Source organism: Kribbella sp. NPDC050820 (genome assembly GCF_040653975.1).
Classification (GTDB): domain Bacteria; phylum Actinomycetota; class Actinomycetes; order Propionibacteriales; family Kribbellaceae; genus Kribbella.
In genome coordinates, this window is the sequence record NZ_JBFAHB010000004.1 from 53908 (window position 1) to 242211 (window position 188304).

Annotated in this window: 188 protein-coding genes and 2 pseudogenes (1 of these 190 only partly in view); 85 read left to right on the forward strand and 105 right to left on the reverse strand. The window is 68.2% G+C overall.

Features of this window, described 5'->3' with window-relative positions; all coding sequences use genetic code 11:
• The 8 genes from AB0H36_RS05610 to AB0H36_RS05645 all read right to left on the reverse strand — a co-directional run.
• Positions 1 to 12, reverse strand: partial view of a hypothetical protein gene (locus tag AB0H36_RS05610; protein ID WP_360517020.1) — the 5' portion only. Its footprint begins 690 nt before the window's first position; the window shows 12 of its 702 coding nt (coding positions 1–12); the start codon lies at positions 10 to 12; its stop codon lies off the left edge, out of view.
• A 22-nt stretch (positions 13 to 34) separates the two neighbouring features.
• Positions 35 to 796, reverse strand: a complete 762-nt coding sequence (locus AB0H36_RS05615) for an ABC transporter permease (protein ID WP_360517023.1) — start codon at positions 794 to 796, stop codon at positions 35 to 37.
• Positions 793 to 1701, reverse strand: coding sequence for an ATP-binding cassette domain-containing protein (locus tag AB0H36_RS05620; protein ID WP_360517026.1), 909 nt, complete (start codon positions 1699 to 1701; stop codon positions 793 to 795). The genes AB0H36_RS05615 and AB0H36_RS05620 overlap by 4 nt, the downstream gene beginning before the upstream one ends.
• A 78-nt stretch (positions 1702 to 1779) precedes the next feature.
• Complete coding sequence (fdhF, locus tag AB0H36_RS05625) at positions 1780 to 4485, reverse strand: formate dehydrogenase subunit alpha (protein ID WP_360517029.1); 2706 nt, start codon at positions 4483 to 4485, stop codon at positions 1780 to 1782.
• Positions 4482 to 6164, reverse strand: coding sequence for an NAD(P)H-dependent oxidoreductase subunit E (locus AB0H36_RS05630; RefSeq protein ID WP_360517032.1), 1683 nt, complete (start codon positions 6162 to 6164; stop codon positions 4482 to 4484). The genes fdhF and AB0H36_RS05630 overlap by 4 nt, the downstream gene beginning before the upstream one ends.
• A complete protein-coding gene (locus AB0H36_RS05635; RefSeq protein ID WP_360517035.1) occupies positions 6109 to 8784 on the reverse strand; it encodes a cation-translocating P-type ATPase in 2676 nt (891 codons plus the stop codon). Before AB0H36_RS05635 ends, AB0H36_RS05630 begins: the two co-directional genes overlap by 56 nt.
• Positions 8781 to 9659: a universal stress protein gene (locus tag AB0H36_RS05640; RefSeq protein ID WP_360517038.1), complete on the reverse strand. Its 879-nt coding sequence runs from the start codon at positions 9657 to 9659 to the stop codon at positions 8781 to 8783. The genes AB0H36_RS05635 and AB0H36_RS05640 overlap by 4 nt, the downstream gene beginning before the upstream one ends.
• Before the next feature lie 11 nt (positions 9660 to 9670).
• On the reverse strand, positions 9671 to 10546 hold the full coding sequence (locus tag AB0H36_RS05645; RefSeq protein ID WP_360517041.1) for a universal stress protein: 876 nt from the start codon (positions 10544 to 10546) through the stop codon (positions 9671 to 9673).
• A gap of 180 nt (positions 10547 to 10726) precedes the next feature.
• Between AB0H36_RS05645 and AB0H36_RS05650 the strand changes: the two genes are divergently transcribed.
• Positions 10727 to 11812 (forward strand): DUF2157 domain-containing protein, encoded by a 1086-nt coding sequence (locus AB0H36_RS05650; protein WP_360517044.1) that lies wholly within the window; start codon positions 10727 to 10729, stop codon positions 11810 to 11812.
• A gap of 34 nt (positions 11813 to 11846) precedes the next feature.
• Here the strand turns inward: AB0H36_RS05650 and AB0H36_RS05655 are convergent, their stop codons facing one another.
• Positions 11847 to 14024 carry an MMPL family transporter gene (locus AB0H36_RS05655; RefSeq protein WP_360517047.1) on the reverse strand — a complete coding sequence of 726 codons (2178 nt, stop codon included), beginning with the start codon at positions 14022 to 14024 and terminating at the stop codon, positions 11847 to 11849.
• Positions 14025 to 14192: 168 nt separating this feature from the next.
• On the opposite strand from AB0H36_RS05655, the gene AB0H36_RS05660 reads away from it, so the two are divergent.
• From AB0H36_RS05660 to AB0H36_RS05690, 7 genes are all read left to right on the forward strand, one after another.
• Complete coding sequence (locus AB0H36_RS05660) at positions 14193 to 15332, forward strand: histidine kinase (protein WP_360517050.1); 1140 nt, start codon at positions 14193 to 14195, stop codon at positions 15330 to 15332.
• Entirely contained in the window at positions 15329 to 15985 is a 657-nt protein-coding gene (locus tag AB0H36_RS05665) for a response regulator transcription factor (protein WP_360517053.1), read from the forward strand. The genes AB0H36_RS05660 and AB0H36_RS05665 overlap by 4 nt, the downstream gene beginning before the upstream one ends.
• Before the next feature lie 106 nt (positions 15986 to 16091).
• On the forward strand, positions 16092 to 16790 hold the full coding sequence (locus tag AB0H36_RS05670) for an ArsR family transcriptional regulator (RefSeq protein ID WP_360517056.1): 699 nt from the start codon (positions 16092 to 16094) through the stop codon (positions 16788 to 16790).
• Positions 16787 to 17455, forward strand: coding sequence for an arsenate reductase ArsC (locus AB0H36_RS05675; protein WP_360517059.1), 669 nt, complete (start codon positions 16787 to 16789; stop codon positions 17453 to 17455). The genes AB0H36_RS05670 and AB0H36_RS05675 overlap by 4 nt, the downstream gene beginning before the upstream one ends.
• Positions 17452 to 18201: an MIP/aquaporin family protein gene (locus AB0H36_RS05680; protein ID WP_360517062.1), complete on the forward strand. Its 750-nt coding sequence runs from the start codon at positions 17452 to 17454 to the stop codon at positions 18199 to 18201. The genes AB0H36_RS05675 and AB0H36_RS05680 overlap by 4 nt, the downstream gene beginning before the upstream one ends.
• Positions 18198 to 18599 carry an arsenate reductase ArsC gene (locus AB0H36_RS05685; protein WP_360517065.1) on the forward strand — a complete coding sequence of 134 codons (402 nt, stop codon included), beginning with the start codon at positions 18198 to 18200 and terminating at the stop codon, positions 18597 to 18599. The genes AB0H36_RS05680 and AB0H36_RS05685 overlap by 4 nt, the downstream gene beginning before the upstream one ends.
• Positions 18600 to 18651: 52 nt before the next feature.
• On the forward strand, positions 18652 to 19635 hold the full coding sequence (locus tag AB0H36_RS05690; RefSeq protein ID WP_360517068.1) for a three-helix bundle dimerization domain-containing protein: 984 nt from the start codon (positions 18652 to 18654) through the stop codon (positions 19633 to 19635).
• A gap of 36 nt (positions 19636 to 19671) precedes the next feature.
• Here the strand turns inward: AB0H36_RS05690 and AB0H36_RS05695 are convergent, their stop codons facing one another.
• Positions 19672 to 20025, reverse strand: coding sequence for a metalloregulator ArsR/SmtB family transcription factor (locus AB0H36_RS05695; RefSeq protein WP_360517071.1), 354 nt, complete (start codon positions 20023 to 20025; stop codon positions 19672 to 19674).
• Positions 20026 to 20097: 72 nt separating this feature from the next.
• On the opposite strand from AB0H36_RS05695, the gene AB0H36_RS05700 reads away from it, so the two are divergent.
• Positions 20098 to 21495, forward strand: coding sequence for an FAD-dependent oxidoreductase (locus AB0H36_RS05700; protein ID WP_360517074.1), 1398 nt, complete (start codon positions 20098 to 20100; stop codon positions 21493 to 21495).
• Between the two features lie 15 nt (positions 21496 to 21510).
• On the opposite strand, the gene phoU is transcribed toward AB0H36_RS05700, so the two are convergent.
• From phoU to AB0H36_RS05730, 6 genes are read right to left on the reverse strand one after another with little or no spacing between them, the layout of a single operon-like run.
• Positions 21511 to 22443, reverse strand: a complete 933-nt coding sequence (phoU, locus tag AB0H36_RS05705) for a phosphate signaling complex protein PhoU (protein ID WP_360517077.1) — start codon at positions 22441 to 22443, stop codon at positions 21511 to 21513.
• Entirely contained in the window at positions 22440 to 23228 is a 789-nt protein-coding gene (locus AB0H36_RS05710; RefSeq protein WP_360517080.1) for a response regulator transcription factor, read from the reverse strand. The genes phoU and AB0H36_RS05710 overlap by 4 nt, the downstream gene beginning before the upstream one ends.
• 5 nt (positions 23229 to 23233) lie before the next feature.
• Complete coding sequence (pstB, locus tag AB0H36_RS05715) at positions 23234 to 24133, reverse strand: phosphate ABC transporter ATP-binding protein PstB (protein WP_360517083.1); 900 nt, start codon at positions 24131 to 24133, stop codon at positions 23234 to 23236.
• Between the two features lie 25 nt (positions 24134 to 24158).
• Entirely contained in the window at positions 24159 to 25055 is an 897-nt protein-coding gene (pstA, locus tag AB0H36_RS05720; protein WP_360517086.1) for a phosphate ABC transporter permease PstA, read from the reverse strand.
• Complete coding sequence (gene pstC / locus AB0H36_RS05725) at positions 25055 to 26047, reverse strand: phosphate ABC transporter permease subunit PstC (RefSeq protein WP_360517089.1); 993 nt, start codon at positions 26045 to 26047, stop codon at positions 25055 to 25057. The genes pstA and pstC overlap by 1 nt, the downstream gene beginning before the upstream one ends.
• Before the next feature lie 2 nt (positions 26048 to 26049).
• Positions 26050 to 27018 carry a PstS family phosphate ABC transporter substrate-binding protein gene (locus AB0H36_RS05730; protein ID WP_360517092.1) on the reverse strand — a complete coding sequence of 323 codons (969 nt, stop codon included), beginning with the start codon at positions 27016 to 27018 and terminating at the stop codon, positions 26050 to 26052.
• Between the two features lie 277 nt (positions 27019 to 27295).
• Between AB0H36_RS05730 and AB0H36_RS05735 the strand changes: the two genes are divergently transcribed.
• Together AB0H36_RS05735 and AB0H36_RS05740 are read left to right on the forward strand one after the other, a co-directional pair.
• A complete protein-coding gene (locus AB0H36_RS05735) occupies positions 27296 to 27673 on the forward strand; it encodes a metalloregulator ArsR/SmtB family transcription factor (RefSeq protein WP_360517095.1) in 378 nt (125 codons plus the stop codon).
• 72 nt (positions 27674 to 27745) lie between these two features.
• Positions 27746 to 28183 carry a ribonuclease H gene (locus AB0H36_RS05740; RefSeq protein ID WP_360517098.1) on the forward strand — a complete coding sequence of 146 codons (438 nt, stop codon included), beginning with the start codon at positions 27746 to 27748 and terminating at the stop codon, positions 28181 to 28183.
• Between the two features lie 7 nt (positions 28184 to 28190).
• Here the strand turns inward: AB0H36_RS05740 and AB0H36_RS05745 are convergent, their stop codons facing one another.
• From AB0H36_RS05745 to AB0H36_RS05760, 4 genes are all read right to left on the reverse strand, one after another.
• Complete coding sequence (locus AB0H36_RS05745; RefSeq protein ID WP_360517101.1) at positions 28191 to 29387, reverse strand: NAD(P)/FAD-dependent oxidoreductase; 1197 nt, start codon at positions 29385 to 29387, stop codon at positions 28191 to 28193.
• Positions 29388 to 29460: 73 nt separating this feature from the next.
• Positions 29461 to 31068 (reverse strand): LuxR C-terminal-related transcriptional regulator, encoded by a 1608-nt coding sequence (locus AB0H36_RS05750; RefSeq protein ID WP_360517104.1) that lies wholly within the window; start codon positions 31066 to 31068, stop codon positions 29461 to 29463.
• Between the two features lie 139 nt (positions 31069 to 31207).
• Complete coding sequence (locus tag AB0H36_RS05755; protein ID WP_360517107.1) at positions 31208 to 32017, reverse strand: rod shape-determining protein; 810 nt, start codon at positions 32015 to 32017, stop codon at positions 31208 to 31210.
• A gap of 27 nt (positions 32018 to 32044) precedes the next feature.
• Positions 32045 to 32359, reverse strand: a complete 315-nt coding sequence (locus tag AB0H36_RS05760) for a TraR/DksA family transcriptional regulator (protein ID WP_360517110.1) — start codon at positions 32357 to 32359, stop codon at positions 32045 to 32047.
• Positions 32360 to 32658: 299 nt separating this feature from the next.
• Between AB0H36_RS05760 and AB0H36_RS05765 the strand changes: the two genes are divergently transcribed.
• Both AB0H36_RS05765 and AB0H36_RS05770 read left to right on the forward strand, forming a co-directional pair.
• Positions 32659 to 33642 carry a HAMP domain-containing sensor histidine kinase gene (locus AB0H36_RS05765; RefSeq protein WP_360517113.1) on the forward strand — a complete coding sequence of 328 codons (984 nt, stop codon included), beginning with the start codon at positions 32659 to 32661 and terminating at the stop codon, positions 33640 to 33642.
• On the forward strand, positions 33635 to 34303 hold the full coding sequence (locus tag AB0H36_RS05770) for a response regulator transcription factor (protein ID WP_360517116.1): 669 nt from the start codon (positions 33635 to 33637) through the stop codon (positions 34301 to 34303). Before AB0H36_RS05765 ends, AB0H36_RS05770 begins: the two co-directional genes overlap by 8 nt.
• 28 nt (positions 34304 to 34331) lie before the next feature.
• Here the strand turns inward: AB0H36_RS05770 and AB0H36_RS05775 are convergent, their stop codons facing one another.
• Complete coding sequence (locus tag AB0H36_RS05775) at positions 34332 to 35018, reverse strand: helix-turn-helix domain-containing protein (protein ID WP_360517119.1); 687 nt, start codon at positions 35016 to 35018, stop codon at positions 34332 to 34334.
• 89 nt (positions 35019 to 35107) lie between these two features.
• Here AB0H36_RS05775 and AB0H36_RS05780 point away from each other — a divergent pair, with 89 nt between their 5' ends.
• Entirely contained in the window at positions 35108 to 35536 is a 429-nt protein-coding gene (locus AB0H36_RS05780) for a hypothetical protein (RefSeq protein WP_360517122.1), read from the forward strand.
• Positions 35537 to 35539: 3 nt separating this feature from the next.
• Here the strand turns inward: AB0H36_RS05780 and AB0H36_RS05785 are convergent, their stop codons facing one another.
• Positions 35540 to 35968, reverse strand: coding sequence for a hypothetical protein (locus tag AB0H36_RS05785; RefSeq protein ID WP_360517125.1), 429 nt, complete (start codon positions 35966 to 35968; stop codon positions 35540 to 35542).
• Complete coding sequence (locus tag AB0H36_RS05790) at positions 35965 to 36630, reverse strand: helix-turn-helix domain-containing protein (RefSeq protein ID WP_360517128.1); 666 nt, start codon at positions 36628 to 36630, stop codon at positions 35965 to 35967. Before AB0H36_RS05790 ends, AB0H36_RS05785 begins: the two co-directional genes overlap by 4 nt.
• A 55-nt stretch (positions 36631 to 36685) precedes the next feature.
• On the opposite strand from AB0H36_RS05790, the gene AB0H36_RS05795 reads away from it, so the two are divergent.
• Positions 36686 to 37054 carry a hypothetical protein gene (locus AB0H36_RS05795; protein ID WP_360517130.1) on the forward strand — a complete coding sequence of 123 codons (369 nt, stop codon included), beginning with the start codon at positions 36686 to 36688 and terminating at the stop codon, positions 37052 to 37054.
• 144 nt (positions 37055 to 37198) lie between these two features.
• Here the strand turns inward: AB0H36_RS05795 and AB0H36_RS05800 are convergent, their stop codons facing one another.
• Positions 37199 to 37423, reverse strand: coding sequence for an Atu4866 domain-containing protein (locus AB0H36_RS05800; protein ID WP_360517133.1), 225 nt, complete (start codon positions 37421 to 37423; stop codon positions 37199 to 37201).
• On the opposite strand from AB0H36_RS05800, the gene AB0H36_RS05805 reads away from it, so the two are divergent.
• The 6 genes from AB0H36_RS05805 (at position 37422) to glgX (ending at position 43979) form a co-directional block, all read left to right on the forward strand.
• Entirely contained in the window at positions 37422 to 37574 is a 153-nt protein-coding gene (locus AB0H36_RS05805; RefSeq protein ID WP_360517136.1) for a hypothetical protein, read from the forward strand. The two genes, AB0H36_RS05800 and AB0H36_RS05805, sit on opposite strands and share 2 nt — an antisense overlap.
• A gap of 98 nt (positions 37575 to 37672) precedes the next feature.
• The gene (locus AB0H36_RS05810; protein ID WP_360517139.1) at positions 37673 to 38536 is read left to right on the forward strand and encodes a helix-turn-helix transcriptional regulator; all 864 of its coding nucleotides are present in this window, start codon (positions 37673 to 37675) and stop codon (positions 38534 to 38536) included.
• Between the two features lie 19 nt (positions 38537 to 38555).
• Complete coding sequence (locus AB0H36_RS05815; protein ID WP_360517142.1) at positions 38556 to 38903, forward strand: GntR family transcriptional regulator; 348 nt, start codon at positions 38556 to 38558, stop codon at positions 38901 to 38903.
• Positions 38900 to 39067 (forward strand): hypothetical protein, encoded by a 168-nt coding sequence (locus AB0H36_RS05820; RefSeq protein ID WP_360517145.1) that lies wholly within the window; start codon positions 38900 to 38902, stop codon positions 39065 to 39067. Before AB0H36_RS05815 ends, AB0H36_RS05820 begins: the two co-directional genes overlap by 4 nt.
• Before the next feature lie 86 nt (positions 39068 to 39153).
• On the forward strand, positions 39154 to 41865 hold the full coding sequence (locus tag AB0H36_RS05825; RefSeq protein ID WP_360517148.1) for a hypothetical protein: 2712 nt from the start codon (positions 39154 to 39156) through the stop codon (positions 41863 to 41865).
• Positions 41862 to 43979 carry a glycogen debranching protein GlgX gene (gene glgX / locus AB0H36_RS05830; protein ID WP_360517151.1) on the forward strand — a complete coding sequence of 706 codons (2118 nt, stop codon included), beginning with the start codon at positions 41862 to 41864 and terminating at the stop codon, positions 43977 to 43979. The genes AB0H36_RS05825 and glgX overlap by 4 nt, the downstream gene beginning before the upstream one ends.
• A 228-nt stretch (positions 43980 to 44207) precedes the next feature.
• Here glgX and AB0H36_RS05835 read toward each other — a convergent pair whose 3' ends face one another.
• A complete protein-coding gene (locus AB0H36_RS05835; RefSeq protein ID WP_360517154.1) occupies positions 44208 to 44483 on the reverse strand; it encodes a DUF167 domain-containing protein in 276 nt (91 codons plus the stop codon).
• Between the two features lie 95 nt (positions 44484 to 44578).
• Here AB0H36_RS05835 and AB0H36_RS05840 point away from each other — a divergent pair, with 95 nt between their 5' ends.
• Together AB0H36_RS05840 and AB0H36_RS05845 are read left to right on the forward strand one after the other, a co-directional pair.
• Positions 44579 to 45553: a hypothetical protein gene (locus AB0H36_RS05840; protein WP_360517157.1), complete on the forward strand. Its 975-nt coding sequence runs from the start codon at positions 44579 to 44581 to the stop codon at positions 45551 to 45553.
• 144 nt (positions 45554 to 45697) lie between these two features.
• Entirely contained in the window at positions 45698 to 46474 is a 777-nt protein-coding gene (locus AB0H36_RS05845; RefSeq protein ID WP_360517160.1) for a phytanoyl-CoA dioxygenase family protein, read from the forward strand.
• A gap of 34 nt (positions 46475 to 46508) precedes the next feature.
• On the opposite strand, the gene recD is transcribed toward AB0H36_RS05845, so the two are convergent.
• From recD to AB0H36_RS05875, 6 genes are all read right to left on the reverse strand, one after another.
• Positions 46509 to 48275, reverse strand: a complete 1767-nt coding sequence (recD, locus tag AB0H36_RS05850; RefSeq protein ID WP_360517162.1) for an exodeoxyribonuclease V subunit alpha — start codon at positions 48273 to 48275, stop codon at positions 46509 to 46511.
• Positions 48272 to 51571 carry a UvrD-helicase domain-containing protein gene (locus AB0H36_RS05855; RefSeq protein WP_360517165.1) on the reverse strand — a complete coding sequence of 1100 codons (3300 nt, stop codon included), beginning with the start codon at positions 51569 to 51571 and terminating at the stop codon, positions 48272 to 48274. Before AB0H36_RS05855 ends, recD begins: the two co-directional genes overlap by 4 nt.
• Complete coding sequence (gene recC / locus AB0H36_RS05860) at positions 51568 to 54882, reverse strand: exodeoxyribonuclease V subunit gamma (protein WP_360517168.1); 3315 nt, start codon at positions 54880 to 54882, stop codon at positions 51568 to 51570. The genes AB0H36_RS05855 and recC overlap by 4 nt, the downstream gene beginning before the upstream one ends.
• 43 nt (positions 54883 to 54925) lie before the next feature.
• Positions 54926 to 56125 (reverse strand): heparan-alpha-glucosaminide N-acetyltransferase domain-containing protein, encoded by a 1200-nt coding sequence (locus tag AB0H36_RS05865; RefSeq protein ID WP_360517171.1) that lies wholly within the window; start codon positions 56123 to 56125, stop codon positions 54926 to 54928.
• Between the two features lie 393 nt (positions 56126 to 56518).
• On the reverse strand, positions 56519 to 57043 hold the full coding sequence (locus AB0H36_RS05870) for a cyclophilin-like fold protein (RefSeq protein ID WP_360517174.1): 525 nt from the start codon (positions 57041 to 57043) through the stop codon (positions 56519 to 56521).
• Positions 57044 to 57055: 12 nt separating this feature from the next.
• Positions 57056 to 57355 carry a hypothetical protein gene (locus AB0H36_RS05875; RefSeq protein ID WP_360517177.1) on the reverse strand — a complete coding sequence of 100 codons (300 nt, stop codon included), beginning with the start codon at positions 57353 to 57355 and terminating at the stop codon, positions 57056 to 57058.
• Positions 57356 to 57587: 232 nt separating this feature from the next.
• Between AB0H36_RS05875 and AB0H36_RS05880 the strand changes: the two genes are divergently transcribed.
• A complete protein-coding gene (locus AB0H36_RS05880) occupies positions 57588 to 58367 on the forward strand; it encodes a class I SAM-dependent methyltransferase (RefSeq protein ID WP_360517180.1) in 780 nt (259 codons plus the stop codon).
• Between the two features lie 549 nt (positions 58368 to 58916).
• Here the strand turns inward: AB0H36_RS05880 and AB0H36_RS05885 are convergent.
• The 3 genes from AB0H36_RS05885 to AB0H36_RS05895 form a co-directional block, all read right to left on the reverse strand.
• Complete coding sequence (locus AB0H36_RS05885) at positions 58917 to 59345, reverse strand: VOC family protein (protein WP_360517183.1); 429 nt, start codon at positions 59343 to 59345, stop codon at positions 58917 to 58919.
• A gap of 102 nt (positions 59346 to 59447) precedes the next feature.
• Positions 59448 to 59729: a putative quinol monooxygenase gene (locus AB0H36_RS05890; RefSeq protein WP_360517186.1), complete on the reverse strand. Its 282-nt coding sequence runs from the start codon at positions 59727 to 59729 to the stop codon at positions 59448 to 59450.
• A 49-nt stretch (positions 59730 to 59778) separates the two neighbouring features.
• Positions 59779 to 60072 (reverse strand): putative quinol monooxygenase, encoded by a 294-nt coding sequence (locus AB0H36_RS05895; protein ID WP_360517189.1) that lies wholly within the window; start codon positions 60070 to 60072, stop codon positions 59779 to 59781.
• Between the two features lie 169 nt (positions 60073 to 60241).
• On the opposite strand from AB0H36_RS05895, the gene AB0H36_RS05900 reads away from it, so the two are divergent.
• From AB0H36_RS05900 to AB0H36_RS05910, 3 genes are all read left to right on the forward strand, one after another.
• Entirely contained in the window at positions 60242 to 61117 is an 876-nt protein-coding gene (locus AB0H36_RS05900) for a helix-turn-helix transcriptional regulator (protein WP_360517192.1), read from the forward strand.
• Positions 61118 to 61444: 327 nt separating this feature from the next.
• The gene (locus AB0H36_RS05905) at positions 61445 to 61810 is read left to right on the forward strand and encodes a hypothetical protein (protein ID WP_360517195.1); all 366 of its coding nucleotides are present in this window, start codon (positions 61445 to 61447) and stop codon (positions 61808 to 61810) included.
• Positions 61811 to 61951: 141 nt separating this feature from the next.
• Complete coding sequence (locus AB0H36_RS05910) at positions 61952 to 62101, forward strand: hypothetical protein (protein WP_360517198.1); 150 nt, start codon at positions 61952 to 61954, stop codon at positions 62099 to 62101.
• A 25-nt stretch (positions 62102 to 62126) separates the two neighbouring features.
• Here AB0H36_RS05910 and AB0H36_RS05915 read toward each other — a convergent pair whose 3' ends face one another.
• The 3 genes from AB0H36_RS05915 to AB0H36_RS05925 all read right to left on the reverse strand — a co-directional run bounded on the left by AB0H36_RS05915 (position 62127) and on the right by AB0H36_RS05925 (position 63810).
• On the reverse strand, positions 62127 to 62342 hold the full coding sequence (locus tag AB0H36_RS05915; protein ID WP_360517201.1) for a hypothetical protein: 216 nt from the start codon (positions 62340 to 62342) through the stop codon (positions 62127 to 62129).
• 402 nt (positions 62343 to 62744) lie between these two features.
• A complete protein-coding gene (locus AB0H36_RS05920) occupies positions 62745 to 62999 on the reverse strand; it encodes a hypothetical protein (RefSeq protein ID WP_360517204.1) in 255 nt (84 codons plus the stop codon).
• 436 nt (positions 63000 to 63435) lie between these two features.
• Positions 63436 to 63810 (reverse strand): VOC family protein, encoded by a 375-nt coding sequence (locus AB0H36_RS05925; protein WP_360517207.1) that lies wholly within the window; start codon positions 63808 to 63810, stop codon positions 63436 to 63438.
• A gap of 142 nt (positions 63811 to 63952) precedes the next feature.
• Between AB0H36_RS05925 and AB0H36_RS05930 the strand changes: the two genes are divergently transcribed.
• A complete protein-coding gene (locus AB0H36_RS05930; RefSeq protein WP_360517210.1) occupies positions 63953 to 64972 on the forward strand; it encodes an AsnC family transcriptional regulator in 1020 nt (339 codons plus the stop codon).
• A gap of 56 nt (positions 64973 to 65028) precedes the next feature.
• Positions 65029 to 65892: an SDR family NAD(P)-dependent oxidoreductase gene (locus AB0H36_RS05935; RefSeq protein WP_360517213.1), complete on the forward strand. Its 864-nt coding sequence runs from the start codon at positions 65029 to 65031 to the stop codon at positions 65890 to 65892.
• Here the strand turns inward: AB0H36_RS05935 and AB0H36_RS05940 are convergent.
• Entirely contained in the window at positions 65889 to 66098 is a 210-nt protein-coding gene (locus tag AB0H36_RS05940) for a three-helix bundle dimerization domain-containing protein (protein WP_360517216.1), read from the reverse strand. The genes AB0H36_RS05935 and AB0H36_RS05940 overlap by 4 nt on opposite strands.
• Positions 66099 to 66286: 188 nt before the next feature.
• On the opposite strand from AB0H36_RS05940, the gene AB0H36_RS05945 reads away from it, so the two are divergent.
• Positions 66287 to 66652: a hypothetical protein gene (locus AB0H36_RS05945; protein WP_360517219.1), complete on the forward strand. Its 366-nt coding sequence runs from the start codon at positions 66287 to 66289 to the stop codon at positions 66650 to 66652.
• A gap of 46 nt (positions 66653 to 66698) precedes the next feature.
• Here the strand turns inward: AB0H36_RS05945 and AB0H36_RS05950 are convergent, their stop codons facing one another.
• The 6 genes from AB0H36_RS05950 to AB0H36_RS05975 form a co-directional block, all read right to left on the reverse strand.
• A complete protein-coding gene (locus AB0H36_RS05950) occupies positions 66699 to 67574 on the reverse strand; it encodes a universal stress protein (protein WP_360517222.1) in 876 nt (291 codons plus the stop codon).
• Positions 67575 to 67622: 48 nt separating this feature from the next.
• Entirely contained in the window at positions 67623 to 67778 is a 156-nt protein-coding gene (locus tag AB0H36_RS05955) for a hypothetical protein (RefSeq protein ID WP_360517225.1), read from the reverse strand.
• Positions 67779 to 67862: 84 nt separating this feature from the next.
• Positions 67863 to 68504, reverse strand: coding sequence for a sigma-70 family RNA polymerase sigma factor (locus AB0H36_RS05960; protein ID WP_360517228.1), 642 nt, complete (start codon positions 68502 to 68504; stop codon positions 67863 to 67865).
• A gap of 205 nt (positions 68505 to 68709) precedes the next feature.
• Positions 68710 to 71460 (reverse strand): AAA family ATPase, encoded by a 2751-nt coding sequence (locus tag AB0H36_RS05965; protein ID WP_360517231.1) that lies wholly within the window; start codon positions 71458 to 71460, stop codon positions 68710 to 68712.
• 74 nt (positions 71461 to 71534) lie between these two features.
• Entirely contained in the window at positions 71535 to 72230 is a 696-nt protein-coding gene (locus AB0H36_RS05970; RefSeq protein ID WP_360517234.1) for an alpha/beta hydrolase, read from the reverse strand.
• Positions 72231 to 72815: 585 nt separating this feature from the next.
• Entirely contained in the window at positions 72816 to 73607 is a 792-nt protein-coding gene (locus AB0H36_RS05975; protein ID WP_360517237.1) for a class I SAM-dependent methyltransferase, read from the reverse strand.
• A gap of 414 nt (positions 73608 to 74021) precedes the next feature.
• Here AB0H36_RS05975 and ppgK point away from each other — a divergent pair, with 414 nt between their 5' ends.
• Positions 74022 to 74774, forward strand: coding sequence for a polyphosphate--glucose phosphotransferase (gene ppgK, locus AB0H36_RS05980; RefSeq protein WP_360517240.1), 753 nt, complete (start codon positions 74022 to 74024; stop codon positions 74772 to 74774).
• Between the two features lie 221 nt (positions 74775 to 74995).
• On the forward strand, positions 74996 to 75559 hold the full coding sequence (locus AB0H36_RS05985; RefSeq protein ID WP_360517243.1) for a hypothetical protein: 564 nt from the start codon (positions 74996 to 74998) through the stop codon (positions 75557 to 75559).
• A 281-nt stretch (positions 75560 to 75840) separates the two neighbouring features.
• Here the strand turns inward: AB0H36_RS05985 and AB0H36_RS05990 are convergent, their stop codons facing one another.
• Positions 75841 to 76416, reverse strand: coding sequence for an acyl-CoA dehydrogenase family protein (locus AB0H36_RS05990; protein WP_360517246.1), 576 nt, complete (start codon positions 76414 to 76416; stop codon positions 75841 to 75843).
• A gap of 162 nt (positions 76417 to 76578) precedes the next feature.
• Between AB0H36_RS05990 and AB0H36_RS05995 the strand changes: the two genes are divergently transcribed.
• The 3 genes from AB0H36_RS05995 to AB0H36_RS06005 all read left to right on the forward strand — a co-directional run bounded on the left by AB0H36_RS05995 (position 76579) and on the right by AB0H36_RS06005 (position 79052).
• Positions 76579 to 77754: a hypothetical protein gene (locus AB0H36_RS05995; RefSeq protein ID WP_360517249.1), complete on the forward strand. Its 1176-nt coding sequence runs from the start codon at positions 76579 to 76581 to the stop codon at positions 77752 to 77754.
• 307 nt (positions 77755 to 78061) lie between these two features.
• Complete coding sequence (locus AB0H36_RS06000; RefSeq protein WP_360517252.1) at positions 78062 to 78199, forward strand: hypothetical protein; 138 nt, start codon at positions 78062 to 78064, stop codon at positions 78197 to 78199.
• Positions 78200 to 78497: 298 nt separating this feature from the next.
• The gene (locus AB0H36_RS06005) at positions 78498 to 79052 is read left to right on the forward strand and encodes a DUF6855 family protein (protein ID WP_360517255.1); all 555 of its coding nucleotides are present in this window, start codon (positions 78498 to 78500) and stop codon (positions 79050 to 79052) included.
• Here the strand turns inward: AB0H36_RS06005 and AB0H36_RS06010 are convergent.
• The 6 genes from AB0H36_RS06010 to AB0H36_RS06035 are packed head-to-tail and all read right to left on the reverse strand — an operon-like array spanning position 78971 to position 83921.
• Positions 78971 to 79981, reverse strand: a complete 1011-nt coding sequence (locus AB0H36_RS06010) for a cyclase family protein (protein ID WP_360517258.1) — start codon at positions 79979 to 79981, stop codon at positions 78971 to 78973. The genes AB0H36_RS06005 and AB0H36_RS06010 overlap by 82 nt on opposite strands.
• Entirely contained in the window at positions 79975 to 80304 is a 330-nt protein-coding gene (locus AB0H36_RS06015) for a hypothetical protein (protein WP_360517261.1), read from the reverse strand. Before AB0H36_RS06015 ends, AB0H36_RS06010 begins: the two co-directional genes overlap by 7 nt.
• Positions 80301 to 81119 carry an ABC transporter permease gene (locus AB0H36_RS06020; protein ID WP_360517264.1) on the reverse strand — a complete coding sequence of 273 codons (819 nt, stop codon included), beginning with the start codon at positions 81117 to 81119 and terminating at the stop codon, positions 80301 to 80303. Before AB0H36_RS06020 ends, AB0H36_RS06015 begins: the two co-directional genes overlap by 4 nt.
• Before the next feature lie 14 nt (positions 81120 to 81133).
• Positions 81134 to 81964: an ABC transporter permease gene (locus AB0H36_RS06025; protein WP_360517267.1), complete on the reverse strand. Its 831-nt coding sequence runs from the start codon at positions 81962 to 81964 to the stop codon at positions 81134 to 81136.
• Complete coding sequence (locus AB0H36_RS06030) at positions 81961 to 82830, reverse strand: ABC transporter ATP-binding protein (RefSeq protein WP_360517576.1); 870 nt, start codon at positions 82828 to 82830, stop codon at positions 81961 to 81963. Before AB0H36_RS06030 ends, AB0H36_RS06025 begins: the two co-directional genes overlap by 4 nt.
• Positions 82827 to 83921: an ABC transporter substrate-binding protein gene (locus AB0H36_RS06035; RefSeq protein ID WP_360517270.1), complete on the reverse strand. Its 1095-nt coding sequence runs from the start codon at positions 83919 to 83921 to the stop codon at positions 82827 to 82829. The genes AB0H36_RS06030 and AB0H36_RS06035 overlap by 4 nt, the downstream gene beginning before the upstream one ends.
• Positions 83922 to 84088: 167 nt before the next feature.
• Here AB0H36_RS06035 and AB0H36_RS06040 point away from each other — a divergent pair, with 167 nt between their 5' ends.
• From AB0H36_RS06040 to AB0H36_RS06055, 4 genes are all read left to right on the forward strand, one after another.
• Complete coding sequence (locus AB0H36_RS06040; protein WP_360517273.1) at positions 84089 to 84970, forward strand: fumarylacetoacetate hydrolase family protein; 882 nt, start codon at positions 84089 to 84091, stop codon at positions 84968 to 84970.
• A gap of 80 nt (positions 84971 to 85050) precedes the next feature.
• Complete coding sequence (locus AB0H36_RS06045; RefSeq protein ID WP_360517276.1) at positions 85051 to 85944, forward strand: 3-keto-5-aminohexanoate cleavage protein; 894 nt, start codon at positions 85051 to 85053, stop codon at positions 85942 to 85944.
• An 85-nt stretch (positions 85945 to 86029) separates the two neighbouring features.
• Complete coding sequence (locus AB0H36_RS06050) at positions 86030 to 86818, forward strand: IclR family transcriptional regulator (protein ID WP_360517279.1); 789 nt, start codon at positions 86030 to 86032, stop codon at positions 86816 to 86818.
• A gap of 35 nt (positions 86819 to 86853) precedes the next feature.
• On the forward strand, positions 86854 to 89691 hold the full coding sequence (locus tag AB0H36_RS06055; protein ID WP_360517282.1) for an FAD-linked oxidase C-terminal domain-containing protein: 2838 nt from the start codon (positions 86854 to 86856) through the stop codon (positions 89689 to 89691).
• On the opposite strand, the gene AB0H36_RS06060 is transcribed toward AB0H36_RS06055, so the two are convergent.
• Complete coding sequence (locus AB0H36_RS06060; RefSeq protein WP_360517285.1) at positions 89678 to 90751, reverse strand: SDR family oxidoreductase; 1074 nt, start codon at positions 90749 to 90751, stop codon at positions 89678 to 89680. The genes AB0H36_RS06055 and AB0H36_RS06060 overlap by 14 nt on opposite strands.
• A 40-nt stretch (positions 90752 to 90791) precedes the next feature.
• The gene (locus tag AB0H36_RS06065) at positions 90792 to 91685 is read right to left on the reverse strand and encodes a carboxymuconolactone decarboxylase family protein (protein WP_360517288.1); all 894 of its coding nucleotides are present in this window, start codon (positions 91683 to 91685) and stop codon (positions 90792 to 90794) included.
• A gap of 123 nt (positions 91686 to 91808) precedes the next feature.
• Between AB0H36_RS06065 and AB0H36_RS06070 the strand changes: the two genes are divergently transcribed.
• Complete coding sequence (locus AB0H36_RS06070) at positions 91809 to 93233, forward strand: amidohydrolase family protein (protein ID WP_360517291.1); 1425 nt, start codon at positions 91809 to 91811, stop codon at positions 93231 to 93233.
• A 43-nt stretch (positions 93234 to 93276) separates the two neighbouring features.
• Here AB0H36_RS06070 and AB0H36_RS06075 read toward each other — a convergent pair whose 3' ends face one another.
• The 5 genes from AB0H36_RS06075 to AB0H36_RS06095 all read right to left on the reverse strand — a co-directional run bounded on the left by AB0H36_RS06075 (position 93277) and on the right by AB0H36_RS06095 (position 98519).
• The gene (locus AB0H36_RS06075) at positions 93277 to 94152 is read right to left on the reverse strand and encodes an NAD(P)-dependent oxidoreductase (protein ID WP_360517294.1); all 876 of its coding nucleotides are present in this window, start codon (positions 94150 to 94152) and stop codon (positions 93277 to 93279) included.
• Between the two features lie 61 nt (positions 94153 to 94213).
• Entirely contained in the window at positions 94214 to 95635 is a 1422-nt protein-coding gene (locus tag AB0H36_RS06080; protein ID WP_360517297.1) for a four-carbon acid sugar kinase family protein, read from the reverse strand.
• Positions 95632 to 97089 carry an MFS transporter gene (locus AB0H36_RS06085; protein ID WP_360517300.1) on the reverse strand — a complete coding sequence of 486 codons (1458 nt, stop codon included), beginning with the start codon at positions 97087 to 97089 and terminating at the stop codon, positions 95632 to 95634. Before AB0H36_RS06085 ends, AB0H36_RS06080 begins: the two co-directional genes overlap by 4 nt.
• A 126-nt stretch (positions 97090 to 97215) precedes the next feature.
• Positions 97216 to 97932: a GntR family transcriptional regulator gene (locus AB0H36_RS06090; protein WP_360517303.1), complete on the reverse strand. Its 717-nt coding sequence runs from the start codon at positions 97930 to 97932 to the stop codon at positions 97216 to 97218.
• Between the two features lie 71 nt (positions 97933 to 98003).
• Positions 98004 to 98519, reverse strand: a complete 516-nt coding sequence (locus AB0H36_RS06095) for a MarR family transcriptional regulator (RefSeq protein WP_360517306.1) — start codon at positions 98517 to 98519, stop codon at positions 98004 to 98006.
• Between the two features lie 91 nt (positions 98520 to 98610).
• On the opposite strand from AB0H36_RS06095, the gene AB0H36_RS06100 reads away from it, so the two are divergent.
• The 10 genes from AB0H36_RS06100 to AB0H36_RS06145 all read left to right on the forward strand — a co-directional run bounded on the left by AB0H36_RS06100 (position 98611) and on the right by AB0H36_RS06145 (position 110895).
• Complete coding sequence (locus AB0H36_RS06100) at positions 98611 to 100080, forward strand: MFS transporter (RefSeq protein WP_360517309.1); 1470 nt, start codon at positions 98611 to 98613, stop codon at positions 100078 to 100080.
• Positions 100081 to 100093: 13 nt separating this feature from the next.
• A complete protein-coding gene (locus tag AB0H36_RS06105; protein WP_360517312.1) occupies positions 100094 to 101470 on the forward strand; it encodes a cytochrome ubiquinol oxidase subunit I in 1377 nt (458 codons plus the stop codon).
• Positions 101470 to 102480: a cytochrome d ubiquinol oxidase subunit II gene (locus AB0H36_RS06110; protein ID WP_360517315.1), complete on the forward strand. Its 1011-nt coding sequence runs from the start codon at positions 101470 to 101472 to the stop codon at positions 102478 to 102480. The genes AB0H36_RS06105 and AB0H36_RS06110 overlap by 1 nt, the downstream gene beginning before the upstream one ends.
• The gene (locus tag AB0H36_RS06115) at positions 102477 to 102710 is read left to right on the forward strand and encodes a hypothetical protein (RefSeq protein WP_360517318.1); all 234 of its coding nucleotides are present in this window, start codon (positions 102477 to 102479) and stop codon (positions 102708 to 102710) included. Before AB0H36_RS06110 ends, AB0H36_RS06115 begins: the two co-directional genes overlap by 4 nt.
• Entirely contained in the window at positions 102700 to 104388 is a 1689-nt protein-coding gene (locus AB0H36_RS06120; RefSeq protein ID WP_360517321.1) for an ATP-binding cassette domain-containing protein, read from the forward strand. Before AB0H36_RS06115 ends, AB0H36_RS06120 begins: the two co-directional genes overlap by 11 nt.
• Positions 104385 to 105908, forward strand: coding sequence for an ATP-binding cassette domain-containing protein (locus tag AB0H36_RS06125; protein ID WP_360517324.1), 1524 nt, complete (start codon positions 104385 to 104387; stop codon positions 105906 to 105908). The genes AB0H36_RS06120 and AB0H36_RS06125 overlap by 4 nt, the downstream gene beginning before the upstream one ends.
• 322 nt (positions 105909 to 106230) lie before the next feature.
• Positions 106231 to 106854 (forward strand): hypothetical protein, encoded by a 624-nt coding sequence (locus AB0H36_RS06130; RefSeq protein ID WP_360517327.1) that lies wholly within the window; start codon positions 106231 to 106233, stop codon positions 106852 to 106854.
• Positions 106855 to 106900: 46 nt separating this feature from the next.
• The gene (locus AB0H36_RS06135; RefSeq protein ID WP_360517330.1) at positions 106901 to 107392 is read left to right on the forward strand and encodes an SRPBCC family protein; all 492 of its coding nucleotides are present in this window, start codon (positions 106901 to 106903) and stop codon (positions 107390 to 107392) included.
• 542 nt (positions 107393 to 107934) lie between these two features.
• Positions 107935 to 109890: a heparinase II/III family protein gene (locus tag AB0H36_RS06140; RefSeq protein ID WP_360517333.1), complete on the forward strand. Its 1956-nt coding sequence runs from the start codon at positions 107935 to 107937 to the stop codon at positions 109888 to 109890.
• A gap of 135 nt (positions 109891 to 110025) precedes the next feature.
• Positions 110026 to 110895 carry an alpha/beta hydrolase gene (locus AB0H36_RS06145; protein ID WP_360517336.1) on the forward strand — a complete coding sequence of 290 codons (870 nt, stop codon included), beginning with the start codon at positions 110026 to 110028 and terminating at the stop codon, positions 110893 to 110895.
• 78 nt (positions 110896 to 110973) lie between these two features.
• Here AB0H36_RS06145 and AB0H36_RS06150 read toward each other — a convergent pair whose 3' ends face one another.
• Both AB0H36_RS06150 and AB0H36_RS06155 read right to left on the reverse strand, forming a co-directional pair.
• Positions 110974 to 111471: a DUF2505 domain-containing protein gene (locus AB0H36_RS06150; protein WP_360517339.1), complete on the reverse strand. Its 498-nt coding sequence runs from the start codon at positions 111469 to 111471 to the stop codon at positions 110974 to 110976.
• A gap of 656 nt (positions 111472 to 112127) precedes the next feature.
• A complete protein-coding gene (locus AB0H36_RS06155; protein WP_360517342.1) occupies positions 112128 to 112313 on the reverse strand; it encodes a hypothetical protein in 186 nt (61 codons plus the stop codon).
• 122 nt (positions 112314 to 112435) lie between these two features.
• Here AB0H36_RS06155 and AB0H36_RS06160 point away from each other — a divergent pair, with 122 nt between their 5' ends.
• The 8 genes from AB0H36_RS06160 (at position 112436) to AB0H36_RS06195 (ending at position 120352) form a co-directional block, all read left to right on the forward strand.
• Positions 112436 to 112810, forward strand: a complete 375-nt coding sequence (locus AB0H36_RS06160) for a metalloregulator ArsR/SmtB family transcription factor (protein ID WP_360517345.1) — start codon at positions 112436 to 112438, stop codon at positions 112808 to 112810.
• Between the two features lie 35 nt (positions 112811 to 112845).
• Positions 112846 to 113280 (forward strand): oxidoreductase, encoded by a 435-nt coding sequence (locus AB0H36_RS06165; RefSeq protein ID WP_360517348.1) that lies wholly within the window; start codon positions 112846 to 112848, stop codon positions 113278 to 113280.
• Positions 113277 to 115298, forward strand: a complete 2022-nt coding sequence (locus tag AB0H36_RS06170; RefSeq protein WP_360517351.1) for a proton-conducting transporter membrane subunit — start codon at positions 113277 to 113279, stop codon at positions 115296 to 115298. Before AB0H36_RS06165 ends, AB0H36_RS06170 begins: the two co-directional genes overlap by 4 nt.
• The gene (locus AB0H36_RS06175) at positions 115295 to 116233 is read left to right on the forward strand and encodes an NADH-quinone oxidoreductase subunit H (RefSeq protein ID WP_360517354.1); all 939 of its coding nucleotides are present in this window, start codon (positions 115295 to 115297) and stop codon (positions 116231 to 116233) included. Before AB0H36_RS06170 ends, AB0H36_RS06175 begins: the two co-directional genes overlap by 4 nt.
• 5 nt (positions 116234 to 116238) lie before the next feature.
• The gene (locus tag AB0H36_RS06180) at positions 116239 to 116883 is read left to right on the forward strand and encodes a hypothetical protein (RefSeq protein ID WP_360517579.1); all 645 of its coding nucleotides are present in this window, start codon (positions 116239 to 116241) and stop codon (positions 116881 to 116883) included.
• Entirely contained in the window at positions 116883 to 118385 is a 1503-nt protein-coding gene (locus AB0H36_RS06185) for a proton-conducting transporter membrane subunit (RefSeq protein WP_360517357.1), read from the forward strand. Before AB0H36_RS06180 ends, AB0H36_RS06185 begins: the two co-directional genes overlap by 1 nt.
• Complete coding sequence (locus AB0H36_RS06190) at positions 118382 to 119890, forward strand: NADH-quinone oxidoreductase subunit C (RefSeq protein ID WP_360517360.1); 1509 nt, start codon at positions 118382 to 118384, stop codon at positions 119888 to 119890. Before AB0H36_RS06185 ends, AB0H36_RS06190 begins: the two co-directional genes overlap by 4 nt.
• A 150-nt stretch (positions 119891 to 120040) precedes the next feature.
• A complete protein-coding gene (locus tag AB0H36_RS06195) occupies positions 120041 to 120352 on the forward strand; it encodes a hypothetical protein (protein ID WP_360517363.1) in 312 nt (103 codons plus the stop codon).
• A gap of 117 nt (positions 120353 to 120469) precedes the next feature.
• On the opposite strand, the gene AB0H36_RS06200 is transcribed toward AB0H36_RS06195, so the two are convergent.
• The gene (locus AB0H36_RS06200) at positions 120470 to 120826 is read right to left on the reverse strand and encodes a metalloregulator ArsR/SmtB family transcription factor (RefSeq protein WP_360517366.1); all 357 of its coding nucleotides are present in this window, start codon (positions 120824 to 120826) and stop codon (positions 120470 to 120472) included.
• 82 nt (positions 120827 to 120908) lie between these two features.
• Here AB0H36_RS06200 and AB0H36_RS06205 point away from each other — a divergent pair, with 82 nt between their 5' ends.
• From AB0H36_RS06205 to AB0H36_RS06235, 7 genes are all read left to right on the forward strand, one after another.
• The gene (locus AB0H36_RS06205; RefSeq protein ID WP_360517369.1) at positions 120909 to 121586 is read left to right on the forward strand and encodes a CBS domain-containing protein; all 678 of its coding nucleotides are present in this window, start codon (positions 120909 to 120911) and stop codon (positions 121584 to 121586) included.
• Positions 121587 to 121980: 394 nt separating this feature from the next.
• On the forward strand, positions 121981 to 122376 hold the full coding sequence (locus AB0H36_RS06210; RefSeq protein ID WP_360517372.1) for a hypothetical protein: 396 nt from the start codon (positions 121981 to 121983) through the stop codon (positions 122374 to 122376).
• Positions 122377 to 122698: 322 nt separating this feature from the next.
• Positions 122699 to 123883, forward strand: a complete 1185-nt coding sequence (locus AB0H36_RS06215) for an extracellular solute-binding protein (protein WP_360517375.1) — start codon at positions 122699 to 122701, stop codon at positions 123881 to 123883.
• Positions 123884 to 123914: 31 nt separating this feature from the next.
• Positions 123915 to 124805, forward strand: a complete 891-nt coding sequence (locus tag AB0H36_RS06220; protein ID WP_360517378.1) for a sugar ABC transporter permease — start codon at positions 123915 to 123917, stop codon at positions 124803 to 124805.
• Positions 124802 to 125641 carry a carbohydrate ABC transporter permease gene (locus AB0H36_RS06225; protein ID WP_360517381.1) on the forward strand — a complete coding sequence of 280 codons (840 nt, stop codon included), beginning with the start codon at positions 124802 to 124804 and terminating at the stop codon, positions 125639 to 125641. Before AB0H36_RS06220 ends, AB0H36_RS06225 begins: the two co-directional genes overlap by 4 nt.
• 23 nt (positions 125642 to 125664) lie before the next feature.
• Positions 125665 to 126786 carry a glycoside hydrolase family 172 protein gene (locus AB0H36_RS06230; RefSeq protein ID WP_360517384.1) on the forward strand — a complete coding sequence of 374 codons (1122 nt, stop codon included), beginning with the start codon at positions 125665 to 125667 and terminating at the stop codon, positions 126784 to 126786.
• A gap of 10 nt (positions 126787 to 126796) precedes the next feature.
• Positions 126797 to 127903, forward strand: a complete 1107-nt coding sequence (locus AB0H36_RS06235) for a LacI family DNA-binding transcriptional regulator (protein WP_360517387.1) — start codon at positions 126797 to 126799, stop codon at positions 127901 to 127903.
• Here the strand turns inward: AB0H36_RS06235 and AB0H36_RS06240 are convergent.
• The 7 genes from AB0H36_RS06240 to AB0H36_RS06270 form a co-directional block, all read right to left on the reverse strand.
• Positions 127836 to 128783, reverse strand: coding sequence for a hypothetical protein (locus tag AB0H36_RS06240; protein ID WP_360517390.1), 948 nt, complete (start codon positions 128781 to 128783; stop codon positions 127836 to 127838). The two genes, AB0H36_RS06235 and AB0H36_RS06240, sit on opposite strands and share 68 nt — an antisense overlap.
• A 12-nt stretch (positions 128784 to 128795) precedes the next feature.
• Complete coding sequence (locus AB0H36_RS06245; RefSeq protein ID WP_360517393.1) at positions 128796 to 130643, reverse strand: GH32 C-terminal domain-containing protein; 1848 nt, start codon at positions 130641 to 130643, stop codon at positions 128796 to 128798.
• Positions 130640 to 132232 carry an ABC transporter substrate-binding protein gene (locus AB0H36_RS06250; RefSeq protein ID WP_360517396.1) on the reverse strand — a complete coding sequence of 531 codons (1593 nt, stop codon included), beginning with the start codon at positions 132230 to 132232 and terminating at the stop codon, positions 130640 to 130642. Before AB0H36_RS06250 ends, AB0H36_RS06245 begins: the two co-directional genes overlap by 4 nt.
• 35 nt (positions 132233 to 132267) lie before the next feature.
• Positions 132268 to 133203, reverse strand: a complete 936-nt coding sequence (locus tag AB0H36_RS06255) for a carbohydrate ABC transporter permease (RefSeq protein WP_360517399.1) — start codon at positions 133201 to 133203, stop codon at positions 132268 to 132270.
• 1 nt (position 133204) lies between these two features.
• A complete protein-coding gene (locus AB0H36_RS06260) occupies positions 133205 to 134134 on the reverse strand; it encodes an ABC transporter permease subunit (RefSeq protein WP_360517402.1) in 930 nt (309 codons plus the stop codon).
• Positions 134131 to 135129, reverse strand: a complete 999-nt coding sequence (locus AB0H36_RS06265) for a LacI family DNA-binding transcriptional regulator (protein ID WP_360517405.1) — start codon at positions 135127 to 135129, stop codon at positions 134131 to 134133. Before AB0H36_RS06265 ends, AB0H36_RS06260 begins: the two co-directional genes overlap by 4 nt.
• Before the next feature lie 190 nt (positions 135130 to 135319).
• Positions 135320 to 136348, reverse strand: coding sequence for a LacI family DNA-binding transcriptional regulator (locus AB0H36_RS06270; protein ID WP_360517408.1), 1029 nt, complete (start codon positions 136346 to 136348; stop codon positions 135320 to 135322).
• Positions 136349 to 136421: 73 nt separating this feature from the next.
• On the opposite strand from AB0H36_RS06270, the gene AB0H36_RS06275 reads away from it, so the two are divergent.
• Positions 136422 to 137471, forward strand: coding sequence for a tellurite resistance/C4-dicarboxylate transporter family protein (locus AB0H36_RS06275; RefSeq protein WP_360517411.1), 1050 nt, complete (start codon positions 136422 to 136424; stop codon positions 137469 to 137471).
• 131 nt (positions 137472 to 137602) lie between these two features.
• Here the strand turns inward: AB0H36_RS06275 and AB0H36_RS06280 are convergent, their stop codons facing one another.
• Complete coding sequence (locus AB0H36_RS06280) at positions 137603 to 137770, reverse strand: hypothetical protein (protein ID WP_360517414.1); 168 nt, start codon at positions 137768 to 137770, stop codon at positions 137603 to 137605.
• A gap of 97 nt (positions 137771 to 137867) precedes the next feature.
• Between AB0H36_RS06280 and AB0H36_RS06285 the strand changes: the two genes are divergently transcribed.
• Complete coding sequence (locus AB0H36_RS06285) at positions 137868 to 138470, forward strand: hypothetical protein (RefSeq protein ID WP_360517417.1); 603 nt, start codon at positions 137868 to 137870, stop codon at positions 138468 to 138470.
• A 195-nt stretch (positions 138471 to 138665) separates the two neighbouring features.
• On the opposite strand, the gene AB0H36_RS06290 is transcribed toward AB0H36_RS06285, so the two are convergent.
• The 4 genes from AB0H36_RS06290 to AB0H36_RS06305 form a co-directional block, all read right to left on the reverse strand.
• Entirely contained in the window at positions 138666 to 138803 is a 138-nt protein-coding gene (locus tag AB0H36_RS06290) for a hypothetical protein (protein ID WP_360517420.1), read from the reverse strand.
• Positions 138804 to 139121: 318 nt separating this feature from the next.
• Positions 139122 to 140216, reverse strand: coding sequence for a ScyD/ScyE family protein (locus AB0H36_RS06295; RefSeq protein WP_360517423.1), 1095 nt, complete (start codon positions 140214 to 140216; stop codon positions 139122 to 139124).
• Between the two features lie 51 nt (positions 140217 to 140267).
• A complete protein-coding gene (locus tag AB0H36_RS06300) occupies positions 140268 to 140480 on the reverse strand; it encodes a hypothetical protein (RefSeq protein ID WP_360517426.1) in 213 nt (70 codons plus the stop codon).
• Positions 140481 to 140515: 35 nt separating this feature from the next.
• A complete protein-coding gene (locus tag AB0H36_RS06305; RefSeq protein ID WP_360517429.1) occupies positions 140516 to 141397 on the reverse strand; it encodes an alpha/beta hydrolase in 882 nt (293 codons plus the stop codon).
• A gap of 98 nt (positions 141398 to 141495) precedes the next feature.
• On the opposite strand from AB0H36_RS06305, the gene AB0H36_RS06310 reads away from it, so the two are divergent.
• Positions 141496 to 141966: a helix-turn-helix domain-containing protein gene (locus tag AB0H36_RS06310; RefSeq protein ID WP_360517432.1), complete on the forward strand. Its 471-nt coding sequence runs from the start codon at positions 141496 to 141498 to the stop codon at positions 141964 to 141966.
• Between the two features lie 194 nt (positions 141967 to 142160).
• On the opposite strand, the gene AB0H36_RS06315 is transcribed toward AB0H36_RS06310, so the two are convergent.
• The gene (locus tag AB0H36_RS06315) at positions 142161 to 142658 is read right to left on the reverse strand and encodes a VOC family protein (protein WP_360517435.1); all 498 of its coding nucleotides are present in this window, start codon (positions 142656 to 142658) and stop codon (positions 142161 to 142163) included.
• 495 nt (positions 142659 to 143153) lie between these two features.
• Between AB0H36_RS06315 and AB0H36_RS06320 the strand changes: the two genes are divergently transcribed.
• The 3 genes from AB0H36_RS06320 to AB0H36_RS06330 all read left to right on the forward strand — a co-directional run bounded on the left by AB0H36_RS06320 (position 143154) and on the right by AB0H36_RS06330 (position 145218).
• The gene (locus tag AB0H36_RS06320; protein WP_360517439.1) at positions 143154 to 143630 is read left to right on the forward strand and encodes a carboxymuconolactone decarboxylase family protein; all 477 of its coding nucleotides are present in this window, start codon (positions 143154 to 143156) and stop codon (positions 143628 to 143630) included.
• 371 nt (positions 143631 to 144001) lie between these two features.
• Positions 144002 to 144556, forward strand: a complete 555-nt coding sequence (locus AB0H36_RS06325) for a hypothetical protein (protein ID WP_360517442.1) — start codon at positions 144002 to 144004, stop codon at positions 144554 to 144556.
• 104 nt (positions 144557 to 144660) lie between these two features.
• Positions 144661 to 145218, forward strand: a complete 558-nt coding sequence (locus AB0H36_RS06330) for a hemerythrin domain-containing protein (RefSeq protein WP_360517445.1) — start codon at positions 144661 to 144663, stop codon at positions 145216 to 145218.
• A 35-nt stretch (positions 145219 to 145253) separates the two neighbouring features.
• Here AB0H36_RS06330 and AB0H36_RS06335 read toward each other — a convergent pair whose 3' ends face one another.
• Together AB0H36_RS06335 and AB0H36_RS06340 are read right to left on the reverse strand one after the other, a co-directional pair.
• Complete coding sequence (locus AB0H36_RS06335) at positions 145254 to 145460, reverse strand: hypothetical protein (protein WP_360517448.1); 207 nt, start codon at positions 145458 to 145460, stop codon at positions 145254 to 145256.
• A gap of 51 nt (positions 145461 to 145511) precedes the next feature.
• Positions 145512 to 145859, reverse strand: a complete 348-nt coding sequence (locus tag AB0H36_RS06340; protein WP_360517451.1) for a hypothetical protein — start codon at positions 145857 to 145859, stop codon at positions 145512 to 145514.
• Between the two features lie 141 nt (positions 145860 to 146000).
• Here AB0H36_RS06340 and AB0H36_RS06345 point away from each other — a divergent pair, with 141 nt between their 5' ends.
• Entirely contained in the window at positions 146001 to 146168 is a 168-nt protein-coding gene (locus AB0H36_RS06345; RefSeq protein ID WP_360517454.1) for a hypothetical protein, read from the forward strand.
• 6 nt (positions 146169 to 146174) lie between these two features.
• On the opposite strand, the gene AB0H36_RS06350 is transcribed toward AB0H36_RS06345, so the two are convergent.
• The 11 genes and pseudogenes from AB0H36_RS06350 to AB0H36_RS06400 form a co-directional block, all read right to left on the reverse strand.
• Complete coding sequence (locus AB0H36_RS06350) at positions 146175 to 146879, reverse strand: helix-turn-helix domain-containing protein (protein ID WP_360517457.1); 705 nt, start codon at positions 146877 to 146879, stop codon at positions 146175 to 146177.
• Between the two features lie 123 nt (positions 146880 to 147002).
• The gene (locus tag AB0H36_RS06355; protein ID WP_360517460.1) at positions 147003 to 147914 is read right to left on the reverse strand and encodes a type II CAAX endopeptidase family protein; all 912 of its coding nucleotides are present in this window, start codon (positions 147912 to 147914) and stop codon (positions 147003 to 147005) included.
• 3 nt (positions 147915 to 147917) lie between these two features.
• Positions 147918 to 148388: a hypothetical protein gene (locus AB0H36_RS06360; protein ID WP_360517588.1), complete on the reverse strand. Its 471-nt coding sequence runs from the start codon at positions 148386 to 148388 to the stop codon at positions 147918 to 147920.
• Between the two features lie 202 nt (positions 148389 to 148590).
• Positions 148591 to 148665 (reverse strand): annotated as a pseudogene (locus AB0H36_RS06365) (hypothetical protein); the annotation flags it as partial.
• 181 nt (positions 148666 to 148846) lie between these two features.
• Complete coding sequence (locus AB0H36_RS06370; RefSeq protein ID WP_360517463.1) at positions 148847 to 149437, reverse strand: CBS domain-containing protein; 591 nt, start codon at positions 149435 to 149437, stop codon at positions 148847 to 148849.
• Positions 149438 to 149469: 32 nt separating this feature from the next.
• A complete protein-coding gene (locus AB0H36_RS06375) occupies positions 149470 to 149715 on the reverse strand; it encodes a universal stress protein (RefSeq protein ID WP_360517466.1) in 246 nt (81 codons plus the stop codon).
• A 629-nt stretch (positions 149716 to 150344) separates the two neighbouring features.
• Complete coding sequence (locus AB0H36_RS06380; protein ID WP_360517469.1) at positions 150345 to 150992, reverse strand: pyridoxamine 5'-phosphate oxidase family protein; 648 nt, start codon at positions 150990 to 150992, stop codon at positions 150345 to 150347.
• Positions 150993 to 151228: 236 nt separating this feature from the next.
• A complete protein-coding gene (locus tag AB0H36_RS06385; RefSeq protein WP_360517472.1) occupies positions 151229 to 151693 on the reverse strand; it encodes a hypothetical protein in 465 nt (154 codons plus the stop codon).
• 401 nt (positions 151694 to 152094) lie between these two features.
• Positions 152095 to 152541, reverse strand: a complete 447-nt coding sequence (locus AB0H36_RS06390; RefSeq protein ID WP_360517475.1) for a hypothetical protein — start codon at positions 152539 to 152541, stop codon at positions 152095 to 152097.
• On the reverse strand, positions 152538 to 153305 hold the full coding sequence (locus AB0H36_RS06395; RefSeq protein ID WP_360517478.1) for an ABC transporter permease subunit: 768 nt from the start codon (positions 153303 to 153305) through the stop codon (positions 152538 to 152540). Before AB0H36_RS06395 ends, AB0H36_RS06390 begins: the two co-directional genes overlap by 4 nt.
• Positions 153298 to 154023 carry an ABC transporter ATP-binding protein gene (locus AB0H36_RS06400; protein ID WP_360517481.1) on the reverse strand — a complete coding sequence of 242 codons (726 nt, stop codon included), beginning with the start codon at positions 154021 to 154023 and terminating at the stop codon, positions 153298 to 153300. Before AB0H36_RS06400 ends, AB0H36_RS06395 begins: the two co-directional genes overlap by 8 nt.
• Positions 154024 to 154119: 96 nt before the next feature.
• Between AB0H36_RS06400 and AB0H36_RS06405 the strand changes: the two genes are divergently transcribed.
• Positions 154120 to 154788 carry a response regulator transcription factor gene (locus AB0H36_RS06405; protein WP_360517484.1) on the forward strand — a complete coding sequence of 223 codons (669 nt, stop codon included), beginning with the start codon at positions 154120 to 154122 and terminating at the stop codon, positions 154786 to 154788.
• A complete protein-coding gene (locus AB0H36_RS06410) occupies positions 154773 to 156050 on the forward strand; it encodes a HAMP domain-containing sensor histidine kinase (protein WP_360517487.1) in 1278 nt (425 codons plus the stop codon). Before AB0H36_RS06405 ends, AB0H36_RS06410 begins: the two co-directional genes overlap by 16 nt.
• Positions 156051 to 156387: 337 nt before the next feature.
• Here AB0H36_RS06410 and AB0H36_RS06415 read toward each other — a convergent pair whose 3' ends face one another.
• A complete protein-coding gene (locus tag AB0H36_RS06415; protein ID WP_360517490.1) occupies positions 156388 to 156927 on the reverse strand; it encodes a hypothetical protein in 540 nt (179 codons plus the stop codon).
• Positions 156928 to 156993: 66 nt separating this feature from the next.
• On the opposite strand from AB0H36_RS06415, the gene AB0H36_RS06420 reads away from it, so the two are divergent.
• The 4 genes from AB0H36_RS06420 to AB0H36_RS06435 all read left to right on the forward strand — a co-directional run bounded on the left by AB0H36_RS06420 (position 156994) and on the right by AB0H36_RS06435 (position 163202).
• A complete protein-coding gene (locus AB0H36_RS06420; protein WP_360517493.1) occupies positions 156994 to 159588 on the forward strand; it encodes an AMP-binding protein in 2595 nt (864 codons plus the stop codon).
• Positions 159567 to 160604: an iron ABC transporter substrate-binding protein gene (locus AB0H36_RS06425; protein ID WP_360517496.1), complete on the forward strand. Its 1038-nt coding sequence runs from the start codon at positions 159567 to 159569 to the stop codon at positions 160602 to 160604. The genes AB0H36_RS06420 and AB0H36_RS06425 overlap by 22 nt, the downstream gene beginning before the upstream one ends.
• A gap of 79 nt (positions 160605 to 160683) precedes the next feature.
• Entirely contained in the window at positions 160684 to 162171 is a 1488-nt protein-coding gene (locus tag AB0H36_RS06430; RefSeq protein WP_360517499.1) for an iron ABC transporter permease, read from the forward strand.
• On the forward strand, positions 162168 to 163202 hold the full coding sequence (locus tag AB0H36_RS06435; RefSeq protein WP_360517502.1) for an ABC transporter ATP-binding protein: 1035 nt from the start codon (positions 162168 to 162170) through the stop codon (positions 163200 to 163202). The genes AB0H36_RS06430 and AB0H36_RS06435 overlap by 4 nt, the downstream gene beginning before the upstream one ends.
• An 88-nt stretch (positions 163203 to 163290) precedes the next feature.
• On the opposite strand, the gene AB0H36_RS06440 is transcribed toward AB0H36_RS06435, so the two are convergent.
• The 4 genes and pseudogenes from AB0H36_RS06440 to AB0H36_RS06455 form a co-directional block, all read right to left on the reverse strand.
• Positions 163291 to 164286 carry a sigma-70 family RNA polymerase sigma factor gene (locus AB0H36_RS06440; protein ID WP_360517505.1) on the reverse strand — a complete coding sequence of 332 codons (996 nt, stop codon included), beginning with the start codon at positions 164284 to 164286 and terminating at the stop codon, positions 163291 to 163293.
• Positions 164287 to 164295: 9 nt separating this feature from the next.
• Positions 164296 to 165336, reverse strand: a complete 1041-nt coding sequence (locus AB0H36_RS06445) for an NADPH:quinone oxidoreductase family protein (RefSeq protein ID WP_360517508.1) — start codon at positions 165334 to 165336, stop codon at positions 164296 to 164298.
• Between the two features lie 604 nt (positions 165337 to 165940).
• Positions 165941 to 166768, reverse strand: coding sequence for a substrate-binding domain-containing protein (locus AB0H36_RS06450; RefSeq protein WP_360517582.1), 828 nt, complete (start codon positions 166766 to 166768; stop codon positions 165941 to 165943).
• 51 nt (positions 166769 to 166819) lie between these two features.
• Positions 166820 to 167026 (reverse strand): annotated as a pseudogene (locus AB0H36_RS06455) (LacI family DNA-binding transcriptional regulator); the annotation flags it as partial.
• A gap of 419 nt (positions 167027 to 167445) precedes the next feature.
• Here AB0H36_RS06455 and AB0H36_RS06460 point away from each other — a divergent pair.
• The 5 genes from AB0H36_RS06460 to AB0H36_RS06480 all read left to right on the forward strand — a co-directional run bounded on the left by AB0H36_RS06460 (position 167446) and on the right by AB0H36_RS06480 (position 175289).
• Positions 167446 to 168789, forward strand: a complete 1344-nt coding sequence (locus AB0H36_RS06460; RefSeq protein ID WP_360517511.1) for an extracellular solute-binding protein — start codon at positions 167446 to 167448, stop codon at positions 168787 to 168789.
• Positions 168789 to 169742 carry a sugar ABC transporter permease gene (locus AB0H36_RS06465; RefSeq protein WP_360517514.1) on the forward strand — a complete coding sequence of 318 codons (954 nt, stop codon included), beginning with the start codon at positions 168789 to 168791 and terminating at the stop codon, positions 169740 to 169742. The genes AB0H36_RS06460 and AB0H36_RS06465 overlap by 1 nt, the downstream gene beginning before the upstream one ends.
• Positions 169739 to 170617 carry a carbohydrate ABC transporter permease gene (locus tag AB0H36_RS06470; RefSeq protein ID WP_360517517.1) on the forward strand — a complete coding sequence of 293 codons (879 nt, stop codon included), beginning with the start codon at positions 169739 to 169741 and terminating at the stop codon, positions 170615 to 170617. Before AB0H36_RS06465 ends, AB0H36_RS06470 begins: the two co-directional genes overlap by 4 nt.
• Positions 170618 to 170671: 54 nt before the next feature.
• On the forward strand, positions 170672 to 172930 hold the full coding sequence (locus AB0H36_RS06475) for a glycosyl hydrolase family 65 protein (RefSeq protein ID WP_360517520.1): 2259 nt from the start codon (positions 170672 to 170674) through the stop codon (positions 172928 to 172930).
• Positions 172931 to 173000: 70 nt separating this feature from the next.
• Positions 173001 to 175289, forward strand: a complete 2289-nt coding sequence (locus AB0H36_RS06480) for a glycoside hydrolase family 3 N-terminal domain-containing protein (protein WP_360517523.1) — start codon at positions 173001 to 173003, stop codon at positions 175287 to 175289.
• Here the strand turns inward: AB0H36_RS06480 and AB0H36_RS06485 are convergent.
• The 4 genes from AB0H36_RS06485 to AB0H36_RS06500 all read right to left on the reverse strand — a co-directional run bounded on the left by AB0H36_RS06485 (position 175273) and on the right by AB0H36_RS06500 (position 177652).
• Complete coding sequence (locus AB0H36_RS06485; protein WP_360517531.1) at positions 175273 to 175632, reverse strand: hypothetical protein; 360 nt, start codon at positions 175630 to 175632, stop codon at positions 175273 to 175275. The two genes, AB0H36_RS06480 and AB0H36_RS06485, sit on opposite strands and share 17 nt — an antisense overlap.
• 218 nt (positions 175633 to 175850) lie before the next feature.
• Positions 175851 to 176486, reverse strand: a complete 636-nt coding sequence (locus AB0H36_RS06490; protein ID WP_360517534.1) for an SMI1/KNR4 family protein — start codon at positions 176484 to 176486, stop codon at positions 175851 to 175853.
• Between the two features lie 8 nt (positions 176487 to 176494).
• Positions 176495 to 176794, reverse strand: a complete 300-nt coding sequence (locus AB0H36_RS06495) for an MFS transporter (protein WP_360517537.1) — start codon at positions 176792 to 176794, stop codon at positions 176495 to 176497.
• A gap of 66 nt (positions 176795 to 176860) precedes the next feature.
• Positions 176861 to 177652, reverse strand: a complete 792-nt coding sequence (locus AB0H36_RS06500) for an SDR family oxidoreductase (protein ID WP_360517540.1) — start codon at positions 177650 to 177652, stop codon at positions 176861 to 176863.
• A gap of 151 nt (positions 177653 to 177803) precedes the next feature.
• On the opposite strand from AB0H36_RS06500, the gene AB0H36_RS06505 reads away from it, so the two are divergent.
• The gene (locus tag AB0H36_RS06505; RefSeq protein ID WP_360517543.1) at positions 177804 to 178823 is read left to right on the forward strand and encodes a sigma-70 family RNA polymerase sigma factor; all 1020 of its coding nucleotides are present in this window, start codon (positions 177804 to 177806) and stop codon (positions 178821 to 178823) included.
• Between the two features lie 24 nt (positions 178824 to 178847).
• Positions 178848 to 180107, forward strand: a complete 1260-nt coding sequence (locus tag AB0H36_RS06510) for an AlkA N-terminal domain-containing protein (protein ID WP_360517585.1) — start codon at positions 178848 to 178850, stop codon at positions 180105 to 180107.
• On the opposite strand, the gene AB0H36_RS06515 is transcribed toward AB0H36_RS06510, so the two are convergent.
• The 9 genes from AB0H36_RS06515 to AB0H36_RS06555 form a co-directional block, all read right to left on the reverse strand.
• On the reverse strand, positions 180108 to 180887 hold the full coding sequence (locus AB0H36_RS06515) for an isocitrate lyase/phosphoenolpyruvate mutase family protein (RefSeq protein WP_360517546.1): 780 nt from the start codon (positions 180885 to 180887) through the stop codon (positions 180108 to 180110).
• Positions 180884 to 181180, reverse strand: coding sequence for an antibiotic biosynthesis monooxygenase (locus AB0H36_RS06520; protein WP_360517549.1), 297 nt, complete (start codon positions 181178 to 181180; stop codon positions 180884 to 180886). Before AB0H36_RS06520 ends, AB0H36_RS06515 begins: the two co-directional genes overlap by 4 nt.
• A gap of 277 nt (positions 181181 to 181457) precedes the next feature.
• Positions 181458 to 181748, reverse strand: coding sequence for a proline racemase family protein (locus AB0H36_RS06525; RefSeq protein ID WP_360517552.1), 291 nt, complete (start codon positions 181746 to 181748; stop codon positions 181458 to 181460).
• Between the two features lie 39 nt (positions 181749 to 181787).
• The gene (purU, locus tag AB0H36_RS06530) at positions 181788 to 182651 is read right to left on the reverse strand and encodes a formyltetrahydrofolate deformylase (protein WP_360517555.1); all 864 of its coding nucleotides are present in this window, start codon (positions 182649 to 182651) and stop codon (positions 181788 to 181790) included.
• 15 nt (positions 182652 to 182666) lie between these two features.
• Positions 182667 to 184037, reverse strand: coding sequence for an L-serine ammonia-lyase (locus AB0H36_RS06535; RefSeq protein ID WP_360517558.1), 1371 nt, complete (start codon positions 184035 to 184037; stop codon positions 182667 to 182669).
• Positions 184037 to 184609, reverse strand: a complete 573-nt coding sequence (locus AB0H36_RS06540; protein WP_360517561.1) for a sarcosine oxidase subunit gamma family protein — start codon at positions 184607 to 184609, stop codon at positions 184037 to 184039. Before AB0H36_RS06540 ends, AB0H36_RS06535 begins: the two co-directional genes overlap by 1 nt.
• Entirely contained in the window at positions 184602 to 187475 is a 2874-nt protein-coding gene (locus AB0H36_RS06545; protein WP_360517564.1) for a sarcosine oxidase subunit alpha family protein, read from the reverse strand. Before AB0H36_RS06545 ends, AB0H36_RS06540 begins: the two co-directional genes overlap by 8 nt.
• The gene (locus tag AB0H36_RS06550; protein ID WP_360517567.1) at positions 187472 to 187759 is read right to left on the reverse strand and encodes a sarcosine oxidase subunit delta; all 288 of its coding nucleotides are present in this window, start codon (positions 187757 to 187759) and stop codon (positions 187472 to 187474) included. The genes AB0H36_RS06545 and AB0H36_RS06550 overlap by 4 nt, the downstream gene beginning before the upstream one ends.
• Positions 187760 to 187788: 29 nt before the next feature.
• The coding region (locus AB0H36_RS06555; protein WP_360517570.1) for an FAD-dependent oxidoreductase at positions 187789 to 188304 on the reverse strand (516 nt) is incomplete at its 5' end.

Below are 188304 nucleotides of genomic sequence, written 5' to 3' on the forward strand. Positions count from 1 at the left end.
CGTCGTACTCATGATGGGCCCCCTCTTGTCGGTATCAGGTGATGTCGCGCCGTACGGCGAGGGCGATGCCACACGCCGCGAACAGCACGCCGTAGCCGGCCAGCAGCAGCCCGGACTGCCAGGCGGCCAGGAACTGGATGTCGGGCTGGTAGTTGTTGATCAGCCCGTTGAACGCGCCGCCGGGGAAGTACTTGTAGTAGTCCCGGATGTGCGGCAGCACGGAGACGAACGACTCGATGACGAGCGAGTAGACGAGCAGGCCGACCACTGCGGCGACCTGGTTGCGGACCAGCGCGCCGATGCCGACACCGACGACTGTGAAGATCGCGAGACCGACGCATACGCCGACCAACGTCTGCGGGAGGCCGTTGCCGGCCAGGTCGATGTCGATGCCCTTCGCGGCCAGCCAAGGCACCGCGATCGCGACCGAGACGCCGACGGTGGCGACGCCGTATCCGAGACCGGCCAGCGCATAGGCGATCACCTTCGCGATGACGACGCGGCCGCGGCGCGGTGTGGCGAGGAAGGTCGGAGTGACAGTCCGGTGCCGGTACTCACCCGTCATCGCGATGACGCCGAGGACGGCGGTGAAGACCGAGGCGCTGCCACCGGCGCTGAAGAGGGCCCGCTGCCCTTCGGCAGAGTCCAGCGGCGGACCGGGGTTGCCTGCCTGGCCTTCCAGCCCGATCGTCAGGCTCGTGAACAGAGCGGTCATCGCGAGCGCGCCGATCAGCAGCCACAACCACAGCCTGGTGGTGAACAGCTTGGTGAACTCGGCCCGGATCAGCTTGGTCATGGTCGTGCACCCACCTCGTCCCCGGTCAGGGCGAAGAAGATCTCCTCCAGGTCGCTGCGCTGCTGCGCCAGCTCGTGCAGTTCGAGCCGTTCGAGGAAGGCGAGATGGCCGATCTCGGCTGCTCGCAACCCGGAGACCGCCAGCGCACCGTCATGACGCTGCACGTGGGCCCGGCGGCACAGCACCGACTCGAGCCCGTCCAGGTCGGGCCCGCGAACCTGCACCGTGCCACCCTGCCGATCGGCGAGCTCGGTCAGACTGCCCTGCTTGATCAAGGTGCCGTTGTCGATGATCACCACGTTGTCGACGGTCTGCTCGACCTCACTCAGGACGTGGCTGGAGATCAGGACGGTGCGACCCTCGGCGGCCATCCGGCGAAGGACGCGGCGCAGCCAGGCGATGCCTTCGGGATCGAGGCCGTTCGCGGGCTCGTCGAGCACCAGTACGCCGGGATCGCCGAGGAGCGCAGCCGCCAGGCCGAGTCGTTGGCGCATGCCGGCCGAGTAGGCGCGCACAGGGTGCTTCGCGGCGGGCATGAGACCGACCAGGTCGAGCACCTCGTCGGCACGCCGTACCGGATAGCCGTTCGCCGCGCAGAGTACTGCGAGGTGGTTCCGGCCGGTGCGCGCGGGATGGAACGTGGAAGCGTCGAGGACGGCGCCCACAGTCGACGACGGATGCGGCAGATCTACGTAGCGCAGACCGCCGATGGTCCCCGTACCGGCGGTCGGTGTGACCAGTCCGAGCAGGCACCGTAGCGTGGTCGTCTTGCCGGCGCCGTTCGGGCCGAGAAACCCTGTGACGGTCGCAGGCTCGACGACGAAGCTGAGGTTGCCGACCGCCCGCACCGGCCCGAACACCTTGGTCAGGCCCGACACCTCGATCTGACCTGCGGCACCGATCATCGCCGCGACCGCCCTCCTGCGTGTGACAGGTCCTCCTCTTGTCAGCACACAGCGATTGCCACGGCTGGGGCAGGGCGGTTATGTCCCGTTCCGACGGGACCAAAGGCCTGTCCGGGCAAGGTCCTCGGCTCGACGGAGCCGGACCGCGGTCAGCTTGTACTCCGGACAGTCGGTGATCTCGTCGCCGACGGGGGAGGTGAGGTCGTTGATGCCGGCAGCCGGGAAGTGGAACGCGCAGAACACCTGGCCGGGCGCGACGTCGTCGGTCAGGTGGACGGGAAGCGCGGTGCTGCCGTACCGGCTGGTGATCTCGACGGACTCGCCCTCGTGCAGGCCGAGCGAGGCCGCGTCGAACGGTTCGATGTCGAGGTGTTCGCCGTCCCGGAGCGAAAGATTCGGAGTGCGCCGCGTCATCTCACCCGAGTTGTAGTGCTCCGCACGCCGTCCGGTGACCAGAAGGTACGGGAAACCGGCATCCGGCTCGGCGCCAGGCGGCAGGTAAGGCTTCGCGGCCAGGCGTGCCCGCTGATCCCGGGTCGCGAACTCCTCGAGGTAGAGCGTCGGGCTGCCGGAGTCGTCACCGGACGGACAAGGCCAGTGCAGTACGGCGCCCGCGTCGAGCCGCCGATGGGAGACGCCGCCGAACAGTGGCGCGAGCGAGTTGCACTCGTCGAGCGCTTCCGCCGGCGTGGTACAGCCGAGATCGACACCGAGCCTGGTCGCGATCTCCAGGAAGACGTCCAGGTCCGGGCGCACTCCGGAAGGTGGGTCGAGTACCGGCCGGACGCGCTGGAACCGGCGGTCGAAGTTCACGAACGTACCGTCCTTCTCCAGCCAGGACGCGACCGGGAACACCACGTCCGCGGCCTGTGCGGTGGCCGACAGGAACAAGTCGTTGCAGACGACCAACGGGCACGCCTCGAGAGCGGCCCGAACGGCAGCGGTGTCCGGGTCTGTGGACATCACGTCCTCGCCGACGACCCACAGCACCTCCAGCCGCCCGGCGCGCGCTGCCTCGAACATCTGCGGGATGCGCAGCCCGCGGGTCGTCGGCAGCGGTGCCCGCCACGCCGACTCGAACCGGGCCCGGGCCTGCTGATCGCCGACCTTCTGGTAGCCGGGCAGCAGATCGGGCAGCGCGCCCATGTCGCAGGCGCCCTGCACGTTGTTCTGTCCACGCAGCGGATTCACCCCACCGCCGCGGGCGGTTCCGACGGCGCCGCGGAGGATCGCCAGGTTCGCGAGCGTCCGTACGCCGTCCGTGCCGTGCAGGTGCTCGGTGACGCCGAGCCCGTAGAAGATCGCCGGTACGGCGGCCTCGCCGTACAGGTGGGCCGCCGCGACCAGGTCGTCGACGGCGACGCCGCTGATGTCGCAGACCCGGTCGGGTGTGTAGTCGCCGACCAGGTCCTGCAACTCGTCGTACCCGGTCGCGCGGTTGCACAGGAATCCCCTGTCGACGAGGCCGTCCCGGATCAGGACGTGGGCCAGACCGTTGAAGACGGCAACGTTCGTCCCCGGCCGGGCCTGGAGATGCACGTCGGCGTGCCTGGCGGGCTCGGTACGGCGGGGATCGATCACGACCAGCCGGGCCCCGTCGATGACCCGCTGCAGGATACGGGCGCCGACGACCGGGTGGGCGTCGGTCGGGTTGGCGCCGGCGAGCAGGATCGCGTCGCAGCGGTCGAGGTCGTCGAAGGCGTTGGTCCCGCCGCCGAGTCCGAACGTGGTCGCCAGGCCGGCCGCAGACGGGGCGTGGCACAGTCGCGCGCAGTTGTCGACGTTGTTCGTGCCGATGGCCACCCGGGCGAACTTCTGGATCAGGTAGTTCTCCTCGTTCGTGGCCCGCGCGGAGGAGATGACCGCGAACCGGTCGGGGGCGGCGAGCCCTCGCAGTCGTCCGGCGACGATGTCGAACGCTTCCTCCCAGGACGCGGGGACCAGTTCGCCGTTGCGTCGTACCAGTGGTGAGCGCAACCGATCCGGTGAACTGACGAAGCTGTGCGCGAACCGGCCTTTCACACAGGCGTGGCCACGGTTCACCGTCCCGTCGACGACCGGCCGGACGGTGACGATCTCGCGGTCGCGGGTGGCCACGTCCAGGGTGCATCCGACGCCGCAGTACCCACACGTGGTGCGGGTCCACTGCTCGATCGGCCGGGGGGCGAGCAGCCCCGGCTCGGACAGCGCTCCGGTGGGACAAGTGTCGACGCAGGCACCGCAGCTGACGCAGTCCGAGTCGGACCAGAGTCCGCCGGTGCCGGGGGCGACGACTGTGTCCGGGCCGCGTCCGGTGAGCGTGATGGCGAACGAGCCCTGGATCTCGGCACAAGCACGGACGCACCGGCCGCAGGCAATGCAGAGATCGCGATCGAGCTTGACGTACGGATGTGAATGGTCGACTCCGCGAGACTCGGCCGGCAACGCCAGGGGCTCGCCCGTGACGCCGAGCTCGTGGCAACGCCGGACGAGCTCGCTGCGGTCGGCGGGGACGTCGAGAGCCCGTGCCGGGAGCCCGGCGACGATGGTCGCGAGCGCGTCCCGGCGCCACTGCTCGCCGGTGGCGAGACCGATCCGGAGTCCGTCCCGGACCGGCGTCGTGCAGGCCGCGACCGGACCGTTGCCGTCTGCATCGACCAGGCACGTCCGGCAGGAGGCGGCCGGCGTCAGGCGATCGTCGTGGCAGAGCGCCGGAACGCTCCGGCCGGCGGCCCGGACCGCGTCGAGCACGGTGGCATCGGGACGAACCGCGACGGGCTGGCCGTCGATGAAGACCTGGATCATGGCCGGCCCTCGATTCCGTAGACGCGAGCGAGGCTGCGGACTGCGACCGGGACTCGCCGCCCGAAGGCACAAAGGCTGCCGGTCGCCATGGTGCGGAGGACCTGATCGCGCGCGTTCACCACCTCCGCCGACGGCGCCAGGTGAGACAGCCTGAGGCCGCGTCGGGTGCCGACGCGGCAGGGTGAGCAGGCGCCGCAACTCTCGGCCGCTGCGAACCGCCAGACATGCCGCAGGATCTCCTCACCGGTCAGGCGGTCGTCGAAGGCGACGATCCCCGCGTGGCCGAGGGCCGCACCGCGCGTCGACAGGGCAGCGTCGCTGAGCGGCAGGTCGAGGTCGTCAGCAGCGAGGAATCCACCCAGCGGGCCACCGATCTGGATCGACCGCAGTACGGCGTCGTCGCGGAGACCACCGCCGAGTTCCTCGACGAGCCGGCGGACCGAGGTGCCGATCTCCACCTCGTAGGCTCCCGGCCGGGCGAATCGCTCCGACAGGCTCACCACCACGGTTCCGTTTTCCCCGGCGGTGCCGAGGGCGGCATAGCTCGCGCCGCCGTGCCTGACGATCCAGGGGACGGCGGCAAGGGTCTCGACGTTGTTCACCACCGTCGGCCGGCCGCCGAGGCCGTGCTCCACGGGGTACGGCGGTCGCGGCCGGACGACCCCGCGCAGACCTTCGAGCGCGTTGAGCAGGGCCGTCTCCTCGCCGGACACATACGATCCGGCACCAGGCTCGACCCGTACGTCGAGGGACTGCTTGCTGCCGTGCACCCGGTGCCCGAAGTGACCGTCCGCGTACGCGCGCCGGATCGCGGTCCGAAGTCGTTCCCGGGCGCGCGGGTACTCGGCCCGGACGAAGATCACCGCCTCTTCGGCCTGCACCGCGAAGCAGGCCAGCGCGAGCCCTTCGAGGAGCCGGTCCGGATCGCGTTCCATCAGCAGCCGGTCGACGTACGAACCCGGGTCGCCTTCGTCGCCGTTGGCCACCACCACGCGCGGTCCAGGATGGGTCCGCGCCGCGGCCCACTTGCGCGCGGTCGGGAAGCCCGCGCCGCCGCGCCCACGCAGCCCGGCGGTGCCGACCGCGGCCAGGACCTCGGCGGGATCGTCGCGCCGGACGACCTCGGGCCACACCGACCAACTGGCGTCGCCGGCGACGAGACCAGCTGTCACGACGGCCTTCCGGCTGTGCGCGTGGACGGGGATCGGGGGATCCTGCGGCGGGTGCTTCCCGGTGAGCTGCGCAGGGAGATCCGAACCGGCGTAGGCAGTGTCCCCTGCGAGAGCGGCAGGTCCGGCGTAGCAGTATCCGAGGCAACGCACCTCTTGGAGTGACACTGCGCCGTCGGCGCTGCAGGTGTCCATCGGCACACCGAGCGCATCCGCGATCTGCTGGAGATGGCCACCGCCGCTGGCCGCCATGCAAGCGGCGGCACCGCAGGCACGGACGTGCCGTCGGCCGTGTGGTGCGGTGAAGTCGGCGAAGAACGTGGCAGGCCCGGTCCCGGCAGCGGCCGGAAGGCTGTGGTCCCGCGCGAGGCCCCCGGCAGCTCCCGGCGACGGAGGACCCGGTACAGCAGGAGCGGTGTCGCCGGTCAGCAGTTCCGCCCGGACCGATCCGAGGTCACGGCCGAATCTGTCTGCGTACCGGCGTAGTGCGTCCGCCGTCCAATCGCTCATCGCCGTACTCCTTCGTTGTGCACCGTCTCCCAGCAGACCGCGCCGGATGGCGATCGGGACAGGGCAGAAGGGCCTGGTCCAGGTGGACCGGATGGCCCTGATCGCCGCAGTTGGGTTCAGGCCGACGTCGGAGGCGGAGTAGAGCGACCACCAGGCCAGGCAGTACTGCGAAGGCGAGGGACACCGCGAACTGGGTCATTGACAGCGGCTGCAGACTCAGCAGGTCGCGCAGGGGCGGCAGCAACAGTGGGGCGACCTGGGCGACGAGCGCTCCGGCGACGGCGACGTCGAGGAAGCGCAGCCGGGGTTCGCCGCGGGGGCGAGGCCGCCGCAGTGCGATCGCGACGCCGAGTTGGGCCAGTCCGAGGACGAGGTAGGTCATGGATTGCCAGGGGGCTCCGGTCGATCGGGCCCAGAGGGCAGCGGCGAGGCTGACAGCTGCGATCAGCGTTCCGGTCCAGGCGATGCGCTGCCACAGACCGGCGCCCAGGACCTGTTCGCCCGGAGAGCGCGGTCCACGGCGCATCGCCCGCGGGTCGGCCGGCTCCGCTCCGATCGCGACACCGGGCAGGCCGTGGGTGAGCAGGTTGATCCACAGGATCTGGGCCGGTACCAGCGGCGTGGCCAACCCGAGCAGTGGACCGATCAGCATCACGAGTACTTCGGCGAGCCCGCCACTGAGCGCGTACCGCAGGAACGTGCGCACGTTCGCGTAGATCCGCCGGCCCTCCTCGATCGCGGCCGCGACCGTGCCGAGGTCGTCGTCGGTGAGAATCAGGTCCGCCGCCTGCCGGGCGACCTCGGTGCCTTCTTTGCCCATGGCAACGCCGATGTCGGCACGCCGCAGTGCGGGTGCGTCGTTGACGCCGTCGCCGGTCATCGCGACCACGTGGCCGGCGTCCTGCCAGGCGCGGACGATGTCGAGCTTCTGCTCCGGGCGGATCCGGGCGTACACCCGGCCGCCGGCCGGATCCGCGCCGGCATCGATGTCGGCGCCCGTGACCACCTGGTCGGTGTGCAGGCCGATGCGGCCGGCCACCGCCTGCGCGGTCCCGGGCGCGTCGCCGGTGATCAGCAGCAGCCCGACACCGGCCTGACCGAAGGAATCGGCCACCTCGGCGGCGTTGTGGCGGACGGGATCGGTGATCGCGACCAGACCGGCCAGCCGCAGTCCGTTCTCGGATCGCTCCGCGCCCGGCGGCAGCACCCGGTCCGCGACGGCGAGAACCCGGTAGCCGTCGGCCGCGAGTTCCGCTGCGACAGCGCCGGCCGCTGCGAGATCGCCGTACGACGTGACGGAGGGTTCGAGGATGACCTCGGGTGCTCCCTTGCCGACCGCGAGTACGCCGGAGCCGTCGGGCAGCGGGTGGAAGGTCGTCATCCGCTTGCGGGTGCTGTCGAACGGGATCTCGGCGATGCGCGGGTATGTCGCGCGCAGCCCGGCCGGATCGGCGCCACCTCGGTGGGCGAGGACGAGCAGTGCGGCTTCGGTCGGATCGCCGAGCGGCAGCCACTCGGGTTGGCCGGCTGCCGGCGGGCGCAGGTCGGCGTCGTTGCAGAGGGCGAGGTCGCGCAGCAGCCGGTCCGGCGGCTGGGCCTCGCCGAGCGGCGACAGCTCGCCGTCGGGGGCGTAACCATTGCCGCCGGCAATGAACTCGCCGTGCTCGGTCCACAGCCGCTCGGCGAGCATGACATTCTCGGTCAACGTTCCGGTCTTGTCCGCGGCGACCATGGTGACCGATCCGAGTGTCTCGACGGCGGGGAGCCGGCGGACGAGGGCCGAGCGCCGAGCCATTCGATGGGCGCCGATGGCCAGGGCGAGGGTGACCACCGCGGGCAGCGATTCCGGTACGGCGGCGACCGTGAGGCTGACCGCGGTCACCACCATCTCGGCCGGCGGCAGTCCTCTGAGCAGGCCGGCGACGGCGACGATGCCGGACAGGACCAGCGCGACCAGGCTGAGGATCCGGCTGAGCGCCGTGAGGCGGTTCTGCAGGGGAGTCGGGCGTGGCCGCTGCGATGCGAGCAGGCCGGCGATCCTGCCCAGCGCGCTGTCCGGCCCGGTCCGGGACACCGTGCCTGAGCCACGGCCTCGGGTGATGACCGTGCCGGCGAACGCCTCGTCCTCGTGGTCCTTCTCGACCGGGACTGATTCACCGGTCAGCGCGGATTCGTCGGCCTGTAGCCGAACTGCACTGGACAGCTTGAGGTCGGCAGGCACGATGTCGCCGGCGTCCAGGACGACCAGGTCGCCGGGAACGACGTCCGCGGCCGGGATCACCGTCGTCCGGCCGCTGCGAACCACGGTCGCGTGGGGTGCCGCAAGGCTGTGCAGAGCGGCTAGCGCATGCTCCGCGCGAAGTTCCTGGATCACACCGACCGTGGTGTTGAGCACGATCACCATGAGGATCACGGTGAGATCCGTCAGGTCGTGCAGACACGCGGTGAGTACTGCGGCGGCGATCAGCAACAGGATCATCGGATCGCGCAGCTGCGCCAGGATGCGGCTGCGTACCGGGACAGGCTTGGGCGCGGCGATGGCGTTTGGCCCGTGACCGGCCAGAGCGCGTGTGGCCTCGGCATCGGTCAACCCGCGGGGCGGCGAAACTTCAACGCTCATGCAGCCACGCGGGTTTCGTGGTGTACCACTGCCACCGGGCACTTGCTGTGGTGCAGCAGGCCGCGGGCCACTGATCCCAGCAGCAGTGGGCTGAACTGGGTGCGTCCCCGCCCACCGACCACGACGAGATCCGCCTCGGCGGACTCGGCGGCCAGGGCCCGGACAGGATGCTCGCCCGTGCAGCGGGTCCGGACGTCGACGCCAGGGTACTTCTCCCGCCAGCCGGCGAGGGACTCGGCGACAAGGATCTTGGCGTGTGGGATCCACGGCTGCTGCTCGGGGTCCATCCACAGATCCGGCGGCGGATAGCTTTCCGGCACGTTGGCGGCGTGGACGGCCTCGAGCTCGGCTTCCTCGAGGGCTGCTGTGTCGAAGGCGAAACCCAGAGCGGCCTGACAGTCGGCCGAGCCGTCGACGCCGACCACCACCCGGCCCTTCGGGCTCGCCTCGGGATCCCACTCGTCGGGTACGACGACCAGCGTTCCGGTCGACAGCGCCGCACAGACCTGCGACGTCGACCCGATGACCAGCTCCGCGAACCCACCCAGGCCGCGCCGGCCGATCACCAGCACGCTGCCGCTCTCGCTCGCGAGCTCCAGGAGTGTGGTCGCCGGATGACCATGCCGCACTTCGCCGGTGGCGTCGCGGAAGCCGAGCCGAGTCAGTTCGGCGGCGGCCTCCTCGATCTCGCCGGAGCCGTCGTCGTATGCGGCCGGTGGTGCCGGCGGCGACGGGCGATCGTCGTCGACGACATGGACGGCACGCAGAGTCAGCCCACGCCGCCCGGCGTACCGGACCGCCCAGGCGAGTGCGATCAGCCCGTCGCGGGAACCGTCGATCCCGACGACGAGGGCCGGTGGAGACTTGATGGACATCCCGAATCACCTCACCGCACGATGGCGACCGGACAGTGGGCGTGCTGCAGGACGCCCTGGCTGACGGAACCGAGCAGCAGGCCCGTGAAGCCGCCGCGGCCGCGGGAGCCGACCACCGCGAGTTGTGCAGACTCGGCCGCGAGCAGGATCGCCTGGGCTGGATGGCCGTTCGTCAGCCGGGTCTCACACTCCACGTCCGGGTGATCCTCGCGGGCGCCCGCGATCGACTCTGCGACAAGGAGACGGGCAGACTCCTGCACTGCCTCGTCGTCGAACTGCAGCATCGAATGCCCGTCCACGTGGGTCAGGAACGGGTTGGACCAGGCGTTGACGGCGACGACCGTGGCTCCGATCGCCTCCGCCTGGTCGAAGGCGAAATCGATGGCCTTCGCAGACGTCTTGGAGCCGTCGACACCGACGACGACGGTCACCTTCTCGTGCGCGCGGGGACGTAGATCGGCCGGTACGACGACCACGGGGCACCGTGCGTGCGCGCTGACCTGTACTGCGACCGAGCCGACCAGCAGCCCGCTCCACCCGCCGAGCCCGCGAGAACCGAGAACCAGCATCCGGGCGTGTGCGGTCTCCTCCGTGAGCGCCTCGGCGGGGGTGCCCTCGACCAGCACGGTATCCACCTCGAGCCCGGGATGCTGAGCACGCAGGGCGTCGGCCAGCGCAGTGAGACCGTGCTCCCGTGCGGTTCGAAGTGCAGCGAGCGGGACCACGGTGCTGGGCGTGGCGCGAAGCGCGACGATGAGTTCGAAAACCTCGACGACACGCAGGCGGGCGCGCAGTCGGTCAGCCTCGGCGGCGGCCCAGTGCAACGCGGTCCGGCTTGCTTGCGAACCGTCGTACCCGGCAACGATCGGGGCGGCCTGTGACGACATCGTTCCTCCTCGGAATGACCTGGTACGTCGACTGTCGCCTGGGAAGCCCCCGCACGGTCAGGGCCAAAGGTCCCGCAAGGGCGTGGCATCCGTGAGGTATGGCGGCTGCCGTCGTGCGACCCGGCACCGAGGTGACTTTGGACTCTGGGCAACAGCGCCGGGCGGAGCGATGGTGATGGTATGGGGAAGGACGTGGTCGTCGGTCCGGCCGACCTGCCGGCCTTGCTCGATCGATGGGTCGCAGCCGGCGTGATCACGCCCGCCCAAGCTGACCGGATGCGAGCCGACCTCGGGCCGTCGCGTCCGCTGTCTCCGGCCGCGCCCCGGGAACACCACGAGACCTCCCTCGCGGTCGAAGCGCTCGGATACCTCGGCAGTGTGCTGATCGTGGTGGCGTCGTTGCTGCTCGCCTCTCAGTACTGGAACGACCTCTCGACTGCCGGTCACCTGCTCGTCGTCGGCGCGGCAGCGGTCACGCTGTTGCTGGCCGGGTTCGCCGTACCCAAGCGTCTTGGGCCGGCCGGTCTGCGGATGCATGCTGTCCTGTGGCTCGGTGCCACGGTGTCCACGGCCGGCTTCCTCGGCCTGCTCGGCAACGAGGTGCTCGAGTGGCAGGACGAGGACCTTGCACTGCTGGTCTTCGCGGGCTCGACGGCCCTCGCCGCGCTGCTGTGGTGGCGGCTGCCCACGAGCCTGCAGCAGGCAGTCCTGGTCGCGGGGCTGGCCGGCACGGCAGGCGCCGCGGCCGCCCAGTTGAACGCTGCTGAGGACGAGCTTCCCGGGCTGGCAGTGTGGGGCGTCGGCGCGATCTGGTTCCTGCTCGGCTGGGGAGGCGTCGTACGGCCGCGCTGGAGCGCACTCCTGTTCGGCGGGATCAGCCTGATCATCGGCGCCGGCATGACGATGCCTGCCGACGGCGGGCTCGTGCTGGCTCTGGTCACAGCGGCTGCGCTGGTCTCGCTCGCAGTACTGGCACGGGATCTGCTCGTGCTGGCACTCGGAGGCTGGGGTGCCGTGCAGTTCCTGCCGATCGCGGTCAACGAGTGGTTCCCCGGTGAACTTGCTGCTGCGATCGCGCTGCTTGGCGCCGGCGGCCTGCTGGTCGCCGTCGCGATCTGGATCGCCCGTCGTCGCGACGGACATCCGGCGACTGGCGGCAGCGCGCACCGCCAGTACGGCGTGATCCCACGGCAGGTCGCGTGGACCGCAAGCGCCGGCGTAGCCCTCACGGTCACCGCCCTCCTGATCCTGCTCGGCACCACCTGACACGACTCCCACCTCCCTCCAGCTACGACAGGGGTCAGACGAGCGCGTGGTCGTCGGTCCGACTTGGTTCGGGCGGGCGGGAGGTGTGGGACTCGTGCGCTGCCGGTAGCAGGCGGGCGAGCCAGGTGGGGAGCCACCAGTTGGCTTTGCCGAGAAGCTTCATGGAGGCGGGGACCAGGATGAGGCGCACGATGGTCGCGTCGATGAAGACGGCGGTGGCCAGGCCGAGGCCGAACATCTTGATGCTCGGATCGTCGTTGATGACGAAGCTCAGGAAGACCGAGATCATGATCAGCGCGGCCGCCGTGATGACCCGTCCGGTGGCCGCGAGGCCGCGGACGACGGCGGTGTCGTTGTCGCCGGTGTTCACGTACTCCTCCCGCACCCTGGACAACAGGAACACCTCGTAGTCCATCGACAGCCCGAACAGGATCGCGAACATGAACAGCGGAATGAATGGGAGGATCGGCACCGTCGCCTCCAGTCCGATCAGCTCGGCGCCCCAGCCCCACTGGAACACCATCACCATCACGCCGAACGAGGCTCCGATGCTCAGCAGGTTCATCAGGGCCGCTTTGAGCGGTACGACGACCGACCGGAAGACGACTGTCAGGAGCAGGATGGAGAGCACGATCACCGCGCCGATGAACCATGGCAGGCGATCCTCGACCCGGTTGGCGACGTCCGCCAGGGTCGCAGTCTGACCACCGACGTGAGCCGTGGCGGGGCGCCCGCCGATCGCGGCCGGGAGCACGTCGGTGCGCAGACGCTCGATGGTGCGGACGGTTTCGTCGTCTTGCGGTCCGGTGGCCGGGAAGGAGACCACGGTGGCGACTCCGGCCTCGGCGTTCACCAGGGCAGGTGCGACGTCGGCTATGCCGTGGTCGGCGTTGACGGCGTCGACGAGGGGCTGGATCACGGTTGGGTCTTTCGAGATGTCGACGGCGATGACCAGCGGCCCGTTGATGCCGGGCCCGAAGCCCGCGGCGACCAGGTCGTAGGCCTGGCGTTGGGTGCGGTTTTCCGGGAGGGCGCCGTCGTCGGGGGTGCCGACGCGGAGAGCCAGCAGCGGTGCAGCGAGTGCGAGGAGCAGGACGGTGGCGCCGACGACGTACGCGACGGCGTTCCTCGCCACATGCTCGGCCCACCGCTGCCAACCCGGCCCGGCGGAGCGACGTTTGCGCCGCAGCCCCAGACGGTTGATCCACTGCCCGGCAAGGCCGAGGAACGCGGGGAGCAGGGTGATCGAGACGAGCACCATGGTCAGCACGATGAGCGAGACGGCCAGGCCGCCGGCAGTGATGAACGGAACGCCGGCGACGGCGAGCCCGAGGATCGCGAGGACGACCGTGCCGCCGGCGAGCACGACGGCCCGGCCGGCTGTGGCGACGGCCCGCCCGGCCGCCTCGTCGACGGGCATCCCCTGCGCGAGGTGTTCACGGTGCCGGGTGACGAGGATCAGCGCGTAGTCGATCCCGACTCCGATGCCGATCATGCTGCCGAGCACGGGTGCCCAGCTCGGGATGTCGATCAGGTGGGCGACCAGGGCCATCGAGCTGACGCCGAGCGCCAGGCCGAAGAGCGCCATACCGATGGGAAGTCCCATCGCGATGACCGATCCGAAGGCGAGCAGGAGTACGGCAACCGCGGCGAGCAGCCCGATGGCTTCGCCGAGTCCGCTAGCGGGTTCTTCGAAGGCGAAGAAGAGGTCGCCACCTGCCTCGACCCGGAGTGGGTGCTCCTGCGCAGCGAACGCTTTCAGTCTGTCGAGGTCCGACTTGTCCAGTTGTTCGAGCACCGGATACTGCAGCCGAAGGATGGCGACCCGACCGTCGGGTGACATGACTCCCGGGGCTGCCGTTGGCGTGGCGGTGGGATCGCTCGTCTCCAGCACGTTCGGCAGCTCGGAGGCCGCCGATCGGATCTGGGCGAGGGCTGCGCGCGCCTCGGCTGAGTCGAAGAAGGTCGTCTGGTCATCCAGCGGCGTGACGACGAGTTGGGCGGTGAGGCCGGCCTGATCGGCACCCGCGGCCGTCAGCAGGTCCGTTGCCTGCTGTGAGTCGGTCCCCGGTGCGCCGAAGGAGTCCTCGAGCTTCTGGCCGAAGGCGCCCGAGGCAATGACAACTAGCACGGACACGGCAAGCCACAGTCCGATGACTGTCCAGGCCCGTCGGGCGGCGAACCGTCCCAACCGGTACAGCGAGTTCGACATCATCTCTGATCCCCTCCAGCGCGGTGCGACCGATGTGGTCATAGCGTGGCGAAGACGCCGGCGGCGTCGCCTCAGGCGAACGGGCGGAGTTCGGTAGCCCGATCGGCCGACCGACGCGCCGTACTTTGGGCTGATCCGCCGTACGCCGGGAATCTCTACCCTGAGGACATGCTGACCAACGCCGTACGCGCGCTCTGGGCGGAGCCGCGGGCACCCGGGGCACCCGAGCGGGTGTGGCGGGACTGGGCGCTGCTGCTGGTGCTGATTCCGACGGCGATTCTCGAAGGTCTACTGCGCGATGCGTTGGTTTGGAGGCCTGTCGCGCTCGTGCTGGCGCTCGGTGTCATCACGTCTCTCCTGTGGCGCCGTACGCATCCGCTGGCCGTGGTGGCCGGGGCCTTCGGCGCTGTGATCGTCGCCGACGTCGCGAGCCTGGTCACCACCGGCAGCCCGGTCGGCTTGAACACGATGGCGTGTCTACTGCTGCTGCCGTACGCACTGCTTCGGTGGGGATCCGGACGCGAGATCGGGATCGGGCTGGCGATCATCCTCGTCACGTTGGTGCTGGGTCTGGCCGGAAACTTCACCGGGGTTGTCGATTCCATCGTCGGCAGCCTGGTCCTGATGTTTCCGGCCACGCTCGGTACGGCGGTCCGTTACTGGTCGACGTCGCGGCTGCGTGAACTGGACCAGGTGCGGCTGCGCGAACGCGAACAGTTGGCCCGCGAGCTCCACGACACGGTCGCTCACCACGTCTCGGCCATCGCCATCCGGGCGCAAGCCGGCCAAGTCGTCGGCGCTGCTCGTCCCGACGCCGCGCTGGACGCGCTCGCCGTGATCGAGGAGGAGGCGTCGCGTACTCTCGCGGAGATGCGCGTCATGGTCGGGAGTCTGCGCGGCGACGGGGCCGGTGCGCTGATGCCGCAACCGGGGGTCGCCGACCTGGAGCGACTGGCTCTCAGCGTCGGCTCGCCGCGGGTCGAGCTCGACCTGTCCGGTGACCTCGACAACCTCGGATCCCCGATCGGTACGGCGATCTATCGCATCGCCCAGGAGTCGGTCACGAACGCCGTACGCCACGCGCGGCACGCCACCCGGATCGACGTACGCGTGATCGGCGACGCGGACTGCGTGCGGCTGACGGTCTCCGACGACGGGGACGGCGGTGCGACGGCACGCAATCCGTTGGGCTACGGCCTGGTCGGGATGAGCGAACGGGCGATGCTTCTCGGTGGCTTCCTCGTGGCGGGGCCTGGTCAGGAAGGCGGCTGGACCGTCGAGGCGACCCTGCCCAAGGCGGCCCGATGACCATCCGCGTGCTGGTCGCCGACGACCAGGACCTGATCCGCACCGGGCTCACGATGATCCTCGACGCCCAGCCCGATATCGAGGTGGTCGGTCAGGCGGCGGACGGTCATGAGGCAGTGACCCTCGCCCGCCGGCTGCGACCCGATGTCTGCCTGTTCGACGTCCGGATGCCCGGTATGGACGGCATCGCGGCGACCCGCGAGCTCGCCGGCGCAGGTGTCGACGACCCGCTCGCGATCGTGGTGATCACCACCTTCGATCTCGACGAGTACGTGCACGGAGCGCTCAAGGCCGGGGCCAGAGGATTCCTGCTCAAGGACTCCGGGCCAGCGCTCTTGATCCAGGCGATTCATGCTGCCGCTGACGGCGATGCGCTCATTGCCCCGAACATCACCGCCCGGCTGCTTGCCGCCTTCTCCGACGTACGAGGCGGTCGGCGGCTGGTCCAGCCGGTCGAACCTCTCACGGATCGCGAGGAGCAAGTCCTGCTGACTGTGGCGCAGGGCCGGACGAACGCCGAGATCGCCGCCGAGCTCCATGTCAGCCTCAGCACCGTCAAGACGCACATCGCCGGCATCATGACCAAGCTCGACGCCAGGAACCGCGTCGAGATCGTCATGTGGGCCTACGAGACCGGCCGCGTCAGCCGCTGAACCAGGCAGCTGGTGCACGTCAGGTGAATTGACTTGCTCCGGGGGTGTGAGGAGGGTGCAGCTCATGTGTTGACAGGGGCGGAGTAGCTCAGCGATCATTGAGGCAATGAGCGTTGAGGGAAAGTCTCTGGTGGAGCGGGCCCGAGTGCATGCGGCGCTCGGGGATCCGGCTCGGTTGGCGATCGTCGATGCGTTGGCGGTGGGGGACGCGGCGCCGGGGGAGCTGGGGGCGTTGCTGGAGATGCCGACCAACCTGGTCGCGCATCATCTGAAGGTTCTGCAGGAGGCCGGCCTCGTGGTGCGGGGGAGGTCCGAAGGGGATCATCGCCGGACCTACGTGCGGCTGGTGCCTGAGGCGTTGTCGAAGGTGGGGATTCCTCCGCTGAGTGCGGTGCCGCGCGTGGTGTTCGTGTGTACGCAGAACTCGGCCCGGTCGCAGCTGGCGGCGGCGATCTGGGCTCGGCGTAGTCACGTCCCGGCGATATCGGCGGGGACTCGGCCGGCGGAGCGGGTGCATCCGCGGGCGGCGAAGGTGGCCAGGCGGCGCGGTCTGGATCCGGCCGGCTGGAGTACGGCGCACGTCGACGACGTGGTGAAGTCGGACGACCTGGTGATCGCGGTGTGCGACATCGCGTACGAGCACCTGCCGGCGGAGGTGCGGCCGCGGGTGCACTGGTCGGTGCCGGATCCGGCGCCGACGGACACGGACGCGGCCTTCGAGGCCGCGTACGACGAGATCGCCGATCGGGTCGACCGGTTGGCGCCACTGGTGTCCCATCGCAAGAAGAAGAGGACGGGATCATGACCGAAGTCGGTCGGTACCACCGTGAAGACTTGTCCATCGATCAGCATCTCGCGTTGCGTACGGCGGCCTCCCGGCTGGGGGAGCAGTTCGCCGGGATCTACGGGCCGGAGACGATCGAGCGGTTCCTGCACTCCAGCTACGACCAGTTCGCGACCGGCAGCACGGTGCCGAACTTCCTGCCGCTGCTGGCCGAGCGTTTCGCGCGTCAGCGGTTGACGGCGTTGGCCAGGGTCGAGGGGCATCACGACGACGGACGGCCGGTCGTGCTGTTCCTGTGCGTGCACAACGCCGGGCGCAGCCAGATGGCGCTTGGGTTCTTCGAGCATCTGGTCGGTGACCGTGCCATCGGGTGGTCGGGCGGCTCGGAGCCGGGTGCCGAGGTGAACCAGGCGGCGGTCGAGTCGATGGCTGAGCGTGGCATCGACATCTCGAGCGAGTATCCCAAGCCGTGGACCGATGAGGTGGTTCGGGCCGCGGACGTGGTCATCAGCATGGGCTGCGGCGACGCATGCCCGATCTTCCCGGGCAAGCGGTACGAGGACTGGGTCCTCGACGACCCGGCCGGCCTCGAGGTCGCCGACATCCGCCCGATCCGCGACGAGATCGAGCGCCGGGTCCGCCAGTTGCTCGACGAGATCGACGTATCTGTCGTGAGCGGCCGGTGAACACGACGCCGTTGTGGCGACGGGCAGTTGCCGAGGGCATCGGAACCGGTCTTCTGGTCACCGTCGTCATCGGATCCGGGATCGCCGCGGCCAGGCTGTCGCCGAACGACGTCGGGCTGCAGCTCCTGGAGAACGCGTTCGCGACCGCGCTCGGGCTCGCCGTACTGATCCTGATGATCGGTCCGGTGTCGGGTGCGCACTTCAACCCGGTGGTCTCGGCGGTCGACTGGTGGCTCGGCCGGAGCACCGGCAGCGGCCTGACCGCGCAGGACCTCGCCGCCTACGTCCCGGCGCAGATCGTCGGCGCTGTGCTGGGCGCCGTACTGGCGAATCTCATGTACGGCGAAGCGGCGGTGTCGTGGTCGACGACGGAACGCGCCACCGGGCAGCTGTGGCTCGGTGAGGTCGTCGCGACGGCGGCGTTGATCGTGCTGATCTTCGCGCTCGCGGCAACCGGGCGGGCGTCGGTCGCGCCGGCCGCAGTCGGCGCCTACATCGGTGCGGCGTACTGGTTCACCTCCTCGACATCGTTTGCGAACCCGGCGGTCACGATCGGGCGGGCGTTCAGCGACACGTTCGCCGGGATCGCCCCGGCGTCTCTGCCGGGCTTCGTGATCGCACAGCTCGTCGGCGCTGCCGTCGGAGTGGGCCTGCTGGCGCTGCTGTACCCGAGAGCCGGACGTGCTGCGGACGACGTAGTCACCCCTCACATCGACACCACTGCGAGTACTGGAGCTTCCAAGTGAGCAAGCCAACTGTTCTGTTCGTCTGTGTCCACAACGCCGGCCGGTCCCAGATGGCCGCGGGCTGGTTGCGGCACCTGGCCGGCGACACCGTCGAGGTTCGCTCGGCCGGCTCCGCGCCGCGCGACCAGATCAACCCGGTGGCCGTGGAGGCGATGCAGGAGGTCGGTATCGACATCACCGGCGCTGTGCCGCAACTGCTGGAGACCGAGGCCGTCCGGGAGAGCGACGTCATCGTCACCATGGGCTGCGGCGACGCATGCCCGATCTTCCCCGGCAAGCGGTACGAGGACTGGGAGCTCACCGACCCGGCCGGTCAGCCGATCGAGGTCGTCCGCCAGGTCCGCGACGAGATCCGCGGCCGGGTCGAGAAGCTCGTCGGCGAGTTGCAGGCGTCGTGAGGTCCGCGGCCGGCGCGTTGACCGGTATATAGATGGCTGTGAATATTGAGCTATGCCGAAGCCGGGGGGCCAGCAGGCGCTGGTGATTCCGCTGTCGCGCGAGGACGCCGAGCGGCGCGCGGCTCAGCTGAGCGTCGTCGCGGATCCGACCCGGCTGCGCCTGATGAGCCTGGTGCTGACACATCCGGCCGGGGAGGTCAGCGCGGGTCAGCTCGCCGGCGAGCTCGAGCAGTCGTCGACGACGATCGGCCACCATCTGCGGGTGCTCTGCGAGGCGGACCTGCTGACCCGGGAACGGCGGCAGGCGCACACCTACTACCGGCCGACGCACCACGCGGTCGCGCAGTTGGCGACCTTGCTCGGCGTCGAGTCGCCCAAGCAAGGGCCGGCCCGCGGTCGGGCATTCGACCTGGACACCGCCGTGGTCGATCGGCAGCTGCGGCGCATCTCTGAGCAGTTGGCGACCCGCTTCACGGGAGTCTTCTCGCCGGAGACAGTACGGCGCTATGTCGGCGAGAGCTACGACATGCTGGCGGCCCGATCCCGGGTTCAACGTTTCCTGCCGTCGCTGACGGCGAACTTCGCAGCCGAGCGACTGGCTGCCTTGGCGAAGGCGGAGGGCAGGACACAGGGCTCGGTGTCCGAGGTTCTCTTCGTCTGCGTCCGCAACGCGGGAAGGTCGCAGATGGCGGCGGGTCTCCTGAGTCAGCTGGCCGGCGATCGGGCGCTGGTCCGATCGGCCGGTTCGTTGCCGGTGGCCCTTGTCGATGCGAACGTGGTCACCGCAATGAACGAGGTCGGCGTCAACCTCGGTGGCGCGTATCCCAAGCCGCTGACCGACGAGATCGTCCGCGCCGCCGACGTCGTCGTCACGATGGGCTGCGGCGATGCATGCCCGCTCTATCCCGGCAAGCGCTACCTGGACTGGCAGATCGGCGACCCGGAGGGCCGGCCGCTCACAGAGGTACGGCGGATCCGCGACGAGATCCACCAACAGGTCAGGGAACTGGTCGACGAGCTGTTCCCGACTGCCTGACCAGGGGCCGGCGACCAGGTCGCGAGGGCGATTCGGTCAGACAGTTGCAGGTGTCGGGACGGACAGCAGGTTCGAGAGCCAGGTGAGGCGCTCGGGGATCGGCCAGTAGTAGACCCAGGTGCCGCGGCGCTCGCAGTCGACCAGGCCTGCTTCGCGGAGCACCTTCAGGTGGTGCGAGATCGTCGGCCCGCTCACATCGAAGTTCGGTGTGATGTCGCAGACGCAGACCTCGTCGCCGGCCGAGGCGATGATCGACATCAGCCGGAGCCGGATCGGATCGGCCAGTGCCTTGAACACGGCGGCGCCGTCCGCGGCCTGGCCGGGGTCGAGGGCGGCCTCGGAGATCGGCGTGCAGCAGGTGGTGAGAACGACGAGCTCCTGTTTCGACATGGATCTATCTTGACTCTTGTCGAATCAAGAGGCAAGCTTCGTGATTAGATGAACGTCTAGACAGCACGGAGGATGATCGTGACAGAGCCGGTGGTAGTCATCGGAGCGGGCCCGGTGGGACTGGCAGCAGCGGCGCACCTGGCCGAACGTGGCCTCGAGTTCGTGGTGCTGGAGTCGGGGCCGACGGTGGCGGCTGCGATCGACGAGTGGCGGCACGTGAAGCTGTTCAGCCCGTGGCGCTACGACATCGACGGTGCCGCGCGGCGACTGCTGGAGCAGACCGACTGGATCGAGCCCGACCTCGACGAGTTGCCGACGGGCGGCGACCTGGTCGACGCCTATCTCGCACCGCTGGCCAAGACGCCGCAGATCGGGGACCGGATCCGGTATGGCGCTCAGGTGACCGCGGTGACGCGGGTCGGCTTCGACCGCATCCGTACCGCGGGGCGCGAAGCGGTGCCTTTCCTGGTGCGGCTCGCCGACGGCGAGGAACTGCTTGCGAGCGCAGTCATCGACGCGACGGGCACGTGGCGCCGGCCGAACGTGCTCGGCGGGTCCGGGATCCCGGCGCGCGGCGAGGCCGACGTCGCCGACCGGATCGTGCCGGCGTTGCCGGACGTGCTGGTGCGCGACCGTGAGCGCTTCGCCGGTCGTCGTACGGCGGTGGTCGGTGCTGGTCACTCGGCTGCGACGACCCTGCTGGAGCTTGGTGATCTGGCCGCTCAGGAGCAGGGCACGCAGGTGCTGTGGGTGGTTCGCGGCGCGGACCAGGCCCGCACTTATGGCGGCGGTGAGGCCGACGAGTTGCCGGCGCGTGGCGCGCTCGGGTCCCGGCTGAGGCAGCTGGTGCAGTCCGGGCGGGTGGAGCTGGTGAGCAGCTTCCGGATCGAGGCGATCTCCCGTACGGCGGACGGCCGGGTGGAGCTGGTCTCGGGGGACCGGCGGGTTGCCGCGGACAACGTGGTGAACTCGACCGGGTTCCGGCCCGACCACGAGATCGTCGGCGAGCTGAGGCTGGACCTCGACCCGATCCTGGCGTCCACGCGGGCGCTGGCACCGCTGATCGACCCGAACCAGCACTCCTGTGGGACCGTTCCACCGCACGGCGTCGACGAGCTCACTCACCCGGAGCCGGGGTACTACGCGGTGGGTGCGAAGTCGTACGGCCGGGCGCCCACGTTCCTGCTGGCCACCGGCTACGAGCAGGCCCGCTCGGTCGTCGCGGCGATCGCGGGGGACTGGGACGCTGCGCGCGACGTCCAGCTGAACCTGCCGGAGACCGGGGTGTGCTCGTCGAACCTCGCGTACGGCGAGTCGTCCGACGAGGCTGCGGTCGGATGCTGCGGCCCGGCGCCGCAGGCCGTCACCATCGCGGCTCCGGCCGGCCGGGGACTGGCTACCGGGATCAGCGGTGGTCTGCTGACCGTGGTCGACGCCCAGCCGAGCACCCAGTCGGGCTGCTGCAGCTGACTGGGTGCGGGTTGCCTACTGGCCCGCCGGCATGTGCCCGGTGACGAGGAAGATGACGCGGCGGGCCATCGAGACCGCGTGGTCGGCGATGCGTTCGTAGTAGCGGCCGAGCAGGGCGAGGTCGACGGCGACCTCGACGCCGTGCGGCCAGGAGGGATCCATCATCTGCCGGAACTGGTTGCGCCGGAGCCGGTCCATCTCGTCGTCGGCGGCCTCGATCCGCAGTGCCGCGGAGACGTCCCGGGTGGAGATGACCTCGCCGGCCTGGTCGACCATTCGCCGGGTGGCGCGGCTCATCTCCTCGATCATGCCGTGCAACTCGGTGGGGATGGCCGGCGCCGGGTAGCGCAGGCGGGCGATCTTGGCGACGTGGGCGGCGAGGTCGCCCATCCGCTCGAGGTCGGCGACCATCCGCAACGCGGCGACCAGCATCCGGAGCTCGGCTGCGACCGGCGCCTGCCGGGCGATCACGTCGAAGATCTTCTCCTCGACGGTCTCGCCGGCGGCGTCGAGCTGGGTGTCGGCGCCGATGACCGCCTCGGCGGCACTGAGGTCCGCGGCGAGCAGTGCGCTGGTCGAGCGCTGCACGGCGGCGGAGACGACGAGCGTCATCCGTTCGAGGTCGATCAGGATGTCGTTGAGCTGCTCGTGGTACATCTCGCGCATAGGTGCCTCCGTGGCCGGATTACCGCGCTGCGAGCCAGTGCAGCGCGGCGAGTTGGATGGCGTCCCAAGGGCTCCGGCGATGCGGCCTTGTTTGTGTGCGGTGGTCCCCAGCGGCACGTACGTCGGCTCGGTGAGCAGGACGTGATGGGTGTGGACACAATCTCCGGCGGCCCAGACATCCGGGACGTTGGCGCGCATCTGCCGGTCGACGACGATCGTGCCGTGCTGATCCAACTGTACGCCGGTCGCCGCGACGAGCCCGGTCGCCGGCCGCGCGGTCATCGGGCGAACTTCTGGTCGACGGCAGGGGCTGTCGGTACCACGAACTGATACCCGAGGTTCCGGATCACCCTGATCCAGTCCGGTCCGTGGTCGCCGCGGAGCCGCTTGCGCAGCCGCATGATGTGGACGTTCAGCGTGTTGCTGCGTACGGCGGCCTCCCGGCCCCAGACCGCGTCGAGAAGTTCCTGCCGCGTGACCAGCTCGCCAGGTCGCTCCGCGAAGAACCGCAGCAGGAGGAACTCCATCGGCGGTAGCTCGATCTGGCGCCCGTCCAGCCACGCCTGCGGGACGGCGCCGTCGACCCGCAGCCGGCCGAGGTCGAGGGCCGGGGGCCGCAGACCGACTTGGTGCGGCGGTGGTGCGAGCGAGTTGATGAGTGCGAGGAGTTCGCGGACCCGGTACGGCCTGGGCACGACTGCGCTGGCGCCGGCGTCGCTGGCCCGGCTGGTGAACTCGTTGCTGCCCACCTCGGCGCCGACGACGATCGGCTGGTGCGGGTCGTCGGTCCGCACGATGCTCAGGAACTCGATCGGATCCAGGCGCCCGGCGCACGGGCCGAGGAGGACGACGTCCGGGCAGAGCTTGCCGACATGGAGGAGGGCCTCGGCTGCATCGGCGCAGACGTGCACGTCGAAGGGCTGATCGGCCGAGGCGGCCAGCAGTTCGTCGACGTCGTCGCCGTGGTCGACGACCAGGACCGAGATGCGGAACTGCGCCTTCCGGCCGGGCCGCCGGTGCGGCCGGACCTCGGCTGACTCCGGGGCGTTCATCGTCGGGGCGGTCATCGCGCTCACCCGAACCGGCCGGTGATGTAGGCCTCGGTGCGTTTGTCCGACGGGTTGCCGAAGATCTTGCTGGTGTTGTCGAACTCCACCAGCCGGCCGGTGCGCTGGCCGTGCTCGTCGGCCGCCGCGGTGAAGAACGCGGTCCGGTGCGAGACCCGGGCGGCCTGCTGCATGTTGTGGGTGACGATGATGATCGTGTAGGTCTTGGCCAGATCGACCATCAGGTCCTCGATCTTCGCCGTCGCGATCGGGTCCAGCGCCGAGCACGGCTCGTCCATCAGGATCACCTCGGGGTTGGTGGCGATGGTACGGGCGATGCACAGCCGTTGCTGCTGTCCGCCGGACAGGCCGTACGCGCTCTGCTTGAGCTTGTCCTTGACCTCGTCCCACAGTGCGGCGCCGTGCAGCGCTCGCTCGACGACGTCGTCCATGCTCTTCGGCTTCAGGCCGGTGACGCGCGGGCCGTAGGCGACGTTGTCGTAGATCGACTTGGGGAACGGGTTCGGCTTCTGGAACACCATTCCGATCCGGCGGCGGACCTCGATCACGTCGACGCTGTCGTCGTACATGTCGACGCCGTGGTACCGGATGCTGCCCAGCACGTGGGCGCCGGGGACGAGGTCGTTCATCCGGTTCAGGCACCGCAGGACGGTCGACTTGCCGCAGCCCGAGGGCCCGATCAGGGCGGTGATCTGCTTGCTGCCGAAGACCATGTCGACACCGGAGACGGCGAGGAACTTGTCGTAGTACACCTCGAGGTCGCGGAGCTCGATCACGCCGTCGGGCTCGGCCGGCGGCGCGTGCTGGTCGCCGCGTTCGCTGAGCTCGACGCGGATCTCGTGCGGGGCGCCGGCGGCGCCGACCGTCTCGGGAACGGTGGCGATGTCCGGTTCGACGTTCGTCATGGCGTGCTCTCCCGGGGTGGTCATGTCACCAGCGGCGCTGGTAGTGGTTGCGCAGCCAGATCGCGACGGCGTTCATGGCCAGCAGGACGACGATGAGCAGCAGGATGGCGGCGTACGCGAGGTCGCGGAACGCGTCGCGGTCCTGCGGAACGAGGTTGTAGATCTGCACCGGCAAGGTCGTGTACTTCGACAGCAGGCCGTCCGGGTTGAACGTGACGAAGGTGGTGGCGCCGACCAGGATCAGCGGTGCCGCCTCGCCGATCGCCCGCGACATCGCGAGGATCGAGCCGGTGGCGATTCCGGGCACGGCAGCGGGCAGCACCTGCTTCCAGGTCGTCTGCCACTCGGTGGCGCCGAGGGCGAGCGAGCCGTCGCGGATCTCCCGGGGCACAGCACGCATCGCCTCCCTGGTCGTGATGATGATGACCGGGAGGATCAGGAGAGCCAGCGCGACACCGCCCGCGATCACGACGCCGCCGACGGAGATCGGGCCTCGGACCACGAAGCCGAGGGTGAGGATGCCGTAGATGACCGCCGGCACCGCGGCCAGGTTCTGGATGTTGAGCTCGATCGCCCGGTTCCACCACCTCGCCGGGTTCGCGTACTCCTCCAGGTAGATGGCGGCCGCAATGCCGAGCGGCATCGCGATCAGGGCAGTCATCGCGCCGACCCACAGCGTGCCGAGCAGCGCGGACTGGACGCCTGCGGTCACGGGCCTGATCTTCGACGGCTGGTTGGCGATCAGGTTCCCGTCGAGCCGAGCCAGGCCCTTCTGCACGATCACGGCCAGGACGAAGAACAGGAAGACGCAGATCAGTGCCAGACAGGCCCACAGGACTGCGGCGAACACGGTCGAGGCGATCCTGTCCTTGCTCCGTCCGCGGGTCAGGGTCGGCGCTTGGGTCGCGCTGGCTGTGGTCATCAGTAGGCCTGCCTGTACTTGCGCACCAGACGAATGCTGGCCAGGTTGATGAGGAAGGTGATCGCGAAGAGCAAGGCGCCCACGGCGAACAACGAGTAGTAGACCGGCGAGCCCTGGGGTGCGTCGCCACTGGCGACCTGGGCGATGAAGCCGGTCATGGTCTGGGCGCCTTCGCGCGGGTCGAAGGTCAGCTCGGCGCGGCTGCCGGCCGCGATGGTGACGATCATCGTCTCGCCGACCGCGCGGGAGAACGCGAGCACTATCGCCGCGACGATCCCGGACAACGCGGCCGGGAACACCACCCGCAGGGTGGTCTTCATCCGGTTCGCGCCCAGCGCGTAGGAGCCCTGCCGCAGCGCCAGGGGGACGGCGGACATCGCATCCTCGCCCAGCGAGGCGACCGTCGGAACGATCATGAAGCCCATCACGATGCCCGGCGAGAGCAGGTTGTGGATCGTGTCGAACTGCACCAGGTTCCCGAGGATCGGCGTGAAGATGGTCAGCGCCAGGAATCCGTAGACCACGGTGGGGATGCCGGCCAGCACCTCGAGCACCGGCTTGAGCACCTTGCGGACCCGCTCGGAGGCGTACTCGCTCAGGTAGATCGCCGCGCCGAGCCCCAGCGGTACTGCGACGGCCAGGGCGATCAGTGTCACGATCAAGGTGGCGGCCACCAGGGGCATCACGCCCCACGCCTTGTCGGTCCAGCTGAACTTGTTGCCGAACCCTGCGGTCCACTCGGTGCCGAAGAGGAAGTCTCCGGGCCCGACGTGGGTGAAGAAGGTGACCGTTGGGGCCAGCAGTGACACCACGATCCCGATGGTGACTGCGACGGACAGCCAGGCCGCCGTGACCATCGTTGCTTTGATGAATCGCTCGCCACGCCGGGGGTCTTGCTGTGTCAGGTCGACCGCAGGCCCGCGCCAGACAGGCGGATGCCCCCGCCCCCCGGTGGCGGCACCCGTCGCCGTAGCTGCCGTTGGGTCCGGCATGGTCACTGGGCCTTCAGCTTGTCCAGTTCGGACTTCGCGGTCGCCTTCTGGGCGTCCGTCAGCGGCACGAACTTGGCCGCCTCGACGATCTCCTGGTTGTTCTCGAGGTAGAACTCGACGAACCCGAGGACCTGCTTCTTCTGCAGCCCCTTGTCCGACGGGTAGATGAACAGCGGGCGGGCCAGCGGCGTGTAGGTGCCGTCCTGGGCGGTGGCCACCGACGGCTCGACGCAGCCCTTGCCGCCGTCGATCTTCAGCGCCTTGAGCTTGTCCGCGTTCTCCTCGTAGTAGGAGAAGCCGAAGTACCCGAGAGCACCCTTGGCACCGGACACGCCCTGGACCGTCACGTTGTCGTCCTCGGTCGGGTTGTAGTCGGTCCGGCTGGCCCCTTCCTCGCCGTTGATCTCAGCGGTGAAGTAGTCGAACGTGCCGGAGTCCGAGCCGGCGCCGTACAGGGGGAGCGGCTCGTTCGGGAACTTGGGGTCGACCTGGTTCCAGGTCTTGACCTTGGAGCCGGGCTCCCACATCTTCTTCAGCTGGGCGACGGTGAGGCAGTCGACCCAGTCGTTGTCCTTGTTGACGACCACCGTGAGCGCGTCGTTGGCGACCTGGAGCTCGGAGAACTTGACGCCGCTCTTGTCGCACAGCGCCTTCTCCTCGTCCTTGATCGGCCGGGAGGCGTTGGAGATGTCGGTCTCACCGGCACAGAACTTCTTGAACCCGCCGCCGGTGCCGGAGGTGCCGACAGCGACGTCGACGCCGCTCTGCTCCTCCTTGAACAGCTCGCCCGCGGCCGCAGTGAGCGGCTCGACCGTGCTCGAGCCGTCGACGACCACCTGGCCAGACAACGCCTCGCCGCTGCCGCCTTCCCCGGAATTCTCGTTGTTGCTACCGCCGCAGGCTGACAGGGCTAGCAGCGCAGCCGTCGAAACGGCGAGGTAACGCAAGTGCTTGACCGGGCGGATGACCACCGGGCACCCCTCCTGAGTTGGGCCCCGCGAATCCGGGGCGCGGCGAGCTGTCGCACGTTCATGTGACAACTAGATCGAAGAAGTTCGATGTAAACGCCAGGTGAACAAACGGTGAGCACCAGGCTCCATATAGACGAATGTCGATGTAATGCAAGCCGGATGTGATGGGCCGGCCCCGCTCCGCAGTCCCGGTACGACGTTCACCTGGCGGTCACGCAGTGACTGGAGGCCTGGGCAGCTGTCAGCACCGGGCAATCGCACGATCTACACTGCTGAGGTGAGCCCCCGTCGAAGCGCCGCGGCAGCCGGCGCGGCCAGTGGCGACGGCGCTCAGCAAGTGGCCGGTGTCGCGATCGACCGCGATGAAGCCGAACGCCTGGCTGTTGTCCTGAAGGCACTCTCGGATCCGACCCGCCTGCAGCTCTTGGCGATGATCGAGTCGAGTGCGAACCGCGAGGCCTGTGTCAACGATCTGACCGAGCCGCTGGAGCTCAGCCAGCCGACGATCAGCCACCACCTGAAGATCCTCGTCACGGCAGGGATTCTGGCCCGTGAGAAGCGAGGACTGTGGTCCTGGTACTCGATCGTGCCGGACCAGCTCCAAACCCTTCGCGCCTTGCTCCCCGGCCCGAGCTTCCTCCAGAACGAGCGCTAGCGCCCCGGCCCAGCGCAGTACGATCTAGCTCTGATGCCTCCAGTTCGCGCTCGCCGTCCTCGTCCGGCGGATATGACAGTCCCTGTCGGCGCGCGCACGGTGTTCACCGACGGTGCCTGCTCGGGCAACCCTGGACCTGGCGGCTGGGCCTGGGCGCTGTCGACGAGCGAGTTCGCGGCCGGTCACGAGGCTGCCTCCACGAACCAGCGGATGGAGATCCGTGCCGCCCTCGAGGCGGTGCGGGCCAATGACGGTCCGCTGCTGGTCGTGTCGGATTCGACCTACGTCGTCAACTGCTTCCGCGACAGGTGGCATGCCGGCTGGCTCGAGCGAGGGTGGCTCACCTCGGCCAAGAAGCCGGTCGCCAACAGGGACCTCTGGGAGCCGCTGGTGGAGTTGGTGACCGAGCGCAGGAACGTCGCCTTCCACTGGGTCAAGGGCCATTCCGGCCACGAGATGAACGACTTCGTCGATCGCCTGGCCGTGGCCGCCTGCTTCCCACCGCACTGACCTGGATTCAGCGTGTGGGAGACGCCGAGGCTTCGGCGAGGATTCGTCGGACGTTGCCCTCGGCGAAGAAGTCTGTGGGAGAGAGTGCGCCCGAGATCACGCTGACGAACCCGTCCATTGCGTCCTGGTTGCCCTGGATGGCACCGAGGAGTTGCTGCATCGCCGCGGGTGCTGGTTCGAGGGTGGCCAGTTGGGCGGTGAACTCGTACAGCGGCGTCGCCTGGGCGTCGCGTTCCTGGTGCCAGGTGCCCATCACGTCCTCGAAGGGCTTGCCGCCGCCCAGCCAGTCGTCGACCGCGTTGCTGCAGCGTTCGGCGTCGTGGAAGGCGTCAGTGATTCCCTGGGCCGTGATCGGGTCCTTGTTGTAGCCGGCGTCGCCGACGAGTGCGTAGCCATCGCCATAGGGTGTGCGGAACCAGCCGGGCACGGAACCGCCGAGGAAGGGCGCTTCCTGCTTCGCGGCGCCGAGCCGGGCCGCGAACGACGGCACCAGGTCGAGGGTCCGGTAGAAGTTGCCGGCGACATCGGCTTTGAACGCCTGTGCTTCGGCGTGCGGCCAGCCCAGCACCACCATCGTCAGGCCGTCGTTCGTCGGCGCGGCGCCGAATCCGCGGTCCGGACGGATGTAGGTCTCGAAACCGCTGACCGGCAGGCCGCTGAAGTAGGTGAAGTAGGCGTACTGCAGCCGTGGCTTGGTGTTGTAGTCCTGCGCGCCGACGGCTTTGGCGACCTTGCTGTTGCGGCCGTCCGCGCCGATCACGATGTGCGCCCGCGCTTCTCTGTCGCCAGATCGGATGCCAGTCACCCTGCCGTCTTCGATCAGCACCTCGTCGACGTTGCAGGCCTCGCGTACTTCGACTCCAGCTTCGCGTGCGGCGTCGACGAGTAGCTTGTCGAGGACGGTACGACGCGGTGCGTAGGCGGTGTCGATGCCGTCGACCGGCAGGGTGGTCCCGCTGATGACGACCGGTCCGAAATCGAAGGAGTACTGCGTGATCGGTGGGCATCCCGTGGCCGTGAGCCGATCGAGCAGGCCCCAGCGGTGCAGTGCGGCCACGCCGGGTGCGTGGATGATGTGGGTCGACAGAGTGTCGCTGGGGAACGTCGCGCGGTCGACGGCGAGGACGCGGTAGCCCTTGCGAGCCAGCAGCATGGCGGTCGGTGCGCCCGCGGCCCGGGTGCCGATGACGATGGCGTCGTACATGATGGATCCTCCTGGTCGGGTGGTTCAGCACCACCGTCCCCGGCGGAGGCGGATCCGGTATCGGGGAGCTCCCCTATTTCGCGGCGGGTTCCCGGCGGACGGCGTAGGCGGCGGCCTCGGCGCGGTTGCGCAGGCCGAGTTTGACCAGGATGTTGCCGACGTGATGCTCGACGGTCTTCCGGCTGATGAAGAGCCGCTCGGCGATCTGCGGGTTCGACAGTCCGGCTCCGAGCAACCGGAGAACATCCTCCTCGCGACGGCTGAGCGGGTTGCCGGACGGGGCCGGTGGGCGGACCTTCTGGCCGAGCTGACGCAGTACGGCGGTCGCCGCGTCGACGTACCGTGCCGCTTCGAGCATTTCGAAGCTGCGGAGTGCGTTCCTGGCTTCCGCGATGGCGACTTCGGGGTTGTCGTGGCTGCAGGCGCGGGCGAGGTCCAAACGGCACAGGCTCGCCTCGAGCGGGAGCTGGGACCGGTTGAAGCCGTCGAGTGCGTCCCGAAGCCAGCGCTTCGGGTCGCCGTGTCCGGCTCGACCGTGGGCGAGGGCAACCAACGCGTTCGCGTACGGCGACGGGTGCAGGTCCGCGCAGGCGGCCATCGCCTCGATCGTTGGCTGCGGATCTTGGCCGGCTGCCAGTTGTGCATCGGCGAGCAGGGCCAGCAGCGGCAGGCATGAGCTGGTCCGAGGGTCGGCGCGGTGTGCCGCGTGTTCGAGCAAGTCGAGCGCGACGGCGTACTCGCCGCGTGCGAGGTGCAGCGCTGCGCGAGGCTGGACCGAGTCGTCGTCGGTCAGTCCGTCCAGGAGTGCTGCTGCCTCGTCGTACCTGCCTTGTCTCACGCGCAGGTCGGCGAGTCGGGCGAGTGCGCCGGCCTTCAAGGTTCGCCGCCCGAGGGCCCACAGCCGCACGGCCGCGGTCAGCGCCGCGTCGGCCTCCGGCCAGCGACCGGCGGCGGTGAGGATGCCGCCGTAGTGGGTATGGCAGTAAGCGCTCACCGCAGGGAGCCGACGGCGCTCGGCGACCTGCTCACCGATCCTGATCCATTGGTCGGCACGCGTTACGTCGTGGGCGTGTTCGCAGGCCGAGAAGAGTTGGCAGAAGATCTCTTCGACGACCAGGAAGCTGTCGACCTCAGCGCCGGCGACGGCGGCGCAGGCTTCGTCGAGCAGCAGCATGCCCTCCTCGGTGCGGTCGTCGTGCACCAGGCTCGCGCCGAGATAGGCCAGGGCCGCGAAGGTCAAGTCAGCATCCTCGGTACGGCGGCCGATCTCGACGGCCAGCCGGAAGTCGGCGTTCTTGCGTGCGCGGTCGCCGTCGAACATGCCTTCCGTCAGCGCAACCCAGCCGCGCTCGTTGCTGTCGGGGAGGTCGCTCAGCAACGTCTTCGCCCTCGCGATCCAGCCGCTGGCCACCGCCCAGTCGCCGGAGGTGGACCCGTGCATCCCGCCGAGCATCCGGGCGACCCGGGCTGCGCCGGCGCCGTCCCCGGCTGCCCGGTATCCGGCGTACGCCGTCTCCATCTCGTGGAGTGAGCGGTCGTACTCGAGCAGTACGAACGACGCCGAAGCCAGGACCTCCAGGACCTCCGGGCCACGCCCGGCCTGCTCGAGAGCAGCCCGCGCCGAGACTGCGTCGCCCCTGCGCAACGCCGCTCGTCCTTCTGCGATGAGCTCGGCGGCCATGTCCTGATCACCCCTCCAGCAAGTGCATGCGCCAAAAGCTCACCGGTCAACCCCCCGCCGGGTGCGAGGTCTTGGTCTGGACGCGGTTCAGCATGTCGTCGCCTGCGTTGCGAACGGCAACGTCCACTGAGCCGACGACCTACCTGTCACGGGGTTCTGTCAGCCGTCCGACGGTGCCTGGGTGGCGGCCGGCGGCGAGGAGAGCTGCGCAGGCGCCGCGTACGGCGATGGTCTGCGGCGCGAACGCGGTACGGATCGAGCACGACAGTCGCTCGGCGATGCGACAGGTGATGGCCGGTCGCAGAGCGCCGCCGCCGGTGAGGAGGGGACCTCGGTCGAGTGCGTCGACTACCTGGGGACCGCAGTTCTGATGCAGGAGGTCGGTCACCATTGCGCAGGTCGAGTCGACGAGATCGTCAGCTGTGATCGAGCCGAAGTCGCTGGTACCGAGCGGGACGCGGCGTGCTTCGAGAATCGAGTCGTTGCCCAGGACCCCTACCTCGGTCAGGTCGGCGCCGAGGTCGATCACGAGCAGAGGTTCGGTGAGATCGGCCTTGGCTCCGAGGGCAGCCGCTCGGACGGTGTCGATGGTGAGCACAGCGCGTGGCCGGAGTATCTCGACGGCGGCCAGGGCCGCGCTGCGGTCAGCGTCGCTCGACAGCACAGGAAGGGTCATGACGACCAGCTCCGGCCGCTGCGTCGGCGGAACGTGGCGGCTCAGCAGCCGGGCGAGCAGCCGGGCTGCCACCGCGGCGTCGGCGATGCTGCCCCGGCGAACGGGGTAGCCGAGGACGTCGGGTGGACACGCGATTGTCGGTGCGTCCGCGACCAGGCCGAGGCTGGGTATCCAGGCCCGGGTTCGGGCGCTACCGAGATCCAGCGCGAGCCCCGGGCTGCCCCGGGAACCACGACGGCGCAAGGCGGCCCCCAGGCCTGGCAGCTCGATCATCGTGATCCTCTCTGCACGGATGGCAGCTCAGAGGGAGCGCTGCTGGCAGCTGACGCAGAGGGCGACGTAGGGGAGGATCTCCAGCCGTTCGACGGGGATGATCCCGTGGCAGCTCTTGCACGTTCCGTACGATCCGTCCGCGAGGCGCTGCCCCGCGGCGTCGATCTCCTCGAGAACGCGTCGGATTGCCGCCGTCTGGGCCGCCTGGAGGTCCGCGTCCGCGTGCGGGGCGCTGTCCTCGATCGCGCGGAGCTGAGCGAGCCGCGAACTGCGTTCGTGTTCGAGGCGCTGCCGTGCCTCGTGCTGGGCGAGGTGCTGGGTCCGGCCCACATCCGTGGTCATCTGGATCCGGGTCCTTTCGAACTGCTCGGGAATGATGAGAGCCGGCGTGCGCGAGGAGGTGTTCGCGCACGCCGGCCGGCGTCGGACGCATCAGGCTGGTGACTGCGTCGTGCCACCCACCATGACCGACGGCCGGGAGGTTCACCATCGGGCCTGGCACCCATTTCGGCGGGTGATCGGGCTGTAGGCGACCGCGACCGGTGGCTGCCTGCCACCGCGTCGACTTGGCGGCTGGGGGCACGCTGTACGGTAGGCAATTCGGCCGCCTGCAGAGAGTTTGTGGAGTAGCGGTGACAGTGATGAACAGGCCCGGTCCGGTGCCGTTGTTCTGGCGGATCTTCGGTCTGAACGCGATGGTGCTCGCGGCTGCGACGGCGCTGCTGCTCTGGGCGCCGGTCACGGTGTCGGTGCCGGTCCTGTTCACCGAAGCGGTCGTTCTCGTGGGCGGCCTGGCGGTGATGCTGGTGGCCAACGCCGTACTGCTGCAGGTCGGGTTGGCTCCACTGGACCGGTTGACCCGGCGGATGGCGACTGTCGATCTTCTCCGGCCCGGTCAGCGTCTGCCGATCGCGGGGCAGGGTGGCGTGTCGCAGTTGATCCGAGCCTTCAACGACATGCTCGCGCGGCTGGAGGCCGAGCGCGCAACCAGCAGCGCGCGGGCACTGTCGGCGCAGGAATCGGAGCGACGCCGGATCGCGCAGGAGTTGCACGACGAAGTCGGTCAAAGCCTCACGGCAGTGCTGCTCGAGCTCAAGCGGGCAGCCGATCGCGTGACCGAGCCGGAGGTGCGCGCCGACCTGCAGCATGCTCAGGAGACGACTCGCGCGAGTTTGGACGAGGTACGTCGACTCGCTCACCGGCTGAGGCCAGGTGTGCTCGAGGACCTCGGCCTGGTCAGCGCTCTGGCGGCGCTGGCCGAGGAACTGTCCACCCACACCGGGCTGCTGATCCATCACCGTTTCCAGCCGGGCCTGCCGCCGCTGGATGCGCCCACCGAACTGGTGCTCTACCGGGTCGCGCAGGAAGGACTGACGAACGTTGCGCGGCACGCCGACGCCACCCGGATCGACGTACGGCTGAGCCATGACGAAACCTCCGTGCGCCTCTGCATTCGCGATGACGGCCGGGGACTCGGGCTCAGTCACGAAGGGGCGGGGATCAGAGGGATGCGCGAGCGCGCGCTCTTGGTCGGTGCGGCGCTCGACCTCCGTGCCGGGCCGGACGCAGGCACCGAGTTGAGTCTTGTGGTGCCTGTCGGAGCCGCGGGGGCCGACCGTGTCTGAACCAGGTGGCACCACCCGCACCCGCATCCTGCTGGCCGACGACCATGCGCTGGTACGTCGAGGCGTTCGGCTCATTCTGGACGGTGAACCCGACCTGACGGTGGTCGCCGAAGCGTCCGACGGCAAGGAAGCCGTCGACCTGGCGCGAGCGGGCGGGATCGACCTCGCGATCCTCGACGTGGCCATGCCGCGGATGACAGGTCTCCAGGCCGCGCGGGAACTTTCGGCCGATCGGCCGGAGCTGCGCATTCTGATGCTGACGATGTACGACAACGAGCAGTACTTCTTCCAGGCGCTGAAGGCCGGGGCCGCTGGTTACGTCCTGAAGTCGGTCGCCGACCGGGACCTGGTGGAGGCCTGCCGGGCGGCGATGCGCGGCGAGCCGTTCCTCTATCCGGGCGCGGTCAAGGCGTTGATCCGCAACTACCTGAACCGTGTCCGCGACGGGCAGGACCTCCCCGAACAGGTGCTGACCGCTCGCGAGGAGGAAGTGCTCAAACTGGTGGCGGAAGGGCACTCGTCGAAGGCGATCGCCGAGATGCTGTTCATCAGCGTCAAGACCGTCGAACGGCACCGAGCCAACATGCTGCAGAAGCTCGGTCTGCGTGACCGCCTCGAGTTGACCCGCTACGCGATCCGCGCCGGCCTGATCGAACCCTGACCGGCCGGATGCTGGTTGGCCGGGCGTGTCAACTGGATGCAGGGGAGCGCGTGAGGCGGACACAGCACTGGCCGGGCTCAGGCTCGAGGCGGGCCTGCAATTCGGTCGCGTGAAGGCCGGTCAAGAGACCTTCGATCAGGCAGAGGTTCATCGCGCAGACCAGCGTCGTGTGCTGCTGCGCGAGTGCGTGGAAGGGACAGTTGCCGAGGACGATTTCGTCTACTTGAACTCTCGGCTCGAAACCGTGCTCTTCGAGGATGCGCAGCACCTCGCCGGAGCCGGTCGCCACGGTACGGCCGGCGGCGAGTTGGCTGCCCAGTTGGCGGGCGCGCCGGTTGAGAGCTGCTCCTGACGGCTCACCGGTGGCCTCATTGTCTTCGATGGCGGCGGCCAGCAGGCGTCCGGCGAGTTCGTAGCGACGGTCCGGCAGTGACACCTCGATCTGTCGGTCAGACCGACAGTAGAGCTTCGACGGCCGACCCGCTCCCGGGCCGGAGCGGCCGGTACGGCGCTCGAAGACGACTGCCAAGAGGCCCTCGTCAGCCAGTCGGTCGAGATGGAACGCCGCAGTGGCCCGGGCGAGACCGAGCTCCGCGGCAGCTTCGTCCCGGGTGACTGGGGCGGCCTGACGTACGACGTACTCGTACAGCCGCCGCCGCGTCGGCTCCTCCAACGCGGCCACCGCGGCGATCCGCGCTGCCCGGGTCTCGTCCATCACCACATTCTAAAGCTAAGCACCGTTGACTAAAACCTGGAATGGCTTCTAAAGTCAATATAGATCTATTTTAGAAGGAGCTGATGGCGATGACTACCGAGCTGCCGAACACCGGCACACCCAGCCGCGCGCTGTCCGACCCGGCCTACCAGGCCTTTCTGGCGCTGCGAACGGTCTTCACGGTGGCGCCGATCCTGTTCGGGCTGGACAAGTTCGCGAACCTGCTGACCGACTGGCCCGGCTACCTGGCCTCTTGGATCGACGGCATCGTTCCGGGCACGGCACAGGACGCGATGTACGCCGTAGGTGTCATCGAGATCGTGGCCGGGATCGCCGTCGCCGTGGTGCCGCGGTACGGCGGCCTGCTCGTCGCGGCCTGGCTCGCCGGCATCATCGTCAACCTGCTGACCATTCCAGGCTTCTACGACGTCGCCCTTCGCGACTTCGGCCTGCTGGTCGCCGCCCTTGCACTGTCCCGCCTCGCGACGAAGTACACCTCAGCCGCGCGCGGCTCGTGATCGTCAGGTGAGGGAGAGCGTGACGCCCAGGGTCGCGAGTGCGGCGACCTTGGTCGTCTCGAGGGCGACGTAGTACAGGTGGAGGGTCGAGCGTGGCAGGTTCTCGCCGGCGAGGATTCGGTCCGAGCGGCGGTTGAGCTTCGGCCGGATGGCGATGAGTTGTACGGCGAGAACGGCGACCACGACACCGGTGAGTGCTGCCACGCCGGCGGTCGGGGCACCGGTGGCCACGGCTGCGAGCGCGACCAGCGCCCAAGCGATCTCGATGCGATTGAGTGCTCGAAAGACGATCCGGCCGATGCCGAGCCCGAGCGGAATCGTGACACCGGGGGCCCGGAACTTGAGCGGCGCTTCGAGGAACGAGATCGCGAGCACCATCCCGAGCCAAAGGAACACGACCGCGGTCGCGACGGCGACTGATTGGCTGTTCATGCTTCCTTCCGGCTTGCTCGGAGGTGGACCACGCAGGCATCGGGCTCGGCGAACGGCTCGAGGTCGGTCGCTGTGATCGGGGCGCGGATCTCGGTGAGCGCGCCTTGCATCAGGCCGAGGTGGAGCGGGCACAACGTGGACGAGTACTCCTCGGCGAGTTCGAGGAAGGGGCAGTGCCGCAGCCTGATCCGGTCCGGCGACTCGCCGGCGTACTCGGGAGCGAAGCCGAGATCGTCCATCATCGCGGCCAGTCGTCGGGTGGCCTCCGGACGGCCGGGCGTGCGGAACGGCGGGAGCTGCTCGATCAGGTGCCGGCCCCACGCGCGTCCGGCATCCTCGGCGCCGGATTCGCCTTCGGTTGCTGCGAGCCGGCCGAGCAGGATCTCGGACAGCAAGCGGTATTGCCGTCGCCCGGCCCGATCCATACCGGGGCGGGCCGAGTAGACGGTGCGCGGGCGGCCGCGGCCCGATGGCTCGTCGAGGGTTCGTTCGACGACGCCTTGGGAGGTGAGCGCGTCGAGGTGGAAGCGCACTGTGTTCGGGTGGAGATCGGTCCGCTCGGCAATCTCGACGACGCCGACCGGGCCATCCGCCGTACGCACCGCTTGGAGCACTGCAGTGCGCCGCGGGTTCTGCCCGCTGTCCTGTCCGGTCGCTTGCATTTAATACCAATAGCACATGTAATAATAGTTGGAGAAGAGAGGGGGAGGCGCTGCTGTGGAGGAACCCAGAGTTCGTGTGCTCGCAGACCTTCGGGCGCTGGCCGAGGACTCGCAGATTCCCTCCGGTGCTCGCTGGGCTTTGTCGGAGCCGGGTCGTCAGCTCGACGCGAACCTGGTGCATCTCCCGGCCGGCCGGCGAGTCGACACCCACGTCGAGCCGGACCTGGACGTCGTACTCGTCGTGGTCGCCGGCGACGGATCCATGGGTACGCCGGAAGGCTCGCAACCGGTCGCGACCGGCAGCCTCGTCTGGCTGCCTCATGGTTCGACCCGAGACCTCACCGCAGGCGCAGCCGGCATGTCCTATCTGACAGTGCACCGCCGTCGCCCCGGCATGCAGATCAGAACCCGCTCCGACAAATGACAGCCGGGTCGGCACCCGACAGTGGGGCGGACTACCCACTCCCAGTGCCGACCCGGCCCAGCACCCCAGCCCCACCGTTGTCGGGCTTGCGTTGGAGTGCGGTCGAAGGTTTGGCGTCGCCGGCATGACTGCGAAGACAAGGTGTCAGGAAGCGCGGCGGAGTTCGTAGGTGCTGATTTGCAGGTGGTCGGTGGCGATCGTTCCGTCGGTGGTGATTCCTGAGCTGGTGGTCAAGGTCAGCATCGACCCGGCAACCGTGTAGCGGCCGTCGTACGTGGTGCCGCCCAGGTTCTCCTCGAAGGTTCCGTCGGCCTTGAAGTCGATCCGCAGATTGCCGTCCGCGGTCGCCCAGGCGCCCGTCAGGGACATGGTGCGAGGGCTGGTTGCGGATGCCGAGGGCGTCGGCGTCATGGATGGTGTCGACGATGTGGAGGTCTCGGCCGGCGCAGCCGTTGAGCTGGTGTCGGTTGACGAGCAGGCAGTCAGCCCGAGTACGGCGATCAGTAGCAGGGCGACGTGATTCGAGTTCATGGCGACGAGGCTTCCACGGCTGCGACGCCCGAACGAGAGCCCTGCTTTTCCTGGATTCGCGCAACCTAGGTACTGGAGGAACCACCCTTGAGCACGTCGCACCGTCGTACCGTTGCCTTGAGCAAGCGCATGGAGCTCACCGAGTTCCTGCGTAGCCGGCGGGCGCGTCTCAAGCCCGAGGACGTCGGGCTGCGGAACCTGGGCGGTCGCCGGCGGGTGGCGGGTCTACGCCGCGAGGAACTGGCCCAGCTGGCCGGGATCAGCGTGGACTACTACGTACGGCTGGAGCAGGGCCGAACTCAGAATGTCTCCACCGAGGTGCTCGATGCGGTGTCCGGCGTACTCCGGCTCGATCATCACGAACGGAACTACCTGCGCAATCTCGCCAGGCCCGTGCTGCCGCGGCCGGGAGCCGGTGCCGGGCGGGATCAGGTGCGGCCTGGGGTGCAGCGGCTGGTCGACATGGCCGAGACATCCCCGGCGTACGTCGTCGACCGCCGACTGGACGTCCTGGCCTGGAACCGGCACGCGTGTGCGCTGTTCACCGACTTCGCGCGGCTTCCCTTGGTGGAGCGGAACTGGGCGCGGCTGATCTTTCTCGACGACGACATGCGCGCCCTGTTCGCCGACTGGGCCGGCAAGGCCCGCGACACCCTGGCGCACCTGCGAGTCAACGCCGGCAACCATCCTGAGGACCCGGAGATCGCCCGCCTGGTCGGTGAACTGTCGGCGAAGAGTGAGACCTTCCGCAGGTTGTGGGCGGACCACGAGGTGCGGGAGCGGAGCCACGGTCGCAAGGTCTTCAACCACCCGCTGGTCGGCGAACTGGTCCTCGACTTCGAGTCGTTGCGACTGCCCGACGACCCCGACCAGACACTGATCGTTTACACGGTGGAAGCCGGTTCGCCCTCCGAAGCCGCGCTCAGCCTGCTTGGCGGATCAGGCGGATAGTGCTAGCTTCATTAGCACTATGCATTGGCGGATAGATCACGACTCGCTCGAGCCGCTGCGCGATCAGATCGTGGCGGCGGTCCGGCGCGGGATCGGGGCCGGGGAGTTGGTCGTCGGCGACGCCTTGCCGCCGGCCGCCGAGCTGGCCGAGGCCTTGGGTGTCGACCGCAACACGGTGCTGGCGGCGTACCGAGCACTACGCGACGACGGCATCCTCGACTTCCGCCGTGGCCGCGGCGTGCGCGTCGCGCGAGCGAAACAGACGGAAGAAGCCGTCATCGATGCGGCCCGGCGGCTCATTGCCCTCGGGCGCCGGCACGGCATGGACCGTGATGACCTGCTGCACCTGGTGAAGGAGCTGACATGAGCGAGCACACCCTCGGTGCAGGCACCGTCCTCACTGGCCGGGTGACCAACTGGCCGATGATCTGGCTGACCACCGCACTGCTCGTCCCGTTGGGTCTGACGGTTCGCAACGGCCCGGCGGTGACAGTCGAGCTCGACAACGGTCGGCGGGTGGAACAGGTCTGAATCACCAGCTGCAGACGAGGTGGGGGGTGGCCCGGCGGCGAACAATGGGCGGTGCCTTGCCCGATCGCCATCGCTGGGAGGATCGCGTGACGACACAGCCACCCATGCCCGGAGCCGAGCGCGAGCGAATGGCGGGCGACAGTCCGGCGTCGCAGCGCAGCGATTGGTATCTCTGGGGTCCGTACCTCAGCGAGCGTCAGTGGGGCACCGTGCGGGAGGACTACAGCGCCGACGGCGAGGCGTGGGGTTACCTCTCGCACGACCGGGCCCGTGCGACGGCGTACCGGTGGGGCGAGGACGGACTGGCCGGGTTCAGCGACATCGAGCAACGGCTGTGCCTCGGGCTGGCGTTGTGGAACGGGCGCGACCCGATCCTCAAGGAGCGGCCGTTCGGGCTCACCGGTGCGGAGGCGAACCACGGCGAGGACGTGAAGGACTACTGGTGGTACTGCGACGCCGTGCCGAGCCACGCCTGGAACCGGTGGCGCTACCACTATCCGCAGCGGGAGTTCCCGTACGAAGACCTGCGAGCCGAGAACGGACGGCGCGGCAAACTCGATGCGGAGTACGAACTCCTCGACACCGGCGCGTTCGACGACGACCGGTACTGGATCGTCGAGGTGCGGTACGCGAAGGCGAGCCCGACCGATGTGCTGATGTCGGTCCAGGTCACGAACGCAGGACCCGCCGCGGAGACGCTGCACGTCCTGCCGACGGTCTGGTTCCGCAACACGTGGTCGTGGAGCACGGGTGCTCCACGGCCCGAGCTCGCCGCGACGGGTGACCTGACCGTGCGCGCGTCGCACCCGTCCCTGGGTGAGTTGGAGCTGCTGACGGCACCGGGTCCGGACGGGACCGCGCCGAGGCTCCTGTTCTGTGAGAACGAGACCAACACCCAGCGCTTGTACGGCGTCGCGGGGTCGACGACGTACCCCAAGGACGGGATCAACGACCACGTCGTGACGGGTGCGCCGACCGTCGATCCCGCGCAGCGCGGCACCAAGTGCGCGGCCTGGTACCGCGTGGACGTCGCACCGGGCGCGACCGCGGAGCTGCGACTGCGGCTGCGTCCCGCCGGATCAGGTGCGGACCTCGCAACCGCCCTCGGACCGGAGTACGAGGAGGTCCTCAGGACCCGGCATGCGGAGGCTGACGAGTTCTACGCCGAGCTGACTCCGGCGGCTGCCTCGCCCGACGAGGCGATGGTGATGCGGCAGGCCTTCGCCGGGATGCTGTGGAGCAAGCAGCTCTACTACTACGACGTTGCCCGTTGGCTGGACGGCGACCCGGGACAGCCGGTGCCGCCCGCCTCGCGGCACACCGGGCGGAACCACCGGTGGCGCACGTTCAACGCCTTCGACGTGATGTCGATGCCGGACAAGTGGGAGTACCCCTGGTTCGCCTCCTGGGACCTCGCCTTCCACTGCATCGCGCTCGCGCACGTCGATCCGGGGTTCGCCAAGGATCAACTGCTGCTGGTGTGCCGCGAGTGGTTCCAGCACCCGAACGGCGCGCTGCCGGCCTACGAGTGGGACTTCGGCGACGTGAACCCGCCGGTGCAGGCGTTCGCGGCCCTGGAGGTCTTCGCCATCGACGGCGGCCGCGACCTCGACTTCCTCAGCCGGATCTTCGACAAGCTGCTGATCAACTTCACCTGGTGGGTCAACCGGGAGGACGCCGACGGGTCGAACCTGTTCGAGGGCGGGTTCCTCGGGCTGGACAACATCGGCCCGCTGGACCGTTCGCACCTGCCGGTCGGCGGCGTGCTCGAACAGTCCGACGCCACCGGCTGGATGGCGGCGTACGCGCTGGCCATGACGACGATCGCGGCGATCCTGAACCGGACCGGCCACCGGCCGGCGCGCGACCTGGTCCACAAGTTCCTCGAGCACTTCGCCTCGATTCGCGCGGCGATGTCGCAGCAGGGGATGTGGGACGAGTACGACGGCCTGTTCTACGACCGGATCGTCACCCGCGGCGGCGGCGTCGTACCGGTGAAGGTGCACTCGATGGTCGGCATCATCCCGCTGCTGGCGGTCGCCGTGATCGACGACCAGCTCCTCGCGAGAGCCGTTGCCCCGGGCAAGCAGTTCGCCGGGTTCCTCGAGCGCCAGGGGCTGCGCGACCGCGAGAGCCTGGCGGCGGCCGGCGTACTTCGGGGCGAGGCCGGGCAGCAGCGCCTGCTGATGGGCACCGTCGGGGTCGACCAGGTACTCCGCCTGTTCGACAGGCTGTTCGATCCGGCCGAGTTCCTGTCGCCGTACGGTCTGCGCTCGATCTCCGCGTTCCACCGCGACCACCCGTACACGCTGGAGGTGGAGGGGATCCGCGCCACGGTGGACTACGAGCCGGCCGAGTCGACCACCGACATGTTCGGCGGCAACTCGAACTGGCGCGGGCCGGTCTGGTTCCCGCTGAACTTCCTGGCGGCCACCGCCGTACTGCGCTACCACCGCTTCTTCGGCGCCGACCTGAAGCTCGAGTACCCGACCGGATCTGGCCGGCGGCTCGCTCTCGACGCCATCGCCGACGATCTGTTCGCCCGGCTGGTGTCGATCTTCCTCGTCGGCCCGGACGGCCGGCGGCCCTGCTTCGGTGGGGTCGACCGGCTGCAGCACGACCCGAACTGGAAGGACAACCTGATGTTCCACGAGTACTTCCACGGCGACAACGGGGCTGGTCTGGGCGCCGCGCATCAGACCGGCTGGACCGGTCTGGTCGCCGATCTGATCCGGCGCCGGCACGGGTCGGTCCAGTCCATCGGCGACGTGCTCCGCGGGATGGGTGACCGATCATGACCACGCAGGTCTCCACCCCGCTCGCCTTGCCCGGCGCGGCCGCCCCGCTCGGCGCGACTCCCGGACCGGACGGCACGAACTTCGCCGTCGCATCGGCGGCCGATGGTGTGCTCTTGTGCCTGTTCGACTCCGACGGCAAGGAGACCCAGATTCCGCTGCTGGAACGTGATGGCGACATCTGGCACGGGTTCCTGCCCGGTGTGCGGCCCGGTCAGGCCTACGGTTACCGCGCCACCGGACCGTACGAACCGCGTCGAGGTCTGCGATGCAACCCGGCGAAGCTGCTGCTCGACCCCTACACGAGAGCCGTTGACGGCGGAGTGCGGTTCGGGCCGGAACTGCTCGGCTACGCGGTCGACGAGGTCGAGGCCCCGAGCATGCTGGACTCGGCCGGACGCGTCCCCCGGAGCCTGGTGGTCGACACTTCCTTCGACTGGAGCGACCGTCCCCGACCGGCCTACTCCTACGCCGACACGATCATCTACGAGCTCCACGTCAAAGGATTCACGGCCACGCACCCAGCCGTACCGGAGCCGCTGCGGGGCACGTACGCCGGACTCGCTCACGAGGCCGCGGTCGCACATCTCGTCGATCTCGGGGTGACTGCCGTGGAGCTGCTCCCGGTGCACCAGAGCGTGCCCGAGCGGTTCCTGGTCGAACGCGGCCTGACCAACTACTGGGGCTACAACACCATCGGGTACTTCGCACCGCACGCCGGCTACTCCGCCGCGGTCCGGGCCGGTCGGCCCGACCAGCAGGTCGCCGAGTTCCAGGCGATGGTCGACACGCTCCACGGCGCCGGCATCGAGGTCATCCTCGACGTGGTCTTCAACCACACCGCCGAGGGGAACCACCTCGGCCCGACGCTGTGCCATCGCGGACTGCACAACCCGGCGTACTACCGGCTGGCCCCGGACGACCTGCGGTTCTACGTGGACACGACGGGCACCGGCAACTCGCTGAACGCCGACAGCCCGGTCAGTCTTCAGCTGATCATGGACTCGCTGCGCTACTGGCTGACCGAGATGCGGGTCGACGGCTTCCGGTTCGACCTGGCGCCGACACTGGCGCGCGAGGACGGCAGCTTCGACAGGATGGCGGCGTTCTTCGACCTGATCTCGCAGGACCCGGTGGTCTCCCGCACGAAGCTCATCGCCGAGCCGTGGGACGTCGGGCAGGCCGACAGCTACGACCTCGGCCGCTTCCCGCCGCTGTGGAGTGAGTGGAACGGCCGGTACCGCGACGTGATGCGCGACTTCTGGCGCAGCCACCCCGGCCTGATCGGCGAGTTCGCCTCCCGGCTCAGCGGTTCGTCCGACCTGTACTCCGTGGCAGGCCGGCGCCCGACCGCCTCGGTCAACCTGATCACGGTTCACGACGGCTTCACGCTGGCCGATCTCGTCTCGTACGACGCCAAGCACAACGAGGCGAACGGCGAGGCGAACGCCGACGGCAGCAACGACAACCGCTCGTGGAACTGCGGAGTCGAAGGGCCGACCACCGATCAATTGATCCTGGACCTACGAGCCAGGCAGAGCCGTGCCATGCTCACGACGCTGATGCTGTCGTTCGGGATACCGATGCTGCTCGGCGGCGACGAGCTCGGCCGGACCCAGCAGGGGAACAACAACGCGTACTGCCAGGACAACGCGATCAGCTGGTTCGACTGGTCCACATCGGACGAGCGGTTGGCAGCGTTCACCAAGAAGCTCATCGCGCTGCGCCGGGACCATCCGGTGTTCCGGCGGCGCCGGTTCCTCACCGGTGTGGAGGCCGGGGAGCTTCGGTGGTTCACCCCGGCCGGCACCGAGATGACTGCGGCGAACTGGGCCGACCCGGGCGCGCGGAGCATCGCGCTCTACCTCGACGGCGACGACGCACCCGATCGGGCCCCGGACGGATCCCTGCTGGTCGACGACGACTTCCTGATCCTGGTCAACGCCTGGTGGGAGCCGCTCGACTTCGTCGTACCGGCGACCGAGACCGGCAAGACGTGGACCCGCGAGATCGACACCTACGAACTCGACAGCACCACACCCACGGACGACCTCGCCGCCGGCGACCACGTCCCGGTCAACCCCCGCTCGATCGTCCTCCTACACGCCCACCGCTGAGGAGGCCACCAAGTGTCAGAACGGGAGGGGTCGGCCTGACGGCGTGCGGAGGTCGAGGGCTTTGAGGCGTCTGCGCCTGAGGGTTCGTGTTGGCCTTGGTCGAATCAAGACTTGACGCATCGGTCTCGCCTCCTCGGGCTGCTGGTGGTGTGATGCGCTCATCAGTACGACGACGTACGCCGTCGGAATGTGACAACGGCGTCCGGATCGCGGAGCTATGACCGTGCTTCAGCCGAGGAGGGTCTCGAGTCTGGGCTGAAGGTCCGCGTCGTCGCCGTCGATCTCGACCAGCTTGTCCCGGCTGGCTGCGCCGCGTACCAGCGTGACGGCCGCGCGCCGTACGCCGAACGCCGTTGCGACCGCCTCCAAGACCGCCTTCGTCGCCTGGCCCTGCACCGCACGGGCCGACACCGCGACCACCAGGGCCGGACCGGATGCACCGTCGTACCGGCCGCCGACGGCGGTTCGGGACGCACCCGGTTTGACGCGCAGCAGGATCCTCACGGCCCCATTCTCGCCCGCCGTCTGTCCGCAACGATTCGGACACGGAAGCGGGCCGCTGCTTGGCGGTCCGTCGCATCGGCCGTGACGCTCAGGACGTGTGGGCAGTCCACGGGCAGCGGCTGGTCAGCGGCGCGCTGTTGGCCGGGATCCTCGGGTGCACGTCGTCGACGCCCGAACCCGAGGCGTCGCAGCAGGCGTCGTCGCCGCCTGGGCTGCCGCAGCCGCCGGCCTCGAACGCGGGTGGGCTGATTGCCTTCGTCTCCGATCGTGACGGCGTCGACGCGCTCTACCTGATGCAGGCGGACGGCTCGAACGTGCGGCGGCTGACCGGCGCGCTCCCGCCGGTCTCGCACCCGTCCTGGTCGCCGGACGGCCGACGGCTGGCATTCAACGCAGGGTCGCCGGCAGCGAGCGACATCTACCTCATCTCCCAGGACGGGACGGGACTGACGCAGATCACCCGCAACGCGGCCGCGAACTTCTACCCGAGCTGGTCACCCGACGCACGCCGATTGGCCTTCAGTTCCAACAGGGACGGGGACTGGGACATCTTCGTACTGAACGTCGACGGTTCGAACGTCCGGCAACTGGTGAACTCGCCCGGGCTGGACGACAAGCCGCAATGGTCGCCGGACGGTTCGCGGATCGGCTTCGCGACCACGCGCAGCGGCGCGCCTGAGCTCCACGCGGTCGACCCGGACACCGGCCTCGAACAGCCGCTCCTCCCGCAGCCGACCCGTGGCATCAACCCGGCCTGGTCGGTCGACGGCTCGCAGTTGGCGTACAACATCGTGACGTCGTCCGGCTTCGACATCGCGGTGGTAGCCGCGGACGGCACCGGTCAGCGCTCGGTCGTGGCCGAGTCGGCCTCGGAGGAACGACCGCGCTGGTCGCCGGACGGCCGGTCCCTCGCCTACTACTCCGACGCAGAGGGCTCATGGGACGTCTACGTCGTAGACCTCGAGACCGGCGCCCGCCGATCCCTGGCGAAGGCCCCCGGCTTCGACGGACAACCAGCCTGGCAACCGATAGCCAGCACACCCACTCCCAGCTCGTCCGGCGAATCCTGAGTTGGATGCCAATCCGGGGGTATTGGCACTTTCGCCGGTGGCACGACGCGCGAAACCCTGAGAGCCACCATCCGCGGGTTGCCTCGAGGGGTGGCTGTTGCGCGAGCCAGGTCCGAGAAGCCGTTCCAACGAAAGGACACAGTGATGCTCGATCCCGTCGTCGACAAAGGCCGACTGACCGAGACCGACCGCTTCATCTTCGAGTCGTGGGGCTACTTCCTGATTCCGAACGTCCTGACGAAGGACGAGGCCGCGGAGGCGTACGACGTTTCGCAGCGTCTGCACGAGAGCCGCGACCGTGAGTTCGGGCAGATCGGGCGGACCTACGAGAGCGAGCCGGTTCTGGAGCGGCTCATAGATCATCCTGACGTCCTTCCGAAGGTGCAGGGTCTGCTCGGCGACCGGTTCGTGCTGCAGGCCGGCTGGAACACCATGCAGCCGGCGCACGCGGGGAACGGCCGCTGGCACCAGGACGGATCGTCCGCCTTCGAGTTCAAGGACCTGGGATTCCCGGTTCCCTTGCTTCAGCTCCGGGTGTCGTACCTGCTCACCGATCAGACTGTGCCCGGCATGGGCAACATGGAGCTGATTCCCGGCAGCCACCGCTCGCGGGTCGGCCTACCTGATTCGATCCGGGAGAGCAACGACGACATCGCGATCGGCCATGTCGTGTGCGCCGAGGCCGGGGCTGCTCTGGTGTTCCACAACGGCGTCTGGCATCGAACCTTCCGCCACGACGGCGACTACGACCGCTACACGACGCACTACGTCTACAGCCCACCGTGGGTCCGGATGGCCGACCGTTTCGGCAACGACCCCGAGTTCCTCGAGCGCACCACGCCCTTGAGGCGCGCGCTGATGGGGGAGTTCACGAGGCCGGACGCCCCGTTCGGCGCCAACTACGATCCGCTGCCGATCTGACGCACGGACGCGACACCGGCCTGTCGCCATCCGCTCAGCGTTGTGCGAGGCGCTGGCGTAGGCCGGTGGCTCGTAGCGCTCGGTGGTCGAGGGCCCGGCGTACGGCGGCCTCGGGTCCGACGATGCGGACGTGGTCCTGGGAGCGGGTGACCGCGGTGTAGAAGAGTTCGCGGGTGAGGAGCCGGGAGTCTTCGCCGGGCAGCAGAACGGTCACTTCGGCGGCCTGGCTGCCTTGGGCTTTGTGGATCGTCATCGCGTGCAGAGTCTCGACGTTGCCGAGGCGGCCGGGGGCGAAGTCGAGCCGTCCGCGTGTGCTGTCGATGTAGACGCGCAGGGAGCCGTCCGGTCGGCGCACGGTGACGCCCAACTCGCCGTTGTAGATGCCGAGGCCGTAGTCGTTGGCGGTGACCAGGATCGGCCGGCCGACGTACCAGGTGTCCCAGAGTGGGTCTTCGGTCTCCTCGGTGATCCAGCGCTCGACCGTCCGGTTCCAGTACGTGACGCCCCACGGGCCGTCGCGGTGGGCGCAGAGCAGGCGGTGCCGTTGGAGTGCAGTCAGGGCGGCGTCGGCGTTGCCGGCTTCGGCGGCTGCCCGGATCGCGAGTGCATCGGGGAGCAGCACGGATCGCAGTTTCTCTCGCGGGTCTTCGTCCTCGATGAACGTGACCCGATCGCCACCACGGCGGAGCACGGCGAGTACGTCGTCCGGGCGGTTCTCGTGGACCGCGAGCGCCAGGTCGCCGATCTCGCTGCCGAACCGGTGCGACGTGCGCAGCTCGGCTGCCTTCGCGTGTCCGCCGGCGACCAGTCCTTCGACCAGATCTGCGAGGACCGCACCGGCTTCGATGGAGGCCAGCTGGTCGGGATCGCCGACCAGCACCAGCCGGGCGTCGGGCCGTACTGCCTCCAGCAGGCGCGCCATCATCGTCAGCGAGACCATCGAGGTTTCGTCGACGACGACGATGTCGTGCGGCAGCCGATTGTCGCGGTTGTGGCGGAATCGGGTCGACGAGTCCGGGCGCCGACCGAGCAGCATGTGCAGGGTACGGGCGTGGAAGTCGCCCAGTCGCGCAGTGTCCGCGTCGGAGAGCCGATGGCGCATCTCGTCGCGGACCGCTTCCTCCAACCGAGCCGCGGCCTTGCCGGTCGGTGCAGTCAGCGCGATCCACGGACGGCGTTGGCCGGCCTTCTCCGCCTGCTCGGCTAGCAACGCCAGCAGTGCTGCCACTGTGGTGGTCTTGCCGGTGCCTGGACCGCCGGTGAGCACGGTCGTCCATTGCCTGGCCGCTGTCTCCGCTGCGATCCGTTGCTCCTCGTACGACGTACCGGGGAAGAGCCGGCCGAGTCCTGCCTGCAGTGCATCCTCGTCGGCGATCACCGGCGCCGGCTGGCCGGATCGGCGGCGGAGATCCTCCTCGACCTGTTCTTCCTCTCGCCAGTACCGGTCGAAGTAGAGCCGGCTGCCTTCGAGCCGAAGCGGCTGCGGTGCCGCGAGCAGTGGGCTGGCCGCGACGGCTGCCAGCCACTCGTCGGGGTCGGGCCAGTCCAGGTCGGCGCCGTCCGGGCCGACCTCTTCGCGGACCTCGGTGAGGTCGAGGCAGACGGAGCCTGCGCGCACTGCCCGGACGACCAGCGCACACGCGAGCGCGACCGATTCGTCGCTCTCGCCCAGCATCGACGTCAGCCGAGTGGCCACATGGACGTCGGCCGCGACCAGCACTCCGGCCTGGTTGAAGTCACGCAGCCTCCCGGCAGCGGTGAGCGCCAGCGAGGCGTCGAACTCGTCGACGGTCGTAGTCACAAGGTCCTCCCGTCGAGCAGGTCCGACAGCTCGAGCACCAGAGCGGGCGGCACTGGCCAGCTGAAAACGCCGGCCGGGTGGTCGTCCTGGAGCGGCGTGTCCGGGCCGCACATTCCGCGCAGGTAGAGGTAGATGACACCACCGAGATGGCGGTCGGCGTCGTACGCCGGCAGCCGCCAGCGGAGGTACCGGTGGAGCACCACCGAGTACAGCATGGCCTGCAGGGGATAGTCGGAGTGCAGCATCGCGGCAGCGAGCTGGTCGCGCCCGTAGTCCGCCGAGGTGGCCGGCTGTTCGGGGTCGCCGAGCCGGTTGGTCTTGTAGTCGACCACGACGAAGCGGTGGCTGTCGCCGTACGGGATCCGCAGTACGACGTCGATCGAGCCGGAGAGGTAGCCGCGCAGGCTCTGCCGGCCGAGCAGGGGTTGTTCGAGGCGGTCGGCGTACGCGACGAGTGGGTCGGACGCCGGAAGGTGACGGCGCAGCAGCGGCGCCAGGTCGGCCAGCCGTACGTCGGCCGCGACGGCCAGATCGCCCCCGGCCAGCGGGATCTCGAACTCCAGCTCGCGGAGCCGGTCGCCGAGGCCGAGGGCACCGAGGGTCAGTCCGGGCGCCAGCGGTCCGAGTGGCGTGGTGTGCAAGGGCAGCAGGGCCTCCGCCAGGACGTCCGGGGTCACGTCGACCCGCCACATGCGCAGTTGCTCACGGACCCGTCCGGCCAGCTCGGCCCGGAGATCAGGTGCATGCGGGTCGGCGTCCTCGAGCACAGCATGCACCAGCGAACCGAAGGTTGCCCCGACCGGCAGCCCTTCCATCGGAGACGGCAGCGCCTCGCGTGGTACGACGCCCGGTGCCGGCACCGAATCGATCGACTCGTCCTCCAGCCCACTGTCCTCGTGCTCACTGGCCACGCCGCTCACCTGTTGCTCGGCCGCACGGATCAGCCCGGAGTACGACGTACGACGCCAGGCGAGATCGACCTCCCGGGAGAACGACGCGACTGTCAGCCCGCCCGGCAGCTCCGCAGCCACCGGCTCGAGCTGCTCGCCGATCACCGACTCCTCGATGACTGGCCCACCGGCCTGCTGCCAGCGCCGCAGCCAGACCAGCACGTCGTCGTCGGACGCCGCCCGCGGCAAGCTCTCGGGCACCACCGGGTCGCCCTGTCTGCGACCACGCAGCAGCCGCGAGATCCCACCGTTGATCTCGTCCCAGGAAGGCGCCCACCAGGCGACCACCTGGGACTGCGCACGGGTCAGCGCGACGTACGTGAGCCGGATGTCGTCACCCGCGACCTCGGTCCGCCAGCGCCGCTCGTTGGCCGGGTAACCGCTGTGGTTCCGCCCACCGATGTCGAGGCTTCGGACGCCGTTCTCGTGGAACAGCAGGAGTTCCTCATCGTCGAAGATGTGGCGGTTGAAGCCGAACGGGAGGTAGACGACGGGGTACTGCAGGCCCTTGCTCACCCAGACGGTCATGATCTGCACGGCCGCGGCGTCACTGTCGAGCCGCCGCGTCCGCTCGGTCGTCCGGCCCTTGCCGGCGCGCTCGGCACGCAACCAGTCGAGCAGTGCGGGCAGCCCGAACCGCTCGCGATGTGCGGTCTCGTGCAGCAGTTCGGCGAGGTGCGCGAGGTCGGTCATGTCCCGCTCGCCGGCCCGCCAGGCCAGCACCCGCTCCGACATCCCACTGAGTTGCGCTGCCTCAAAGACAGCAGCGACTCCGCGCGTCCGCAAGTGGTCGGCCCACGCGCGCAACGTGTGCCCGATCCGGTCCGTGAGCTCGTCACCGCCGGCGTGCAGGCTCTCCGCGGTCTCCCCGAAGAACATGGTGGTCGCCGCGGCGCGTACCAGACCGGAGCGGTGCGGTTGTTCGAACGCCTCGAGGAGACACAGCCAGTCCTTGGCGGCCTGCGAGGCGAAGATGTCGAGGTCGCCCGAGTAAACCGCGGGAATCCCGGCGGCGGCGAGCGCCTCGCGGCAGGCCCGGGCGTCCTTGTGTGCCTCGACGATCACTGCGATGTCACCCGCGCGCAGGGGGCAACCGTCGTACGTCGCTCCGGCCGCGAGCAGCCGACCGATGTCCGCGGCGAGGTCGCGGGCGATGTGGTCGCGGAGATCGTCCATCGGGATGCTCTTGCGGGTGGCCGAGCCGAACTGCTCCCGACGGGCGACCCGCAGCCGGAACGGCGCGTCGGACGGCGCCCTGGTGAGCCGGCTGCCCTGATGATGCGCGGCGACCTTGTGGACGACGATGTCGTCGTGGCCGAGGCGGGCGTCGCCCAGCACGACCTGGAGGCAGTCGACGAGCGGCTGGTCGCTGCGCCAGTTCGTGTCGAGGGTGCGGCGCTCACCAGCGGTTCCCGCGGCCGTGAGGTACGTCGCGATGTCACCGCCACGGAAGGCGTAGATGGCCTGCTTCGGATCACCGATCAGCACCAGCGTGCTGTGCCCGTTGAACGCGGCGTCGACCACCTTCCACTGCACCGGATCGGTGTCCTGGAACTCGTCGACCATGACCACCGACCAGCGGCGATGCATCCGCTGACGTGCCGGCGCTGCGGGGTCCTTCAGCGCATCGGCGAGTCGCGTCAGCAGGTCGTCGTACCCGAGGATGCCGAGGCGGCGCTTGCGGTGCTCCATCTCGGTCAGGACGGCTCGCGCGAAGCCGACGCGGACGCTCTCGGGCGAGCCGTCGGAGGGCGTCTCGGGCACCAGCCGGGTGTGCGGGTTGCCGACGACCTTGGTGGCGATCTCGAGTGCGGTGGCTCGGGTGATGGGCGGTGGCTGCGCCGAGCTGCCGAAGTGCGCGAGGTACAGGTCGTCGACGACCTCGGCGACGAGCGGTCCGAGGTCGTCGACGAGCGTGACGCCGGCGTCGGTGTCACCGGCGACGCCGAGTGAGCGCAGTACGAGCTGGCAGAACTGGTGAGTCGTCGCGATGGTGGCGGCATCGAAGTTGGCGAGCGCGTCCCGGAGGCGGCTTCGGCGCTCCGCGACGTCGTCCGCGTTGCCGCGCACGAGGTGGCCGAGCAGGCCGGCGTCGTCGGTCCACAGGTCCGGCGTCGCGGTGGCCTGTTCGGCCTCCACCAGTTGGGCGCGCACCCGGTCCCGGAGTTCCTGGCTCGCTGCGCGACCGAAGGTGATCAGCAGCATCTCGTCGAGTCGGGCGGCGCCCTCCGCGACGTACCGCGTGACCAATCCGGCGAGCGCATAGGTCTTCCCGGTGCCGGCGCTCGCTTCCAGCACGGTGGTGCCGGTCGGCAGCGGTCCGAGCAGGTCGAACGCCTCGATCACGGCGCCCCCTGCTCGAAGCGCAGCATCGGTCCCCAGAGCCGAGCAGCGTAGGCCCCGAGCCGGGTCGACTCGCCTGGTTGCTCTTCACCTGGGCGCGTCGGTTGCAGCAGCACGTTCAGCAACGTGTTGGGACCCCAGACGCGGACATGAGCAGGATCGGCGTTCTCGCCGTCGTAGTTCGACGGACGCCACCGACGGCCGGCGGCGATCGTCGGGTCGTCGTGGGTTCGGCGCGCCTGGTACCAGGCGTACGACGTCTTGAGTGGCAGCGGCAGTGGTTCCCGGCGACCGGCGTCGTAGATTGCGACCAGATCAGCGAGCAGCGCAGCGGCCTCCGCCCCGACCGGACCGAACAGCCGGAGCGCGGGAGCATGGCCTCGCGCGGCCCGGCCGATGACGAGACTGGTCCAGTTGTGGTCCTCGTCGTTGGCGGACAGCGCGAGGAGTTGCACCCACGCGCTCAGCAGCTGCTTGGCATCCAGGCGCGAGTAGCTGATCGACACCAGCCGGTATGCGTACAGGCCGGGCACGGTGCCGGTGAGGCGCCGACCGTTGCCGAGGTCAACATCCACGTCGAACGCGCGCGGACTGCCCTGCCGATGGGGGTGGGCGCCGACGGCGAGCCCACGGGCAGCATCACGGATCTCGGTCGCGGTGCGCCAGCCCAGTCTCCCGGGCGGCAGCGTTCCTCGTCGCCACTCGGCGTTGAGCGCGGCGTTCGGGTGGATGCCGGCCAGCATGTCGCGGAGCATCCGGTCGCCGGCCGACCACTTCTCCAGGTTGTCGATCTCGACCGGCATCGCGTCCGACACCCCGTCGACCTCCCAGGGCAAGGTCAGGTCGAGCGCCCGGAAGAACCCCTTCACCGGATCACGGAAGAAGGCCAGCAGGTCGGCCAACCCCACGTCGTCGCCCGCGGGCAGCGACAGCGGAGCGGCCAGGAACTCCGGCCGCGGTGGCCGGGACCCCGCCGCGGCCCGCCCTGCGACCAGCGCGGCCGGGTCGAACGTGAACGGACCCGGCCGGCCGAGCCGGCCCGGCTCGAGGTTCTTGCCGTCGAAGGGCTGCAGTGGATGCCTGACCAGGACCGCGTCCCGGACCTCCGACTCGGTGCAGCCGTCGAGCGCATCGAGGAACTCGCCCAGCGGTACGGCGGGCGGCCGCGGCTGCCCGGAGTACTCGTTCGCGCCGGTGTAGGTGATCACCAGTGACTCGGTGGCGGCGAGGATCGCATCGAGCATGAGCTGGCGGTCCTCGCTACGGACGTCGCGTTCGCCCGTGACCGGGCACCTGGCCAGTACGTCGTCGCCGTCCGCGAGACCGAAGCGCGGGAACACGCCGTCGTCGAGCCCCAGCAAGCAGACCACACGGTGCGGGACCGAGCGCATCGGCACCATTGTGCAGACGGTCAACGTGCCGGTCCGGAAGTTGGCGCGGGTCGGTCGCCCGGCCAGGTGGGCGGACAACAACGCCCGGACGTCGGGCAGCCTGAGCGCCGTACCGGCGAGGCTGCCGGCACCGGCGGCGACGCCGGCGAACTCGCGCTGGACCTGGCCGGTCTGCCACGTGTCGTCGGGGCCGACCCGGGTCAGCTGCTCGATGCCGGCGCGGAGTGTGTCGAGCCATTCGGCGAGCGGCCGGGCGCCGTCCAGACGACTGGCGATCAGCTGCAGGCGGTCGACGTACTCCGCGAATCGGCCGGCCAGATCGATCCGGGTGCTGCCGACGTCGTCCAGCGGAAGCGCAGTGTCGATCCAGGCGTGCGCGTCGGCGGACATCGTCACGCCACTGACCACCCGGTCGACGCCGAACCGCCAGGTGTTCTGTGGGTAGTCGGCCAGGCCGAACTGCCGGCGGTCGGTGCGGTCGAACGCCCACCGGACGCCCGACTCGCGGACCCAGGCGGTGATGGTGTCCAGGTCGTCATCGGTGAACCTGAACCGGCGGCGGACCGGCTCGGCCTGGGCGAGGTCGAGCACCTGGCTGGCCGTGGCCCTGCTGCCGGCGAGGTCGAGCAGCTGGGACGCGATCCCGAGCAATGCATTCGTCTGGGTCAACGACCGGTCTGCCAGCTGCACCCGGAGCCGGTGCGCGGGATGACTGTTCCCGCCGAGGTCACCGAGCCCGAACCGGGCGGTGATCAGCGGGGCATAGGTCTCGATCTCGGGGCACATGACGAGAATGTCGCGCGGCTCGAGCGTCGGATCGGCCTGGAGCATCCCCAGCAGTAAGTCGCGCAGTACGTCGACCTGCCGGGCGGCGCCGTGACAGGCGTGCACCTGGACGCTCCGATCGTCCGCCGCCAAGCGCCGGCCAGCGGGGGAGACGGTGTTGGCGCGCAGGTCCTCCTGCAGCCAACCCAGCAGAGTGTCCGGCGCCGGAGGCGGCGCGGAGTGGTCGTCGACGGCCGATGTCGTTGCCAGCGTCAACTGCAGCTCGCGACTGTCCCGTCCAAGCGTGGCCAGCAGGGGGTGATCAGCCTCTTGATGGCTCTTGTCGAGCGATCGATCACCTGCTCTGGTCCCGGCGGCCGCGAGACGGTCCCACAGCGCGCCGCTGGGATGCGGCAGCCACAGGTGTACGTCGCGATGCTCAGCCAGCGCGGACAGCAGCTCGACCTCCGTGATCGGGAGCCGGGTGTGCCCGAACAGGGACAGGCGTTCCGGCAGGTCGAACGACGTGGGCCGATCGCGGAGCTCGGTGAGCGTCTCGATGTGCCGCGCGTTCGGTGGTGGCGCATCGATTCGGTCGGACATTCGTCGCCAGAGCTCAGGCTGCCACGCCAGGTCGTCGTCGACCGCTGCCCCGCGGCCGTCAGTGTTGCGGCCCGCGGTCCAGTCCGCGAGCAGCGTCGGCCGCTGAACGGCGTACGCCGCGAAGAGCCGTGCCAGCCGTGCCGCGACCGCATACCGTCGGCCGTTGCGCAGCTCGGCCTCGGTCCCAGTGTCGAAGTGGCCGAGGTGCCGGGCCACCGGCTCGCACCAGGCCTCGTCAAGTGACTCATCCAGTACGGCGAGCAGCGGCCAAGCCATCGCCTCAGCCGCCCACGGGTCGTCGTCGCCGAGCCCCAGCACTGCGGACACCAGCGACCGCGGCGACATGAACCGGACCCCAGCGCACACCCCGTCGCCACCCGCCGGCGCCGCCCCCAGCCGGTGCGCGAGCCGCTGCGACAGCCAACGCTCCACGCCCCGGGCCGGCACCACGACGAGTTCCTCGGCGAACGGGTCGGCCAACGGCTCGGCGAGCAGGTCACCCAATCCGCGCGCGAGCACGTCCGTGCGCTCGGCACGGTGGAGGAACAGCGTCACCGAGGCAGCATCCCACGCCCCATCGACGTGTCGTGGGACCCGGTCAGCGCTCGAGCCTGCTGGGGCTTCTCGATCGTCGCGCCCAGAGAGTTCGGATGGAGCGCTCGGTCGCGGAGACCACGGTTTCTAGGGGGCCGCGTCGGTGGCGGGCTCGCCAGAGCAGCGCGAACGCGACCGCGACGGCGATGTGGATCGTCAGTAGCGCTGCCCGGTCAGCGCTGTCTCCGGCGGCGCCGAGCGCGACGACGTGCGAACTGTAGAGCGTGAGGGTCATGCTGCCGGCGGCGATCAGCGGGCGTAGTAGGGGTGCTGCGCGGCGGGCAATGAGCAGACAGGCGCCGAGCATGGCCACTGCTGTGCCGATCGTGTGGAGCAGGTCGAGCGGCGTTCCCGAGTGCGGACCGGATACGGCGAGCCACCACCAGGATGTCGTGGGTGTGGTGCCGCCGAGCGACGTCGACAGCCTGCGTTCGAGGGCCGGACTACCAACGATCCGGTCGAGGCCGCCGGCCGGGTAGAGCAGTGCCCAGGACGCAGCCTTGCTGAGGACGGCCAGGCCCGCGCCGCCGACGAGTAGGCCGGCAGCGACTCGTGGTGAGTCGAGAGCGAGCCGGCCGACGGCCAACCCGGCCAGCAGGTACGCCATCCATGGCAGTACGGGGTAGTACCCGGTCAGGAAGAGTTCGGTGAGCAGGCCCTGGGGGTCGGTGAGTGTGCCGAAGGTTGGGTTGCCGCCGCCGGATTCGTCCAGCGAGGAGCGCACAACGTGGCTCAGGACCGGGGCGAGTAGCGACCAGCCCAGCGCGAGTGGGACGAGAGCTCGCGCGCCGAGCGACAGGAACGGCAGCGCGCAGACGAACAGCAGCGCGTAGTACACGAGGATGATCGCGACAGGGGTGTCGACCGCTCCGAGCGTCAGCCCCACAAGCGCGAGCAGACTCGCGCGGGCAACGAGTCCGCTTCGACGGAGCATTAGGCGCCCGTCCTGGTACGGGTGGCGCCCGCCGGTTGCCAGTGCGAGACCGACACCCGCGAGTACGGCGAACAACGCCGAGGCCCGTCCGCTCGCCAAGAGGTAGGCGGTACTCGTTCGTCCCGACTCGTCGACGGCCGGGATGATGTGCACCCACATCATCCCGAGCAGGGCGATTCCGCGGGCCGCATCCACGCCCGACACCCTGGCCCGGCCGTCGACAGACGAGCTGTCCTGCGAGCTATCCGTGCGTGCCTGATGCAGCACCACCCTGCCTCCTCTGCCTGTCGATGGCTGGGATACAGACAGCAAACACACCAAGACCGAAAACCTGTGCAAAATCAGCCAACGAGATGGACCTCGCCCGCCACGAGCCCCGACCCACCGCCCAACGCGCCAGGCCCAGCCCATCGGCGGTCCTTGGACGTTCCCACCGGCGTACTACGCCGACGACGCGTTGTTCCCCTTCTCCCGCAGCCATCCCGCACGCGCTGCCAACCCCGTCGCCGTCGCCGTCGCAGTCGCCGCGATCAGCGGCGCCCGTGGGTAGCGCGCCGCCTTCTACCGGGTTCGGCGGCGTGAGCACGAGTTCGTCCCCCTGCTCTGTGACATTGGGTCCCGGCGTGAGCCCATCGCGCTGACGTGTCCGACCGGGAGTGTCAGTCAGTGGATGACCGTGACGGTGACTCGGCCTTCGAAGCGGTCGATGTGCTCCAGGCCGGACTCGACCGTTCCCAGGGTGACGAGATTGTCGTCATGCCCGCCGTCAGCGTCGTAAAAGAAGCCGATGTTGCCCCAGGGAACGTAGTAGATGAGGCTGCCGTTGCCCGGCGCGCTGCCCGGTGATCCGTCCCTGGTGAGACGCTCAGGAAGGTAACTGATCTTCTCCCTGCCGGCGAAGTCTTCGAACGTCAGGGTGAGCGGCAGCCTCGAGACCAGATCCCGGCTCGTAGGACTGTCGTTCAGCCGAACGACCATCCCAGCATCTCCCGCGGAGAACCGCAGCCGAGTCTCAGCCATAGGTGTCCTCGTCATCGTGGGGGTGACCGTCGCCGCCGGGACTGCAGTCCGGGCGGGCGTCGGCGGCGCCGTAGTCTGCGCGATCGTTGGGGCATCCCGCGAGGTCGTACACGCCGCCAACGACATGAGCACGGCGGCTGTCACCGCGCGGAGAAATCTCTTCCTCATCGCGGTACCTCGTCAGCCAATGGCCGGCCGGCGTGAACGGGGACTGTGATCGTCATGGATGGTGTTGAGCCCTAATGGTCGGAGTTGACCGACCCAGACAATCGCTTCGCTCGGCGCTGGGGGAGTCTCTGACGAAAGGCGTACCACCAGTGCATCCTTCGCGGTCGCCACCACTCGAAATGAACCACGCCGAACGGACCCGAGCCCGTCCAGCGGCATCGCGACCAGCCTGCGCATCGCCGCCGACTCCAGTTGCGCGGGCTTGAGCAGCGGATTGGCCGCCGGCGTGGCGACGCTGGTCGCCTTGCCCAAGCAGCGAACGGCAGCAGACGCGGCGCGCCGCGGAGCGCGCTGTCGAGACGTTCTCGGCATGATGCCTCCTCGAAAGTTCGTCGCGATTGCGAGCAGCTCTGGTCCCTGGCGGGGTCGCGAAACGCTTCAGCGCCGATCGCCTCGCTGGTTCTCGACGCCGATCCGTGTCCCAAGCAGTCGCCGGAGTGTGACTCCTGTAGCTGATCTGGGACAGCGTGGATACGTTGATCGCGTGAACAGCGACGATCAGCCTCTGCTCAGCTCGGCGTTCGGCGCGGCTGCGGTCGCGTACGGCGAGCACCGTCCGGACTACGCGCGGGCCGCGGTGCAGTGGGCGCTCGAGCCGGCACCTGGTGCGCGGGTGCTCGACCTCGGCGCCGGCACCGGCAAGCTAACTGCAACGCTTGCCGCGCTCGGAGTCGAAGTCATAGCAGTCGAGCCCGACCTGGCAATGCTGGCCGAGCTGCGCCGCGAGCTGCCGGCTGTCCGCGCGCTGCCGGGTAGTGCCGAGGCGATACCGCTCCCGGACGGTTCCGTCGATGCTGTACTGGCGGGCAACGCGATGCACTGGTTCGACATGGGCGTCGCCGGGCCCGAAATCGCCAGGGTGCTGGCACCCGGCGGCGTACTTGCCGGTCTGTGGAACCTCATCGACGATCAGGTCGAATGGGTTGCCGGACTCGCCCGGGTCAGCGGGAGCGCGGTCGTCGGCCCCCGTGACACGCCCAGCAGTTGGCGCGCCGAGGTGGCGAACCTGCACCTTCCGAAGACGGGCGGTCCCGCCCTATTCGGTTCGCCGCAACAGGCGACGTTCCAGCATTGGCAGTTGCGCACCGCCGACTCCCTCGTCGCGACCCTCGCGACGCGTGCGGGACTACTGGTCATGCCGCAACAGGAACGCGAGGCCACGCTGGACCGGATCCGCGCGTACCTGGTGGGCGGACCGGAAACCGCCCGCGGCGAATTCACCCTCCCGATGCTGACCGGCACCTTGCGCCTGCGCCGGCTGTGAACCGGGAAGGTCCCGGACCATCAAACCGTTCCTATTCCGGGAGGAGCGCACCGAGCGGCTACTGGCCGCCGCGCGATGAATCGAGCAGGTGAGCGTTGGCGAGCCCGTAGAGGAAGTACGCCAGCCCCAACGGGTTCCCTTTGTCGAGCAGGGCAACGCGGGTTGTCCGAAGCGCCCTGCCCAGCCTGCTGCCGCCGAGTAGTGCATCGCGTGGACAGCTCGTTACCCGAAGGTGAAGGCGTTAGGCCTCGGCCCAGGCGCTTCGAATGTGACCTCGATGGTTCGTTCGTGGGCTTCGCCTTGCTGTCGGGTCAGTTGGTAGAGGCACCCTTCGTCGAGAATCCCGGCGGCGGGCACGTCGACTCCTGTGATACTCCACGACACTGGTGCCGGCGCCTGCTTCGAGACCGGCGACGGCGCGGGGCGGTTGGCCGCTCGATGCACGCCAACCGCCCCGCTGCGCTCGACGCGCAGCCGTCGGTACGAACCGTCACCCGCGCAGCTCGCCGAGGGCTGCTCCCGCTCGAACAGAATCTCTTCGACCAGGGATCAGGCGGCTTGGGCGAGTTCGATGATGTTGCCGCTGTTGTCGTTGATCATCGCGAGGCGTTGCCCGATCGGGGCGACTTCGAACGGCTCGGCGAGGATCTCGACGCCCTTGGCCTTGAGCCCGGCGACGGTGTGGTCGAGGTTGTCGACCCGGAGGCAGAGGTGGATGTAGCCGCCGCGACTGAGGTGGTCGGCGACATCGTCGGTCGGCTCGATCGGGCTGAGCCGGCCGCCGGCGATGACCTCGATCTCGAAGGAGCCGAGGGCGAGGTAGGCGAAGTTGGCGCCCGGCAGCGCATCGGGCAGCGTCCACTCCTGCTTGACCGTGAAGCCGAGCACCTCTGTGTAGAACTTGACGGTGCCGTCGTAGTCCGGGACTCGGACGGCGATGTGGTCGGCACGCAAAATGCCGAGTGTGTTCTGGGACATGGGTGTTCCTGTCAGGTGGCGGTTGAGTGTTGTCGGGGGAAGGGACCGCCGTCGGGCCCCTTCCCGCTGTTCGGGCAGGTCAGACCGGCTCGGGCGCCTGCGTCAGGCGGCGGAGGGTGAACGGCGCCGCGAGGATCTCGTCGAGACCTGTGCGACGTACTTGAAATGCGGTGTCTGGAAGTGGAACTCCAGCGCCGCCTCGTCGCGCCATTCCTCGAGGCAGATCATCGAGCCCGGCTTGACCGGATCGGCCAGCGGCCGGTAGCCCAGGCAACCGGCCTCTGCTTCCGAGGGGACGATCATCGCGACGAGCGCGTCGCGCAGTACGTCCTCCTGGCCAGGCTTGGCCTGGAACTCGGCCACGAGGACCAGCGTGTTGGCCATGCGTCGTGCTCCTTGCGTTGTCGAGGCCCGGTGGAGGTTCGGTGGCGGCTCAGGCCTCGACGCGGTTGCCCTTGATCAGCCAGGTCGGGCCCTCGACGTACGGCGTGATCGCGTCGAAGAACTCCTTGAAGTACGGGCCGCCGGCGTGCACCTCGAAGGCATCGAGGCTCTCGTAGCCCTCGTTGAGGTAGAACCGGTTGGGGTCGGTCTCGTCCTGGATCAGCTCGAAGCGCAGCGTCCCGGGCTCGTTGGCACCGGAATCGATACCGTCCTTGATGGCGGCGTCGATGAAGTCCTGGCGGTGCTCCGGCTGTACGTCGAAGTAGACGGCGATGTGGTACATGGGTTGCTCCTTGCAGCGGGGCTGGTTGGGGATCTGCCGTTCGGCTGTTCCGGTCGGCACACCAGAGTCAACCGCCGTGACAACACGAATTGGGGCCCGGAACAGGCCACGCTCTGCCTAGGAAAAGTTGACCTACCCAGCGCCGCGAGAAGCGGAGGACACTCGAGGCATGGACACCGCGTCGACTCTGGCCGACTTCCTCCGCGCCGCACGGGCCCGGCTCCGTCCCGGCGACGTAGGCCTCAGCGGGGCGGGCCTCAGTGCGCGGCGCGTCCCCGGTCTGCGCCGCGACGAGGTTGCCCAGCTTGCCGGCGTGAGTGTCGACTACTACACCCGGATGGAGCAGGGCCGCATCAAGCACGCCTCGGATGCCGTCGTGAGTGCGTTGTGCGATGCCCTGCGGCTGAGCCCGACGGAGCGCAGCTACCTGTTCTCCTTGTTCTCGCCGCCGACCGGGCGCACCGTGCAGGAGAAGCGGAGTACCAAGGTGCGCCCGATCCTGCGGCAGATGATGGAGCAGATGGACAACACCGCCGCGTTCGTCTTGGGCGTCGGCATGGAGGTCTTGGCGATGAACGAGCTGGCCAAAGCCCTCCTGCACGACTTCACGAAGGAGGCAGGTCTGGCGCGCAGCCTGGCGCGCTGGGCGTTCCTGGCGCCCGAGGCACGCGCCTTCTATCTCGAATGGGACGAGGTCGCGGCCGACATGAGTTCGATCCTGCGGCGCGACTCCAGCAGCCACCCGAACGACAGCAAGCTCAACGAGCTGATCGGCGAGCTGACCGTCAAGAGCGACGAGTTCCGCAAGTGGTGGCCGCAGCACACGGTCTATGAGTGCTCGTTCGGAAGCAAGCCACTGATGCATCCGTTGGTAGGGCGGCTGGAGATCGAGTACGAGACGTTCCCCATTCCCGGGCAACCCGACCAACAGCTGTTCCTCTACACCGCGAAGAAGGGCTCGCCATCAGCCGACGCCCTGAAGATCTTGGCCAGCTGGAAGTCCGAGGCCCCTGCCGCAGCCGCCCCATCAACCAAATCGGACTGAGCACGACGCACCGCGCAGACCCGCGTTCGCGCAGCCTTCAGCGGGCCCGCGGGTGACGGGTCTCCGGCCCAAGAGGGTCAGGTGGCCGGTACGACGACGTGCTTGACGTCGGCCACGTAGCGCTCGGCAGCCTCGTCGGGACTGCTGCCAGTCTGCCGATTCACCACGTACGCCGCGTACCAGTCCCACCAACCGTGGAGCGGCCCGACCGCGGTTCGACCGGACGATCACCGTGCACGCTCCCGACCACTAGGGCCGCGAGGCGATCCTGCGGGTGCACGCGCGGGAAGCCGCTGGCTGCGGATGTTGATCTGGCTGCGTTGTCGCGTGTGGTCACCACCGGCACTGTCGCCGAAGGCGCGACGCGCGAAACCGGCGCCGAGCGATCTGGAGACCGCGACCCGGATCGCCCGCGCAATGGTCGGCCGCTCGGGCATGTCCGCGGCGGTGGGTCCGGTCTCGGTGCTGCCGTCGGACGGGGATCCCCGGGCCGTCGCCTCAGACGCTCTTCTGAACACCGTCGACGTGGAGGTCCGCCGCCTGATCGACAAGTGCTACCAGGAAGCCGGGCGGCTCCTATGCGACAACCGTGATCGATTGGACGGGATCGCCGCGCAGCTACTCCTGCACGAGACCCTCGACGAGGCGGATGCCTACGCGGCGGCCGCCGTCCCACGTGAGGCGAGAACCTGACGCGGCCGCCGTACGCATTGCGCGTCCGCGAGTTCCGGTCGTGGGGCCGTGATGATAGGCAGCGAGCACGTCGTTCTGCACTGGCGTTAGAGAGCTGTGAGAAGCCCGCAACTGCGAATGCCAGCGGCCTACTGTGAATCGATGCAGCTCGCAACGGTGTTGGTTTTGATCGCGCTCGCGCTGGCGGTCGTGGGGATCGTCGCGGCCCTCCGCCAACGTGCCGTCGTGGCGAGCGTCCTGATCGTCGGCGGCTTGGTTCTCGGGCTGACCAGCGGCGCCTCGCTCGACTGAGCTGCTGATCCGCCATGCTGTTGCGCTATCGGGCGCCAGCGGGAATGGGTTCTGGCCAGGTGGTGCTTAGGTCGGCGGCGAAGGTGGAGAAGGCGGTGGCGAGGAGCCGAGGGTGCTCGCCGAAGGACCTTGCGTGGGCCTCGGAGAGCGGGATCTCGGCCGGTGCGACCGCCCAACCGGCCCCGGCGATCGCCTCCCGCAGCACCTGGGAGCCGGCCCCGACCTGGTTCAGCAGAACCAAGGATCGATGGTCGCGCGGCGCGTACTTCGAGAGGAGCGGTCTGACTGTTCCGAGTTCAACCAGCGACGGGCACGAGCGTGACGACCACGTCTGTCGACGCCCTGAGGATTGGCGCGGACCGCTCTGGGAAGCCGGCCGTCCGGGCGGTGTCCACGACGATCGCGTAGTACTCGTCGCGCGCAATGGCATCCCACTGACCAGGGTCGGCATGCACACCTCCACGAGCCAGAACAGGGACGTCCCAGCCAGAGATACGTTGCCAGCTCACCGCGTTCTGGTCCGGTGTCGTCTCAGCGAGTAGCACCCGCAGTCCCGTCTGGCGTAACGCCTCGGCGCAGCCAACCGCACACGTGGTTCCCGCCCTCACGGACGAAGGTCACAACACTCGTCATTCGGCCAAGGCTAGAGCACACTCCGGAGTTGCACTGTCACTGAACGTGCGCAACGCTGGTTGTCGAGGGTCGCCTGCTGTCTGGAGCTGGTTGGGGCCGACCAGCGGGCGTGTTCCACGGCCCAGGCCAGAGCGTCGTCGGCGACGTCCTCCCATCCCTTCTGCGCGGGCGACAGGTGCGGCATGCCGTCGTACTCCTTGATCTCGGTGATGGTCTTCGCCGACTTGTAGTGCTTGGCGTTGGACCGCTGGATGCTCGGCGGCATGAGGGTGGTCCTCGGCGCCGCAGACGAACAGCAGCGGCGGCCGGTCGTCGTTGTGGTAGTCGATGTGGACGTCCTGCGGGCCGGGCTGGAAGCTCGCCAGCACGCTGTTCCAGAATTGCGAACGTGTACTTCCACTGCTCGGGCGTCAGGGCGACGGCCTTGTGGTGGTTCGCAACCGGGAACGATGACTTGATCTGGGGCAACGGAGTGACGCGCACGCCCTCGGTCCACTCGGAGTTGATCGCCACGCCCGCGGCGCCGTACCCGCGGTCCAGCGGCGTCGGGTCGGCGTTGAGCGCGTCGCAGGGCCGAGTGCGGCCACCGGCCGATGACACCGTGCGAGCGATCACCGGTCGGTGACGGTGTTCCGGTACCCGTCGCGGGCTTTGACACACCAGGGCAGGCTGAAAGGCGTCGTCCGAGGTAGCGGGCGGGCTCACAGTTGCGACTGGGAGCGGCGCAGGGTCTCCGGGTCGATCTCCTGGATCTGGATGGTGACGCCGTCAGGGTCGGTGACGCGGATACTGCGGCCGAAGTCCTCGTCGACGAGGATGTGCTCGTAGCCGCGGTCGGTGAGCCGGGCGGCGACGTCTTCGAGTTTCTCGTCGGTGGCGAAGCCGAGTTCGACCGTGCCGATCGGCTTGCCCTTCGACACGGCCGCGTCGTGGATGCCGACGGCGCCGGCGGCGACATCGAGGTGCGCCCAGACCGGGACGCTCACGTCGGCGCGGTACCTCAGGCCGAGGCCCTCGTAGAACCGGCGGGAGGTCTCCACGTCGGCGACGTAGCGGATGGGCAGAACCGTGAGCATGAGCATCTCCTGATCAGGTGGGATCGTCCGGACCAGCCGGGGACCCGGGTGGCCGGGTCGCGCACTCAACCTGCCGCGTACGTCGAAGGTTGTCGCTCACCGACGGACTACTTGGTGGATGCTGTCGCTAGAGTCGGTGGATATGGGGGAATCAGTCAGCCTCGACGAAGACGACCGGCGTGTGTTGCACGCGCTGCAGCTCGACGGGAGGGCATCGTTCGCGCGGATCGCGGCGGTGCTCGGGATGTCCGAGCGTGCGGTCTCGCGTCGCTACCACCGGCTGCGTTCTCGCCTGGCGTTGCGAGTGGTCGGCATCAGCCGCCGCGACCCGCGCGATCAGGAGGAGTGGTTCCTCCGGATGACGGCGCCCAGTACGTCGATCGACGGGGTCGCTCGGGCGCTCGCGGATCGCGACGACACCTCCTGGATCGCCTCGCTGGCGGGCGATGGCGGTCTGAGTTGCATCCTCCGGACGCTGACGTCGACCGGTGACGGCGCTGGCGCGGTCGAGCAGTTTCGCCGCAGTACCGGCATCGCGACCGTGACCGCCCAACGGCTGCTTGCGCCGATCGCAGGCATCGGGGGATGGCCCGGCCGGCTCGAAGCGTTGACCGTGGACGAACGCGAGGCCCTCACCCCGGATCGCCACACCTCCCCGTCACACGTCGGTGTACCGGGAGCCGCCGACGCGCGTCTCCTGAGGCTCCTCACCGCCGATGGCCGCTTGAGTGTCACCAGCCTGGCCCGTGAGTCGGGCATGCCCGAATCGACAGTTCGCCGCCGCATCACCGAGTTCACCGGTAGCGGGATGCTGATGTTCGAGATCGAGGTCGACCCCAAGCTCTACGGACGACAGGTCGACGTGATCTGTTGGATGGAGGTGCGACCAGCGTCGCTCGGCGATGTCGCTGGCATCCTCGGCTCTCACTCCGAGGTCGCGTTCGCGTCGACTACCACGGGTACGACGAGCATCCTCGCGTTCCTCGAACTCGCTGACGCCGACGACCTGCATCGGTACCTCACCGAACGCATCGGTGCCCTCCCGGGTGTGCACCGGGTCCAGACCGAGGTTGTCGCGCGGTGGATCAAGCGGGCCGGCCCAGTCGTCGTTCCTGGTGCCTGGTCTCGACGTACCGGCCGTTCCGCAGCGACGCCGACTTGACCGGTCCTTCCTTCGCGTTTGCCTTTGAGCGCGCTCGAATCCTTAGCGTCAGGTCCATGACGCAAACCAAGACATGGATCATCACGGGCGCGAGCGCAGGCCTCGGACTGGCGCTGGCCGAAGCGGCACTGCGGGCAGGCGAGCAGGTGGTCGGGACGGCGCGACGAGCCGGCCGGTTCGATGCGCTCAAGGATCAATATGGGGATCGACTGCTGGTGGTCGAGCACGACGTACGGGACAGGTCAGGGGCCGCGGCGGTGGTGGAGCGCGCCCTGGACGTGTTCGGGCGAGTCGACGTGCTGGTCAACAACGCCGGCGCCGGTCAGGTCGGAGCCGCCGAGGAGGTGACGGACCGCGAACTCCAGGACATGCTCGAGCAGCACGTGCTTGGCCCCGCGGCCTACGTGCGAGCGGTCCTTCCGCAGATGCGCGAGCGCCGATCGGGTGCGATTGTGCAGATGAGCAGTCAGGGAGGACGGATGTCGTTCCCTGCGGTCGGCAGCTACTCGGCCGGCAAGTTCGCGCTCGAAGGTTGGTCTGAGGCTCTCGCGGGCGAGGTCGCGCCGTTCGGCATCCGAGTGCTGATCGTGGAACCCAGTCGTTTCCGCACCGAGTTCAACGCGTCCGGGGTGATCAACAAGGCGGGTCAGAACGCGACGTACGACGACGTAATCGGTGCCGTCCGCGACAACATGGCCGAGGCGGACGGCATCCAGGAAGGCGACCCCGCACGTGCCGCCGGCGTGATCCGCGACATGCTCGGCACCGCGGACGGGCCGCTACGGTTGCCGCTCGGCGCCGAAGCCGTCCGCAATCTCACCCGCGTCTACCAGCGCGCGCTCGACGACGTCCAGAGGTGGGCCGAGGTGAGTGAGTCGGCTGACTTCCCGGGCCTACCCCCAGCCGTACGCGCGTTCTAGCCGGTCGGTGTCAGGCGGTCGTTCAGCTTGTGCTTCGCGCTGCGTTCCACGAAGAGTGGCACGAAGTCGCGGATGGGCGCGTCGTCGAACTCGGGCCGTGCAGCCGACACGGTGTTGGCGATGTCGGCGGGCGGGACCTGGGGGAACCGTTGGGCCAGGCGTTCCACGATCTCGGAAATGGCGCGTTCTTCCTCGGACCTGTCCATGCTGCGAGGGTTACTCGCAAGGCAGCGGTCAGGCAAACGCTGGAGCCCGATGTTCGATATCCGCGCGAGCTCGAGGATCTGGCATAGGGCGGAACCGTCTGATAACGAAGTTGCGTTTTCAATGACTTAGTTCTTGCCCTGCGTGTCTCTGCTGCGGTAGTCAGGCCTCGACGCAGGAGGGAGTCCCCATGGATGTCGGGAGCAACGAAGTCACGGCCGCGCTGCAGAACGCGTACTCCGGACTGCTGCGGGCCGTCGAACTGGAGCGGCGCCGCCCGGACGACCACCTCGACATGCAGGTGGTGGTGTCCGACGTCCATGAGGTCCGCACACTCATGTCCGCCCTGGCGCAGATGATGCGGTCGTTCGACCTGAACCGCTACGGCGGCAGGGCGAAATGGGGCCCTGGTGGAGAGCCCGACAATCCTCTCGAACTCACCCCGCAACAGTTCGTCGAAGCAGCGGACGCCGACCTCGTCGCCGCCTATGAGCACTTGCAGCGGGCCGCCGACAGCCTGACCGCCGTCCGCCGCCGCCTGGCAGTCCTAAGCTGACCAGCCGGCGGCGGTAGGCCGAAGGCATCCGGGTTCACCTCTGCTGTCAGGCGGAGCCGGAGCCGACCATGACGGCTGGGCCGCGGGCGAGGTGTAGGACGTTGTATGACGTGGCGTCGCCGAGGGACCGGTGGCGGTCGGGGCCCAGCACGGTCAGAGCGGCGGCCGCTGAGGCCGCGAGGATGGCGCCGTCGACCGGTCCGCGGGTTAGGTCCCATCGGACGTCGACGTCCGGGTAGGCCATCCTCCAGATGCGCACCGCATCGTCGATCGCGTCGAGTCGGCTCGAGGTCGTCGCATGCACGATCGTCAGCCCCGTCCCACGTCGCCGGGCTGCGCGAAAGGCGAATCCCAGGGCGGCAGGTGGGCCACCGGAGACGTTCACGCCCACGACCACCCGGCCGGTCGACGGCCCGACGGCGCCCGGCGAGGACAACCCGATCAACGCGAGTGATGCCGACGTACGACGAACCAGCCGTCGGGCCAGTGCCCGTTCGAGCCGACCGGACCTGCGGGCATGGTTGAGTACGACGAGGGACCGCTCGCTACGACGCGCTTCGTTCAGCAGCGCTGTGACCTGCCTCCCAGGGAAGATCCGGGTGGTGATCCGCAACGCGGGCGCGATTCGGCGGGCGCGCCGTACGGCTGCGTCTACGTGCATCTCGGCGGCTTCGCGAGCTCCCAGATCGATCGTCGTGTCACCCAGCGGGTCAAGCAGTCGCGGCCACCGCAACGCGTACACGATGCGCAGTTCCGATCTCCGTGCGTCCGCCTCGGCCGCGGCCCACTCCAGCGCCTCGACACCGGTGCCACGCTCGTCGACCAGAACGATCACCGGCCCGTTGTCGGGTCCCTGCTCCGACGAGTTCCGGCTGACAACTGCCTGCGATGGCGCTCCGCGAGGTCCACGAAACAGCTTCATTGAATGCCTCCTCTGTGATGCCACCACCGTCCCGCGGCGGCCGCCCACTCACACCAGGGACAACCACGGGTCCGCCACGTGCCCGGTCCCACTGGTCCCGTCGTCACCCACGTGGAGGACGAGGACGGCTGCGCGAGCGAGTTGTGTCACGTGACCGCGACTGCGGAGGATCCGCACCGGAACGTCGGTCAGCAGGTTCAGCATCGCGACGCCGACCCGGAAACGATCCGGCGGTGGCCCGGTCGTCAGGCCGAACGCCGTACCGAGCGCGTCGTACCGAGCGTGCGGTCAGGCGGCGACGTCGCCGGCCAGCAGCTCTTCCAGGCCGGCGAGCTCGCCGGCCCGGGCCGCGGCGATGAACGCGTGCAGGAAGGGTTCGTGGGGAGCCGGGTTCGCCACCGTCCGGCTGCCGGCGACCAGATGGACGCGGGCCCGGCTGACCAGCTGCCGGGCGTTGGCCACTCCAACCTGCAGACACTCCGAGATCTGCCGGTACGGATAGCCGAACGCCTCCCGCAGTACGTACGCCGCTCGCTCGCTCGGCGTCAGCCTCGTCATGATCAGCTTCACCGCCTGCTCCACCGCCTCCCGGCGCTCGGACCCGGTCGCCGGATCGTCGCTCGTGTTGGCGGCCTCCGGTACGGCGTCCAGTAGGGTTTCGCGACGCTTCCAGGCGGACTGACGCACGTTGATGGCGAGTCGCGTGGTCATCGTGGCCAGGAGTGCCGGTGGGTTCTCGACGACCGTGCGGTCCGTCTTCTGCCAGCGCAGCCAGGTCTCCTGGACGACGTCCTCGGCCTCGGCGCTGCTGCCGAGGATCCGGCACGCGATCGCCATCAGCCGGGGTCGCACGTCGGCGAAGATCGCCAATGCCTCGTCGAGGTCTCCGATGCCATGGTTCCGTTGTTCCTGCGCCACTCCCACGTTCACGCTTCCGCCTCTGTCCGCTCGGGCAAAACTTTCTTGCCTTCACGTTCCGCCGCGCGGCGCGTGGTCGCGCCACGGCCGACCCGTGGGCTCGACCGTGGTCGGCCAGGCCCCGTGATCGGCAGCAGCCACGGGATACCGTCGAGTGCTCCCGGCGCTACCGGCGGTCACCGTGCTGGGTCGGCCATGCACGGGGTCGGCGGAGCATCTATTCGTGCGGGTGGGGGAGGCGGTCGAGGGCGTCGCGGAGGGCGGCTCGGGTGGTGATGCCGAGTTTGGGGAAGATCTGGTAGAGGTGCGTGGAGACGGTGCGCGGGGAGAGGACCAGGCGCTCCGCGATCTGCTTGTTGGTGAGGCCGGCTGCCGCGAGCTCCGCGATCTGGCGTTGTTGGGTGGTCAGCTTGGCGTCGCCGGGGGAGTCGTGCGGGATGCCGGTGGCGCGGAGCTCGTTCTCGGTGCGGGTGGTCCAGGGGCGTGCGTTCAGGCGCTGGAAGGTTGCCGAGGCGGCAGTGAGGTGATGGCGGGCTCGGCTGGTGTTCTTGGTGCGGCGGAGATATGCGCCATAGGTCAATTGGATTCGGGCGAGGTCGAACGGCCAGCGGTCGTTGGTGGGGGAGGCGATCGCCTCTTCCAGACGGTCGTCGTCGACATCGGTCTCGGTGATGGCTGCGGTCGTGAGGACGACCAGACGGAGGCGGTCCGACAGCGTCTCGAGGCTGATCGCCTGGGCAGCCTTGACGTGGGCGACAGCCTCGGCGTGGCGTCCGGTGAGCATGGCCGCCTCGACGAGGTCGAGGAAGACCCAGAGCGCGTGCGGGCAGTACGGCGCGATGGTGCCGGCCGGACTGATCAGCGAGGCCTGGGTGAACGCGGCCTCGAAGTCGCTCCGGCCAAGGGCGGCCAGCGTCTGGATGTGGGCGGCGTACAGCTGCATTGTGCGTGCCCGCCGTGGCCCGGCCCAGGCGTTCATCTGCTGGGCGATCGTCGCTGGTGTGGCGGTGTCGCCGCGGGCTGCGGCGAGCAGGCCGGTGATGAGTAGACCCGGCCAGCTGAGCAGCTTGTAGCCGTGCTTGTCGCACAGCTGGAGTCCTTCGTGGACAAGGTGCTGCGCTTGGTCCCACTGGCCGGTGTGGAACGAGTCCTGGCCAAGGAGGAAGAGCGCTTCGATCGCCGAAGTGATCGCGCCGCCTTCGCGGCCGTGTTGCACGGCGCGGTAGAGCGCGTCGCGGCAGTCGGCGAGGCGGTCCAGGTACGCCGCGGCGATTCCGGTCCGGATGATGCGAGCCGGACTGACCTGATCGGTCAGTCCGGCGATCGATGCATCGAGCTGTGCCAGTGCCTGCTGGGATGCCCGTGCGGGATCGCTGAAGGTTCTGCTGAGGATTCCGAGTAGCTCGGGGACACGCGGCTTGAGCCGGGCGATCGCGGCATCGTACGGCGGCCACAGCGCTGGCCGTCCGCCGAAGAAGCAGATCATCAGCAAGGTGTAGAGGGCCTCGATCAGGACCTTGTTGTGTGCATCGCCGGGGTCGTCGAGATCGTTGACTGCGTCGACCAGGAGCCGGTGTGCCGTGTCGATGTCGCCGTCACTATGCAGCAGTTGGTAGGCGCCGGCGACCGCGAGGGACAGTGGTCCGCCGGCTCCTTCGTGGGACTGCCGAGCCGCGTCCAGGAGCCGCGGTGCGTCGCGAAGATCGCCGGTGACGATCGAGCCGAGGTATGCGGCCTCGGCGAGGCGCCCGCTGCGGGCGCTTCCTGTCGGGCTCAATTCGGCAGCACGGAGCAGTTGCGTGACGGCGCCGACAGAGTCGCCGCGCCGCAGGTTGGCGTGTGCGACACCTTGCAGGAGCGCCGCAACCTCCTCGTCGGGTTCCGTCGTGGCTTCGGCGAGGTGCCAGACACGTCGTTCAGGCTGGTCTGCGAGATGCTGCGCCAGTACGGCGTGCGCCTCGCGGCGCTGGCTGCTCGTGGAGAGGTCGACGATTGCCGACCGCATCAGCGGGTGCCGGAAGACCAGACGTTCGGTGCTGTTGTCGACTCGGATCACGTTTGCTCGCTCGGCCGGAGCGAGCGCGTCCCTGTTTCGGCTGGCGGCGATCCGCCGGATCAGCCGAAGGTCGCCGGTACCTTCGAGTGCGGCCAGCAACAGAACGCCGTACGTCGAGTCGGGCAGTCCCTTGATCCGGGAGGTGAAGGCGGACTGAAGCCGTCGGCCGAGTGGCAGCACCGCCGGCACCGAACCTGCGACGCCATCGAGATGGTCGCCCAGTGCGACCGGCAACTCCAGCAGCGCAAGCGGGTTGCCTTGGGCGTCGGCGAGCAACCGCCGACGTACCCGTGGGGCCAGAGCGGGGTAGCGGGTCGAGAGGAGCTCGGCGGCCGCCTCGTCGGGAAGCGGCTGAATGTGCTCGATCGCGAGGTCACTGTGGTCGAAGAAGCTCGACTCACCCGTGCGCGCGGCACCGAGAAGTGCTGAGCGTGTGCCTACGAGTCGACGCGCCACCATGCCGAGCACGAGACCGCTGGCCCGGTCGAGCCACGGTACGTCGTCGACGACCATCAACACCGGCCGTTCCTTGGCCAACCGCTGCAGGAGTGCAAGCACGGCTCCAGCAACCATGAGTGGGGCCGGCGGTGGGCCGTCTGCGAGTCCTAGCGCAACCTTCAACGTGCCGGCATTGCGCGGGCTCAGACTGTCGAACTCGTCCAGACACGTTTGCAGGAGCTGGTGCAGAGACGCGTAGGTGATGTCGGCTTCGAACTGGACCCCTGCTGCACGCAAGATCCGTACGTCGTCCGCCAGAGCCTGACCAACCGCCGCCTCGACAAGGGCGCTCTTGCCCACGCCGGCATCACCTGACAGCAACAGCGCGCCGCCGTGCTCGCCAACGCCAGCGACGAATCTGCTCAGCTGTTCGAGCTCAACCGCTCGGCCGACAAGTCCACCCCACGCCTCCACCCAACCCCCTCACAAGCGGTACGGCGGCGGCCCCGGGAACGAGCATAAGCTCCCACGACCGCCGCACGTACCTGCTATCCGGACACCCCTTCGGCGGCCTGGACGATGACGGCGGCGACCGCGGCCGGCTGCGAAACGTAGACCGAGTGGCTGCCGGCGACCTCGGTGACGGTCGACCCGGCACGCTCGGACATCGCCCGCTGCGCCGGCGGCGGGATCATCCGGTCGTCGGTCGCGACCAGGTACCACGACGGCTTCACCCGCCACGCCGGCTCCGACACCGTTCCGCCGAGTGCGTCGACTCCCCATGGGGTCTGGGAATCGGCCATGAACGCCGCCTGCTGCGGCGGCAGGTCACCCGCGAACGACGCCGCGAACTGCTCCCGATCGAGGAACAGGAACCCGTTCTTCGGCGGCAGGATCGGCGGAACCGGCGCACCCGGTGGCGGGTCGGCGATCAGCGTGTTGACCGACTCACCCTTGTCCGGCGCGAACGCCGCGATGTAGACGACCGCCGCGACATTCGGGTGGTTGCCGGCTTCGGTCACCACCACTCCGCCGTACGAGTGCCCGACCAGGATCGCCGGTTCCTCCAGCTCGTCGAGCACCGCCTCGGTCGCGGCCACGTCACCGGCCAGTGAGATGGTCGGATTCTGTACGACGGCCACCCGGTAACCGTCCTGGGTCAGCTGGTCGTACACCCCCTGCCACCCCGACCCGTCCACAAAACCACCGTGCACCAGCACGACATTCTTAACCCCTGCAGTCATCCTGCACCTCCTCCACCCGCACCCGCGGGCCTCGTTCCGCTATCCCCCCGAACGTAGGCCGCGCCGCCCCCACCCGGCTTGCGTCAGATGACGTATCTCCCACGGGCTCCCCGTCCGGATGACAACGCAGACTCCCAGAGAACACACTCGTCGACTGCCGGCGTCGGGCGCGAAGCCGATGAAACTCCCCGAATCCACTGCTGGTGAGTTCCGAGTCCAAGACCCCGACGGTCACGTCCTGAGGTTCTTCCCCTCCTCCAGACCGACGCAGTCACGACCTACCCACGCAACGAACTCGATGCAACCGGCGAACCCCGGCGACCCGAGTCGGCTACGGCTTCGGCCGCCCAGAACCGCTCGACGATCCCGACGGTCTGCTGCTGCAAACTCGACCTCGAACGACCGCCAGCCCCGCAGCGAGGTCCGCGACCAGGTCGCCGCCCGTCCGCGACCACCCGTCGGCGATCCGAACACGCGGAACGCCTACAGAATTCGGCGACCGCCGAACTCCTCGCCCTGCTCGCCTACGCTGCGCCTGCACGCGATCGGAGGTTGATGGCAAGGCCGTCTCGGCGGGTGCCGCGATCAGCCTGGCTTGACCGCCAGCGTCGCAAAATAGTGCGACATGTATTGGGCGGATGCATTGGAATGGTGCGGTGCTTCCGCGAAGCCGGTGAGGACGAACCCCGCGGCGAGTTGCCCGCCGATCTGGTCGGTGAGGGTGTGACTGTATTCGAGGGGGGAATCCGCGCCGAACTTGGTTGCGCGTTCCTCGGCGGAGTACTGCGTGACATCGCTGTAGGGCAGCTTGTGCACGACGACCAGCTCGCCGCGCTCGTCGAGGGCCTCGTGGTCGAACAGGTACACATCAGGGTTGAGGAAGCCCACGAGCAGAGTTCCGCCGGGTCGCAGTACGCGGAAGCACTCACGCCATACCGGTGCCAAGTCGGGTGCGAACAAGTTCGAGACCGGGTTGAACACAACGTCGAATGCGGCGTCGTCGAAGGCGCTGAGGTCGCGCATGTCACCCAGGACGGTGCGAAGCTCGAGTCCGTCGCGCGCCGCCACCATCTGGTCCTGGCCGAGCTGGCCGGGCGAGTTGTCGAACACGGTGACCCGCGCCCCTGCGGCGGCGAGGATCGGACCCTGCTGGCCACCCCCGGAGGCCAGGCACAACACGTCCTTGCCGGTCAGGTCCGTCGGCAGCCAGGAGCGGTCGACAGGCTCACGCCCGATGAGAACGATCGACCAGTCGCCCCTGCGGGCGGCCTCGACCTCCTCAGCACTCACCGGCCTCGACCACTCATTACCCACCTGAACCAACTTGTCCCAGGCTGCCCGATTATGGGCACCGGGGTCGACGTCAACGTCCTGCACGTTCAACTCCCTACTCCAGCCAAGCGGACACCAGCGGTACTGACAGCTCGGTGCCGCCAGCCAACACGATCACAGCTCCGGGCTCAAGGAAATTGGCGTCGACGTGCCCACGGGCTCGCCGGGTGGTCCCGCAGCGGGTGCTGCGCTGCGCCGTAAACGGTCGTTTAGGAACACTCGGGCTGCAGGCCGCACACGGATGACCAGCGAGTCGCTGCTTGTCGTACCAGAGCGCGGGGCACCGGACGAGAGTGATTCCGCCAGCCCGTCGCTGACGGCGTTTGAGGCGCGTGGCAGGCTGGCCATCATGTGTGGTCGATACGCGTCGGTGGCCGGTTGTGCCGCTCTGCTCGACGCCGGCGAGGACGCTGACACGGTGCGGCAACTGCGGGCGAGGGGAGAGATCAGATGCCGAGGATGAGTACGTCGACTGCTTTCGGGGTCGACATCGGCGGCAGCGGGATCAAGGGCGCCATCGTCGACGTGGAGAAGGGCGACCTGGCTACGGAGCGGGTGAAGTACCTGACGCCCAGCCCTTCCACCCCAGAGGCCGTCGCCGCGGTCGTCGGCCGGCTGGTCAAGGAGGCCGGGTGGACCGGTGACATAGGTGTGACGTTCCCGGCCGTCATCAAGAACGGGGTGGCGAGGAGCGCCGCGAACGTCGACAAGAGCTGGATCGGGACCGATGTCGACAGGGTCCTCACCGACATCACCCACTGCGACGTGACGGTGCTCAACGATGCCGACGCGGCCGGTATCGCCGAGGCCCGATTCGGCGCGGCCAAAGGCGTCGACGGCGTGGTCATCCTGCTCACCTTCGGCACCGGCATCGGCAGTGCGCTGCTGCTCGATGGCCAGCTTGTGCCCAACACCGAGCTCGGTCACCTTGAGCTGGACGGGTACGACGCGGAGACGAAGGCATCCTCGGCGGCGAAGGACAACGAGGGCCTGTCGTACAAGCAGTGGGCCAAGCGGGTGCAGCGGTACCTTCGGCACGTGGAGAACCTGTTCACCCCCGACCTGTTCGTGGTCGGCGGCGGGGTCAGCAAGCACGCCGACAAGTGGGTGCCGCTGCTCGAGATCTCCACCCCGATAAAGCCGGCTCAGCTCCTCAACAACGCCGGCATCGTCGGCGCGGCGATGGCCGCGCACGAAAAGTTCACCCAGTAGGACGACTACAACCCGGCGGCGGTACGGCGCGCGGCCCGCCCGCCGTACCGTTAGCGCCCGAGGCCCGCCGATTGCTCGGCAGGGCGGGATCACGCGACGGCTCGAAGTCGATCCCCAACCTGGACAGCTGTCTCGACGACCCGGTCCACACGGTGCAGCTGACCGGCACCATCCACGTCGCGGGCATGACGGCGCAACCGGCACCGGTCGAGGGTGCGACGTTGCACCTGCCGGCCATCGTCGCCGGTGGACCAGAGGCGACGATGGACTACCTGGTCCTGGCTGCTGCAGGGTTCGAAGTACCTCAAACGCGCCTGAGGCAACGATCCTGGCGAGCGACCACCGTCCTGCACGTCGCGACCACCGCCAGGGTGTTGACATTGTCTGCCTCTGTCGTTGCGACGGTGGCTGGTGCAGGAGCCTTGTCTCAGCTGGTCAGTCCGGTGGTCAGTGGTGTCGTCGCGTTGGCGTCTGCCGTGCTGGGGACGGTTGCGACGTTCTTTTCTACGGATCCTGTCAAGCTCGAGCAGCTCGAGAGGATGGCGTCGGCATACGGTCTGCTCGTCACCGATATGCATCAGTGGGCTCGGGTGGACGCGCTGGATCCTCATCAACGGATCCTGGCGGTGGAGATGTTGAGGGACTTCAGCCTGCGTCAAGCCGACATCGAGGCCGGTCTCCCGCTTCGACGGGTCAGCGGGTTCGGCAGTCCCGGAACCTACGGAGAGGACCTGACCTGGGTCGTCGAGGGACTGCCCGAGGGCACTCAACCTCGACCGGCCTGAGGTGGTTTGCCCCGCTGATCATTGTCGCGAAGCGACCTCGAAGCGATGCTCGATGGCCTTGGAGACATGGCACGAACCCTCCACAGCCGCCCGACCCGAGGTACTCGCTGAGATGTACGTCCCGCTTCGACTGTCGATGACGTATCGCCACACCGAGCGGAGTGTCGATGTGGAGGTCGACCCATCGGCCGACCTTTGGCTGAGTTGTGTGTCCGGGGCCGGACACGCACCTCGACCACACGCCTTGCATTAAGTGCCTGAACGCTGACTCGATGTGGTAGTCACACACTGGGGCCGGGCAGCCAGTGTTCCTTCTGATCCTCGGAGCCGCACAGGTGGATCGATCCAATCAAGAGCCCGCTGTGTACGCCGAAGAACGTGGCGATCGACGGGTCGGCGGTACTGAGTTCCATCGCGATCAGGCCGTCGAGCAGGAAGCTTCGGTCCTGGCAGCCGTAGCCGGTGTACGGCGTACCGACGATCCCCAGGTCGCGAATCGCCGGGATGAGCTCGAACGGGAACGCGGCGCGAGTCCAGTAGTCGTTGATGATCGGCGTCACCTGTTTGTCGCCGAACTCGCGGACGGCGTGCAGCAGTTCGCGGTCGCGGTGGTGGAGCAGGAGTTCGAGGCCGTAGAAGTCGATCGGGTCGGTGGTCATGATTCCTCCTCGGACAGGAAGCGGGATGACGGGGACGAGGGTGTGCGCCTCGGTGATCAGCTCGACGTGCCCGCCGGGGTAGATGTGGAGTTCGGCCTTCGGGATGAACCGGGCGAGGATCCGGCCGTTAGCGCGGACTCCGGCAGTCCGCGTTGTCAGGTCGAGCTGCGAGCGAATCAGACCTCGCACCTCCGTCATGCTTCATGATCTGTGTGGCCGGTAACCGGGCTCCGGACCTTGCCGTGGTGGAAGTAACGAACCAACCGGAACGGGCGAACGACAAGTATCTCCTCAGCACTCCCAACCATCTGAACATGTAGAGGCACTCTGAGATGTCATCAGTTGGTAAGGAAGAGCGTCATGAATCGACAACAACAAGCGCGTGAACCGCTAAGCAACCAGCCAGCAGGCGCTGGCATGCCGGGAAGCCCCGGCGAGCGGCCGGCGTCGGATGACCGCCGCGTTCGCACACTGGTGACTGTGATTGTCGCCGCCGCCACAATCGTGCCGCTCTACGCAATTCTTGTCGCTGTGGTAGTGAGATCCGGCCTGTTCGAATTCAATGGATCGAGGCTCACCGACGTCCAATTCAAAGGATTGTGGGCCTTTGTCGGAGTGACTGTGACGGCGAGCGCGGTGACGCTTGGTGCATGGTTCGCCAAATTGCACAATGATCGGACTCTGGCATCGACGAAGGATGCTGATATCCGACGAGATAACTTGACCCGAGAGTCACTTGAACGCCAGAAGTTGGATACGGCTGTGGCGTGCCTGGGTCTCATCTCGAAAGACGGGATTTATGCGTCCAATGCCAGTATCGCTGGCGGGCTCGCGACGCTGGTGCAGCTTGGTCACCCGATCATCGCCACTAGGGCGCTGATATCGGCGCTCAGTGACAGCAAGGTCGACATGAATACCGCGACCTGGGTGATCGGCAAGGTCCTTACGACGGAGTACACGGCTGGGACTGATGACGACTTGGCGGCCGCCAAGGAGGAGGCCGCGCTACTCTTGTACAGCTGTGTGCAGAACTTGGCGTCGGAGAAGGTCGCGGGTGAGTTTTGCTGGCCAGACGCGGTGATGGCTCAGTGGCCGAAGAACTTGTCGCGAAATGCGTCCCTCAACCTGGTGCACAGTCTTGTCGAGCTCTTGTTGTCGCGCAGTAAGAAGTGGTGGACAGATGGAGGCTTCACGTACACGTGGGTGGTCTACACGCTCGATGAGGCGGTGACGCACGATGAAAATCCCGAACCTCGTAAGCTCGCAGCCGATGTTGGCTTGCTCTTGCTGGACCTCATGCCGGACGGATGTCGGGTCTCCGGAATTCGCGACTCGCGACCGAAATCTGACGTGCGCGCGCGAATGGTTCGAATTGGTGGCCAAGCCGAAAACCTCACCACCACGATCGGCGACAAGCTCAAGTTGTGGGCAAGAGACGAACTGCCAGGCAGCGGAGTTGTCATGGGGCCAGGTATTCCAGTCGCGAATGCGCCGTCGGGCGAAATTGACCCGCAGCAGCCATCGAGCCTCAACTGACCTCGATCGCTGGCCTCTCCACAGAAAACCAGTGTTTCGGGAGTCGTGGAACTGTTGTCCGGCTGACGGCGGTCTGGGAGCGTGCGGTGGTGGTCGACGAGGAGGCGCCGGATGAGCTTCTCAACGACCTGCTGCACCACGAGGCCGCGGCCGGGGCAGGAGAGTACGACAGCTACGACCGGTGGTCGGCGTCTCTGACACCAGGTGGGTTTGGACGACGAGCTCGATCTGACCGTGGTCGCCGAAGCGTCCGACGGCAAGGCAGCCATCGCTCGTCGCGGCCTGGCTCGCCGGTATCATCGTCAACTTGCTGACCGTCCAAGGCTTCTACGATGTCGCACTCCGCGACTTCGGCCTGCTGGTCGCCGCCCTCGCATTGCCGACTCGCGACGAAGTACTCCCGAGCGCCGCGCGGCTCGTGATCGTCAGGCCAGCGAGAGGATGACGCCTAGTGTCGTGAGTGCGCGACCTTGGCTGTTTCGTGGGCAACGTAGTAGATGTGAACGGTCGATCGTGGCCGGGGTCTCGCCGGCGAGGATTCGGTCCGAGCGGCGGTTGATCTTCGGCCGGATGGCGATGAGTTGCCCGGCGAGAACGCTGGCGCGAGGCGAACGCCGGCGGCTTGCGCGGGCTGCTCCCGCACTTCGTGGGCGCGACAGCCGAAGGAGGACGCTGATGAGCGGCTCTGGAACAGAAGATGATCCCTGGGTTCTCAAGACGCCACCTGTACGTCGGAGTACAGCATGTACCGCGACACAGCCGACCCGGCCGAGATCGTGTGTCAAGTCGGCTCGACGAAGCTGCGATACCTGGCCCGCTGCCTCGACGACGTGCCCACCATGCTGAAGGCCCACGGGGACTGGATGGAGTTGGGCAGTGCGGACGAGGGCAAAGCCGCGAAGGATGGCACGCTCGAGGCGTGGGCCCGCGCGGCAGACAACCCGGTCGGCGGCTGGTACGGCCTCCGGAAGGGTTACCGCGGCCGCTTCGCCATGTGTGTTCCCCCGCTCCTCGAACACCTCGGCCTGGTCGAACTCGAACACAACCCCGCAACAACCGCGTCCGCGTCCCGTGGCAAGCTGGCGACGGCACCGAGTGGCCGAGGCTGCCGGCAACTACTGGGTATCGCAGGCATCGGCGACCACGCCGACACACTTGTTCTGCTCGGAGTTCGAGGGCGGCTCTGTGGAGCGAACTCGAGTCCCGTTGGCCCGCATCACTTGATGGCCAGGGCGTTGGGTGGGGAGCCTACGCCGCCGAGGAGGTTGAGGGGTTTGGCGGTGAGGAGGAATTCGTAGGTGCCGTCGGTGGCGCAGTCTTCGGCCAGGTCGTGGAGTTGCCAGAGTTCGCCGAGGTGGATGCCGAGGAGGGCGATGAGGTCGGGGTGCATCATTCGGCCGACGTTGCCGTGGAAGGGGGAGTCGGGGTCGCTCGGCATCACTTCGACTGCGACGGTGTCGGTCGCCACCATCGAGAAGTGGTGGTCCCAGATCCAGGCGAGTGTCTCGGAGGACTGTCGCAAGCCGCAGAACTGGCGGCTGGTCGAAAGAGCGGATTTCTCCTCGGTGGTCAGCTCTTCGATCGCGTGCCAGGCCCAGCCGGTGTGGATCAGGAGGATGTCGCCGGGCTGCAGTTCGACGTTCTGCGCGGCCGCGACGTCGTCGAGAGTCTTTGTGTCGATGGCTTCGGCGCTGCGCAGATCGAGTGGCCGGCCGATGGCGGTGAGGTGGCGTGCGACGTCCAGGAGGACGCCCCGACCGACGATTCCCTTCGCGGCGGCGTGCTGGATGCCGAGTGCCGGTGAGCTCACTGCGACCGCGTCGTCGTTCACGCCTCCGTAGAACCCGTGGACGGGGTGTCGATGGTGCCGGAGGCCGTCGATCTGGGAGCTGACCTGGAGGTAGTACTCGTCGAGCCGGTCGTCGCGGACGCAGCCGTCGTGGCGGGAGAACATCGTGTGCTTCGCCGATTGCCTGTTTGGGGAGACCGACGGTGTGAAGGCGTTGACCTCGTAGTCCAGGTTGAAGACCTTTCCGCGCCGGACCAGTCCAGCGGCGGCGCGGGCCTGCTCCTGCCCGAGGAGGTTCAACGTGCCCAGGTGATCGTCAGGGCCGAATACGCCCCACGATGAGCCCGGCGGCTGCCCGTCGCGGCGCTCGAGCAGTTCGGCGTACGTCGGAAGCGACGCGGCGTCCGCGGTGGACGCGCTCTCGCCGGAAGTCAGCATCCGTGCTCCGCCTCGACTCGGTCGATCCAGTACAACTGAGACAGCAGCGTCACGTTCTGCGCCGGCACGTCGAGCAGCACGACGCTCTGCAGGTCACCGCGGCTGCCGCCGTACCGCCCGTACCGCTGAAGGTCTTCGAGTTGTGTGGGGCCCGGTACGTAGGACAGCTTCACGACGACATTCTGCGGACTTGGGGTGCCGGCCAGGCAGTCGGCGAGCTTGTCGTCCGCCGTCGCGCGTCCGTAGAGGTACGGACCTCCGTACAGCAGGGCCAGAAGCAGGATCCCGAAGGCGATGCGGGCCAGCGCCATTCGCTTGGTCATCGACCGCCCCTTCCACTCGCGTCGGTGATGGTTCCCCATTTGACGACGGTGTGCTTGGCGATCTGGGACACCGTCACGCGTTCGAGGAACACCCCCAGTACGGCGACCGTGATGCAGCCGGCGAGGATCTGGTCCGACCGCTGGTTGAGGGCGGCCCGGTTGATCCACTGGCCCAATCCTTGAGGGGCGCCGAGGAGTTCGGCGGCGATCAGTGCGCGCCAGGCGAAGCTCAGCCCGACACGGACGCCGGTCAGAATGTCCGGCAGGGCGCCGGGGAGGACGACCGTGCGCAGGACCTCCCACCATCCGCCGCCCATGGTCCGAACGGACTGGGCCAGCGACGGTTGCACTCTGGAGACACCGAGCGCGGCATTGGCGAAGACCACGAAGAACACGCCGTTCCAAATGACGAAGGTGGACATCGCCAGGCCGGTTCCGAACCAGGCCAAGGCCAGTGGGATCCAGGCGATTCCGGCGATTCCGGACATTGCGTTGACGAGGGGTTCGAGGGATACCCGCACGGCGCCGCTCAGCCCGGCCAGGACGCCGAGGACGATGCCGGTCGCGATGCCCGCGCCACCGCCGAGCAGCAAGCGGGTCGCACTGATGAGGATGTCGGAGAAGAGGCCGCCACCAGCGGCCGCTTCCCACCACGCGCTGGTCACCGCTGTGGGGGTGGGCAACGTGAAGGCCGGCACTCCCAGGATCGTGGTGGCGAGGATCCACAGGCCCAGCATGATGAGCAGGGACACAGCGGTCTGCGCCCACGGCGACCGCCGGACGGCCGCTGACACGTTCACAAGAGTCGTACTCATGGTTGGCATACCCCCTACAGAGATGACCATCGGCCGGCGACGACTCGTTCCCAGGGGAAGAGGAACAGCCGGTCGATGACCAGGAAGAGGATGCTGATGACGATCATCACGGCGATGATCTCGTCGATCTGGTTCGTCGAGCGCGCGCGGGAGAGCATCTCGCCGAGGCCACCGCTGCCGATGATGAGTTCGCCGGCCACGACCGACCGCCATCCGTAGCTGAACGCCAGCCGGATGCCCACGACGATTCCCGGTGTCGCTCCCGGCAGGTAAACGGCACGGATCGTGTGCAGGGTGCCGGCTCCCAGCGGCTTGAGACCGTTGACGTACACCTGCGGGATCTTCTGTACGCCGGTCATGGCGGAGAACAGCAGCGGGATCGCCGCGGTGTAGACGAGGGTCGCGTACACGGCCCTGTCGGTGAAGCCGAACCACACGATGAACAGCGGGATCAGCGCGATGGCGGGGACATTGCTGATGAACCGGACCATCGGCTGGATCAACCCGGCGGCCGTGCTGTTCAGGGCCAGCAGGACGGCCAGCGGCAACACCACCGCGATCGTGATGCCGGTGCCGATGAGCAGGGTCGTGAAGCTGCCTTGGGCCGCGGCGGGAAGGATGCCGCGCTCGATGAGTTCGGCGGCGGCCCCGCCGACTCGGGCTGGACCGGGCAGGATGGTGTCGTCGTCGAACCTGGCCGCGGCCAGTTGCCACAACGGGAGCAGGACGGCGAACGGGACGGCCTGCAGGAGCCAGATGCGCGGGCGGCCCGACAAGCGGAATCGCCGCAGCGGAGCCAGTTGATCGCCGCCTCGCGTGTCCAGATGTGCGGTGGTCACCGTCATCGCCCGGCCCGCTTCCCGGCCTCGGGCGGAGCGGCCCGGCCGCGCACCAGTTCGAAGACGTGGGAGACGATCTCCTGCAGCCGGGTGTCGGTGGCCATGGCCTCCCAGGTCCGCTGACCGGGCGGGTGGTTCACCGGGACGATCTCCAGCACGCGACCGGGCCGCGCGGTCATGGCGACGACGTAGTCGCCGAGGAAGACGGCCTCGTCCACGCTGTGCGTGATGAAGACGACGGTGCGCTGCGTCGTCTTGGCGAGCCTGATCAGCTCTTCCTGGAGGGTCAGGCGGGTGATCGCGTCGACGGCAGCGAACGGTTCGTCCATCAGGATCACTGGTGGTTCAGGTGCCCAGGTCCGGGCGACCGCCACCCGCTGCCGCATACCCCCGGACAGCTCGCGCGGGTACTTGCTCTCGAAGCCTTCCAGCCCGATCAGCTTGACCAGTTCGGCGACTCGCCGGTTGCGTTCGGCCTTGGGGACGCCGGCGATCTGGAGTCCGTGGGCGATGTTGTCGGTCACGGTCCGCCAGGGGAGTACGGCGAGTTCCTGGAACACCATGCCCCGTTCGCGCGACGGACCTTCGATCGGCTTCCCGTCGTAGAGCACCTGGCCGCGGGTCGGCTTGATGAGTCCCGCGAACATGCTTGCCAAGGTGGACTTCCCGCACCCGCTCGGGCCGACGATCGTCACGAAGTCGCCTTCGCGAATGGTCAGGTTGACGTCGTCCAGCGCGGTGACCTTCGACCCGCGTACTTCGTACTCGTGGCTCAGACCGATCGCCTCGAGGAGCGGTTTCCGCGTCGAACTGGGTGCCTGAGTTGCCGGTTCCATGAGTGGCTGTCCGGTCATCGCCGTACCCCTGTTCATTTGCACTCGGACACGGTGGTCGGCAGCGGCGCCAAGCCTTCGGCCAGACTCGCGTCGTCCGCGAGCAGTCCGTTGATGAAGTCGGTGGCGACGACCTTGTCGTACGGCAGCGGCTTGGCAAGTTTCATGCTGTGGTCCGCGATCAGCTTCGCCTGTTCGGTCATCACGGCCTTCTCAGTGCAGGGCGAGATGCGCGGGTCGAACTCGGAGCTCATCTGCTTGAGTCCCGCGGCGACGTCCTCGACGTTGGCTCCGGAGATGTAGCGCTGGGCGATCGCCGCCGCCTCCTCGGGGTGTTCCCTGGTGAACTTGACGCCTTCCCAGGCTCCGAGGACGTACTGCTTCACGACATCCGGATGCTCGGCCAGGTACTTGTCGGTGACCATGACGCCGACGACGCTCGAGCCGTAGGGCCCGCCACGCTGCAGAACCACGGCCTTGTCGCCCATGGTGCGGATGATCTGGCTGACCGGCGGTTCCATCGGTACGACGACGTCGACGTTGCCCTGGGAGAGCGCCGTCGGCATGTCCGCGAGGCCGATGTTCACCGGCTTGATGTCCTTCATCGACATCCCGTGCGCCTCGAGGTAGGCGCGCAGGAAGTTCTCGTTCGTGTTGCCTTCGGTGATGGCGACGGACTTGCCGATCAGCGAGCGGGGGTCGCCGGCCCGGACGCCGGAGTCCTTCCCGGCGATGATCGCGACCCGCTCGGTGCCCGCGACCACCAGCGGGTTGTTGTGGTACGGCCCGACCATCACGAAGTTGTTCCCCGCGGCGCGTGACAGCGGGACACTCGAGGTCGCGTTCCCGGCGCCGATGTCGGCCGCGCCGGTGACCAGGGCGGTGGCGATCGCGGATCCGGTGTCGAGCACCTGGACGGACACGTCCAGTCCTCGCTTCCGCCAGTAGCCGTTCTCGGCGGCCACCATCATCGGCACGTTGTTCGAGGCACTCGCGAAGAGGCCTTTCACCTTCACCAGCTTGACGGCACTGCTTTGAGCCGTCGGGGCGACCGGCTGGCTGCAGGCGCCGGCTGCGACCGCGACCGTGACAACAGTGCCGGCAACCCACGCCCAGCGAGATCGGATCATCGTCGTCGTTCCTTCCAAGACCGATGGGGAAGAACTCCCCGACTCTTCCCCCAGGTGTCCCGATTGCCGGGACGCTGTCCCACAACGTATGGTTCGGGTCACACGGCTGTCAAGAGGTCGTTACGTGGCTGTCGAAGGGCCGACGAGAAAGCGGGAGAGGGAGCGATATGGCGCAGGCGCTGGTGCGTTTCATCAACAGCGGGCGACCGGAGATCGGGGTGCTCGAGCGAGGGCGTGTGCTGCCGACCGGGCTCGGCGACGAGGCCTGGGCCGAGTGCGTCGAACGGTGGGCTCGCGCAGGGTTGCCCACCCAGGGTCCTGCGATTCCGGCAGAAAGCTTGTCGCTGCTGCCTCCTGTCACAGGCGGCGCGCGAATCTTCTGCGTGGCGCAGAACTACCCGGCGCACGCGGCCGAGGCGGGCGGTGCGAGCCCGCCGCGGCCGGCGATCTTCCTGAAACCGCCGTCGGCATTCGTCGGTCACGCGTCGACGGTCGAGCTGCCGGCGGCTTCGAGCTTCTTCGACTACGAGGGCGAGCTCGCTGTCGTCGTGGGCAGGTCTGGCCGGTGCATCAAGCCGGAGGCCGCGGCTGCCCACATTGCCGGCTACACGATCGGCAATGACGGTTCCGCCCGCGACCTCCAGCCGTCCGTTCTGGCTGATCGGTTCCAGGTCGACTGGTTCGCTGCCAAGGCATTCGATCGTGGCTCCGCTTTGGGGCCAGGTGTGGTCCGGTGCTCGGATGTGCCGAACCCTGGCCGCCTGCGGATTCGCACCGTGCACAACGGCGACGTCGTCCAGGACGACCTCGCCTCGTCGATGCACCACCCGATCGAGGAGCTGATCGCCTTCGTCTCCGGCGTCGTGGGTCTGCTGCCCGGCGATGTCATCCTCACCGGCACGCCGGCGGGCGTCGGCAAGGCGCGCGGCGTGGCGCTGGTGGACGGTGACTCCGTGACCGTGGCCATCGACGGACTCGGTGAGCTCAGTACGGCGTACTCCGTGTCGACCGCTGTGCCACGAGTGACCGAACCGGCGCAGGGGGATTGACTGCCAACGATCATCGAGCTACTTTCATGGGACATCGTCCCACTGAGCGGGACATGTCGAGCAGAGAACAGAAGGAACCCATGGACAAGCTGATCATCACCGCCGCGTGTGACTCGCGGGTCTCGTATCCGGCGAACCACTATTGCCTGCCGTCGACCCGGGAGAACGCGGTCGCCATCGCCGACGAGTACGTGCGGTGTCTCGAGGCGGGAGCCTCGATCGCGCATCTTCACGGCATCAGGGCGCTCGAGGCGGAGATCCAGGAGGACGGGAAGAAGCTGAGCCGTCTCGACGTCGACGGGTGGGAGGAGATGACCGTGTCCATCCGCGACCGGGCGGACGGCATCATCCAGTACGGCATCGCCGGCGCCCGGCTCGAGGATCGCGTCCCGCTGATGATGCTTGGGCCCGACATGATGTCGGTGGCGTTCAACTCCCACGACGAGTACTTCCAGCCGGACCCGTCGTACCCGCCGAACGCCATCTACTCACTGCACCCGCTGGAGGAGTTGCGCGAGTACACGAAGGTGACCGCCGAGCACGGCGTGAAGATCGAGGTGGAGTCCTTTCACTCGGGGGCGCTCTGGAATCTTCGCCGCCTGCAGGACGAAGGGCTGCTGCCGGGCCCGGTGTGGACGACGCTCTTCATCGACTGGGACGGCGGGTCGTGGACGCCACCGCAGGAGCGAGCGCTGCAGTTCATGGTCGACTCCCTGCCGGCCGGAGTGAACTGGAATGTCAGTGTCATGAGCCCTGAGCGTCACTGGAACATCCTGGCCATGGCCATCGGCATGGGTGGGCACATCCGGGTGGGCTACGAGGACAACCCGTATCTGAGCCCGGGCGAGCTCGCCGACAGCAACGCGCGGCTGGTCGACAAGGCGGTCCAACTGGCCACGTTGCTCGGCCGGGAGATCGCCTCGCCCGACGAGGCGCGGGAGATCATCGGCCTGCACACCCGTGTGCCAGCATGAGCTGAGACCGTGATCACCGGTGCGCTGGTCGGCGGCAGCTACAGTGCGCGCTTTGGGGAGAGCACTCGAGGAGCAAGGACGGCCAATGACGACCGATCAGAACGGCGAGGAGAAGGGCGGCCAGTCCGTCCCCATCTCTCAGCGTGTCACCGACACCTTGTACGCACTGACGCAGAGCGCAGGTGTGCTCAGCGTCCGCACGATCGCCGAGGCGACCGGGAACAGTCGCAGCTCGACCCACCGGATCCTGCAAGCGCTTGCGGAGAGTCAGTACGCCGAGCAGCGCGAGGACGGCGGGTACACGGTCGGCCGGCGGCTCGTCGAGTTGGCGGCGCGGGTCTTCGGGGTCGTCCCGTCGCTCAAGATCGTGGACGACATCATGTCCGCGCTCGTCGACCAGGTCGGGGAGACCTGCTACCTGGCGACGTACAACGAAGGAGAGACCTTCGCGACCTTCGTCCACCGGGTCGAGAGCAACCACTCGGTCCGGCACGTGCAGGCCCTCGGCACCAGGCTGCCCCTGCACGCCGGCGCGGTCGGCAAGGCGATCCTCTCCGCGACCGACATCGCCCTCGACAGCCTCGAGCTGACCGAGTTCACTCCGCGGACGCCGACCACCGTCGCCGCTCTCAAGAAGGACGTCGAGTCGGCTCGGCAGCTCGGCTACGCGACGTCCTTCGAAGAGCGCGTCGTCGGTGTCGACGGCGTCGCCGCTCCGCTCATCTCCGGTGACACCGTCGTCGGCGGTCTCACTGTTGCCATACCCACCTCACGCGCTCCCGAGGGCGGTTTCGATGCCATCGGGGAGCTCGTGCGCGAACGAGCGCACGAGCTTTCGTCGGCCCTCACCGCAATGGGGGTCAAGCACATCTGAGCCGCGGGCGCGCGTGAATCGAGAAAGGTTTACGTGTGCCTTCGAATGCAGCACGCTCGATCGCAGCACGGTTGCGTGCGGCCGGGCTCCACGACGTACGGGACGACACGACCACGCGCGCCGCTTACTCGGCCGACGCCTCGTTGTACCGCGTTGTCCCCGAGGCCGTCGCGTTCCCCGCCTCGGCCGCCGAGGTCGCACTGGCGGTCGGTGCGGCGCGTGAGCTCGGGGTGCCGGTCACCGCCCGCGGTGCCGGCACCTCGGTGGCCGGCAACGCCATCGGGCCGGGCCTCGTCCTCGATCTCAGCCGCAATCTGCACGGCATTCTCGACGTCGACCCGGCCACCCGGCTCGCCCGAGTGCAGCCCGGGGTCGTGCTGGCCGACCTTCAGCGAGCGGCAAGGGTTCATGGCCTGCGGTTCGGTCCGGATCCCTCGACGCACAGCCGCTGCACGATCGGCGGGATGGTGGGGAACGACGCGTGCGGCTCCCGCGCGCTCGGCTACGGGCGGACCGCCGACAATGTGGAAGCACTGCGACTCGTCACCGGCACTGGTGACGAACTGTTCGCCAGTCGTGGCTTCGGCGGTCCCCGGACCGATGGCTTTGCGGCCGGTGTCGCCGACTTGCGGTCGGTCGTGGGGGACGGCCTCGCCTTCCTGCGCACCGAGTTCGGCCGATTCGGGCGGCAGGTCTCCGGGTACGCGCTGCACAACCTGCTACCCGAGAACGGGTTCGACCTCACCAGGGCGCTGGTCGGCTCGGAGGGCACGTTGGGCGTGCTCACCGAGGTGACCGTGCGTCTGGTGGCAGAGCCTGCCGAGCGTGTCCTGATAGTGCTCGGGTTCGACGACATCGTCAGCGCGGCGGAAGCCACGCCGATGGTGCTCGAGTACGGCCCGACTGCGTGCGAAGGACTCGACGCCCGGATCGTCGACGTGGTCCGGCGCCGGCGAGGTGCGGCCGCCGTACCGAACCTGCCGCGGGGTGCGGCCTGGCTCCTCGTGGAGCTTCCTGGCGAGTCTCGCTCGGAAGTGTTCGACCGTGCGCGCGAGCTGGCCGCGTCCGTCGATGCCCTCGAAGCCCGGGTGATCGGTGACATCGAGCAGAGCGCCGCGCTGTGGCGGATCAGGGAGGACGGCGCGGGGTTGGCCGGCCGGGCTCCTTCCGGTGCTCCCGCGTGGGCCGGTTGGGAGGACGCGGCCGTACCGCCGGTGGCTCTGGCCGCGTATCTCAAGGAGTTCGAGGAGCTTGTGCGCCGGAACGGATTGACCCATATGCCCTTCGGTCACTTCGGCGACGGCTGCGTGCACACCCGGCTGGACTTCGCACTCAGGGTTGATCACGGCGCGGACCGCATGCGTGCCTTCCTTGGCGAGGCGGCCGAGCTTGTCGTCCGGCACGGCGGTTCGCTGTCGGGCGAGCACGGCGACGGACGGGCGCGTAGTGAGCTGCTGCCGATCATGTACTCGCCAGAGGCGCTGCGGATCATGGCGGCGGTCAAGCATGTGTTCGATCCGGACGGCGTACTCAACCCTGGCGTTCTCGTCGAACCGGCGCCGCTAGTTGGCGCACTCAGGATGACATCGTCGCTCCCGCAGCTCCGCCAAGTCGGCTTCGCCTATGCCGAGGACGGAGGTGACTTCGGGGAGGCAGTGCACCGGTGTACCGGGGTCGGGAAATGCCGGGTGACGGCAAGCGCAGGCAGCACGGTGATGTGCCCCTCGTACGTCGCCACCCGCGAAGAGAAGGACTCGACCCGGGGCCGGGCGCGCGTCCTGCAGGAGATGGTGAACGGGCAGCTGATCGACGGATGGCGCAGTCCCGCGGTCCACGAAGCGCTGGATTTGTGCCTTTCCTGCAAGGGCTGTGCCACGGATTGTCCGACAGGCGTCGACATGGCGACCTGGAAGTCGGAGGTTCTGCACCAGACCTACCGGCGACGCTTTCGACCGCTCAGTCACTACTCGCTCGGTCGCCTGCCCCGATGGGCTCGGCTGGCCAGTCATGCGCCCGCGGTGGTCAATCGCCTCGGTCGGGTGCCTGGACTCCAGCGGCTGCTTCTCACGGTCGCGGGAATCGATCCGCATCGCAATGTGCCCAGCTTCCCGGCAGAGACGTTCCGCAGCTGGTACCACAACCGTGGTGCGAACGAGGGAGCGGCCGCAGACGTGTTCCTGTACGTCGACAGCTTCACCGACCTGTTCACGCCGGAGGTCGGCAAGGCGATGGTGACAGTTCTCGAGGCGGCCGGATACCGCGTCCGCCTCACTCCACGCGAGGTGTGCTGTGGGTTGACCTGGATCTCCACCGGACAACTCGACCAGGCAAAGCGGATCCTGGGTCGCACCATCGACTCGCTCAGCCGCACGACCGGCGAGCTGCCGATCGTCGGCATCGAACCCTCGTGCACCGCTGCGCTACGGCACGACGCGGTCCGTCTTGTGCCGGGTGATGTCACGCGTGAGGTGGCCGGCCGGATCGTCACGCTTGCCGAACTCCTGGCTGATCATCCGTCGTGGACACCGCCGGACATGTCGGACCTGCGAGTGGTGGCGCAGCCGCACTGCCATCACCACGCGGTGATGGGTTGGGACGCCGACGCCACCCTGCTCGCGCGGGCCGGCGCCGACGTCGATCGCGTGGGCGGGTGCTGTGGGCTGGCCGGCAACTTCGGCATGGAGCGAGGTCACTACGACGTCTCGGTAGCGGTCGCAGAGCAGCAACTTCTGCCGGCCATCGCGCGATCGGAGCAGGGGGACGTCGTACTTGCTGATGGGTTCTCGTGCCGCACTCAGGTGAACGACCTCGCGCACCGGTCCGCCCTGCATTTGGCGCAGCTCATCGCGCAGCGCCTCACTAGGACGGGATGACCCTCTCCGCCTGAAGGCGGCGCAGCCAGTACAAGACTGCGTCCTCGGTGTCCATGCAGCCTGGGAACCCTGCCAGACGTAGTTTGACCGGGCTCATGAGACGGTCGAACGGGCGCTCTTTGCCGAAGCCGAACGTCAGGTCTGCGGTCTGCCAGGAGGAACCGACCACGTCGTGCATGGTTCGCGGTTGCAGCCCATGCTTGGCCACGATGTCGTCCCAGACGCCGGCCTGCCGTGGCATCTCCTCGGCCAGGCGCATCGGGACGTGCTCGCCGGCGGGCATGTCGAAGTGGGCCGCGATCGAGGGCCACAGGTCGCGCCAGACGATGGCGTCGCCGTTCACCACGTTGAAGGTCTCGCCCGATGCGGCATCCGTGGTCGCGCAGAACTCCACGGCCTGGGCGATGAGGCGGCTGTCGCTGCACGCCGTGACGTAGATTCCGCCTCCAGGGAAGTCCAGGGGACGGCCCATTTCCCGCAGTACGGCGGCGTAGACGCCGATCGCCGAGATGATGTTCATCGGGCTCGACGTTGCGCGCCCCAGAATGAGCTGGGGGCGCAGGATGTTGAACGACCATCGCCCGGCGGCGGCCCGCTCGCGGAGCAGGTCCTCCTGCTGCCAGTAGAAGATGCGGTGCGGCAATCGGGGCCAGCGTTCCTTGGCCGGCACCGGCACTCGGCCGAGATGTGAGCCGTACGCCTTTCCACCCTGCAGGACGGTGACGTGCTCCAGGGCTCCGTTACGTTCAACGCCGTCGAGCACGTGGCGGAGCATGGCCAGGTTGGTCTGCTGCTGTTGATCGCTGCGCCAGCCTGCCTCCAGATCGTCCTCCTCCTGCAGAGCCGCGTACAGCACATGGGTGATCGGCGGGCCTTGGCGAAACGCCGCTGCGCAAGCGTTCTGGTCGGTCAGATCGACCTGTAGGTGCGGACCTGTCCAGCCCAGCGGAGGCCGTCGCGACAGCGTGACCACCTCCCAGCCAGGTCGCGCGGCGAAGTGCTCTGTCGCCGCTGCGCCGACCAGTCCGGTCGCGCCCACGACCAGGATCCGTCCCTGCATGTTCCTGTCTCCCTCTTCGACGTCGGTCTGCGTCGCAAGCTCAGAAGCTCGCACCCTCGTCCTCGACGATCGCGACGAGATCGCGAATACGCTCTGGTACGACGTTCGGGTGGCCGACAAGCAGCACCGACTGGAAGAGCACCTCCAGTACCTCTCGGGGTGAGGCTCCCTGACGGATCGCGGTTCGCATGTGATGGCGAGTCTGGACGATCTCGCCGATCGCGAGCGTGTTGCCGACCATGCACAGCAGACGCGTGCGGTGGTCGAGGACGAGCCGGCCGTACATGTCGTCGTACCCGAGGTCGTAGAACGCCTTGGTGAATCCCTCGTCGAGGCTGCCTAGGAACTCTGCGTTGTCGAGAGTGTGCCGCGGTCGCAGGACCAGAGCGCTGCTGATCCCTTGCCAGCCGTACTTCGCGAGTAGCGCGTCGGCTCGTGGGTCCGCAGCATCCTCGGGGTGCCACCGTGAGCGCTCCTCGTCGAGATCACGCTCGGATGCGCGCTGCCCGACCTGGAGACCGCGACTGCACAACTCGTCGAGCCGGTCAGCCTTTCCGAGTTCGTCGGCGAAGATCGACAACGCTTCGTCGACCAGCGGCTCTCCGCCGTAGATCGCGCACTGGAAGATGACCTCGAGAACCTCCTTGAGGTCGATGGACTCGGCGATCGCGGCCTGGACCGTCTCCCGGAGGCGCTCGTGGCGGCGCGACATCGTGAACTGCCCGGTCATCACCAGCAACCGGGTTCGCGGATCCAGGGTGGGACGGCCGAGAAGCCGGGCCGCGTAGCGGAGCCAGGCGTGTGCGAAGGCGGGGTCGAGGCGAGCACGCTGTTCGAATCGGGCCCGAATGCCGGGCTGGTACCGGGCGACGACTGCCAGTGCGGCCGAGTACTCATCGGCGGACTCGTCCGTCACCTGTGCTGGTTGTGTCATCGAGCAGTTCCTCTCTGATGGATCCCTTGACGCCTTCGGATTGCTGCAACAGACTGGGACAGTGTCCCATGTATCGGGACAGAACTCTACATCAAGTCCGTCCGGTCGAGAGCAGGAGTGCTGATGGCGAACCAGGTGACGACAATCCGCGGAGGTCTGGTGATGTCGGCCGGCGCAGGATCGGCGACGGTTGACCACCTGGATGTCCGCTTCAGCTCCGACGGCTGGATCACCGAGGTCGGTCCCAACCTGCAGCCCGTGGCGGACGAGGTCGTCATCGACGCCGGCTCGATGGTGGTGATGCCGGGCATGGTCGACTCGCACCGGCACCCGTGGCAGGCGCTGATGCGGTGTGTCAGCACCGATCAGACCGTAGTGGAGTATCGCTCGCTGGCCAGAGGGCGGCTCGCGGCGCGCTACCGCCCGGAGGACGTCTACGCCGCGATCCTGCTCTCCGATCTGGAGGCCATCAACGGCGGTGTGACCGCGATCTCCGACCTCGCCCACATCATGAACTCACCTGAGCATGCCGACGCAGCGATCCAGGCTCACGTGGACAGCGGACTGCGGGTCCTGTTCTGCCATGGAGAGCCGAACGACCTCGAGGTCGACGCCTGGTACCACAACAGCAGCCGCAAGCACCCCGACGATGTCCGGCGGCTGCGAGACGATGTCCTGCGCGACGATGACGCCCGGGTGACGCTGGGGATGAAGGTGCGACCACCGTTCCTGGTCACTCCGGAAGTGCTGCGCTACGACTTCGAGCTCGCGCGGGAACTGGATCTGCACGTCGCGATGGACGGTGGGCTCGGGGGTGGCTGCTGGACCGGTGCCCGCTGGGGCGACGACGGACTTGTCCCGATCGAGGACATCCGGAGAATCGGGCAGCTCGGCCCACACCTGACGCTTGTCCACTGCAACAACCTGACCGACTCCGACTTCGCTCTGATCGCCGAGAGCGGGACGCATGTATCCATCTCTCCGGACCACGAGATGCTCTGTGGCCATGGGCTTCCGGCCACCATTCGGATGCGGCATCACGATCTCGAGCCCGCCCTGTCGACCGACAGCTTGGTGGCGGTCAGCGGCGACATGTTCGGTGCTATGCGCAGCCTTCTCGCCGCGACGCGTGGGGGCATCTCCGACGCGGCGTACCGGTCGGGTGAAGCAGTCTGGAGCTGGGAGATCACCTCGGAGGATGTCTTCCGCTCGGCGACGCAGTCGAGCGCTGCGGCCTGCGGTCTCGGCGACAAGATCGGATCGCTCGAGCCGGGGAAGCGCGCCGACATCGTGCTGCTGAAGTCCGACCCGTTCAACCTCACACTTCTCAACAACCCGATCGCCAACGTCGTCACGTCGGCTCATCCGGGCAACGTGGACACAGTCATCATCAACGGCGAGGTGATGAAGTCCGGGGGAGCTCTCGCGTTCCCGGATGTGAACGCCGTCGTCGACGCCGCCGAACGGAGCCGCGCTCATATCTTTGCCGAGACCGATCTGTCCACTCTCAAGAAGCCGCAGGTCGACAAGTGGGCCATGTTCGCCTGATGGCGATGGTTCTCGCCGCGCAGGGCTGCCCCGGCTACCGGTGTCACGCACGACCGCGGAGTACGTCGTAGACCACGGAGTCGTCCTTGCGGCCGAGTCCCTTGCGGCGCCCGGTGAGGTAGAGCTGTTCGGCTGTGGCGGCAAGCGGGGTGGGTTGCTCGACCGATTTCGCGGTGGCGGTGACGATGCCCATGTCCTTGACGAAGATGTCGAGGGCGCTGCGTACGTCGTCGAAGGCGCCGGCGACCATCCGGCCACCGCGGTCACTGAACATGAAGGAGCCGGCGGCTCCGGTTTTCAGCACGGCCCAGGTCGATGCGACGTCGAGGCCCATCGAGTCGGCGAGGGCCAGTGCCTCGCCGGCCGCAGCGATGTGCACGCCGCAGAGCAGTTGGTTGACCACCTTGACCTTCTGGCCGTCGCCCGGCTTCGGGCCGACCGTCGGCGCGGTCGAGGCCATCGCGTCGATGATCGGCCGGCACCGGGCCAGGTCCTCGTCGGAGCCCGACACCATCACGAGCAAGTCACCTGTGGCTGCCCGGGCCACACCGCCCGAAACCGGTGCATCGACGAGGCCCACGCCGAGCTCGCCGAGACGCTGGGCCCAGCCCTCGACCGGGCCTGGTCCGACGGTCGCCATGATGACAACGACTGCTCCGGCCTTGAGCTGACTGGCCGCGCCGCCGTCGCCGAACAGAACCGCTGCGACCTGGTCCGGCGTCGCCACCATCAGGACGAGGATTTCCGCGTTTGCCGCCGCGGCCTGGATCGAGTCGACGGCGGTCAGGCCTGGGCCGGCCAGTGACCGGGCGCGCTCGAGGGAGACGTCGTACGCCGTGACGGCGTGGCCGGCCGCGGCCACGCATTGGGCCATCGGGCCACCCATGGCACCGAGGCCGATCCATCCGACGGTGGTCATGTCATTTGCTCCTTGCGGGGAAGGGATGCTGGATCCTCAGCAGGTCGTAGATGGGCAAGAATTACCGGTCTCCTTCGGTGGCGGCCCGCAGCCGGTCGAGGACCAAGGCCAAGGCGTCGACTGCCCCGACGTTGCCAGGGAAGACGACGAAGGCGCAGCCGATGACATCGGGCGGGGCCTCGGCCGGGGTGAACAGCGAGATCTGGCCCGGCAAGAACTGCCCGGCGACAGTGGCTCGCCGGATCCCCAGACCACGAGCGGCGAGGTCGTGGGAGGTGATGCCGCCCTTGGCGACGACCCAGGCGGGGCGGGCCGCGCGGGCCTTCTCGACCACGGTGACGAGCGCCGTCGACACCGTGCGGGCGATGTCCAGACTCGCTTCCGGGTCGTTGTCCACGGCCACCAGATCGCGGCTGGTGCAGACCAGCACATCCGAACCAGGGAGGGCGGCGACGATCCGCGCCGCGGTCTCCTCGATGTGGGTCGCGGCGTTCGACGGGTCGAGCAAGGCAGGAACCTGCAGCTCGACCTCGACGAGACCGCCACGTCCCCGAGCCTCGTGCACCTGCCGGGTGGTCAGCCCGACGTGGCTGCCGACCGCGATGAGACCGTGCCGGGTGCGCGAGGCGTCGATGGCAAGGTCGGCCGGGCCGAGTACGTCCTTCGCCTCGATTCCGGCCAGCGCCCTGACGAACGAGGGCCCGGACCGGGTCAGGAAGGTCTTGCCGGCGTCCCGCGCCAGTTGCAGTCCGAGCGCGACCACTTCGAGATCGGCGTACGACGTGCAGTTGACGACGACCCAGCCGAGCCCGGACACCTCGGTGAGGATCTCGGCGACCCGCTCCGGGCCGCCGATCCGGATGTCGTCGAGGGACAGACTTCGGACGTCCGCCGCCGCGATCGTTCCGCCGGACCGTTCGGCGATGAAGTCCCGCAGGTTCGACGAGGTGTACCCGAAGGTCTTGTCTCTGGCGAACTCGGTGTCCCCGACCGGTGTCGGTACGCCGTCGACGACAGCGAAATGGACGTCGTCGACGGTGAAGCGGCCTGCCTCGATCATGGCCGGGCAGAACAGCACGCCGTCCACTGGGCGGCCGATGACAGCCAGGTGCTCGGCGGCGATGGCCTCGATCTCGGCGTGTACGTGGCCGCGCAGTGTGCTGTCGCTGCGGGAGACCACCTCGACGGTCGCCCCGGTGTCGGCGGCCAGGGTGTAGAGGTCGTACGCCACGGCGCGGTTCAGCTCGACGGCCTGAGCTTCGTCGAGCGCCCGGGTGTTGGTGAGAACGAAGCAGGTGTCCGCGGGTGCTGCCAGCCCGGCGGCGTACTCGGATCGTTCGAGCACCGTCACGACGGAGACGCCGTGCACGGCCTGGGATCCGGTCGGGTCGTCGTCCAGGACGGCCAGTCGCCGGCCGGTCCGCCGGTTGTGCTCGCGGATCCGGGCCGCGGCGCCGGCCTGCAGGGTGGCGGAGGCGGTCATGCCATGGCCTTCTCGGTCCGGGTGGGGCTGACCTTCAGTTTGCGGCCGACCGGCTCGATCTTGCCCTGGTAGCCCACGAAGGTGATGCAGGCGAACAGGACCATGCCGATCACGCCCACCCCGGCGATGGTGTACGTCGCCATGTCCTGGGCGTGAGCGTTGACGGCGAGTTGGGCGGCGTCGAGGGTGCCGGTCTTCGGCGGTGTGACGAAGCCGTAGGCGTTCAGGACGGCGGCCCGGATGTTCGGCGCGAAGAAGCCGCCGAGGTTGCCCAGAGAGTTGATCAGGCCGATGCCGGCGGCCGCGGCGGCGCCGGTCAGGATCGAGGCGGGGAAGGTCCACATGATCGGCTGGACCGAGACCAGGGATCCGGCGACGAGGCAGAGGAAGGCGATCGCGACGACTGGTTCGGCCTTGAACAGCACCGATCCGGTGAGGCCGATCACAGCCAGCGAGTAGGCGAAGACGGCCGTCCACCGGCGCTGACCGGTCTTGTCGGAGAACAGGGTGGTGTAGCGGGTGATCACCAGCGCGACCAGCCAGGGGATGGCGGTGATGACGCCGACCAGGAAGCCGACCTTCTGGCCGGTCAGCGCCTGGACCTGGCTCGGCAGGTAGAAGGTGAAGCCGTACATGCAGATCTGGACGGAGAACGAGCAGAGCGCGATGTACACCAGACGGGGATTGGTCAACGGCTTGTACCAGGGCTCGTGGTGGCCGCGACCGGCGGCCGCGCGCTCCTCGTTGTCCAGTGCGATGGCCGCGTTGAGGACCTTCTTCTCGTCGGCGTTCAGCCACTTCGCGTCGTCCGGCTTGGAATCCAGGTAGAAGTACACCCAGAACCCGAAGACCACAGTGAGCAGACCTTCGAGTCCGAACATCCACTGCCAGCCGGCCAGACCGAGGATGCCGTGCATATCGAGGAAGGCACCGGACACCGGTCCACCGAGTACGTACGCCAGTGGGATGCCCATCATGAACAGCCCGGTGAACCGCGAGCGGTACTCCGCCACCGCCCAGTAGGTGATGTACAGGATGACGCCCGGGAAGAGGCCTGCCTCTGCGATCCCCAGCAGCACGCGGACGCCGTAGAAGATCCACTCGTTGTGCGCGAACGCCATCAGCGCGGAGATGACGCCCCAGGTCACCATGATCCGGGCCAGCCAGAACTTGGCGCCGACCCGGTGCAGCAGCAGGTTCGACGGCACCTCGAAGAAGGCGTAGGCGACGAAGAAGATGCCGGCCCCGAGGGCGTACGCCGCCTCGGTGAGCCCGGTGTCGGCCATGTACTCGGTCTTGGCGAAACCGATGTTCACCCGGTCCAGGAAGGCCAGGGTGTACATCAGCAGCAGGACCGGCACCAGGCGCCACTGCACCTTGCGCATGATCGAGCCCAGCGTCGCCTCCGCGGCGCTGCCGGCGAGGGTGGCGGTGCCAGGACGTGGGGATGGCATGGTCGGACCTCGATTCGTCGGAGCCCTGGGCGTCGGACTCAGCGGGCTCAGCAGGTGGTGCGAAAATCTATATAAAATAGATTTCGAGGTCCAGAGGGAGTTTTGTGTGACCTGAGTCACACGGGATCAGCGGGGTTGGGCGGCCAGGTCCTTCAGGGACCGCCGGCGGATCTGGTTCATGTGGACGCGCATGGCCTCGACGGCGCCCGGCAGGTCGCCCTGCTGGAAGGCGGCCAGGATCGCCGCGTGCTCACGGACCGCGAACTGCGAGTCGTTCACACCGACCACGACACCTTGGCGTCGCCGGTGCAGGTGTCCGCCCAGTCCTTCGGCCATTTGGACGACGTACCGGTTGCTGGACCGGTGCAGGATCGCCAGGTGGAAGGACCAGTCGGCCTCGAAGTACTCCCGCTGCCGAGCCATGACCGACGGATCGCCGGCCGGCAGCTCGGCGAGGCGCTGAGCCGCTGCCGCATGCTTCTCCTGTGCGGCCTCGAGTTGGCGAACCAAGCTGTCCAGGTCGCCGGAGATCAACTCCATCGCCCCGAGTTCCAGTAGTTCCCTGGCGTCGACGAGCTCCGACATCTGGGCTTCGGCCAGTAGCGGGGCCACCCGATAGCCCTTCTGCGCGACGCGGGTCACCAGGCCGGTCGTCTCGATCCTGGCCAACGCCTCACGGACCGGCGTGGGGGACACGTTCAGCAAGGTGGCCAGATGCTCGATCCGCAGCGCCTGTCCCGGCTCGACCCGGCCGCTGATCAGCAGGTCGATGAGCGCCTCGTAGACCCGGTCGCTGAGGACGAGCCGGTCACTCTCGTCCAGCGGGCTCACCGGCAAGGACACGGCTGCCCCCTTCCGCGAAGTGTCTACCAACGATCAGTAGCCTAACCCGCCGTCGACTCCCGACGAGGTTGCTACGCCGGTGGGTGCTGGGAGGGGGACTGGGGGCGGGTCTTGACCAGACCGTCCCTGATGGCCGTGAGCAGCGTGAGGGCGGCGTCCAGGTGCGTGTCGTCGCCGCCGGCGGCGAGGCTGACGGCGGTCGCCCACTCGTGCCTCACCAGGGAAGAGTTGGTGCGGCCGTGTTCGGTTGGGCTGACGGTGACGCCGCGGCCGTCGGCCGGGCTGGCCTGCCGCTGGATCATGCCCTTGTGTTCCAGGCCGCGCAGCGTCGTGGACAGGTTGGTGCGCTGGAGTCCGGTGGCGGCGGCGATCTGACTGGGGGCGGCTGCTGCTTCGTCCTGGAGCAGGTAGCGCATCACCATGCCTTCGGACTGGGTCAGGCCGACAGCCTCGGCGTCGGCGTAGCCGCGGTACTGGATCTCCCGGCTGATCACCAGCGCCAGGTCGGCGAGGTCGGCCCAGCGCTTCTCGGCGGCTGATCTGCGGGCCGGCCGAGGGCTGCGGCGCGGCGATGGGTCCTTCGTCACATCGCCAGCATAGATGATTGCCTGTCCATAGTTATGAGCGCATACTAATTCTGTTCGAATAGTTATCGTCTCATAATTAGTTGGAGAAGCAATGGCCGTCACTCTCCCCGCACGGCAGGCTGGGCATCCCTCGCCGCGTGCGGTTGCGCTGTCCGGTGGGTTGCACCCGGCCGGTGTGTTCTTCCTGCTGGCGGGCGCGTTCCTGCCGATCATGGATTTCTTCATCACCAACGTCGCGCTGCCGAGCATCGACGCATCACTGCACGCGTCGGCGTCCGAGCTGGAGCTGGTGATCGCCGGGTACGGCGTCGCGTACGCCGCACTGCTCGTCCTCGGCGGCCGCATCGGCGACCGCTTCGGCCGCCACCGCGTCTTCCTCGGCGCCCTCGTCGGCTTCATCGTGGCCTCGGCGGTGTGTGGCTTCGCGCCGACTGTCGGCGTACTGATCGCCGCCCGCATCGTGCAGGGCGCGACCGCTGCGCTACTGGTCCCGCAGGTGCTCGCCACCTTCCACCACACCCTCGAACACGAACGCAAGGCAAGAGCCCTTGCCCTGTACGGCGCCACGTCCGGTATCGCGGCCGTGGTCGGTCAGCTGGTCGGCGGACTGCTGGTCAGCGCGGACATCGCCGGGGCATCGTGGCGGCCGATCTTCCTGGTCAACGTGCCGATCGGCCTGGTGGTGCTGATCGTCGCAGCCCGCATCGTGCCCAACACTCGTTCGGATCACCCGGTAGGCGTCGACCTGCCCGGCACCGTCCTGTTCGCCGCCACACTCACCGCCGTACTGGTCCCTCTTACCGAAGGCCATTCGCTGGGTTGGCCGTGGTGGACCTGGGCGATGATCGCCCTCGCGGTCGCGATGGGCGCCATCACCATCGTGGTGGAGCGGCGCGCAGAGCGCCGTGGGCAGATTCCGCTGCTGCCGCCGTCATTGCTCAAGCTGCCGTCGATGTCGCGGGGCCTGGTGATGGTGTTCGCCTTCAGCATCGGCTTCGGTGCGTTCATGTTCGTCTTCGCCTTGACCGTCCAGGACGGTCTGCACGCCGACGCGCTCCACGGCGGCCTGGCGATTCTGCCGATGGCGTTGATGTTCTTCGCCGGTTCACTGTTCGCGCCGCGGTTGATCGGCCGCTTCGGACGGGCGGCGCTGTCGGCCGGAGCGATCATCCAGTTCGCCGGTTTGGCGTCGCTGGTCGTCGTTGTCGTCGACCGCTGGCCGCACGTCCACCTCTGGGACATGGCCGTCCCGCTCGCGCTGTCCGGAGCCGGGGGGTCGATGCTGTTCGCCGGGCTCTTCCGCAGCGTGATGGCCGACGTCCCGACGCATCTCGGCGGGGTCGGCAGCGGCGTACTGATCACGCTCCAGCAAAGCGGCCTTGCGCTCGGTGTGGCCACCCTCGGCACGCTCTACCTCGCCCGTGCGGAGCACAGCACCCCGCACGCCTTCGCCACCGTCGAAGCCGTGCAGATGGTCATCATCGCCCTGCTCGCCGTCGGTGCCGCCGCGTTGCCCCGGTTCACCAAGGCGGCCGCGGCCGCGCCCGTCCTCGACGCCTGACCGGGGAGCCGACATGAGCCTGCTCGATCTGTCGCGGTGGCAGTTCGTCATCACCGTGATGTTCCACATGTCGTTCCCGGCCATCACGGTGGGGCTGTCGATCCTGCTGAGCGTGCTCTACGGGATGTACTGGAAGTCCCGCAAGGCGGTCTATCTGCAGATGTTCCGGTTCTGGCGGCGGGTCTTCGCGGTCGGCTTCGCGATCGGTGTCGTGGCCGGCATCGTCATCACCTTCGAGATGGGGCTGAACTGGGGCGTCTACGCGGCCAAAACCGGTCCGATCATCGGGCCGATCATCGGGATGGAAGTCGTGACGGCATTCTTCGTGGAGGCCGGGTTCATCGGCGTTCTGCTGTACGGCGACGGCCGGGTCCGGCACGCGACGATGTTCGTCTCGACGGTGATGGTTGCTCTCGGCACGGTCCTGTCCTCGACCTGGATCATCGCCGCCAACTCCTGGATGCAGACGCCGGCCGGGTTCGTCGTCCGGAACGGGCGGTTCGAACCGACCGACTGGGTCGACACGATCTTCAACCCGTCGTTCCTCTGGCGGTGGCCGCACATGGTGCTTGCCGTACTGATCTCCGCCGCATTCTTCGTGGCCGGCATCGGCGCGTACTACCTGGTCAAGGGACGGGCGTTGGCCTTCGCGCGCCGGTCCGTGTCGATCGCCCTGGGTGTCGCGGCGATGCTGGTACCGGTGCAGATCTTCGTCGGTGACCACACCGCCGGCGCGGTGTTGCCGCACCAGTTGTCCAAGCTGGAAGCCCTGGAGGGCAACTGGACAGAAGGCAACACCGGCTTCGTCCTGTTCGCGATCCCGGACCAGCAGGCCGAGCGCAACCTCGCGGAGCTGAGCATCCCTTGCCTGGGCAGCGCGATCAACCGCGACCTGACCTGTCGGACGGCGATCCCCGGACTCGAGCTGACGCCGAAGGCTGATCGGCCCGACATGGCCGCGGTCTTCTGGGGATTCCGGGTCATGTTCCTGGCTGCGCTGCTGATGTTCGGCACCGTCTTCTACGCGACTGTCCTGCGCCTCCGCCGAAAACTGTGGACCTCGAGACGCTTCCACCGGTTCCTGCTCTGGACGACACCGGTGGGCATCCTCGCCGTTCTGGGCGGCTGGGCCACGGCTGAGACGGGTCGTCAGCCGTGGGTCGTGTTCGGTCAGCTGCGCACCGCGGACGCGGTCTCGCACCTGGCGCCCAGCGAGCTCGTGTTCTCCGTGGTGGGTTTCTCGTTGCTGTACGTCGTGATGCTGGTCGCGTACCTCGCCTACATCGTGCACACGGTGCGGATCGGCCCCGACCAGGTCGCTCCCGACGAGCGACACCCGACCCTCGACTCGGTACCGACGGCGAGTCTGGCCGGCGGGAGGGCGAACTGATGGCCACGGTCTGGTTCCTGCTCATTCTCCTGTGTCTGCTGATGTACGTCGTACTGGACGGCTACGACCTGGGTATCGGCATCGCCACCTTGATCGAACCGGACGCGAGTTATCGGCACGAGATGCTCGAACAGGTCGCCCAGGCCTGGGACGGCAACGAGACGTGGCTGGTCCTGCTCGGCGTGAGCCTGTGGGCCGGCTTCCCGGCCGCGTTCGGCACGATCCTCCCGCACGCCTATCTGCCGGTCATCGTCATGCTGTTCGCGCTGATCGTTCGCGGCGTCAGTGTGGAGCTGGCCTCACAGGCTCATCCCGCGCCTCGCTGGGAAAGGGCGTTCGGCGTCGCCTCGCTGATCGCGGCGCTTGCTCAGGGCATCGCCGTTGCGACCCTGACAGCGCACGTGACCGTGGTGGACGGGGCATTCTCCGGTTCTTCGTCAGGCGCGATCAGTTGGTTCTCGGCGCTGTCCGCCGTAACGGTCACCTGTGGCTATCTGGCGCTCGGGTACGCCTACACGAAGTGGAAGGCGACCGGTGAACTCCGTGCCCGGGCGGGCCACCGCGGCGTGGTCAGCGCAGTCCTGGCGGTGCTGCTGGTTGTCGGATGCCTCATAGCTGTGGGTGCGACCGCCACACCGCTCAGCATGCACGGTCCTGCGCGGGTCATCGCCTTCACCGGGCTCCTCCTGTTCGCCGCGGTCGGCGCGGTGACGGGCGTGATGACCTCGCGGCCGACTTCGCCGTACGACGGCCTCCCGCTCGCGGGCCTGGTCACCGCCGTCGTGGCACTCGTCGTTGCCCTGGTGGTGGCTCGCTATCCGGTGCTCGCTGCACCGGACCTGACCCTCACCAGCACAGCAGCACCGCCCGGCACGCTGGCGTTTCTCGCGGTCGGGATCGGACTCAACGTGCCACTGATCCTCTTCTACAACTGGTTCGCTCACCACGCCTTCCGAGGCAAGGCCCCGGCCAACCATCTCTCGAACGGAACGACAGGAGACGCTCGATGAGCGCTCGAACCCAGGGCGGACGCACAGCGCGCCGATTGCTCACACGGACGATGCTGACGGTCGTCGTTGTCGTTGTCGCCTTGTTCCTCTATTGCGTCTGCCAGGGGATGTTCTCCGGCTATCCCAAGGATCACGGCCATCTGCTGAGCACGGTGGGCATGCTCCTCATCGCCCTCGCCGGCGGGATCGCCTGGATTGTCGACGAACATCGGATGCACGATGACGACTGACCAGGCCGGAACGGCAACTGCGCGGTGGCTTGCTGCAGCCGCGAAGCCGGGCCGCCGGTGGCTGCTGAGTGCCGCCGGCTGCCAGGCACTGGAGACGGCGTTCACCATCGTCCAGTGGGCTGGTCTGGCATTGATCGCCGGCGAGGTTCTTGCCGGCGATCGGCCGAGCCGGCTGGGATTGTGCATCCTCTTCGGCGGTGGTCTCCTGGCGGCTGGAGCTGTCTGGAGTTCGGCGCGGTTCCAGGCAGTCGGCCGCCGGCGCATCGCCCACGCCATTCGGCGGGGCCTGGTGGCCGGGCTGCTACCGGCCGGGCAGCGGCATGCGGAGCCCGACCCCTCGACGGCCGCGCTCGCAACGGTGGAGTTGGCCGACGACATCGCCGACTTCCATGCGCGGAGCCTTCCCCAGCGACGGTCCGCTCCGGTGTCGATGGCGCTGATTCTTGGTATCACCGCGATGCTGCAGTGGCCGGCCGCAGTGATCCTGCTGCTGGCGAGCTTGCTCATCCCGCTGAACATGCGGCTTGCGGGCCTGTTCGCAAAGGAGGGCGCCGACGCCCGGGCGGCGGCCGGCACCAGGCTCGCCGCCGTCGTCCTCGACAGCTTCCGAGGTCTGCCGACGCTGCGGAACATCGGGGCGCTGGAACGACGCCACTCCGAGCTGGCCCGTGCGTCCGATGACCTGAACGCCACCACCATCGCGGTCATCCGGCGGGCATCGCTGTCCGGAGCGGTGATGGACGTCGTCATCACCTTCTCGATCGCGGCGAACGCGACGTACATCGGTCTCGCCCTGCTGGGCTACGTGCGGATCGGCGCTGCGCCCGGCATGACTCTGTTCCGTGGCCTGCTCGCTCTGCTGATCTGCCCGATGTACTTCCAGCCGCTGCGGACCATGGCTGCGGCGTTCCACAGCCGGGAACGGGCACTGTCGGCGGTACCGGCGATCAGCGGTTTGCTGGTCGAGCCTCCTTCGAATGCCGAACGTGTACCGCCCGCGGTCGAACCCGTAACTGTTGTCGTGAACAACGCCTCTCTTCGGTTCCCTGCATCCGACGAGCCAACGCTGAATGGTGTGAACCTGACCGTTCAGGCGGGATCATGGACGGTCGTGGCCGGACCGTCGGGCGCAGGCAAGACCACATTGCTGTCGCTGATTGCCGGCGTACGCACTCCGAGTCACGGGACCGTTCAGTGGCTGACTCCGACCGGTGGGTCGGCGCCGTGGCTCGGCGGCTGTGCCTGGATCGGTCAGCAGACGGTACTGCTCCCGGGATCGATCGGCGACAACATCCGGATCGGACGACCGGACGCCGGCCGGGCGGAGATCGAGAAGGCGGCCGCCGCGGCCGGGTTGGCCGAGGTTCTCAGACGGCTTCCGCAAGGCCTGGACACGCGGCTGGGGGAGGGCGGCTGGGGTCTGTCGACCGGCGAGGCGCGCCGCATCGCGATCGCCCGCGCGTTCCTCGGCGACGCGGGTCTGTGGGTCCTGGATGAGCCGACCGCGCATCTCGACGCGGACACCGAGGCCCAGATCATTGTTGCCCTACGCAACGCCACCCGGGGCCGCACCGTCATCGTGGCCACGCACTCCGCGGCTCTCGCCCGATCCGCCGACCTCCTGTTCGGTCTGACGGACGGGACGATCCATACCGTCCGCGAGGCGATGCAGGTATGAAAGCAAAGGCACTCGCCTCGTTCGGCCTGCTGCTGGCCGTTCTCGCGGAGGCCTGTTCCGTCGGGCTTCTCGGACTCTCCGGATGGTTCATTGCAGCTTCAGCTGTGGCCGGAGCCAGTGCCTACAGTGCGTTCTCCTACCTCGCGCCCAGCGGTGGGGTGCGCGCCTTCGCGCTCGGCAGGATCGCGACCGGCTATGCCAATCGGGTTGTCTTACACGCCGCGGCACTACGACGGATCAGCGCTGCCAGGCTCGCCGTGTACGACCAAGCCGCCGGTTCCGAAGGCACCGGTTGGTCCGGCCGGTCGCTGGATCGGGTCATGGCCGACGCGGACACCACCGGCATGGCGGTCATCCAGGCCACCACGCCTGTGGTCGTTACCGCGGCCATGACGGCGGGGGGCTGCGTTGCAGTCGTCCTCGCCGGCTATCCACTCGCGGCGCTGACGCTGGCTTCAGCCGTGATCGCCTGCGCCGTCCTCGCAGTGGCTTCTGCGTGCCGGACGGATGACACGGCCCGCACCCGTGGCCTGCTGAGGACTGAACTGGTGACCGCGGTCGAGGCATGGCCCGAGATGGCGTCGCTGGGCGCTACAGACCAGTTGGCGCACCGCACTCTGCAACGCCTGGAGGCCTTCGAGGGTGGGCGAAACCGCGACGCTGCGACAACCGCGCATGCTCTGGGCGGCGCCCGCGCAGTGACGGCTGCCGCGCTGCTGCTCACAGTGCTGCTCACCGCGCGGTCCGGCGCCACGATCGCGACGTTGGTCTTCGTCGGTCTGCTCGCCGCCGGTGTCATGGCCAACGCCGAGCGTCTGGTCGCCGCCACAAGCGCGTGGATCCAACTCCGCCAGGCCAAGGCCCACCTCGCGGCAGCCGGAGAGGACGAAACCTGCCGGCCGGAGGTCGCCACGACCTTCCGGGCGACGTACGACGGTCGCAGCCTCGCAGTCTCCGGATACCAACTGCCGGAGACACCCACACGGGATGAACGCGAGATCGCATTCACCGTCGCCACCGGCCAGACCCTCGTCATCACCGGCCCGTCCGGCAGCGGAAAGACCACTCTCATCGCCGCCATCGCTACAGCGCTGCGGCGACAACCCGGTCCCGCCGTCGTCACCGCCGTACTGGCCGACGACTATCTGTTCACCGGCACGATTGCCGACAACTTCCGCCTGGCCAACCCCGCCGTGAACCACGCCGAAGTCACCGACCTGCTGATCGCTATGGACCTGAACCGCGCCGGACTGGAACCGCAAACCACCATCGGCGTCGGCGGGCGCAACCTCTCCGGCGGCGAACAGCGACGACTCCACCTTGCCCGCGCGCTGGCCACCGAGCCCGACGTCCTCCTCATCGACGAGCCGACGACCGGCCTGGACGCGGACACCGCCAGGCAGATCCTGCACGCCGCACGCCGCCGGCGGCCGCACGCGATCCTGCTGCTGGCGATGCACCAGCCACAACCAGACACGCACCCTCTCGGCCCTCACTGGACCGCACTGTCGCTCGAATGAGCAGCGGAGCCCGCCGGCGGTTGGCGGCGATCATGTGGGATGCCGACCGACCCGACCGCCACCGCTCCGTACTCACGCAATGGGCCACAAACCTCCTCGGTTGTGGAACGCCACTGAAGGACGGGCGTACAGCGTCGTACGACGCGCGAACCTGCCGGTAGGTCATCGACCGATAGCTTGGGCAAGTTGTCGGCCTGAGTTCTTACGCGGCACCACGGGCCCTCACTCGTGGGACAGTTGCCGAACGATGACGATCTTCACGTTCCATCTTGCGGAGCTCCGTCCGGCGACGACGGCGGGGGCGTTGTGGAGGGCGCCGGCTGTGTCTTCCACGCCTGGGTTGCGGTATGCCGAGTGCCTGGCGCTGATGCGCCTCGGTGCACCGACTGTCTCGCCGGCCCGGATGCAGTTGCGTCGGATGGCGATGTTCGCGCGGTGGGAGGACGAGGCGGCGGTCGAGACGTTCCTGGCGGATCACCGGTTGGGCAGGGAGTTGGCTGCGGGCTGGCATGTGCGTATGCAGTTCCTGCGTCGTTGGTCGCGGCTTGCGGCGCTGCCCGACCTGCCGGCGAGGGCGGGGGAGTGGGATCCTGCCGAACCTGTCGTGGCGGTCACGTTGGCTCGGATGCGCCTGCTGGAGGTGCCGAGGTTCCTGAAGTGGGGCAAGCCGGTGGAGCGGCTGGTTCGTGACCATCCGGGGACCACGTTGGCGCTGGCCGCGATGCGCCCGCCGCGGACGATTTCTACCTTCTCTGTTTGGCGGAGCGTGCGGCAGATGGAGGAGATGGTGCACGGCCATAGCAGTGTTCCGGAGCCCGAGCGTCATGCTGCCGCGATGGCCGAACGCCGGCGCAGGGACTTCCACCATGAGTTCGCGACCCTGCGGTTCCGGCCGCTGTCGGAGCACGGCTCGTGGCAGGGGCGCAGCGGCATCGTTCCTCGCTAGACCCGGCACGTTGTCCCACGCCTGGAAGAACGGAATGATGCGGCCCATGAAGTACACGGTCTCCATCGAGATCGCCCTGCCGCGGGAGAAGGTGGTCCGGCTGCTCGAGGACCCGGCACAGCGGCCGAAGTGGCTGCGGGGTCTGGTGCTGCACGAGCCGCTGAGTGGGGAGGACGGGCAGCTGGGCACCAGGTCGCGGGTCGTGATGCAGATGGACCGGCGGAGGTTCGAGGGCACCGAGACCATTACACGCCGGGAGTCGGCAGACCTGCGCGAGATCCAGACAGCGAGCGTCGTTCACTTCGACCGCGAGATCGTCGGCGAGGGCATGTGGAGCGCCGCGCGCGAGCGGCTGACCGAAGCCGGCCCGGAAACGACGCTGTGGGAGAGCGAGAACGAATACCGGTTCAGCGGTTTTCTGATGAAGCTGGTGGGACTTGTGATGCCCGGCGCCTTCCGCAAGCAGTCGCTACAGCACATGCAGGACTTCAAGGCGTTCGCCGAGCACGGAACGGACGTCCGCGAAGCCACGAACTGATCCGCCCTGACCGGTCAGGCGTCTGACGGCGTGTCGTGTAGATCGTGCCTTCACTGATCGCAGCTTTGTAGACCGGCGTACTGACGATTGATCGCATCGGCTGCGCTGTGCCTTGACTCAGGCACCGCTCGCGCGTTGGTGGGTGCAACTTTCGGTGGGCTGGGTGCATCGAGGCTGTTGTAGGGGGAGAGCGCAGCGACGGGCAGATGCGGTGTGGAGGGGGTGATGAGCCTGGTCGCCGGTTCTTGGCTGTCACGCTCGGCCTGATTTCTCAGGTCGGGACTTCTTCGATGAGGTACGACGGTGAGCGGACCGCCCACGCGGAAGGCCGCGGGCTCGCCGGAGGCACGACGCACGGTCTGGCTTGGACACTGCCTGGCTGGTGCGTCCTGCAGGACCGGGCGGGAGAGGCGTCCCGTCCAGGTGTAGTCCCAGGGCGGGTGTAAGGGGGTCCGCCCAGGGCGTGAGCCTTGGCTCTGGTGATTGCGGCCAGAGCCTCGTGACCGTCGCTGTTCTCTGGCGACGGTGGGGGAGGACGACTCATGCGATTCAAGCGCACTGCCGGTGCGGCTGTAGGAATCGCCGCTCTGGTCCTGGGGGCCGGAGCGGCGGCAGGTGAGACCAGAAGTCCGGCGGCGCCGTCGCCCGGCATCCTGATCGTGGAGGCGCCGGAAGGGCCGGGCGAGGCGCAGTTCGTGCCCGGGCAGAGCAACGTCGTACCGGCGACCGCGCCGCCGGCGCAGGACGTCGGGAAGAACGCGATGCAGTCGCTGGCGGCGCCGTTTTATGCGTGTCCTGGTTTCAGTGGGTTGCAGACCACGAATCCGTTGGCGAACCTCTACAAGGATGTGTTCACGTGGGGGCCGTACGCGCCGTACAAGGTGGGTAATGGTGGCGGGAACATCAACTGGGCGCTGAACCCGTACAGGAACGCCAGTTGGTACATGTGGTTGCACTCGTTGCGGTGGCTCGGTCAGGGGATTACTGCGGCGGGTCAGGGTGATTTGACCGCGCTGACGCGGGTGAACACGATCGCGTACGACTGGTATCGCGACAATCCGTACTCGTGGAAGGGCAACGTTGGTGCCTGGGAGTCCACGATGCACCGGACGAATGTGCTGATCTGCCTGCGCCAGGCGATCCTGTCGGGCCTGCAGGTGGGCGCGGTGCCGGCTCGCTACGCGTGGGTGGATGCCGCGCTGCTGAGCCACGCGCGGTTTCTCACGAACTATTGGAGCGGGGCGTGGAATCACGGGACCGACGAGTCCATCGCTTTGTTCGGGGTCGGTGTCACGTTGAGCCGGGCCGATTACCGGAATCTGGCGCAGCAGCGGTTGGCGGCCGCGATCACGACGTCGATCGATGCGCAAGGCTCGACGAACGAGCAGTCGACGGGGTACGCGGCGTTCAACTACTCGTTGTGGGGGCGGGCGATCGCGGTGTTGCAGAACGGCGGTGTCGATCCCGGTACGACGATGGTGACCCGGCGGGCGTTGCTGGCCAAGTGGCTGGCCTTGGCGACGAACTCGCTCGGCAAGCTGCACCAACTCGGTGACACCGAACTGCAGGCGACGTACCCGTGGGTGGGGACGCCGATGGAGTACGCGGGCTCGCTGGGGACGAAGGGTACGGCGCCGCCGTGGCGGGTCGGGGTCTACTCGGCGGGCTACGTCTTCGGCCGGACCGGTTGGGGCACCGATGCTGCGAGGGGCTTCAGGGGTGAGTCGACGTACAGCATCAGGTACGGGCCGGCGCGGGCGTTCCACGGGCACAGCGATCACACCAGCATCACCTACACGGCCCGGGGCCGCGACATCGTGATCGACGGCGGGTATGCGGCGTACTCGGCCGGTGCCTGGCGTGCCTGGGTGGTCAGTGCGGCGGCGCACAGTGTGCTGACGACGCCGCTGGCGAAGGCGACGAACCCGGCGACGAGGCTGACGGGGTACTCGGTGAAGGCGAACGCGGAGTCGTACACGTTCACCGATGCGCCGGGGACCGGGGTCAGCCGGGTGCGTTCGGTGCTGGTGCTGAAGGACCCGGATCTGATCGTGACCTGGGACCGGGCGTCGGCGACGACGGCGCAGGCGTTCCAGACGCTGTGGCACTTGCCGCCGGATCAGCGGGCCAGCGTGTACTCGCGGACGACCGCGGTGGCGATGGCGGCGGGGGACACGACCAGAACGGTGGTGTTCCAGGTCCCGTTCAAGCAGGCGCTGCCGCCCGGCGCGACCCTGATCAAGCAGGCCCAGACGAACCCGATCCAGGGTTGGTACTACCCGAGCAGCTACGTTCGCAAGTCGGCGCCGACGATCATGATGGCCCGGTCCGGCCGGACCGCGTCGATCCTGTCCTTCATCGTCCCGGTGCGCGCCAGCGGGTCGGTCACCTACACCACCCGGTGGTCCGGCACGACGTTCATCATCAACCTCAACGTCGGCGGCGCACGTGCGGCGATCGCCATCTCCGGCGGCGGATCCCTTTACCGGGCGGGCTAGCAGCCTGAGTTTGCGCCAAACCTAGTGCCCTCCGGTCCTTCGACTGGATGGGCACTAGGTTCGGCCTGCACCGGACCGCTTCGATCTCGTTAGGGTGCTGGGCAGGATGGATCGACGCAGGCGAAGGAGATGCAGATGACCGAGGCCACGACTCGTTCGATCGAGGTACCGGGCGCCGTACTGACCTATGACATCCGGCCCGGCAGTGATGTGGACAAGATCCCGCTGGTGATGGTTGCGTCGCCGATGGCCGCCGCCGGGTTCACGACGTTGGCCGGCCACTTCACCGACCGCACGGTGGTCACCTACGACCCGCGGCAGAGTGAGCGCAGCGAGCTCACCACCGATGCGGATCCCACCCCGGAGACCCACGCCGACGACATCCATCGAGTGATCGAGGCCGCGGTGGGTCCTGGTCCTGTCGATGTGCTGGCGAGCAGCGGCGGCGCTGTGAACATGCTTGCATTCGTCGCCGCGCATCCTGACGTGGTCCGCATCCTGGTAGCTCACGAGCCTCCGCTCGTGTCGGCGTTGCCCGACCGCGAGGCATCGGTCGCAGCAGTCCACGATGTCCGGGACACCTACGAGCGCGATGGCCTGGGGCCGGGGATGGCCAAGTTCCTGATCCTGGTCATGCACAGCGGCGAGATCCCCGCCGACTGGACCCATCGGCCTGCTCCCGACCCGGCCCAGTTCGGGTTGCCGACCGACGACGACGGCTCGCGCCAGGATCCGATGCTCGGTCGCGGACACATCGTCAACACCACCGGGTACGAGCCCGACTACGACGCGATCAGGGCTGCACCGACCCGGGTCGTGCCGGGGTACGGCATCGAGTCGGACGGGCTGATCACGCAACGCGCCACGATCGCCGTCGCCGATGCGCTCGGGGTCGAGCCGACGATCTTCCCGAGCGACCACGGCGGCTTCCTGGGCGGGGAGTACGGGCAGACCGGCGACCCGGACGCCTTCGCCACCCGGCTGCGCGAGCTACTCGACGGGTGACCTCCCGAGGCGACAGCCGGGGCTGATCCGCCGGTTTAGCCATAGACCCTTCGACCGCATCACCCGTGGCCGCGGGAGTCAGAGGGAGCCGGCGAGCCAGGACCAGGCGACTTCGAACTTTGCTTCCAGGCGGGTGCGGACGGCGTCGGTGACGATGCGCTCGAGGCGTGGCCCGAGGACGGGCGTCGAGGCCGTGACGTGGAGGTCGAATTCCTGGGTGGTGGAGTGACCGGTCGGGACCAGGACGGTGCGGCCGACCAGTTTCACGCGGGCGCCCGCGAGTTCGCCCTCGACGTGGGCCTCCCGTGCGCCGTCCTGTCCCGCCGGGTGCCAGGTCTTGGTCTGGACGAGGTTCAGCATGTCGCCGACGAATCGTCGTGCGACGACTGGTACGTCGTCGGTGGCGGTCTCCCATTGCACCCGGAGCAGTACGTCGTCGCCTGCGTTGCGGACGGCAACGTCGTAGGAGTGTGCGCTGAACCTCCGGAACACCTGTTCCTGGAACGTCGCGTCCGTGATGAGCGCGAACACTTCCTCGGGAGTCGCGTCGTACGACGTGATCAGGTTGAGATCCATCGACCCATCATCCCAGCGAACAGGCCGACCAGGCAGATCCGCGGCATCCGTCGCTGACCCGTGAGTCGCAGGCCGGCGGGGCATCATGTCCCTTATGGAGCAGGAGGACCTCGGTTCCACGCCCGGCGACTGACCCCTGCGCCCGATCCTGCCTTCCATCGCGCCGGTGGCTTGCACGGCCGGCGGCCGGACGGTGCTGCCTAGTGGGTCTGCCAGACGACTTCGATGAGGTGGTCGTTCGGCTCGAGGTTCCAGACCGGGCTGGCCGGCCGGCCGGTCTACTGGAATGACCGCTTCGCCCGGGATGAGCCCGTCGTTGGTTGGTTCGCCGAGACAGATGTAGACGGTGCCTGCCTGGGTCAGGCCTTGTCGCTGGACCTCTGCGCTGACCTCGCGGAGCGCCGCTCCGGCGCCGGAGTCGGGGTCGACGGATCCCAGAACCCACGGATCCGGAGGACCGGTTGCTCGCGCAGCCTCCTGCGCATGACGTCGGTGGTCACGGTCGTCGGCGCCCCAGACATCCGTCAAAGCTGTCAGGCCGGCTGCGCGTAGGTCAAGTGCTCTTGATCCGGTAAAGGGTTCCAGAGGCTGTGTAGGTGACTTCGTAGCGCAAGGGGTGGCTCCCGTTGGTTGGTGCTGGCGGTGGGGCGACCGGCTCAGGTCAGGTCGTGGGGTGTGTCGGCCTCGGCGTTGATTCCGTGTTCGCGGGCGAGGTGGAGGAGGCTGTCGAGCTCGCCGGCGTAGACGCGTTCGGCGTCGAGATCGCCGGCTTCCTGGGCTGCGCGGACGGCCTCGCGGGCGTCGGTGATCCTGCGGTGGAGCTCGTCGGCGAACGCGTTCATGGTCTCCCGTCCCGGGGTGCCGGCAGTGGGCTGTCGCGTCAATCTACACATCAGTTGCAGAATTCTTCAATTCATGATCGCATGGATTGAGGATGGCGTGAAGTGATGGGAAGGCGTGCGCGATGACGACACCGCTGCACCAGCTGAAGGCGGAGTTCTTCAAGACGCTGGGGCATCCGGCCCGGATCCGGGTGCTGGAGTTGTTGAGCCAGCGTGAGATGGCGGTGAGTGAGTTGCTGCCGGAGTTGGGTCTGGAGGCGTCGAATCTGTCGCAGCAGCTCGCCGTACTCCGTCGGGCCGGTCTGGTCACGACGCGCAAGGAGGGCTCGCAGGTCTACTACTCGTTGACGAGTCCGCATGTGGCTGAGTTGCTGGCCGTGGCACGGACCATCCTCACCTCGGTGCTGACCGAGCAGGCCGAGTTGCTGGACGGGTTGAAGGCAGACGCGCAAGCGTCGGGCCGGGCGCGGGCGCGGGTGCGGCGGGCGGTGCGGTGAGGGCGCTGCTGCGGAAGATTCGGTCGACGGGCAGGGTGGCCGAGCCGGCCCCGGAGCGGTCGGGCGGCCGTGACGAGGCGTTCGCCGGCTCCGTTCAGGTGCGGCACGTCGATGCGGGGTCGTGCAACGGGTGCGAGGTGGAGATCGGTTCGGCGTTCGGGCCCGTGTACGACGGTGAGCGGTACGGCGCCCGCCTGGTCGCATCCCCGCGGCACGCCGACGTGCTGCTCGTGACGGGCCCGGTGACCCGGAACATGGCCGAACCGCTGCGCAAGGCGTACGACGCCACCCCGGCGCCGAAGCGTGTGGTCGCGGTGGGGGACTGCGCACACGACTGTGGCGTGTTCGCCGGCGGATACGGGGTCGAGGGTGCGGTCGCTGATGTGATCCCGGTCGACGTCGTCGTACGGGGATGCCCGCCGGAGCCGCCGCAGATCATCGGGGCGTTGCGAGATCTGACCGGGCGATGACGATCGGTTGGGCGCTGCTCGGCGTACTGCTGGGCGCTGGACTCGGTGCGCTGGGCGCTGTCGCCGCAACTCCGCGACCACGTGCACTCGTCGCGGGCCTTGCCACGTGCGCTGTCGGAGCTTTCGGCGCACTGGCCGGTGTGCTGGCGCTGAGCGGCGAGACGTTCGCTGCGGCCATTCCGCAACTGCTGCCGTTGAGCGAGGCTACGATCGCAGTCGATGCGCTGTCCGGTGTGTTCTGTGTACTGATCGGTGGTGTGGCCGTCATCGCCGGGTTGTACAGCATCGGCTACTCCGGTGGGGATCACGCGGATGGCGTCGGTGCCGGCTCGCGGACGGCGCAGGGGCTGCTGCCGGTGTTCGTGGCGACGATGATCCTGGTCCCGGTCGCGGCGAACGTGACGACCTTCCTGATCCTGTGGGAGCTGATGGCGCTGGCGTCCCTGGCATTGGTCTTCGCCGAGCACAGGGTGCGCCCGGCGGTCCGCGAGGCCGGCGTCTGGTACGGCGCGATGACGCACGCCGGCCTGGTGGCGATCCTGCTCGGTCTCGTGTTGTTCGCGTCGAACGCCGGTGGCGAGTCGTTCGAGGCACTGCGTTCCGCCGATGTCTCGGCGTCGACCCGCTCTGTCGTCTTTGTGCTTGTCTTCGTGGGGTTCGGTTCCAAGGCGGGCCTGGTTCCGCTGCACGTGTGGCTGCCGCGCGCGCATCCGGAGGCGCCGAGCCCGGTGTCGGCGTTGATGTCGGCGGCGATGGTGACACTCGGCCTGTACGGCGTCCTGCGTGTGGGCTTCGACCTTCTCGGTGGTGGCCCGCGCTGGTGGTGGCTGCTGGTGCTGATCGTCGGCGGGGTCTCTGCGCTGTACGGCGTACTGCAGGCCAGCGTCGCGGTGGATCTGAAGCGCCTGCTGGGCTACTCGACAACCGAGAACATGGGCCTGATCATGCTCGGGGTCGGCGCGGGTGGAATGTTCGCTGCCGACGGCAACCGGACGCTGGCGAGCCTGCTGGTCGGCGCCGCGCTGCTGCACGCGCTCAACCACGCCGGGTTCAAGACCGTGTTGTTCCTCGGTGCGGGATCGGCGCTGCGATCGACGGGCACGCGCCATCTCGACAGCCTGGGCGGCCTGGTGTCGCGGATGCCGGTGACGACGGCGCTGTTCGGCGTCGGTGCACTCGCTGCCGCCGCGCTGCCTCCGGGGAACGGGTTCGTCTCGGAGTGGCTGTTGCTGCAGGGCCTGATCCACGGTCTGCCCGGTGCGGACGCGGTCATCGCGGTGGCGATGCCGCTCGCCGTCGGTGTGGTGGCGTTGACCGCGGGCCTGGGGGTGGCGACTTTCGTCAAGGCGTTCGGGGTGGGATTCCTGGCGCGGCCGAGATCCGCGGCAGCGGCAGCGGCGAAGGAATCGCCGCGGACGATGCTGGTCGCGATGCTGCTGGGGGCGGTCGCCTGCGCTGTGCTCGCGATCGTGCCGGCTGCGGTCGGTCCTGCATTGACGAAGGCCTTGGCCGTGCTGCCGACGGTCGAGGACGGTGCGCCGTTGAGCGGTGTGGTGACGTTGCGGCTGACAGGGATCGAGGGGTCGATGTCGCCGCTGCTGATCCTGGTTGGTTTGCTCCTTGCAGCGTTGCTGGTGGTGGCGCTGGTTCGCCGCGGGTTGCCGCGTCGCGAGTCGCTGGTGTGGGGGTGCGGCGGAACCAGGCTGGATCCGCGGATGGAGTACACGGCGACGTCGTTCGCGGAGCCGCTGACTCGGGTGTTCGACGACGTACTGCGCCCGGAGTACGACGTCGACGTCACGCATCATGTGGAGTCGCAGTACCTGATCGAGAGCGTCCGCTACCGGCAACGTGTCGACGATCGGCTGGAGGCGGTGCTGTATCCGCCTGTCCTTGCCGGCAGCACCCGGATCGGCGCGACCCTGAGCCGGCTGCAGAACGGAAGCGTGCACAGGTATCTCGCGCTCGGGCTGCTCGGTCTTGTCGCCGTCCTGGTCGTCGTGGGGCTGACCACATGAGCGTCGTCGGAGTCGTCGTTCAGCTCGTTGTGCTGATCGTGCTGGCTCCTTACCTGATCGGCTTGATGAGGCAGGTCAGAGCAGTCCTCGAAGGCCGGGCGGGCGCCGGCATCGGGCAGCCGTGGCGGGACCTGCGCAAACAGTTCCGCAAGGAGCCGATCACCCCTGAGGGGTCGAGTTGGGTGTTCGCCGCGGCTCCTGTCGTCCTTGTCGCGTCGACGCTGGTGATCGCGGCGGTGGCGCCGTTCATCGCGACGATGTCACCGTTGGACGGGGTCGCGGACCTGTTCGCGGTCGTCGCGCTGCTGCTGGTCGGCACCGTCGCCCTGGCCCTGGCAGGTCTGGACACCGGTACGGCGTTCGGCGGAATGGGCGCGAGCCGGGAGATGACGGTGGCGGCCCTGGCCGAGCCGACGATCCTGCTGGCCGGGTTCGCCTTGTCCGCGCGGGTCGGATCGACGAACCTGTCGGCCATCGCGGAGCGCGGCCAGCAGGTGCCTGGCGACGTGTTGTCGCCGGCCACGTTGCTGGCCGCGGTTGCGCTCGCAGTGGTCGTCATCGCGGAGGCCGGCCGGCTGCCGGTCGACAACCCGTCGACGCATCTGGAGCTGACCATGATCCACGAGGCGATGGTGCTCGAGTACGCCGGTCGCGACCTCGCGCTGGTCGAGTTCGCGTCGGCGCTGCGGTTGACGGTGCTGCTGGGGTTGTGGGCGAACCTGTTCCTGCCGTGGGGAGTCGCCACCGAGGCGTCGGTGGGGGCGTTGCTGATCGGTGTCGTGGCGTTCGTCGCGAAGGTCGCCGTACTGGGCGCTGTGCTGGCCGCTGGTGAGGTGTTCATGGCGAAGCTGCGGTTGTTCCGGGTGCCGGAGCTGCTCGCGGGGTCGTTCCTGTTCGGTGTCCTTGCTGTCTCGTCGTCCTTCTTCCTGGCGTGACTGTAATGACCCAGTTGCTCTATCTGATCTGCGGCGGCCTGCTGTTGTCGTCGGTGCTCGTGTTGTGGCGGCGTGAGCTGTCGGCGATCGTGCGGTTGCTGGTGGTTCAGGGGCTCCTGCTGGGCGCGCTGGCCGCGGTGCTGGCGGTGCGACTGGACAGTGTCGAGTTGGTGCTGGTCGCGATCGGCGTACTGGCACTGAAGGCGGTCGTCGTACCGGGCATCCTGCGCAAGGTGCTGCGGGACAGCAGCGAGGCGCGGGAGACCGAGCCGCTCATCAACGTGACCGCGTCGATCGTCGCCGCTGCGTTGCTGACGTTGCTCGCGTACGCCGTCGCCCGGCCGCTCGTGCGGCTGGCGCCGTCGGCCGAGACCGAGGCAGTTCCGGTCGGCCTCGCGATGGTCCTGCTCGGCTTCTTCGTGCTGGTCACGCGGCGGCGGGCGCTGTCGCAGATCGTCGGATTCCTGCTGCTGGACAACGGCATCGCGACGACGGCGTTCCTGATCACCGGGGGAGTGCCGGGGATCGTCGAGCTGGCCGTCTCGCTCGACGTGTTGCTGGTCGCCCTGGTGTTGCAGGTTCTGACCGCGCGACTGCGTGCGACGTTCGGAGGTACGGACATCGACGAGCTACGGGAGCTGCACGACTGATGAGTCTCACCGGTGTCCCGGCGGTGCTGCTCCTCGTCGCCCCGATGATTGCCCTGGTCCTCGCTTCCGCCGCAGCGCTGCTGCTGGGCTGGCGGCGATCGGTGGCTGTCGCGACCGTCGCGGCAGCTGCGGTCGTCCTGGTTGTCGGTGTGCTGGCAGCGGCCTGGACCGCCGGCGGCGGCGTGGTTGCTGCCGGCACCTTGTTGCGCATCGATGCGTTGTCGGGCGTGATGCTGATCGCCATCGGCGCGGTCGGTGTGGTGGCGACCTGGGCAGGTATCGGCTATCTGGACGGCGAGCTCGCGTCGGGTCGCACGGATGCGGCGGGTGCTCGGCGGTACGGCGTACTCGTGCCGCTGTTCCTGGCGTCGATGGTGTTCGCGGTGTCGGCGAACAACCTGGGGCTGCTGTGGGCCGCGGTCGAGGCGACGACGATCGTCACCGCGTTCCTGGTCGGGCACCGTCGGACCAGGAAGTCTCTGGAGGCGACCTGGAAGTACGTGATCATCTGCTCGGTCGGCATCGCGCTGGCGTATCTCGGGACGGTGCTGGTCAACTACGCCGCCAAGCAGGCGGGCATCACCGAGCACGGGACCCTTGACTGGACCGAGCTCGTCGCGCACGGCGGCGAGCTCGACCCGGGCGTGATGAGGCTCGCGTTCGCGTTGCTGGTGCTCGGATTCGGCACCAAGGCCGGGTTGTTCCCGATGCACAGTTGGCTGCCCGACGCGCACAGTCAAGCGCCTGCGCCGGTCTCCGCGCTGATGTCCGGCGTACTGCTGCCCGTGGCGGTCTACGCGCTGGCCCGCTATCGCGTGATCGCGGTCGCCAGCGTCGATCCGCGGTTCGTCCGGGGGCTGCTGCTGGCCGTGGCGCTGGCATCTCTGCTGCTCGCCGCCGGGTTGCTGCTGGCACAGCGTGATTACAAGCGGCTGCTGGCCTACTCGAGTATCGAGCACATGGCGCTTGCTGTCGTCGGTGTCGCGATCGGCACGCCGTTGGCGATCGCTGCGACGCTGCTGCACATCGTCGGCCACGGACTGGGGAAGGCGGTGCTGTTCTGCGGAGCAGGGGAGATCCTCGCCCGTGAGGGCAGTACGCGGATCGACTCAGTCCGGGGGTTGTTCCTGCGCGCGCCGATGCTCGCCGGGCTCTTCGCGGCTGGGCTGGCGGCGCTGCTCGGGTTGCCGCCGTTCAGCCTGTTCGTCAGCGAGATCGGGCTGATTCGCGCGATGATCAACGAGGACGCCGGCTGGGCGGCCGCCGTCGTCCTGGTGTTGCTGCTCGTGGTCTTCGTCGCGGTCGTCGCGAAGGCCGCCGGTTTGCTGCTGGGGCCTGGCCAGCCACGCGAGGTGGCTGGCGGAGCGAACGTGACTGCGCTGCCTGTGATGACGGTCGTTCCGTTGACGGCCGGGCTTGTGGCCCTCGCCGTACTGGGGATTGCGGACTGGCCGCTCGGCCAGCTGCTGCAGACTGCCGGCCTGATCGTGGGGAACCGATGAGCTCAGATCCCAGGACCTACCCCAACCGCCGTCAGGTCACAGTCGCCGCATCCACGGTGGCAGACCGCGCGTCGGCGCTGCTGCTCGACGGCTACCGCCTCGCACTGGTCGCCGCACACGACGACGCCGAGGAGTTCCGTGTCGTCTACCTCTTTGTTGCCGCGAATCCCGACCGGCGAGTGGAACTTGTCCTGCCCACCGACCGCATCACACCCATGATCCCCAGCCTCGCCGCCCTGTCCTTCCCGGCGACCCGCTTCGAACGCGAACTGCGCGACCTGTTCGGCATCGAGGTCGCGAGCCACCCGCTTCCACGCCGCCTGGTGCTGCACCAGCACTGGCCGGACGACTGGTTCCCGATGCGTCACGACGCGGGACCACCACCCGCCTTCGGCGACATCGACGAGCCGTACCCGTTCCTCACCGTCGCCGGGACCGGCGTCTACGAGATCCCGGTCGGGCCGATCCACGCCGGCCTGATCGAACCCGGTCACTTCCGATTCTCCGTGGTCGGCGAGACGATCCTGAAGCTGAAGGCCCGGTTGTGGTTCGTCCACAAGGGCATCGAAAAACTTGCCGAAGGCAAACTGCTGGCCGACGTGCTGCCGCTGGCCGAACGGGTCTCCGGCGACACGACCGTGGGTCACACACTGGCGTTCTGCCTCGCGGTCGAGGAAGCCCGAGACTGGCCGGTGCCGCCGCAGGCACAGACACTGCGGGCGATCCTCCTCGAGCTCGAGCGGCTCTACAACCACGTCACGGACATCGGTGCCCTGTGCAACGACGTCGGCTACGGCATCGCGAACGCGCACGCTCAGCGCATCCGCGAGCAACTCCTCCGCCTCAACAAGCAGGTCACCGGACACCGCCTGCTGCGTGGCGCGATCACCCCGAGCGGGACGCACGTCCGCGCTCTCCCCGAACCCGGTCAGCTCGCCGCGATCGCCGCCGACATCCAGCAGGTCGTCGACATCGCCCTCGGCCACAGCGTCGTACTGGACCGCATGACCGGTACAGCGATCCTGTCGCGCGAACAGGCCCAAGACATCGGCACCCTCGGGTACGTCGCCCGCGCCAGCGGCATCGATCACGACGCTCGCCGCGACCACCCCTTCGCGCCGGAGACAACCGCAGTTGTCGCGCCCACGCACACCGCTGGAGACGTTCTGGCCCGCCTCCTCACCAGAGCAGAGGAGATCCAGAACTCCGTCGCCTTGATCGCCGGGCTCGTCGCCGGCCGGCCGCCGCAGGGTGCGGAAGCGCCGAAACCGACGTGGCTGGCCGCCGGCCGCACCTCCGGCATCGGGCTGGTCGAAGGCTGGCGCGGCACGATCGCCCACCGGATCGAATTCGCACCCGACGGCACCGTGACCCGCCTGAAGATCGTCGACCCGTCGTTCTTCAACTGGCCGGCCCTCCCCGTCGCCCTGGCCGACACGATCGTCCCGGACTTCCCGCTGACCAACAAGAGCTTCAACCTGTCCTACGCCGGGAACGACCTGTGAGGCCCGCAGGAAGATCGAGACAGTCCAGCGCTGGGTGGCCTCGGTGATCCTCACCGGCTTCTACCTCTTCACGTGAGCGAGGCTGGACGCGGCGACACGTGGAGAGCACGCTGGGGGAGAGGCTGGAGAGACTGTTCGGCGGTGATGGTGATGACTCAGCAGTATGTTGCCGGTGAAATGTCGCTGCTGCTGGCGCACCTGCGATCGGTGGCCACGGACGAGGAGTCCGCGCGAGAAGTCGACAGCTTCCGTCGCGAGGCGGAGACCATGCCACTCGCGACACTGGCGTCCGTCGCCGAGCGCGCGATGGCGCTTGCCGACGCGATGTGCTGGGCCTCGATCGCCCGAGGAGACGCGACAGGCTTCAGCCGCCTGGCCGAGGTCTCGGCCCACCTGCACGAGTTCGGCACCTGCGCCGGCCTACTCTGCGATCAGATCCCCGACAGCCGATCGGTCACCTAGCCCAGCCGCCGCAGCCGTCCGTAGACCGCCCAGCGCGAGCGTGGCGAGTGAGCCTCCCATCGCGGGCGGCCGCCCTGCTGGGGGACAGGTGGAGGGTAAGCAGAGCGGCCGCGGTCTTTAGGGTGGCGGACCGCCGACGGCCTGGCCGACAGGTTCGCGCAGGTCGTCCAGGAGCTCTGCTTGGTCGGTCAGGACTCCGGTCAGGATGCGGCGGGCGACGCTCAGTAACTCCGCGACGTACGGGGAGGTCGGTGAATAGATCACCGTCGCCCCTTCCTTGCGTGAGGTGACCAGCCCGGAACGACGGAGTACGGCGAGGTGCTGGGACAGGTTCGCGGGCTCGATGCCGACCTCGCGCACCATCTCCGCAACCGAGTGATCCCGCTGGCTGAGCAGCTCCAGGACACGGATCCGGGCCGGGTGGGACAGGTTCTTGAAGAACTCCGCCTTCAGCTGGTACAGCGGCCTCGTCATCCGGCCCTCCTCCATGCTGTCGGCTTCCCGTCGCCCTTGCGGACTTGCTAATCTTAGCAAGTCCGCAAGCGAGGTGAGACCGATGCTCGAGCCTGTCGTCGCCACGTTCATGACTCGGTCGCCGGTGACGGTGACGGACGACACGCCGTTCAAACTGGTTGCCTGCGCCTTGCTCGCTTCCGATGCCCCGGCGGTTCCCGTCCTGAGCGGGAATCGCCGGCCCGTCGGGCTGATCACCGAGAGCGACCTCCTGGTGAACCTCGAGTACCACGGCGGCATCGATCCGCCGCCGTTGCTCGGCGGTGTCGCCGGCCGCAGACGACGCCGCAAGTCCACCGCTCTGACGGCGCGCGAGTTGATGAGCTCACCGGTCAGCACGATCGGCGCCGACGCACCGATCGGCGTTGCCGCGCGCAGCCTGACCAACCCCGGAGCTCCACCCCTGTGTGTCGTCGACGACAACCTGACACTTGTCGGCCTGCTCACCAGACGCGATCTGATCTGCGCCTATCGACGCCCGGACGTCGACATCGCTGCCGACATCGACCGCGCAATCAACAGCGACCGCCGGCGTCCGGCGCGCTCCCCGGCAGAACTCACGATCCAGGTCGACAACGGCGTGGTCACCCTGACCGGACAACTCGCCTACCGCAGCCAGGTAGAACACGCGATCGTGGCCGCCTCCAGGATCGCCGGCGTCGTCGCCGTACACAGCACCCTCGTCTACGACATCGACGACCTACTGGTCACCGGCTTCTGACGACAGGCGGCCCTGCTCTTGCGGTGGTCTGGTTGCTACGCAGACGAACTAGTGCCCGAATGGGTTGAGGTGCAGGGTGGGGCGGGCCAGTCGCAGGCCTGCAGAGCGCAGCGTCGCCGCGGCTCCCGCATACGGATGCCGACGACGCAGGCGCCTCGAGCGCCGCACCGTCGGGTGCAGGAGCAGATCGGCAAGGCATATGCGTCCGCCCGGGCTCGGCACGCGTGCCAGCTCACCGATCGCCGTATCCAGATCAACGAGGTGCCTGAGCGCGGCCGTGCAAGAACGACAGCTCAGCTCCGGGGCAGGAGGCGGTAGCGAACCGGTCGCCTCGACCGACTCAGTGGGTCAGATGCTCTCGACCTCGTTCGGTCGGCTGACGCACCATCGAGGTATGGCCCGGTATGACGTGACTGTGCGGATCAGGACCGGCTGGCCTCCGTCGGCGTCGGATCTGTTCGCGATGCGCAGCGCCGGCCGCCACATGCCTGGGCCGATGCGCCTCCGATCTGTCGTGTCCTGCCTGGACGGCGACAGCGAACTGGTACTGCGAACCCGCGGCCTGCCCGCCGGAATGGCGATCCAGCAGGCACGTATGGCGCTGCCGATCCTCGGACTACGCCGCGACGCAGTACGCCGGATCGACGTACGAAGCGTCCACCCGCTCGACTCCCGCCGCCAGCTGCTCGCCAGTTGGCAACCAACACCCACCGATCGCCAATCCCCGCCGCCCGCTGGACCGCCGCCCGCCCGCGTCACCGTGCTCGGCTCCCGCACACGCCGGTCATAGACCGCTGCCGGACCAGCCAGCGGTCGAACCAACGATTGGTGACGCTCTACGCCGGCGACCCGGGCATTACACCAGTGCCAAACGTTTTGGCGTCGGCTGCGGTGTTGACCGGGTAGGTGTCGCTCGGAACACTCTCTGCCAAGACGTTTTGCCAAAACGTTTAATCAGGCAGTCGGGGAGAATCGGAGTCGGAGTGATGAAGTTTCGCAGGGCGGGCGATCGTCAAAGCATCGGCGTATACCTCACGGCCGCTGTCACAGCTCTGGTGCTTGTCGCCGCCGGATGTGGTGCGGGCGGTGGCTCCGGGGCCGAGAGCAGCACATTGACCGTACTCGTGGAGGGTGGGGGCAAGGCCGAGCTGCAGCCGGTCGCCGACCTGTACAAGAAGGAGACAGGTACGACGGTCGAGTTGGTCGAGCTGCCGTACGACGGCCTGTACGACCGGGTCCAGACCGAGCTGGGATCGGGGAAGGCGTCGTTCGACGTGGCCGCGCTCGATGCGATCTGGTTGAGCGCGTTCTCCGCCGGCGTCTCGCCGTTGGACGACCTGTTCACCGAGGACGTGAAGCGAGACCTGTTCCCGGGCCTGGTGACCGAGGCTCAGGTCGGGGGTTCGTACGTCGGTATGCCGGTGTGGACGAACTCGGAGATCCTCTACTACCGCACCGATCTGTTCGGTGATCCGAAGGAGAAGGCGGCGTTCCAGGCGAAGTACGGCTATCCGCGCGTGCCGCCGACCACCTGGAAGCAGTACCGCGACGCGGCGGAGTTCTTCACCCGCGACGCCAACCGCGACGGGCAGACCGACCTGTACGGCACGGACGTCAAGGGCGCCGTCGAGACAGAGTGGCTGGCGACGGTTTCGCAGACCGGTGCGAAGACGATGGTGCTCGATCCGAGCAGCGGCCAGGTCACCATCGACGACGGCCGGCATCTCGAAGCGCTGAACTTCTACACGAGCCTGTTGCCGTATGCGCCGTCGGGTGCGGCGCAGCTCGATTGGGCCGGCGCGCAGAACCTGTTCTACCAGGGGAAGCTCGCGATGATGCGGTTCTGGGGACATGCGTACACGCAGACCCCGGCGGATGCCTCGGTCAAGGGGAAGATCGGTGTTGCTCCGATGATCGCCGGACCCGGCGGGATCGCGGGTGTTCCGGGTGCGTGGTACCTGTCGGTGCCGAAGGCAACCACCAAGCAGGATGAGGCGAAGAAGTTCGTCGCCTTCGCGTATGCCCACAACGACCTGTCGATCAAGACGTCCCTGGGCCTGGTCTCCCGGATCTCGGCGTTCGAGTCGCAGGCCGGCGTGGCCGGGCGTGAGAACTACCCGGCGATCCTCGCGACGCTGAAGTCGCCCGCGACGGTCGCACGACCGGCGACGCCGAAGTGGCAGGAAATCGTGAACACCGTGCTGACGCCGATGCTGCAGAAGGCAGTTGCCAAGGGCGCCGACAACGCCGCTTTGCTCAAACAGGCCAAGGCCCAGATCGACGCGATCGTCCAGTAGCCCGATCCCGCCGACTTCGAAGGGTCCGCTTGTGCGCCTCACCGATCGCCGGTTCGCGCTGTTGCTGATGGCGCCGGCCGGGTTGTTCCTGCTCGCCTTCGTGGCGTGGCCTTTGATCAGATTCGTCTCGAACGCGTTCTACGAGATCTCGCCGATCGCCGGCGGGCCCCGGACGTTCGTCGGCTTCGACAACTTCGCCGCAGCCTTCAGCTCATCGGCGTTCCAGGGAGCATCGCTGCGCACGACCGTCTACACGCTTGTGGTTGTCGCCTTCGAGTTCACGTTCGGCATCGCTGTGGCCCTGCTGTTCACCGCACTGGGCAGCCGGTCGGCGGTGTTTCGTACCGTCTTCATGTATCCGCTGATGATCGCTCCGGTCGTCGCGGGCCTGTTGTGGCGATTCCTGCTCATCGACAACTTCGGCATCGTCAACGAGCTGCTGAGGCGCATCGGCGTACTGCAGAGCACCGATCAGATCGGCTGGCTGAGTGATCCGGACATCGCGCTGTTCTCGGTAGCCCTGCCGGACATCTGGCTGACCACGTCGTTCATCACACTCGTGCTCTTCGCGGGGCTCCAGAACATCCCGGGCGACGTGATCGAGGCCGCGCGCATCGACGGTGTGCGCTATCCGACGCTGCTGTTCCGGATCATCCTGCCGCTGCTCCGGCCGGTGATCGCCGTCGCGCTGATCGTCCGCGGCATCGATGCGGCGAGGGCATTCGACATCATCCTCATCCAGACCAACGGCGGACCTCAGGAGAGTACGACGACGCTCAGCCTGCTGATCTACCGCACGATGACGCGCAACGGCGATCCCGGTCTGGCGAGCGCGATGGGCACCGTGTATCTGATCGCGATGCTAGTGGTCGCTGCCGCGGCGATCCTCGCCATCTGGAGGCCGGGGAGCGAGCAGGCATGAACGGTCTCGAGACGCGCCGGCGTTCCACGCGCGCCCTGGTGTGGGGCGGACTGGCGGTCACACTGGTGCTGTACGGGTTCCCGTTCGTCTACCTGCTGCTGACCTCGTTCAAATCGCCACTGGACGCCATCGCCGTACCGCCGCACGTGTTGCCGTCGCAGTGGACGCTCGGCAACTACGTCGCGGCGCTGAGCAGGGAAGGCGTCGTACCGGCGCTGATCAACAGCGTGGTGACCGCGATCCTCAGTACGGCGTTCTCATTACTGCTCGGCGTGCCGGCCGCGTATGCGATCACTCGCTACCGCACACCGAGCGGACGGGTCTTCGTGATCGGCGCGCTGATCACCCGCATGGTGCCGACGATCGCGGTTGGCGCACCCTTGGTCGAGACGATGCGAACGCTGCGCATCTCCGACACCTCGATCGGACTCGCGATCGCGCACACCACGATCTCGTTGCCGTTGTCGATCTGGCTGATGTCGAGCTTCTTCGAGGCGGTGCCCGGTGAGCTCGAGGAAGCGGCGAAGGTCGACGGCAGCGGCCGGCTGGAGGCGCTGTGGTACGTCGTACTGCCGGTCGTCTCCGGCGGGCTCGCGGTGACGGCGATCTTCGCGTTTCTCGCCTCGTGGAACGAGTTCCTGTTCGCGCTTCTGCTGACGTCGGTGCGGGCGCAGACCACGCCGATCGTCATCGCGAACTTCCAGACCCAGTTCGGTCTCGACTGGGGCGGGATGACCGCGCTCGCGGCCGTCTACTCGGTCCCGGTCATCCTGCTCACCCTCGCCCTGCAGCGGCACATCGTCGCGGGCCTGACCCTTGGCGCGGTCAAGGGCTGACACCACTCGAATCCGGAGAAGATATGGAATTCTGGCAACCCAACAGCCCGCTCGGCGGCCTGGCTCACGTCAAGTCCGGCCGGTCTCGACGCGAGTCGAGCTGGGACCACAGCGGCGGCAACCGCGACTTCGAGGTCGTGCCCGCCGGAGAGACCTTCGTCATCGCCGACATCGAAGGCGCCGGCCGGATCGAGCACATCTGGCTGACGACCCGCTGCTACTCGGAGAAGTACCTGCGCAAGCTCGTGATCGAGATGTTCTGGGACGGCGAGGACAACCCGAGCGTCCGCGCGCCGCTCGGCGACTTCTTCGGTGTCGGGCACGCGGTCGCGAAGCACTACATCTCGCTTCCGCTCAACGCCGTCTTCGGTCCACGCCGCGGTCCGAAGGGACCGTTCGCGGCCGCGATGAACAGCTACTTTCCGATGCCGTTCGGCAGCCACGCGCGGATCCAGCTCCGCAACGAGAGCGACCAGCCGATCGAGAACCTCTTCTACTACGTCGACTACGAACTGACCGACGAGCCGGTACCGGACGACGTGGGCCGGTTCCACGCGTACTACCGGCAGGAGAAGCCGGCAACCGCCGTGCGCCACACCGCCGAGGTCGAGAACCCGGCGCCGTGGGACCTGCCCGGGACGAATCTGACCGGCGACGACAACTACGTGATCCTCGATGCGGTCGGCAAGGGGCATTACGTTGGTTGCGTGCTGAGCATCGACAACTTCGACGCCTCCAACCAGGTGTTCACCTGGCCGGGGGAGGGCGACGACATGTTCTTCATCGACGGCGAGGTCTGGCCGCCGTCACTGCACGGGACCGGTACCGAGGACTACTTCGGCGCGGCCTGGGGCTTCCCGAGCGGCGAGTACGCCGGTCCGTACCACGGCATCACGCTCGGGGCGAGCCCGCAGGAGCACTTCGGGTTGTGGAGCATGTTCCGCTGGCACATCGAAGACCCGGTCCGCTTCGAGAAGAGCCTCCGCGTGTCGATCGAGCACGGTCATGCGAACGATCAGGGCAACGACTACTCGAGCGTGGCGTACTGGTACCAGGTCGGCGGGCACGCTCCACATGCCGAGCTGCCGCCGGTCGAGGAGCGGCTGCCGCGTCGCTGGCCGGAGCACGGGCTCTGGGACGAGTGAGGCCGGACCGATGAACAACGAGGAGACGGTGGTGCCGAAGGTCGGCATCCGGGATGTCGCGCGGGCCGCGGGGGTCTCCGTCACGACCGTTTCCCACGTTCTGAACGACACTCCGCACACCCGAACCAGCGAGGCGACCAGTGAACGGGTGCGGTCGATCGCGCGGGAACTCGGGTACACGCCGAACCGGCTCGCCCGTGGTCTGCGAACTCGTACGTCGGAGATGATCGGTCTGCTGACCGAGGAGATCGCGACGACTCCGCATGCCGGGCGGATAATCCTCGGTGCGCAGGAGGAAGCGAGCCGCCACAACCTGACGCTCGCGATCATCAACTCGCACCTCGACGCCGGCGCGGAGGCACGGCGGGCCGACGCCCGGGCGCTGATCGAGCGCCAGGTCGACGGCATCATCTACGCCACCGTGTTCCATCACGAGGTCTCGGTACCGCGCGAGCTGCGGGCCGTGCCGGCGGTCCTGATCGGCGCCCTCGACCGGCAGGGCGTCGTACCAGCCGTGCTGCCCGACGAGGCCGGCGGCGCTGCCGAGCTGGTGGCGCTGCTGGCCGAGGCAGGTCACCGCCGGATCGCGTTCGCCAACTCGAGCATCGAGGTGCCGGCAACGCAAGGCCGCCTGGTCGGCTACCTGCGTGGTCTCGAGACCGCTGGCATCCCGCGTGACGATCGCCTGATTGCCTCCGGTGTGTCAGAGGCAGCCGGTGGCTACACAGCTTGCCTCGAACTGCTCGACCGCGCAGACCGTCCGACCGCGATCTTTTGCTACAACGACCGGATGGCGATGGGCGCCTACCGCGCTGCCCAGGAGCTCGGCCTGCGGATCCCCGAGGACGTCTCGATCGTCGGCTTCGACGACCAGGCGCCCATCGCCGCGAGCGTCTATCCCGCACTGACCACGGTCGCTCTCCCGCACTACGAAATGGGCGCCTGGGCGGTCTCCACGCTCACCCGCCTCATCCAGAGCACCAGCACTGCCTGGTACCGGTCGACGGACCCGACGTGGCTTCCTTGCCCTGTCGTCGTCCGCGAATCGGTCAGCCCAGCTCCAGCTCGCCGTCGGGGCGTACGAGGACCGGGGTCGGGTCGGTCAGGGCGCCGATGAAGGTGCCGTTGGGGTCGTTGTGGAGGAAAGCGAGGAAGACCGGGTTGCCGGTGGTGGGATCGGTGATGAGCTTGCCGGCGTACCGGGAGGCTGACTCGTCGGCGGCGAACAGGTGGTCGGAGAGGGGCTTGAACGGGCCTGTGAGGGCATCGCCGACGTAGTAGTGGGTGCCGGTGGTAGGTGCGACGCGGGTGGTGCGGCTGGTGCTGTTGGCGAAGGCGTAGGCGCAGAAGAGGAGGTAGTAGCGGCCGTTGAGGGGGACGACTTGGGGGACTTCCAGGTGGCCGAAGTCGCCTGGTTCGGTGACGGGGCCGATGGGGGTCCAGTCGGTGAGGTTGCCGGATCGGAGAAGGGCGACGACACCGCGGCCGTCGGGTGGGCCGTCAGGCACCCGGGCCGTGACGAGCATCGCGTAGCCGCCGTCCGGGTCGGCGAAGACGCACGGGTCGCGCCAGCACAGGTCGGGCCAGACCGAGACGTCGAGTTGCTCGAAGTACGCCGGATCCGCCTCGAGCACGAAGGCGTCGTCCTTGGTCCAGGTGATGAGGTCGGTGCTGTGCGCCCGGCCGATGCGCTGACGCAGGCCGTCGTCGCCGTGGCAGATGCCGGTGTAGTACATCCACCAGCCGTCGACGCGCAGTACTGAGCCGGTCCAGGTGGCGAGGTCGTCCCAGGCACCGGCTGGGCCGGGGACGAGCGCGTCGGGCAGAACGGTCCAGCTACGTAGATCAGTGGAGACAGCGTGTCCGATCCGGGCGTTGCGGTGCCGGAGGTCGGGATCGCCCAGCGCGCGGGGCGCCTTCAGGAAGAAGAGATGGATGTCCGGACCGTTCTCGGCGAACCAGAAGTCCCACGTCCAGTAGTCGTCCAGTGCAAGCACAGGCAGTCCTTCTCAGTTGTCGGCGCCGGCCAGTTGCCAGGCTCGGCAGGAGGTGTACGGCGTACTGATGCTCAGCTCGGGTGGTCCGGCGCTGACGTCGATGCGGGTGGTGATGCTGGTGTGGTCGCCGACGTACGCCTCGACCATCGAGTGGTCCACGAACAGACGCAGACGTACGTCGTCGGCGGGCACCACTGCCGGACCTTCCTCGTACTCGTCCGGACCCCAGACGTCGTACGCCGAAGCGCCTGGGCGTCGAAGGCGGACCAGTTGACGGGTGGCGTCGATCGTGAGCTCGAGAGCAAGCAGCCCCGCCACGGTGAGGCTGACCACCAGCGGGTCGGCTGAGGCTTCGGCGGTCACCTCGCACTCGAAGGTCGTTCCGCCGATGTGCCCGGGGTCCAAGGCTGCTGTCCGGAGTGATTCGAGCTCGCGGATCGGGCGGATCGTGAGCCGCTCGCCGGCGAGCCCGAGTTCGAGCGGCAGGCCGGCGTTGTGGGCCCAGCCGCCTGCGCGCTGGGCCTCCGGAGTCCGGCCGTCCTGGGCAATCGACCAGAGGATCGTGCGGCCGTCGTCGAGCACGTTTCCGCTCGGCCCGGTGAAGTGCCGACCCAAGTCGAAGCGCCGCGGCTCGGGGTGGTCGGGTGTGAAGGTGGCGGACTCGGGGTCCCAGCGGCCGATCCAGTGCGCCACCTCGACGATCTGGTCCGCCGGTCGCTCGTTCCACCACGGGCACACCAGGAAGACATGCCGGTCATCACCGATCGGGAGGAGGACCGGCAACTCCCACATCTCGCCGGTCTCCGGGTGACGCGATCGATCACCGACAAGGAGCCGGCCGTACGACGTCCACGCCCGGCCGTCGGGGGACCGGTACAGCAACGCCGTGCCACCGTGATCGACGACACCGGCGCCGACGAGCATGAACCAGCCCGAGGTTTCCCGCCATACGAATGGATCCCGGAACTGCCCGGCGACGAGGTCCGGATCATCCGGCATCTCGACGAGCGGAGCCTCGTCGGCGATCCAGCCATCGCCGGACGGACGGGCCAGCGCCACCGACTGATCCGGAGTACGGCTGAAGTCTCCTGCGGTGAAGTAGAGCAACGGCTCGCCGCTCTCTCCGAGAACGCTGCTGCCGCTCCACACGCCGTCTGGCGCGACGGTGGTCCGATCAGGGGTGAGTGCGGGCGGTAGATGAGTCCAGTGAACGAGGTCCTTGCTGATCGCGTGGCCCCACTCGATGGCTCCCCAGAACGGTCCGCGGCGGTTGGCCTGGTAGAAGAGGTGGTGCACGCCGTCCACCTGGATCGGGGCGTGCGGTTCGTTCATCCAGTGCGCCGGCGGCATGAAGTGGTACTCCGGCCGATTCGGATCCTCACCGCGCAACGCCCGCAACTCGGCCACCACGTCCAGATCCGGCAAGGCTGGTGAACCCGCCGCGGCTCGTCGGCGAGCCTCGGCGGGGTCGCACACCACCTCGACGTCGGCGAGCCGCCCGCAGCAGGACTCGTCCGCGCCTTCCGCTTGGTCGGCCCGTCGGCCGATGACCGGCGTACCCGTAGGCAGCGGACCGTGCCAGCCGGCGCTCGCCGCCGTCCTGCCGTCGACCAGGAGCTGCAATTCGGTGCCGTCGGCAAACAATGCCAGCCGCACCCATCGCCCCAGCGCGAGCGGCTTGTCGGCGACCAGCTGACAGTCGCGGGAACCGTCGCTCACTTCGGCCGAGGGCCGGCCGAAGCGGTCGTATCCCAGCGTCAGGTGGGCGTCTCCCTGACCCCAGCTGACCAGGCCCGAGGGACGCCCGGTCAGCGAGGTCAGGGACAGCGGGGCGAACGCGGCCTGGACGAGAACGGTCACTTCGTTCCCCGGTGGCGGTCGTACGCCGTCTGGTAGATCTGCACCAGATCGTCCAGCCCGGCGGCCTTCAGTTGCTTCACGTAGTTGTCCCAGTCCTTCTCGACCCCGCCCCGGACGATCCACGAGGCGCGCTTCTCGTCGACGAGTGCCTTGATCTCGGTCTGGATCTCACCCGAACGCTGCAGTTCTTCCTGTGTGAAGAAGACGAGCGGGTACGACTGCTTCTCGGCGTACGGCAGGTAGATCTTCTCCAGGTCCGTCTGCCGCTGAGCGGCCCGCGGCTCCGGCGCCACGACGGACTTGAAGTCCTCCTTCAGGATCACGCGCGGTCCACCCGGCGCGATCCGCTGCTTGCGCTCACCCGCGCTCTCACCGGGCTTGTCCGGCATGCTCACCAGGACACCGGACGCGTTCTTCTGCAGGCCCTCACCGGCTGGTCCCCACGCGACCTGCGCGGACATCACCGGGTCGTAGAGCCGGTCCACCCAGCGCATCGTGACTTCGGGATACTTGTTCGCGCGCGTGATCGCGAACGCGTCGCGGCCGTAGTCGCCGCCGTTGGCCCGCCCGACGAGCTTGCCCTTCGGCCCCTCGAGCGGACCCATCAAGGCGTAGTCCTTGGTCCGCGGTGCGCCGACGACCTCCTCGGTCTCCCACCACACGAACGAGCCGAGAACCTCGTCCTTGCTCTTGCCCTTGGCGAGGTACTGCTTGTCGGTCTGTGTGAACGTCTCCGGGTCGATCAGCCCCTCGGAGTACCACTGGTGCAGCGTCGAGATCGCCTCCCGGTACTCCGGTTGTGCCGCGGTGTAGATCACCTTGTCGTCGCGGACGATCCGGTGATCGGGGTTGTCCGGCACGCCCGAGATCGCGGCGAACAGGTCGCCGGCGTCGGCGCACCACCAGCCGCCGATGAAGCTCAGCGGGATCTCGTCGGCCTTCCCGTTGCCGTTCGGGTCCTTGGTCTTGAACGCCTGGAGCGTCTGGTGGTACTGCTCGAGCGTCTGCGGCATCGGCAGCCCGAGCTTCTTCAGCCAGGCGGTGTTGATCGAGTAGAAGAACGGTACGGCGCCGATCCCGAGCTCCTCGGCCGCCGGCAGGGAATAGATGTGGCCGTCGGACGCGGTGACCGCGGCCTTGATCTCCGGCCGCTTCTCGAAGATCTTCTTCAGGTTCGGCGCGTACTTGTCGATCAGGGACTCCAGCGGGATCAGGGTCCCGTTGGCGCCGTACGTCGCGATGTCGGAGTCGGTGAACCCGGTGTTGTAGAACGCGTCGGGCAGGTCGCCGCTGGCCAGCAGCAGGTTCTTCTTCTCCTTGTAGACGTTCTCCGGCAGGTTCTCCCACTTGATCTGTACGGCGGTGTCCTGCTGCCACTGCTTGACCAGCGTCATGCTGTTGTAGTCGGGGGCGAGCGGCGCCTTCTGGCCGGAGAATCTCAGCGTGACCGGCTTGCTCACCAGGGGCAGCCCGCTCTCCTGGAAGCCGACTGCGGCGGCCTCGCCGGACACCTTCTCGTCGTTCCCGCCGGAACAGGCGGTGAGGAGTCCGAGCGACAGGACCATCGCGGCGGACAGGACCTTCTTCATGACCAACCTCCTGCGAGGAGTTATACGTATGATGTTCAGCCCTTGAGGGCGCCCGCGACGCCGCCGCGGGTGAGGTACTTCTGCGCGAACGGCGACACGATCAGCAGCGGGAGGGTGGAGACGACGATCATGCCGTACTTGACCAGCTCGCCGACGCGTTGTTGTGCGGCGTACGACGCCAGGTCGCTGCTGAGGTTCCCGTTCGCGGACAGCTCGGACTGCACCAGGATGTTGCGCAGCACGAGTTGCAGCGGGAACTTCGACTCGTCGGTGAGGAAGATGAGCGCGTCGAAGAACGCGTTCCAGTTCCACACCAGGTGGATCAGTACGAGGACGGCGACGAGGGGCTTCGCCAGTGGGAGGACGATCCGGAAGAAGTAGCCGAACTCGCTGGCGCCGTCGAGCTGGGCGGCTTCGCGCACCTCCTCCGGGATCGCGGACCGGAAGTAGGTGCGCGCGATCAGCAGGTTCCAGACGGCGACCGCGTTCGGCAGGACCATCGCCCAGAAGGTGTTCAGCAGGCCGAGCTCCTTGACCACGAGGTAGCGCGGGATCATGCCGCCGTCGAAGAACAACGTGATCAGGAACAGGCCGGTGATGAGGTTCCGGCCGGGCAGGTCCTTGCGGGACAACGCGTAGCCGGCCGAGAGGACAAGAGCAACGCTGATCGCCGTGGCAAAGCCGGTGTAGAGCGCGGAGTTCGCGAAGCCTTGCCAGACGCGGGAATCGCTGAGCAGCCGCTCGTAGCCGTCGAGCGTGAAGCCCGCCGGCCATGCCCAGACTTGCCCGTTGTTGACCGCGTCGGGCTCGCTGAACGAGGCGACGAGGATGAAGTACAGCGGGTAGACGATCGCCAGCACCGCCGCGCCGAGAACGGTTGCGGCGACCACGGTGTATGCGTGGTCCGCCAGTCCGGAGCGGTTGCGGCGGGTACGTCGTACGGTCGTTGCCGCGAGTGTCGTCGTACCCATGTCACATCACCTGCCCGCGGCGAGCCCGCCGTACGACGAGGTGGAAGGTGACCAGGAGAGCCAGATTGATGACCGAGTTGAACAGGCCGATCGCGGCGCTGTAACTGAACTGTGCTTGCTGGAGTCCGGCTTGGTAGACGTAGGTCTGGATCACCTGGGAGGACTCGCGGTTGAGCGGCGTCTGCATCAGGAGCGCTTTCTCGAAGCTGATGTTCATCAAGTTGCCGACCGCAAGCATGAAGAGGACCACCACGGTCGGCAGGATGCCGGGCAGGTCGATGTGCCGGATCCGCTGCCAACTGTTCGCGCCGTCGACCCGTGCCGCGTCGTGCAGCGCCGGGTCGATCGCGGACAGCGCGGCCAGGTAGATGACCAGTTGGAAGCCGGATTCCTGCCAGACCGTCGACCCGACGAACAGCGGACGGAACAACTCCGGCGACCCCATGAACAGGATCGGCTGACCGCCGAGCAGGGTGACGAGGTGGTTGATCAGCCCCGATCGTGGCGAGAGGAGGACGTACATCATCCCGACCACCACGACGGTGGAGATGAACGTGGGGGAGTAGAGGACGCCGCGGACGAAGTTGCGCAGCCGGCCCTCGCGGAGGTTGTTCACCATCAGGGCCAGCAGCACAGGCACCGGGAAGGCGACCAGCAGGTTGATCACCGCCAGCGACAACGTGTTCTCCAGAACACGTTCGAACTGCGGTGAGCCGAAGAACCGCTCGAAATGCTGCCAGCCGGCGAAGGGGCTGGCGCTGAAGCCGTCGATCGGGTTGTAGTTGCGGAACGCGATCTGCACGCCGTACATCGGCCAGAACTTGAACACGGCGAGGTAGACCAGCGCGGGCAGGACCAGGAGGTAGACCTGCCACAGGCGGCCCATCCTCCGCGCCAGTCCGGGCCTGGAGACACGGGCTTCCATACTCATCCCAGACTCCTGACCGACGCCCGCTCCACGAGTGGGCAGGTCACAGCCTCGACCTCGGTCCCGCGCTGACCCGACAGCAGCCGGGCGACGCCCTGCCGGCCCATCTCGGCGAACGGCAGAGCCATGGTGGTGAGTCCCGGGCGCAGGTGCGCGGCGATGAGCTCCTGGTTGTCGAAGCCCATCACCGAGACGTCGTCAGGGATCCGCAGCCCGAGGTCGGCCGCCGCCTGGTAGGCGCCCCACGCCGTACGGTCGTTGGCGCCGAAGATCGCGGTCGGCGGTCGTTTGCGATCGAGGAGCCGGCGAGCGTGCTGGTACGCCGTCTCCGCGTCACCGTCACCCCGCTTCACGAGGGTGCGGTCGATCTTCAGCCCGGCTGCGTCGACCGCGTCCAGGAATCCTCGCTCGCGATCCACCACAGCGGGGAGCCGGGACTCCAGGGTGTTGATGTTGATGAACCCGATGCGCTCGTGACCGCGGTCGATCAGGTACTGCGTGGCCGCGCGACCGCCGGCGTACTCGTCCGGAACGACGGCCGGCAGCGAACCGTCCTCGGTCTCGGCGTTCAGCACGACCGAGGGGACCTCGCGCAACGCGGCCGGAACCTTCAGCCGCCGGTGGTACATCGCGGCGTAGACGATCCCGTCGACCTGGCGAGACAGCAGCGAGTCGATCGCGCGCTCCTCGAGATCGCGGTCGCCGCCTGTGTTCACGATCAGCATCAGGTGACCGTCGGCCCATGCCCGGTCCTGCGCCGCTTCGATGATCTCGCCGGCGAACGGCGTACTGGCCACGATGTCGCCGATGAACCCGATCAGCCGGGAGTGTCCCTCGCGCAGCGACTTCGCCGCCGAGTTCACCCGGTACCCCAGGTGGGCGACGGCCGCCAGCACGCGCTCCCGGGTCTCCGCCGAGACCCGGGAGCCCTCGGCGTCGTTCAGCACCAGACTGACCGTCGCCTGGCTGACCCCCGCCGCCCGAGCCACGTCGTGCATGGTCGGACCGGACCGCCTCCGTGTCACCTGGCACCTCCGCAGTTATACGTACAACCGAACTTTCGCCGCTGAACGTACGCCGACTTCCGGCATCACGTCAACAGCTCGCACGAACAGTTGACACTCTGCCGTCGTGCGCGTACAAACCTTCACCAAATCGTTTTTGCACCCGGACGGTGGCGCACGAGGCTCAGCTCAGCTGACGGGCGGATGCGCGGTGGATGATGGGGCAGGGGAGCTTGACGGGGAACGGGCCGTTGGGTGTGTTGCGCTCCTCGATCAGGTCGAGGAGCGTGTTGGCCGCCCAGCGGCCCATGTCGGCGTGGGGGAGTGCGACAGTTGTCAGCTCGGGGTGGAGGCCGTCGGCGATGTTCTCCTGGTCGTCGTACCCGATCACCGACAGATCGTCGGGGATACGCAGGCCGAGCTCGGCGGCCGCACGGTACGCACCCATCGCCATACGATCGTTGAAGCAGAAGACCGCCGTCGGGCGATTGCGTAGCTGGAGCAGCTGGGAGGTCGCGCGGTAGCCACCGTGTGCGTTGGCGTCGTCGACGGCGACCAGGCGCCCGTCGTACCTGATGCCGGCGTCCTTCAGCGCCGCGCGATACCCGGCGAGGCGGCCGGTGGTGGCGGGGATGTCGTCGCGATTGAGCGCGAAGCCGATCCGGCGGTGCCCCAGCCGGAGCAGCTCCTCGACCGCGGTGCGTCCGCCGCCGACCTCGTCCGGGACCACCGACGGGACGGTCCGCTCGCGGCTGCGAGCGTCGAGCAGGACCGTGGGGAGCCCGGCCAGGTTATCGGGCAGTTCGATCTCGCGGTGGAACATCGTGGCATAGAGGACGCCGTCGACCTGATGCTGCAACGTCGTCTCGATCGCCCGCTTCTCGACGTCCGGATCGCCGCCGGTGTCGAACATCAGGACCGTCCAGCCGCGGGCGAACGCGGCCTCCTGGACGCCGAGGACCATCCGCCCGGCGTACGGCGTGGTCGCGACCCGGTCGCTGATCAACGCCAGCAGATGCGACCGCTGCAACCGCAACCCACGCGCAAGCCGGCTCGGCGTATACCCGAGCCGCTCCGCCACCGCCCGGATCCGCAACCGGGTGTCCTCGGAAACCCGCGTCCCCTCGACCTCGTTGAGCGCATGCGACACAGTCGTCACCGAGACCCCAGCGGCCTCCGCCACATCCTTGATCCCCACCCGCCGCTGCGCCATGCCCACATCCTCACATCCGCCCGCGGACGTCCAACTGGGTACCCACTGCTTCCGTCGTGAAAGACTTCGACCCGTGGCTGATGGGTTCGGGGCACGTGTGCGACGGGCTGTCGAAGGGCTCACGCCTGGCTACTTCGCGCTGGTCATGGCTTCCGGCATCATTTCGGTCGGTATGCACCTGGAAGGTTTCCTTCTCCTGTCTCGGATCTTGCTGGTCGTCTGTTGTGCGGCATTCGTCGTGCTGCTGCTGTTTACCGGATGGAGGTTCGTCGCGTACCGCGCCGCGCTGGTCGAGGACTTCATGGATCCACGCCGGGCGTTCGGCTTCTTCACCTTCGTTGCCGGCATCAACGTTCTCGGCGTCCGGCTCGGCCTGTCCGGATGGTTCACTGCCACGGCCGTCCTGCTCGTCGTCGCCGGACTGGCGTGGCTCGCCTTGGGGTACGTCGTACCGTGGACGGCTGTACTCGGCCGTCAGGAGCGGCCGGTGGTGGCGACCGCCAACGGCACCTGGTTCATCTGGGTGGTAGGCAGTCAGTCCGTCGCGGTCGCGGCGGCCACAGTCGAACCGGTCTTCGAGCCGGTACGGCGGGAGCTCGCGGTCCTGGCGATTATGTCGTGGTCGGTCGGAGTGTTCTTGTACGGGGCTACCGGCATACTCGTCGCGCTGCGACTGATGCTGTACGAGTTCGGGCCCGAGGAGCTGACCCCGCCGTACTGGGTCTCTATGGGGGCCCTGGCCATCACGGTGCTCGCGGGTGCGCGCATCGTCGAGATGGCCGACGCGCCGATGGTGACGGTGACGCGCGACCTGATCGCGGGTCTTTCGGTGGTGTTCTGGGCGTTCGCGACCTGGCTCATCCCGGTGCTCGTTGCCGCGGGCTGGTGGCGTCACGTCCGGCGCCGGGTGCCGCTGCGGTACGAGGCAACCCTGTGGAGCATCGTCTTCCCGTTGGGCATGTATGGCGTTGCAGGGATCTACCTGGGCCGCGCGGATCGTCTGCCGGTGGTGGAGGTAGTTGGCCGCACTGAGCTGTGGGTGGCCTTCACGGTGTGGGTGCTGGTCTTCGCGGCGATGACAAGGCACGTGGCCCGCACGGTCTTTGCGTCGCGACGGACCTGATGGGCCGCATCGAGTCCTTGATCGTGCTGAGCGCGCCGTGCTAGCCGACCGAGGGCGTGATTGGTTTGCTGGATTTCGCCACCGTTCGCCCGTGCGTGCCACAGAGTCGCTTCCGGGCTCCGTCCAAGTGTCTATCGGCTGCTGTCGGCTGGATCGAGCAGGTGAGCGTCAGCGAGGCCGTAGCGGATGTACGCCAGTCCTAGCGGGTTGCCTTTGTTGAGGAGGGCGAGGCGGGTTGCTCGTAGTGCGCTGCCCAGGCTGGTGCCGCCCAGCAGCGCGTCGAGGAAGGTGAGGGGCAAAGGCGTAGGCGAGGCTGGTGAAGATGTCTGAGCGCCCACCAGCCGTGACAATATGCCCGCGAAGAGTGATCATGGAGTCGAGTAGGGATGTGAGGTCGTGGCGACGGATCTGCGGCCCGGTGTTCGGGCCGGTCTCGGGATCGGCGGGCTGGTGCTCGTCGTGGTGGGGGTTCTGCTCGCCTTCCGAGGCGCCAGCGACCTGACCTCGCTCGGAGCATTGATCGTCGGCGCGGTGCTCGGCGTGGCTGCCATCAGTGGGCGACTCCCGAACGAGGTCGGCCTGCAGCGGGTGACCTTCGGGGCCCAGGACCGCAGTGCCCAGTCCTATCGAGAGGCGCTGTACGGCGCTGTCCGGGAAGCCTTGCCGGAAGTGAGTCCACCGAGCCGCGACACAGACTGGCATCCGCGACGGCCGACGTACTGGGTCGACGAACTTCAGCTTCGCGTGGTGATCCGCTGGGCGCCGGACCGGTCGGTCGCCTTGGACGTGTCCACGATCGAGGCCGACTTCTCAGGCACGCGGGATGCTGTTGCGGTACTGCTCGTCACGAACGTCGATGAGGTCGACGACCTGCAATCCGCCGTGAGGTCCAGCATGGGAGAACGTGCCGCGGTCGTGCGCTGGCGCTCGACAGACGACAACGCCGTCCTTCGCCATGTCGCGCGCGGACTCGGCGCGCCGAAAGGCCCGCTGCAGTAGGCGCACTCACCCCTCAGACGTGGTAGTGACGGCCGTCCACCTGCCCCGCGCAGTCCGTGAAGTCGCGGCGGCAGCGTCGCGAACAGTGTGGCGAGGCCTGCGAGAGGGCGGACGAGAACGCTCCCGAGCACAAGTGGTTCGGTGGTGTCGATGTCGTCGAGGTAGTGCCGGCAATCGCCTGTCGGCAACCGGGCATCAGCTGGCCGGGCCGGCCCGCGCCTGGTTTCCAAGGACGGCGTACGCCGCGCGGAGGCCGTCCTCGGCCCGCGCCAGATCCGGTACCCAGCCACTGCCCACGTTGTTGCCATCAGCAACTGTCCGGTGATCGAGCACCCAGCCCTGACTCCTCCGGGTCACCTGCGCTGCAGTGCGGCGCACGAGATGGTGTTCGAGGAGGAACACGCACCCTGACAACACGCCTCGAGCTCGACGGTAGTGCAGCGGCTCGAACCTCGTAATCGTGATCTGCAGCCGGCCCTGATCGTTGGTTGCCGCCGCCTCGCGATGTTGCCCTGACCGTCGGTTTCTCCAGGTCGTGATGTCGACGCATCTGGGCGTGAACACGTCCAGCGGCCAGCGATGCGTGATCGGTGGCCGCTGGCAACCAGTACGGCGGATGTACGCCTGACTGGGACGCTCGGGACCGGTTTGTCAGCTCGTCTGGCCGGGCAGTGGGATCGCGATGACCTCGCCGGTGTCGGCACAGACGCCGCAGTTCGAGACGTATGCCTCGCCGTCCCGGATCGCCAGCCCGGTCGGCATCGTGAGACCTTCGCCGGCGATGAGCGTGCGCGAACCGTTCTGGTCCACGCGGATCAGCGCACCCGTCGGATCACCTGACAGCAGGCCGTTGTGGGCGATCTCGAGCACGTAGAGCGAGCCGTCCGGACCGAACGCGATGTCGATGATGTTCGTGAACCCGCCGGCGACGACCTCAGGTGGTTCGCCCGGCTCGACCCGGAAGATGTTCGCGCCGCCGACCGGGAACGGGAATCCGGTGAGCTGACCGACGTGCAACTCGCCGTCCGGGCCGCGGGTCACGGTCGTCGGCACGGCCTGCATCGGGATGTCCGGGCCGCCGAACGGGTTGGGCACCAGCCGCGGTGGGAAGACGGCCAGCGTCGAGATGCGTCCGGCTGAGCTCACCCTCAGTAGCGAGTTGCCACCGGCGTCCGCGACCACCTGGCCGGCCGCGGTGGTGAGCAGGCCCTGCGGGTTGCTGTCCGGGAGTCCGCCGTCCGGGTTGTCCGAGAGCTCGAAGCCGCCGAGGTCCGCCACCAGCCGGAACGTCCCCTGCGCCGGCTTGGCGCGGACCAGGGTCGCGGCCGTCTGCCCCTCCGCGGGCAGCGCCGCGCGGACGGCCGGGTCGGCGCCGAGGCCGAGCGTCACGAACAGGTTGCCGCTTCCGTTCAGTGCCACGTCGGACGGTCCGAAGACCTCTGGTGTCCCCTGCAGCTCGAACGACGGGAGTCCGGTGAGGACCCGCGTCTGATCCCCTCGCTTCACCTCGGTGACCGCGCCCGTGGCGCCGTAGCAGATCTGTCCGAGCGGATGCGGCACGCAGGGACCCGCCCCGCCCACACCCGCCTCGGCGACGTACAAGGTGCCATTCGGGGCGAACGCCAGGCCGCGAGGGCTGTCGAGCCCCGATGCGACCACGCGCCACGGTGAGTCCTGACCGGCCGCCGGCAGAGCCGGTAGGACGGCAAGACTCAACCCGGTGCTCAGCGCTGTGCCAATGATCATCGCGCGTCGAAACATGTCCCCTCCCCTGGAAGTCCCCGCTCCCGAGTCTGCTCACGACCGTCCCAGCCGTCCATAGCTCGGCGCGCCCGCCGTACAGGCGCACGGCCCGGCGGGCGACGCGGGATCGATGTCGGGGTCGACCGGCTCGAGCGGGACCCCCCGCGCGATTTCGGCCGTCGTGGTCGCCGCGTACCCGCTGGCCGCGAACGCCTGCACCGCGGCCTGCAGGACCTCAGTACGCCGTTCGGCCGCCGTGAGCCGCATCCTCGTTCCCAGCGCGTTTGTGGACTGCGGCCGGATCAGGCGATCGAGTTCAGCAGGTCGGCCGGCACGTCGGGCCGCTCGAGGGCGATGAAGTGGCCGGCCTTCGGGACCTGGGTGAACTCGGCGTTGGGGAGTTGTTGCCGGTTGGCCTGCCGGTCGGTCGGCCGGGACCAGTCCTGCTGGCCGTAGATGAGGTGGATCGGTGCGGTGACCTCGGGGTAGCGGTCGCGGGCGGCGATGAGGCTGGGCAGGTTGCGGTACACGGCGCGGGCGACGGTCGGGTAGCCCGGGTGGCGGCCGACGTTGAGGAGTTCGTTCAGGTAGTCGTCGCGGAGTGCGGCCGGGTCGGCGAGGCCGCCGGTCAGCATGGCGCGCATGACGGGCTTGGGTTCCAGCCGGGCGAGCAGCGGACCTGCCGCCGGCGTGATGACGCCGGTGACGATCAGACGTGCCAGGAGACTGGACCTGGCGATTCCTCCGGGATAGTCGTAGGCGTTGACCGCCACGACGCGGCGGACCCGGTCGGGGAGGTCGGCGGCGGCGGTGAGTGCAAGTACGGCTCCCATCGACTCGCCGAGCAGCGTCACGTCGCGCAGATCGAGGTGGGTGATGAGTCGTACGACGGCCGCGCGCATGGCGGGTTCGTCGTACGAAGCGCCGGGCACGATCTGCGAGTAGCCCATACCGGGCAGGTCGAGCGCGTACACGGTGTATCGCTGCTGAACCAGCGGGATGAGGTGGCGGAAGTGCTCGGCCTGGGTGCGCACGGTGTGCAGCAGGACCAGGGGCGCGCCGCTGCCGCCGGTGAGGTAGCGCAACTGTCCCTGCCGTTGGTCACCTGCCCCGGTCGGGTCGAGGAAACGGCTGGTTGTTCCGGGGACGCTGATTCCGGGTTCGCTGTTGGCGAGGGTCGGCATGTGAGTCTCCAAGGGTGTGTTGCGTTTTCCTACCGACTGAGGGTCACGGTAGACCAGTGAGTTGGAAATGACAACACACTCGGTCTAGGTTGGGGCCCATGACCGATCCCGAGCCGTTGAACGGCATTGACATGGCTGAGCTGCCCTTGGGAGTCCGTCCCTGCTCGCTGGCCGCGGCTCTGGACGTCCTCGGCGAGCGGTGGTCGCTCCTGGCGCTACGTGAGATCGGGTACGGCGTGCACCGGTTCGCCCGGATCGCCGGGTACACGGGCGCATCCCGCGACATCCTGGCTGACCGGCTGCGCAAGTTGGAGGCTGCCGGGGTCATTGAGCGACGCCAGTACAGCGAACATCCGCCGCGTCACGAGTACCACCTGACCGAAGCCGGCCGGGAACTGTTCCCGGTCATGCTCGCCCTGTCCCAGTGGGGTGACAAGTGGGCGGTGGACACCCCATTCCTCACCCGGCGACACTCCTGCGGCCACCCGGTCCAGGTCGACCTGGTCTGCCACCACTGCGGCCGGCCGATCACCCACGACTCCGTCCACGCCCAAGTGACCGGTGCCTGACCGTCGCCCGAGGCTGACCCTCGGACGCAGCGGCGCCCAGCTCGCAGTGCTGACGTCGCCGGGCGATGGAAGGAGGCTCCGGGACAGGCCTCCGCGTTCACCCTGGTGATCGAGCGAGCAGCTCGTTGATCACCCCCCAGAAAAGCGTCGGCCGGAGCATCGCGCTCCGGCCGGCTCACTTGTGCGGGCCGGCGCTAGCGCCGGCTGCGCATCTCGTCGGCGAACGACTCCTGGGCCGCCCGGATCTTCGACAGTTCGGCCTGGTCCGCGAACACCTCGCCCAGTGTGCTCGGGTCCACGTCGTACAGGTGCGTCTGCAGCCACCACACGTTGCCCACCGGATCCTTGATCCGGCACCCGCGGTCTCCGGTGACCCTGGACTCGGCCAGCTCGGTCACCACCGTCGCCCCAGCCTGCAGCGCCCGCGCGAACACCTTGTCGACGTCGTCCACGTACACGCTCAGGAAGGCCGGGGTCTCCGGCCAGTCCGGCTGCGCGTCGAAGGCCATCAGGACCGACTGGCCGACGGTGATCTCCGCGTGCCCGAGAGTGCCGTCCTGGTTGGGTACCGCCAGCGAGCTCTTGACCTCGAAGGTCTGCTCGACGAACTCGAGGAAACGCGCCGCACCCTTCGCAACCACGTACGGCGTCACCGTCGACTTGCCGCCGGGAATCTGCTGCGTTGTCGTCATACGTCTGATCCTGCCTGAGGTAGAGGCCAATCTTTGTCCTCTACCTCGCGCAGTCACCGCCGCTGTCCGCTGTTGATCCTGGGAACGGTGTGGAGCTGTCGCCAAACCGCCCCGGCGCTGCGTCCGCTGGGCCGACGTGACCAGCGCCTCGGCCATGTCTCCAGCAGTGCCGGCGGATCGCCCCGGATCCAGCCGCCTACCGAGTGACAGATCGGTTCGCCTGCTGGTGATGACGCTGGGACTGATACCCATGGCGCTTCGCAGATGACCAGGGTGACCGCCAGGGACTGATCCGGGCGCGAATCCGCCCACGGCGAGGTCATCGTGATACCAGCACACCCGCCGTCGGCCCGCTGTCCGAGCTGCTCACGTTCGCTATCACGACGGCGGTCGGCCGGTGCGTCGGCCGTAGATCCAGCATCCTCATGGCGCGATGCCGCCAGTACACCTTCAGGTCGAGGGCGCCGCGAGGCCTGATCCCGACAGGAGAACGACATGAGCGATGTGATCGTGCGGAATCGACGGGCCGACAGTTCGGCCAACGCGGACCTCACCGAACTCGCACGCCGTGGCGCCGCAGCGTTCGGTTACAAGGCCGACCTTCGGATCGACCGCCGGCTCGCCGAACTCCTGCGCCTGCGGGTGTCTCAGATCAACAACTGCACGTACTGCCTGAACGTCCACTACGAGGCCGCCCGCGACTTCGGTGTCCGCCGGGAGGTGATCGACACCCTCACTGCCTGGTGGGAGACCGAGTTCCACGACGCGGCCGCCCGTGCCGCCCTCGCGTACGCCGAGGCGTTGACGCGGCTGGCCGATGCGACGGTCGCCGACAGCTTCGCCGCACGGCACGACGCTCTCGCCGAGCATTTCTCCCCCGATGAGATCCTCGAGATCATCGGGATCGTCATCAACATGAACGTGTGGACCAGACTCAAGGTCGCCGAGGGAGCTGTCCCTGGGCCGGACTGACAGGGTTCGCCGTACGTCCTGGACCTTGGCGGGCGACGCTCTGTGACTCCGTCAAAGTCTGTGCCCGCTGCTGTGTCCTCCGCTGGTTGCCCGCACCTTGTTCTGGGCCGCGCTCTCGGAATCGCGCGGTACCACCCGAAACCGCGGTGCAGCGCGTCGCCGCCGGGCTGGAGCATGCTGTCCTCTTCCAGCACCTTGGTGGGTCTATAGGCAGGCGCGGGAGGGACCGTAGGCCCTGTGACGACAGTTGGGTTCCGCGCACGCTGGGGCACATGAACGTCTCTGTGTGGTCGCTGGCAGGTCCTCCGCGTGATCCCTGGTTCCGGCATCGTCCGATACCCACTCTTGCTGTCGCGGGTGCCCTGTACGCGGTGGTGCTGGTGCTGCGGCTGCTCTCCGGGGATCCCGTGGACGCGTATTCGATGCTCTACGTGTTTCCCGTGGCCTTGGTCGCGATCACGTTCGGAGCGCGCGCCGGCGTCGGAGCGGGTTTGATCGCGGTGGCGCTGATGGTGGTCTGGGTTGTCGTACGGGACGTGTCGCTCACGGCTACGGGATGGGTATCGCGCGTCCTGCCGATGCTGCTGCTCGGTCTGTTGCTCGGGGATGCGTCGGATCGACTGAGCCGAGCTGAGACCGAGCGGCGCCGGTTGGAGGCTGCGGCGCTGCTGCACCGCGACGCCATCGAGATCAACGACTCGTTGGTGCAGGGGATGGCCGCCGCCCGGTGGTCGCTGCAGGCCGGTCGCATCGACGCCGGCATGCGCACCCTTGACGAGACGATCGATGAGGCCCAAGACCTGGTCTCCGGCCTGATTCGGCAGGCCGGGATGGGTGGCCAGACCGAGCAGCCCGCCGGTGCGGCGCCAAGCGCCTCGGTGAGGCCCCCTGAACGGGTCAGCGAGAGTGAATCGGGCACCGGCTAGCTCGAGGTGGCGTTGAATCGCGGTCCGTGGCTGCCGACCGTCGCGATGAGATCAACCACCCGCGAGTACCGGATGAGGATCCCGGCTGAATCGGCGAGCCGGTCGTGTCCGTGATCCGCCACATATTTTACACGGCATTCAGTGTAGTAAAATATGTCGTGGAGGCCGTTGAGTTGGAGGACAAGGGAATGTGCGAGCACTGCGGCTGCCGGCAGATGGAGCCGATCGCCGAGCTGATGGATGAGCACTTCGTGCTGCTCGACCTTGCTGGGTCGGTACGTCGAGCGCTGGCGGCCGGTGACCGCTCCCGAGCTGTCGAGGTGCTGGAGTCGCTCTCCAGCCGGCTCACGCAGCATGTCCGGCGCGAGGAGCGAGGTGTCTTTGCGGCGCTGAGGGAGCAGGGCGACTTCGCGTACGCGGTCGACGAACTCGAGAACGAGCATCTGACGTTCGACCAGCGCCTCGCGGCGATCGATCCGGACGACGCGGGCTTCGCCGAACACGTAGCCGCATTGCTCGACGAGTTGAAGGTGCACATCGACAAGGAGAACCTCGGGGTCTTCGCGGTCTCGGTGGTGACCCTGGGAGCCGACGGCTGGGAGACCGTGAGCAAGGCCCACGCGGAGCTCCCGACCTTCCTCTCGACCCCGACACCTACCTAAGCCGGCCGCCGACCTGCTCGTCCGGTGCAGACGACCTACCCGGTGACGCGGACGACCCCGTGGGCTCCACGTTCGGCGTCGATCATGAGGTGGGAGACGAAGGGGTAGTCGCCGGGTCCGGGGAAGGCGAGTTCCACGAAGCCGCCCTGGGCGGGCTGCAGACCCAGGCTCTGTGCGCCTGCCTGGCCGTTCTGGCGGAGTGGCCTGTGGTCGTACTGGTTGGCGTAGCCGTTGAATACCACCGCGTCGGTTGCTCCGACTTCAGCTTCGTGGCGTCGACCATGCCTGCCTGGTCACCGAGGTAGAGCTCGGACTGGACCAGCGGCCAACACGCCGCACGAGAGCAGCAACGTCGTCGTCCCGACCGAAGGGCCGAGGCTCAGCCGGGCGAGCTCGAGGCGCTCGCCGCAGATGGTCAGCACGACGAACCCGACCAGCCATGGCAGGAGCACGGGTACGGCGACTCCGCCGAGCCAAAGCACCGAAGCACCCAATGCGACGACGGCTCCGAGTGCCTGAATCAGCGCGGCGTTGTCACGCTGACGACGCCAGAGCGGCACAGAGAGCGCTACCAGAGCGCCAGTTCCTGCGACAAGCAGGCACTTGCCGACGGCAAGCGAGGCGGGCGAGAGCAGCACCACGGCCCTGAGACCAAGCAGCGCCGGTGCGGCATAGCCGAGTGGTTGGCGGCAGGCGACCGACGCGCACCGGAGCGGGGACGCAAAGCAGGATCAAGGCGGCGTCGAGGCCTGCCGCGAGGGCAAGGCCGGCAGGAACGAGCAGTGCCAGCCGGAGCGGCGTCGACCCGCCCCGCGGCGATCGTCCCTGCGCTGATCGTGCCGAGGCTGATGGCCCCGGCGCTGATCGTGCCGGCAGCGATCGGGCAGGTGCTTGGGCCGGTGTCGCTTGGGTCGTTGTCGATCTCCGCGGGTTTCTGGTGGAGCGTATGAGTGGGCTCATCGGGGCCGGGTCTTCAGGCGAAGTCGGCAGGCTCCCGGCTCGGCGAACGGCAGCAGTTCGGTGCCGTTGTCGTCCGCGCCATACTCCTCGAGCGCTCCTCGAGCGAGTCCGAGGTGAACTCCACAGACGACGTCAGGGTACTTGTGTGCTGCCTCGAGCAACGGGCACCTGGTGAGGCGCACCACGTTGTTGCGGGCGTCTGCTTGCGGTGCGAACCCGATTTCGTCGAGCAGAGAGACGACCTCTCGCCGGGCGGCGGCAGGACTAGCGGTAGGCCCCGCGTTGCGGGCGCGGGCGAGTTGGTGGCCCCAGTCCAGACCCGCGGTGACGGCGTCCTCGCGTGGGGTGGTGCTGGTGCGTTGGATGGCGGCCGCCAGGGCGCTGGCGAGTCCGGCGTACTCGGGTGCGGCCGCGGCGTCGCTGCCGGTGGCTTCGTACAGCCAAGCGGGCCGTCCGCGGCCGGCAGGTGGCGCCTGGTGCCGGTGGGCGAGGCCGTCGCGCACCAGTGCGTCCAGGTGTTCGCGGACAGTGTTGACATGCAGCCCGGTCGTCGCGACGAGCGCGTTGAGCGTCGTTGGTTCGGTCTGTGCGCGAAGCGTCTCCAGCAGAGCGGCGCGCGACTTGGACAGTAGTGCGCGGCTCCGCCCGGTGCCGGCTGACGGGCCGTACGGCGGTGATTGCGCCGGCCGATTATTTTCCACGGATATGAGTGTAGTAAAGCTTCGAGCGCGTCGGCTCCGCCCAGCCGAGCCCCTCGGCGGCACCGATCAGGTGGACGAGTCCGTGGATGATGACGAGTCCGACGACCAACCGGCGCGCGGCCCTCATCCGAGCGTCTTCTCGGGTGTGGGCTTCCCTCGGGCCCGTGAGCGAAGCCCAAGGCGGCCCCCGGTGGCGATCAGAAGTGTCACGACGGCGGTGAGGTAGACGCCCAGGATCACCCAGTCGGGCCTGTCCAGGGTCGATGTATAGGCCAGGTCTCGCGGGAGGAGGATCAGTTCGTCCTGGGCCGGGGTGAAGCTTGCGTGGAGGACGATGGCCAACAGAATGCTGCCGGTCCTGTTCCACAGGTAGGTGTAGAAGAACGCGAGCACCAGCGGGACCACGAAACCGAGCGGACCGTAGACCGGGATGTGCCACACGCCCCACACGAGCCCGAGAATCAGCGTCGCACGGACCGGTGAGTGCCTTTCCAGCAAATGCGGAAGCCCGAACCCTCGCCATCCGGGCTCCTCCATCGCGCCCCCGAGCAGAAGCACGAACACGAACCCCGCGACGTACGACGGGAGTCGGTCAACCGCCAGGCTCCAGTCGACCGGGGAGCCGATCAGCTGCAGCACCAGGGACACGAGACCGAACAAGAGGGCCGGCAAACCGAGTGCATACGCCCACCAGCGGAATGACACACGCCAGTGCAGCACTGGCCGCAACCATGCTCGAACCGAGCCGCCCGTCCACCACGTGACGAGCCCCGCCGCGGTCATCGGACCCAATACACCCAGCAGGAACGGAACTTGGCCGCCGCCCAGGTAGGAGGTCACCCACAGCGTCCACGAGATCCCGTAGGCGATGATCACGAACGCGGCGAAGGGATGCCGGGCGACGAGATCTCGTGGCCCTCGGCCCGCGGGCAGACCGGGCTCGGCCCGCGACGTGACCTCCGGTGCTGGGTCTTCGCCCGGGCGGGGTCGGGCGCGTTCGCCACGCCATGCTCGGATCCGAACGAACTCAGCCATGTCTCATCCCTCCCGCCGTTCGTCGGCTCCCGGCGAGTGGCTCGTGCGTGCCTGTCGAACTGAGGACGCTGCTCTGTCCACAGGACTCCCGGCAACGACGAAGCACAGCCCTGCCAACAGCAAGGCGACCGGACCGAGCAGGAACCTCTCCCACGGACTCTGCGACGCGAAGTTCGCCAACGCTCCGAGCGTCAGCAGCACCACCAGCACCCAGGTGCCGATTCGCGCGACCACGCTTGGAAGCCGAATCCCGAAGCCCGCACGCCGCAGGACCACCGCGGCCGCGCCGGCGTAGACAACGACGGAGATGGCACTGCCGACCCGGAGGCCGGCCGGGAGCCGGCCCTCCGTGTTTCCGCCCCAGGCGGCTTCCCCGTACGGCGCGCCCGCCGCCAGCAACAGCTGGAAGACCGCCAGCCCGGCAAACCCAATGGCGGCGGCGATCGCGGCCGTCCTCGCACTCGCTCCACTCATCATTGCACTCACCTCTGACCAGGCGCGCTGACTCGTCGCGAACCCGGGACGGTCTCAGCGTCCCGCTCGCCCGTCGGCACCCATCAGGGCACGACGCCCCACCGCCTCCGGGCCTTTGGTCACGGATCCGTCGCCGTGCCCTCAGGTGGCGCGTTGTTCGGGGCGACGCCCGTACGCCGGACAGCGGTACCCGATGGGCCCGCCAGGTTCCTTCGACCGGAACGCCGTCGACCTCCTGCGGCCCGGTCCACCCCTTCGGCGTCCGGAACACGATCATGGGCCAGGGTCGCCGAGGCGTAGCCGGATCGGGCCCGGGACTCGTCCTGGATGCGCTCGGCGAGCTCGAATCCCCAGAGCAGGAGGGCCGAGCCGATGAAGGTGGCCTGGTGGCTCAGGTAGAGCGCTACGAGTGTGATCACCAAGCCGGTGGCGAGCAGGTCCTGCGGAGGACTGTCATGTCAGTGGATGCGGACAGCGACGACACCTTTGACGGTGCCGGCCAGCACGTCGGCGAGCTTGCGTTCGTGCGGGTCGGCCGGCCCGGAGACCGTGACGACTCCGTCGTGGACGTCGACCTGCCAGTCCGGGCACTCGGCGGCGAGGAGCTCACGGACCTCGGCGCGGATCCGGTCGTCGCGGCCGGCCAGCAGGTGGACGACGTCGCTGCGGCTGATCATGCCGACGACCCGTCCTTTGCCCAGCACCGGCAGGCTTTTCACCATCGTCGACCACATCAGGTCGAGCGCGACCTCCAGATCGTCGTCGGCATCGACAGTGGCGACCAGGTGGCTCATGACGTCGGCCACGCGGCGGGGCGGCGTGTCCGCCGTCGTCCGGACAGCGGCGATGGGAACACGGTCGTTCAGCAGGTCGGCGTCCTGCACCAGGTCCGCCTCGCTGACGATTCCTTCGAGTACGCCGCCTTTGCCGACGACTGGCATCGCGGTGATCTTGCGCTCGTCCAGGAGTCCCAGCGCCGTACCGATCGGCGTCTCGGCGGTCACAGTGACGGCCGGCGTGGTCATCAGGTCCCGGATCAACATCGTCATCACCTCGTCGTGCGAAAGGGCTTCCGGGGAGGTCAGCCTCCGGCCGCGGCGGCCGGAATCACGGCGGCCGGGCTGGTGGCGTGGTGCAGAACGGCCTGGCTGACCGAGCCGAGCAGCAGGCCGGCGAAACCGCCGCGGCCGCGGGCACCGAGCACGATCAGGCTCGCGTGTCCGGACAGCCTCAGGATCTGCGCGGCGGCCTCGGCTGCGGCCCACCTGATCGCGGCCTCCGCGGCGGGCGACCCGTCGACCCCCACCACCACTCGTCCCTTGGTCATCGTGACCTCCTTCAACGTGACGATCCCGCGCCGGAGACCTTGCTCCCAGAGCCGAAGGTCCCGGCCGCACCGGTCTTCGGGCCGCGGGCATCGGCCCCGAGACGTAGGGTTCTGCGGCACCTCCTGCGGGGACGAGCGGCTCTGCTCCGTCAGCCTTCGGCAGCCGGACGATCGACATGGGAACGACCGGACAGGACAACGATGATGACGATCAGGCCGAACCGGCGCCAGGCTCTGGCTCCCGTGGCGGTGCCTGATCGGCACGCCCGGATCACCACCGCTGCGGGGCGGGTCGAGAGGCAGGCAGAGATGAGCACCTGGAACCGGGGTGGTCCGGTTGTGGTCGAGGTCGACGGCAGCGCCGAGAACCTGAACGTGGTGCCAGTCGCAATCGTCCCGCACCACACGACTGCCGAAGAGGTCGTACCGACGCAACCCGACGCGCGACGGGTTCAGCTTGTCGTTCCGCCTCCGAACACGAACTGGACCTCTGACTGTCGTCCGAACTGCGGAGGTCAGTCGGCAACGACGCCGTGCCACTTTCCGTAGCTGTAGCCCTTGAAGTAGTACTCAGTGCCGTCCTTGACGGGTCAGCAGGCGACGTACGACCCCTGCCCGGGAGCGTTCGGTCACCAGGAGCGGATGCGGCGGCCGGTGATTCGGTGGGGGGCGATGGCGACGTAGGTGTCTCGGGTGCCGCCGGCCCAGGGGTCGACTCGGCTACCTGCCGCTTCGGCTTCCCCGTCGGTGGCGGGACGGACCGTGCCGTTCACCAGGACGCTCCAACCGTCCATCACGCCCTCGTCGATGGAGTCCAGCTCGAAGGCGATCGGAGCAACGTCGTACTGCGCGACGGCGCTGTCGGCCGCGGTGCGGAAGATGATGAGGTCGTTCAGGTAGCAGTAGTTGATCGGGATCACGATCAGTTCGTCGTCGCGGTTGAAGGCGATCCGGCCGACAACTCCGGACTCGATCAGCTCGACGCATTCGTCGCGGCGCATCGGCTCGAGCAGGGGTACGAGTCGCGTCGCCCTGGCTGTCCGGGGCCGCGGCGGGGCGCACAGGTCGCTGACCGTGGTGTCGAGCGCGTGGGCCAGCCTGACCAGGTCGCGGGCCGTCAGCATGCCCGGGCTGGTCTCGATCCGCTCGATCCGGCGAGCGCTCATGTCGGCGCGTTCGGCGACCTCCGCCGTACTCAGGCCGAGTGCCGTTCGGCGTTGCCTGACCCTGATGCCGAGGTCACCCGGCACGTTCAGGGAGCGCGACCCGGTGCCCATGGGGATGCCGCCTTCCGCTTGGTTCCTGCAGCTCCAGACAACCAGGAATCCGTCGAGGCGAGCAGGGCAGGACGACCCGAGGCAGCAGGGCCGGATGGCCACGTTCTCATGACGATCAGGGTCCTTTTGCTCGACGACCACGAGGTCGTCCGGCTCGGCCTTCGCCAGCTGCTGGAGGACGAGCCGGCATCGGTGATTCGCCGACGCTTGGACGAGAGATCTCCCAGATCAGGTGACTACTGAACAGTGAACGTGCGGGTGGCGTAGCCGCTGTAGCCGTAGGGCCCGCTCCCGAGGTTGGTGGTCTGGATCTGGAGCGTGTGCCGGCCACTCGACAATCCGGTCGCCGTGAAGGGCGACGTACACGAGCCGAGGTACTCGCCGTCGAGGTAGCACTGAACGAACTCGCCGATCAGGGCGGACCTGTCGAACGGGATCGACACGTCCGGTCCGGTGGTTGCCGGGGTGTCGCCGATGACGACATTGCGGCCCTGCCAGGTCAAGTCGGCGAACGTCTCGGTGGTCGTGTTGTAGATGCCGGCTCCCAGGTCGACCTGACCACCGCCGAGAACGTCCAACGCGTTGAAGGAATGGATGATGTCGCGTCCGGAGCTCTTGCTGAGTACGCCGAGGCGCACGCCGACGGTGTCCCACGCGAGATCGGCGATGACCGTGCCCTGCACGAATCCAAGGTCGACCATCGTCGCCGCCCCACCGTCGCGCGGCAGGAGAGCGACCTGACCAACGGTGCCCTGCGGCACATACGCCAGCCAGCCGCCCGCCGGCGAAGGCGTCGGATGCGTCGCACCCTCTGAACCGTCGATGATTGCGATCCGCGCGCCCTGTTCGCTCGCATCGACGCGGGCGAGCGGCGATCCGGGCAGGGCTGCTGTCCTGGACGATCAGCGAGTGGTTGTCGGTGTGCCAGATCGGATAGTCGAGATTGCAGCCCACTCTGATCACGGACGAGTCGGCCAGCGTCATGACGTCGAGTCGGTTCCCGTCGTACTGAACGCGATCGGCCCTACCGCCCGGCGACCACGCCGGATGCGCGAGCCCCGGAGCGGACTGAAGCAGCGACTGCGGGGCACCGAGCGCCGTCCTAGGTCGCCGTACGACGGCGGGCTGCGAGGGCTGCGAGGCCGAGGAGAGTGGGGACTGTGATGGCGACGGGGAGGGCGCCGGCGGTGTCGAGGGCTTCGCGGTTGGAGACTGTTATGTGGACCGGTGGGCCGGCGACGAGTTTGCCGGTTCGGGGAACGAGGACGACGTAGACGACGAAGCGGCCGGGGTTGACGGCTTGGAATTCCCAGTCGAGGTGGGTTTCCGCGCCGGGTGGTACGGGTTTGGTGACGTCTTGACTCCAGTCTTCGAGGTCGACGTACACGCCGTCGAGGCTGGCGACGTTGAGGTGGGCGATCGCCGGTCCGGAGTCGCTGATGACCGACTCCACCGTGACTGTCTGGCCGACGACGGCGCCGAGTTCGTCCTGATTCATGCTGATGGCCGGGTCAGGTGCGGTCAGGAGCAGTATCGCGAGCAGGTTCATTTCAGCCCCGCGGTCAGCCGGGCGAGTCGAGGGCCGGCCAGGATCAGGACGGTGGCGGCGACCAGGGCGACCACGACCGGAGCGGCAAGGTAGCTGAGGTCGTGTGTCCAACCGCGTCGGCTCGCGAGGATCTGGGAGATGTAGTGCAAGGCCGACCCGATCGGGTTGGCACGGGTGATCGCCTCGCCGATCCCGGTCTTCGGCAGCGCCGGAAGCTGGGTCGGGGCGAACAGCACGAGCAGTAGCAGCAGTCCGCAGGCGAGGCTGGTCTTGTTGGAGTTCGTGATCGCGCTGATCAGGAGACCGATCCCGCCGAGGCCGACCGCGACCAAGCTGCCGACGGTCAGGGCGAGTACCGCGGCCGGGCCGGCGCCCGCGACGCCGCGGCCGAGCACCCAGAGGTAGGGGAGTGTGATGACGAGGCAGGACAGCCACATGGTCGACGCGGCTGCGAGCTTGCCGACCACGATCGCACGTCGCGACACCGGTGTGAGCAGCAGCGTTTCGAAGGTGCCGCGTTCCCGTTCGCCACTGATCGCGTCGGCGCTGACCACGACGGTGAGCAGTACGCCGACCGCGAGCCCGACCTGGACGGTGAGGTTGACCGCCTCACGCTGCTCGAGGAAGTTCATCGCCTGGTTGGTCGCGGCCAGGTAGGTCATCGCGCTGAGCAACACGCTGTACCCGAACACCAGCACAGGCCCGCGTCCGCCGACCCACAGGTCCCGACTCTCGCGCTCGGCGATGACTGTCCAGCTAGTCATGGCCAGCCTCTGTGAGCTCGAGGAATGCCGCGCTCAGGCTTCCGGCGCCGGCGACGACTTCGTGGATCGGTCCGGCCGCGCGCACCTTCCCGTGGTCGAGGACGACGACGCTGCTGCAGACCTGCTCGACCTCCGGCAATGTGTGTGTCGACAACACGACGGTCGCACCCCCGCGTGCAGCGATGTCGGAGATGGTGGCGAGGATCTCGCGCTGGCCCGCCGGGTCCAGGCCGAGAGTCGGCTCATCGAGGAACACGACCGCGGGCTCGTTGATCAGGGCCCGAGCGATGCCGAGCCGTTGCCTCATGCCCCTGCTGTACGACGAGATCCGTGCGTCCGCGCGGTCACTGAGTCCGACGTCGCTGAGCAACCGTTCGGCAACAGTGCGTGCGTCTCGGCGGCTCCGGCCGAACAAGCGGGCCGCATAGCGCAGGTACTCGCCACCGGTCTGCCGGCCTGGATAGCCCGCGCTCTCCGGCAGCACGCCGATCCGGTGCCTGATCCGGGCTGCTTGATCGCCTGGAATGCCCGCCACAGAGAAGGTCCCGCTCGTCGGCTCGAGAATCGTTGTGAGCAGGCGGATCGTGGTCGTCTTCCCCGCGCCGTTCGGGCCGAGCAAGCCGATCACCTCGCCGGCGCTCGCGGCGAACGTGAGTCCGTCGAGGGCGTTGCGCGCGCCGTACCGCTTGCTGAGCCCGATCGCCTCGATGGTCTTCATAGGCGGACGATAGGCCGGGGGTGCTGAACCCGAGCTGAAACGGTGCATTCAGCCGGGATTCAGCGAGAATGGGAGAGGATCGGCTGGAGGTGGCTGATGCGCGCTCTGGTGGTGGAGGACGAGCCGCGGCTCGCGACCGGTCTGCGGAACGGGTTGGAGGCGGAGGGGTACGCCGTCGACGTGGCGCTGACCGGCACCGACGGGTTGTGGTTCGCGCGCGAGCACGGGTACGACGTCGTCCTGCTGGATCTGATGTTGCCGGAGATCGACGGGTTCGAGATCTGCGCGACGTTGCGGGCCGAGCGGATGTGGACACCGATCTTGATGCTCACGGCAAGGGATGCTGAGACCGATCAGATCCGGGCGCTGGACGCGGGTGCGGACGACTACCTGACCAAGCCGTTCTCGTACGCCGTCCTGATCGCAAGGTTGCGGGCGTTGGTACGGCGAGGCGCTGCCGAGCGACCGGCGGTGCTGGAGGCCGGTGAGCTCCGCCTCGATCCGGCGTCGCGGCGGGCCTGGCGCGGGGAGGTCGAGTTGGTGCTGACGGCGAGGGAGCTGTCGGTGCTGGAGTTCCTGATTCGTCGGTGTGGTCAGGTGGTGTCGAAGCGGATGATTCTGGATCACGTCTGGGACTACGATTTCGAGGGCGACCCGAACATCGTCGAGGTGTACGTCCGTCGCCTTCGGACGAAGGTTGGGGAGCGGTGCATCACTACGGTGCGTGGCTCGGGCTATCGGTTGGCGACATGCGGATCCGAGTGACGCTGGCCGCCGTACTGGTCGTGGGACTGGCTCTCTTGGCGGGTGCCTTCGTCCTGGTGACCCTGCTCGGCTCGGTGCTGACGGCCCAGGTCTGCACCGCCGTTCGGGAGCGTGCGGCGGAGTTGTCTGGGTCCGCCGTACGAGCGTCGTCGACGAGCACCGAGTTGGTGCAGGTGATCGACCGGTCCGGCGTGGTGGTCGGCGGCAGGGACATCGGAAGGCTGGCGTCGCCGGGCCCGGCGTGCGTGAAGGTCGAGCCGTCCGGCTATCCGGAGGACTTCGTGTTCGCGGCGTCGTCGTTGGAGTCCGGTGGAGAGGTGATCGTCGGGCGGCCGCTGGTCGACGTACTGGACTCGACGCGGTTCGTGAGCCGGGTGCTGGTGGTCGGGGTGCCGGTGATGATGCTGGTCGTCGGTGGCGTGACGTGGGCCGTGACCGGGCGCATGCTGGCGCCGGTGAGCGCGATCCGGCGTGAGGTCGACGAGATCACAGCCGGCGAGTTGCATCGCCGGGTGCCCGCCGTACGCAGGGATGAGATCGGCCTGCTGGCGCGGACGATGAACCGGATGCTCGACCGGCTGCAGAGCTCGCACGAGAGCCGGCAGCGGTTCGTGTCCGATGCGTCGCACGAGTTGCGGTCACCGATCGCGGCGATCCGCCAGCATGCCGAGGTGGCGCAAGCTCATCCGGAGCGCACGACAGTCGACGAGCTGGCTGCGATCGTCCTCGACGAGGACCTGCGACTGCAGCAGCTCGTCGACGATCTCCTGCTGCTGGCCCGGTCCGACGAGGACCACACCGAACCACGCCTGACTCCGGTGGATCTCGACGACCTGCTCTTCGCCGAGGCCGAATGGTTGCGTAGAGCAACGAGCCTGACGATCGACACCTCGGCGGTCTCGGCCGGCCAGGTGCTGGGTGACGAGGGCGCCCTCGCCCGGATGATCCACAATCTCGCCGACAACGCGGCTTGCTACGCTCGCAGCCGGATCTCCTTCGCGTTGACCGAGTCCGCCGGCACCGTCGTCCTCATAGTCTCCGACGACGGCCCGGGGATCCCGCCGGAGGACCGCTTCCGGGTCTTCGACCGCTTTGTCCGTCTGACCTCCGCTCGTTCCCGCGAGACCGGCGGCACCGGCTTGGGGCTGGCGATCGTCGCCGAGGTGATCCGGCGTCACCGTGGCACGATCCGCATCACCGCCGCGTCCACCTTCGAGGTCCGCCTCCCGCGAGGCGATCGCGCAGTCGCTCAGTCGAGGTAGCTGCTGCTGCCGAGGCCGAGCGCGAGGCCGCCGACGATGAGCAGGCTTGCCCAGACCGCGCGTTGGCGGAGCGCCGCGACGATACCCAGGACGGCGAGAGGTCCCGGGGCGCATCTGCAGTTCGTCTTCGCCCACGAGCGCCGGCATCCCCCATCTCCAGGCGATGAGTCCCGGCTGAACGCATCTGCTCAGGCTGGATTCAGCACCGGCCGCCGTTGCGGCATGGCGACCATCGAGGCAATCGGCCTCACCATGCGGTTCGGCACGCGCAACGCCCTCGAGGGGCTCGCGCTCGTCGCGGAGCCGGGCGAGGTGCTCGGCCCGGACGCTCCCGGCACTACTCGGGATCGTGGTCCTCGCCGGGCGCCGCCGTACGGCGAAGCAATCCACTTGATTCGACCACGGTGACACCGGCGGTGGGCTGGTTGGTGGCCAGTGTCATCACGTGTCCGGGTGCGGGGTCCGGGAGGCGGTGAATGGTCAGGCCGGATCCGCCGCCGGCTTTGAACTGGGCTTCGGTGAGTGTCCAGGCGATCACCTCTGGAACCGGGCGGTCGTTGATCCGCTCGACGTCGACTCCGACTCGGCCGCCGCCAGGAAGGACCGCGACGGCGACCACCATTCCGCTGTGGGAGACCGACACGTCCAGATCGGTGCCGGGCAGGGTTGGGCGGCCGTGCCAGCCGCCGCATTCCGGGCAGGTGCGATCGACGACGACCTCTCGGGCCGGGATGCCGAGCATGGAGCCTGCGACCGAACGCAGTAATGCCGCACCGATCAGGATTCGGGCGCGATCGGCTTCACCTGCGATGCGGTCGATGCGCAGTCGATCACGGTCGTCCAGCAGGTCCAGTAATTTACTGTCGGTGACCGTCAAACCGGCAGTGAGCACCGTGATTCTCGACGCCTGGACGGCCATAAGACCTTAGGTTAGCCTCACCTTGTGTCCCTGCTGGATTCGCGGCGGGCGTGCGCCGCCGTCCCGGTGTCAGACACGGCCGAAGCGGATCGCCTTGCCCTGATCGATTCGGCCGGAAGCCTCACGTACGGGGAACTGACCGAGCGGCTGGCCGCGCTCACCGCCTTGCTGCCTCCCGCCCACACCGGGCGGCGACTGGTTCATGTGCCGCTGGCGCCAGAGCGCGACCTCGTGCTTGCCTACCTTGCGGTGCTGGCGGCGGGCCATGTGGCCTTGGTGACGCCGCCCCAGCATCGGCTGATCACCACCGCCTATCCGCCGGACGTTTGGCTGCGGGCCGACGGCACCTTCGAGCCCACGTCGCCGGACGTCGGGCCGAGGCACCTGCTTCATCCGGATCTCGCGCTGTTGCTCAGTACGTCGGGCAGCACCGGCTCACCGAAGCTGGTCCGGCTCAGTCACAGCAATCTGGTCAGCAACGCGAAGGCGATCGCGGCCGCGTTGTCGATCACTCCCGACGACCGCGCGGTCACCTCGCTGCCGCTGCACTACTGCTTCGGCCTCTCTGTGCTCCACGCCCAGCTGCAGGCGGGGGCAACCACCGTGTTGTGGTCTGGATCGGTGACCGAGCCGGGGTTCCCCGACGAGTTGCGTCGGCAGCGGGTCACCATGCTCGCGGGCACCCCGCATGTGGTGGATCTGCTGGACTCGCTCGGCGTACTGGACGACCTGCCGTCTCTGCGCCTGCTTGCCCAGGCGGGCGGTGCACTCCCGCCGGATCGAGTCCGCGCGATCGCGGCCCGGGGCCGAGCGGCAGGTTGGGGACTGGCGGTGATGTACGGCCAGACCGAGGCCACTGCCCGGATGGCGGTCCTTCCACCGGAGCTCGCAGAGCGAAGCCCGGACGCAGTCGGCCGGCCGATCGCGGGGTCCGCTTTCAGGCTTGACCCGACTGGGGTAGAGCAAGCCGCGAACTCAGCCGGCAGTCCGGTGGGCGAACTCGTGTTCAGTGGTCCGGGTGTGATGCTCGGGTACGCCGAACACCCCGACGACCTCGCACTGGGCCGAATGCACACCGAACTGCGGACCGGTGACCTGGCCCGGATCGATGCCGACGGTCTGGTCCGGATCGTCGGGCGGCGCTCGGACTTCGTGAAGATCGTCGGGATCCGGATCGACCTCGGCCAGGTCGAGCGCACCCTTCGTGGACATGGGCTGCAGTGTTGTGTCACCGGCACCGACGACCAGCTCCAGGTGACGTATCGGGGCAGCGGGCCGACTCCCGACATGATCCGCGAGCGGGCCGCTCTGGTCTCCGGACTCGGCCGATCCGTGGTCTCGGTCCGTGTGGTCGACGAGCTCCCGATGCTGCCCAACGGCAAGCCCGACCGCCGGACCTGCGCCGAGCTGCACACCTCGGAGACCTCCGTCGAATCAGGTGACACGTTCAGTGCGGTGGTCGCCGTACTGGCGCCGTTGGTCGGTCGTGGCGGCGTCGACCCGGATCGGTCGTTCGTCGAGCTGGGCGGTGACTCCTTCAGCCACGTCGCGGCGTCGGTCGGCCTGACCCGTCTGCTCGGCGATCTGCCGCCCGACTGGCATCACCGGCCGGTCCGCGAACTGCTCGCGATGGCCGAACGGCGGCCGCGCGCTCGCAGGTGGCATCCGCTGCTGCAGCAGGTCGAGACCACCGTCCTGTTGCGGGGCCTTGCCGTGGTCACGATCTGCGGAAGTCACGTCGGGCTGTTCAAGCTGGCTGGGGGAGCGCACATTCTGATGGCGGTGGCCGGCTTCCTGTTCGCGAAGTACGTGCTTTCGTCGCCGACCACAGCTGATCGCGTACGGCGGACCGCTCGGATCGCCGTCGCGGTCGTGGTGCCCTCGGTAACGGTCGCTGCGGTGATGCTGTTCGGGTTCGGATCGGCCGGCTGGTCGAACGTGGCGATGGTGCACTGGCTCGTGCGGCCGCTCGAGCTCAACATCTTCTGGTTCGTCGAGGCCTTGGTGGTCATCATCATCGGCACCGTTGCCGTGCTGGCCGTTCCACGAATCAGGGCTGCGTACGCCGCCGACCCCTGGCGCACAGCGATGATCGCTCTCGTCATCCTGCTGGTGCCTCGCTACGTGGTGCTTTCGCTCTACCCTGGGCCGCTACGCGGTCTGCCCGGCACGGTCGCCTGGTTGTTCGTCGCGGGAGTCGCGATAGCGGTCGCCGACAGCCGGAAGCGCCGCCTGGTCACGACGGTGGTGGCCGTCGTCGCCGCCGTCGAGTTCTTCATCGGCGAGGGAGAACGCAATCTGGCGATCATGGTCGGCCTGACCGTCCTGGCGCTGGTTCCGGCGTTGCCGGTACCGCGAGTGCTTGTTCGCCCCCTCGCCGTACTGGCGGCCGCGTCCCTGCACATCTACCTGGTGCAGTTCCAGGTGTTCGAGGTCTTCAGCGGACCGATCATCCAGTTCACTGCCGCGATCGCGATCGGTCTGGTGTTCAGTGCGGCCAGCAACTACGTCCTGCGCCGGCGGGTGTCGCCCGTACCGACAGTCGCAGTGACCCTTCGTCGCCTTGCGGCCAGGCAACCGTTGAGAGAGGACATGACATGCGTCGACGCACGTTCCTGACCGGGCTGGGTGCCCTTGGCGCCGCAGGGCTGGTGGGGTGCCGGGCCGAGGGCAAGGAGGGCGGGGCGGAGGCATACGTCGCCGACCCAGGGTCCTTGCAGGTCTACTCGGCGCAGCACCAGAACCTCACCACAGCGTGGGCCGAGGCGTTCACCGCGGCGACCGGGATCAAGGTCCAGATCCGGAAGGGCGCCGACTCGTCGATGGGTCACCAACTGGTCGCCGAAGGGTCCGAGTCGCCGGCCGACGTGTTCCTCACCGAGAACAGTCCCGCGATGACGCTGGTCGAGCGGAACAAACTGCTCGCCCCACTGGACGCAGCAACCCGGGCTCAGGTGCCGGCCAACCTGACGCCGTCCTCGAAGGCCTGGACGTCGATCGCCGCCCGCTCGACGGTGCTGGTCTACAACACGAGCAAGCTGACCAAGGATGATCTGCCGAAGTCGTTGATGGATCTGGCCCAGCCGCAGTGGAAGGACCGTTGGGGCTGTGCGCCCGGGGGAGCGGACTTCCAGGCCATCGTCGCCGGCATGCTTGCGGGGCAGGGCGAGCAGAAGACCACCGACTGGCTCCAGGGTCTCAAGGACAACGCCCGGGCGCTGCAGAACAACATCGCGACGATGAAGTCCGTCAACGCGGGCGAGATCGAGTGCGGTGTGATCTACCACTATTACTGGTACCGCGACCAGGCCGGCACCAAGGAAGGCAGCGGCAACACGGCCCTGCACTACTTCCGCAACCAGGACCCCGGCGCGTTTGTGTCGCTGTCCGGCGGCGCCGTGCTGGCGTCAGCGAAGAAGGCTGCCGAGGCGCACAAGTTCCTGGCCTTCATCACCAGCAAGGCCGGTCAGCAGGTGCTGGTCGACTCGAACTCGATGGAGTACGCGGTCGGTATCGGCGTGGCCTCCGCACCCGCGCTTCCGCCGTTGAACAGCCTGCAGGCGCCGCCGGTCGACCCGTTCACGCTGAACTCCGACAAGGTGAACGCACTGATGACCGATGCCGGGATCCTCTGACCTCCGCGAGGCGCCTTTGGCGGGACCGCTGACTGCGCCCGCTGGGGTTCGGTCGCGCCGGGGGCCGTGGTTCGTTGTTGTGTCCGCGGTGCTGGTCGCCGTAGTGATGGTCGTTCCGGTCCTGGTTGTGGTCGACCAGGCAGTGTCGGCCGGTGGCGAGCTGACCCGGCTGTTGCTGCGTCCGAGAACGGCCGAGTTGCTGGTCAACACCGTGCTCCTGATCGTGCTGACCGTTCCGCTGACGGTGCTGCTGGGCTGCGGCGCGGCCTGGTTGGTCGAGCGAACGTCACTGCCTGGCGCCGGAGTATGGCGCACGCTTCTGCTGGCTCCGCTCGCGATCCCCGCTTTCGTCAGCAGCTACGCCTGGACATCAGTACTGCCTTCGGTCCAAGGGCTCGGCGGTGCGGTGTTCATCACGACGCTCGCCTACTACCCGTTCGTCTTCCTGCCGGCTGCCGCCTTGCTGCGGGCACTCGACCAGGGGCATCTCGACGTCGCACGATCGCTTGGCCTCTCGGCGGTCGGGGCAGTGTTGCGGGTGGTGATGCCACAGTTGCGTCCGGCGGTCGCGGGTGGTGCGCTGCTGGTGGCGCTGCATTTGCTTGCCGAGTTCGGCGTACTGCAGATGATGCGGTATCCCACCTTCACCACGGCGATCTTGCAGCAGTTCGCGGTCGGGTTCAGCAACGCCGCCGGCAGCGTGCTGGCCGCCGTTCTGATAGTGCTGTGTCTGGGGCTGCTGGCTCTTGAGGTGCCCCTGCGCGGACATACACGGATCGCACGCATCGGTTCGGGCGCAAGGCAACGACCGATCGCTTATCGGCTGGGCGGGTTGACCATCCCGTCGGTCGTCGCGCTTGCCGCGCTGGTCGGCCTGGCGCTGATCGTGCCGCTGATCCTGGTACTGCGTTGGTTGCTACGGGCGATCGCGTCGAGCGCGGTGGACGTCGGGCTGCTGCTGGCTGCGACAGGTTCCACAGTCGGCCTGGCGACCATGGCAGGTCTCGTGGCGTCGGTCGCAGCGTTGCCTGTGGCGTGGCTGTTGCAGCGGTACCCGTCTCGGCTCGCACTGATGGTGGAGCGGGTGACGTATGTGGCGAGTGCTCTCCCCGGCGTGGTGATCGGGCTGGCGTTGGTGACGCTGGCGGTGCAGTGGGCTCGTCCGGTGTACCAGACCGCCGGGCTCGCGGTGCTTGCTTACACGGTGCTTTTCCTGCCTCGTGCCTTGATCGCCTGGCGGTCCGGCATGGCCGCAGCGCCGCCTGAGCTCATCGAGGCGTCGCGGTCGCTCGGAGTCTCTGGTCTCAGTACTCTCGTCCGTGTGGTTCTCCCGCTGGTGTCGCCGTCCGCGCTGACTGGATTCGTTCTGGTGTTCCTTGCCGCATCGACCGAGCTGACCGCGACTCTGCTGCTCGCGCCGACCGGTACCGAGACGCTGGCCACGGCCTTCTGGTCCGCGAGTGACGAGCTGGACTATGTGGCGAGCGCTCCGTTCGCAGCGGCGCTGATCGCGTTGTCCGCTCCGCTGACCGTCGTACTGCGTCGTCAAGTCATGGACCAGCGATGAGCGGCCCGGGTATCGCGATCACCGGACTGTCCGTCGGGTACGGCGGTCCGCCCGTTCTGGACCAAGTCGACCTGAGCGTGCGCGCGGGCGGCACCACGGCCGTCCTCGGTCCGTCCGGGAGTGGCAAGACCACGTTGCTGCGGGCAATCGCTGGCTTCGTCCGACCCGATCAGGGGCGGATCGAGGTGGATGGCCGGGTGTACACCGACGGATCGATCCTGGTCGCTCCGGAGCGGCGTGGAATCGGCTATGTCCGGCAGGACGGCGCGCTGTTCCCGCATCTCGATGTCACCGGCAACATCATGTTCGGGTTGCCGCGGGCCGAACGGCGCAGAGCTACCCAGGTGGGCCAACTGCTCGAACTTGTTGGCCTTCCGGCGAACCTGGCTCGCCGGCGACCGGATGAGCTGTCCGGTGGGCAGCAGCAGCGGGTCGCACTCGCCCGGGCCCTGGCCCGTGAGCCCGCAGTTGTGCTGCTCGACGAGCCGTTCTCCTCGCTCGACACAGCACTTCGCGCCGCCACTCGGGAAGCTACGCTCGCGGCCCTGGCGGAGCGTGGTGCGACGACCGTCCTGGTCACGCACGACCAAGCCGAAGCCCTGTCGTTCGCCGACGAGGTGGCCGTCATGTTCGACGGCCGGTTCGCCCAGGTGGACAGCCCGGCCAGCGTCTACGGCAAGCCGGCGACACCCGAGATCGGCCGGTTCCTGGGCGACGCGATGCTCCTGGACGGACACGCCGACGGCCGAACAGTCGACTGCGCCCTCGGCCGACTCGAGCTCGCTGAACCAGCCACCGGCGACGTGCTGGTGATGCTCCGCCCAGAGCAACTCGACCTCTGCGAACCGTCCGACCGAGCCGCACAGGTGGTCTCAGTCACCTATCACGGCCCACACACCATGGTCGCGCTCGAACTGCCCGACCAGAAGACCCGGCTGACGGCACGAGTCCCCGGCGACCATCCCCTCAACGTCGGCGACAAGGTCGGCATCGCCGTACCAGCACCAGTTCGTTCGTTCCCACACCGCTGACGAGACCATCCGCCCCTGTCTGGAGCTCAGTTCATCTCGAGAACGTCGAGGCCATCGGCGGCGGTACCCTCGCGTAGCATTGGGCGGGTCAGTGCGCGAACACCTCCGGGAAGCCGAACCTCGCGACCAGCGCGGGATCGTGGAACTTGATCACGCTGGAGATGCCGGTGGGGGTGGGGGACAGCACCACGGCGCCGTCGGCGCGGAACTCGCCGTTGGCGTTCCGGTGGTATACGACGGCGGCGGGCTGGCCGTTGGCGGTGGTCGCGATCATTCGCCAGTCGCCCGGTGCGCCCAGCACGTAGGTGTCGAGTATGTGGATGCACATCGGCCTGCCCGACTGCCAGTCGCGGAACGGCGTCGCCTCCAGCGTGGCGTCCGCGCGCAGCACTTGTTCCAACAGGCCGGCATCGGAGCGCTCGAAGGCCGCGATGTAGCCGTCGAGCAGCGCACGTGCCCGTTGATCGGTCGGTTCGAGCAGTTCCGCGGGCTCCGGCGCCAAGGTGTCCATCCGGGCCCGTGCGCGCTGGAGACCGCTCTTGACCGCCGCAGTGGTGGTGTCGAGGATCTCCGCGGTCTCGGCTGCGGAGAATGCCAGCACTTCGCGCAGGATGAGGATCGCCCGTTGGCGAGCAGGCAGGTGTTGCAGGCTGGCGACGAGCGCCAGCCGCACAGACTCGCGCGCGACCACCACCGCGGCCGGGTCGTCGGCGGGTGGGGCGATCCACCGGTCCGGCAGCGGTTCCAGCCACGAGACCTCGCCCGGCTCAGTGGGACTCGGCGCGCGGTCGGGTCCGTCATACGGGCCTGCCAGCCCCGAGGGAAGCACCCGGATCGGGCGCGGCTCCATCGCCCTCAGGCAGACGTTGGTGGCGATCTTGTAGAGCCAGGACCGAATCGACGCTCGGCCCTCGAATCCAGAGTAGGACCGCCACGCCCGCAGATAGGTCTCCTGCACCAGGTCCTCGGCATCATGCGCTGAGCCGACCATGCGATAGCAGTGCGCCAACAACTCCCGGCGGAACCGCTCAGTCTCGTCGGTGAACCGGTCTCGATCGGGTGCCGCCCGCAGATGCGATGTCACGCCGCGAGCCTAGTGTTGCAACGCCTCTGCGCGTGGTCCACGATCAGAAGCGCCGGATACTGTCTCGCCAGCGGGCAGCAATGCCAGCTTGCCTACGGTGGCCCGCGCTTCCAGTTCCGCGAGTACCTTCGATCCTTCGGCCAGCTCGTAGGTCGTGGGCCGGCTGGGGCGCAAGACACCGTCCGCGACGAGTCCGAACAGCTCACCCATCACCTCGCCGAAAATCTGCGGTGCGGCCTGGATCAGGGTGCCGACGTTGAGGCCGATGAGCTGGACTTGGTGCTTGTAGACCAGTTCCCAGTTGCTGATCGCCGCTTCGCCGCCGGCCAGGCCGTAGACGACGACCCGGCCGGTAACCCGCTTGGTCGCGGCCAGGCTGGCTTCGAGAGTGGCGCCGCCGACCGACTCCAGCACCAGGTCGACGCCCGCACCGCCGGTCAGTCCCAAGACCTCCGCCGCGATGTCTGCGCCGCGCGAGTCGATGACGTGGTCAGCGCCGAGCGCCTGCACCACTTCGTGCTTGGCCGGCGATGCCGTGGCGATCACCGTCGCGCCGTAGTGCTTGGCCATCTTCACCGCGGCCTGGCCGGTCCCGCCGGCCGCGGCGTGGATCAGCACGGTCTGCCCTGCGGCGATGCGGCCCAGTGGCTTGAGCGCCGCCAGCGCGGTCGGCCAGTTCACGACCAGACCCAGCGACTGCTCGTCGGTCCAGCCCGCCGGCACCGGCACCGCGCCGGCCGCCGGAAGCACCATGTACTCGGCGAAGGCGCCGCCACTCATGCCGACTCCGATGACGTGCGCGCCGGGCTCCAGGCCGGTCACCCCTGCACCGACTGCGGTGACTTCCCCGGCGCCCTCGATGCCTGCCAGATACGGCGGCTGCGGGCCGCCTGCGAACATGCCACGGGCCTGCGAGATGTCGACAAAGTTGACACCGGCGGCGGTGACACGGATCAGGACGTCGCTCGGACCTGGGCTCGGTACCGGCGCGTCGGTGATCAGGCGCATGTCCTGCGGGCCGTTGAGGGAAGTCTGCTGCAGCGCGCGCATCGTCGCGGGAGTGCTCATCGGCGATCAGCCCTTCTTTCTCGGCGTACCTGAGAGAGACCGGCGCATGCGCGCCGCGCCTCCCGCTATGTAGATCCCGGCCACCACCCAAAGGAATCGCCCGCGCCCGAACCGCACGGGGGTCGGCTTGCACCGAGCGTCAGCCTGCTGCCCACGTCCGACCTTGACCTCCCCGCACGGCAGCACGTGCGACCGGAACATCGGCGCAGGCCCGCTCTCGTCCTTGGCAAAGCTGCGGTCGGAAGAGTTCAGTCAACTAACGCTTACTGACCCTTGTCGAGGGAGAGCGTGACTTCCTGCTGCCGAGTGTCGAGATGCAGGCCTTTTAGTAACGCGCGCTGGATGCCTTCACCGTCCGGTGTCGGCGATGTAGGAGCGCAGGGCTGATGTGGGTCATCGAGCAGTTGCACGCAGCGGCGAACTCGATGCCGTTCGAGCCATCCATCGTCTGACTCAGAGGGTGTAGGCGCTCCCCGGCACTAGAAGGACCAGGCGTCACAGCACGCGCGTGCCGGCCGGCCTGCCTGCAGCCGCTCCGTGGGCGTCGAGACCGCAGCGGGCTGTAGCCGCTCCGCGTGACTGAGGCTCATAGGGGCACGGTGCTTTCTCGGACCACGAGGGTGGGCCGGAGCAAGACCTGTTCGGCCTTGGCATCTGGATTCTTGAGCAACTCCAGGAGTAGGCGCATCGTGTGTCGTGCGGCCAGATCCAGTGGCTGGGCGAGGCTGGTCAACCCCGGGTCGGCGACGTGTGCGCCGACGCTGTCGTCGAATCCTACGACGCCAACGTCGTGGCCGGCGGTCAGTCCCCGCTCCCGGCATGCACGGAGCGCACCGATCGCAAGCGTGTCGCTGACGCACACGAATCCGGTCGGTGGCGTCTTCTTGTCGAGGAGTCGACCAGCCAGCTCCCGGCCGGTGCTGATCTCGTCCGTCCCGCGGACTGCGAGGCCACGGGTCGCGAGGCCGAGTGAGCTCATGGCGCGGCGCCAGCCTGACTCCCGGTCGTCCCCGAGGCCGCTGGGCCTTTCCCAGCCCAAGTAGGCGATGCGCTGGTGACCGCGTTCGGCGAGATGGTGCACTGCCTGCTCGACACCGGCGGCGCCGTCGACGTCGACCCACCACATGTCCGACATCGGGTGATCCCACGGGCGCCCGAAGGCGACGAAGGGAATGCCGCGTTCGAGCAGGAAGGTGATCCGAGGGTCGTTGTTCCGGGTGACAGTGATCACGAAGCAGTCGACGGTCTTCGTGCTGAAGATTTCCTGGATGACCCGGATCTCCTCCTCGTCGGTGGCGGCGGCATGGCAGAAGACCGCGTGGTCGGCTTGGTGTGCCGCTACCGAGAGTTGGTAGAGATAGCTTGCACTGATCCCGCCCGACTGAAGTTCGGTCGGGAACAGCCGAAAGCCCACGGCGCGCGGAGAATGTGTTCGGAGCGAACGGGCAGCTTGGTTCGGTCGATAACCCAACTCGTCAACCGCTTTGAGGACCCGGCGCAAGGTTGCCGGGCTGAGACGCTCCGGGGAGTTCAGGGCGTAGTGAACGGTCTGCTTGGAGACTCCCACCCGCGCCGCCACCATGGCCATGGTCGGCCTTGACGACCCAGACGTCCCCCCAGCGGCCGCCCCGCGCCTGCGCGGTGGCACCGATGCTTGATCGGTAAAATCCATCTACACATACTCGCGGGCGGGAGCCGCGACGTCAAGCAGGTTCGAGCCGTCCGCCCATGTCGTCGGGCCGATCGGGCTGCTGGATCGCTGCGGACGTCCGTCGACCCTCCCTCCGGTAGGTCGTCGGTAGCCTCGGGGGCGCGAAAATCCCTTGAATAGTGAGGGTTTCGGCAACCAGGCAGCGAAGACGCCAGGTCCCTGCCAGGGCTGATCGAGTGTGGGCGGCTCGTCGCCGACCGCCGTCGATCTGACCGCAGACGACCTCTTGACTGTAGTGACCGGCAGCTCTACGGTCCCGTTTTATCGGTAACACAAATTGGTCCGCGAATCTGCGGCCACCAGCTCGAACAGGCGCCGTGACGCGGCGAAACGATCAAGAGCTGCTCTACGGCGACGTACCGCCACCGGAAGGGACGACTATGTTCAGTCGCAGCAATGTGATCAAGGGGGTGGCCGCCACCTCGGTTGTGGACCGCCGTACCCTCCTCAAGGCGGGCATGTTCGCCGGTCTTGGTTTGGCGGCCGCGCCCGCGCTTGCCGCCTGCGGCAACGGCTCCTCGGGCGGCTCCTCGGGCGGACCTGGATTGACCTGGGCAGGTTGGGACGGTCCACCCGCGTCGGAGCGGTTCCGTCAGTTCTCCGAGAAGATGACCGGCCAGTTGGGGTTCAAGGTCACGTACCAGCAGGTGGTGGGCGACTACCTCGCCAAGTTGCTGTCGCAGTTGTCGGCCAAAGCTGCTCCGGCTGCCTTCTACGTCGGTGACATCTACATGGCCAAGCTGATCGAGACCAAGCAGGTACTCGACCTCACCAAGTACCTGGACAGCGGAGACGCCGCGGTCAAGCTCGATGACTTCTACGACGGGCTGTACCAGTGGTGCAGGCCCGCCGATGGCAGCCCCGGGCTGTTCGGGCTGCCCGTGGACTGCAATCCGGCCGTGATCTGGTTCAACAAGGACCTTCTGGCCGCCGCAGGTGTCACCGCCGACCCGGCTGCGCAGTTCGCTGCGGGCACCTGGACCCAGGACGCACTGACCGACATGTTGGACAAGATCCGCGCCACCAAGAAGAAGGGTTTGCTGATCGGTAGCGGCTGGTACGACTGGTTCGGATGGATCACCACCTTCGGCGGCACGCTCTTCGACGAGTCCGGTAAGGCGGTGTTGGACGCCGACCCCAAGTCGCTGGAGGCTTTGGCTTGGTTGTTCGAGCAACTCAAGTCCGGAAACATCACCTACACCGGCTCCCTACCCCAGGGGCAGAGCGGTGACGTGCTGTTCTACGCCAACCAACTGGGCAGCATCGCCACCGGCCGCGTGATCCTGCCGAACGTGAGGAAGCTGAAGTTCGGCTACGACATCGCCCCGTTCCCGTCCTTGTCCGGTAAGGACATCATGCCGGTACCGGTCAACACGGCAGCGCTCTCGGTCAACGCGAACACCGAGAACCAGGACCAGGCGCTGAAGTTCCTCGGCAACTTCGTGAACGCCGGGGGGCAGGAGTTCCGGCTGGCCGACGGCGGCAACGCGGTGCCTTCGGTGAAGGGCCTGGAGAAGATCGTCACCGAAGGCGATGACCCGGCGCACGGAAAGCTGTTCAACGACGTGGCCGCCAAGGGCTACGCCGTTCCCAGGGCGATCGCGGGCAAGCCGACGGTCCTCACCGAGCTGCCGCTCCTGGTGGACAAGATGTTCAAGGCGGGCAACGAGACGCCGCAGTCGTTCAGCGGCAAAGTGGTCCAGCTGATCAACGGCACCAACTGATGGCCGTGCTGACCGCCGGGTCCCAGAACGCTGCGCAGGCGGGGATCCCGGACCACGACCGGAGCCGCGTGCGCCGGCGCCGTCGCCGCAAGGAGACGGTCGCGGGCTACCTGTTCCTGGCTCCCCAGCTGTTGGGTCTGGCGTTGTTCATGGTGGGCCCGCTGGTGTTCGCTCTGGTGCTGGCGTTCTACCACTGGGACGGGTTCGGCACCCGCTCCTTCGCCGGCCTGTCCAACTTCGTGGATGTGCTGTCCGACCCACGTATCCGGCGCTCGGCGGTGAACACTGTCTGGTTCACGGTGCTGCAGGTGCCGGGACTGATGCTCACGGGCTTCTTCTTCGCGGTGCTGATGCAGCGTGCCGGAAAGCTGACCTCGGTGTACCGGCTGGCGTTCTTCGCCCCGGTGATCACCTCCTCGGTCGCGGTCGCGGCGATCTGGCTGTGGCTGTTCAACCCCGACATCAGCCCGGTCAACCACGCGCTGAGCGCGATCGGGCTGCCCGCGCCGAACTGGCTGCAGGACGCCCGGTTCGTCATCCCCGCCTTCGCGCTGGTCGGGATCTGGCAAGGCCTGGGCTACCAGCTGGTGATGTTCATGGCCGGGTTGCAGAGCATCGACCGCACGTTCCTGGAGGCCGCCGAGCTGGACGGATGCTCGGAGTGGCGAAAGTTGCGGCACGTCACCATCCCGCTGCTGTCTCCGACCATCCTGTTCCTGTCGATCACCTCGATCATCGGCTCGTTCCAGGTGTTCGACTACATCTACGTCTTCTTCGGTACCGCGGCCCCGGACGCCGGCCGCACCGTCGTCTACGAGATCGTCCAGCTCGCCTTCGGGACGTTCGACTTCGGGCAGGCGTCGGCTCTCGCCTTCCTCCTGTTCCTGGCCCTGCTGGGGGTCACCGGCTGCCAGCTCGCAGCCCAGAAGAGATGGGTCCACTACACAGAATGAGCGCCTTCTCCGACACCACCGGCCAGGCGGTCACGACCGCCAAGGCCCGCGCCGGGCGCGCGCCGCGCACACTGCTGCTGCACGCGGTCCTGCTCGTCGGCGGCGTCGCCATGGCGCTGCCGTTCGCCTGGATGCTGTTCTCCTCGTTCAAACCCCTGGGCGAGATCTTCATCCAGCCGCCCAAGCTGCTTCCGCAGGACTGGGACCTGCAGGGCTACCGCACCGCGCTCGGTGGCGCCGACTTCGTCCGCGGGTTCTGGAACAGCACCTACATCGCGGTGACGGTCACCGTCCTGTCCCTGCTCAGCTCGGCGATGGCCGCCTACGCGTTCGCCCGGATCGAGTTCTGGGCCCGCCGTGGGCTGTTCATGGTCTTCCTCGCGACCATGATGATCCCTGGCCAGCTCACGATCATTCCGCTGTATATCATCATGGGCTGGCTCGGCTGGGTGGACACTCACACCGCGCTCATCGTGCCGTCCGCCCTGTTCAACGCCTTCGGTGTCTTCCTGTTACGCCAGTACATCAAAGGCATCCCGTCGGAGTTGGAGGAAGCCGCCCAGCTCGACGGCGCCGGCCGGATCCGCACCTTCGTGACGATCGTCCTGCCGCTGCTGCGCACCCCTCTCACAGCCTTGGGGATCTTCACCTTCCTCGGTCAGTGGAACAGCTTCTTCTACCCGCTGATCTTCCTCAACAGCTCGGACAAGTTCACGTTGCCGTTGCTGGTCAACCAGTTCAAGGGCCAGTACACCTCCGACTGGCCCGCGCTGATGGCCGCCACCACGTTGCTGGCCGCACCGATGCTGATCATGTTCGCGATCGCCCAACGCCAGATCGTCGAGGGCATCGCCCTGTCCGGCTCCAAGTCCTGAGCCACTGCCGGCCCATATCTCCCCAACAAGACCCAGCCATGGAAGGGCGATCGCTTGACCTCCCACGGAGATCCCTCCGACCAGTACAACCCCACCCACGCCCTGGGACCTACGGGGTCCCAGCCCGACGCCGAGTGGACGCTGAGTACCACCGAAACAGACGACGACAATGCGCCGACCTTCCTCGGCAACGGCTATTTCGGCGGCCGGATCCCCGCAGCGGGGATGGGATACGCGACGACGCCGGTCGAAACCCAGGCGCACCTGGCCGGGTTCTTCGCCGAAGACGGCCCGGTCGAGAAGTTCGCGAACATCCCGACCTGGTCCACGCTGGCGTTCTCCGACGAGTCGGGCACCTTTGGCCGGCTGCCACAGACGGCGCAGGCAGATGAACAGGATGAGTGGGAGCACGGGGCGGTGAGCAACTACCGGCAGACGCTGGACCTGCGGGCCGGGTTGCTGACTACCCAAGCTACGTGGACCTCGCCGGCGGGCCACCGTACAGATCTCAGTTACCAGGTACTGGTCCACCAGGCGCGGCATCGGGTGGCCGTAGTACAGCTCACCTTCACCCCCCACTGGAGTGGAAGCGCGCGCGTGTCCGGGATCTTCGACGGCACTAGCGCAGGGCTGACCGAACGGTCGAGCAAGGGGTACGACGGCGCGGCGGCCGAGGCGCATGAGGCGGTGACCACGCTCGGCACGGGGATCAGCGCCGCGCTCGCGTTGCGGCTGAACCTGCCCACCGGGGTGGCGGCAGACGTCGCCGAGTTCGAGACAGACCAGGTTCAGTCGGTCGGTGTGCAGGCAACGTTCGATGTGAAAGCCGGCAGCACGTACACGGTCACCAAGTACGTCGGCGTGGCCAGCTCCCAAGACTCCGAAGACCCGTTGTCGGCTGCTCGCGCCGCCGCGGCGGCCGCGGCGGACACCGGGTACGGCGACCTGCTGGCCGAGCATGAGGCGGCGTGGGCCGACCTGTGGCGGGCCGATATCGAGGTGCTGGGGGATCCCGTGCTGCAGCTACAGGTCCGCGCAAGCATGTTCTACCTGCTGGAGAGCACCCGCGCCGGGGTGGACTGGAGCCTGTCCCCGTGCGGCCTGTCCGGCGACGGCTACAACGGGCACGTCTTCTGGGACGCCGAGACCTGGATGTATCCAGCGCTGCTGGCCCAGCACCCGAATATCGCGGTGGGTATGAACACCTATCGACAGCAGCGTCTGGCCGCGGCCCGGGAGTATGCGACCCGAACAGGATTCGCGGGTGCCAGGTTTCCCTGGGAGAGCGCGCTGCGAGGTGACGAACAGACCCCACCCGGCTTCGAAACCGGTGACCTCGAGCACCACATCATCGCCGACGTCGCACTCGCCCACTGGCAGTACTACCTCGCCACCGGCGATCGCGGCTGGCTCGCCGAGAAGGCGTGGGCGGTGCTGGAGGGTGCCGCCGAGTTCTGGGTGAGCTCCGCCGTACCCGACGATGCCGGCGGCTACGAGATCAACCAGGTGATGGGTCCGGACGAATACCACTTCCCGGTCGACAACAGCGTCTACACCAACGTCGCGGCCGCGGGGACCCTGCGGATCGCCACCCAGGCGGCGAAGATCGTGGGCGTGGCCGCAGACCCGGAGTGGGATCGGGTCGCTGACGGCCTGCGGGTCCCGCTCGACGAGGATCTGGGCATCCATCCGCAGTACGACGGCTACGACGGCGAAATCGTCAAGCAGGCCGACGTGGTAATGCTGCAGTATCCCTGGGAGCACCCGATGCCGGCCGACGTCGCGCGGAACGATCTCGACTACTACGTGCCGCGCACCGACCCGGACGGTCCGTCCATGACCGACTCCATCCACGCGATCGCCCACGCCGCACTGGATACGCCCGGGTCCGCATCCTACGACTTCATGCGGCGCAGCGTGGACCCGTTCATACGCGGACCGTTCAACCAGTTCGCCGAGGAGCGGCACGGAGGAGTATTCACCTTCACCACCGGACAGGGCGGTTTCCTGCAGGTGTTCCTCTACGGCTTCAGCGGGATGCGCTGGCGTGAAGACCGACTCAGGCTCGACCCGACCCTGCCACCTCCCTTGGACGGCCTCACACTGCGCCGGATGCTGTGGCAGGGACGCGAGTTCGACGTCGCGATCGGCCCGGAGCACACCACGATCACGCTGACCGGAGGGCTCCCGACGAGAGTTGAGGTAGCGGGCGCGACACATCCACTGCGCCAGGGCACACCGCTGATCGTGGCGACGCGCCGGCCTGACCTGCTGCCCATCAGTGACCTTACTGGCGCGTCGAGGAGAGCGTGACCGCAAGCTCGCGTCGGATGCATAGTCTCGACAGAACCCCGGTTCAGAACGCACAGGAAGCCCACTGACCATGACCTCGCCGACCTACCGGGACGCTTCGAGACCGCTCGAGGAGCGCCTCGAGGATCTCCTCGCCCGCATGACGCTGCCGGAAAAGGTCGGACAGATGCTGCAACTGGACGCCCGGGACGACCTGGAAGACGTCGTGGCCACGAAGCTGGCCGGGTCGATCTTGCATGCCTCGCCCGAGCGCATGCTCGCCGCCGTCGAGCTGGCGGCCTCCACCAGGCTGGGTATCCCGCTGCTCACCGCTGACGACTGCATCCACGGCCATTCGTTCTGGCCGGGTGCCACGATCTTCCCCACCCAGCTGGGAATGGCCTGCACCTGGGATACCGAGCTCGTCGAGCGGATGGCCCGGGCGACCGCGGTGGAAGTCGCCGCGACGGGTATCCATTGGACCTTCTCACCGGTGCTGTGCATCACCCGCGACCTGCGATGGGGCCGGGTGAACGAGACCTTCGGGGAGGACCCCCTGCTCATCGGGGAGCTGGGTGCTGCGATGGTCCGCGGGTATCAGGGAGCGGGACTGGACGACCCGACGGCAATCCTGGCGTGCGCCAAGCACTTCGCGGGCTACTCGGAGACGCAGGGCGGACGCGACGCGAGCGAGGCGGACCTGAGCCGGCGCAAGCTGCGCTCCTGGTTCCTGCCGCCGTTCGAGAGAGCTGCTCGCGAGGGCTGCCGCACGTTCATGCTCGGCTACCAGGCGATGGACGGGGTCCCGATCACGGCGAACAAGTGGCTCTTGAACGACGTCCTCAAGGGCGAATGGGAGTTCACCGGCACGCTCGTGACCGACTGGGACAACGTGGGCCGGATGGTGTGGGAGCAGAAGGTCTGCGCAGATGCCGTCGAGGCAGCAGTGGTCGCGGTGCAGGCCGGAAACGACCTGGTGATGACCACGCCGGACTTCTTCGAGGGCGCCCAGGAAGCAGTCGCGCAGGGGCGACTGGCAGAGGAGACGATCGACGAGGCCGTCCGGCGGATCCTGCGGCTGAAACTGGAACTGGGCCTGTTCGAGGACCCCCGCGCGCCGGACCGGGCACGCCAGGCCGACGCGATCGGGTGCGCCGAGCACACCGCCCTCAACCTCGAACTCGCCCGGAGGTCGCTGGTGCTGTTGCGCAACGACGGCACCTTGCCCCTCGACGGCGGATCGACCGCCGACGGTCAGGGTCGACCGGTCACCGCTGGGGGCCCGCGCACGATTGCCGTGATCGGTCCCAACGGCGACGACCCGCAGGCCATGCTCGGCGACTGGGCCGGCGCATCCGGTCAGGTGGACTGGATGCCGGACGGGCACCCGCGCGAGACCGTCACCACGGTGCTCGACGGGTTCCGTGCAGCCGTTCCCGACGAGTGGACGGTCACCTACGCCCGAGGCGCCGACATCGAGCGCCTCGTACCGGACCCGCAAGGACCGATGTACCCCGACGGACAGCCACGTCCGCCCCTGTTTGCGCCGGCTCCAGTGGACGAGGCTCTGATCGCGGAGGCGGTCAGCGTCGCGCGCGCAGCTGATTACGTTGTCGCCGTTGTCGGAGACACCGTTGCGTTGACGGGGGAAGGTTGCTCGACCGCGACCTTGGAACTGCAGGGCGGACAGGTCGCCCTCCTCGAGGCACTCGCCGCTACTGGCACACCCGTTGTCGTGGTGCTGCTCCACGGCAAGCCCGCAGTACTCCCCGAGTCCGCGCTGGCGGCGGCAGCGCTGATCGAGGCGTTCAACCCCGGCATGCGCGGCGGTCAGGCGGTGGCCGAGCTCGTACTTGGTCTGATCGAGCCGTCGGGACGCCTGCCCCTGTCAGTGCCACGCCATGTCGGGCAGCAGCCTGTCTACTACAACCAGGTGCGCGGCCAGCATGGTGACCGTTATGCCGACCTGACCCAGGAACCACTTTTCGTCTTCGGGGAGGGCCTGTCCTACAGCACAATCGAGTACGCCGACCTGGCCCTCCTCGATGAAGTCGTGGCATTGGACGACGTGGTTCGCGCCGAGGTCACCGTCTCCAACACCGGCGACCGACCGGTGCTGGAGACCGTGCAGGCCTACATCAGCGACCTGGTCACGAGCGTCACGTGGGCAAAGCAGGAACTCAAGGCCTGGCGACAGGTCGCGGTCCCTCCCGGTGAGAGCGTGCGGGTCCAGCTGGCGATCCCCGCCGCGGAATGCTCCCTGGTCGACGCGGAAGGGCGACGGATCGTCGAGCCCGGAGAATTCGACCTGCTCGTCGGCCACAGCTCACGCGCCGCCGACCTGCTTCGCGCCCGTTTCGCCCTCAGCCAGCATCACTGAACATGTGCGGAATCGGGCGGCCAAGCATCGCTGACCGAGCGTCGGAGTGCCCGCCAATGTGAGCTGCGCGTGCAAGCCGGTGTCGTTTCGCACAACCCACCTGTGACCACTTGATCTTGGTAAGTGAGGCGAACCAGTAGATGCGAAAGTCCTCGTCGTCTCCCTCGGCTGTGAAGGTGGGCTCGTCGCACATCTCCACAACGAGGTCCACATCATCGGGCTTCGTGCCGTACTTGTAGGCGTGGGCTGTGTCCCGGACGAGGTCTCGGACGGTCAAGCTTCGGTCGCCGTCCCGCCACAGCGTGACGGCTTGGCGTGCGATGTCGGTCAGGATGTCGTGCACGGTCTTCCGGTGGTATGAACCGCGCAACCCGTGGACGAGTGCCTTGAGTACGGCGGGCTTCGGTTGTGACTGCAGGACCGCCCCGCATCGCATGAGCATCCAGGCTTCCGGCTCGATGATCCAGTCGTCGCCGAAGTGCTCGTCATCGCCGAGGTCGACCTGGAGGCGTTCGCGAGGTACTGCTCGGCCTCGACGTACTCGGGGTCGTAGATCGAGCCCTACACCGCGAACCACCGCAGGTAGCCGTCGTCTACGTCTGGAAGCTGCGGCGAGAGCCGCTGCTCCGGCCAGACGGCTCCGTTTGAGTAGGTTCGGAGGGCCGGTCGGCCGTCGACGAGCGCGGCCGCGACGTCGTCGAGCATCTCGCTGACGCTGCCCCACCAAGGCGCCGATGCCCCGCCGCCCTCGGGGTACCACTCCCAAACAAACCCGAACTGGTCGCCGTCGCGTAGGTCGACGTAGAGGTGGCCGGCGTCGCCTGCGGCTGCGATCGGTAGAAAGCTGTCGAGCCATTCCGTCGTCGGCCGCCCGGCCGGATCGCAGGCACCTGGCCAAGGGCCGGGCCCGCTGATCCGATGCTGGATCTTCTGCAGCATCTGCCGCGTAGACAGCATGTCCTTCACTGGGACCAGGTTGTAGAGGGTCGGGATGAGTGAACCTTGGATGGCGCGGTGCTCTGTGCCGTTGGCGAGCTCGAGCAGTGCGACCAAGTCAGCTGGAAGCGGGCGGTTGATCGCCGCTTCGAGGTAGCGGAGATCGACGGCCGTAGCGGGTGGGTTGATCAGGGTGGCCGTGGCCTGATCGTGCGCGGTAAGCCAGTTGATGATCCGATGCCAGGATGTGGTGACGTCCATGCGACCGGTCAGATCCGGCTCTGGGTGGCGGTCGGCCGACGAATGAGCAGAGCCCGGGCGCCGATCAGGAGCTCGGCGGAGCCCGCCACGCCCGCGATCAGTGAGGCGGCCGAGAACAGGATCAGCCCCGTCACCAGCATGCGGCGGCGTCCAAGGAGGTCGGCCAATCTGCCGCCGAGCAGCAGGAATCCGCCGAGCATGAGGCCGTACGCGATGACGATCCACTGCACGGTGCTCTGCCTGATGCCGAGGTCCTGCTGGATCGAGGGCAGGGCGACGTTCACGATCGCGATGTCGAGCACGACCATGAACTGCGCCGCGCAGGACAGTAGGAGGACATCCCCTTGCTCGTGTGTGCTTTGGTTGCTTGGCTGTCAGTCATCGAGGCCGCCCATGGTCAGGTTGACCGTGGTTCCCGTCATGCCGCCGGCCTTGTCGGAGGCCATGAAGGCCGCGACGTCAGCCAGCTCGTCGAGAGTCATGAGCCGTCGCGGATGCGTCTTGCTGGCGAGCATCTCTTGCCACTGGTCCCAGGTCAGGCCGGATGCCTTGGCGCGAGGCTCATAGGCCTCCCTGATCGTGCGGGTCTCCGGCATGCCCGCTGGCCGCAGACCGACCACGCGAATGCCGTGTGGTGCCAGCTCGGCGGACAGACCGCGGGTGAGTGCCTCCTTGGCGGCCTGCGCCGGGCCGTAGCCTCCCACCAAGGGGATGCCCGTTCGCGAGTGGAGCGCGGAGACGCTCATGATCACCCCCGCCCTGTTCGGAACCATGCGCCGGGCGACCAGGCGTGCGGTCAGGAAATACGATCTCGTGTACGTCGCGATCGGCAGCGAGAACCGCTCGACATCCAGCTCGGTCAGCGGCACACCCACGATCTCCGCATTCGGGATCCCGACCGCGTTGAACGAGATGTCGACGCGGCCCGCCCGATCGATCACGGACTGCAGATGCTCGTCCACAGCCTGCTCGTCGAGAGCGTCGACCTCGGCCGCCTCGGCGGATCCGCCGGCCGACACGATGTCCTTGGCGACCACCTCGACCGGCGCCGGCCGGCGCCCGGTGAGAAACAGTTTGGCCCCTTCGCGGGCAAAGGCGACGGCGACGGCGCCGCCGATACCGCCCCCCGCTCCGTAGATCACCGCAACTTTGTCTTTCAGCATCATCTCTGGTCCCGTTCTGTGCCTGGGTGGTCCGTCGATGATGTAGGCACCGCGATGCCGGGAAACTGGGCGCCGTCCAGCCGCCCAGTTCGCTCTTCGGCCGGTGTCTGTACAGCATGGGAGAGCGACAAGCTGCGGGAAGTAGGTGAGGTTGGTGACAGCCGACCTGATGAGCCGGGCACGGGCCGGGGACGGTGACGCCTTTCGGGAGCTGACCGAGCCGTATCGCCAGGAGTTGCTCGTGCATTGCTACCGGATGCTCGGATCGTTCCAGGACGCCGAGGACGCACTCCAGGACACGTTGCTGGCCGCCTGGCAAGGTCTTGACGGGTTCGAGGGCCGCGCCGCACTGCGCACCTGGCTGTACCGAATCGCCACCAATCGGTGCCTCAACGTGCGTCGCTCGGCGAGCCGGCGCCCGGCCAAGGAGTGGGACGTGCCCAAGGTTGGACCGCCCGAGCCGACCCGGCTCGGCGAAGTCGTCTGGCTCGAGCCGTTTCCGGACGCGCGAATCGAGGGTGCGACCGAGACGCCGCCGGGCCCGGAGGCACGCTACGAACAGTCCGAAGCCATCTCGTTGGCCTTCGTGACTGCCCTCCAGGTGTTGCCACCTCGTCAGCTCGCCGTCCTCATCCTGCGCGACGTCCTCGCCTACCGCGCGAACGAGGTGGCCGACATGCTGGACACGACCGTCGAATCGGTCAACAGCGCCCTGAAGCGAGCGCGCGCCGGCCTGCAGCGCCACCGGCCGCGGACCGCCGAACCGCCTCCCGCCTCGGGCTCAGCGTCCGAGGACGCGATCGTGGCGAACTTCGTCCGCGCGTGGGAGTCCGCCGATCTCGACGCGCTGGTGGCCCTGCTGACCAACGACGTCTTCGTGTCGATGCCACCGATGCCTTTCGAGTACGTCGGCCGAGACGCCGCGGCCCGGTTCTGCGCCGGCATCTTCGGCTCGGGCCGCAGGTTCGACCTGGTGCGGACGCGAGCCAACGGTCAGCCGGCGTTCGGGGCCTACCTGCGAACACCCACCGGCGTCCGCCACGGGGTCGGTCTTTACGTCCTCACCCTCAGCGGCGACCGAATCTCCGCCATGACCCGCTTCGAGAACACCGTGCTGCCCTGGTTCGGCCTCCCACGATCGCTGCCAAGCCGAAGTGTCGGCGGGCGCGGTTAGCGTGGTCGGGTGGCGTATTCGGCGGTGCGAACGACCGGGATCTACTGTCGGCCGGGGTGTGGGGCCAGACCGTTGGCGGAGAATGTGCGGACGTTCGAGCTCGCGGCCGCGGCGGAGGCCGCGGGTTATCGCGCCTGTCTGCGGTGCCGGCCGTACCGGATCGCGGGGACGGTTGCGGACGAGGCGCCCGAGCTGGTCTGCCGGGCCGTGCAGTTGATCATCAGCGGCGTGCTGGACGAGTCGGGTGAGGCCGCGCTCGGTGCCCGGGTCGGGCTCTCGGCGCGGCACCTGCGGCGGATCTTCCACGAATACCTCGGTGTCACGCCCGACCAGTTCGCGCGATCGCGACGCGCCCACTTCGCTCGCCGGTTACTGGACGATTCCGAGCTCAGCATCGCGGACGTCGCGTTCGCGTCGGGGTTCGGCAGCCTGCGCCAGTTCAACCGGGCCATGCGCGAGATCTTCCGCGCATCACCGCGCGAGCTCCGCGAACGCCGCCGTCACGGCGACCGCCTGGCCGCGGATGGAGGTCTGGTACTGCGTTTGCCGTACAACCCGCCGTACGACTGGGACGCGATGGTCGCCTTCCTCGGCGCGCACGCGATCCCGGGTGTCGAGTCGGTCGAGGACGGTGTCTACCGCCGGACCATCTCGCTCGACGGTGATCCCGGTGTGCTCGAGATCGGCCCGGGCGATGCCGACCATCTGTTGCTCAAGGCTCATCTGCCGTATTGGGAAGGCGTCATCCATGTCGCCGAACGCGCTGCCCGCCTGGTCGGCCTGCATTCCGAACCCGTCCTCGCCCGGGCGTTCCTCGCCGAGGATCCGGTCGTCGGTCCGTTGGTGGCGGCTCGCCCGGGCGTTCGCGTGCCGGGTGCGTGGGGCCCGTTCGAGGTCGCCGTCCAGGCGGTAGTTCGCGATCACCTTCCGGACCTGGCCGCGGACGACGTACTCCGCAAGCTGGTCGAGGTGCACGGGTTGCCGGTGCCGGGGCTCGGCCATGGGCTCACCCATGCGTTCCCGTCCGCGGAGACGCTTGTCAGCGCGAATCCTGAGCTGGTCGCACCGCTGGCCCAGGAGGTTGCTGCAGGCAACGTCTGGCTGGACGGCGGGGAGGACGCCGAGGAGCTGATCCGTTCGCTGGCGGTGGTGCCGGGAGTGAGCAGGAAGGCGGCGCATCAGGTGGCGATGCGACTCGGCGCTCGCGATGTGTGGCCGCTCGAGGGGGAGTCCGAGCACTTGCGCCCGTGGCGTTCACTGGCGGCCGCCTACCTGCTCGCGTGATCAGCGCAGCAGCGTGTTGTGTCTGCCGAGGTCGGCCGCCGTGCTCAGCGTTCGATACGTGCCGGTCGACAGGAGCTCTTGCGCGGCAGCCGCGGCCAAACCATAGGCGCCGGCTGTGATCGCGGGCCCGACGCTGATCCTGGCCACCCCGAGCTCGGCGAGTTCGGCGACCGTCGGTGCACCTGGTCCGACCATCACGTTGAGCGGCAGTGGTGATTCCTCGACCAGCTTCCGAATTGTCGGTGCATCGACTACGCCGGGAACGAACAGCACGTCCGCGCCGGCCTCGGCGTACAGTTTCGCCCGTTCGATCGTGGCGATGCCGTCGCCGAACAGGTACGTGTCCGTACGAGCGTTGATTACCAAATCGATGCCGGCTGCGACGGCAATGGTGCGAGCGCCTGCGATTCTCGAGGCGTGCCGGGCCGGATCGACCAGCGCACCGTCTGCGCTGTCCTCGAGGTTGATGCCTACGGCACCCGCTTCGATGACGTCGGCAACTGTCGCCTCGACGTCGCCGTACCCGGACTCGATGTCCGCCGTCACCGGAATCGACACCGCCGCGACGATCGACCGGAGCGCCGCCATGGCCGTCGTGCGGGTCAGTCCGCCCGCGTCTGTCACACCTGCGGCCCACGAGACGCCGGCGCTCGTCGTCGCGATCGCGCGGGCTCCCGCGGCCTCGATCGCCCGGGCCGATCCGGCGTCCCAAGCGTTCGGCAGCACCAACGGCGGCTGCTTGTGCAGGGCCCGGAGCCGCCGGGCCGCGTCCGACGTCACAGGCTGACCACCAGTTCGTGGTCGATCTCGACGAACTCGACGATCAGGTCGGCGAACTTTCCGGCGATCAGGTCCCGGTACGCCGCCGATCCGGTGTGCGCGTCGTACGCCGCCTGGTCCAAGAAGTGCTCGACGAACAGCAGGTAGTCGGGGTTGGCCGGATCGCGGTACACCCGGAACGACAACGTCCCGTCCTCGACCGCCGGAGCCTGCGGCGCGAATGCCTGCACGATCTCCTCGGCCGCCGCCTGATTGCCGTCCTTCAGTTTGATGGGGAACACCTTTGCCAGCACTTTCGATCCCTCCTGGGTTGACTTGAGCCCCTTAAGACTCGCCCGCCCACCACCCCCGCGTCTGGCCATATCCGGTCATGATTGTGCGGCGGCAGGACGTCGTGACGCCTGCTCCGAAACGAATTGCGTGAGGAGTACGACGCCGCTGCGGCGGAGGAGCGGTGCCCGAGAAGGCGCTCGCTTCGTTGCCGATCGAGCTGAGGATCAGATGGGGTTGGTGACAAGCGCCATCGCGTACGCTGCGGTCAGGCTAGGTGTTGAGTGGCGACGACGGTGCTCACAGGCTGGTCTCGCCCCAGATGTCGCCCATCGTGAAGCCTCGTGGGAACGGGTCGCTCGGATCCAGCAGGACCTGGGTGATGCCGGTGATCCACGCCCGCCCGCGGATGGACGGTACGACGGCGTCGCGGCCGTGCATGCGTAGCTTCTCGTGCAATAGTCCGACGAACGTCGTACCGGCTGCGCTCTCGTGGACGAACGGAACCTCGAGCCCGAGCTCACCGCACGCATGCATCACGAGTACGCCGCACATCGCTGGGTGGCCACCTGGCTCGCGGAGCAGGAGCATGCGGAGGTCGGCTTGCCCTGCATGATCGATCCGTTCTGGTCAGCGGAGGATGACGGTGCGGTTGCCGTGGAGGAGCACACGGCCTTCGCAGTGCCACCGGATGGCCTTCTGCAGCGCTCCCGCCTCGGCATCCCGGCCGACGGCGACCAGATCCTCGGCGTGGTGCCGGTGGTCGACCTCAATCACTTCCTGGGCGATGATCGGGCCTTCGTCGAGGTCGGCGGTGACATAGTGTGCGGTGGCACCGACCACCTTCACGCCACGGGCATGGGCCTGGTGGTAGGGCTTCGCGCCCTTGAAACTCGGCAGGAACGAGTGGTGGATGTTGATCACCCGGCCACCGAGCTGGGCACACAGCTCGTCCGAGAGCACCTGCATGTAGCGCGCCAGGACCACCAGCTCCGCGTCGTACGCCGCCACCAGGTCGATGAGCGTTTGCTCGGCCTCGGGCTTGTTCGCCGGGGTGACGGGCACGTGGTGGAACGGGATGCCGTGCCAGGCGACGAGGCCCTCGTGATCGCGGTGGTTGGAGACCACCGCGACGATGTCGATGGGAAGGTCACCGGTGCGGGCGCGGTAGAGCAGGTCGTTCAGGCAGTGGTCGAACTTCGAGACCATCACCAGCACTCGGCTCAGGCGGTCGGCCCGTTCCAGCCGCCACGACATGGAGAACCGCTCGGCGACCGGCGTGAAGTCGTCCCGCAGTTGCTCGGTGACGTCCACGCCGTCGGCGCAGACGACGTGTACGCGCATGAAGAAGTGGTTCTCCAGCCGGTCTCCGAACTGCTGGTTGTCGACGATGTCGCAGCCGTGGTCCAGCAGGAAGCCGCTGACGGCGTGGACGATGCCCGGTGACTCCGGGCAGTCGAGGGTGAGGACGTGTTCCAGGGTTGCATCGCTCATGGCGTTCCTGCCGATTCAGCACTCGATCACGTTGACTGCGAGGCCGCCGCGGGCGGTCTCCTTGTACTTCGTCTTCATGTCCCGGCCCGTGTCGCGCATGGTCTTGATCGCCTTGTCCAGGCTGACCTTGTGGCTGCCGTCGCCCTTGATGGCGAGCCGTGCGGCGTTGACCGCCTTGACCGAGGCGATCGCGTTCCGCTCGATGCACGGGATCTGCACCAGACCGCCGACCGGGTCGCAGGTGAGGCCGAGATTGTGCTCGATCCCCACCTCGGCTGCGTTCTCCGCCTGTTCCGGTGTGCCGCCCAGCACCTCACACAGGCCGGCCGCGGCCATCGAACACGCCGAGCCCACTTCGCCCTGGCAGCCGACTTCGGCGCCCGAGATCGAGGCGTTGGTCTTGAACAGCACGCCCACCGCCGCGGCGGTGAGCAGGAAGCGCACGATGCCGTCCTCGTCCGCGCCCGGCACGAACCACACGTAGTAGTGCAGTACGGCGGGGATGATGCCGGCGGCGCCGTTGGTCGGAGCAGTGACGATCCGGCCGCCGGCGGCGTTCTCCTCGTTCACCGCGAGCGCGAACAGGTTGACCCAGTCCATGACGTGCAGCGGGTCCCGGCCCGACGACTCGGAGAGTTCCTGGAACAGTGCAGGTGCCCGGCGCGGGACCTTCAGGCCGCCGGGCAGGACGCCCTCACGATGAAATCCGCGCTCCACGCACTCCGCCATGACAGACCACAGATGCAGCATGCCGTCGCGAATTTCCTGCTCGGAGCGCCAGGCCTGCTCGTTGGCGAGCATGACGTCGCTGATGGACATGCGCTCGCGGGAGCAGATGTCCAGCAGTTCCGCGCCGGTGCTGAAGGGAAACTTGATCGGGGTCTCGTCGGGGACGATCCGGTCGGAGCCTGTGGCCGACCCGTCCACTACGAACCCGCCGCCGACCGAGTAGTACGTCTTCTCGAGCACCTGCGTTCCGAGTGCGTCGTACGCGGTGAAGACCATGCCGTTCGGGTGTGCCGGGAGGCTGCGCCGGCGGTGCATGACCAGATCCTCGTCAAGGTCGAACGGTACGGCGTGAGCGTCGTTCAGCCGCAACCGGCCTTCGGCCCGCAGCCGGTCCAGCCGCAGGTCGGCAAGGTCGGTGTCCACGGTTGCCGGGTCCGCGCCTTCAAGCCCCAAGACGACCGCCTTGGGTGAGCCGTGCCCGTGGCCGGTGGCGCCGAGCGAGCCGAACAGTTCGGCACGCACCCGGGCAACGTTCGGCAGCACGCCGGCTTCGGCGAGCCGGCCGGCGAACGTCTTTGCCGCGCGCATCGGTCCCACGGTGTGCGACGAGGAGGGGCCGATGCCGACGGAGTAGAGGTCGAACGCGGACAGCGCCATCAGCCTGCGTACTCCCGGATCGCGTCCAGCAGCCAGCGGGCGACGTAGTCGGCGAAGCTCGAGCGCGGCAGGAGCCGGTACTGGTTGTCGCCGATCTGCCACAGCAGCACCGGCACTCTGGCCAGAGTGGTGGCGACAGCGTGGCCCGGTCCGAACGAGCGGGGGTGCAGATCTAGTGGGCAGCCCTTCTCGAGGGCAGCGCGTGCCTGTGGTCCCGTGATTTCGATGACCGTCCGGTTCGCCGAGACGTCCAACGCCAGGCCAGGGTCTTCGCCGATGGCAGCCTCGAGCTGGTCGGCCAGCGCGACCGGGTCGTTCCTGGTGACGACGAGCCACTCGTCCGGGCCGAGCCAGAGTGTCTGCCCGCTGGTTTCCCCGCAGTTGGTCGGCAGCGGCGCTCCGAGGACGGCGGCGACGCGCTCGGCGGCCGGTGCGGACGGATCCACCCGCAGGCTGATCATCCCGAGGAAGGGCGTCTCCGACACGCTCACCGTTGCTCCGGCCGAGGCTGCGGCCAGCTGATCGGCAAGGTGCTCCAACGGGCTCCGCCGCAGGTTCGTCAGGTCAGCCATCTCGCTTTGTCCCTTCGGGGTCGTACAACACGGGCGAGGTCACCTCGACCTCGACCAACCGGTCGCCGACCGGTGCCAGTAGCACCTCGCCGAACCGATCGCGGCCGCCCTCGACGAGAGCCAGCCCGAACGGCCTGTTGAGTGCCTCGCTGTGGTAACTCGACGTCACGTGCCCGAGCATCGGCACGGGCCCGTCGACTGCAGTTGCGGGTGCACCGGGCGCGACGAGTTGTGTCCCCTCGGGCAGCCGGGTACTGCGATCTGTCGGCAGCACACCGACGAGGTGCTTGCGGTCGGTGCGCGAGGTGTCCGGGCGGCTGTACGAGCGCCGGCCGACGAAGTCCTTGACCTTCGAGACGACCCACTCCATCCCGGCGTCCTGGGGCGTCACCGTGCCGTCGGTGTCCTGCCCGACGATCGGGTAGCCCTTCTCGGCCCGCAGTACGTGCATCGTCTCGGTCCCGTACGGCGTGATGCCAAGGCCGGCGCCAGCTGCGTGGACCTCCTCCCAGACCGCGCGCCCGCACCAGCCGGCGACGTTGATCTCGAAGGCGAGCTCGCCGGAGAACGAGATCCGGCAGATCCGGGCCGGGATCCCGGATGCGAGCGTGGTCTCCCGAAGGGTCATGAACGGGAAGGCCTCGTTGGAGACGTCGAGCTCCGGAGCCACCTGGGCGACGACCTCGCGGGACTGCGGCCCGACGACTGCAACGGTGGTCCACTGCTCGGTCACCGACGTGCAGACCACGTCGAGTTCGGGCCACTCGGTCTGCAGCCACTCCTCGAGCCAGTCCAGGACCCCCGCGGCACCTCCCGTGGTGGTGGTCAGGAAGTAGCGGTCCTCGGCGAGCCGCAGCGTCACGCCGTCGTCGAACATCATCCCGTCCGGCCTGCACATCACGCCGTACCGGGCCGACCCGACCGGCAGCTTCTTGAAGGCGTTGGTGTAGATCCGGTTCAGGAACTCTCCGGCGTCGCGGCCGCGGACCTCGATCTTGCCGAGAGTGGAGGCGTCCATCATCGCCACGCCGTTGCGGGCGGCCCGGCACTCACGCCGTACCGCGGCGTCCATGTCCTCGCCCGGCTGCGGGTAGTACCAGGGCCGCAGCCATTGGCCGACGATCTCGAACTCCGCGCCGTGCTCGACATGCCAGGAGTGCACCGGCGTGGTCCGCTCGGGGTCGAACAGGTCGCCACGCTCACGTCCGGCGAGGGCTGCGAACGGGATGGGGGAGTACGGCGCCCGGTAGGTGGTGGTGCCGATCTCGCCGAGGTCGGACTCGGCCAGTGCTGCGGCGATCACCCCGATGGCGACGACGCCGGACGTCTTGCCTTGGTCCTGGCCGGTTCCGATGGACGTGTAGCGCTTCACATGTTCCACACTGCGCATGCCCGCGCCGGTGGCTCGCCAGACGTCGGCGACGGTCTGGTCGCGTTGCTGGTCGACGAAGTGCTGGTTCCACTCACCTGGCTCGCCGTCGATGCCCGGCACCAGCCAGACTGGTCGTACTGCTCCGTTCCAGCCGCCTGCGCCCCGGGGTGTCGTCACCTCCGACAGGTAGCCTCGACGTCGTGCCGCCGCAACGCCCGCGACGCCTCCAGCGCCGAGGTTCGCGTTCAGGCTGAACTCGCCGGCTGCGGAGCCGACCACGAACTGGTTGCGTACGGCACCGAAGGGGACGAACGCTGCGATCCGGGCGTTCCAGGTCAGCCGCCCCTGGCGCTGACTGTGCAGGTGCACGACCGGACTCCACCCGCCCGAGACGGCGACCGTGTCGCAGGCGACGGTCGACCGTTCGCCGACGAGCTGTCCCTCGGCGTCGATCGAGCTGATCTCGACCGCGGACACCCGCGGGTCTCCGTGTGTTGCCACCAGGACTGTGCCCAGGTCCACGCGGACGCCAAGCGAAGCGCAGGCGGCGGCGCGGTCTGACGGCGTCGGCCGTGCATCCAGCACTGCGGGCACCTCGACGCCGGCCGCGAGCAGGTCGGCGACGAGTGCGTAGGCGCTGTCGTTGGTCGTCGCGACGACCACCTTGCGACCGGCGGTGACGGCGTACCGGTTCAGGTACGTGCGGACCGCATCCGCGAGCATGACGCCGGGGCGGTCGTTGCCGGCGAAGACGAGCGGCCGCTCGTGGGCACCGGTGGCCAGGATGATCTGGCCGGCCCGGATGTGCCAGAGCCGTTGCCGGGATACGTGAGCCGGGGGCTCGTCGAGGTGGTCGGTCCGTCGTTCGACGGCCAGGACGTAGTTGTCGTCGTAGCTGCCGAAGGCCGTTGTCCGAGGCAACAGGGTGACTTCTGCGGATTCCTCGAGCCGGGCAGTGACCTCGGCCACCCACTCCAGCGCAGGCCGGTCGTCCACGAGCTCCTGGCCGCTGGACAACAGCGATCCACCCAGCTCCGACTGTTCGTCGACAACGAGCACCCGGGCGCCGCCGGCCGCGGCCGCGTCGGCTGCCGCGAGGCCGGCCGGTCCGGCCCCGATCACCAGGACGTCGGTGTGCACGAACTTCTTGTCGTACTGCGCCTGGTCCGGTGCGGGATCGAGATGCCCAAGTCCGGAGAGCGTCTGCGCGCTGAGGCCGTCCACCAGTTCGCGGACAGTCGCGGGCACCATGGGCTCGGAGCAGTCACCACCGATCTGCAGCAGCGCGTTCGGCTCCTCGACGCCGGCCGCGACGATCCCGCGGGGCCGCTTCCGGTAGATGGATGGGCCGACCCCGATCTGTCCGTGCGCCAGCAGCGCGGACGCGATCGTGTCGCCGGGATGGCCGACGTACTCGACGTCGTCGACGATGAACGCGAGCTCCCGGCTGCGGTCGATCCGGCCGCCGACGGGGAGCCTTCGGGACTGCGTCATCGTGCGCCTCCTGGCTGGGCGGGTGGAACCGCGCCGGTGTAGACCGCGTGGACTTCGTGGGTCGCGGTGTCGCGGACGACGTTGAACCATCGGCGGCAGCCGGCGCTGTGTGACCAGCGTTCGGCGAACGGGCCTTTGGGGTTGTCGCGATAGAACAGGTACTCCGCCCATTCCTCGTCAGTCAGCGCAGACGGGTCCTCGGGGTACGGCACGTGGGCCTGGCCGCCGTAGTGATACTCGGTCTCGTCCCGTGGTCCGCACCACGGGCACTTCAGCAGCAGCATCGGAGGTGCTCCTTCTCGGGCTCTCGGGCTCAGTGGGCGACGGCCGCGGCGCCGTGCTCGTCGACGAGTGCGCCGGTGACGAATCGCTCCAGGCCGAACGGCCGGTTCAGTTCGTGCGGCTCGCCGGTGGCCATCGTGTGCGCCATCGCCCAGCCGGCGGCCGGCGTGGCCTTGAAACCGCCGGTGCCCCAGCCCGCGTTGACGTAGAGGTTGTCCACCGGGGTGGCCCCGATGATCGGCGAGGCGTCCGGGGCGACGTCCACGATGCCGCCCCAGGTCCGCAGCAGGTGGGCGCGGCCGAAGATCGGGAAGAGCTCCAGCGCAGCGGCCATCTGGTGCTCGATGACGTGGAAGGATCCGCGTTGCCCGTAGCCGTTGTAGGCGTCGACGCCGGCGCCCATGACCAATTCGCCCTTGTGGGCCTGGGAGACGTAGACGTGGACGTGGTTGGACATCACCACGGTCGGATGGACCGGCTCGTAGAGCTCGGAGACGAGCGCCTGCAACGGGTGCGACTGGACCGGCAGCCGGAAGCCCGCCTTCTC

Bases quoted from the DNA above. Each gene is read 5' to 3' on its own strand.
- AB0H36_RS05615 (WP_360517023.1), bottom strand. From the start codon at position 796: ATGACCAAGCTGATCCGGGCCGAGTTCACCAAGCTGTTCACCACCAGG.
- AB0H36_RS05620 (WP_360517026.1), bottom strand. From the start codon at position 1,701: ATGATCGGTGCCGCAGGTCAGATCGAGGTGTCGGGCCTGACCAAGGTG.
- fdhF (WP_360517029.1), bottom strand. From the start codon at position 4,485: ATGATCCAGGTCTTCATCGACGGCCAGCCCGTCGCGGTTCGTCCCGAT.
- AB0H36_RS05630 (WP_360517032.1), bottom strand. From the start codon at position 6,164: ATGAGCGATTGGACGGCGGACGCACTACGCCGGTACGCAGACAGATTC.
- AB0H36_RS05635 (WP_360517035.1), bottom strand. From the start codon at position 8,784: ATGAGCGTTGAAGTTTCGCCGCCCCGCGGGTTGACCGATGCCGAGGCC.
- AB0H36_RS05640 (WP_360517038.1), bottom strand. From the start codon at position 9,659: ATGTCCATCAAGTCTCCACCGGCCCTCGTCGTCGGGATCGACGGTTCC.
- AB0H36_RS05645 (WP_360517041.1), bottom strand. From the start codon at position 10,546: ATGTCGTCACAGGCCGCCCCGATCGTTGCCGGGTACGACGGTTCGCAA.
- AB0H36_RS05650 (WP_360517044.1), top strand. From the start codon at position 10,727: ATGGGGAAGGACGTGGTCGTCGGTCCGGCCGACCTGCCGGCCTTGCTC.
- AB0H36_RS05655 (WP_360517047.1), bottom strand. From the start codon at position 14,024: ATGTCGAACTCGCTGTACCGGTTGGGACGGTTCGCCGCCCGACGGGCC.
- AB0H36_RS05660 (WP_360517050.1), top strand. From the start codon at position 14,193: ATGCTGACCAACGCCGTACGCGCGCTCTGGGCGGAGCCGCGGGCACCC.
- AB0H36_RS05665 (WP_360517053.1), top strand. From the start codon at position 15,329: ATGACCATCCGCGTGCTGGTCGCCGACGACCAGGACCTGATCCGCACC.
- AB0H36_RS05670 (WP_360517056.1), top strand. From the start codon at position 16,092: ATGAGCGTTGAGGGAAAGTCTCTGGTGGAGCGGGCCCGAGTGCATGCG.
- AB0H36_RS05675 (WP_360517059.1), top strand. From the start codon at position 16,787: ATGACCGAAGTCGGTCGGTACCACCGTGAAGACTTGTCCATCGATCAG.
- AB0H36_RS05690 (WP_360517068.1), top strand. From the start codon at position 18,652: ATGCCGAAGCCGGGGGGCCAGCAGGCGCTGGTGATTCCGCTGTCGCGC.
- AB0H36_RS05695 (WP_360517071.1), bottom strand. From the start codon at position 20,025: ATGTCGAAACAGGAGCTCGTCGTTCTCACCACCTGCTGCACGCCGATC.
- AB0H36_RS05700 (WP_360517074.1), top strand. From the start codon at position 20,098: ATGATCGTGACAGAGCCGGTGGTAGTCATCGGAGCGGGCCCGGTGGGA.
- phoU (WP_360517077.1), bottom strand. From the start codon at position 22,443: ATGACCGCGCGGCCGGCGACCGGGCTCGTCGCGGCGACCGGCGTACAG.
- AB0H36_RS05710 (WP_360517080.1), bottom strand. From the start codon at position 23,228: ATGACCGCCCCGACGATGAACGCCCCGGAGTCAGCCGAGGTCCGGCCG.
- pstB (WP_360517083.1), bottom strand. From the start codon at position 24,133: ATGACGAACGTCGAACCGGACATCGCCACCGTTCCCGAGACGGTCGGC.
- pstA (WP_360517086.1), bottom strand. From the start codon at position 25,055: ATGACCACAGCCAGCGCGACCCAAGCGCCGACCCTGACCCGCGGACGG.
- pstC (WP_360517089.1), bottom strand. From the start codon at position 26,047: ATGCCGGACCCAACGGCAGCTACGGCGACGGGTGCCGCCACCGGGGGG.
- AB0H36_RS05740 (WP_360517098.1), top strand. From the start codon at position 27,746: ATGACAGTCCCTGTCGGCGCGCGCACGGTGTTCACCGACGGTGCCTGC.
- AB0H36_RS05745 (WP_360517101.1), bottom strand. From the start codon at position 29,387: ATGTACGACGCCATCGTCATCGGCACCCGGGCCGCGGGCGCACCGACC.
- AB0H36_RS05750 (WP_360517104.1), bottom strand. From the start codon at position 31,068: ATGGCCGCCGAGCTCATCGCAGAAGGACGAGCGGCGTTGCGCAGGGGC.
- AB0H36_RS05755 (WP_360517107.1), bottom strand. From the start codon at position 32,017: ATGATCGAGCTGCCAGGCCTGGGGGCCGCCTTGCGCCGTCGTGGTTCC.
- AB0H36_RS05760 (WP_360517110.1), bottom strand. From the start codon at position 32,359: ATGACCACGGATGTGGGCCGGACCCAGCACCTCGCCCAGCACGAGGCA.
- AB0H36_RS05765 (WP_360517113.1), top strand. From the start codon at position 32,659: ATGAACAGGCCCGGTCCGGTGCCGTTGTTCTGGCGGATCTTCGGTCTG.
- AB0H36_RS05775 (WP_360517119.1), bottom strand. From the start codon at position 35,018: ATGGACGAGACCCGGGCAGCGCGGATCGCCGCGGTGGCCGCGTTGGAG.
- AB0H36_RS05780 (WP_360517122.1), top strand. From the start codon at position 35,108: ATGACTACCGAGCTGCCGAACACCGGCACACCCAGCCGCGCGCTGTCC.
- AB0H36_RS05785 (WP_360517125.1), bottom strand. From the start codon at position 35,968: ATGAACAGCCAATCAGTCGCCGTCGCGACCGCGGTCGTGTTCCTTTGG.
- AB0H36_RS05790 (WP_360517128.1), bottom strand. From the start codon at position 36,630: ATGCAAGCGACCGGACAGGACAGCGGGCAGAACCCGCGGCGCACTGCA.
- AB0H36_RS05805 (WP_360517136.1), top strand. From the start codon at position 37,422: ATGGTGCGAGGGCTGGTTGCGGATGCCGAGGGCGTCGGCGTCATGGAT.
- AB0H36_RS05800 (WP_360517133.1), bottom strand. From the start codon at position 37,423: ATGTCCCTGACGGGCGCCTGGGCGACCGCGGACGGCAATCTGCGGATC.
- AB0H36_RS05815 (WP_360517142.1), top strand. From the start codon at position 38,556: ATGCATTGGCGGATAGATCACGACTCGCTCGAGCCGCTGCGCGATCAG.
- AB0H36_RS05820 (WP_360517145.1), top strand. From the start codon at position 38,900: ATGAGCGAGCACACCCTCGGTGCAGGCACCGTCCTCACTGGCCGGGTG.
- glgX (WP_360517151.1), top strand. From the start codon at position 41,862: ATGACCACGCAGGTCTCCACCCCGCTCGCCTTGCCCGGCGCGGCCGCC.
- AB0H36_RS05845 (WP_360517160.1), top strand. From the start codon at position 45,698: ATGCTCGATCCCGTCGTCGACAAAGGCCGACTGACCGAGACCGACCGC.
- AB0H36_RS05870 (WP_360517174.1), bottom strand. From the start codon at position 57,043: ATGAGGAAGAGATTTCTCCGCGCGGTGACAGCCGCCGTGCTCATGTCG.
- AB0H36_RS05885 (WP_360517183.1), bottom strand. From the start codon at position 59,345: ATGTCCCAGAACACACTCGGCATTTTGCGTGCCGACCACATCGCCGTC.
- AB0H36_RS05890 (WP_360517186.1), bottom strand. From the start codon at position 59,729: ATGGCCAACACGCTGGTCCTCGTGGCCGAGTTCCAGGCCAAGCCTGGC.
- AB0H36_RS05895 (WP_360517189.1), bottom strand. From the start codon at position 60,072: ATGTACCACATCGCCGTCTACTTCGACGTACAGCCGGAGCACCGCCAG.
- AB0H36_RS05900 (WP_360517192.1), top strand. From the start codon at position 60,242: ATGGACACCGCGTCGACTCTGGCCGACTTCCTCCGCGCCGCACGGGCC.
- AB0H36_RS05910 (WP_360517198.1), top strand. From the start codon at position 61,952: ATGCAGCTCGCAACGGTGTTGGTTTTGATCGCGCTCGCGCTGGCGGTC.
- AB0H36_RS05920 (WP_360517204.1), bottom strand. From the start codon at position 62,999: ATGCCGCCGAGCATCCAGCGGTCCAACGCCAAGCACTACAAGTCGGCG.
- AB0H36_RS05925 (WP_360517207.1), bottom strand. From the start codon at position 63,810: ATGCTCACGGTTCTGCCCATCCGCTACGTCGCCGACGTGGAGACCTCC.
- AB0H36_RS05930 (WP_360517210.1), top strand. From the start codon at position 63,953: ATGGGGGAATCAGTCAGCCTCGACGAAGACGACCGGCGTGTGTTGCAC.
- AB0H36_RS05935 (WP_360517213.1), top strand. From the start codon at position 65,029: ATGACGCAAACCAAGACATGGATCATCACGGGCGCGAGCGCAGGCCTC.
- AB0H36_RS05940 (WP_360517216.1), bottom strand. From the start codon at position 66,098: ATGGACAGGTCCGAGGAAGAACGCGCCATTTCCGAGATCGTGGAACGC.
- AB0H36_RS05945 (WP_360517219.1), top strand. From the start codon at position 66,287: ATGGATGTCGGGAGCAACGAAGTCACGGCCGCGCTGCAGAACGCGTAC.
- AB0H36_RS05950 (WP_360517222.1), bottom strand. From the start codon at position 67,574: ATGAAGCTGTTTCGTGGACCTCGCGGAGCGCCATCGCAGGCAGTTGTC.
- AB0H36_RS05955 (WP_360517225.1), bottom strand. From the start codon at position 67,778: ATGCTGAACCTGCTGACCGACGTTCCGGTGCGGATCCTCCGCAGTCGC.
- AB0H36_RS05970 (WP_360517234.1), bottom strand. From the start codon at position 72,230: ATGACTGCAGGGGTTAAGAATGTCGTGCTGGTGCACGGTGGTTTTGTG.
- ppgK (WP_360517240.1), top strand. From the start codon at position 74,022: ATGAGTACGTCGACTGCTTTCGGGGTCGACATCGGCGGCAGCGGGATC.
- AB0H36_RS05990 (WP_360517246.1), bottom strand. From the start codon at position 76,416: ATGACGGAGGTGCGAGGTCTGATTCGCTCGCAGCTCGACCTGACAACG.
- AB0H36_RS05995 (WP_360517249.1), top strand. From the start codon at position 76,579: ATGAATCGACAACAACAAGCGCGTGAACCGCTAAGCAACCAGCCAGCA.
- AB0H36_RS06005 (WP_360517255.1), top strand. From the start codon at position 78,498: ATGTACCGCGACACAGCCGACCCGGCCGAGATCGTGTGTCAAGTCGGC.
- AB0H36_RS06010 (WP_360517258.1), bottom strand. From the start codon at position 79,981: ATGCTGACTTCCGGCGAGAGCGCGTCCACCGCGGACGCCGCGTCGCTT.
- AB0H36_RS06015 (WP_360517261.1), bottom strand. From the start codon at position 80,304: ATGACCAAGCGAATGGCGCTGGCCCGCATCGCCTTCGGGATCCTGCTT.
- AB0H36_RS06020 (WP_360517264.1), bottom strand. From the start codon at position 81,119: ATGAGTACGACTCTTGTGAACGTGTCAGCGGCCGTCCGGCGGTCGCCG.
- AB0H36_RS06025 (WP_360517267.1), bottom strand. From the start codon at position 81,964: ATGACGGTGACCACCGCACATCTGGACACGCGAGGCGGCGATCAACTG.
- AB0H36_RS06030 (WP_360517576.1), bottom strand. From the start codon at position 82,830: ATGAACAGGGGTACGGCGATGACCGGACAGCCACTCATGGAACCGGCA.
- AB0H36_RS06035 (WP_360517270.1), bottom strand. From the start codon at position 83,921: ATGATCCGATCTCGCTGGGCGTGGGTTGCCGGCACTGTTGTCACGGTC.
- AB0H36_RS06040 (WP_360517273.1), top strand. From the start codon at position 84,089: ATGGCGCAGGCGCTGGTGCGTTTCATCAACAGCGGGCGACCGGAGATC.
- AB0H36_RS06045 (WP_360517276.1), top strand. From the start codon at position 85,051: ATGGACAAGCTGATCATCACCGCCGCGTGTGACTCGCGGGTCTCGTAT.
- AB0H36_RS06050 (WP_360517279.1), top strand. From the start codon at position 86,030: ATGACGACCGATCAGAACGGCGAGGAGAAGGGCGGCCAGTCCGTCCCC.
- AB0H36_RS06060 (WP_360517285.1), bottom strand. From the start codon at position 90,751: ATGCAGGGACGGATCCTGGTCGTGGGCGCGACCGGACTGGTCGGCGCA.
- AB0H36_RS06065 (WP_360517288.1), bottom strand. From the start codon at position 91,685: ATGACACAACCAGCACAGGTGACGGACGAGTCCGCCGATGAGTACTCG.
- AB0H36_RS06070 (WP_360517291.1), top strand. From the start codon at position 91,809: ATGGCGAACCAGGTGACGACAATCCGCGGAGGTCTGGTGATGTCGGCC.
- AB0H36_RS06075 (WP_360517294.1), bottom strand. From the start codon at position 94,152: ATGACCACCGTCGGATGGATCGGCCTCGGTGCCATGGGTGGCCCGATG.
- AB0H36_RS06080 (WP_360517297.1), bottom strand. From the start codon at position 95,635: ATGACCGCCTCCGCCACCCTGCAGGCCGGCGCCGCGGCCCGGATCCGC.
- AB0H36_RS06085 (WP_360517300.1), bottom strand. From the start codon at position 97,089: ATGCCATCCCCACGTCCTGGCACCGCCACCCTCGCCGGCAGCGCCGCG.
- AB0H36_RS06100 (WP_360517309.1), top strand. From the start codon at position 98,611: ATGGCCGTCACTCTCCCCGCACGGCAGGCTGGGCATCCCTCGCCGCGT.
- AB0H36_RS06105 (WP_360517312.1), top strand. From the start codon at position 100,094: ATGAGCCTGCTCGATCTGTCGCGGTGGCAGTTCGTCATCACCGTGATG.
- AB0H36_RS06110 (WP_360517315.1), top strand. From the start codon at position 101,470: ATGGCCACGGTCTGGTTCCTGCTCATTCTCCTGTGTCTGCTGATGTAC.
- AB0H36_RS06115 (WP_360517318.1), top strand. From the start codon at position 102,477: ATGAGCGCTCGAACCCAGGGCGGACGCACAGCGCGCCGATTGCTCACA.
- AB0H36_RS06120 (WP_360517321.1), top strand. From the start codon at position 102,700: ATGACGACTGACCAGGCCGGAACGGCAACTGCGCGGTGGCTTGCTGCA.
- AB0H36_RS06125 (WP_360517324.1), top strand. From the start codon at position 104,385: ATGAAAGCAAAGGCACTCGCCTCGTTCGGCCTGCTGCTGGCCGTTCTC.
- AB0H36_RS06135 (WP_360517330.1), top strand. From the start codon at position 106,901: ATGAAGTACACGGTCTCCATCGAGATCGCCCTGCCGCGGGAGAAGGTG.
- AB0H36_RS06140 (WP_360517333.1), top strand. From the start codon at position 107,935: ATGCGATTCAAGCGCACTGCCGGTGCGGCTGTAGGAATCGCCGCTCTG.
- AB0H36_RS06145 (WP_360517336.1), top strand. From the start codon at position 110,026: ATGACCGAGGCCACGACTCGTTCGATCGAGGTACCGGGCGCCGTACTG.
- AB0H36_RS06150 (WP_360517339.1), bottom strand. From the start codon at position 111,471: ATGGATCTCAACCTGATCACGTCGTACGACGCGACTCCCGAGGAAGTG.
- AB0H36_RS06155 (WP_360517342.1), bottom strand. From the start codon at position 112,313: ATGAACGCGTTCGCCGACGAGCTCCACCGCAGGATCACCGACGCCCGC.
- AB0H36_RS06160 (WP_360517345.1), top strand. From the start codon at position 112,436: ATGACGACACCGCTGCACCAGCTGAAGGCGGAGTTCTTCAAGACGCTG.
- AB0H36_RS06170 (WP_360517351.1), top strand. From the start codon at position 113,277: ATGACGATCGGTTGGGCGCTGCTCGGCGTACTGCTGGGCGCTGGACTC.
- AB0H36_RS06175 (WP_360517354.1), top strand. From the start codon at position 115,295: ATGAGCGTCGTCGGAGTCGTCGTTCAGCTCGTTGTGCTGATCGTGCTG.
- AB0H36_RS06180 (WP_360517579.1), top strand. From the start codon at position 116,239: ATGACCCAGTTGCTCTATCTGATCTGCGGCGGCCTGCTGTTGTCGTCG.
- AB0H36_RS06185 (WP_360517357.1), top strand. From the start codon at position 116,883: ATGAGTCTCACCGGTGTCCCGGCGGTGCTGCTCCTCGTCGCCCCGATG.
- AB0H36_RS06190 (WP_360517360.1), top strand. From the start codon at position 118,382: ATGAGCTCAGATCCCAGGACCTACCCCAACCGCCGTCAGGTCACAGTC.
- AB0H36_RS06195 (WP_360517363.1), top strand. From the start codon at position 120,041: ATGACTCAGCAGTATGTTGCCGGTGAAATGTCGCTGCTGCTGGCGCAC.
- AB0H36_RS06200 (WP_360517366.1), bottom strand. From the start codon at position 120,826: ATGACGAGGCCGCTGTACCAGCTGAAGGCGGAGTTCTTCAAGAACCTG.
- AB0H36_RS06205 (WP_360517369.1), top strand. From the start codon at position 120,909: ATGCTCGAGCCTGTCGTCGCCACGTTCATGACTCGGTCGCCGGTGACG.
- AB0H36_RS06210 (WP_360517372.1), top strand. From the start codon at position 121,981: ATGGCCCGGTATGACGTGACTGTGCGGATCAGGACCGGCTGGCCTCCG.
- AB0H36_RS06225 (WP_360517381.1), top strand. From the start codon at position 124,802: ATGAACGGTCTCGAGACGCGCCGGCGTTCCACGCGCGCCCTGGTGTGG.
- AB0H36_RS06230 (WP_360517384.1), top strand. From the start codon at position 125,665: ATGGAATTCTGGCAACCCAACAGCCCGCTCGGCGGCCTGGCTCACGTC.
- AB0H36_RS06235 (WP_360517387.1), top strand. From the start codon at position 126,797: ATGAACAACGAGGAGACGGTGGTGCCGAAGGTCGGCATCCGGGATGTC.
- AB0H36_RS06250 (WP_360517396.1), bottom strand. From the start codon at position 132,232: ATGAAGAAGGTCCTGTCCGCCGCGATGGTCCTGTCGCTCGGACTCCTC.
- AB0H36_RS06255 (WP_360517399.1), bottom strand. From the start codon at position 133,203: ATGGGTACGACGACACTCGCGGCAACGACCGTACGACGTACCCGCCGC.
- AB0H36_RS06260 (WP_360517402.1), bottom strand. From the start codon at position 134,134: ATGAGTATGGAAGCCCGTGTCTCCAGGCCCGGACTGGCGCGGAGGATG.
- AB0H36_RS06265 (WP_360517405.1), bottom strand. From the start codon at position 135,129: ATGCACGACGTGGCTCGGGCGGCGGGGGTCAGCCAGGCGACGGTCAGT.
- AB0H36_RS06270 (WP_360517408.1), bottom strand. From the start codon at position 136,348: ATGGCGCAGCGGCGGGTGGGGATCAAGGATGTGGCGGAGGCCGCTGGG.
- AB0H36_RS06295 (WP_360517423.1), bottom strand. From the start codon at position 140,216: ATGATCATTGGCACAGCGCTGAGCACCGGGTTGAGTCTTGCCGTCCTA.
- AB0H36_RS06300 (WP_360517426.1), bottom strand. From the start codon at position 140,480: ATGCGGCTCACGGCGGCCGAACGGCGTACTGAGGTCCTGCAGGCCGCG.
- AB0H36_RS06305 (WP_360517429.1), bottom strand. From the start codon at position 141,397: ATGCCGACCCTCGCCAACAGCGAACCCGGAATCAGCGTCCCCGGAACA.
- AB0H36_RS06310 (WP_360517432.1), top strand. From the start codon at position 141,496: ATGACCGATCCCGAGCCGTTGAACGGCATTGACATGGCTGAGCTGCCC.
- AB0H36_RS06315 (WP_360517435.1), bottom strand. From the start codon at position 142,658: ATGACGACAACGCAGCAGATTCCCGGCGGCAAGTCGACGGTGACGCCG.
- AB0H36_RS06320 (WP_360517439.1), top strand. From the start codon at position 143,154: ATGAGCGATGTGATCGTGCGGAATCGACGGGCCGACAGTTCGGCCAAC.
- AB0H36_RS06355 (WP_360517460.1), bottom strand. From the start codon at position 147,914: ATGGCTGAGTTCGTTCGGATCCGAGCATGGCGTGGCGAACGCGCCCGA.
- AB0H36_RS06360 (WP_360517588.1), bottom strand. From the start codon at position 148,388: ATGAGTGGAGCGAGTGCGAGGACGGCCGCGATCGCCGCCGCCATTGGG.
- AB0H36_RS06370 (WP_360517463.1), bottom strand. From the start codon at position 149,437: ATGACGATGTTGATCCGGGACCTGATGACCACGCCGGCCGTCACTGTG.
- AB0H36_RS06375 (WP_360517466.1), bottom strand. From the start codon at position 149,715: ATGACCAAGGGACGAGTGGTGGTGGGGGTCGACGGGTCGCCCGCCGCG.
- AB0H36_RS06380 (WP_360517469.1), bottom strand. From the start codon at position 150,992: ATGGGCACCGGGTCGCGCTCCCTGAACGTGCCGGGTGACCTCGGCATC.
- AB0H36_RS06385 (WP_360517472.1), bottom strand. From the start codon at position 151,693: ATGGTCGACCTTGGATTCGTGCAGGGCACGGTCATCGCCGATCTCGCG.
- AB0H36_RS06390 (WP_360517475.1), bottom strand. From the start codon at position 152,541: ATGAACCTGCTCGCGATACTGCTCCTGACCGCACCTGACCCGGCCATC.
- AB0H36_RS06395 (WP_360517478.1), bottom strand. From the start codon at position 153,305: ATGACTAGCTGGACAGTCATCGCCGAGCGCGAGAGTCGGGACCTGTGG.
- AB0H36_RS06400 (WP_360517481.1), bottom strand. From the start codon at position 154,023: ATGAAGACCATCGAGGCGATCGGGCTCAGCAAGCGGTACGGCGCGCGC.
- AB0H36_RS06405 (WP_360517484.1), top strand. From the start codon at position 154,120: ATGCGCGCTCTGGTGGTGGAGGACGAGCCGCGGCTCGCGACCGGTCTG.
- AB0H36_RS06410 (WP_360517487.1), top strand. From the start codon at position 154,773: ATGCGGATCCGAGTGACGCTGGCCGCCGTACTGGTCGTGGGACTGGCT.
- AB0H36_RS06425 (WP_360517496.1), top strand. From the start codon at position 159,567: ATGCGTCGACGCACGTTCCTGACCGGGCTGGGTGCCCTTGGCGCCGCA.
- AB0H36_RS06435 (WP_360517502.1), top strand. From the start codon at position 162,168: ATGAGCGGCCCGGGTATCGCGATCACCGGACTGTCCGTCGGGTACGGC.
- AB0H36_RS06445 (WP_360517508.1), bottom strand. From the start codon at position 165,336: ATGCGCGCGCTGCAGCAGACTTCCCTCAACGGCCCGCAGGACATGCGC.
- AB0H36_RS06460 (WP_360517511.1), top strand. From the start codon at position 167,446: ATGTTCAGTCGCAGCAATGTGATCAAGGGGGTGGCCGCCACCTCGGTT.
- AB0H36_RS06465 (WP_360517514.1), top strand. From the start codon at position 168,789: ATGGCCGTGCTGACCGCCGGGTCCCAGAACGCTGCGCAGGCGGGGATC.
- AB0H36_RS06470 (WP_360517517.1), top strand. From the start codon at position 169,739: ATGAGCGCCTTCTCCGACACCACCGGCCAGGCGGTCACGACCGCCAAG.
- AB0H36_RS06480 (WP_360517523.1), top strand. From the start codon at position 173,001: ATGACCTCGCCGACCTACCGGGACGCTTCGAGACCGCTCGAGGAGCGC.
- AB0H36_RS06490 (WP_360517534.1), bottom strand. From the start codon at position 176,486: ATGGACGTCACCACATCCTGGCATCGGATCATCAACTGGCTTACCGCG.
- AB0H36_RS06495 (WP_360517537.1), bottom strand. From the start codon at position 176,794: ATGGTCGTGCTCGACATCGCGATCGTGAACGTCGCCCTGCCCTCGATC.
- AB0H36_RS06500 (WP_360517540.1), bottom strand. From the start codon at position 177,652: ATGATGCTGAAAGACAAAGTTGCGGTGATCTACGGAGCGGGGGGCGGT.
- AB0H36_RS06525 (WP_360517552.1), bottom strand. From the start codon at position 181,748: ATGCTCCTGCTCCGCGAGCCAGGTGGCCACCCAGCGATGTGCGGCGTA.
- purU (WP_360517555.1), bottom strand. From the start codon at position 182,651: ATGAGCGATGCAACCCTGGAACACGTCCTCACCCTCGACTGCCCGGAG.
- AB0H36_RS06535 (WP_360517558.1), bottom strand. From the start codon at position 184,037: ATGGCGCTGTCCGCGTTCGACCTCTACTCCGTCGGCATCGGCCCCTCC.
- AB0H36_RS06540 (WP_360517561.1), bottom strand. From the start codon at position 184,609: ATGGCTGACCTGACGAACCTGCGGCGGAGCCCGTTGGAGCACCTTGCC.
- AB0H36_RS06545 (WP_360517564.1), bottom strand. From the start codon at position 187,475: ATGACGCAGTCCCGAAGGCTCCCCGTCGGCGGCCGGATCGACCGCAGC.
- AB0H36_RS06550 (WP_360517567.1), bottom strand. From the start codon at position 187,759: ATGCTGCTGCTGAAGTGCCCGTGGTGCGGACCACGGGACGAGACCGAG.